General features: G+C 58.4%; 226 protein-coding genes, 6 tRNA genes and 2 pseudogenes (1 of these 234 cut by a window edge). 150 read left to right on the top strand and 84 right to left on the bottom strand.

Annotation, left to right across the window (positions count from 1 at the left end; all coding sequences use genetic code 11):
* Positions 1–1048: the 5' portion of an aspartate:alanine antiporter gene (locus ASF13_RS13315; protein ID WP_056236959.1), read on the bottom strand. Its footprint begins 641 nt before the window's first position; only the first 1048 of its 1689 coding nucleotides appear in the window; it begins with the start codon at positions 1046–1048; its stop codon lies beyond the left edge, outside the window.
* Between the two features lie 272 nt (positions 1049–1320).
* On the opposite strand from ASF13_RS13315, the gene ybjM reads away from it, so the two are divergent.
* Positions 1321–1695, top strand: coding sequence for an inner membrane protein YbjM (gene ybjM / locus ASF13_RS13310; RefSeq protein ID WP_056236957.1), 375 nt, complete (start codon positions 1321–1323; stop codon positions 1693–1695).
* Positions 1696–1926: 231 nt separating this feature from the next.
* Here ybjM and ASF13_RS13305 read toward each other — a convergent pair whose 3' ends face one another.
* Positions 1927–2190 carry a GrxA family glutaredoxin gene (locus ASF13_RS13305; RefSeq protein WP_056236956.1) on the bottom strand — a complete coding sequence of 88 codons (264 nt, stop codon included), beginning with the start codon at positions 2188–2190 and terminating at the stop codon, positions 1927–1929.
* 246 nt (positions 2191–2436) lie between these two features.
* Here ASF13_RS13305 and ASF13_RS13300 point away from each other — a divergent pair, with 246 nt between their 5' ends.
* From ASF13_RS13300 to rlmC, 10 genes are all read left to right on the top strand, one after another.
* Positions 2437–2724 carry a YbjC family protein gene (locus tag ASF13_RS13300; RefSeq protein ID WP_056236954.1) on the top strand — a complete coding sequence of 96 codons (288 nt, stop codon included), beginning with the start codon at positions 2437–2439 and terminating at the stop codon, positions 2722–2724.
* Entirely contained in the window at positions 2708–3430 is a 723-nt protein-coding gene (nfsA, locus tag ASF13_RS13295; protein WP_056236952.1) for an oxygen-insensitive NADPH nitroreductase, read from the top strand. Before ASF13_RS13300 ends, nfsA begins: the two co-directional genes overlap by 17 nt.
* A gap of 24 nt (positions 3431–3454) precedes the next feature.
* Positions 3455–4357, top strand: coding sequence for a 30S ribosomal protein S6--L-glutamate ligase (gene rimK, locus ASF13_RS13290; RefSeq protein WP_056236950.1), 903 nt, complete (start codon positions 3455–3457; stop codon positions 4355–4357).
* Between the two features lie 86 nt (positions 4358–4443).
* Positions 4444–4929, top strand: a complete 486-nt coding sequence (locus tag ASF13_RS13285; RefSeq protein ID WP_056236948.1) for a YbjN domain-containing protein — start codon at positions 4444–4446, stop codon at positions 4927–4929.
* Between the two features lie 439 nt (positions 4930–5368).
* On the top strand, positions 5369–6478 hold the full coding sequence (potF, locus tag ASF13_RS13280) for a spermidine/putrescine ABC transporter substrate-binding protein PotF (RefSeq protein WP_056236946.1): 1110 nt from the start codon (positions 5369–5371) through the stop codon (positions 6476–6478).
* Positions 6479–6607: 129 nt separating this feature from the next.
* Positions 6608–7741, top strand: a complete 1134-nt coding sequence (gene potG / locus ASF13_RS13275; protein WP_199177659.1) for a putrescine ABC transporter ATP-binding subunit PotG — start codon at positions 6608–6610, stop codon at positions 7739–7741.
* Positions 7742–7751: 10 nt separating this feature from the next.
* Positions 7752–8717, top strand: coding sequence for a putrescine ABC transporter permease PotH (gene potH, locus ASF13_RS13270; protein ID WP_056236942.1), 966 nt, complete (start codon positions 7752–7754; stop codon positions 8715–8717).
* The gene (gene potI, locus ASF13_RS13265; RefSeq protein WP_056236940.1) at positions 8714–9556 is read left to right on the top strand and encodes a putrescine ABC transporter permease PotI; all 843 of its coding nucleotides are present in this window, start codon (positions 8714–8716) and stop codon (positions 9554–9556) included. The genes potH and potI overlap by 4 nt, the downstream gene beginning before the upstream one ends.
* A gap of 383 nt (positions 9557–9939) precedes the next feature.
* The gene (locus ASF13_RS13260) at positions 9940–10425 is read left to right on the top strand and encodes a YbjO family protein (protein WP_056237180.1); all 486 of its coding nucleotides are present in this window, start codon (positions 9940–9942) and stop codon (positions 10423–10425) included.
* A gap of 69 nt (positions 10426–10494) precedes the next feature.
* Entirely contained in the window at positions 10495–11622 is a 1128-nt protein-coding gene (gene rlmC, locus ASF13_RS13255; RefSeq protein WP_056236938.1) for a 23S rRNA (uracil(747)-C(5))-methyltransferase RlmC, read from the top strand.
* Between the two features lie 57 nt (positions 11623–11679).
* Here rlmC and ASF13_RS13250 read toward each other — a convergent pair whose 3' ends face one another.
* The 5 genes from ASF13_RS13250 to artP all read right to left on the bottom strand — a co-directional run bounded on the left by ASF13_RS13250 (position 11680) and on the right by artP (position 15398).
* The gene (locus ASF13_RS13250; RefSeq protein ID WP_056236936.1) at positions 11680–12411 is read right to left on the bottom strand and encodes an arginine ABC transporter substrate-binding protein; all 732 of its coding nucleotides are present in this window, start codon (positions 12409–12411) and stop codon (positions 11680–11682) included.
* Positions 12412–12535: 124 nt separating this feature from the next.
* Positions 12536–13204, bottom strand: a complete 669-nt coding sequence (gene artM, locus ASF13_RS13245; protein ID WP_056236933.1) for an arginine ABC transporter permease ArtM — start codon at positions 13202–13204, stop codon at positions 12536–12538.
* Positions 13204–13920: an arginine ABC transporter permease ArtQ gene (gene artQ, locus ASF13_RS13240; RefSeq protein WP_056236931.1), complete on the bottom strand. Its 717-nt coding sequence runs from the start codon at positions 13918–13920 to the stop codon at positions 13204–13206. The genes artM and artQ overlap by 1 nt, the downstream gene beginning before the upstream one ends.
* Positions 13921–13923: 3 nt before the next feature.
* Positions 13924–14655: an arginine ABC transporter substrate-binding protein gene (gene artJ, locus ASF13_RS13235; RefSeq protein ID WP_056236929.1), complete on the bottom strand. Its 732-nt coding sequence runs from the start codon at positions 14653–14655 to the stop codon at positions 13924–13926.
* Between the two features lie 14 nt (positions 14656–14669).
* Positions 14670–15398, bottom strand: a complete 729-nt coding sequence (gene artP / locus ASF13_RS13230) for an arginine ABC transporter ATP-binding protein ArtP (RefSeq protein ID WP_056236927.1) — start codon at positions 15396–15398, stop codon at positions 14670–14672.
* Between the two features lie 177 nt (positions 15399–15575).
* On the opposite strand from artP, the gene ASF13_RS24355 reads away from it, so the two are divergent.
* The 3 genes from ASF13_RS24355 to ASF13_RS13220 are packed head-to-tail and all read left to right on the top strand — an operon-like array spanning position 15576 to position 16955.
* A complete protein-coding gene (locus ASF13_RS24355; RefSeq protein WP_156365592.1) occupies positions 15576–15752 on the top strand; it encodes a hypothetical protein in 177 nt (58 codons plus the stop codon).
* 16 nt (positions 15753–15768) lie between these two features.
* The gene (locus ASF13_RS13225; protein WP_056237178.1) at positions 15769–16092 is read left to right on the top strand and encodes a heavy metal-binding domain-containing protein; all 324 of its coding nucleotides are present in this window, start codon (positions 15769–15771) and stop codon (positions 16090–16092) included.
* Positions 16093–16109: 17 nt separating this feature from the next.
* Positions 16110–16955, top strand: a complete 846-nt coding sequence (locus tag ASF13_RS13220; RefSeq protein ID WP_056237177.1) for an N-acetylmuramoyl-L-alanine amidase — start codon at positions 16110–16112, stop codon at positions 16953–16955.
* A 245-nt stretch (positions 16956–17200) separates the two neighbouring features.
* On the opposite strand, the gene poxB is transcribed toward ASF13_RS13220, so the two are convergent.
* On the bottom strand, positions 17201–18922 hold the full coding sequence (gene poxB / locus ASF13_RS13215; RefSeq protein WP_056236925.1) for a ubiquinone-dependent pyruvate dehydrogenase: 1722 nt from the start codon (positions 18920–18922) through the stop codon (positions 17201–17203).
* Between the two features lie 182 nt (positions 18923–19104).
* Here poxB and ASF13_RS13210 point away from each other — a divergent pair, with 182 nt between their 5' ends.
* Positions 19105–20772, top strand: a complete 1668-nt coding sequence (locus tag ASF13_RS13210; RefSeq protein ID WP_056236924.1) for an ATP-dependent endonuclease — start codon at positions 19105–19107, stop codon at positions 20770–20772.
* A 113-nt stretch (positions 20773–20885) separates the two neighbouring features.
* Here ASF13_RS13210 and cspD read toward each other — a convergent pair whose 3' ends face one another.
* Positions 20886–21110 carry a cold shock-like protein CspD gene (gene cspD / locus ASF13_RS13205; RefSeq protein WP_056236922.1) on the bottom strand — a complete coding sequence of 75 codons (225 nt, stop codon included), beginning with the start codon at positions 21108–21110 and terminating at the stop codon, positions 20886–20888.
* A gap of 320 nt (positions 21111–21430) precedes the next feature.
* Between cspD and clpS the strand changes: the two genes are divergently transcribed.
* On the top strand, positions 21431–21751 hold the full coding sequence (gene clpS, locus ASF13_RS13200; RefSeq protein WP_056236920.1) for an ATP-dependent Clp protease adapter ClpS: 321 nt from the start codon (positions 21431–21433) through the stop codon (positions 21749–21751).
* Positions 21752–21777: 26 nt separating this feature from the next.
* Positions 21778–24054, top strand: coding sequence for an ATP-dependent Clp protease ATP-binding subunit ClpA (clpA, locus tag ASF13_RS13195; RefSeq protein ID WP_056236918.1), 2277 nt, complete (start codon positions 21778–21780; stop codon positions 24052–24054).
* A 138-nt stretch (positions 24055–24192) separates the two neighbouring features.
* On the opposite strand, the gene infA is transcribed toward clpA, so the two are convergent.
* The 5 genes from infA to trxB form a co-directional block, all read right to left on the bottom strand.
* Positions 24193–24411 carry a translation initiation factor IF-1 gene (gene infA, locus ASF13_RS13190; RefSeq protein WP_002211347.1) on the bottom strand — a complete coding sequence of 73 codons (219 nt, stop codon included), beginning with the start codon at positions 24409–24411 and terminating at the stop codon, positions 24193–24195.
* Positions 24412–24771: 360 nt separating this feature from the next.
* A complete protein-coding gene (aat, locus tag ASF13_RS13185; RefSeq protein ID WP_056236916.1) occupies positions 24772–25464 on the bottom strand; it encodes a leucyl/phenylalanyl-tRNA--protein transferase in 693 nt (230 codons plus the stop codon).
* A gap of 33 nt (positions 25465–25497) precedes the next feature.
* The gene (gene cydC, locus ASF13_RS13180; protein ID WP_056236914.1) at positions 25498–27228 is read right to left on the bottom strand and encodes a cysteine/glutathione ABC transporter ATP-binding protein/permease CydC; all 1731 of its coding nucleotides are present in this window, start codon (positions 27226–27228) and stop codon (positions 25498–25500) included.
* A complete protein-coding gene (gene cydD, locus ASF13_RS13175; protein ID WP_056236913.1) occupies positions 27225–28991 on the bottom strand; it encodes a cysteine/glutathione ABC transporter permease/ATP-binding protein CydD in 1767 nt (588 codons plus the stop codon). The genes cydC and cydD overlap by 4 nt, the downstream gene beginning before the upstream one ends.
* A 147-nt stretch (positions 28992–29138) precedes the next feature.
* On the bottom strand, positions 29139–30107 hold the full coding sequence (gene trxB / locus ASF13_RS13170) for a thioredoxin-disulfide reductase (protein ID WP_056236911.1): 969 nt from the start codon (positions 30105–30107) through the stop codon (positions 29139–29141).
* Between the two features lie 522 nt (positions 30108–30629).
* Between trxB and lrp the strand changes: the two genes are divergently transcribed.
* The 6 genes from lrp (at position 30630) to ASF13_RS13140 (ending at position 40511) form a co-directional block, all read left to right on the top strand.
* Positions 30630–31124 carry a leucine-responsive transcriptional regulator Lrp gene (gene lrp, locus ASF13_RS13165; protein WP_006118610.1) on the top strand — a complete coding sequence of 165 codons (495 nt, stop codon included), beginning with the start codon at positions 30630–30632 and terminating at the stop codon, positions 31122–31124.
* Positions 31125–31243: 119 nt separating this feature from the next.
* Positions 31244–35551 carry a DNA translocase FtsK 4TM domain-containing protein gene (locus ASF13_RS13160; protein ID WP_056236909.1) on the top strand — a complete coding sequence of 1436 codons (4308 nt, stop codon included), beginning with the start codon at positions 31244–31246 and terminating at the stop codon, positions 35549–35551.
* Positions 35552–35730: 179 nt separating this feature from the next.
* Positions 35731–36342, top strand: a complete 612-nt coding sequence (lolA, locus tag ASF13_RS13155) for an outer membrane lipoprotein chaperone LolA (RefSeq protein WP_056236907.1) — start codon at positions 35731–35733, stop codon at positions 36340–36342.
* Between the two features lie 7 nt (positions 36343–36349).
* Positions 36350–37693 (top strand): replication-associated recombination protein A, encoded by a 1344-nt coding sequence (locus tag ASF13_RS13150; protein ID WP_056236905.1) that lies wholly within the window; start codon positions 36350–36352, stop codon positions 37691–37693.
* A gap of 94 nt (positions 37694–37787) precedes the next feature.
* Positions 37788–39080 carry a serine--tRNA ligase gene (gene serS, locus ASF13_RS13145; protein WP_056236904.1) on the top strand — a complete coding sequence of 431 codons (1293 nt, stop codon included), beginning with the start codon at positions 37788–37790 and terminating at the stop codon, positions 39078–39080.
* Between the two features lie 279 nt (positions 39081–39359).
* A complete protein-coding gene (locus tag ASF13_RS13140; protein WP_056236902.1) occupies positions 39360–40511 on the top strand; it encodes an MFS transporter in 1152 nt (383 codons plus the stop codon).
* Positions 40512–40676: 165 nt separating this feature from the next.
* On the opposite strand, the gene pflA is transcribed toward ASF13_RS13140, so the two are convergent.
* The 4 genes from pflA to ycaO form a co-directional block, all read right to left on the bottom strand.
* Complete coding sequence (gene pflA, locus ASF13_RS13135) at positions 40677–41417, bottom strand: pyruvate formate lyase 1-activating protein (RefSeq protein WP_056236901.1); 741 nt, start codon at positions 41415–41417, stop codon at positions 40677–40679.
* A 135-nt stretch (positions 41418–41552) separates the two neighbouring features.
* Positions 41553–43835: a formate C-acetyltransferase gene (gene pflB / locus ASF13_RS13130; protein ID WP_056236899.1), complete on the bottom strand. Its 2283-nt coding sequence runs from the start codon at positions 43833–43835 to the stop codon at positions 41553–41555.
* 68 nt (positions 43836–43903) lie between these two features.
* Positions 43904–44773, bottom strand: coding sequence for a formate transporter FocA (gene focA, locus ASF13_RS13125; RefSeq protein WP_056236897.1), 870 nt, complete (start codon positions 44771–44773; stop codon positions 43904–43906).
* A 345-nt stretch (positions 44774–45118) separates the two neighbouring features.
* The gene (ycaO, locus tag ASF13_RS13120) at positions 45119–46876 is read right to left on the bottom strand and encodes a 30S ribosomal protein S12 methylthiotransferase accessory factor YcaO (RefSeq protein WP_056237175.1); all 1758 of its coding nucleotides are present in this window, start codon (positions 46874–46876) and stop codon (positions 45119–45121) included.
* A gap of 308 nt (positions 46877–47184) precedes the next feature.
* Between ycaO and serC the strand changes: the two genes are divergently transcribed.
* From serC to ASF13_RS13065, 11 genes are all read left to right on the top strand, one after another.
* Positions 47185–48270: a 3-phosphoserine/phosphohydroxythreonine transaminase gene (gene serC / locus ASF13_RS13115; RefSeq protein ID WP_056236896.1), complete on the top strand. Its 1086-nt coding sequence runs from the start codon at positions 47185–47187 to the stop codon at positions 48268–48270.
* Between the two features lie 92 nt (positions 48271–48362).
* Complete coding sequence (aroA, locus tag ASF13_RS13110) at positions 48363–49646, top strand: 3-phosphoshikimate 1-carboxyvinyltransferase (RefSeq protein ID WP_101505615.1); 1284 nt, start codon at positions 48363–48365, stop codon at positions 49644–49646.
* Between the two features lie 207 nt (positions 49647–49853).
* Positions 49854–50537 (top strand): (d)CMP kinase, encoded by a 684-nt coding sequence (gene cmk, locus ASF13_RS13105; protein ID WP_056236893.1) that lies wholly within the window; start codon positions 49854–49856, stop codon positions 50535–50537.
* Between the two features lie 150 nt (positions 50538–50687).
* A complete protein-coding gene (rpsA, locus tag ASF13_RS13100; RefSeq protein WP_056236891.1) occupies positions 50688–52361 on the top strand; it encodes a 30S ribosomal protein S1 in 1674 nt (557 codons plus the stop codon).
* Positions 52362–52441: 80 nt separating this feature from the next.
* Positions 52442–52729, top strand: coding sequence for an integration host factor subunit beta (ihfB, locus tag ASF13_RS13095; RefSeq protein ID WP_056236889.1), 288 nt, complete (start codon positions 52442–52444; stop codon positions 52727–52729).
* 267 nt (positions 52730–52996) lie between these two features.
* Positions 52997–55249, top strand: coding sequence for a ComEC family protein (locus ASF13_RS13090; protein ID WP_056236887.1), 2253 nt, complete (start codon positions 52997–52999; stop codon positions 55247–55249).
* 43 nt (positions 55250–55292) lie between these two features.
* Positions 55293–57041, top strand: a complete 1749-nt coding sequence (gene msbA / locus ASF13_RS13085; RefSeq protein ID WP_056236885.1) for a lipid A ABC transporter ATP-binding protein/permease MsbA — start codon at positions 55293–55295, stop codon at positions 57039–57041.
* Positions 57038–58021 carry a tetraacyldisaccharide 4'-kinase gene (gene lpxK / locus ASF13_RS13080; RefSeq protein ID WP_056236883.1) on the top strand — a complete coding sequence of 328 codons (984 nt, stop codon included), beginning with the start codon at positions 57038–57040 and terminating at the stop codon, positions 58019–58021. Before msbA ends, lpxK begins: the two co-directional genes overlap by 4 nt.
* 93 nt (positions 58022–58114) lie before the next feature.
* Entirely contained in the window at positions 58115–58297 is a 183-nt protein-coding gene (locus tag ASF13_RS13075; RefSeq protein ID WP_056236882.1) for a Trm112 family protein, read from the top strand.
* On the top strand, positions 58294–59040 hold the full coding sequence (gene kdsB, locus ASF13_RS13070) for a 3-deoxy-manno-octulosonate cytidylyltransferase (RefSeq protein ID WP_056236880.1): 747 nt from the start codon (positions 58294–58296) through the stop codon (positions 59038–59040). The genes ASF13_RS13075 and kdsB overlap by 4 nt, the downstream gene beginning before the upstream one ends.
* Before the next feature lie 57 nt (positions 59041–59097).
* Positions 59098–59991 carry a phosphotransferase gene (locus ASF13_RS13065; protein ID WP_056236878.1) on the top strand — a complete coding sequence of 298 codons (894 nt, stop codon included), beginning with the start codon at positions 59098–59100 and terminating at the stop codon, positions 59989–59991.
* A gap of 56 nt (positions 59992–60047) precedes the next feature.
* On the opposite strand, the gene elyC is transcribed toward ASF13_RS13065, so the two are convergent.
* Positions 60048–60833 (bottom strand): envelope biogenesis factor ElyC, encoded by a 786-nt coding sequence (elyC, locus tag ASF13_RS13060; protein ID WP_056236876.1) that lies wholly within the window; start codon positions 60831–60833, stop codon positions 60048–60050.
* Positions 60834–60960: 127 nt separating this feature from the next.
* On the opposite strand from elyC, the gene cmoM reads away from it, so the two are divergent.
* The 7 genes from cmoM to ASF13_RS13025 all read left to right on the top strand — a co-directional run bounded on the left by cmoM (position 60961) and on the right by ASF13_RS13025 (position 71640).
* Positions 60961–61746 carry a tRNA uridine 5-oxyacetic acid(34) methyltransferase CmoM gene (cmoM, locus tag ASF13_RS13055; RefSeq protein ID WP_056236874.1) on the top strand — a complete coding sequence of 262 codons (786 nt, stop codon included), beginning with the start codon at positions 60961–60963 and terminating at the stop codon, positions 61744–61746.
* Positions 61743–63065, top strand: a complete 1323-nt coding sequence (mukF, locus tag ASF13_RS13050) for a chromosome partition protein MukF (RefSeq protein ID WP_056236872.1) — start codon at positions 61743–61745, stop codon at positions 63063–63065. The genes cmoM and mukF overlap by 4 nt, the downstream gene beginning before the upstream one ends.
* Complete coding sequence (gene mukE, locus ASF13_RS13045; RefSeq protein WP_072166378.1) at positions 63046–63762, top strand: chromosome partition protein MukE; 717 nt, start codon at positions 63046–63048, stop codon at positions 63760–63762. The genes mukF and mukE overlap by 20 nt, the downstream gene beginning before the upstream one ends.
* A complete protein-coding gene (mukB, locus tag ASF13_RS13040) occupies positions 63762–68207 on the top strand; it encodes a chromosome partition protein MukB (protein WP_056236868.1) in 4446 nt (1481 codons plus the stop codon). The genes mukE and mukB overlap by 1 nt, the downstream gene beginning before the upstream one ends.
* 167 nt (positions 68208–68374) lie before the next feature.
* Positions 68375–70231: a L,D-transpeptidase gene (ldtD, locus tag ASF13_RS13035; protein ID WP_056236867.1), complete on the top strand. Its 1857-nt coding sequence runs from the start codon at positions 68375–68377 to the stop codon at positions 70229–70231.
* A gap of 186 nt (positions 70232–70417) precedes the next feature.
* Positions 70418–70966: a YcbK family protein gene (locus ASF13_RS13030; RefSeq protein WP_056236865.1), complete on the top strand. Its 549-nt coding sequence runs from the start codon at positions 70418–70420 to the stop codon at positions 70964–70966.
* Between the two features lie 44 nt (positions 70967–71010).
* Entirely contained in the window at positions 71011–71640 is a 630-nt protein-coding gene (locus ASF13_RS13025; RefSeq protein ID WP_056236864.1) for an MBL fold metallo-hydrolase, read from the top strand.
* 109 nt (positions 71641–71749) lie between these two features.
* Here the strand turns inward: ASF13_RS13025 and ASF13_RS13020 are convergent, their stop codons facing one another.
* The 5 genes from ASF13_RS13020 to pncB all read right to left on the bottom strand — a co-directional run bounded on the left by ASF13_RS13020 (position 71750) and on the right by pncB (position 77882).
* Positions 71750–72940: an amino acid aminotransferase gene (locus ASF13_RS13020; RefSeq protein WP_056236862.1), complete on the bottom strand. Its 1191-nt coding sequence runs from the start codon at positions 72938–72940 to the stop codon at positions 71750–71752.
* Positions 72941–73049: 109 nt separating this feature from the next.
* Complete coding sequence (locus tag ASF13_RS13015; protein ID WP_056236861.1) at positions 73050–73469, bottom strand: hypothetical protein; 420 nt, start codon at positions 73467–73469, stop codon at positions 73050–73052.
* A gap of 242 nt (positions 73470–73711) precedes the next feature.
* Complete coding sequence (gene ompC, locus ASF13_RS13010) at positions 73712–74815, bottom strand: porin OmpC (RefSeq protein ID WP_056236859.1); 1104 nt, start codon at positions 74813–74815, stop codon at positions 73712–73714.
* Between the two features lie 298 nt (positions 74816–75113).
* Positions 75114–76514, bottom strand: a complete 1401-nt coding sequence (gene asnS / locus ASF13_RS13005; RefSeq protein ID WP_056236857.1) for an asparagine--tRNA ligase — start codon at positions 76512–76514, stop codon at positions 75114–75116.
* A 162-nt stretch (positions 76515–76676) separates the two neighbouring features.
* Positions 76677–77882, bottom strand: a complete 1206-nt coding sequence (gene pncB, locus ASF13_RS13000) for a nicotinate phosphoribosyltransferase (protein WP_056237173.1) — start codon at positions 77880–77882, stop codon at positions 76677–76679.
* A 262-nt stretch (positions 77883–78144) separates the two neighbouring features.
* On the opposite strand from pncB, the gene pepN reads away from it, so the two are divergent.
* Positions 78145–80763 (top strand): aminopeptidase N, encoded by a 2619-nt coding sequence (gene pepN / locus ASF13_RS12995; RefSeq protein ID WP_056236856.1) that lies wholly within the window; start codon positions 78145–78147, stop codon positions 80761–80763.
* A gap of 61 nt (positions 80764–80824) precedes the next feature.
* On the opposite strand, the gene ASF13_RS12990 is transcribed toward pepN, so the two are convergent.
* The 3 genes from ASF13_RS12990 to ssuE form a co-directional block, all read right to left on the bottom strand.
* Entirely contained in the window at positions 80825–81055 is a 231-nt protein-coding gene (locus tag ASF13_RS12990; RefSeq protein WP_056236854.1) for a hypothetical protein, read from the bottom strand.
* A gap of 178 nt (positions 81056–81233) precedes the next feature.
* A complete protein-coding gene (gene ssuD, locus ASF13_RS12985; protein WP_056236852.1) occupies positions 81234–82385 on the bottom strand; it encodes an FMNH2-dependent alkanesulfonate monooxygenase in 1152 nt (383 codons plus the stop codon).
* A 96-nt stretch (positions 82386–82481) separates the two neighbouring features.
* The gene (ssuE, locus tag ASF13_RS12980) at positions 82482–83030 is read right to left on the bottom strand and encodes an NADPH-dependent FMN reductase (RefSeq protein WP_056236850.1); all 549 of its coding nucleotides are present in this window, start codon (positions 83028–83030) and stop codon (positions 82482–82484) included.
* A gap of 259 nt (positions 83031–83289) precedes the next feature.
* Between ssuE and pyrD the strand changes: the two genes are divergently transcribed.
* Together pyrD and ASF13_RS12970 are read left to right on the top strand one after the other, a co-directional pair.
* The gene (gene pyrD / locus ASF13_RS12975) at positions 83290–84300 is read left to right on the top strand and encodes a quinone-dependent dihydroorotate dehydrogenase (RefSeq protein ID WP_056236849.1); all 1011 of its coding nucleotides are present in this window, start codon (positions 83290–83292) and stop codon (positions 84298–84300) included.
* Between the two features lie 181 nt (positions 84301–84481).
* Entirely contained in the window at positions 84482–85027 is a 546-nt protein-coding gene (locus tag ASF13_RS12970) for a cell division protein ZapC (RefSeq protein WP_056236847.1), read from the top strand.
* Positions 85028–85041: 14 nt separating this feature from the next.
* Here ASF13_RS12970 and ASF13_RS12965 read toward each other — a convergent pair whose 3' ends face one another.
* Positions 85042–86151: a YcbX family protein gene (locus ASF13_RS12965; protein WP_056236845.1), complete on the bottom strand. Its 1110-nt coding sequence runs from the start codon at positions 86149–86151 to the stop codon at positions 85042–85044.
* Positions 86152–86288: 137 nt separating this feature from the next.
* On the opposite strand from ASF13_RS12965, the gene rlmKL reads away from it, so the two are divergent.
* From rlmKL to rmf, 6 genes are all read left to right on the top strand, one after another.
* Positions 86289–88406, top strand: coding sequence for a bifunctional 23S rRNA (guanine(2069)-N(7))-methyltransferase RlmK/23S rRNA (guanine(2445)-N(2))-methyltransferase RlmL (gene rlmKL / locus ASF13_RS12960; protein ID WP_056236843.1), 2118 nt, complete (start codon positions 86289–86291; stop codon positions 88404–88406).
* A 6-nt stretch (positions 88407–88412) separates the two neighbouring features.
* Positions 88413–90326: an ABC transporter ATP-binding protein gene (locus ASF13_RS12955; protein WP_056236842.1), complete on the top strand. Its 1914-nt coding sequence runs from the start codon at positions 88413–88415 to the stop codon at positions 90324–90326.
* 31 nt (positions 90327–90357) lie between these two features.
* A complete protein-coding gene (gene pqiA / locus ASF13_RS12950; RefSeq protein WP_056236840.1) occupies positions 90358–91632 on the top strand; it encodes a membrane integrity-associated transporter subunit PqiA in 1275 nt (424 codons plus the stop codon).
* Complete coding sequence (pqiB, locus tag ASF13_RS12945; RefSeq protein ID WP_056236838.1) at positions 91619–93259, top strand: intermembrane transport protein PqiB; 1641 nt, start codon at positions 91619–91621, stop codon at positions 93257–93259. Before pqiA ends, pqiB begins: the two co-directional genes overlap by 14 nt.
* Complete coding sequence (gene pqiC, locus ASF13_RS12940; protein WP_056236836.1) at positions 93259–93822, top strand: membrane integrity-associated transporter subunit PqiC; 564 nt, start codon at positions 93259–93261, stop codon at positions 93820–93822. Before pqiB ends, pqiC begins: the two co-directional genes overlap by 1 nt.
* Positions 93823–94098: 276 nt before the next feature.
* Entirely contained in the window at positions 94099–94266 is a 168-nt protein-coding gene (rmf, locus tag ASF13_RS23590; protein WP_072166377.1) for a ribosome modulation factor, read from the top strand.
* A gap of 115 nt (positions 94267–94381) precedes the next feature.
* Here rmf and fabA read toward each other — a convergent pair whose 3' ends face one another.
* Both fabA and ASF13_RS12930 read right to left on the bottom strand, forming a co-directional pair.
* Positions 94382–94900, bottom strand: a complete 519-nt coding sequence (fabA, locus tag ASF13_RS12935; protein WP_056236835.1) for a bifunctional 3-hydroxydecanoyl-ACP dehydratase/trans-2-decenoyl-ACP isomerase — start codon at positions 94898–94900, stop codon at positions 94382–94384.
* Between the two features lie 68 nt (positions 94901–94968).
* Positions 94969–96723, bottom strand: coding sequence for a Lon protease family protein (locus ASF13_RS12930; protein WP_056236833.1), 1755 nt, complete (start codon positions 96721–96723; stop codon positions 94969–94971).
* Positions 96724–96908: 185 nt separating this feature from the next.
* Here ASF13_RS12930 and matP point away from each other — a divergent pair, with 185 nt between their 5' ends.
* Entirely contained in the window at positions 96909–97364 is a 456-nt protein-coding gene (gene matP, locus ASF13_RS12925) for a macrodomain Ter protein MatP (protein WP_056236831.1), read from the top strand.
* A gap of 105 nt (positions 97365–97469) precedes the next feature.
* On the opposite strand, the gene ompA is transcribed toward matP, so the two are convergent.
* Positions 97470–98540 carry a porin OmpA gene (gene ompA, locus ASF13_RS12920; RefSeq protein ID WP_056236830.1) on the bottom strand — a complete coding sequence of 357 codons (1071 nt, stop codon included), beginning with the start codon at positions 98538–98540 and terminating at the stop codon, positions 97470–97472.
* Positions 98541–98884: 344 nt separating this feature from the next.
* Positions 98885–99391, bottom strand: a complete 507-nt coding sequence (sulA, locus tag ASF13_RS12915; RefSeq protein WP_056237171.1) for an SOS-induced cell division inhibitor SulA — start codon at positions 99389–99391, stop codon at positions 98885–98887.
* Positions 99392–99604: 213 nt separating this feature from the next.
* On the opposite strand from sulA, the gene ASF13_RS12910 reads away from it, so the two are divergent.
* Positions 99605–100216 (top strand): TfoX/Sxy family protein, encoded by a 612-nt coding sequence (locus tag ASF13_RS12910; RefSeq protein WP_056237169.1) that lies wholly within the window; start codon positions 99605–99607, stop codon positions 100214–100216.
* Positions 100217–100228: 12 nt separating this feature from the next.
* Here ASF13_RS12910 and yccS read toward each other — a convergent pair whose 3' ends face one another.
* Positions 100229–102364 (bottom strand): YccS family putative transporter, encoded by a 2136-nt coding sequence (gene yccS, locus ASF13_RS12905; protein WP_056236828.1) that lies wholly within the window; start codon positions 102362–102364, stop codon positions 100229–100231.
* Between the two features lie 9 nt (positions 102365–102373).
* Positions 102374–102820, bottom strand: coding sequence for a YccF domain-containing protein (locus tag ASF13_RS12900; protein WP_056236826.1), 447 nt, complete (start codon positions 102818–102820; stop codon positions 102374–102376).
* 130 nt (positions 102821–102950) lie between these two features.
* Here ASF13_RS12900 and helD point away from each other — a divergent pair, with 130 nt between their 5' ends.
* Positions 102951–105005, top strand: a complete 2055-nt coding sequence (gene helD, locus ASF13_RS12895; protein ID WP_056236825.1) for a DNA helicase IV — start codon at positions 102951–102953, stop codon at positions 105003–105005.
* Between the two features lie 12 nt (positions 105006–105017).
* On the opposite strand, the gene ASF13_RS12890 is transcribed toward helD, so the two are convergent.
* Positions 105018–105476, bottom strand: a complete 459-nt coding sequence (locus ASF13_RS12890) for a methylglyoxal synthase (protein WP_056236823.1) — start codon at positions 105474–105476, stop codon at positions 105018–105020.
* A gap of 82 nt (positions 105477–105558) precedes the next feature.
* Positions 105559–106200 (bottom strand): DUF2057 family protein, encoded by a 642-nt coding sequence (locus ASF13_RS12885; RefSeq protein WP_056236822.1) that lies wholly within the window; start codon positions 106198–106200, stop codon positions 105559–105561.
* 197 nt (positions 106201–106397) lie between these two features.
* Here ASF13_RS12885 and ASF13_RS12880 point away from each other — a divergent pair, with 197 nt between their 5' ends.
* Positions 106398–106817, top strand: a complete 420-nt coding sequence (locus ASF13_RS12880) for a CoA-binding protein (protein ID WP_056236820.1) — start codon at positions 106398–106400, stop codon at positions 106815–106817.
* A gap of 30 nt (positions 106818–106847) precedes the next feature.
* On the opposite strand, the gene hspQ is transcribed toward ASF13_RS12880, so the two are convergent.
* Together hspQ and rlmI are read right to left on the bottom strand one after the other, a co-directional pair.
* The gene (gene hspQ, locus ASF13_RS12875; protein WP_056236819.1) at positions 106848–107165 is read right to left on the bottom strand and encodes a heat shock protein HspQ; all 318 of its coding nucleotides are present in this window, start codon (positions 107163–107165) and stop codon (positions 106848–106850) included.
* 61 nt (positions 107166–107226) lie between these two features.
* On the bottom strand, positions 107227–108417 hold the full coding sequence (rlmI, locus tag ASF13_RS12870) for a 23S rRNA (cytosine(1962)-C(5))-methyltransferase RlmI (RefSeq protein WP_056236817.1): 1191 nt from the start codon (positions 108415–108417) through the stop codon (positions 107227–107229).
* Positions 108418–108505: 88 nt separating this feature from the next.
* Between rlmI and yccX the strand changes: the two genes are divergently transcribed.
* The gene (gene yccX, locus ASF13_RS12865; protein WP_056236816.1) at positions 108506–108784 is read left to right on the top strand and encodes an acylphosphatase; all 279 of its coding nucleotides are present in this window, start codon (positions 108506–108508) and stop codon (positions 108782–108784) included.
* A 126-nt stretch (positions 108785–108910) separates the two neighbouring features.
* Here the strand turns inward: yccX and tusE are convergent, their stop codons facing one another.
* Both tusE and yccA read right to left on the bottom strand, forming a co-directional pair.
* Positions 108911–109237 carry a sulfurtransferase TusE gene (gene tusE, locus ASF13_RS12860; RefSeq protein ID WP_056236814.1) on the bottom strand — a complete coding sequence of 109 codons (327 nt, stop codon included), beginning with the start codon at positions 109235–109237 and terminating at the stop codon, positions 108911–108913.
* A gap of 104 nt (positions 109238–109341) precedes the next feature.
* Positions 109342–109998, bottom strand: a complete 657-nt coding sequence (gene yccA / locus ASF13_RS12855; RefSeq protein ID WP_056236813.1) for an FtsH protease modulator YccA — start codon at positions 109996–109998, stop codon at positions 109342–109344.
* Positions 109999–110187: 189 nt separating this feature from the next.
* Between yccA and ASF13_RS12850 the strand changes: the two genes are divergently transcribed.
* The 4 genes from ASF13_RS12850 (at position 110188) to lhgO (ending at position 113126) form a co-directional block, all read left to right on the top strand.
* Positions 110188–110275, top strand: a tRNA-Ser gene (locus tag ASF13_RS12850).
* A gap of 337 nt (positions 110276–110612) precedes the next feature.
* A tRNA-Ser gene (locus ASF13_RS12845) sits at positions 110613–110700 on the top strand.
* A 218-nt stretch (positions 110701–110918) separates the two neighbouring features.
* The gene (glaH, locus tag ASF13_RS12840) at positions 110919–111815 is read left to right on the top strand and encodes a glutarate dioxygenase GlaH (protein WP_056236811.1); all 897 of its coding nucleotides are present in this window, start codon (positions 110919–110921) and stop codon (positions 111813–111815) included.
* A gap of 30 nt (positions 111816–111845) precedes the next feature.
* A complete protein-coding gene (lhgO, locus tag ASF13_RS12835) occupies positions 111846–113126 on the top strand; it encodes an L-2-hydroxyglutarate oxidase (protein WP_056236810.1) in 1281 nt (426 codons plus the stop codon).
* Between the two features lie 63 nt (positions 113127–113189).
* On the opposite strand, the gene ASF13_RS12830 is transcribed toward lhgO, so the two are convergent.
* On the bottom strand, positions 113190–114092 hold the full coding sequence (locus tag ASF13_RS12830; RefSeq protein WP_072166376.1) for a LysR family transcriptional regulator: 903 nt from the start codon (positions 114090–114092) through the stop codon (positions 113190–113192).
* A gap of 129 nt (positions 114093–114221) precedes the next feature.
* Here ASF13_RS12830 and ASF13_RS12825 point away from each other — a divergent pair, with 129 nt between their 5' ends.
* From ASF13_RS12825 to agp, 4 genes are all read left to right on the top strand, one after another.
* Complete coding sequence (locus tag ASF13_RS12825; protein ID WP_101505593.1) at positions 114222–115934, top strand: acyl-CoA dehydrogenase family protein; 1713 nt, start codon at positions 114222–114224, stop codon at positions 115932–115934.
* Positions 115934–117073, top strand: coding sequence for a CaiB/BaiF CoA-transferase family protein (locus ASF13_RS12820; protein WP_056236808.1), 1140 nt, complete (start codon positions 115934–115936; stop codon positions 117071–117073). The genes ASF13_RS12825 and ASF13_RS12820 overlap by 1 nt, the downstream gene beginning before the upstream one ends.
* The gene (locus ASF13_RS12815; RefSeq protein ID WP_056236806.1) at positions 117066–119177 is read left to right on the top strand and encodes a 3-hydroxyacyl-CoA dehydrogenase NAD-binding domain-containing protein; all 2112 of its coding nucleotides are present in this window, start codon (positions 117066–117068) and stop codon (positions 119175–119177) included. Before ASF13_RS12820 ends, ASF13_RS12815 begins: the two co-directional genes overlap by 8 nt.
* 209 nt (positions 119178–119386) lie before the next feature.
* Entirely contained in the window at positions 119387–121117 is a 1731-nt protein-coding gene (gene agp, locus ASF13_RS12810) for a bifunctional glucose-1-phosphatase/inositol phosphatase (protein WP_056236804.1), read from the top strand.
* A gap of 67 nt (positions 121118–121184) precedes the next feature.
* On the opposite strand, the gene ASF13_RS12805 is transcribed toward agp, so the two are convergent.
* Both ASF13_RS12805 and ASF13_RS12800 read right to left on the bottom strand, forming a co-directional pair.
* A complete protein-coding gene (locus ASF13_RS12805) occupies positions 121185–122555 on the bottom strand; it encodes an NAD-dependent succinate-semialdehyde dehydrogenase (protein WP_056236802.1) in 1371 nt (456 codons plus the stop codon).
* A gap of 151 nt (positions 122556–122706) precedes the next feature.
* Positions 122707–122937, bottom strand: a complete 231-nt coding sequence (locus tag ASF13_RS12800; protein WP_056236801.1) for a YccJ family protein — start codon at positions 122935–122937, stop codon at positions 122707–122709.
* A 220-nt stretch (positions 122938–123157) separates the two neighbouring features.
* On the opposite strand from ASF13_RS12800, the gene ASF13_RS12795 reads away from it, so the two are divergent.
* Complete coding sequence (locus ASF13_RS12795; RefSeq protein WP_056236799.1) at positions 123158–124081, top strand: DMT family transporter; 924 nt, start codon at positions 123158–123160, stop codon at positions 124079–124081.
* Here the strand turns inward: ASF13_RS12795 and rutG are convergent.
* The 6 genes from rutG to rutA form a co-directional block, all read right to left on the bottom strand.
* On the bottom strand, positions 124078–125403 hold the full coding sequence (rutG, locus tag ASF13_RS12790) for a pyrimidine utilization transport protein G (protein WP_056236797.1): 1326 nt from the start codon (positions 125401–125403) through the stop codon (positions 124078–124080). The two genes, ASF13_RS12795 and rutG, sit on opposite strands and share 4 nt — an antisense overlap.
* A gap of 83 nt (positions 125404–125486) precedes the next feature.
* Positions 125487–126017: an NADH-dependent FMN reductase RutF gene (rutF, locus tag ASF13_RS12785; RefSeq protein ID WP_056236796.1), complete on the bottom strand. Its 531-nt coding sequence runs from the start codon at positions 126015–126017 to the stop codon at positions 125487–125489.
* A 9-nt stretch (positions 126018–126026) separates the two neighbouring features.
* A complete protein-coding gene (rutD, locus tag ASF13_RS12780; protein WP_056236794.1) occupies positions 126027–126845 on the bottom strand; it encodes a pyrimidine utilization protein D in 819 nt (272 codons plus the stop codon).
* Positions 126846–126856: 11 nt separating this feature from the next.
* Complete coding sequence (rutC, locus tag ASF13_RS12775) at positions 126857–127243, bottom strand: pyrimidine utilization protein C (protein WP_056236792.1); 387 nt, start codon at positions 127241–127243, stop codon at positions 126857–126859.
* 13 nt (positions 127244–127256) lie between these two features.
* Positions 127257–128009 carry a pyrimidine utilization protein B gene (rutB, locus tag ASF13_RS12770; RefSeq protein WP_056236790.1) on the bottom strand — a complete coding sequence of 251 codons (753 nt, stop codon included), beginning with the start codon at positions 128007–128009 and terminating at the stop codon, positions 127257–127259.
* Positions 128009–129100 carry a pyrimidine utilization protein A gene (gene rutA, locus ASF13_RS12765; RefSeq protein ID WP_056236789.1) on the bottom strand — a complete coding sequence of 364 codons (1092 nt, stop codon included), beginning with the start codon at positions 129098–129100 and terminating at the stop codon, positions 128009–128011. Before rutA ends, rutB begins: the two co-directional genes overlap by 1 nt.
* Before the next feature lie 433 nt (positions 129101–129533).
* Between rutA and rutR the strand changes: the two genes are divergently transcribed.
* On the top strand, positions 129534–130181 hold the full coding sequence (gene rutR / locus ASF13_RS12760) for an HTH-type transcriptional regulator RutR (RefSeq protein WP_056236787.1): 648 nt from the start codon (positions 129534–129536) through the stop codon (positions 130179–130181).
* Positions 130182–130215: 34 nt separating this feature from the next.
* Here rutR and cycA read toward each other — a convergent pair whose 3' ends face one another.
* Positions 130216–131610: a D-serine/D-alanine/glycine transporter gene (gene cycA, locus ASF13_RS12755; protein ID WP_056236785.1), complete on the bottom strand. Its 1395-nt coding sequence runs from the start codon at positions 131608–131610 to the stop codon at positions 130216–130218.
* A gap of 281 nt (positions 131611–131891) precedes the next feature.
* Here cycA and ASF13_RS12750 point away from each other — a divergent pair, with 281 nt between their 5' ends.
* The 4 genes from ASF13_RS12750 (at position 131892) to ASF13_RS12735 (ending at position 134607) form a co-directional block, all read left to right on the top strand.
* Positions 131892–132584, top strand: a complete 693-nt coding sequence (locus tag ASF13_RS12750; RefSeq protein ID WP_056236783.1) for an extensin family protein — start codon at positions 131892–131894, stop codon at positions 132582–132584.
* Positions 132585–132898: 314 nt separating this feature from the next.
* Positions 132899–133129, top strand: coding sequence for a hypothetical protein (locus tag ASF13_RS12745; protein ID WP_162237196.1), 231 nt, complete (start codon positions 132899–132901; stop codon positions 133127–133129).
* Entirely contained in the window at positions 133129–133851 is a 723-nt protein-coding gene (gene sdiA, locus ASF13_RS12740) for a transcriptional regulator SdiA (RefSeq protein ID WP_056236780.1), read from the top strand. Before ASF13_RS12745 ends, sdiA begins: the two co-directional genes overlap by 1 nt.
* Positions 133852–133980: 129 nt before the next feature.
* Positions 133981–134607 (top strand): acyl-homoserine-lactone synthase, encoded by a 627-nt coding sequence (locus ASF13_RS12735; RefSeq protein WP_056236778.1) that lies wholly within the window; start codon positions 133981–133983, stop codon positions 134605–134607.
* Between the two features lie 2 nt (positions 134608–134609).
* Here the strand turns inward: ASF13_RS12735 and ASF13_RS12730 are convergent, their stop codons facing one another.
* Positions 134610–134948 (bottom strand): GlpM family protein, encoded by a 339-nt coding sequence (locus ASF13_RS12730; RefSeq protein ID WP_056236776.1) that lies wholly within the window; start codon positions 134946–134948, stop codon positions 134610–134612.
* A gap of 64 nt (positions 134949–135012) precedes the next feature.
* Complete coding sequence (locus ASF13_RS12725; RefSeq protein WP_056236774.1) at positions 135013–135237, bottom strand: DUF2594 family protein; 225 nt, start codon at positions 135235–135237, stop codon at positions 135013–135015.
* Between the two features lie 505 nt (positions 135238–135742).
* Here ASF13_RS12725 and uvrY point away from each other — a divergent pair.
* The 6 genes from uvrY to ASF13_RS12695 all read left to right on the top strand — a co-directional run bounded on the left by uvrY (position 135743) and on the right by ASF13_RS12695 (position 139293).
* Positions 135743–136387: a UvrY/SirA/GacA family response regulator transcription factor gene (gene uvrY, locus ASF13_RS12720; RefSeq protein ID WP_056236772.1), complete on the top strand. Its 645-nt coding sequence runs from the start codon at positions 135743–135745 to the stop codon at positions 136385–136387.
* 7 nt (positions 136388–136394) lie between these two features.
* Complete coding sequence (uvrC, locus tag ASF13_RS12715; protein WP_056236770.1) at positions 136395–138227, top strand: excinuclease ABC subunit UvrC; 1833 nt, start codon at positions 136395–136397, stop codon at positions 138225–138227.
* A gap of 71 nt (positions 138228–138298) precedes the next feature.
* Complete coding sequence (gene pgsA, locus ASF13_RS12710; protein ID WP_056236768.1) at positions 138299–138847, top strand: CDP-diacylglycerol--glycerol-3-phosphate 3-phosphatidyltransferase; 549 nt, start codon at positions 138299–138301, stop codon at positions 138845–138847.
* A 155-nt stretch (positions 138848–139002) separates the two neighbouring features.
* A tRNA-Gly gene (locus ASF13_RS12705) sits at positions 139003–139078 on the top strand.
* 43 nt (positions 139079–139121) lie between these two features.
* Positions 139122–139195, top strand: a tRNA-Cys gene (locus ASF13_RS12700).
* Positions 139196–139207: 12 nt separating this feature from the next.
* A tRNA-Leu gene (locus ASF13_RS12695) sits at positions 139208–139293 on the top strand.
* Between the two features lie 119 nt (positions 139294–139412).
* Here ASF13_RS12695 and ASF13_RS12690 read toward each other — a convergent pair.
* The 10 genes from ASF13_RS12690 to ASF13_RS12650 form a co-directional block, all read right to left on the bottom strand.
* Positions 139413–140429 (bottom strand): tyrosine-type recombinase/integrase, encoded by a 1017-nt coding sequence (locus ASF13_RS12690; RefSeq protein WP_056236766.1) that lies wholly within the window; start codon positions 140427–140429, stop codon positions 139413–139415.
* Positions 140429–140677 (bottom strand): DUF4224 domain-containing protein, encoded by a 249-nt coding sequence (locus ASF13_RS23585; protein ID WP_072166375.1) that lies wholly within the window; start codon positions 140675–140677, stop codon positions 140429–140431. Before ASF13_RS23585 ends, ASF13_RS12690 begins: the two co-directional genes overlap by 1 nt.
* Positions 140678–140728: 51 nt before the next feature.
* The gene (locus tag ASF13_RS12685; protein ID WP_056236764.1) at positions 140729–141067 is read right to left on the bottom strand and encodes a hypothetical protein; all 339 of its coding nucleotides are present in this window, start codon (positions 141065–141067) and stop codon (positions 140729–140731) included.
* 2 nt (positions 141068–141069) lie between these two features.
* Positions 141070–141825 (bottom strand): hypothetical protein, encoded by a 756-nt coding sequence (locus tag ASF13_RS12680; RefSeq protein WP_056236762.1) that lies wholly within the window; start codon positions 141823–141825, stop codon positions 141070–141072.
* Entirely contained in the window at positions 141822–142100 is a 279-nt protein-coding gene (locus ASF13_RS12675; RefSeq protein WP_056236760.1) for a hypothetical protein, read from the bottom strand. The genes ASF13_RS12680 and ASF13_RS12675 overlap by 4 nt, the downstream gene beginning before the upstream one ends.
* Positions 142084–142911 carry a hypothetical protein gene (locus ASF13_RS12670; protein WP_056236759.1) on the bottom strand — a complete coding sequence of 276 codons (828 nt, stop codon included), beginning with the start codon at positions 142909–142911 and terminating at the stop codon, positions 142084–142086. The genes ASF13_RS12675 and ASF13_RS12670 overlap by 17 nt, the downstream gene beginning before the upstream one ends.
* A complete protein-coding gene (locus tag ASF13_RS23580) occupies positions 142908–143591 on the bottom strand; it encodes a hypothetical protein (protein WP_072166374.1) in 684 nt (227 codons plus the stop codon). Before ASF13_RS23580 ends, ASF13_RS12670 begins: the two co-directional genes overlap by 4 nt.
* Positions 143584–143787, bottom strand: a complete 204-nt coding sequence (locus ASF13_RS12660) for a hypothetical protein (RefSeq protein ID WP_056236755.1) — start codon at positions 143785–143787, stop codon at positions 143584–143586. The genes ASF13_RS23580 and ASF13_RS12660 overlap by 8 nt, the downstream gene beginning before the upstream one ends.
* On the bottom strand, positions 143784–144353 hold the full coding sequence (locus ASF13_RS12655; RefSeq protein WP_056236753.1) for a 3'-5' exonuclease: 570 nt from the start codon (positions 144351–144353) through the stop codon (positions 143784–143786). The genes ASF13_RS12660 and ASF13_RS12655 overlap by 4 nt, the downstream gene beginning before the upstream one ends.
* Before the next feature lie 500 nt (positions 144354–144853).
* Positions 144854–144929 (bottom strand) — tRNA-Ile (locus ASF13_RS12650).
* Positions 144930–145317: 388 nt separating this feature from the next.
* Here ASF13_RS12650 and ASF13_RS24350 point away from each other — a divergent pair.
* A complete protein-coding gene (locus ASF13_RS24350) occupies positions 145318–145761 on the top strand; it encodes a hypothetical protein (RefSeq protein ID WP_072166373.1) in 444 nt (147 codons plus the stop codon).
* Positions 145762–146071: 310 nt separating this feature from the next.
* Here ASF13_RS24350 and ASF13_RS12640 read toward each other — a convergent pair whose 3' ends face one another.
* Positions 146072–146716, bottom strand: a complete 645-nt coding sequence (locus ASF13_RS12640; RefSeq protein WP_056236749.1) for a LexA family transcriptional regulator — start codon at positions 146714–146716, stop codon at positions 146072–146074.
* Between the two features lie 95 nt (positions 146717–146811).
* Between ASF13_RS12640 and ASF13_RS23570 the strand changes: the two genes are divergently transcribed.
* From ASF13_RS23570 to ASF13_RS12610, 8 genes are all read left to right on the top strand, one after another.
* Positions 146812–147018, top strand: a complete 207-nt coding sequence (locus ASF13_RS23570) for a Cro/CI family transcriptional regulator (RefSeq protein WP_072166372.1) — start codon at positions 146812–146814, stop codon at positions 147016–147018.
* Between the two features lie 27 nt (positions 147019–147045).
* Positions 147046–147570, top strand: coding sequence for a YmfL family putative regulatory protein (locus tag ASF13_RS12635; protein ID WP_056236747.1), 525 nt, complete (start codon positions 147046–147048; stop codon positions 147568–147570).
* Positions 147571–147589: 19 nt separating this feature from the next.
* Positions 147590–147784 carry a hypothetical protein gene (locus ASF13_RS12630; protein WP_156365591.1) on the top strand — a complete coding sequence of 65 codons (195 nt, stop codon included), beginning with the start codon at positions 147590–147592 and terminating at the stop codon, positions 147782–147784.
* On the top strand, positions 147781–148830 hold the full coding sequence (locus ASF13_RS12625) for a conserved phage C-terminal domain-containing protein (RefSeq protein WP_056236744.1): 1050 nt from the start codon (positions 147781–147783) through the stop codon (positions 148828–148830). The genes ASF13_RS12630 and ASF13_RS12625 overlap by 4 nt, the downstream gene beginning before the upstream one ends.
* A gap of 235 nt (positions 148831–149065) precedes the next feature.
* Entirely contained in the window at positions 149066–149281 is a 216-nt protein-coding gene (locus ASF13_RS24940; RefSeq protein WP_056236742.1) for a PerC family transcriptional regulator, read from the top strand.
* The gene (locus ASF13_RS25185; protein ID WP_255354444.1) at positions 149278–149400 is read left to right on the top strand and encodes a hypothetical protein; all 123 of its coding nucleotides are present in this window, start codon (positions 149278–149280) and stop codon (positions 149398–149400) included. Before ASF13_RS24940 ends, ASF13_RS25185 begins: the two co-directional genes overlap by 4 nt.
* The gene (locus ASF13_RS12615; protein WP_056236741.1) at positions 149397–150704 is read left to right on the top strand and encodes a hypothetical protein; all 1308 of its coding nucleotides are present in this window, start codon (positions 149397–149399) and stop codon (positions 150702–150704) included. The genes ASF13_RS25185 and ASF13_RS12615 overlap by 4 nt, the downstream gene beginning before the upstream one ends.
* Positions 150701–151339 carry an MT-A70 family methyltransferase gene (locus ASF13_RS12610; RefSeq protein ID WP_056236739.1) on the top strand — a complete coding sequence of 213 codons (639 nt, stop codon included), beginning with the start codon at positions 150701–150703 and terminating at the stop codon, positions 151337–151339. Before ASF13_RS12615 ends, ASF13_RS12610 begins: the two co-directional genes overlap by 4 nt.
* 11 nt (positions 151340–151350) lie before the next feature.
* Here the strand turns inward: ASF13_RS12610 and ASF13_RS12605 are convergent, their stop codons facing one another.
* Positions 151351–151764 carry a hypothetical protein gene (locus ASF13_RS12605; RefSeq protein ID WP_056236737.1) on the bottom strand — a complete coding sequence of 138 codons (414 nt, stop codon included), beginning with the start codon at positions 151762–151764 and terminating at the stop codon, positions 151351–151353.
* A gap of 100 nt (positions 151765–151864) precedes the next feature.
* Here ASF13_RS12605 and ASF13_RS12600 point away from each other — a divergent pair, with 100 nt between their 5' ends.
* From ASF13_RS12600 to ASF13_RS12570, 8 genes are all read left to right on the top strand, one after another.
* On the top strand, positions 151865–152209 hold the full coding sequence (locus ASF13_RS12600; RefSeq protein WP_056236735.1) for a RusA family crossover junction endodeoxyribonuclease: 345 nt from the start codon (positions 151865–151867) through the stop codon (positions 152207–152209).
* Between the two features lie 105 nt (positions 152210–152314).
* Positions 152315–153115, top strand: a complete 801-nt coding sequence (locus ASF13_RS12595; RefSeq protein WP_056236733.1) for a KilA-N domain-containing protein — start codon at positions 152315–152317, stop codon at positions 153113–153115.
* Entirely contained in the window at positions 153112–154131 is a 1020-nt protein-coding gene (locus ASF13_RS12590) for a DUF968 domain-containing protein (RefSeq protein WP_056236731.1), read from the top strand. Before ASF13_RS12595 ends, ASF13_RS12590 begins: the two co-directional genes overlap by 4 nt.
* Positions 154131–154952: an antitermination protein gene (locus tag ASF13_RS12585; protein WP_056236729.1), complete on the top strand. Its 822-nt coding sequence runs from the start codon at positions 154131–154133 to the stop codon at positions 154950–154952. Before ASF13_RS12590 ends, ASF13_RS12585 begins: the two co-directional genes overlap by 1 nt.
* Positions 154953–155104: 152 nt before the next feature.
* Entirely contained in the window at positions 155105–155374 is a 270-nt protein-coding gene (locus ASF13_RS24345; RefSeq protein ID WP_156365590.1) for a hypothetical protein, read from the top strand.
* A gap of 109 nt (positions 155375–155483) precedes the next feature.
* Positions 155484–155699: a class II holin family protein gene (locus ASF13_RS12580; RefSeq protein ID WP_056236727.1), complete on the top strand. Its 216-nt coding sequence runs from the start codon at positions 155484–155486 to the stop codon at positions 155697–155699.
* Positions 155699–156238, top strand: coding sequence for a lysozyme (locus ASF13_RS12575; protein WP_056236725.1), 540 nt, complete (start codon positions 155699–155701; stop codon positions 156236–156238). The genes ASF13_RS12580 and ASF13_RS12575 overlap by 1 nt, the downstream gene beginning before the upstream one ends.
* Positions 156235–156786 (top strand): DUF2570 domain-containing protein, encoded by a 552-nt coding sequence (locus ASF13_RS12570; RefSeq protein ID WP_056236723.1) that lies wholly within the window; start codon positions 156235–156237, stop codon positions 156784–156786. Before ASF13_RS12575 ends, ASF13_RS12570 begins: the two co-directional genes overlap by 4 nt.
* A 52-nt stretch (positions 156787–156838) precedes the next feature.
* On the opposite strand, the gene ASF13_RS12565 is transcribed toward ASF13_RS12570, so the two are convergent.
* Positions 156839–157390 (bottom strand): YfbU family protein, encoded by a 552-nt coding sequence (locus ASF13_RS12565; protein WP_056236722.1) that lies wholly within the window; start codon positions 157388–157390, stop codon positions 156839–156841.
* A gap of 144 nt (positions 157391–157534) precedes the next feature.
* On the opposite strand from ASF13_RS12565, the gene ASF13_RS12560 reads away from it, so the two are divergent.
* The 28 genes from ASF13_RS12560 to ASF13_RS12435 all read left to right on the top strand — a co-directional run bounded on the left by ASF13_RS12560 (position 157535) and on the right by ASF13_RS12435 (position 179442).
* Positions 157535–157789, top strand: coding sequence for a DUF2560 family protein (locus ASF13_RS12560; RefSeq protein ID WP_056236720.1), 255 nt, complete (start codon positions 157535–157537; stop codon positions 157787–157789).
* 37 nt (positions 157790–157826) lie between these two features.
* On the top strand, positions 157827–158177 hold the full coding sequence (locus ASF13_RS23565; RefSeq protein ID WP_072166371.1) for an HNH endonuclease: 351 nt from the start codon (positions 157827–157829) through the stop codon (positions 158175–158177).
* Positions 158174–158392, top strand: coding sequence for a hypothetical protein (locus tag ASF13_RS12555; protein WP_056236718.1), 219 nt, complete (start codon positions 158174–158176; stop codon positions 158390–158392). Before ASF13_RS23565 ends, ASF13_RS12555 begins: the two co-directional genes overlap by 4 nt.
* 203 nt (positions 158393–158595) lie before the next feature.
* The gene (locus ASF13_RS12550; RefSeq protein WP_056236716.1) at positions 158596–159072 is read left to right on the top strand and encodes a phage terminase small subunit P27 family; all 477 of its coding nucleotides are present in this window, start codon (positions 158596–158598) and stop codon (positions 159070–159072) included.
* 3 nt (positions 159073–159075) lie between these two features.
* On the top strand, positions 159076–160806 hold the full coding sequence (locus tag ASF13_RS12545) for a terminase large subunit (RefSeq protein WP_056236715.1): 1731 nt from the start codon (positions 159076–159078) through the stop codon (positions 160804–160806).
* Positions 160806–162110 carry a phage portal protein gene (locus tag ASF13_RS12540; RefSeq protein WP_056236713.1) on the top strand — a complete coding sequence of 435 codons (1305 nt, stop codon included), beginning with the start codon at positions 160806–160808 and terminating at the stop codon, positions 162108–162110. Before ASF13_RS12545 ends, ASF13_RS12540 begins: the two co-directional genes overlap by 1 nt.
* Positions 162111–162121: 11 nt before the next feature.
* Positions 162122–162970 carry a head maturation protease, ClpP-related gene (locus tag ASF13_RS12535; RefSeq protein ID WP_056236712.1) on the top strand — a complete coding sequence of 283 codons (849 nt, stop codon included), beginning with the start codon at positions 162122–162124 and terminating at the stop codon, positions 162968–162970.
* A gap of 9 nt (positions 162971–162979) precedes the next feature.
* Positions 162980–164200 carry a phage major capsid protein gene (locus tag ASF13_RS12530; RefSeq protein ID WP_056236710.1) on the top strand — a complete coding sequence of 407 codons (1221 nt, stop codon included), beginning with the start codon at positions 162980–162982 and terminating at the stop codon, positions 164198–164200.
* Positions 164201–164249: 49 nt separating this feature from the next.
* Positions 164250–164504 carry a hypothetical protein gene (locus ASF13_RS24670; RefSeq protein ID WP_162237195.1) on the top strand — a complete coding sequence of 85 codons (255 nt, stop codon included), beginning with the start codon at positions 164250–164252 and terminating at the stop codon, positions 164502–164504.
* Between the two features lie 9 nt (positions 164505–164513).
* Entirely contained in the window at positions 164514–164840 is a 327-nt protein-coding gene (locus tag ASF13_RS12520; protein ID WP_056236707.1) for a head-tail connector protein, read from the top strand.
* A 64-nt stretch (positions 164841–164904) separates the two neighbouring features.
* Positions 164905–165108 (top strand): hypothetical protein, encoded by a 204-nt coding sequence (locus ASF13_RS12515; protein WP_056236706.1) that lies wholly within the window; start codon positions 164905–164907, stop codon positions 165106–165108.
* A gap of 3 nt (positions 165109–165111) precedes the next feature.
* Positions 165112–165444: a phage head closure protein gene (locus ASF13_RS12510; RefSeq protein ID WP_056236704.1), complete on the top strand. Its 333-nt coding sequence runs from the start codon at positions 165112–165114 to the stop codon at positions 165442–165444.
* Positions 165437–165922, top strand: a complete 486-nt coding sequence (locus tag ASF13_RS12505; RefSeq protein WP_056236702.1) for an HK97-gp10 family putative phage morphogenesis protein — start codon at positions 165437–165439, stop codon at positions 165920–165922. The genes ASF13_RS12510 and ASF13_RS12505 overlap by 8 nt, the downstream gene beginning before the upstream one ends.
* Positions 165919–166284, top strand: coding sequence for a DUF3168 domain-containing protein (locus ASF13_RS12500; protein ID WP_056236700.1), 366 nt, complete (start codon positions 165919–165921; stop codon positions 166282–166284). Before ASF13_RS12505 ends, ASF13_RS12500 begins: the two co-directional genes overlap by 4 nt.
* Before the next feature lie 57 nt (positions 166285–166341).
* On the top strand, positions 166342–166833 hold the full coding sequence (locus ASF13_RS12495) for a phage tail tube protein (protein WP_056236698.1): 492 nt from the start codon (positions 166342–166344) through the stop codon (positions 166831–166833).
* A gap of 60 nt (positions 166834–166893) precedes the next feature.
* Complete coding sequence (locus ASF13_RS12490; RefSeq protein WP_056236697.1) at positions 166894–167247, top strand: phage tail assembly chaperone family protein, TAC; 354 nt, start codon at positions 166894–166896, stop codon at positions 167245–167247.
* Between the two features lie 32 nt (positions 167248–167279).
* The gene (locus ASF13_RS12485) at positions 167280–167543 is read left to right on the top strand and encodes a hypothetical protein (protein WP_056236695.1); all 264 of its coding nucleotides are present in this window, start codon (positions 167280–167282) and stop codon (positions 167541–167543) included.
* A 61-nt stretch (positions 167544–167604) separates the two neighbouring features.
* Entirely contained in the window at positions 167605–167997 is a 393-nt protein-coding gene (locus ASF13_RS23560) for a hypothetical protein (protein WP_072166370.1), read from the top strand.
* 59 nt (positions 167998–168056) lie between these two features.
* Positions 168057–170480 carry a phage tail tape measure protein gene (locus tag ASF13_RS12480; RefSeq protein WP_056236693.1) on the top strand — a complete coding sequence of 808 codons (2424 nt, stop codon included), beginning with the start codon at positions 168057–168059 and terminating at the stop codon, positions 170478–170480.
* Entirely contained in the window at positions 170480–170950 is a 471-nt protein-coding gene (locus tag ASF13_RS12475) for a hypothetical protein (protein WP_056236691.1), read from the top strand. The genes ASF13_RS12480 and ASF13_RS12475 overlap by 1 nt, the downstream gene beginning before the upstream one ends.
* Positions 170951–170952: 2 nt before the next feature.
* Complete coding sequence (locus ASF13_RS12470; RefSeq protein ID WP_056237164.1) at positions 170953–171435, top strand: DUF1833 family protein; 483 nt, start codon at positions 170953–170955, stop codon at positions 171433–171435.
* 13 nt (positions 171436–171448) lie between these two features.
* Entirely contained in the window at positions 171449–171829 is a 381-nt protein-coding gene (locus tag ASF13_RS12465) for a hypothetical protein (RefSeq protein WP_056236689.1), read from the top strand.
* Positions 171826–174858 (top strand): host specificity factor TipJ family phage tail protein, encoded by a 3033-nt coding sequence (locus ASF13_RS12460; RefSeq protein ID WP_056236687.1) that lies wholly within the window; start codon positions 171826–171828, stop codon positions 174856–174858. Before ASF13_RS12465 ends, ASF13_RS12460 begins: the two co-directional genes overlap by 4 nt.
* Positions 174859–174928: 70 nt before the next feature.
* Entirely contained in the window at positions 174929–176815 is a 1887-nt protein-coding gene (locus ASF13_RS12455) for a hypothetical protein (protein WP_056236685.1), read from the top strand.
* Positions 176816–176817: 2 nt separating this feature from the next.
* Positions 176818–177591 (top strand): hypothetical protein, encoded by a 774-nt coding sequence (locus ASF13_RS12450; RefSeq protein WP_056236683.1) that lies wholly within the window; start codon positions 176818–176820, stop codon positions 177589–177591.
* A 127-nt stretch (positions 177592–177718) separates the two neighbouring features.
* A complete protein-coding gene (locus ASF13_RS12445; RefSeq protein ID WP_056236682.1) occupies positions 177719–177955 on the top strand; it encodes a hypothetical protein in 237 nt (78 codons plus the stop codon).
* Position 177956: 1 nt separating this feature from the next.
* A complete protein-coding gene (locus ASF13_RS12440; RefSeq protein ID WP_056236680.1) occupies positions 177957–178280 on the top strand; it encodes a hypothetical protein in 324 nt (107 codons plus the stop codon).
* A gap of 211 nt (positions 178281–178491) precedes the next feature.
* Entirely contained in the window at positions 178492–179442 is a 951-nt protein-coding gene (locus tag ASF13_RS12435) for a DUF2971 domain-containing protein (RefSeq protein WP_056236678.1), read from the top strand.
* Between the two features lie 285 nt (positions 179443–179727).
* Here ASF13_RS12435 and ASF13_RS24935 read toward each other — a convergent pair.
* Positions 179728–179878, bottom strand: a pseudogene (locus ASF13_RS24935) (integrase); the annotation flags it as partial.
* Between the two features lie 118 nt (positions 179879–179996).
* On the opposite strand from ASF13_RS24935, the gene ASF13_RS12430 reads away from it, so the two are divergent.
* A complete protein-coding gene (locus tag ASF13_RS12430; protein WP_056236677.1) occupies positions 179997–181598 on the top strand; it encodes a D-alanyl-D-alanine carboxypeptidase family protein in 1602 nt (533 codons plus the stop codon).
* A 216-nt stretch (positions 181599–181814) separates the two neighbouring features.
* Positions 181815–182069: a hypothetical protein gene (locus tag ASF13_RS12425; protein ID WP_056236675.1), complete on the top strand. Its 255-nt coding sequence runs from the start codon at positions 181815–181817 to the stop codon at positions 182067–182069.
* Positions 182070–182323: 254 nt separating this feature from the next.
* On the opposite strand, the gene ASF13_RS12420 is transcribed toward ASF13_RS12425, so the two are convergent.
* Positions 182324–182794, bottom strand: a complete 471-nt coding sequence (locus ASF13_RS12420) for a GNAT family N-acetyltransferase (RefSeq protein ID WP_056236673.1) — start codon at positions 182792–182794, stop codon at positions 182324–182326.
* 142 nt (positions 182795–182936) lie between these two features.
* On the opposite strand from ASF13_RS12420, the gene ASF13_RS12415 reads away from it, so the two are divergent.
* The 7 genes from ASF13_RS12415 (at position 182937) to ASF13_RS12385 (ending at position 192940) form a co-directional block, all read left to right on the top strand.
* Entirely contained in the window at positions 182937–183368 is a 432-nt protein-coding gene (locus ASF13_RS12415) for a MarR family winged helix-turn-helix transcriptional regulator (RefSeq protein WP_056236671.1), read from the top strand.
* A 61-nt stretch (positions 183369–183429) separates the two neighbouring features.
* Positions 183430–185070 (top strand): MFS transporter, encoded by a 1641-nt coding sequence (locus ASF13_RS12410; RefSeq protein ID WP_369814378.1) that lies wholly within the window; start codon positions 183430–183432, stop codon positions 185068–185070.
* Entirely contained in the window at positions 185067–186299 is a 1233-nt protein-coding gene (locus ASF13_RS12405; RefSeq protein WP_082502349.1) for an HlyD family secretion protein, read from the top strand. The genes ASF13_RS12410 and ASF13_RS12405 overlap by 4 nt, the downstream gene beginning before the upstream one ends.
* Positions 186296–187672: an efflux transporter outer membrane subunit gene (locus ASF13_RS12400; protein ID WP_056236668.1), complete on the top strand. Its 1377-nt coding sequence runs from the start codon at positions 186296–186298 to the stop codon at positions 187670–187672. Before ASF13_RS12405 ends, ASF13_RS12400 begins: the two co-directional genes overlap by 4 nt.
* A 75-nt stretch (positions 187673–187747) precedes the next feature.
* Entirely contained in the window at positions 187748–188641 is an 894-nt protein-coding gene (fhuD, locus tag ASF13_RS12395) for a Fe(3+)-hydroxamate ABC transporter substrate-binding protein FhuD (protein ID WP_056236666.1), read from the top strand.
* On the top strand, positions 188638–190581 hold the full coding sequence (gene fhuB, locus ASF13_RS12390; RefSeq protein ID WP_056236665.1) for a Fe(3+)-hydroxamate ABC transporter permease FhuB: 1944 nt from the start codon (positions 188638–188640) through the stop codon (positions 190579–190581). The genes fhuD and fhuB overlap by 4 nt, the downstream gene beginning before the upstream one ends.
* Before the next feature lie 145 nt (positions 190582–190726).
* The gene (locus ASF13_RS12385; protein WP_056236663.1) at positions 190727–192940 is read left to right on the top strand and encodes a TonB-dependent siderophore receptor; all 2214 of its coding nucleotides are present in this window, start codon (positions 190727–190729) and stop codon (positions 192938–192940) included.
* A gap of 221 nt (positions 192941–193161) precedes the next feature.
* On the opposite strand, the gene ASF13_RS12380 is transcribed toward ASF13_RS12385, so the two are convergent.
* Complete coding sequence (locus ASF13_RS12380; protein WP_056236661.1) at positions 193162–195165, bottom strand: bifunctional diguanylate cyclase/phosphodiesterase; 2004 nt, start codon at positions 195163–195165, stop codon at positions 193162–193164.
* Between the two features lie 731 nt (positions 195166–195896).
* Here ASF13_RS12380 and ASF13_RS24785 point away from each other — a divergent pair.
* Both ASF13_RS24785 and ASF13_RS25360 read left to right on the top strand, forming a co-directional pair.
* Positions 195897–196064, top strand: a complete 168-nt coding sequence (locus tag ASF13_RS24785; RefSeq protein ID WP_199177631.1) for a hypothetical protein — start codon at positions 195897–195899, stop codon at positions 196062–196064.
* A 170-nt stretch (positions 196065–196234) separates the two neighbouring features.
* Positions 196235–196723 (top strand): annotated as a pseudogene (locus tag ASF13_RS25360) (phospholipase D-like domain-containing protein); the annotation flags it as partial.
* A gap of 177 nt (positions 196724–196900) precedes the next feature.
* On the opposite strand, the gene ASF13_RS25355 reads toward ASF13_RS25360, so the two are convergent.
* Complete coding sequence (locus tag ASF13_RS25355; protein WP_369814377.1) at positions 196901–197083, bottom strand: hypothetical protein; 183 nt, start codon at positions 197081–197083, stop codon at positions 196901–196903.
* 12 nt (positions 197084–197095) lie between these two features.
* Between ASF13_RS25355 and ASF13_RS25350 the strand changes: the two genes are divergently transcribed.
* Positions 197096–197701, top strand: a complete 606-nt coding sequence (locus ASF13_RS25350) for a phospholipase D-like domain-containing protein (protein WP_369814376.1) — start codon at positions 197096–197098, stop codon at positions 197699–197701.
* A 152-nt stretch (positions 197702–197853) separates the two neighbouring features.
* On the opposite strand, the gene mdoC is transcribed toward ASF13_RS25350, so the two are convergent.
* Positions 197854–198993 (bottom strand): glucans biosynthesis protein MdoC, encoded by a 1140-nt coding sequence (gene mdoC, locus ASF13_RS12365; protein ID WP_056236657.1) that lies wholly within the window; start codon positions 198991–198993, stop codon positions 197854–197856.
* Between the two features lie 252 nt (positions 198994–199245).
* On the opposite strand from mdoC, the gene ASF13_RS12360 reads away from it, so the two are divergent.
* The 3 genes from ASF13_RS12360 (at position 199246) to ASF13_RS12350 (ending at position 203762) form a co-directional block, all read left to right on the top strand.
* Positions 199246–200796: a glucan biosynthesis protein G gene (locus tag ASF13_RS12360; RefSeq protein ID WP_056237162.1), complete on the top strand. Its 1551-nt coding sequence runs from the start codon at positions 199246–199248 to the stop codon at positions 200794–200796.
* Positions 200789–203344 carry a glucans biosynthesis glucosyltransferase MdoH gene (gene mdoH, locus ASF13_RS12355; RefSeq protein ID WP_056236655.1) on the top strand — a complete coding sequence of 852 codons (2556 nt, stop codon included), beginning with the start codon at positions 200789–200791 and terminating at the stop codon, positions 203342–203344. The genes ASF13_RS12360 and mdoH overlap by 8 nt, the downstream gene beginning before the upstream one ends.
* Before the next feature lie 178 nt (positions 203345–203522).
* Positions 203523–203762: a YceK/YidQ family lipoprotein gene (locus ASF13_RS12350; RefSeq protein ID WP_255354443.1), complete on the top strand. Its 240-nt coding sequence runs from the start codon at positions 203523–203525 to the stop codon at positions 203760–203762.
* 205 nt (positions 203763–203967) lie between these two features.
* On the opposite strand, the gene ASF13_RS12345 is transcribed toward ASF13_RS12350, so the two are convergent.
* Complete coding sequence (locus tag ASF13_RS12345) at positions 203968–204366, bottom strand: MysB family protein (protein WP_056236653.1); 399 nt, start codon at positions 204364–204366, stop codon at positions 203968–203970.
* Positions 204367–204386: 20 nt separating this feature from the next.
* On the opposite strand from ASF13_RS12345, the gene ASF13_RS24335 reads away from it, so the two are divergent.
* The 3 genes from ASF13_RS24335 to ASF13_RS24330 all read left to right on the top strand — a co-directional run bounded on the left by ASF13_RS24335 (position 204387) and on the right by ASF13_RS24330 (position 205170).
* Positions 204387–204587, top strand: a complete 201-nt coding sequence (locus tag ASF13_RS24335; RefSeq protein WP_156365587.1) for a hypothetical protein — start codon at positions 204387–204389, stop codon at positions 204585–204587.
* A gap of 142 nt (positions 204588–204729) precedes the next feature.
* Positions 204730–205020 (top strand): hypothetical protein, encoded by a 291-nt coding sequence (locus ASF13_RS12340; RefSeq protein WP_056236652.1) that lies wholly within the window; start codon positions 204730–204732, stop codon positions 205018–205020.
* Positions 205021–205170: a hypothetical protein gene (locus ASF13_RS24330; protein ID WP_156365586.1), complete on the top strand. Its 150-nt coding sequence runs from the start codon at positions 205021–205023 to the stop codon at positions 205168–205170.
* 28 nt (positions 205171–205198) lie between these two features.
* Here ASF13_RS24330 and ASF13_RS12335 read toward each other — a convergent pair whose 3' ends face one another.
* Positions 205199–206116, bottom strand: a complete 918-nt coding sequence (locus ASF13_RS12335; RefSeq protein ID WP_056236650.1) for a Kdo(2)-lipid IV(A) acyltransferase — start codon at positions 206114–206116, stop codon at positions 205199–205201.
* 318 nt (positions 206117–206434) lie between these two features.
* Here ASF13_RS12335 and ASF13_RS12330 point away from each other — a divergent pair, with 318 nt between their 5' ends.
* Entirely contained in the window at positions 206435–207487 is a 1053-nt protein-coding gene (locus tag ASF13_RS12330; RefSeq protein WP_056236649.1) for a rhodanese-related sulfurtransferase, read from the top strand.
* Positions 207488–207531: 44 nt separating this feature from the next.
* Here the strand turns inward: ASF13_RS12330 and ASF13_RS12325 are convergent, their stop codons facing one another.
* The 9 genes from ASF13_RS12325 to grxB form a co-directional block, all read right to left on the bottom strand.
* Complete coding sequence (locus ASF13_RS12325) at positions 207532–208107, bottom strand: YceI family protein (RefSeq protein WP_056236648.1); 576 nt, start codon at positions 208105–208107, stop codon at positions 207532–207534.
* 22 nt (positions 208108–208129) lie between these two features.
* Entirely contained in the window at positions 208130–208684 is a 555-nt protein-coding gene (locus tag ASF13_RS12320) for a cytochrome b (RefSeq protein WP_056236647.1), read from the bottom strand.
* Positions 208685–209101: 417 nt separating this feature from the next.
* Complete coding sequence (gene solA, locus ASF13_RS12315) at positions 209102–210229, bottom strand: N-methyl-L-tryptophan oxidase (RefSeq protein ID WP_056236646.1); 1128 nt, start codon at positions 210227–210229, stop codon at positions 209102–209104.
* 131 nt (positions 210230–210360) lie between these two features.
* Positions 210361–210615, bottom strand: a complete 255-nt coding sequence (gene bssS, locus ASF13_RS12310) for a biofilm formation regulator BssS (protein ID WP_056236645.1) — start codon at positions 210613–210615, stop codon at positions 210361–210363.
* Positions 210616–210823: 208 nt separating this feature from the next.
* Positions 210824–211099, bottom strand: a complete 276-nt coding sequence (locus ASF13_RS12305; RefSeq protein WP_056236644.1) for a hypothetical protein — start codon at positions 211097–211099, stop codon at positions 210824–210826.
* Between the two features lie 185 nt (positions 211100–211284).
* Complete coding sequence (dinI, locus tag ASF13_RS12300; protein ID WP_056236643.1) at positions 211285–211527, bottom strand: DNA damage-inducible protein I; 243 nt, start codon at positions 211525–211527, stop codon at positions 211285–211287.
* Positions 211528–211641: 114 nt separating this feature from the next.
* Positions 211642–212694, bottom strand: a complete 1053-nt coding sequence (gene pyrC / locus ASF13_RS12295; RefSeq protein WP_056236642.1) for a dihydroorotase — start codon at positions 212692–212694, stop codon at positions 211642–211644.
* Between the two features lie 318 nt (positions 212695–213012).
* Positions 213013–213576 carry a lipoprotein gene (locus ASF13_RS12290; protein ID WP_056236641.1) on the bottom strand — a complete coding sequence of 188 codons (564 nt, stop codon included), beginning with the start codon at positions 213574–213576 and terminating at the stop codon, positions 213013–213015.
* A gap of 331 nt (positions 213577–213907) precedes the next feature.
* The gene (gene grxB / locus ASF13_RS12285) at positions 213908–214555 is read right to left on the bottom strand and encodes a glutaredoxin 2 (protein ID WP_056236638.1); all 648 of its coding nucleotides are present in this window, start codon (positions 214553–214555) and stop codon (positions 213908–213910) included.
* 272 nt (positions 214556–214827) lie between these two features.
* On the opposite strand from grxB, the gene rimJ reads away from it, so the two are divergent.
* The 4 genes from rimJ to murJ all read left to right on the top strand — a co-directional run bounded on the left by rimJ (position 214828) and on the right by murJ (position 218751).
* A complete protein-coding gene (gene rimJ, locus ASF13_RS12280; RefSeq protein WP_056236636.1) occupies positions 214828–215421 on the top strand; it encodes a ribosomal protein S5-alanine N-acetyltransferase in 594 nt (197 codons plus the stop codon).
* Between the two features lie 8 nt (positions 215422–215429).
* Positions 215430–216101 carry a DUF480 domain-containing protein gene (locus ASF13_RS12275; RefSeq protein ID WP_056237158.1) on the top strand — a complete coding sequence of 224 codons (672 nt, stop codon included), beginning with the start codon at positions 215430–215432 and terminating at the stop codon, positions 216099–216101.
* Positions 216094–217017, top strand: a complete 924-nt coding sequence (locus ASF13_RS12270; RefSeq protein WP_056236635.1) for a Gfo/Idh/MocA family protein — start codon at positions 216094–216096, stop codon at positions 217015–217017. The genes ASF13_RS12275 and ASF13_RS12270 overlap by 8 nt, the downstream gene beginning before the upstream one ends.
* A gap of 195 nt (positions 217018–217212) precedes the next feature.
* On the top strand, positions 217213–218751 hold the full coding sequence (gene murJ, locus ASF13_RS12265) for a murein biosynthesis integral membrane protein MurJ (RefSeq protein ID WP_056236634.1): 1539 nt from the start codon (positions 217213–217215) through the stop codon (positions 218749–218751).
* 126 nt (positions 218752–218877) lie between these two features.
* Here the strand turns inward: murJ and flgN are convergent, their stop codons facing one another.
* The 3 genes from flgN to flgA form a co-directional block, all read right to left on the bottom strand.
* Positions 218878–219309, bottom strand: a complete 432-nt coding sequence (gene flgN, locus ASF13_RS12260; protein WP_056236632.1) for a flagellar export chaperone FlgN — start codon at positions 219307–219309, stop codon at positions 218878–218880.
* A 3-nt stretch (positions 219310–219312) separates the two neighbouring features.
* Positions 219313–219612 carry a flagellar biosynthesis anti-sigma factor FlgM gene (gene flgM / locus ASF13_RS12255; protein WP_056236629.1) on the bottom strand — a complete coding sequence of 100 codons (300 nt, stop codon included), beginning with the start codon at positions 219610–219612 and terminating at the stop codon, positions 219313–219315.
* Positions 219613–219761: 149 nt separating this feature from the next.
* Positions 219762–220430 (bottom strand): flagellar basal body P-ring formation chaperone FlgA, encoded by a 669-nt coding sequence (flgA, locus tag ASF13_RS12250; protein ID WP_056236627.1) that lies wholly within the window; start codon positions 220428–220430, stop codon positions 219762–219764.
* Between the two features lie 153 nt (positions 220431–220583).
* On the opposite strand from flgA, the gene flgB reads away from it, so the two are divergent.
* The 7 genes from flgB to ASF13_RS12215 all read left to right on the top strand — a co-directional run bounded on the left by flgB (position 220584) and on the right by ASF13_RS12215 (position 225665).
* Positions 220584–220997, top strand: coding sequence for a flagellar basal body rod protein FlgB (flgB, locus tag ASF13_RS12245; RefSeq protein ID WP_056236625.1), 414 nt, complete (start codon positions 220584–220586; stop codon positions 220995–220997).
* A 3-nt stretch (positions 220998–221000) separates the two neighbouring features.
* Entirely contained in the window at positions 221001–221405 is a 405-nt protein-coding gene (gene flgC, locus ASF13_RS12240) for a flagellar basal body rod protein FlgC (RefSeq protein ID WP_056236623.1), read from the top strand.
* Positions 221406–221416: 11 nt separating this feature from the next.
* Complete coding sequence (gene flgD / locus ASF13_RS12235; protein WP_056236622.1) at positions 221417–222085, top strand: flagellar hook assembly protein FlgD; 669 nt, start codon at positions 221417–221419, stop codon at positions 222083–222085.
* 24 nt (positions 222086–222109) lie between these two features.
* Positions 222110–223306, top strand: a complete 1197-nt coding sequence (gene flgE, locus ASF13_RS12230; protein WP_056236620.1) for a flagellar hook protein FlgE — start codon at positions 222110–222112, stop codon at positions 223304–223306.
* Between the two features lie 21 nt (positions 223307–223327).
* On the top strand, positions 223328–224083 hold the full coding sequence (locus ASF13_RS12225) for a flagellar basal body rod protein FlgF (RefSeq protein WP_056236618.1): 756 nt from the start codon (positions 223328–223330) through the stop codon (positions 224081–224083).
* A 15-nt stretch (positions 224084–224098) separates the two neighbouring features.
* On the top strand, positions 224099–224881 hold the full coding sequence (gene flgG, locus ASF13_RS12220) for a flagellar basal-body rod protein FlgG (RefSeq protein WP_056236616.1): 783 nt from the start codon (positions 224099–224101) through the stop codon (positions 224879–224881).
* A gap of 82 nt (positions 224882–224963) precedes the next feature.
* Positions 224964–225665, top strand: a complete 702-nt coding sequence (locus ASF13_RS12215) for a flagellar basal body L-ring protein FlgH (protein WP_056236614.1) — start codon at positions 224964–224966, stop codon at positions 225663–225665.
* Positions 225666–225669 lie beyond the last annotated feature (4 nt).

Here is a 225669-nt window from a genome sequence, read left to right as displayed (position 1 = left end):
TCAGCATGATGCTGTCGTCGATCGGCATCTCAATCTGGCTGCGGATCACCCGGTTGAGGAAGCAGCCGTGATCGGTGAGGTTCAGCTGGCTCAGGCGTTTGTTCACCGCGTTGTTATTTTTGACCACGATCTCTTCATTGACGATGCGCATGTCCAGCAGGTCGCGATCGAACACTTCTTTGCCGTTGCGGAAGCTGGGGTCCAGCCGCGAGTGGGCATCAGGATAACCGACCAGTGAGATCTCATCGCCCGGTTGCAGCACCGCGTCGCCGTCCGGGCTGGCCAGAATACCGTTACGGCGGATGCGCTCAATGTAGCAACCGGTCTGGCGGTAGATACCCAGTTCGCGCAGATTTTTGCCGTCGCTCCAGGCCACCAGCTCCGGGCCGACGCGGTAGGCGCGGATCACCGGCAGGTAGACTTTACGTTTGCTGTCCGGGTCGAGGCCGCGTTCGCGGGCAATCTGCTGCGCGCTGGTGGGCAGGTCCTGATGCTGCAGCCTGGGCATATAGCGCGCGGCCACGATCAGGCTCACCAGGCCAATCAGGTAGGTCAGCGCGTAGCCGAGGCTCAGGTGATCCTGGGCCAGGCTCAGGCTGCTGCCCGGCGGCAGCGTTTGTCGCAGCGTATCCCCGGCCCCGACCAGCACCGGGGTGGAGGTCATCGCCCCGGCCAGCATGCCGGCGGTCAGGCCGATATCCCAGCCAAACAGCTTGCCCAGCCCCAGCGCCAGCGTCATGGCGCTGGTCACCATCACGATCGCCAGCATCAGGTAGTTTTTTCCGTCGCGGAAGAAGATCGAGAAAAAGTTCGGCCCGGCTTCGACGCCGACGCAAAAAATAAATAACATAAAGCCGAGGTTTAACGCCTCGGTATTAATCGCAAAATGCTGCTGGCCGAGCAGCAGAGAAACAACCAAAACACCAATAGAATTACCCAGTTGAACAGGTCCCAACCGAATTTTTCCTAAACAGAGCCCCAAAGCCAGTACGACAAATAACAACAGAATGTAATTATTACTTAACAAATCTGCGACGTTTATATTCACGGTTTAACTTCTTGTTTACCAGTAAGCTATTGATGAGAAGCGGTTTATGGGATAAATTTAGCCGCCAGCACAGACGGTGGGATACGGGTTAATACCGATTGGTCACCAGCGCTAAACAGGGACTATTTTAATCGCTCTGCTCCCTTTCAGCCAGTCTGCACCGTGCCTGAATTATGCCTTATTGTATAAAACAAAATCATTATTGTAACAATCTGTCAGGCCGTTGCGGGCGTTGAATTGAATTGGGTTAAAAATAACCTGGAGAAAATTCTATGAGGTTAGAAGACATTAAGTGGTCAGGCGTGATTGCCTGCAGTTCCCTGTACGGCGTGCTGTTTCTGGCGATCCGCTATCTGATTGCCGTCAGCGGTGATGGCCACGCTCAGCTCGGTCTGCTGCTGTTAATCCTGCCTGGCGCACTGGCCGCGCTGATGTCAAGAGACGCGCCGCTCACCGTGCTGCTGCTGGCGATGCTGCTGGCATCTCCTCCCTGCCTGGCGCTGATGCAGCTCAGCGTGTTTCACAGCATGGGCCTGGGCCAGGAGATCGCCCTGATCAGCAGCGCGGTCTTCTGGTGCGGCTCCGGCACGCTCGGCGTGATGCTGTGGCGCACGCTCACCAGCCTGCACCACCAGCAACATCAGTAGGGGAAGGGGGCAAGGCGGCAAGCAAGAGAATCCCCGGGAGCTKACAYMAGTCAGTGACCGGGGTGAACGAGCGCAGCCAACGCAGCTACGTCGCTAAAGACGGATCAATACCCGAGTATTTCGTGCTGTAGCAAGGCGGCAAGCRAGAGAATCCCCGGGAGCTGACATCAGTCAGTGACCGGGGTGAACGAGCGCAGCCAACGCAGCTACAGCGCGAAAGACGAAGGGTATTTACTGGAAGAGACCGAGGTGGGCTTTGGCATGGGCTTCGAAATCTGTAAACCCACCAATATGCGTTGAGTCCAAAAAGATCTGCGGCACGGTTTCAACCGGTTTACCGACGGTTTTTTCCAGGTCAGCTTTGCTAATCCCTTCCGCGTGAATATCAACGTAACGGAAGTTAAAGTCATCACGCTCTTCGGTCAGTTTCTCAGCCAGCTCTTTTGCGCGTACACAGTAAGGGCAGCCAGGGCGTCCAAAAATCACTGCAAACATTGATGTCTCCTCAGAATTCAGATTCGATTGTGTGATGCTTATCACAACTTATCGCTTAGTGGCGCTATGATGCCCGCAACAGACCCTGAAAGAAAGAAGGAATTACCTGTTGGTCTGATACGCGCCGTCTATCCCCGGCCGCCTGCAAAATCGCCTGTCGCCGGCCTGGCGTTTGGCATCCGCGCCGGATCCAGGCTTTAATAACGCACTGTTTCCCCTGAGCGGTGTTGCCTGCAGGAGTCCTCTATGCGTGCGTTTAGCCAGTTACCCCGGCCGGTTTTGATCCTCGAAGTGCTGGGTATTTTACTGCTGGTGCTCTCTTACCTGACATTACACGAAATGCTACCCTTGCCGGCACCGTTAAGCGGGCGGCTGGCGGCAACGGTGATGATTTTCGCGGGTATTGCCCTGATGCTGCCTGCGGCGCTGGTGATGATGTGGCGTACCGCCAGACTGATGGCCCCCGATTTATTTAACACGCGCCCTTCGCGTGACAAGAAACCACCAGGAGACAACCATGACGCCGACCATTGAGCTGCTCTGCAGCCACCGTTCCATTCGCGCCTTCACTGAGCAAACGCTGTCTCAGCCGCAGCGCGAGGCGATTCTGGCGGCCGCCCAGTCGGCCTCCAGCTCCAGCTTTCTGCAGTGCTCATCGATTATCCGCATCAGCGACCCATTGGTGCGTGAGGCGCTGGTGCCGCTGAGCGGCGGCCAGCACTATGTTGCCCAGGCGGCCGAGTTTTGGGTGTTTTGCGCCGACTTTAACCGTCACCAGCAGATCTGCCCGCAGGCGCAGCTGGGGCTGGCGGAGCAGCTGCTGCTTGGCTGCGTGGATACCGCGCTGATGGCACAGAATGCCATGGTTGCGGCCGAATCCCTGGGCTTTGGCGGCGTCTTTATCGGCGGCATCCGCAATCATATCGCCGGGGTGACCGAGCTGCTGGGGCTGCCGAAATACTTGCTGCCGCTGTTCGGCCTGTGCCTTGGTGAACCGGCGCAGGATCCGCTGCGCAAGCCGCGTATGCCGGTCAGCATGCTGGTGCATGAAAACCGCTATCAGCCGATCGACGCGGCCACGCTGGCAGAGTATGACCAGACGCTGGAAAACTATTATCAGCATCGCGACAGCAACCGCCGGGTGGAGAGCTGGAGCGAACATATCCAGAAAACCATTATTAAAGAGAGCCGCCCGTTTATTCTCGATTACCTGCATCAGCAGGGTTGGGCAACGCGCTAAGCGTATTTATGCCGGAGGTTACCGTTGAAGATTGCTTTGCTGTCCCGTGATGGTTCGCTTTACTCCTGCCAGCGTCTGCTGGAGGCCGCGCGTCAGCGGGGCCACAGTATGGAGGTGATCGATCCACTCTCCTGCTATATGAACATCAACCCCGGTGCCTCGGCGATCCACTATCGCGGGCGGCAGCTGGAGCCGTTTGACGCGGTGATCCCGCGCATCGGCTCGGCGACCACCTTTTACGGTACGGCGGTGCTGCGGCAGTTTGAGATGTGCGGCAGTTACCCGCTCAACGAGTCGCTGGCCATCGCCCGCGCGCGTGACAAGCTGCGCTCGCTGCAGCTGCTGGCGCGCGCCGGCATTGCTATGCCGGTGACCGGCTTTGCCCACTCGCCGGACGACACCAGCGACCTGATCAAGATGGTCGGCGGCGCGCCGCTGGTGGTCAAGCTGCTGGAGGGAACCCAGGGAATCGGCGTGGTGCTGGCCGAAACGCGGCAGGCGGCGGAGAGCGTGATCGACGCCTTTCGCGGGCTGAACGCGCATATCCTGGTGCAGGAGTTTATTAAAGAGGCGCAGGGGCGGGATATTCGTTGCCTGGTGATTGGCGGGGAAGTGGTGGCGGCCATCGAGCGCGAGGCGAAAGAGGGGGATTTTCGCTCAAACCTGCATCGCGGGGGGACGGCAAAGCGGGTCAATATTACCGCGGCCGAGCGGAACATTGCGGTGACCGCCGCCACCACGCTGGGGCTGGACGTGGCGGGTGTGGATATTCTGCGGGCCACGCGCGGCCCGCTGGTGATGGAGGTTAACGCCTCGCCGGGGCTGGAGGGGATTGAAAAGACCACCGGGCTGGATATCGCCGGTATGATGATTGAATGGATAGAGCGCCAGGCCAGACCCGGTTTTTGTCTAAAAACGGGTGGATGAGTTCATATTTCTGTCGTAAACGTGGTGTTCAGCGATGTTTTTACGTAAGCTAGTGCGCAATTTTATTGCGGCAAGAGAGTAAGCAAATGGATTCACTCGTCGTTCCGGACCTCGACGTGTTACGACGCTGGTTGGATCAGCAAAGCATTACCTGGTTTGAGTGTGACTCCTGTCAGGCGTTGCATCTGCCGCATATGCAGAATTTCGACGGTGTGTTTGATGCCAAGCTGGATCTGGTCGATAACGTGATCCTGTTTTCGGCGCTGGCAGAGGTGAAGCCCACCGCGCTGATCCCGCTGGTCGGTGACCTGTCGCAGATCAACGCCAGTTCGCTGACGGTAAAAGCGTTCCTGGATATTCAGGATGATAACCTGCCGAAGCTGATCGTCTGCCAGTCGCTGAGCATTGCCGCCGGGGTCACCTACGGACAGTTCCTCAACTTTATGAAGCAGAGCGAAGAGCAGATCTCAATGATCGTGCTGGAAGCCTTTGCAAATAATCTGCTGATGGTCAGCGATGACGATGAGGATGCGCCTGGCGCGGTTGCGTCCGGCAATTCGATGCTGCACTGACCCGTTCAGTTCCATCACGCGATCCTGCGGGCAGCTCGGTAAGCTGCCCGTATTTTATTCTGCCCCACTGAATCCCTTCGTTTCCCGCGCCTGCTGACCCTTTGCCTGGCGTTTCTCCCGTTATTGTTGCCACATTTTCTTCTGAATTTTTCCGGTTTATACCAGATTTTCTTTGGCGTTTAGGCCACTGAAGGCCTGTCACCGTGCGCAAACTTGCATAGAAAATCGATAAAAGCCGTTTTTTACGCTTGAGGACTGGTCTGAAAGGGTGACTGCGGCTATGCTGGCGGGGCTGCATAAAAGCGTGCAACGTCCCCGGAAATATAGGTTTTTAGTATTAACAACACCTTGAATAATGATTCAAAGTGAACCTGTATTGGCAGGCGCAAACCGGTTCGCCTGCCCGGCTTAAGACTATCTCAGTTCAGGAGGATGGAAGATGTTCAACCAACGTAAAAAATGGTTGTCAGGCGTGGTTGCAGGGTCGCTGATGGCGATCTCTGCGGGTTCACTGGCCGCAGACAAGACGCTGCACGTTTATAACTGGTCTGACTATATTGCCCCGACCACCGTGGCAGATTTTGAGAAGCAAACCGGCATTAAAACCGTTTACGACGTCTACGATTCCAACGAAGTGCTGGAAGGCAAACTGATGGCCGGCAGCACCGGCTATGACGTGGTGGTGCCATCCTCCAGCTTCCTGGCGCGTCAGCTGCAGTCTGACGTGTTTCTGCCGCTGGATCGCAGCAAGCTGCCGAACTACAAAAATCTCGATCCCGATCTGATGAAAAAGCTCGAGCAGCACGATCCGGGCAATAAATTTGCGATTCCTTACCTGTGGGCCACCACCGGCATCGGCTATAACGTCGAGAAGGTGAAAGCCGCGCTGGGCAAAGATGCGCCGGTCGACAGCTGGGACCTGGTGCTGAAGCCGGAAAACCTGGAAAAACTGAAGGGCTGTGGCGTCTCCTTCCTCGATGCCCCGGAAGAGATCTTCGCCACCGTACTTAACTACCTCGGCAAAGATCCTAACAGCAGCGATCCGAAGGATTACTCCGGTGCCGCTACCGATCTGATGCTTAAGCTGCGTCCGAGCATCCGCTATTTCCACTCTTCCCAGTACATTAATGACCTGGCAAACGGCAACATCTGCGTGGCCGTCGGTTGGGCAGGTGACATCCTGCAGGGCAAAAAACGCGCTGAGGAAGCGAAGAACGGCGTGGTGATTAACTATGTGATCCCGAAAGAGGGCGCGCTGGCGTTCTTCGATATGCTGGCGATCCCGAAAGATGCCAAAAACCCGGATGAAGCCTATCAGTTCATCAACTACCTGATGGAGCCGAAGGTGATGGCGAATATCTCCAACACCATCTTCTACGCCAGCGGCGTGAAAGCGTCCCTGCCGTTTGTTAATGACGCTATTCGCAACAACCATGGCATCTATCCGACGCCGGAAACCATGGCCAAGCTGTTTATTCTGAAGGTTCAGGACCCGAAACTTGACCGTGTGCGTACCCGTGCATGGACTAAAGTTAAAAGTGGTAAATAACTGAATCACTGAGCCTGGCTCATTTGCTTACGCAACAGAGGTGCAGTTACCGGCCTCTGTTTTGTTATTTTCAGGGCTGACCACCCCGGTGGCACGGGTCAGTCTGCACAGCGCCGGAGAGTAATGGTAGTGAACGACGCAATCGTCCGTCCTCAACAAAAAGCTGGCAAGGCGTTAACGCCGCTGCTGGAGATCCGCAATCTGACCAAGTCGTTTGACGGCCAGCACGCGGTGGATGATGTTAACCTCACCATCTATCAGGGCGAGATTTTCGCGCTGCTGGGTGCCTCAGGCTGCGGGAAATCGACGCTGCTGCGTATGCTGGCCGGCTTTGAGCCGCCGACGCACGGGCAGATCGTGCTGGATGGCAAAGATCTCTCCCACGTGCCGCCCTATCAGCGGCCGATCAACATGATGTTTCAGTCCTACGCGCTGTTCCCGCATATGACGGTGGAGCAGAATATCGCTTTTGGTCTGAAGCAGGACAAGCTGCCGAAGGCAGAGATTGCCGAGCGCGTGGCCGAAATGCTGACGCTGGTGCACATGCAGGAGTACGCCAAACGTAAACCGCACCAGCTCTCCGGCGGCCAGCGGCAGCGCGTGGCGCTGGCACGCAGCCTGGCGAAACGCCCGCGGCTGCTGCTGCTGGATGAACCGATGGGCGCGCTGGATAAAAAGCTGCGCGACCGCATGCAGCATGAAGTGGTGGATATTCTTGAGCGCGTCGGTGCGACCTGCGTCATGGTGACCCACGACCAGGAAGAAGCGATGACCATGGCCGGGCGTATTGCGATCATGAACCGCGGAAAATTCGTGCAGATCGGCGAGCCGGAAGAGATTTACGAGCACCCGACCACCCGCTTCAGCGCCGAGTTTATTGGTTCGGTAAACCTGTTTGAGGGGCTGCTGCGCGAACGTCAGGACGATGGCCTGATTATCGACAGCCCGGGCCTGATCCATCCGCTGAAGGTGGCGTCGGATACCTCGGTGGTGGATGGCGTACCGGTGTCGGTAGCGCTGCGCCCGGAAAAAGTGATGCTGTGCGACGAAGTACCGGCCGACGGTTGTAACTTCGCGGTGGGCGAGGTGGTGCATATTGCCTATCTCGGCGACCTGTCGATCTACCACGTGCGTCTGCAGAGTGGCCAGATGATCAGCGCGCAGCTGCAGAACGCCGACCGCTTCCGTCAGGGTACGCCAACCTGGGGTGACGAGGTGCGCCTGTGCTGGGAGTCTGACAGCTGTGTGGTTCTGACGGTCTGATGGAGGAGTAATGAGCCAACTATTTACCGAACGCCGCGCCAGAGCGCCAAGCGGCCAGCAGACCGGTATTAAAGGGCTGCTGACCCGTCTGCAGATGGCGCACGGCCGCAAGCTGGTGATCGCGCTGCCTTACGTCTGGCTGCTGTTGCTGTTTTTACTGCCGTTCCTGATCGTGCTGAAGATCAGCTTTGCTGAGGTGGCGCGCGCCATTCCGCCGTATACCGAGCTGCTGAGCTGGGCGGACGACCAGCTGACCGTGGCGCTTAACTTCGCCAACTATTTCACCCTGACCGATGATGCGCTCTATATCGATGCCTATCTGCACTCGCTGCAGGTGGCGGCGATCTCAACGGCGATCTGCCTGCTGATCGGCTACCCGCTGGCGTGGGCGGTGGCGCACGCCAGGCCGTCGACGCGCAATATTTTGCTGCTGCTGGTGATCCTGCCGTCGTGGACCTCGTTTCTGGTGCGCGTCTACGCCTGGATGGGCATCCTCAACGATAACGGCATATTGAACCGTTTTCTGATGTGGACGGGTCTGACCGATCAGCCAGTTGCCATCTTATATACCAACCTGGCGGTGTATATCGGCATCGTTTACTGCTACCTGCCGTTTATGGTGTTGCCGATTTACACCGCGCTGACGCGCATCGATTACTCGCTGGTGGAGGCCTCGCTCGATCTGGGCGCGCGTCCGATGAAAACCTTCTTCAGCGTGATCGTGCCGTTAACCAAAGGCGGCATCATTGCCGGTTCAATGCTGGTGTTTATTCCGGCGGTAGGGGAGTACGTGATCCCGGAACTGCTCGGTGGCCCGGACAGCATTATGATCGGCCGCGTGCTGTGGCAGGAGTTCTTTAACAATCGTGACTGGCCGGTCGCCTCGGCGCTGGCGGTGATTATTCTGCTGATCCTGATCCTGCCGATTATCTGGTTCCACAAGCATCAGAATAAAGAGATGGGGGATAAAGCATGAATCAGTTGCCAACCATTCGTTCGAAGTGGCGCACGCTGATCCTCGCGGTGTGCTTCTTCTTTCTCTACGCGCCGATGCTGCTGCTGGTGGTCTACTCGTTTAACTCCTCGCAGCTGGCGGCCTGGGAGAGCTTCTCGCTGCACTGGTATAAGGTGCTGTTTAACGACGATGCGATGATAAGCGCGGTGACCCTCAGCCTGACTATCGCCGCGCTGTCGGCCACCGCCGCGGTGATCCTCGGCACCATCGCCGCGGTGATTATCGTGCGCTTTGGCCGTTTCCGTGGTCATACCGGCTTTGCCTTTATGCTCACCGCGCCGCTGGTGATGCCCGACGTGATCACCGGCCTGTCGCTGCTGCTGCTGTTTGTAGCGATGGCCAACGCCTTCGGCTGGCCGGCCGATCGCGGCATGCTGACCATCTGGCTGGCCCACGTCACCTTCTGTACCGCCTACGTGGCGGTGGTGGTTAACTCGCGGCTGCGCGAGCTGGACCGCTCGATAGAGGAGGCGGCGATGGACCTGGGTGCGGCACCGCTGAAGGTGTTCTTTGTGATCACCGTTCCGATGATCGCTCCGGCGCTGGTCACCGGCTGGCTGCTGGCGTTCACCCTGTCGCTCGATGACCTGGTGATCTCCAGCTTCGTCACCGGGCCGGGTGCCACCACGCTGCCGATGCAGATCTTTGCCACGGTGCGCCGCGGGGTTAACCCGGAGATCAACGCGCTGGCCTCGCTGATCCTGTTCGTGGTCGGACTCGTCGGCTTTGTTGCCTGGCGACTGATGGCCCACGAAGAGAAGCAGCGCCTGAAAGATATTCAGCGGGCGCGCGGGCAGTAACCTGTAGCGGGAACGGTTCAGGCCGTTCCCGCTGTTTTTATCCCCCCGCACGGCCAGGTTATTCCGCCTGCCGGCGTACTGAACGCTGAGCGACGTTTCTGCACCTTCCTCTTATTCCTCTTTTCCTGCTGTCATTATTAAATCGCACAAAAAAACAGCGTCATGGCTGGCAACTTCTGCCGTTTTGAACTAAATAAAATGAGGCAGGGTTATCTATCAGATAATACTTAAAAATAAGCATTATTTTTAAGGCTATTATTTAATTCCTGCTTTTATTCAGGCGGTTAGCGGAATATTCTGTCACTTCAGTCAGGAGTATTGTCACACGCTCAGTCAGGGTGACGGTAATGGGCAGCGCCATCGGCAAACAGCAGGAGAGCATAATGTCAGAGGTGTTCAGGGCCGGTTCGGTATTATCCGGGCGGGAAGCCGCTATTCCGGTGCCGGTGTGGGTGGCGGCCAGCGCCATCATCGCCACGCGGCTGATCGGCGTGCTGCTGCTGGCCAACGAGCTGGGATGGCAGGAGGCGCTGAACTTTGTCCACCGCAGCGCACAGTCGTGGGATTCGACGCTGCTGTTTGTCGCCAGCCAGCTGCTGTTTTTTGCCGAACTGCGCTGTGCCTTTGCCGTGCTGCGCGGGCAGAACTGGGGGCGCTGGGGTTTTCTTGCCGCCCAGCTGTTAACGGTTATCTATATGCTGGTCGCCTCGGTCAGCGGCTTCTATCCGGAAATTTTCAGTCTTAACGGCGAGAGCACCCTGCAGATGGTGCGTTCGCTGGCCGCCAGCCGCTTCCCGGACCTGCTGGTGCTGCTGCTGCTGTTTGTGCCGCAGAGCAGCCGGGGGTTTTACCGCCGCCCGGGAAGATAGCGGAAGCTGCCATCCCCGGCGGTTTCAGGGTATACTGGCGCACTGCACTTTTGTTCCCCGGATATCAACATGCATTGCGCGCTCTATGACGCCGGCCGCTGCCGCTCATGCCAGTGGCTTGAAACCCCATACCCTCAGCAACTTACACAGAAACAGTCGCATCTGCAGCAGCTGCTGGACGCTTTTCCCGTGGCGCAGTGGCGAGAGCCGGTGGTATCACCGCAGCAAAAATTCCGCAATAAAGCCAAGATGGTGGTCAGCGGCAGCGTTGAACGCCCGCTGCTGGGGATGCTGCACCGTGACGGCACGCCGGTTGACCTGGCCGACTGCCCGCTCTATCCCGACAGCTTTGCCGCCGTGTTTGCCGAACTGCGCCCGTTTATCGCCCGCGCCGGTCTGACCCCGTATAACGTGGCGCGCCGCCGCGGCGAGCTGAAGTACATCCTGCTGACCGAAAGCCAGTTCAGCGGCCAGCTGATGCTGCGCTTTGTGCTGCGATCCACCGCCAAACTGGCACAGCTGCGCGCGGCGCTGCCGGCGTTACGGCAGGCGTTGCCGCAGCTGGCGGCAATTTCGGCCAATATTCAGCCGGTGCCGATGGCGATTATGGAAGGGGAGGAGGAGATCCCGTTAACCGAAAATCAGGTGCTCAGCGAACGCTTTAACGACGTGCCGCTCTCGGTGCTGCCGAAAAGCTTCTTCCAGACCAACCCTCAGGTGGCGGCCGGGCTGTACGCCACCGCCCGTGACTGGGTGCGCGAGCTGAACATCAGCGCGATGTGGGACCTGTTCTGCGGCGTTGGCGGTTTTGGCCTGCACTGTGCCACGCCGCAGATGCATCTGACCGGCATCGAGATCAGCAAAGAGGCGATCGCCTGCGCGCAGCGGTCCGCCGCTGAGATGGGGCTGGAACGGGTGAGTTTTGCCGCGCTGGATTCCACCGCCTTTGCCACCGCCGAAGGCAGCGTGCCGGAGCTGGTGCTGGTGAATCCGCCGCGTCGCGGCATTGGCGAAGCGCTCTGCGATTATCTGGAGAAGATGGCCCCGCCGTGGATCCTCTATTCGAGCTGTAACGCCGTCAGCATGGCCAGCGACATCGGCCGCCTCAGCGCTTACCGCATCGTGCGGGTGCAGCTGTTTGATATGTTCCCGCACACCGCGCACTATGAAGTGCTGACGCTGTTACAGCGCGTCTGAGGCGGCTGGTGCAGCGCAGGCCTGCCGCTGCGCCAGCCGCTCAGATCCGGGCGTGGCTTATTCCGGGAACCAGCGCTGGTTAATCTTATCGATAGTGCCGTTGGCGCGTAAGGTGTCGATCGCCGCGTTCAGCTTCGCCAGCAGCGCGTCGTTATCCTTGCGCACGGCGATGCCCAGCCCGGTACCGAAGTAGGCGCTGTCGGTAACGTGCTCACCGACGGTGCTCAGGTTCGGGTTGGCCTTCAGCCACTGATTCACTACCGCCGTATCGCCGAAGATGCCGTCCAGGCGGTTGTTCTTCAGGTCGAGGATCGCATTCTGGTAGCTGTCATAGGCCACCGCGGTGATCTCCGGGTGCTGCTCCTGCAGGAATTTCTGGTGGGTGGTGCCGTTCTCAATCCCCACGCGTTTACCCTTTAACTCTGCCAGGCTGTTGTATTTGCCTTTGGTGGCAATGACGATGGCCGAGTTGGCATAGTAAGGCTGGGTAAAGCTGACCTGCTTGCTGCGCTCCGGGGTGATGTCCATACCGGAGATGACCGCGTCGTAGCGGCGGAACTTCAGCGCCGGTACCAGGCTGTCAAACGGGTTGTTGGTAAAGCTGCACTCCGCTTTCATCTCGGCGCACAGGGCCTTCGCCAGGTCGATATCAAAACCGACGATCTGGTTATCGCTGCCCAGTGATTCAAACGGTGGGTAGGTGGCCGACGAGGCAAAACGGATTTTATCGGCGGCAAATGTCCCAAAGGTCACGCTGGCAAGCAGGGTGGCCAGAAGCAGTTTTTTCATTTTTTCTTTCCTTGCGCTAAAAATGTGCTGAACAGTATCGGTTATCGCCCGGCGAATGATTCGCCGATTAAGCGGACGTGAAGGGGGATGATCCGCCGATGCAGGCGCACCTGCATCGGGCAGATCAGTGGCGTCGCTCGAAGGCCAGCGCGCGGCGCTCGATCAGCCGCATCAGCAGCGTCAGCAGGCCGTTGACGCACAGGTACACCACGCCGGCGGCGGCGAAAACCGTCACGTCATAGGTGCGGCCATACAGCATCTGACCGTGCCCCATCACTTCCATCAGCGTGATGGTATAGGCCAGCGAGGTGCTTTTAAACACCAGCACCACCTCGTTAGAGTACGAAGAGAGCGCGCGCTTAAAGGCGTACGGCAGCAGGATGCGCAGCTGGTCTTTGCGGCTCATCCCCAGCGCCGCACAGGCCTGCCACTGCCCGGCCGGTATCGCCCGCACCGCACCGTGGAACAGCAGCGCGGTATAGGCAGCACTGTTCAGCGACAGCGCCAGCAGGGCGCACAGCCACGGCTGCGACAGCAGCGCCCACAGCCACGGAATGGTCTGGATAGTCGGAAACTGCCCCGGGCCGTAGTAAATCAGGAAAATCTGCACCAGCAGCGGCGTACCGGTAAACAGGGTGATATAAGCCCGGGTCAGCAGGCTCAGCACCGGCACCTTCAGCGCCAGGATCACCGTGAACACCAGCGCCAGCACCAGCGCCAGCAGCAGCGAGGCCAGCGTCAGCGTCAGGCTGGTCTGCAGCCCCTTCAGCAGCTCGGGAAAATAGCTCAGCATCAGCCGTTCCCTCTTTCGAACCGGGTGGTGCGCAGCTCAATACGTTTTAAAATCGCCTGGCTGAACAGGGTGATCAGCAGGTAAATTGCCGCGGCGATCGCGTACCAGGTGAAGGGCTCCTGGGTGCGCACGGCAATACTTTTGGTTTGCAGCATAATATCGTTCACGCTAATCAGCGACACCAGCGCCGTGTCTTTCAATAACACCAGCCACTGGTTACCCAGCCCCGGCAGCGCATGGCGCCACATCTGCGGCATAATCAGCCGGAAGAAGATCGCCGAACGACGCATGCCCAGCGCCTGGCCCGACTCCCACTGGCCGGCGGGTACCGCCTGCAGCGCGCCGCGCAGCGTCTGCGAGGCGTACGACGCATAAAGCACGGCCAGCGCAATCACCCCGCAGAGGAACGGGCTGACGTCGAAGTTGTCGATCTGCATCTGCACCGGGATCTGCACCACCCCCAGATTGAGGGTAAAGCCGTCCGACAGGGTCAGCAGCAGCTGCGACGCGCCGAAGTAGACAAACAGAACCACCAGGATTTCCGGCAGCCCGCGAAACAGCGTGACCAGCAGGGTGCCGAGCCACGCCAGCGGCCGCCAGCGGGCAGATTCCCACATGGCGAAGATCATCGCCAGGCTTAACCCGGCGATCAGCGAACAGACGGCGAGGCCGACGGTCATCCCGGCGGCGCTGGCAAGAGAATAAAGTTCGTTCATTACTTACTGCTGGAACCACTTGCTGTAGATGGTTTTATAGGTGCCGTCGGCTTTTACCTTGTCCAGCGCTGCGTTGAATTTACCCTGCAGCTCGCTGTTGCCCTGACGCACGGCGATGCCAAGACCGGTGCCGAAGTAGGCTTTGTCGGTCACTTTTTCACCCAGCGGGGCCAGGCTGGCGTTCTGCTTCAGCCACTCGTTGACCACCGCCGTGTCGCCGAACACCGCATCAATACGGCCATTTTTCAGGTCGAGGATGGCGTTCTGATAGCTGTCGTAAGGCACCACTTTCAGCCCGGTCTGCTTATCGCTGAGGTATTTCTGGTGGGTGGTGCCGTTCTGCACGCCGATGCGCTTGCCGTTGAGCGCCGCCACGTCGTTGAATTTACCCTTCTGGGTAATAAACAGCGCGGAGTTGTCGTAGTAGGCTTTGGTAAACAGCACCTGCTGTTCACGCTCCGGGGTGATATCCATGCCGGCCATTACCGCGTCGAAACGGCGGAACTTCAGGCTGGGGATCAGGCTGTCAAAGGCCTGGTTGGTAAAGGTGCACTCCACCGCCATTTCACGGCACAGGGCGTTGGCCAGATCGACGTCGAAGCCCTGGATTTTGTTGTCTGAGTCAACAAACTCAAACGGCGGATAGGAGGCTTCAGTGGCGAAGCGCAGGGTTTGCGCCGCGCCGGCACTCAGGCTGACGCTGGCAAGCAGGGCGGCAATAACCATCTTTTTCATCGTTGTATCCTGAATTAGTGCGAAAGATAACTGGCAAAGGCCGCGGTTTGCGGCTGAGAGAAGCAGCTGGCGTCTCCCTGTTCGACGATATAACCGTTTTCCATATAGACCACCCGACTGGCGGTTTTGCGCGCCACTTCCACCTCATGGGTGACGATCACCTGGGTGATGTGCGTTTCGGCCAGCTCGCGGATAATGCTGACGATCTGGGCGGTGATTTCCGGGTCCAGCGCGGCCGTGGGTTCATCAAACAGCAGCACCGCCGGCTCCATCATCAGCGCACGGGCAATCGCCACGCGCTGCTGCTGGCCGCCGGAAAGGTGCAGTGGATAGCGATCGGTAAACGGCGTCAGGCGCAGGCGATCCAGCAGCTTCGCGGCGCGATCGTGCGCCAGCGCTTTGCTGAGACCCAGCACCCGGCAGGGGGCTTCGATCAGGTTCTGCGCCACGGTCAGATGCGGCCACAGATTATACTGCTGGAACACCATGCCGACGTTCTGGCGCAGTTCACGGATCGCCGCATCAGCGGGAGGTTTGCTGAAGTCAAAGTGGCTACCGGCGATGGAGAGCGTACCGGTACGCGGCATCTCCAGCAGGTTTAACACGCGCAGCAGCGAGCTCTTACCGGCGCCGCTTGGCCCCAGTAAAACCAACGTCTCGCCCTGCGGGCAATCCAGTTGAATGTCAAACAGCGCCTGATGAGCACCGTAGAAGCAGTTAATAGCGTTTAGTTGAATACTCATGCGCAAAAAGTGAATAGCAATTGATGCCGCGAATCTTAACGTCGACAGAATAGTTATGCAATCATCGTGGGTTAAAATTTATAAATGCGGGCAGGGTGGATAAAGATTAGCACATCATAGCGTGATGTAAGCGATTTTGGGTAAATTTAGCGCTGCGGTTATGCAGTTGTGTGACTAATGTCGAAACCGGATGGGCCGCAGCGCCATATATCCGCCGGGCGTTGTTTGTTATCTGTTCATCTCTGGCCGGGGATCGCCATTGTGCTGCTGAAAAATGGCGCAATGGCCGCAGGTGATTTGCTTCTGCTGGCGCAAAACGTACTATTACTCCCCGGACAGCTTCCCCACTTCTGATGATAAGGTGCGTACGATGAAATTTTCCACAACACCCACGCTGGAAGGCCAGCCGATTCGCGAATACTGCGGCGTGGTCACCGGCGAGGCGATCCTCGGGGCCAACGTCTTCCGCGACTTTTTTGCCGGTATCCGCGATATCGTCGGCGGGCGTGCCGGAGCCTATGAGAAGGAACTGAATAAAGCGCGGAAAATTGCCTTTGCCGAGCTGGAACAGCAGGCGCAGTCGCTGGGGGCGGATGCGGTGGTCGGCATTGATATTGATTACGAAACCGTGGGTAAAAACAGCAGCATGCTGATGGTCAGCGTGACCGGTACGGCGGTGAAGCTGGCCCGTTGATGCGTTCTCTGCCCACAATAAGACCGCTGGACGTGATCCGCCCGCTGCTGCTGCTGCTGGCGGTGTGGCTGCTCACCTCAATCACCCCGCGCGGGCTGCAGCCGCAGCAGGGTTACACGGTCGACACCCGCCAGGAAGCGTACGGTGCCCGCCCGCGCATCAAGGTGCTGGTGCTCCACTATACCGCCGGTGATTTTTCACCCTCGCTGAACACGCTGACCAACCATGCGGTAAGCGCCCACTATCTGCTGCCTGCCAGCCCGCCGCAGTATGACGGACAGCCGCTGGTGTGGCGGCTGGTGCCGGAGTCAATGCTGGCCTGGCACGCGGGGATCAGCTACTGGCGCGGGGCCACCCGGCTGAACGACACCTCGATCGGCATTGAGCTGGAGAACCCCGGCTGGCAAAAGACGGCCGGCGGCATCCGCTGGACGCCGTTTGCACCCGCGCAGATGGCGGCACTGCTGCCGCTGGCCCGCGATATCGTTAAGCGCTACGGCATTCAGCCGCAGGACGTGGTGGCGCACAGCGATATTGCCCCGCTGCGCAAACAGGATCCGGGCCCGCTGTTCCCCTGGCAGTGGCTGGCTGAACAGGGCGTCGGGGCCTGGCCGGATGCCGATCGCGTGGCGTTTTACCTTGCAGGAAGGCCGGCCACGCAGCGGGTGGATAAGGCTAAGCTGCTGGCGCTGCTGGCGCGCTACGGCTATGAGATAACGCCGCAGCTGGCGGCCTATCAGCAGCAGGCCACCATCACGGCGTTTCAGATGCACTTCCGCCCGACGGATTATCGCGGCATCGCCGATGCTGAAACCGAGGCGATTGCCGCCGCGCTGCTGGAGAAGTACGGCGGCCAGGAGTAACCCCTTATTGAGACGCTCTCCCCGCCGGCGGCACTGTTCGGGGAATTACGTTCAGAAGCGACTCCTTGCCAGGGCATTCTTTCCGCTGGCGGCATGAGTCGGGAAGCCATGTTCAAAAGCGACTCTGCCTTGAAACGCTCCCCCGGCGGCCATTGCCGGGGGCTGATTAGCGTTGCGCAGTGACGTCGACGCAGAGGCCTGTGTCATCGGTTTGTCGCAGCACACCTCTGTGCGGGTGGGCGGGCTTACCGCAGCCAGTTGGTTTTAGCCAGCTCTACCACTTCATTGCCGCGTCCGTTGATGATCGCCCGCAGCATATAGAGGCTAAAGCCCTTCGCCTGCTCCAGTTTGATCTCCGGCGGCATCGCCAGCTCCTCTTTTGCCGTCACCACGTCAATCAGCGCCGGGCCGTCGTGGGCGAACGCCTGCTGCAGCGCACCGTCAAGCTCTGAGGCCTTCTCCACGCGCACGCCGTGCACGCCGCAGGCGCGGGCAATGGCGGCGAAGTCCGGGTTGTGCAGGTCGGTGCCGTCGGTCAGGTAGCCACCGGACTTCATCTCCATCGCCACAAAGCCCAGCGAACTGTTATTAAATACCACGATCTTCACCGGCAGCTTCAGCTGCGCCAGCGAAAGGAAATCCCCCATCAGCATGCTGAAGCCGCCGTCGCCGCACAGCGCCACCACCTGGCGCTGCGGGTCGATCGCCTGCGCGCCCAGCGCCTGCGGCATCGCATTGGCCATCGAGCCGTGGCTGAACGAGCCGATCAGGCGACGCCGGCCGTTCATCTGCAGGTAACGGGCGGCCCAGACGGTCGGCGTGCCAACGTCGCAGCTGAAGATCGCATCATCGGCGGCCAGCCGGCTAATCTGCTGCGCCAGATACTGCGGGTGGATCGGCTGCTTATCGTTAGCGGTGGCGAGATCGTCAAGATCCCTGCGCGCGGTGGCGTAGTGGGCCAGCGCCTTGTCGAGGAAACCGCGATCCTGCTTTTCCGTCAGCTGCGGCAGCAGCGCGTTAAGGGTGGTTTTGATATCGCCGACCAGCGCCATATTTACGTGGCTGTGGCTGCCGAGGCTGGCGGGATTGATATCGATCTGGATGATCTGCGCTTTCTCCGGGTAGAAGGCGCGATAGGGGAACTGGCTGCCGAGCACCAGCAGCGTGTCGGCGTTCATCATCGCATGGTAGCCCGATGAGAAGCCGATCAGTCCGGTCATGCCGACGTCATACGGGTTGTCGTATTCGATGTGCTCTTTGCCGCGCAGCGCGTGCACCACCGGCGCTTTCAGCGTCTCAGCCAGCGCCACCACCTCGGCATGCGCCCCGGCGCAGCCGCTGCCGCACAGCAGGGTAATGTTTTGTGCTGCGTTGAGCGCCGTCGCCAGCGTCTCCAGCTCGGCAGGCTGCGGTTGCACCTGCGGCAGCAGCGGTGGATACCACTCCGCGCTGGCACCTTCCGGCGCGGGCTGCAGCGCCACGTCGCCGGGGATCACCACTACCGAGACGCCGCGGTTGAGGATCGCCTGGCGCATGGCGATCCCCAGCACCTGCGGCAGCTGCTCCGGGTTCGACACCAGCTCACAGTAATGGCTGCATTCACGGAACAGCTCCTGCGGATGGGTCTCCTGAAAATAGTTGCTGCCGATCTCGCTCGACGGAATGTGCGCGGCGATCGCCAGCACCGGGACGCGGTTACGGTGACAGTCAAACAGACCGTTAATCAGGTGCAGATTACCCGGTCCGCAGGAGCCGGCGCAGACCGCCAGCTCTCCGCTGATGTGCGCTTCGGCACCGGCGGCAAAGGCGGCGACCTCTTCATGGCGGGTGGGCATCCAGTCGATGGTCCCCATGCGGTTGAGGCTATCGCTGAGGCCGTTCAGCGAATCGCCGGTAACGCCCCAGATCCGTTTAACCCCGGCGTTCTCCAGCGTTTTTGCCAGCAGTGCAGCAACGGTGTGTTTCATGCTTGTCTCCTTTTCTGTCGAGCCACAAGCATAGTTGACCTGGCGCTGCGTGCCTGGCATTACGTGAGATCGGGGTCCGGCGGCGTGGTGAACCGCAGCCCTGGCGGGAAATCTGTGCTGGCAGCTTGACCGGCGTACGGCAGGCGACCATTCTCAATAAAACAGGGAGCCGCGGGGGCGCTATGATTCTGGAATTCATCGATATTGCCGGGTTTCGCGGCATCAGCCAGCTGCGGCTGCCGCTGGAAGAGGACAACCTGCTGATCGGCGAGAACGCCTGGGGGAAATCCAGCCTGCTTGACGTGCTGACGCTGATCCTCTCGCCACGCGCTGAACCTTATACGTTTAGCGCGCAGGATTTTTATCAGCCAGCCACAGGCCCTGCCTGCCGGCCGCAGCGCCTGTGGCTGGCGCTGACCTGGCGGGAAAGTGAGGCCGGTGAAGCCGCCACGCCGCGCTGGCAGGGGCTGAGCTCGCTGTGGCAGCGCGGCGAGGGCGGCCTGCAGCGCGTTCATCTGCGCATCGACGGCCAGCTGCAGGCCGACGGTGAGGTCACCACCCGCCGCCGGTTTGTTGACGCGCACGGCGAGCCGCTGTTAACCGAAGGGGAGGCCACGGCCGCCCTGGAAAGCCTGGTTCGTCTCTCGCCGGTGCTGCGCCTGCGTGACGCCCGCTTTAACGCGCGGTTGCCGCGGGAGGCGCTCGCCGGTAGCGATGAGGCACGCTTTAATGAGCTGGTCCGGCAGATGGAGAGCCTGACCCGCGATCACCCTACGCTATCGGAACAGCTGAGCGAGCAGACGTTACGCCAGGGGCTGCGCACCCTGCAACAGCTGCTGGCGCACTATTTTTCCCTCGACCAGCATAGCGTAGCCGAGCCGGCCCGCCGGCTGACGCCGGGAGAACGTGACAACGATAACGGCTGGCGCCATCTGGACCGCATCCACCACCTGATCGCCGACGCCGACAGCCGCAGCCGCCGGCAGATCCTGCTGCGGCTGTTCGGCCTGCTGACCCAGGCGCGTGGCGCGTGGCAGCTGGACGCAAACGCGCGGCCGCTGCTGCTGATTGAAGATCCGGAAACGCGGCTGCACCCGATTATGCTCTCCGTCGCCTGGGGGTTATTCTCCCAGCTGCCGCTGCAAAAAATCACCACCACCAACTCCTCCGAGCTGCTGTCACAGGTGCCGATGGGCCAGGTGTGCCGGCTGGTGCGTGAAGCAGAACGGGTGGTCGCCTGGCGGCTGGGGCCGGGAGGAATGAGTGCCGAAGAGAGCCGGCGCATCGCCTTCCATATTCGCTTCAACCGGCCTTCGGCGCTGTTCGCCCGCTGCTGGCTGCTGGTCGAAGGGGAAACCGAAGTCTGGCTGATGAACGAGCTGGCCAGGCAGTGTGGTTATCACTTCGCCACGGAAGGGATCCGCATCATCGAGTTTGCCCAGTCCGGGCTGCGGCCGCTGCTGAAGTTCGCCCAGCGCATGGGCATTGGCTGGCACGTGCTGACCGACGGCGACGATGCCGGGAAGAAGTATGCTGCCACCGCCCGCAGCCTGCTGCACCCTGGCGACGAGGAGAAAAATCATCTGACCCAGTTACCCACACTGGATATGGAGCATTTCCTGTATAAGCAGGGTTTTTCCGCGGTATATCATCGCCATGCGCATCTGCCCGATAATGTGCCGATCGCCATGCGGCGGGTGATCGCGAAAGCGATCCACCACAGTTCCAAACCGGAGCTGGCGATGGCGGTGGTGCAGGACGCCGCCGAACGCGGGCCGGACGCGGTACCGCTGCTGCTGCAAACCCTCTTTGCCCGGCTGCAGCGGCTGGCGCGGCGCGGTGTGGAGTAAGCGGTGACTTGATATCTGCCGCGCGGTACCCATATTGAAAGAGGAAGAAAATAAAAATGCCAGCATCAGCGGCTGGCATTTTATGGCAGGGTTGTACAGAATGAGTGGTAGGGTCAGGCGCTGAGCGCGACCTCTTCCACGGGAACGATCAGGCTGGCGTGATTGCCCTTCGGACCCTGATGCACATCAAACTGGACTTGTTGCCCGGCTTTAAGCGTTCGGTAGCCCTCCATCTTAATGGTTGAGTAGTGGGCGAAGATGTCTTCTCCACCGCCAACCGGGCAGATGAAACCGAAACCTTTGGCATTATTAAACCATTTAACAGTACCCGTCTCCATGCTTCTACATCCCTCGCAAAACATTTCATTATTGAGTGGGGAAATCAGGTGATTAACCTGTTGGCGGGAAGATCTTCTCCGACCAGTTTCTGTACTGTAGAGAATTGCTCTCGCGGGTCAAGCAAACGGGGCTCGGGAATGGATACAAAATCGTCAAAATTTGAAGCAGTTAACGCTATTTCAAATTTTGTGATGAAGGTCGCGATTAAGGATTTTTGTACGAATTATCTGCTGCGCCACGCTGCATTCTGGCCGCGTTACTCATAGCCTGAATGGTGTTAGTCTGGCGTTAAGAAGCAACATGTTGATACTGGATTGGTATGGGAAAGACTAACGACTGGCTTAACTTTGAGCAGCTTGCCGATGACAAACTGAAAGAGGAGCTTAAGCCGCCGTCGATGTATCGGGTCATACTGCATAATGATGACTATACACCGATGGAATTTGTTATTGACGTTCTGCAGAAGTTCTTTTCTTATGATATTGAACGTGCAACGCAACTGATGCTGACGGTGCATTATCAGGGTAAGGCGATCTGCGGTGTTTATACTGCGGAGGTGGCGGAAACCAAAGTCGCCATGATTAACACTTACGCCCGTGAAAATGAGCATCCGTTGCTGTGTACGCTGGAAAAAGCCTGATAAGGCGATAATTGGGGGAGGTGCCAATGCTCAATCAAGAACTGGAACTCAGTTTAAACATGGCTTTCGCCAGAGCGCGTGAGCACCGACATGAGTTTATGACCGTCGAGCATCTGCTACTGGCACTGCTCAGTAACCCGTCGGCCAGAGAGGCACTGGAAGCCTGCACGGTAGATATCGTGGCGCTTCGTCAGGAACTTGAAGCGTTTATTGAACAAACCACCCCGGTGCTGCCGGCCAGTGAGGAAGAACGCGACACCCAGCCAACGCTCAGCTTCCAGCGCGTGCTGCAGCGGGCGGTATTCCACGTACAGTCATCAGGCCGCAGTGAAGTGGCCGGTGCGAATGTGCTGGTGGCGATTTTCAGCGAACAGGAATCTCAGGCGGCGTATCTGCTGCGCAAACATGAAGTCAGCCGACTGGATGTGGTGAACTTTATCTCTCACGGTACGCGCAAGGACGAGCCAGGCCCGTCCGCCAGCGCGGAAAATCCGGTTAACGAAGAGCAGGCAGGCGGGGAGGATCGTATGGAAAACTTCACCACCAACCTTAACCAGCTTGCCCGGGTAGGCGGAATCGATCCGCTGATCGGTCGCGATAAAGAGCTGGAGCGTACCGTTCAGGTGCTGTGCCGCCGTCGTAAAAATAACCCGCTGCTGGTGGGTGAGTCCGGGGTGGGTAAAACCGCCATCGCGGAAGGGCTGGCCTGGCGCATTGTGCAGGGCGACGTGCCGGAAGTGATGCAGGACTGCACCATCTACTCGCTGGACATCGGTTCGCTGCTGGCCGGTACCAAATATCGCGGTGACTTTGAAAAGCGCTTTAAAGCGCTGCTGAAACAGCTGGAGCAGGATACCAACAGCATCCTGTTTATCGATGAGATCCACACCATCATCGGCGCCGGTGCCGCTTCGGGTGGCCAGGTTGATGCCGCTAATCTGATTAAACCGCTGCTCTCCGGCGGTAAGATCCGCGTGATGGGTTCAACTACCTACCAGGAGTTCAGCAACATCTTCGAGAAGGATCGTGCGCTGGCGCGCCGTTTCCAGAAGATCGATATCACCGAACCGTCCGTCGATGAGACGGTGCAGATCATCAACGGGCTGAAACCGAAGTATGAAGCGCACCACGACGTGCGTTACACCGCCAAGGCGATCCGCGCGGCGGTGGAGCTGGCGGTGAAATATATCAACGATCGCCACCTGCCGGATAAGGCGATTGACGTAATCGATGAGGCCGGTGCGCGTGCGCGTTTAATGCCGGTGAGCAAGCGTAAGAAAACCGTCAACGTGGCGGATATCGAAAGCGTGGTCGCCCGGATTGCCCGTATTCCGGAGAAGAGCGTGTCGGCCACCGATCGCGATACGCTGCGCACGCTGGGCGATCGTCTAAAAATGCTGGTGTTCGGCCAGGACAACGCCATTGAGGCGCTGACCGAAGCGATCAAGATGAGCCGTGCCGGACTGGGGCAGGATCGTAAACCGGTCGGCTCCTTCCTGTTTGCCGGCCCGACCGGCGTCGGTAAAACCGAGGTCACGGTACAGCTGGCGAAGGCGCTGGGTATTGAGCTGCTGCGTTTTGATATGTCCGAGTATATGGAACGTCATACCGTCAGCCGCCTGATCGGTGCGCCTCCGGGCTATGTTGGTTTTGACCAGGGCGGCCTGTTAACCGATGCGGTGATCAAACATCCGCACGCGGTGGTGCTGCTGGATGAAATCGAAAAAGCGCACCCGGACGTCTTTAACCTGCTGCTGCAGGTGATGGATAACGGCATGCTGACCGACAACAACGGCCGTAAGGCGGACTTCCGCAACGTGGTGGTGGTGATGACCACCAACGCCGGGGTGCGGGAAACCGAGCGTAAGTCGATCGGCCTGATCCAGCAGGACAACAGCACCGATGCGATGGAGGAGATCAAAAAGATCTTCACGCCGGAGTTCCGCAACCGTCTGGATAACATCATCTGGTTCAGACACCTCGATCAGGTGGTGATCCATCAGGTGGTCGACAAGTTTATTGTCGAACTGCAGGCGCAGCTGGACGCCAAAGGCGTGTCGCTGGAAGTCAGTGATGATGCCCGCAACTGGCTGGCTGAGAAAGGCTATGACAAGGCGATGGGGGCCCGTCCAATGGCCCGTACCGTGCAGGAGAGCCTGAAAAAACCGCTGGCTAATGAACTGCTGTTTGGTTCGCTGGTAGAAGGTGGCTCGGTATCGGTCACGCTGGATAAAGAGAATAATCAGCTGGCCTATCACTTCCTCAGCGCTGCAAAGCGTAAGGCGGAAGGCACGGTGCACTGACGGCACATCCCGGGAGGCTCGCTAAGCGCGGCGGGCTGAACGGGAATCGCAGATAAAGAAAAGGCCGGGTGAGAACCCGGCCTTTTTTATCGCTGCTGCAGGCGTGCGTAACGTAGCAGCAGAACTGAATGGGGCAATTTAGCGACTACGGAAGACAATGCGGCCTTTGCTCAGGTCGTACGGGGTCAGCTCTACAGTGACTTTGTCGCCCGTCAGGATGCGGATATAGTTTTTGCGCATTTTACCGGAGATATGAGCGGTAACCACGTGACCGTTTTCAAGTTCAACGCGGAACATGGTGTTAGGTAACGTATCAAGTACGGTACCCTGCATTTCAATATTGTCTTCTTTGGCCATCGAATCCTCTAGGTGGACTACCTTAGTTTTGAACCGGCAAGATAATGCCGAATTTCACGTATTAAGTAAAGAATTGCAGGCGAATAGATCGCCCACATCAACCCCTCTGAAAGACACGAGTGCAGACGGGTCACGAAGTAATCTGGAGTTAATGGCGTCAGCGCGGGGGTAAAACGGGCTAAGAATCTGTTTAAATCTGCTTCATTTCGCACGATTAAAACAGTTCTGACAAGTGCGTTGCGATTCCCAGCCTGGTATTCTGCGTTACCCTGTTGTTCAGGGGGCAGGCGGACGACATACCAAACGCGCGTATTATATCACTGTTCTGGCCCGGTTGGGCGAAAACATCTCGAAATAGCATTAAAAAAGCCGTTGTGGCCGCCAGCAACCCGTTGTAAGCAGGCTGTCTGCCAGCGTATTGACCTGTTGCAGATAGCTCGCGCGGGAAATTTCCACCGCGCCCAGCGACTGGGTATGTGCGTTCAGCACCTGGCAGTCGATCAGCCTGCCGTTCTGCTGTGCAAACCAGCGGCTGAACACCAGCAGCGCGGTCTTGGAGGCATTCTCCCGCAGGCTGAACATCGATTCACCGCAAAAGATCTGCCCGAGCGCCAGCCCGTACAGGCCACCGACCAGCTCGCCCTCCTGCCACACCTCTACCGAATGGGCGTGCCCCAGCTCATGCAGCCGGTACCACGCCTGCTGCACTTCCCAGGTGATCCACGTGCCCTCCTGACGGTCGTGAGCACAGCCGGCGATCACCTCGCTGAAGCGCTGATTCAGCGTCACCTGGTAAGGGGATCGCTGGTGAAAGCGCTTCATGCTGCGGCTGAGGTGGAACTGCTCCGGCAGCAGCACCGCCCGCGGGTCGGGGCACCACCACAGGATCGGGTCTCCGATTGAGAACCAGGGGAAGATACCCAGGCGATAGGCCGCCAGCAGACGGGCAGGGCTGAGATCGCCGCCCATCGCCAGCAGGCCATTCGGGTCCCGCAGCGCCGACTCCGGCGGCGGGAAGTTGAGTGATTCACGGGACAGTTGCATCAGGCGCATCGACATCATCTCAGGTGTGCCACAGGCTAATGACTATAGCGCAAAGCGCTGCAGAAAAGTCCAGTACCGCCCCTGTTTCGCCACTAACTGCGCGTGATTACCCTGTTCGACCAGCGAACCGTTGTCCATCACGCAGATGCGGTCGAACGCCTCCAGGCCGCGCAGGCGGTGGGTAACCATGATTAGCGTCTTATCACGTGCCACTTCGCGCAGCAGGCTGAGGATCTGCCGTTCCGTTTCAGCATCCAGCCCTTCGGTCGGCTCATCCAGCAGCAGCAGATCGCCGCCGTGCAGCAGGGCACGCGCCAGCCCAAGACGGCGCAGCTCGCCGCCGGACAGCGCGCGGCCGCCTTCGCCCAGCCAGGCGTTCAGCCCCTGATCGTTGTCCAGCAGCTTCTCCAGCCCGACCGCCTGCAGCGCCGCGCTCAGCCGCGCGTCGTCGCTTTCCGGCGCGGCCAACAGCAGGTTATCGCGCAGGGTGCTGCTGAACAGATGTACGCGCTGGGTCACCACGCTGATGCGGGCGCGCAGCGCGGCTTCCGGCCAGGCGGTCAGCGGCTGGCCGTTCAGCGTGACTTCACCCTGCTGTGGATCCCAGGCGCGGGTTAACAGCTGCAGCAGCGTTGACTTACCGCAGCCGGTACGGCCGAGCAGCGCGATATGCTCGCCGTGAGCGATCTGCAGCGTCACCGCGTTCAGCGCCGGTGCGTCGCCATCGGCATAGCGGAAGCTGACCGCATCGAGCGTTACGGCGGCGCCCGGGGTCAGCGGCAGCGTGGCGTCGCTAAAGGTGACCGCCGGGCGCTGATTGACGATCTGTGCGACGCGCCCGGCGGAGGCGATGACGTGGCCCATATGCAGGAAGGCGGTGCCGACCGGTGCCAGCGCCTCAAAGGCGGCCAGCGAGCAGAAGACAAACAGCGCCACCAGCGCGCCGGGCTGCAGGTCACCGCCGATGCCGGCGGCGCTGAGCCACAACAGCAGAGTGACGGCAACGCCGCCCATCAGCATCACCAGCGCCTGCGACAGCCCGGTCAGGCTGGCCTGGCGCTGCTGTGTGTTCAGCCACTGGCGCTCCGTGTCGTCGAGTTCAGCACGGTACGTTGCCGCCGCGCCGTACAGGGTCAGTTCGGCCTGGCCCTGCAACCAGCGGGTCAGCCCGCTGCGGTAGTTGCCGCGCAGGCGGGTCAGATCCTGGCCGACCGGCAGCCCGGCGCGATAAAACAGCGGCGGCAGCACCAGCAGGGTAAACAGCATCAGCCCGGCCAGGGTCAGCGCCAGGTTGACATCCAGCCAGCTTAAACCAACGGTGACCACCAGGATCACCAGCAGCGCCCCGACCAGCGGGGCAATCACCCGCAGGTAGAGGTGATCGAGGGTGTCGACGTCCCCCACCAGGCGATTAAGCAGCTCACCCTGACGGAAACGGGCAATGCCGGCGGGGGAGAGCGGCAGCAGCTTACTGAAGGTGTAAACGCGCAGGTGCGCCAGCACGCGGAAGGTGCCATCGTGGCTGACCAGGCGCTCCAGATAGCGGGCCACGGTACGGCTGATGGCCGCACCCCGCACCCCGGCCGCCGGCAGCATGTAGTTAAAGCTGTAGATACCGGCCACGCCGACCAGCGAGGTGGCGGCGAGGAACCAGCCGGACAGCGTCAGCAGGCCGATGCTGGCCAGCAGGGTGATCGCCGCCAGCAAAATGCCGCACAGCAGCCGCCAGAGATGGCGACGATAAAGCGTTAAAAACGGCAGCAGGGTTTTCATTCCAGCGATCCTCCACGTTGCGCCAGCAGCTCAGCAAACGGCCCCGGGCGATCGGCCAGCGTCTGCCGGTCGCCCTGCTGTACGATTTGCCCATCACGCATCAGCCAGATCTGATCCCACTCCGCCAGGCGGTTAAGCTGGTGGGTGATCAGCAGCGTGCTCTGCGCACGTGAGGCCTGCAGCAGCGCGCGGTTAACGTGCCGTTCGCTCTGCGCATCGAGGCTGGCGTCAGGTTCATCCAGCAGTAACAGCTGGCAGGGCTTCATCAGCGCGCGGGCGACGGCGACGCGTTGTGCCTGGCCCACCGACAGCCGCGTTGCCCCGTCGCCGGTTTCACTCTCCAGCCCGTTGGGCAGCCGCGGCAGGAACTCATCCACGCCCGACAGTGCCAGTACGCTGGCGAGGCGGGCGTCATCCCCGCCGTTGGGCAGAATATTTTCCCGCACGGTAGTGGCCGGCAGGTGCGGGTTCTGCCCGACCCACGCCAGCTGCCGCTGCCAGTGCTCAGGGGCGATATCGCGCAGCTCAGCGCCGTTAACCTGCAGCGAACCCTGATACGGCAGATAGCCCAGCAGCACGTTCATCAGTGAGGTTTTCCCCGCGCCGCTCTGCCCGACCAGCGCCACGCGCTGGCCGCGGTTAAGGGTAAAGTTCAGCGGACCGGCCAGCACGCTGCCGGCGGCGGTGATGATGGTCAGGTCCTTCGCGACCAGCGTGAAGCCGTCGCTGAGGTCCGGCGTCTGCTCACCGCGGGCGATGGCGGCATCTTCACTCTCTGCGAGGAAGGTTTCCAGCGCATCCGCCGCGCCGATGGCCTGGGCCTTCGCGTGGTAGAAGGTGCCGAGATCGCGTAGCGGCTGATAAAATTCCGGCGCGAGGATCAGCACCAGAAAACCGGCAAACATCGTCACCGGGCCGCTGTAGTGGCCAAAATCAAACACGCCAAGGTAGGAGAAGCCGAAGTAGACGGCGATCAGCGCAATCGAAATTGAGGCAAAAAACTCCAGCACGGCAGAGGAGAGGAAGGCCATACGCAGCACTTCCATGGTGCGCTGACGGAACTGCTCCGAGGCGTCCTGAATGGTTGCCGTCTCCGCTCTTGCACGGTTAAACAGGCGCAGCGTTTCCAGGCCGCGCAGGCGGTCAAGGAACTGGCCGCTGAGGCGCGACAGCGCGAGGAAGTTGCGGCGGTTAGCATCGGCCGCCCCCATGCCGACCATCGCCATAAACAGCGGGATCAGCGGCGCGGTGGCCAGCAGGATCAGCGACGCCGCCCAGTTGACCGGGAACAGCACCAGCAGCACCAGCAGCGGAATAATCCCCGCCAGCATCATCTGCGGCAGATAGCGGGCGTAATAATCCTGCATCTCTTCGATCTGTTCCAGCAGAAGGGTTGCCCAGCTGCCGGCCGGTTTACCCTGGATCCAGGCCGGGCCGAGCGCGGCCAGGCGATCGAGCACCCGGGCGCGCTGCGCCTGGCGGATCGCCTGGCCGGCACGGAAGCCGGCGCGTTCACGCAGCCAGGCCAGCAGCGCGCGGCCGGCAAAGCAGGCCAGCAGCAGCAGGAACGTGTGCAGCAGGCTTTCGCGCGGCAGGTGGTCACTCAGCAGTGACTGCAGCAGAGAGGCGAGGAACCAGGCCTGTGCGAGCAGCAGCAGGGCGTTCAGCGTGCCGAGCATCAGCGAGATGCGCAGCCAGCGCTGACCGTACGCGCGTTGGCTTTTGAGCCAGCGGGTGAGCAGTTGTTGTCGTGATTTATTCATGATTTGCCGTGATGCCCTGACGTAAACGGTAGTGAGGCAAAAGCCACAGGAAGATCGGTGTCAAGCGCGGCAATGGTACAATGGGGAGGGTAAAAAGGCGACAATTGCTCGTCGCCTCAGGCAAGATTAGCTCAGAATTTTAACAACTTAACGATCTTTTTTAACCAGTCCGTCAAGATAGCGTTCAGCATCGAGGGCGGCCATACAGCCGGTACCCGCCGAGGTGATCGCCTGGCGGTAGATGTGGTCCATCACGTCGCCGGCGGCAAACACGCCGGGGATGCTGGTCTGGGTGGCGTTGCCGTGAATACCAGACTGCACTTTGATGTAGCCGTTTTCCAGCTCCAGCTGACCGTTGAAGATGGCGGTATTCGGGCTGTGGCCGATCGCCACAAACAGGCCGGCGACCTCCAGCTCTTCGATCTGCTGCTCGTCATTAACCGCGCGCAGGCGCAGACGGTTGACGCCCATCTGATCGCCCAGCACCTCATCCAGCGTGCGGTCGGTGTGCAGCACGATATTGCCGTTTTTTACTTTTTCCATCAGCCGGTCGATCAGGATCTTCTCAGCGCGGAAGCTGTCACGGCGGTGGATCAGATGCACTTCAGCCGCGATATTGGCCAGGTACAGTGCCTCTTCCACCGCGGTGTTGCCGCCGCCGATTACCGCGACTTTCTGGTTGCGATAGAAGAAACCGTCACAGGTGGCGCAGGCAGAAACGCCGCGACCTTTGAAGGCGTCTTCAGACGGCAGGCCGAGGTAGCGGGCCGACGCGCCGGTGGCGATGATCAGCGCATCCGCGGTGTACTCACCGCTGTCGCCGGTCAGGCGGAACGGACGGTTCTGCAGGTCGACGCTGTGGATATGGTCGAAGATGATTTCGGTATTAAATTTTACCGCGTGCTCGTGCATGCGCTCCATCAGCAACGGGCCGGTCAGCTCGTTGGCGTCGCCTGGCCAGTTTTCCACGTCGGTGGTGGTGGTCAGCTGACCGCCTTTTTCCAGGCCGGTAATCAGCACCGGGTTCAGGTTCGCGCGGGCGGCGTACACGGCGGCGGTGTAGCCAGCCGGGCCAGAGCCCAGAATCAGTAATTTACTGTGTTTAGCCGTACTCATGAGACCCTCATTATTTAACTGGCAAACAGACAAACGGATTGTAGGGAATTTAACACGGCAAAAAAAGTGTTGTGCCACGTTGTTAATGATTAATGAAAAAGGTTTTACCAATCAACGTCCCGGCGTTAAGGCATGAGCGCTGAAAAAACCGCCGACGCCGGCCCGGGCCGGGTGCTTAAATGGCTAAATTATCATTGCAAAACAGGATCGCACGAGGTGGTTTGGCATGTTGTACTGGTTTTGGTTGTTTTACTTTGACAATCGGCTGCGCTTTTGCGAAAACATTATGCGAAGCAGAGAGTATTCACAATGACGTAACGGGGAATCGTTCCCTTTTTTACGCTCGGCGACGAATTTACTCAGCCTGGCATTTGGAATGACGCATGGTGTGGACAGACAGCATGCGTCATGCGGATGGACGCGGTTCACGCAACAGGCTCGATGTCTTCACTTAGAACGACCCGGGACGTACGCGTTCCAGGGTAGGCGGGTAAAGGGAAGGAATTAAGAGAGACAATAATAATGGTAGATAACAAAAAACGACCGGGTAAAGACCTCGACAGAATCGACCGTAACATCCTTAACGAACTGCAAAAAGACGGGCGCATTTCCAACGTCGAACTTTCCAAACGCGTGGGGCTGTCGCCGACTCCCTGCCTGGAACGCGTGCGCCGCCTTGAGCGTCAGGGCTTCATTCTGGGCTACACCGCGCAGCTGAACCCGCATTATCTTGATGCCTCGCTGTTGGTATTCGTTGAGATTACTCTGAATCGTGGCGCGCCTGACGTGTTTGAGCAATTTAACGCCGCTGTGCAAAAACTTGAGGAAACTCAAGAGTGTCACCTGGTTTCCGGTGATTTTGACTACCTGCTGAAAACCCGCGTGCCGGACATGTCCGCCTACCGTAAATTGCTCGGTGAAACCTTGCTGCGTCTGCCGGGAGTGAACGACACCCGCACCTACGTGGTCATGGAAGAAGTGAAACAAAGTAATCGCTTAGTGATTAAAACTCGCTAACACAGGGCAGGTGCAAAACCTGGTAGTTTTCGGTACACTCCTGTGAATTCATACAGGTTCAGCGTCGGGCTCGCCCGACGCTGTTGCCTTCATAGTTTACGGGCACCTGGAGAGAACTCTTGAGCCAGGAATACACAGAAGATAAAGAAGTTTCCCTGCAACCGCTGAGCAGTGGGCGTCGCCTGCTGGAAGCCTTGCTGATGATTGTTGCGCTGTTCGCCGTCTATCTGATGGTGGCGCTGGTGAGCTTTAACCCGTCCGACCCGAGCTGGTCGCAAACGGCCTGGCACGAACCGATCCACAATTTAGGTGGCGGCGTCGGCGCCTGGCTTGCTGACACCCTGTTTTTCATTTTCGGCATTATGGCTTACGGCATCCCGCCGGTGATCCTCGGCCTGTGCTGGCAAACCTTCCGTCAACGTCATTCGCAGGAGTACATCGACTACTTTGCCGTTGCGCTGCGCCTGATTGGCGTACTGGCGCTGGTGGTGACCGCCTGCGGCCTGGCGGCGCTCAATGCCGATGATATCTGGTACTTCGCCTCCGGCGGCGTGATCGGCAGCCTGCTGAGTAACGCTATGGCACCGTGGTTCAGCGGCCCCGGCGGCACCCTGACGCTGCTGTGCGTCTGGGCGGCCGGGCTGACGCTGTATACCGGCTGGTCGTGGTTAACCATCGCTGAGAAAATTGGCGGCGTGGTTATGGGCGTGCTGACCTTTGCCAGCAACCGTTCACGCAGTGATGAACAGTGGCGTGAAGAGGACGATGAAGAAGAGTATGACGACGCGGAACGCGCGCCTGAAACGCTGCGTGCGCGCGATGATGCCGACGATGACGCTGACGTTCTGTTAAACAAAGCACAGAAAATCGATCTGCCGGTCAGCGGCGGTGATGACGACCAGGACCCGCTGTTTGCGCGTCCTGCTGCGCCTGCTGCCGACGGGGCGATCCCTGCCGCTACTGCCGCCGCCGAAGTGCTGCCTGCCGCTGGCGATGTTAACGCAGCGGTGACCGGTAGCGCGCCTGTCGCTAATGCGGCTTCAACGACGCTGGTTGCTGCGACCGGCGCGGGTAGCGAGGCTACTGCTGCCGCGACATTTGCTGCCGCTGCACACCCGGCCAGCGCGGGCGTTCCGCCTCAGGCGGCTGCTGCCGCATCTCAGTACAGCCCGATGCCGCCTGACTACGGCAACCAGCCTGCGCCTGCTTATGCCAATCAGCCTGCGCCTGCCTATGGCAATCAGCCTGCGCCTGCTTATGGCAATCAGTCTGCGCCTGCCTATGGCAATCAGCCTGCGCCTGCTTATGGCAACCAGCCTGCACCTGCCCACGGCAGCCAGCACGCTGCACCGAACGTCTCTGGCTTCGGCAACAATGCGTCTGCTGCGTCATCTGCCTTTGGCAGCGAGGCGGCAACGGCTCAGCCTGGCGTAAACACTGATGCTGCCGCGCCGCCGCTGCACCGTTTTGATGTCCCGAGTGAAGCGCAAACGCCTGCACCGGCGCAGCCTGCCGTCGATCGGGACGACGGTCCGCAGATGGGCGACTGGCGAAACGCCTCGGCATCGCCGTTTGATTTTGCCACGCCGGATACGCCGCACCATCCGGGGGCCGTTGCGGCCGCGACCAGCGGTGCTGCCGTGGCGGCGGCGGCGCAGTCCGCCAGCAGCGATATGCTGTTTATGCCGGGCTTCAGCGCCGTCAGCGGTGACGATCTGAATCCGCAGGTGAAGCAGGGCATTGGTCCTGAACTGCCGCGCCCTAAGCCGGTGAAACTCCCTACCCGCCGTGAACTGGCCTCGTACGGCATTAAACTGCCTTCACAGCGCATGGCGGAAGAGAAAGCCAGAGAGCAGGAAGAACAGCGTCTGCAGCAGGCAGCAGCGGCGGCAACCGGTGCCGTCGCTGCCTCGCCGGCAGCGGCCAGCGGCCCCGACAGTTATGGCGTAGAGGCCAGTGATGACGACCTGGCAGAAGCGCATCTGCGCGAAGCCTTCCTTGCCCGCGAACAGCAACGCTACGGCGACGAGTTTGCGGAACAGGACGAAGACGCGCTGCAGCAGGCCGCGCTGGCCAGCCAGTTTGCTCAACAGCAGCAGCAGCGTTACGGCGCTGAAGCCGACGAGTCGCCAACCTTTACGCCGGACACCCACGGTGCCTTCGACTTCTCGCCGCTGGACGACCTGGCCGATGACGGCCCGACAGAGCCGCTGTTTACCCTGCCGGCAGCCACGGAGCAGGCCGCCGTTGCGGCGTCAGCCCTGGCCACCGCGCAGTGGCAGCAGCCACAGCACGCGACCAGTCCGTCGCCACAGCCCGCAGCGGCTCAGTGGCAGTCAGCGCAGCCTTCAGCCAGCCAGCCGGCGCAGCCGCAGGGCTCTCAGCCAACAGCCGCTCAGTGGCAGTCGTCGCAGTCAGCGCAGCACGCGAACAGCCAGCCGCAGCAGCCACAGGCCTCAACGCCTGCCGCCGCCCAGTGGCAGCCAGCGGAGCCCGCGACCAGCCAGCCGCAGCAGCCGCAGGCCTCAACGCCTGCCGCCGCTCAGTGGCAGCCAGCGCAGCCCGCGGCCAGCCAGCCGCAGCAGCCACAGGCCTCAACGCCTGCCGCCGCCCAGTGGCAGCCCGCGACCAGCCAGGCGCAGCAGCCGCAGGCCTCGCAGCCTGCCGCTTCTCAGTGGCAACGTCCGCAGCCCACTGTTTCCCAGTGGCAACAGCCAGAGCCTGAGCCTGCCGCGACGCAGTGGCAGCAGCCCGCGTCGTCACAGCCTGTGCAGACTCAGAGCCAGTCTCCTGCTGCTGCTTCCTCGCAGTGGCAGCCTCAGGCTACGCAGCAGCCCGCTGCCCCGGTAGCGCAGCCTGTCGCGCCTCAGGAGCCGGATATGGACAGCCTGATCCATCCGTTCCTGGTGCGCCACGAGCGGCCGACGCATACGCCGACCACGCCGTTGCCAACGCTCGATCTGCTGGCTTCACCGCCGGCGGAAACCACCCCGGTCGATCAGTTCGCGCTGGAGCAGACCTCACGGCTGATCGAAGCGCGTCTGGCGGATTACCGGGTGAAAGCCGACGTGGTCGGCAGTTCGCCAGGCCCGGTGATCACCCGCTTCGAGCTGGATCTGGCGCCGGGCGTCAAGGCGGCCCGTATTTCTAACCTGTCGAAAGACCTGGCCCGTTCGCTCTCTGCCGTGGCGGTGCGCGTGGTGGAAGTGATCCCGGGGCGGCCTTACGTCGGCCTTGAGCTGCCAAACCAGCACCGGCAGACGGTTTATCTGCGCGAAGTGCTCGACTGCCCGGCGTTCCGCGATAATCCGTCGCCGCTGTCGATCGTGCTGGGCAAAGATATCTCGGGTGAGCCGGTAGTGGCGGACCTCGGCAAGATGCCGCACCTGCTGGTGGCGGGTACCACCGGTTCCGGTAAGTCGGTCGGCGTTAACGCCATGATCCTCAGCATCCTGTATAAAGCCACGCCGAAAGAGGTGCGCTTTATCATGATCGACCCGAAAATGCTGGAGCTGTCGGTGTACGAGGGGATCCCGCACCTGTTAACCGACGTAGTAACCGATATGAAAGACGCCGCCAACGCGCTGCGCTGGTGCGTGGTGGAGATGGAACGCCGCTACAAGCTGATGTCGGCGCTGGGCGTGCGTAATATTGCCGGTTACAACGAGAAGGTCGACCTCGCGGAAGCGATGGGCCGGCCGATCCCGGATCCGTTCTGGAAACCGACCGACAGCATGGATATGTCGCCGCCGGTGCTGGAAAAAGAGCCGTATATCGTGGTGATGGTCGACGAATTTGCCGATCTGATCATGACGGTAGGCAAGAAGGTGGAAGAGCTGATCGCCCGCCTGGCACAGAAGGCCCGTGCCGCCGGTATTCACCTGGTGCTGGCGACCCAGCGCCCGTCGGTGGATGTGATCACCGGCCTGATCAAAGCCAATATTCCGACCCGTATTGCCTTTACCGTGTCGAGCAAAATCGACTCGCGTACCATTCTCGACCAGTCGGGAGCCGAGTCGCTGCTGGGCATGGGGGATATGCTCTATCTGGCCCCTAACTCGTCAATTCCGGTGCGCGTGCACGGTGCCTTTGTGCGTGACCAGGAAGTGCATGCGGTAGTGAAAGACTGGAAGGCGCGTGAACGTCCTCAGTATAAAGAGGGCATCCTGAGCGCCGGCGAGGACGGTGAATCCGGCAGCGGCGGTGGGCTTGACGGTGATGAAGAGCTGGATCAGCTGTTCGACCAGGCGGTGGAGTTTGTGGTGGATAAACGCCGCGCCTCGATCTCCGGCGTGCAGCGCCAGTTCCGCATCGGCTATAACCGCGCGGCGCGCATTATCGAACAGATGGAAGCGCAGGGCATTGTCTCCTCACCGGGCCATAACGGTAACCGTGAGGTGTTAGCGCCGCCGCCGCACGAAATGTAATATTGTTAACGGGCCGGGTAACCGGCCCGTTGAATAGTCGGCCTCCGATCCCCATATCTGCCCCATGCTGCCGGGAGAATTCAGCCTATTCTCCTGTTATTCCGGCCAGCGCCTGGCTACAGTTATCCCCGTCACGCTTACCCGCTACGGGATGCACGAGTTTCAATAAGGATGCCGTAATGAAAAAATTGATCGTTTCCTGCTGCCTGCTGGCGGCATTTACCTCGGCTGGCGTGCTGGCCGATGCTTCCAGCGATCTGCAGCAGCGTCTGGACAAGGTGAAGAGCTTCCACGCCACCTTCAGCCAGAAGGTGACCGACGGCGGTGGTGCCTCGGTACAGGATGGCGAAGGCGAAATGTGGGTGCAGCGTCCGAACCTGTTCAACTGGCATATGACCGCACCGGATGAAAGCGTGCTGATCTCAGACGGGAAAACCCTGTGGTTCTACAACCCGTTTGTTGAGCAGGTCAGCGCCAGCTGGCTGAAAGACGCCACCGGCAACACGCCGTTTATGCTGATTGCCCGTAACCAGGCCAGCGACTGGAAGCAGTATAACGTTTCGCAGCAGGGCGACAGCTTCTCCCTGACGCCGAAGTCACCGGACGGCAATCTGAAACAGTTCAACATCAATGTGTCACCGAACGGCACCATCAACCAGTTCAGCGCGGTAGAGCAGGACGGCCAGCGCAGCAGCTATGCGTTGAAAAGCCAGCAGAACGGCACGGTGAGTGCGGATAAATTTAAATTTACCCCGCCAAAAGGCGTGACGCTGGACGATCAGCGTCAGTGAGGTCTGCGTGAGTAACCTGTCCCTCGATTTTTCCCGCAACGAATTCCAGCCGCTGGCCGCGCGCATGCGGCCACGCACGCTGGCGGAGTACATCGGTCAGCAGCACCTGCTGGCGGCGGGTAAACCGCTGCCGCGGGCGATTGAAGCGGGCCATCTGCATTCGATGATCCTGTGGGGGCCGCCGGGGACAGGGAAAACCACGCTGGCCGAAATTATCGGCCACTACGGCCAGGCGGACGTTGAGCGTATTTCCGCCGTCACCTCGGGTGTAAAAGAGATCCGCGAAGCGATCGAGCGGGCGCGGCAGAGCCGTAACGCCGGCCGCCGCACCATCCTGTTCGTGGATGAGGTGCACCGCTTCAATAAAAGCCAGCAGGATGCGTTTCTGCCGCATATTGAAGATGGCACCATCACCTTTATCGGTGCCACCACTGAAAATCCCTCCTTTGAGCTCAATTCGGCGCTGCTCTCCCGCGCCCGCGTCTATCTGCTGAAATCCCTTACCGCCGAAGATATTGCCGTGGTGCTGGACCAGGCGATGCAGGATGCAGAGCGCGGCTACGGCAATGACAACGTGGTGCTGCCGGCGAAGACCCGCGATATGATTGCCGAGCTGGTCAACGGCGACGCGCGGCGGGCGCTGAATACGCTGGAAATGATGGCCGATATGGCCGAAGTCAATACGGCCGCGCAGCGCGAGCTGACCCCGCAGCTGTTGAACGAAGTCTCCGGTGAACGTAGCGCGCGCTTTGATAATAAAGGCGACCGCTTTTACGATCTGATCTCCGCGCTGCATAAGTCGGTGCGCGGCTCGTCACCGGACGCGGCGCTTTACTGGTATGCGCGTATTATCACCGCCGGTGGCGATCCGCTGTACGTTGCCCGCCGGCTGCTGGCCATCGCCTCGGAAGACGTCGGTAACGCCGACCCGCGCGGCATGCAGGTGGCGATTGCCGCCTGGGACTGTTTCACCCGCGTCGGCCCGGCCGAAGGCGAGCGCGCCATCGCTCAGGCGATCGTCTATCTCGCCTGTGCGCCGAAAAGTAACGCCGTCTATACCGCCTTCAAAGCGGCGATGCGTGACGCGCGCGATAACCCGGACTATGACGTGCCGGAGCATCTGCGCAACGCACCGACCAGACTGATGAAGGAGATGGGGCTGGGCGCGGAGTACCGTTACGCTCACGATGAGCCGAACGCCTACGCCGCCGGCGAGGACTACTTCCCGCCGCAGATGGCGCAGACCCGCTACTATCGTCCGGTTTCCCGTGGCCTGGAAGGCAAGATCGGCGAAAAGCTCGCCTGGCTGGCTGAGCAGGATCAAATTAGCCCGACAAAACGCTACCGCTGACAGGGGCGTTGCGGTAAGGTTAGCAGTGAATTCAACGCAGCCGAACTCGGGTGCGTCCCCTCTTTTTATCAATCATAACAAGCACAGGACAAGCATGCTCGATCCCAATCTGCTACGTAATGAGCCAGAGGCCGTTGCTGAACAACTGGCACGCCGGGGCTACAAACTGGACGTTGACACACTGCGCGCACACGAAGAGCGCCGCAAGGTGTTGCAGGTAGAAACCGAAAATCTGCAGGCAGAGCGTAACTCCCGATCCAAATCCATCGGTCAGGCGAAAGCGCGCGGGGAAGATATTGAGCCGCTGCGTCAGGAAGTTAATCTGCTGGGCGAACGCCTGGATGCGGCCAAAGTGGAGCTGGATGAGCTGCTGACGAAGATTAACGAGATGGCCCTGGCGATCCCAAACATTCCTGCTGACGTGGTGCCGTTCGGTAAAGACGACAGCGAGAACCAGGAGATCGGCCGCTGGGGTGAGCCGCGCACATTCGATTTTGCCGTGCGTGACCACGTTGAGCTCGGCGAAATGGCTGCCGGCCTCGATTTTGCCGCTGCGGTAAAGCTGACCGGTTCACGCTTTATCGTGATGCGCGGACAGATTGCGCTGATGCACCGTGCGCTGAGCCAGTTTATGCTCGATCTGCACACCGAACAGCACGGCTATCAGGAAACCTACGTCCCTTACCTGGTGAACCACGCCAGCCTGTACGGTACCGGCCAGCTGCCGAAGTTTGGTGAAGACCTGTTCCATACCCGTCCGCTCGATGAAGAAGCTGGCAGCAGCAACTATGCGCTGATCCCGACGTCGGAAGTGCCGCTGACTAACCTGGTGCGTGACGAGATCCTCGAAGAAGAGTCGCTGCCGCTTAAGATGACCGCACACACGCCGTGCTTCCGTTCTGAAGCCGGTGCCTACGGTCGTGATACCCGTGGCCTGATCCGTATGCACCAGTTCGATAAAGTTGAAATGGTGCATATTACCCGTCCGGAAGACTCGATGGACGCGCTGGAAGAGCTGGTCGGCCACGCTGAGAAAGTGCTGCAGCTGCTCAACCTGCCGTACCGCAAGGTGCTGCTGTGTACCGGTGATATGGGCTTTGGCTCACACAAAACCTACGATCTGGAAGTGTGGCTGCCGGCGCAGGATACTTACCGTGAAATCTCCTCGTGCTCGAACATGGGTGATTTCCAGGCGCGCCGCATGAAAGCGCGCTGCCGTCCAAAAGGCGAGAGCAAAACCCGCCTGGTGCACACCCTGAACGGCTCCGGCCTGGCGGTGGGCCGCACCCTGGTGGCGGTACTGGAGAACTACCAGCAGGCTGACGGCCGTATCGAAGTGCCGGAAGTGCTGCGGCCGTATATGAAAGGGCTCGAGTTTATCGGTTAAGCCAGCCAGACAAACCCGCCGCCCGGCGGGTTTTTTTTATCTGTAGTTTGAGAAAAAATGGTCATCGACTTTAATCGTCTTCAGGAACAATTTAACAGCAAATTCAATGAGATAATTTCTCGTAAAATCGCCAATTGCGTTATCTAACTAACTGTTAATAAGTAAATTAAATCATTGATATACAAATCGTGCTAATCCACGTTTTTTGTGCTTCTCCAAACCCCGGCGCGGTGGCATGATGCGCGCAAAATCCTACCCCCTTTTTGGTTTTTCACTACTATGTCCATCTGGTCGCGTCCCGTTGTGGTGCTGCTCAGCGGCCTGCTGCTGCTGACGGTTGCTATTGCCGTGCTCAATACCCTCGTTCCCCTGTGGCTGAGCCACGACGCGCTGCCGACCTGGCAAATTGGCATGGTGGGTTCGTCTTATTACACGGGAAATCTGCTCGGCACGCTGGTGGCCGGCTGGGTGATTAAGCGTTACGGCTTCAACCGCAGCTATTACCTCGCGTCGCTGATCTTTGCGGTTGCCACGGTGATGCTCGGGCTGGGCACCGGCTTCTGGAGCTGGACCCTGTGGCGCTTTATCGCCGGTATCGGCTGTGCGCTGATCTGGGTGGTGGTGGAGAGCGCGCTGATGTCGAACGGCACCGTGCGCAACCGCGGGCGTCTGCTGGCGGCCTATATGATCGTGTATTACATCGCCACCGTGCTCGGACAACTGCTGGTCAGCGGCGGATCCACCGCGCTGCTGCAGGTGCTGCCGTGGATCACCACGCTGATCCTCACCGCTATCCTGCCGCTGGTGTTCTGCCGGGTGACGGCGCAGATGGCGGGGGAGGAGGCCCCGGCGGGGCGGATGTTGTCGATGCTGCGCCTGCGCAGCGCCCGGCTGGGCATCAACGGCTGCATTATCTCCGGCATCGTGCTGGGGTCGCTGTATGGCCTGATGCCGCTGTACCTGTCTCATCAGGGCATCGGTGACGCCAGCGTCGGTTACTGGATGGCGCTGCTGGTCAGCGCCGGCATTATTGGGCAGTGGCCGGTAGGTCGCCTGGCAGACCGCTATGGCCGCCTGCTGGTGCTGCGGGTACAGGTGTTTGGCATTATCCTTGGCGCGATGGCGATGCTCGGCGGCACCGCGATGGCACCGGCGCTGTTCGTGCTGGGGCTGGCGGGCTTTACGCTCTACCCGGTGGCGATGGCCTGGGCCTGTGAAAAAGTCCCCCAGCACGAGCTGGTGGCGATGAACCAGGCGCTGCTGCTCAGCTATACCGTCGGCAGCCTGGCGGGCCCGACCATGACCTCAATGCTGATGCAGCACTACTCTGACCGCCTGCTGTTTGTGATGATTGCCGGCGTCGCGCTGGTCTATCTGCTGATGCTGCTGCGCAAGGCCGATCACCACGCCACGCCGGTGGCCCACGCCTGATCGAACAGAGGCCGCCCTTATGGCAGCCTCTCCCGCGTCGGTCAGGGGCGGCCAGCGCCGCGCCCTGTTCAGACTCTGTGCCGGTAACTCTGCTGATGGTTTACCGGCGATCGCCCATATCCGGCTCGCTTCTGCCATCCGCATGGCATATCGCCGGCTCAGGGTTCAGTACATCACCTGGTGACCGTAGCCTTCCAGAATGCTTTTAACGCGTTCCATGGTCTCTTTTTTCGGTGGATGTACGCCGTCCAGCTGGTACTCCTCGCCCATCGCCTCCCATTTATGTTTGCCCAGTTCGTGATAGGGCAGCAGCTCGATCTTCTCTACGTTGCCCATATCGCGGGTAAAGGCACCCAGCCGGTGGGCGGAGTCGTCGTCATCCGTGTAGCCCGGCACCACCACGTAGCGGATCCAGGTGCGGATATTGCGCTTGGCCAGATAACGGGCAAAGTCGAGCGTGCGGTGGTTGGGCACGCCAACCAGCACCTGGTGTACATCATCGTTGATCTGTTTCAGATCGAGCATCACCAGGTCGGTAACGTCGAGCAGTTCATCGATTACCGGGTCATAGCGGCGCACAAAGCCGTTGGTGTCGAGACAGGTGTGGATCCCTTCGGCCTTGCAGGCGCGGAACCAGTCACGCACAAACTCCGCCTGCAGGATCGCTTCGCCACCCGAAGCGGTGACACCGCCGCCAGAGGCGTTCATGTAGTGACGATAGGAGACCACATCCTGCATCAGCGCCTCAACGGTGATTTCGCTGCCGCCGTGGGTGTCCCAGGTGTCGCGGTTGTGGCAGTAGAGGCAGCGCATCAGGCAGCCCTGGAAGAAGGTGATAAAGCGGATGCCGGGCCCGTCTACGGTGCCACAGGATTCAAAAGAGTGAATACGACCGGTGAGTGACATGCGATGGGTTCTCCTGGTTGGCGCGGTCTGTCGCCGCGCTACGTTAAGTCTGTTTTGCGCGCCGCCTGCGCTATGGCAGAGGGCGGGCAAAAAAGGCTGGTAAAAAACCGGCCCCGGTGGGGCCGGCGGCAAAGCTTACAGGCTCTGGGTAAAGGTACGGGTAATCACATCCTGCTGCTGCTCTTTGGTCAGCGAGTTAAAGCGCACCGCGTAGCCGGAGACGCGGATGGTCAGCTGCGGATATTTTTCCGGATCGTTCATCGCTTCCAGCAGCATCTCGCGGTTCATCACGTTGACGTTGAGGTGCTGGCCGCCTTCCAGACCGGCTTCATGGTGGAAGTAACCATCCATCAGCCCGGCGAGGTTAGCTTTGCGCACGTCGTCGTTTTTACCCAACGCATTCGGTACGATTGAGAAGGTGTAAGAGATACCATCCTTCGCATAGGCAAACGGCAGTTTCGCCACTGAGGTCAGCGAGGCCACCGCACCTTTCTGATCGCGGCCGTGCATCGGGTTAGCACCCGGTCCGAACGGCGCGCCTGCCCGGCGTCCGTCCGGGGTATTACCGGTTTTTTTGCCGTACACCACGTTGGAGGTGATGGTCAGCACCGACTGGGTCGGCACCGCGTTGCGGTAGGTCTGCAGCTGCTGAATTTTCTTCATAAAGCGCTCGACCAGGTCGCAGGCGATATCGTCCACCCGTGCGTCGTTGTTACCAAACTGCGGGTACTCACCCTCAATGTTGAAGTCGATGGCCAGACCATCTTCATCACGTACCGGCGACACTCTGGCATACTTAATCGCGGAGAGGGAGTCGGCGGCCACCGACAGTCCGGCGATACCGCAGGCCATGGTGCGATAGACGTCACGGTCATGCAGCGCCATCAGCGAAGCTTCATAGCTGTACTTGTCGTGCATGTAGTGGATGACGTTCAGCGCGGTGACGTACTGTTTTGCCAGCCAGTCCATAAAGTGATCCAGGCGGCCCATGACTTTATCGTAGTCCAGCACCGCATCGGTCATCGGCGCTTCTTTCGGGCCGACCTGCATTTTCAGCTTCTCATCCATGCCGCCGTTGATGGCGTACAGCATGGTTTTTGCCAGGTTGGCGCGGGCGCCGAAGAACTGCATCTGTTTGCCGACGATCATCGGGCTGACGCAGCAGGCGATGGCGTAGTCGTCGTTATCGAAGTCCGGGCGCATCAGGTCGTCATTTTCGTACTGCAGCGATGAAGTATCAATTGAGACCTTCGCCGCATATTTTTTGAAGTCTGACGGCAGCTGTTCTGACCACAGAATGGTCATGTTTGGCTCCGGTGACGGCCCCATGGTGTACAGCGTGTTGAGGAAGCGGAAGGTGTTTTTGGTTACCAGCGTACGGCCATCCACGCCCATACCACCCAGCGATTCGGTGGCCCAGATCGGGTCGCCTGAGAACAGTTCATCGTACTCCGGCGTACGCAGGAAGCGCACCATACGCAGCTTCATTACCAGATGGTCGATCAGCTCCTGCGCATCGGACTCGGTGATTTTACCGGCCTTCAGGTCGCGCTCGAAATAGATATCGAGGAAGGTGGAGACACGGCCGAAGGACATCGCCGCGCCGTTTTGTGATTTCACCGCGGCCAGATAGCCGAAGTAGGTCCACTGGACGGCTTCTGCCGCGCTGGTGGCCGGGCCGGAGATATCGCAGCCATATTTGGCGGCCATCTCTTTGATCTGCTGCAGCGCGTGGTGCTGGTCAGCAATCTCTTCCCGCAGGCGGATGGTTGCTTCCAGGTTAACGCCGTTTTCCATATCCGCCTGCAGTGAGGTGAACTGGGCAAACTTGTCTTTCATCAGCAGGTCGATACCGTACAGCGCCACGCGGCGATAGTCGCCGATGATGCGGCCACGGCCATAGGCATCCGGCAGGCCGGTTAACACGCCGGACTTACGGCAGCGCAGGATGTCCGGGGTATAGACGTCGAACACGCCCTGGTTGTGGGTTTTGCGGTAGTCGGTGAAGATTTTTTTCAGCGCCGGGTCCAGCTCGCGACCGTAAACCTTACAGGAACCCTCGACCATTTTGATGCCGCCGAACGGAATAATTGCGCGTTTCAGCGGTGCTTCGGTCTGCAGGCCGACGATTTTTTCCAGCCCTTTATTGATGTAGCCGGCGTCGTGTGAGGTGATGCTGGACGCGAGGTCGGTATCAAAGTCCACCGGCGCATGGGTGCGGTTTTCCTGCTTTATCCCTTCCATCACTTTGTCCCACAGCGCGGTGGTCGCGGCAGTGGCACCGGTAAGGAAAGCCTCGTCGCCTTCATACGGGGTGTAGTTTTTCTGAATGAAGTCGCGGACGTTGATGCTGTTCTGCCATTCACCTGCAGCGAAACTTTCCCAGGCGTTTGCCAGTGTTTGATTACGATCGGTCATCTGATACCTGCCTTATTTTCGTGAAATTCGGTGGTGGGGGCCGGGAACAACGCCCGGCGTCCGCCCGTTCAGTCGTGGCCGCTGTGGCTGCGGTCGTCGCGTAAGTAAATGACCCAGTAGGTCAGCCCGACCAGCAAACCGCCGCCGATGATGTTGCCCAGCGTCACGGGGATCAGGTTGTCGCTAATAAAGTCGCTAACGGAAAGATGAGAAAACTGTGCGGCCGTGGCGCCGGTGGCCTGCCAGAACTCCGGCGACGCGAAGTCGCGGATGACGATGGCCAGCGGGATCAGGAACATATTTGCGATGCTGTGCTCAAAACCGCTGGCGACAAACATCGCTACCGGCAGCACCATGGCGAACATTTTATCCAGCAGGGTACGCCCGGAGTAGCTCATCCACACCGCCATACAGACCATCAGGTTGGCAAGAATGCCGAGGCTGGTGGCTTCAATAAACGTGTGGTGCATTTTGTGGTCGGCGGTCTGCAGCACGTTCAGCCCCCAGGCACCGCTGGCCGCCATATGCTGGCCGGCCAGCCAGATCAGCGCCACAAAGAAAATCGCGCCGACGAAGTTACCGATGTAAACGGTCAGCCAGTTGCGGGCCAGCTGCCCCCAGCTGATGCGACCGCTGGCTTTCGCCACCACGATCAGCACGGTAGAGGTGAACAGGTCAGCACCGCAGACCACCACCAGCATCAGCCCCAGCGAGAAGCAGACGCCGCCGACCAGTTTGGCCATGCCCCAGGGCAGCGCGCCGCTGCCGGTGGTGGCGGTGATGTAAAACGCAAAGGCGATGGAGATAAAAACGCCCGCGGTGATGGCGAGGAAGAACGTGGTGAAAGGCGCTTTGGTGGCTTTATATACCCCTGCATCTTCGGCAACTTTCGCCATCTCAGCAGGTAATAATAGTTCAAAAGGAGTGACCGTTTTCACACTCACATACTCCTAAAAAGTGTCAGCGAGAAAATTGTAACAAGCCCCTCCTTTTACAGACTTGATTTGGATCATATCTCGGGATTGTGAATGGATTAATTACGATTCAGGTAACGCTGAAAAGCGAATATATGTATGATTTATATGAAATAAATATTTTTTAATATATCAAAATAAATTGTGTTTGCCGGTGTGGTACAACGTCGTAAATGTTAATGACAAGTGGGCAATAAAGCCTGAAGGTAAAAAAAAACAGGTAACAACACAAAGCTGTTACCTGTTATTTACCGCTTTAACACGGTGACCCGTTAAGGCGAACCGCGCAGTCGGGTGCGCTTAGCGTGCTTATTTCCAGAAACGGCGTTTAGCGGCCTGTAACTTTTCATAGGCTGCCAGCAGCGACTGGTGCGCCGGGAAAGCCTGCAGGTCGCTGTCCACGCTCTGCAGGCCGTAGAACGGTGCTTCACCGCTGATTGCGGCAGAGGCCGCGTCCACGGCGTCCTGGCCGTACATACGCACGAATGCCGTATGGTACTGCAGCGGGTCACGTCCTTCTTCCTGGCTGAGCAGCAGCAGGGTCTGCAGGCAGCGGTAGTAGTTGGCACGCTCGGCAGAGAAGATCGACTGGTTGAACTCCATCGTCCACTCGGTCCAGATCAGCGCCTGTTCCAGGTCGCCGGCGGCCAGCGCCAGCATCGCCTTCAGCTCGCCGATGCGCAGGGTGTACCAGCCGTTATCCTTACCGGTCGCCAGGCCCAGCAGCTCGCGCACGCGGGTGAAGTCGTCGTGGCCGTCTTCGTCCAGCTGCTCCAGCAGCGCCAGGTACTCTTCTTTTTCCCACTCGCTGGCCGGCAGGCTCAGCAGGGTGTCACGCAGGTACGCGCCCATGCTGTTATTGGCCAGCAGCAGGTCTTCGGCAGGGTAGATGTCTGACATACCCGGCACGATGATGCGGCAGGCGTACACGTCAAGATGTTCGTAGTCGGCAATGTAGACTTCCTGGTCTTCCGCCGTAAAGATCGCCATCAGGGTAGCGAACTCTTCTTCGGTGGTACCTTTGAAGCTCCAGTCAGCGAACTCATAGTCCGCATCGTCCTTGAACATATCCCAGGAGATCAGGCCGCTTGAGTCGATAAAGTGGGTTTCCAGGTTAGCGTGCTCGGCCACTTCTTCGTCGTCGAAGGTTGGCGGGGTAAACACGTCCAGATCCTTCAGGCCACGGCCCTGCAGCAGTTCGGTGACGGTACGCTCCAGCGCCACGCCAAAGTCCGGGTGCGCGCCGAAGGAGGCGAAGCAGGTGCCGTTAGCCGGGTTGAACAGCACCACGCAGATCACCGGGTAGTTGCCGCCCAGCGAGGCGTCGTAAGAGAAGATCGGGAATCCTTCCGCTTCGAGGGTGTTGATGGCTTCCACCACGCCCGGATAGCGGTTCAGCACCTCCTGCGGGATCAGCGGCAGGCTGATCGACTCGGCAATGATCTTGTTCTTGATATGGCGTTCGAACACCTCGGACAGACCCTGTACGCGCGCTTCGTTGCGGGTGTTCCCGGCAGACATGCCGTTAGAAACGTACAGGTTGCCGACGATGTTCATCGGAATATAGACGGTCTGCTGGTCGGACTGACGGCTGAACGGCAGGCCGCAGATGCCACGGGTGGCGTTACCGGACTGCAGGTCGATCAGATCGCTGGCGCTCAGTTCGTTTTCCGGATCGTAGAATTTACGCAGGCGTGCATCAAGGATACCTTCCGGCAGCCGGTCATCTTCCGGCAGCGGGAACCACTTCTCGTTAGGGTAATGGACGAAGTCGCCGCCGGCGATTTGATTACCTAACCAGAAGTCGGCAAAGAAGTAGTTGGTCGACAGGCGTTCAAAATATTCGCCCAGCGCGGACGCCAGCGCGGCCTTTTTGCTGGCGCCTTTACCATTGGTAAAACAGAGTGGGCAGTCGCGGTCGCGAATATGCACTGACCAGACGTTAGGGACCGGATTCAGCCAGGAGGCTTCTTCGATATTGAAGCCCAGATCCTGCAGTTTTTGCTGAAAGCGTGCGATGGAGTCTTCCAGCGCGGCGTCTTTGCCCGGAATGTAAGTTTGAGTCATGTAGCCCACTTGTTTTGTGTTGTGCGTAAAGCGCGCAATGATACGGGTTTTCCATGACAATCGCTATCCGGGCACCCAAATTTCATCTGCTGCAGAATGCCCTTTTTGCCACCCCGCGTAACAGGTCTGATTCCTGATTCGGAAAACGCCTCACAAAATATCGTGTTGTGTTTCATTTGCCCTACAACCTGTTGCGGCACAGCATTGTAAACCGCATCGCCGGGCGGATAAATCGTTGCAGCAACCGGGTGGCAATGATAAAACCGATAGAGAAATCAAAACCGATTGTCAGAGAGTGGTGAGGGGAAATGAGTCAGGTTTTCAATTTTAGCTCCGGCCCGGCAATGCTGCCGGTAGAAGTGCTGCGTCGCGCGGAACAGGAACTCTGCAACTGGCAGGGGTTAGGGACCTCCGTTATGGAGATCAGCCACCGCAGCAAGGAGTTCATCCGGGTTGCCGAAGAGGCTGAACAGGATTTTCGCGATCTGCTGAAGATCCCCTCCAACTACAAGGTTCTGTTCTGCCACGGCGGTGCGCGCGCACAGTTTGCGGCAATTCCGTTGAATCTGCTGGGTAACCACGCCACCGCAGATTATATCGATGGTGGCTACTGGGCTTCCAGCGCGGTGAAAGAGGCGCAGAAGTACTGCACGCCGAACGTGATTGATGCCAAAACCACCGTTGACGGTAAGCGCGCTATTACCCCGATGAGCCAGTGGGCGCTGTCTGACGACGCCGCCTACGTTCACTTCTGCCCGAATGAGACCATTGACGGCATCGCCATCCACGAGACGCCAGATTTCGGCGACAAGCTGGTGGTTGCCGATCTCTCATCAACCATTCTGTCTACCCCGCTGGATGTCAGCCGCTATGGCGTACTGTACGCCGGTGCGCAGAAGAATATTGGCCCGGCCGGCCTGACGCTGGTGGTGGTGCGTGAGGATCTGCTGGGCCGCGCGCGTAAAGAGCTGCCTTCAATCCTTGATTACAAAGTGCTGGCTGACAACGACTCAATGTTCAACACGCCACCAACCTATGCCTGGTATCTCTCTGGCCTGGTGTTCAAGTGGCTGAAAGAGCAGGGCGGCGTTGCGGAGATTGATAAACGCAATCAGGCTAAATCTGACCTGCTGTACAGCACCATTGATAACAGCGACTTCTACCGTAACGACGTGGCCGATGCCAACCGTTCGCGGATGAACGTGCCGTTCCAGCTGGCGGATGCCGGGCTGGACAACCTGTTCCTCGATGAGTCGCTGGCGGCGGGCCTGCACGCGCTGAAGGGCCACCGCGTGGTCGGCGGCATGCGTGCTTCGATCTACAACGCGATGCCGCTGGCCGGCGTGAAGACGCTGACCGATTTTATGATCGACTTTGAGCGTCGCCACGGCTAAGGTGCCCGCCGCACGGTCTTACGCTGTAAACCTGAAACCCCGCAGCCTTGCGGGGTTTCACCGTAATTATTTTGGAGAACACGTTTCACATGCTGGAATCCCTGACGTTACAACCTATCGCGCTGGTCAACGGCACCGTTAATCTTCCCGGCTCCAAGAGCGTTTCTAACCGCGCTCTGCTGCTGGCTGCGCTGGCCAGGGGGACCACCCGTCTGACCAACCTGCTGGACAGCGACGACGTGCGCCACATGCTCAACGCGCTGCAGCTGCTGGGCGTTAAGTACCGGTTGTCTGACGATCGTACCGTCTGTGACGTCACCGGTCAGGGCGGAGCGCTGCAGGCCGACGGCGCGCTTGAGCTGTTCCTCGGTAACGCCGGTACCGCGATGCGCCCGCTGGCGGCGGCGCTGTGCCTCGGCGGCAATGATATTGTGCTGACCGGCGAACCGCGTATGAAAGAGCGGCCGATTGGCCACCTGGTTGACGCCCTGCGTCAGGGCGGCGCGCAGATTGACTATCTGGAGCAGACGGATTACCCGCCGCTGCGCCTGAAGGGCGGCTTTAGCGGCGGCGACGTCACCGTTGACGGCAGCGTTTCCAGCCAGTTCCTGACCGCGCTGCTGATGACGGCACCGCTGGCCACCAACGATACGCGCATCGCGATCAAGGGCGAGCTGGTCTCTAAGCCCTATATCGATATTACGCTGAACCTGATGGCCGCCTTTGGCGTGCAGGTTGAGAACGATAACTACAGCGCCTTCATCATTCGCGGGCAGCAGCACTATCAGGCACCCGGCGACTATCTGGTGGAAGGCGATGCATCGTCGGCCTCCTACTTCCTGGCGGCTGCGGCCATCAAAGGCGGTACGGTGAAAGTGACCGGGATTGGCCGTAACAGTATTCAGGGCGATATTCGCTTTGCCGACGTGCTGGAAAAAATGGGCGCCAGCATCGAGTGGGGCGATGACTTTATTGCCTGTACGCGCGGTGAACTCAACGCCGTCGATCTGGATATGAACCATATCCCGGATGCGGCGATGACCATTGCCACCGCAGCGCTGTTTGCCACCGGCACCACGGTGATGCGCAACATCTACAACTGGCGCGTGAAGGAGACCGATCGCCTTGCGGCGATGGCCACCGAACTGCGCAAAGTAGGTGCCGAGGTGGAAGAGGGGCACGACTACATTCGTATCACGCCGCCGGCGTCGATCGCGTTCGCTGAGATTGCCACCTATGACGACCACCGTATGGCGATGTGCTTCTCGCTGGTGGCGCTTTCCGCCACGCCGGTCACCATCCTTGACCCGAAATGCACCGCTAAAACGTTCCCGGACTACTTTGAACAGTTAGCCCGGATTAGCACACTGGCCTAAGAGAACCTTCCGCCGTATTCAGGTACGGCGGAAAATGCTCCTTTTTTTTCTGTCACCTCGCCATACCGCTCTCTTTCTTGCTATATACAGACTAATTTCCTGTAGCCATCAGTTAAAAGTATAACCATCGCCGATGTAGCGGAGTATAATACGCCACGATATTTGTCCGGCACCGGCCCGCAGGCAATCAACCAACAGGAGAACGAGATGACGGCATTAGCCCCAGTGATCACCATCGATGGCCCAAGTGGCGCAGGGAAAGGGACATTGTGTAAATCGATGGCCGAAGCGTTACAGTGGCACCTGTTGGACTCCGGCGCAATCTACCGGGTACTGGCGCTGGCTGCATTACACCATCAGGTAGATATCACTTCTGAAGAAGCGCTGGCCCCGATTGCGGCACATCTGGACGTGCGCTTTGTGGCCACCGACGGCGAGATGGCTGTGATCCTCGAAGGGGAAGACGTGTCGAATGAGATCCGCACCCAGGACGTCAGCAACACCGCCTCTAAAGTGGCCGCGTTTCCCCGCGTCCGTGAGGCGCTGCTACGCCGCCAGCGCGGTTTCCGCGAACTGCCGGGGCTGATTGCCGACGGGCGTGATATGGGCACGGTGGTATTTCCCGATGCGCCGGTGAAAATTTTCCTTGATGCCAGCGCCGAAGAGCGTGCGCATCGCCGTATGCTACAGTTGCAGGATAAGGGCTTTAGTGTTAACTTTGAGCGCCTTTTATCCGAGATAAAAGAGCGTGACGATCGTGACCGCAATCGTGCGATTGCCCCGTTAGTCCCGGCAAACGATGCCTTAGTGCTTGATTCGACTACAATGTCTATTGAGCAGGTCATCGAAATTGCGCTAAAATATGCGCGCGAAAAACTCGCGCTGGCGTGATTTTCGGGTCTTTGACCCGGCGTTAAAATGAGCGTTGGCTCTCAGAATTTATCTAACCCTGTGATATGGACATCATCGGGCATGTGAAACAACCCCACCCGTCAGGACGTCAGGTGGACGTTAAATTGAAGAATCCTGAAGATTATCAATATGACTGAATCTTTTGCTCAACTATTTGAAGAATCCTTAAAAACAATCGAAACCCGTCCGGGTTCCATCGTTCGTGGCGTTGTTGTCTCTATCGACAAAGACGTAGTTCTGGTTGATGCGGGTCTGAAATCTGAATCTGCAATTCCTGCAGAGCAGTTCAAGAACGCAGCCGGCGAGCTGGAAATCCAGGTAGGTGACGAAGTTGACGTTGCGCTGGATGCGGTAGAAGACGGCTTCGGTGAAACCCTGCTGTCCCGTGAGAAAGCTAAACGTCACGAAGCTTGGATCACGCTGGAAAAAGCTTACGAAGACGCTGAAACTGTTACCGGTATCATCAACGGCAAAGTCAAAGGTGGCTTCACAGTTGAGCTGAACGGTATTCGTGCGTTCCTGCCAGGTTCACTGGTTGATGTTCGTCCGGTGCGCGACACGCTGCACCTGGAAGGCAAAGAGCTTGAATTCAAAGTGATCAAGCTGGACCAGAAACGCAACAACGTGGTGGTTTCACGTCGTGCGGTTATCGAATCCGAGAACAGCGCAGAGCGCGATCAGCTGCTGGAAAACCTGCAGGAAGGCATGGAAGTTAAAGGTATCGTTAAGAACCTCACTGACTACGGTGCATTCGTTGATCTGGGCGGCGTTGACGGCCTGCTGCACATCACTGACATGGCCTGGAAGCGCGTTAAGCACCCAAGCGAAATCGTCAATGTTGGCGACGAAATCAACGTGAAAGTGCTGAAATTCGACCGCGAGCGTACCCGTGTATCTCTGGGTCTGAAGCAGCTGGGCGAAGATCCTTGGGTCGCTATCGCTAAGCGTTATCCGGAAGGCACCCGCCTGACCGGCCGCGTGACCAACCTGACCGACTACGGCTGCTTCGTTGAAATCGAAGAAGGCGTTGAAGGCCTGGTACACGTGTCTGAAATGGACTGGACCAACAAAAACATCCACCCATCTAAAGTTGTTAACGTGGGCGATGTGGTTGAAGTTATGGTTCTGGACATCGACGAAGAACGTCGTCGTATCTCCCTGGGTCTGAAGCAGTGCAAATCTAACCCATGGCAGCTGTTCGCAGAAACCCACAACAAGGGCGACCGCGTTGAAGGTAAAATCAAGTCTATCACTGACTTCGGTATCTTCATCGGCCTGGACGGCGGCATCGACGGCCTGGTACACCTGTCTGACATCTCCTGGAACGCGACCGGCGAAGAAGCCGTGCGTGAATACAAGAAAGGCGACGAAATCGCTGCTGTGGTTCTGCAGGTTGACGCAGAGCGCGAGCGTATCTCCCTGGGCGTTAAGCAGCTGGCAGAAGATCCGTTCAACAACTACATCTCTCTGAACAAGAAAGGTGCCATTGTTAACGGTAAAGTGACTGCAGTTGACGCTAAAGGTGCTACAGTTGAACTGGCAGACGGCGTTGAAGGTTACCTGCGCGCTTCTGAAGCTTCAATCGACCGCGTTGAAGACGCAACTCTGGTTCTGAATGTTGGCGACGATGTTGAAGCTAAGTTCACCGGCGTTGACCGTAAAAACCGCGTTGTAAGCCTGTCTGTTCGTGCTAAAGACCAGGCTGACGAGAAAGAAGCAATTGCAACGGTTAACACCAAACCGGAAGAAGGCAACTTCTCTAACGCAATGGCTGAAGCTTTCAAAGCAGCTAAAGGCGAGTAATCGTTCTTCAGGGCAGCTCAGGCTGCCCTGTACCGTCGTTATCTGTCAGAACTATTCCTAGCGGATTAACCGGAGGTTTTATGACCAAGTCAGAACTGATTGAAAGACTTGCTGGCCAGCACTCTCATATTCCGGCGAAAGTCGTTGAGGATGCGGTAAAAGAGATGCTGGAGCATATGGCAACCACGTTGTCACAGGGCGAACGCATCGAAATCCGGGGATTTGGCAGCTTCTCATTGCACTATCGTGCACCTCGTACCGGCCGTAACCCGAAAACGGGCGACAAAGTGGAGTTGGAAGGTAAATACGTTCCACACTTCAAGCCGGGTAAAGAGCTGCGCGATCGCGCCAATATCTACGGCGGCTGATGTCCTGTTCCTTTGCACGCGAGTGTAAAGGTGGCCAGACAGAGCGAATTACCAATAAAACGACACTTCGGTGTCGTTTTTTTTTGCCTGTCGTTTGTGTCAGCCCGCTGCGGGCAGCGCCACGCCGCTGGAGAGTGCTTCACACCGCTGGCCGGGTTTGCTGTAAAGCCAGCAATTATTTGCGTGTCTGTTCTGAAAGTCACCCTCTGCCTGCAGCACCCTGATGACGGCTGGTGCACACTGCCCTGACGCCATCAGGGAGGAGCTATGCGTTTAACCGTCACCCGTCTGGCCGGCTGCATTATTGCCGGTACCCTGCCGCTGAACTTTCTCCCTTCGCTGCCTGGCTACCGCTATGACCTGCTGGCGCTGGGTCTGGCACTACTGTTGGCCGGCTTACCCCGGAGGGGCGCGCTGCCGCTGGCGCTGGCGTTGCTGGCTTCGGTTTGGGCGGTTAATGCCGGCCGTACCACGCTGCAACAGATTGAACAGCTGACCCGCCGGCCGCTGCAGGTGGAGGTGAAGATCGAAAACCTGCAACCTGACGGGCAGCGAGCCCGCGTGCGCTTGCTGAGGCAGCAGGGGCGGCTGCTGTTTCCGCCGATCTCGGCGATGCTCAGCCTGCCGGAAACCGGCACCGCGCTCTGCGCCGGTCAGCGCTGGCTGCTGACGGTAAAGCTGCGCCCGGTACACGCCCGGCTGAACGAAGGAGGGTTTGACGCGCAGCGTTATGCGCTGGCCAACGGCGTGCCGCTGAGCGGCCGGGTCACTGACGCGCAGGTGCTGCAGTCGCGCTGCGGCTGGCGGGATGCGATAATCCATGCGGCAAAAGAGCGCTACGGGCATCTCCCCTGGCAGGGCACCCTCGGCGCGCTGGCGTTTGGTGAACGGTCCGAGGTCAGCGCCGATCTGACCCGACTGCTGCGGGAAACCGGTACCGCCCATCTGATGGCGATATCCGGGCTGCATATTGCGCTGGCGGCGGGGCTGGGCTGGTGGCTGTCGCGTCTTGTTCAGTTTGCTTTGCCGGCGTGGCGGATTGGCTACCGCCTGCCGCTGGTCACCAGCCTGGCGCTGGCGCTCGGTTACTGCTGGCTCTCCGGCGGTAATCCCCCGGCGTTACGGGCGATGCTGGCGCTGCTGATCTGGAGCGGGCTGCGTCTGAGCGGCGTCAGCTGCCACGCGCTGCAGGTGTGGCTGATGTGCCTGGCGGTGATTCTGCTGTCTGACCCGTTGAGCCTGCTGTCCGACAGCCTGTGGCTTTCGGCGCTGGCGGTGGGTGGGCTGCTGCTGTGGTATCACAGTTTTCCGTTACCGCGGCGTTTTCAGCGCGGAAAACGCTGGCTGCCGCTGCGCTTACTGCATCTGCAACTGGGTATGCTGCTGCTGCTGATGCCGTTGCAGGTATTGCTGTTTCACGGCATCAGCCTCAGTGCACCGCTGGCGAACCTGTGGGCGGTGCCGCTGGTCTCGCTGCTGACCGTGCCGCTGATCCTGCTGGCGCTGATCCTGCTGCCGCTGCCCTGGCTGAGCACGTCGCTGTGGTGGCTGGCTGACCGCTCACTCAGCGCGGTGTTTCTGCCTTTACGGCAACTGCCCGACGGCTGGCTGCCGCTGGATGCAGCTCAGGCCATCTACAGTCCTGGCTGCTGGCTGCTGCTGATGGCGCTGCGCTTTGGCTGGTGGCGCAGTTCACCGGCCAGCCTGCTGAGCCTGACGCTGGGATTGGCCGCGGCCAGCGCCAGCGTAAAACCGCAGTGGCGGGTGGATATGCTCGATGTGGGGCACGGCCTGGCGGTAGCGATCTCCCGTCACGGCCAGGCGACGCTGTATGATGTCGGCAACCGCTGGCCTGGCGGGGATGCGGCACGCAGCCAGATCCTGCCCTGGCTGCGCTGGCAGGGGCTGACGGTGAGCCAGATTATTATCAGCCATGAGCACCTGGATCATACCGGCGGTCTGGCAAGCGTGCAGGCTGCGTTTCCCCGTGCCAGCGTGCGCAGCCCGCTGGGGCTGCCGGGGCACCGGCCCTGCCACCGCGGGCTGGCGTGGCGCTGGCAGGGCCTCGATTTTAGGGTGCTGTGGCCGCCGCCCGGCTATGCGCTGACGGGCAATAACCGCTCCTGCGTGGTGACGGTCAGCGACGGGCGCTGGCGGGTTCTGCTGACCGGCGACATTGAAGCGCCGGCGGAACGGGCGCTGGTGGCCGGGCAGCGCGGCAGCCTGGCCGCCACGTTGCTGCAGGTGCCGCACCACGGCAGCCGCACGTCTTCGACGCCGCCGCTGCTGCGCGCGGTCCATCCCGACGCCGCCATTGCCTCGGCGGCACGTTACAGCGCCTGGCGGCTGCCTGCGCGACAGATTATTCGGCGCTATGCGGATAATCAGATCATCTGGCGAGATACTGCGCTTTCCGGCCAGCTTAGCGCACGATTTTTTACAGATTACTGGCAGCTTCTGGGGTTAAGAGAACAATTAATGAACCGTTGGTACCATCAGTGGTTTGGCGTCACCCGCTAATCCAGGTAGAATGAGCGGCTATTTCAACTAATGCTGGATAACTATGCATCTGGATAAAGATCTTTCCACCTGGCAGACCTTCCGCCGCCTCAGTCCGATGATTGTGCCTTATAAGGCGGGGCTGATTGCCGCCGCAATCGCACTGATTATCAATGCGGCAGGCGATACGCTGATGCTCTCTCTGCTGAAACCTTTACTCGATGATGGTTTTGGTAAAGCTAACAGTTCCGTACTGGTCTGGATGCCGCTGGCTGTAATCGGCCTGATGCTGGTTCGCGGTATCACCAGTTATATCTCCAGCTACTGCATCTCCTGGGTTTCCGGAAACGTGGTAATGACCATGCGCCGTCGCCTGTTTGGCCATATGATGGGTATGCCGGTGGCGTTCTTCGATCAACAGTCCACCGGCACGCTGCTGTCGCGCATCACCTATGACACTGAGCAGGTTGCCTCCTCCTCTTCCAGTGCGTTAGTGACCGTGGTACGTGAAGGTGCCTCGATTATCGCGCTTTTCGTACTGATGTTCTGGAACAGCTGGCAGCTGTCGCTGATCCTGATCGTGCTGGCTCCCATCGTCTCCTTTGCCATCCGCTCGGTTTCCAAACGCTTCCGTAACATCAGCAAAAATATGCAGAACACCATGGGGCAGGTGACTACCAGCGCCGAGCAGATGCTGAAAGGCCATAAAGAGGTGCTGATTTTCGGCGGTCAGGAGATCGAAAACGAACGTTTCCACCGCGTCAGTAACCGCATGCGCCAGCAGGGCATGAAGCTGGTTTCCGCTTCTTCCATCTCCGATCCCATCATTCAGCTGATCGCCTCGCTGGCGCTGGCGTTTATTCTCTACGCCGCCAGCGTCCCGAGCGTGATGGAGACGCTGTCTGCCGGTACCATTACCGTGGTGTTCTCAGCGATGGTTGCGCTGATGCGCCCACTGAAGTCGCTGACCAACGTCAATGCGCAGTTCCAGCGCGGCATGGCTGCCTGCCAGACCCTGTTCTCAATTCTGGACAGCGAGCAGGAAGTGGATAACGGCAAGCGCACCGTGGAACGTGCGAAAGGCGATATTGAATTCCGCAATGTCACCTTCACCTATCCCGGCCGTGATATCCCTGCGCTGAAGAGTATCAACCTGGCGATCCCGGAAGGCAAAACGGTGGCGCTGGTTGGCCGTTCCGGCTCCGGAAAATCGACCCTGGCCAGCCTGCTGACCCGTTTTTACGATATCCAGCAGGGCGAGATCCTGATGGACGGTCACGATCTGCGCGAGTACACCCTTGCATCGCTGCGTAATCAGGTGGCGCTGGTGTCACAGAACGTGCACCTGTTTAACGATACCATCGCCAATAATATTGCCTATGCGCGCCATGAGCAGTACAGCCGCGAAGATATCGAGAAAGCGGCCACCATGGCGCACGCTATGGACTTCATTAAGAAGATGGATAACGGTCTCGATACGGTAATTGGTGAAAACGGCGTGCTGCTCTCAGGCGGCCAGCGCCAGCGTATCGCCATCGCCCGTGCGTTACTGCGCGACTGTCCGATCCTGATCCTCGATGAGGCGACCTCCGCGCTGGATACTGAATCCGAGCGTGCAATCCAGTCGGCGCTGGACGAGCTGCAGAAAAACCGCACCTCGCTGGTCATTGCTCACCGCCTGTCGACCATCGAGAAAGCCGATGAGATCGTGGTGGTGGAAGATGGCCAGATAGTCGAGCGCGGCAGCCATGAGCATCTGCTGGCCGAGAAGGGTGCCTATGCTCAGCTGCACAAAATGCAGTTTGGTCAATGATTGAACGCATCTGGAGCGGTAAATCGCCGCTCTTTCTGCTGCTGCTGCCGCTGAGTTTTCTCTACGGCCTGGTCAGCAACCTGATCCGCCTCAGCTACCGCTGGGGATGGCGCAAAGCCTGGCGTGCTCCGGTGCCGGTGGTGGTGGTCGGCAATCTGACCGCCGGTGGTAACGGTAAAACGCCGGTGGTTGTCTGGCTGGTGCAGGTGCTTCAGCAGCGTGGCCTGCGCGTCGGCGTGGTGTCGCGCGGCTATGGCGGCAAGGCCGCAAGCTATCCGCTGGTGCTCGGCCCGCACACTACAACGGCAGAGGCCGGCGATGAGCCGGTGCTGATCTATCAACGCACCGGGGCGGCGGTGGCCGTGGCTCCCCGCCGCCGGCAGGCGGTGGAGGCCTTGCTGGCTGGCCAGGGGGTGGATATCATCATCACCGACGACGGCCTGCAGCACTATGCGCTGGCCCGCGACTGTGAAATCGTGGTGGTTGACGGTGAACGCCGGTTCGGCAACGGCTGGTGGCTGCCCGCCGGGCCGATGCGTGAACGCCAGGCGCGCCTGAAGGGCGTTACCGCAGTGATCTGCAACGGTGGCACGCCGCACGCCGGTGAATTAGCCATGCGGCTGCGGCCGGCGGCGGCGGTGAACCTGCTTTCCGGCGAGTCGCGGCCGCTGGCGTCACTGCCGTCGGTGGTGGCAATGGCCGGGATAGGCCATCCGCCTCGCTTCTTTACTACCCTGCGTCAGCAGGGTGTGACGCCGCTGCGCGAGGTGGCGTTTGCCGACCATCAGGCCTACAGCGCGGAGGCGCTGCAGGCGCTGACTCCGGCGGGCGAGACGCTGCTGATGACCGAAAAAGATGCGGTTAAAGCGCGGGCGTTTGCCCGGCAAAACTGGTGGTATCTGCCGGTGGACGCAGAGATTGCCGATGCCGGACCGCTGCTGGCCACGATCTCGGCCCTGGCCGAACCCGCCGGCGCCTGATTTTTATCATCATCTGCCAGACTGCTGGCAACCACGGGCAGGCCCGTCAGCGACAGAGGTTGCCTGATGAGACCGACCCGTTCAGGAGGATTTATGGATCATCGTTTACTTGAAATCGTTGCTTGCCCGGTGTGCCACGGCAAGCTCAGTTTTAACAAAGAGCAGCAGGAGCTGATCTGCAAGGCTGACGGCCTGGCCTTCCCGGTGCGCGACGGTATTCCGGTGCTGCTGGAAGTGGAAGCCCGTACGCTGACGTCAGAAGAGCATCCGGTATGAGTTTCGTCGCGATTATTCCAGCGCGCTATGCCTCCACGCGCCTGCCGGGTAAACCGCTGGTTGATATTCACGGTAAGCCGATGGTGGTGCACGTGATGGAGCGGGCGCTGGAGTCCGGCGCCGATCGGGTGATCGTGGCCACCGACAATCAGGACGTGGCGCGGGCGGTGGAAGCGGCGGGTGGCGAAGTGTGTATGACCCGTGCCGACCACCATTCGGGTACGGAGCGGCTGGCAGAAGTTATCGATCGCTATCAGTTCGCCGATGACACGGTGATCGTTAACGTGCAGGGCGATGAGCCGATGATCCCGCCGGTGATCGTCCGTCAGGTGGCTGAAAATCTGGCGCAGAGCAGCGCCGGCATGGCCACGCTGGCGGTGCCGATTACCTCTGCGGAAGAGGCATTCAATCCTAATGCGGTGAAGGTGGTGCGTGATGCCAACGGCTACGCGCTCTACTTCTCCCGCGCCACTATCCCGTGGGACCGCGAACGGTTCAGCGTCTCGAGAGAGACCGTTGGCGATAGCTTCCTGCGCCATATTGGCATTTATGCCTATCGCGCCGGCTTTATCCGCCGCTACGTCAGCTGGGAAGCCAGCCCGCTGGAGCAGATCGAGCTACTGGAGCAACTGCGCGTGCTGTGGTACGGCGAGAAAATTCACGTTGACGTCGCCAAAGCGATCCCCAGCGTTGGCGTAGACACGCCGGAAGATCTGCTGCGGGTGCGCGAAGCGATGCGTTAACCCCCTTTCGGGGCGGCGATAGTCGCCCCGTATTTCCCTGCCGGTCAGGAGGGGCGTTTGGAACACCTCAGAACGGAATTAGCGCTGGTTCTTGGCGAACCGGTGAGTCGGGTTGAGTGCATCAGCCGCCAGCCCGACGCCAGTCTGTATACGCTCTACGATGATGAGGGCGATTCGCTGCCGATGGTGGCTAAATACTTTACCCTGAAAGACGCCGCCGCGCAGGAAGCACAAAAGCTGTCGCTGTTGGCGAAACAGGGCAAGGTGCGCGTGCCGCTGGTGTTCGGGGTCGTCAGCAGCGAGCAGCCGCCGTTGCACGAGGTGCTGCTGCTGGAGCGGCTGGGCGGCGTTTCGATCGCGGTGCCCGCGCGGACGGCAAAGCGTGAGCAGCAGCTGCGCAGGCAGATCGTTAGCGGCCTGCTGGCCTGGCATCAGATTGACAGCGGCGGGCTGGTGGGCACGGTAGACAGCCAGCAGAAGAACGGCTGGCCGGCATGGTATCGTCAGCGTATTGAGGTGCTGTGGGCGATGATCACCATGCGATGTCCGGCATTCCTCTGCATGGACGACCGGCGGATCCTGTATCGCAGCCGCGACCGTTTTGCCACACTGTTCGGTGATTTCAACGATCCCTGCGTGCTGATCCATGGCAATCTGTCGCCCGACAACATTCTGAAAAATCCGGGCCACGACCGGCTGCTGGCGATGGTCAATCCGGGGCCGCTGCAGTGGGCGCCGCGCGAGTTTGATCTCTACCCGTTCTGCGGCTTCGCCAGCGGAGACGCGCTGCTGAACGACTACTACCAGTACGCGCCGCTGGCCGAGGGCTTTGTTGCCCGACGCTGGCTCTATCTGCTGTGGGAAGAGATTGCACGCTGGCAGAACCACGGACAGTTTAACCGCCAGCGTTTCCGGCTGGCCGCAGAGTCACTGCTGCCGTGGCTGAGCTGATAAACTGGTAGCAGAGTCACTGCTGCCCTGGCTGAGCTGATGAACTGGCGACATAGTCACTGTTGCCCTGGCTCATCTGCCGAACTGTGCGGTTTTACCGCCTGCCAGATCCTGCCCAGCCCTTCATAGACGGCACGCTCACTGTGCCCGAGCCAGAACGCCGCCGGCAGTATCTTTTCCCACAGGTTAAGCGGTGAGGTTACCGCCATCTGGTTGGCCGGAGCCGGCAAGGGATGCAGGCCTTCACGTTCAAAAAAGATCATCGCCCGCGACAGGTGGCTGGCAGAGGTGACCAGCGCGAACGGCCGTTGGCCGATAAGTCGGGCCACTTCACGCGCTTCCTGCTCGGTATCCCGCGGCCGGGTCAGGGCAATGATCGCCTCCTGTGGCACACCGAGCGACTGTGCCACCTTTGAGGTCACTTCCGCCGAGCTGACCGCGTTGCCGGTTGCCGCGCCACCGGTAACGATCAGCCGCGATCCCGGGTTCATCCGCCAGATGCGGATGCCCTCGGCCAGTCGCGGCAGGCTGTTATTCAGCATATTCGAGCTGGGGGCCCAGTCAGGGTTCCATGTGTAGCCGCCGCCCAGTACCACCACGTACTCAACCTTGTGCTGCCCCTGCCACGTTGGCCAGCCCGCCTCGGTGCTCAGCAGTAGCCGATCGGCCACCGGCTGCAGGCTGAAAAGCAGCAGGACTCCCCAGCCGAGTGAAATAACCACTTTGCCGGTTTTCTGCCAGCGGCTGAACCAGAGCAGCAAAATCCCTACCGCGATCAGCAGCAGCAGCGCGGGCAGAGGCATCAGCAGGCCGCCGATCGCCTTTTTCAGCGTGAAAAGCATGGAAACAGACTCCTTTTGTCCGAAAAAACGCCATCCGGCGGCGAAGTGATACGGGAAAGCTTCATTATCTGCCAGTGTATGACAAAATACCCGGTGACTTTACTTTTAACGCGACGCCGGAGCGGGTATGCAGGATCGCAACTTTGATGACATCGCGGAAAAATTCTCGCAAAACATTTACGGCACCACCAAAGGCCGCATTCGTCAGGCGATCCTCTGGCAGGAGCTGGACGCGCTGCTGACCACGCTGCCTGCGGGGCCGCTGGCGGTGCTGGATGCCGGCGGCGGCGAAGGCCAGACCGGCTGCGGCATCGCCGGGCGCGGGCACCAGGTGCTGCTGTGCGATCTCTCCGCTGAAATGCTCAGCCGCGCCCGCCTGCTGGCGGAGCAGAAAGGTGTGAGCGGCAACATGCAATTCAAACAAATTAGCGCCCAGCAGGTTGGTCAACATTTGGATCGGCCGGTCGATCTGGTATTGTTTCACGCGGTGCTTGAGTGGGTGGCCGAGCCCCGGCAGGCGCTGCAGGCGCTGTATGATGTGCTGAAGCCGGGTGGCATACTGTCACTGATGTTCTATAACATTCATGGCCTCACTTTGCAGACCATGGTGCTGGGTAACTTCGGTTATCTGCAAGCCGGCCTGACCAAGCGTAAAAAGAAAACCCTGTCGCCGGACTACCCGCGCGATCCGCAGCAGGTATACGGCTGGCTGGCCGACTGCGGCTTTACCATTGAAAACAAAACCGGTATCCGCGTCTTCCACGACTACATGCGTGAGAAGCACAAACAGACGGAGCGGTTTGACGAGGTTCTGGCTTTCGAGAAGCAGTACTGCCATCAGGAGCCCTTTTTGAGTTTAGGACGTTATATCCACGTCACCGCACGGAAACCCTTTAAGGCGGACGCATTATGAGTGACTTTTCTCAGACCATCCCCGAGCTGGTGGCCTGGGCGCGAAAAAATGATTTTTCCGTTTCGCTGCCGACCGAACGTCTGACTTTTTTGCTGGCGATTGCCACCCTTAACGGCGAGCGCATGGATGGCGAAATGAGCGAAGGCGAGCTGACTGACGCATTCCGCCACGTCAGCGAAGGCTTTGAACAGACCAGCGAAACGGTGCTGGTGCGCGCCAACAACGCTATCAATGATATGGTGCGCCAGCGCCTGCTGAACCGCTTTACCAGCGAACAGGCCGAAGGCAATGCCATTTACCGTCTGACGCCGCTGGCGATCGGCATCACCGACTACTATATTCGCCAGCGCGAGTTCTCCACGCTGCGCCTGTCGATGCAGCTGTCGATCGTCGCCGGCGAGCTGAAGCGCGCCGCGGATGCGGCTGAAGAGGACGGCGATGAGTTCCACTGGCACCGCAACGTCTTTGCGCCGCTGAAATACTCGGTGGCGGAGATCTTCGACAGTATTGATATCACCCAGCGCATCATGGACGAGCAGCAGCAGTCGGTGAAGGATGATATCGCCCAGCTGCTCAACAAGGACTGGCGCGCGGCGATCTCCAGCTGTGAACTGCTGCTGAGTGAAACCTCCGGCACGCTGCGCGAGCTGCAGGATACGCTGGAAGCGGCGGGCGATAAGCTGCAGGCCAATCTGCTGCGCATCCAGGATGCCACCATGAGCAGCCCCGATCTCGGTTTTGTCGATAAGCTGGTCTATGACCTGCAGAACAAGCTCGACCGTATCATCAGCTGGGGCCAGCAGGCGATTGACCTGTGGATCGGCTATGACCGCCACGTGCATAAGTTTATCCGTACCGCCATCGATATGGATAAAAACCGCGTGTTTGCCCAGCGCCTGCGCCAGTCGTTGCAAACGTACTTCGACGCCCCGTGGGCGCTCACCTACGCCAACGCCGACCGCCTGTACGACATGCGCGATGAAGAGCTGACCCTGCGCAGTGACGAGGTGACCGGCGAGTTACCTTCCGAGCTGGAGTACGAAGAGTTTAACGAAATTCGCGAGCAGCTGGCGGCGATGATTGAAGAGGCGCTGGCTATCTACAAGGCGCAGAAAAAACCGCTCGATCTCGGCCTAGTGGTGCGTGACTACCTGGTGCAGTATCCGCGAGTGCGGCATTTTGACGTGGCGCGGATTGTGATCGATCAGGCGGTACGCTTAGGCGTGGCCGAAGCCGATTTTACCGGCCTGTCGCCCGAGTGGCAGGCTATTAATGATTACGGAGCCAAGGTGCAGGCACATGTCATCGACAAATATTGAACAAGTGATGCCGGTTAAGCTGGCACAAGCCCTGGCGAACCCGATTTTTCCGGCGCTGGACAGCCAGTTACGGGCAGGACGCCACGTTGCGATTGAAGAGTTAGATCAACACGCTTTCCTGATGGACTATCAGGAGTTTCTGGAAGAGTTTTACGCCCGCTATCACGTTGAGCTGATCCGCGCGCCGGAAGGCTTTTTCTACCTGCGACCGCGTTCCACGACGCTGATCCCACGCTCGGTGTTGTCCGAAATGGACATGATGGTCGGCAAAGTCCTCTGTTACCTCTATCTCAGCCCGGAGCGGCTGGCCAATGAGGGCATCTTTACCCAGCAGGAGCTGCACGACGAACTGATGTCGCTGGCCGACGAGAACAAGCTGCTGAAGCTGGTGAACCAGCGCTCAACCGGATCGGATCTCGACCGGCAGAAGCTGCAGGAAAAGATGCGCGCCTCGTTAAACCGCCTGCGCCGCCTCGGCATGGTGTGGTTTATGGGCAACGACAGCAGCAAGTTCCGCATCACCGAATCGGTGTTCCGCTTTGGTGCCGACGTGCGCAGCGGCGATGACGCCCGCGACGCGCAGCTGCGCATGATCCGCGATGGTGAAGCGATGCAGCTGGAAGGTGGGCTGGTGCTGGATGAAGAGGGCGATAATGACGCCGAACAGGGCGCGCCGGACAGTGGAGAAGAAGAGTAATGATTGAACGTGGAAAGTTTCGTTCGCTGACGCTGATTAACTGGAACGGTTTTTTTGCCCGCACCTTTGACCTTGATGAGCTGGTGACTACGCTGTCGGGCGGTAACGGTGCCGGTAAATCGACCACCATGGCGGCGTTTATCACCGCGCTGATCCCCGATCTGACGCTGCTGCACTTCCGTAACACCACCGAAGCCGGGGCCACCTCCGGCTCGCGCGATAAAGGCCTGCACGGCAAATTACGTCCCGGCGTCTGCTATGCGGCGCTCGACGTGGTCAACTCGCGCCATCAGCGGGTGATCGTCGGCGTGCGCCTGCAGCAGGTCGCCGGCCGCGATCGCAAGGTGGATATCAAGCCGTTCAGCATCCACGGCCTGCCGGTGGCGATTAACCCGACCGAAATCCTCACTGAAACGGTGAACGCCCGCCAGGCGCGCGTGCTGCCGCTCAGCGAGCTGAAAGACAAATTTGAGGCGATGGAGAGCGTACAGTTTAAACAGTACAACTCAATCACCGACTACCACTCCGTGATGTTCGATCTCGGCATCGTGGCGCGTCGCCTGCGCTCCGCCGCCGACCGCAGCAAATACTACCGTCTGATTGAGGCCTCTCTGTACGGCGGTATCTCCAGCGCAATTACCCGCTCCCTGCGCGACTACCTGTTGCCGGAGAACAGCGGCGTGCGCAAGGCGTTCCAGGATATGGAAGGCGCGCTGCGCGAAAACCGCATGACGCTGGAGGCGATCCGCGTTACCCAGTCCGACCGTGACCTGTTTAAGCACCTGATTTCAGAAGCGACCAGCTACGTGGCGGCCGACTATATGCGCCACGCTAACGAGCGCCGCATCCATCTGGACGGCGCGGTGCAGGTGCGCGGCGAGCTGTTTACCAGCCGCCGTCAGCTGGCGACCGAACAGTATCGCCAGGTTGAGATGGCACGTGAGCTGGCCGAACACAACGCCGCCGAAAGCGATCTGGAGACCGATTACCAGGGCGCCAGCGATCACCTGAACCTGGTGCAGACCGCGCTGCGCCAGCAGGAAAAAATCGACCGCTACGATGCCGATCTCGAAGAGCTGACCTTCCGTCTGGAAGAGCAGAACGAGGTGGTGGCGGAAGCGCGTGAACAGCACGAAGAGCTGGAAGCGCGCAGCGAAGGCGCCGAGCTGGAAGTCGACGAGCTGAAAAACCAGCTGGCCGACTATCAGCAGGCGCTGGACGTGCAGCAGACCCGGGCGATCCAGTATCAGCAGGCGCTGCAGGCGCTGCAGCGCGCGCGCGAAATTTGCCAGATTAACGACCTCAGCGTGGATAACGCCGACGAGTGGCAGGAGACCTTCCAGGCAAAAGAGCAGGAGGCCACCGAACAGCTGCTACGGCTGGAGCAGAAGATGAGCGTGGCCGAGGCGGCGCACAGCCAGTTTGAACAGGCGTTCGAGCTGGTGCAGCGCATTGCCGGCCCGGTCAGCCGCAGCGAGGCGTGGCAGGTCGGGCGCGATCTGCTGCGCGATGCGGCCAACCAGCAGCACCACGCCGGGCAGCTGCAGTCGCTGCGATCCAGGGTGTCAGAGCTGGAGCAGCGCCTGCGCGAGCAGCAGGATGCCGAGCGGCTGCTGGCGGAGTTCTGCAAGCGCCACGGTCAGAGCGTCGATGCCGCCGATCTGGAGGCGCTGCAGTATGAGCTGGAAGCGCGTATTGAACAGCTGGGTGAGAGCGTCTCCACCGCCGGCGAGCAGCGTATGGCCCTGCGTCAGGAGCAGGAGCAGCTGCGCGAACGCATTGCCCGCCAGACGCGCCAGGCACCGCAGTGGCTGGCCGCGCAGGAGATTTTAGCGCAGCTGAGCGAGCAGAGCGGCCAGCCGCTGGAGAGCAGCCAGCAGGTGACCGAATGCATGCAGCAGCTGCTGGAGCGCGAGCGTGAGACCACGGTTGAGCGTGACGACGTGGCCGCGCAGAAGCGCGATCGTGAACGGCAGATTGAACGCCTCAGCCAGCCGGGTGGCGCGGAAGACGCGCGGCTCAACGCGCTGGCCGAGCGTTTCGGCGGCGTGCTGCTGTCCGAAATTTATGATGACGTCACTATCGACGACGCGCCTTACTTCTCGGCGCTGTACGGGCCGTCGCGCCACGCTATCGTGGTGCCGGACCTGTCGCTGGTGCGCGAACAGCTGGACGGGCTGGATGACTGCCCGGAAGACCTCTACCTGATTGAAGGGGACCCGCAGTCGTTCGACGACAGCGTATTCAACGTCGAAGAGCTGGAAAAAGCGGTGGTGGTGAAGGCCGGCGATCGCCAGTGGCGCTACTCGCGCTTTCCGAAGGTGCCGCTGTTTGGCCGCGCCGCGCGTGAAACCCAGCTGGAGCGGCTGGACGCCGAGCGCGACGCGCTGGCCGAACGCTATGCCACTCTGTCCTTTGACGTGCAGAAAATTCAGCGCCTGCATCAGTCGTTCAGCCGCTTTATCGGCAGCCATCTTGGCGTCGCCTTTGAAGCGGACCCGGAAGCGGAGCTGCGTCAGCTGAACCAGCGCCGCGTGGAGAATGAGCGCGCGCTGGCCAACCATGAAAGCCAGAACCAGCAGCAGCGCCAGCAGTTTGAGCAGGCGCGTGAAGGCGTGGCTCACCTCAACCGCCTGCTGCCGCGCGTCAGCCTGCTGCTGGACGATACGCTGCAGGATCGCTACGAAGAGATCCTCGAACGGCTGGATGAAGCGCAGGAAGCGGCGCGCTTCGTGCAGCAGCACGGCGCACAGCTGGCGAAGCTGGAACCTGTTCTGTCGGTGCTGCAGAGCGACCCGGAGCAGCACGAGCAGCTGCGGCTGGACTACCAGCAGGCGCAGCAGCAGCAGCGTGCCGCCCGTCAGCAGGCGTTTGCCCTGACCGAAGTGGTGCAGCGCCGCGCCCACTTTGGTTACACCGATTCCGCCGGCATGCTCAACGGCACCAGCGACCTGAATGAAAAACTGCGCCAGCGTCTGGAGCAGGCCGAGGGTGAACGTGCCCGCGCCCGTGAACAGCTGCGCCAGCATCAGGGCCAGCTGACCCAGTACAGCCAGGTGCTGGCATCGCTGAAAAGCTCTTACGACGCCAAGCGTGAAATGCTGAAAGAGCTGCAGCAGGAGATGCAGGACATCGGCGTGCAGGCGGACGCCAGCGCGGAAGAGCGGGCGCGCCTGCGCCGCGACGAACTGTACAGCGCGCTGAGCAACAACCGCGCGCGCCGCAGCCAGCTGGAAAAACAGATCACCTTCTGTGAGGCCGAGATGGACGCGCTGCAGAAGAAACTGCGCCGCGTGGAGCGCGAATACCACATCGGCCGCGAGCAGGTGGTCAGCGCCAAAGCCGGCTGGGTGGCGGTGCTGCGGCTGGTGAAAGATAACGGCGTCGAGCGCCGTCTGCACCGGCGTGAGCTGGCCTATCTGGGCGGCGATGAACTGCGCTCCATGTCGGATAAGGCGCTGGGCGCGCTGCGTCTGGCGGTGGCGGATAACGAACATCTGCGTGACGTGCTGCGCCTGTCGGAAGATCCGAAGCGCCCGGAACGCAAGATCCAGTTCTTTATCGCCGTCTACCAGCATCTGCGCGAGCGTATCCGCCAGGATATTATCCGCACCGATGATCCGGTAGAAGCCATTGAGCAGATGGAGATTGAGCTGAACCGCCTGACCGAGGAGCTGACCGCTCGCGAGCAGATGCTGGCGATCAGCTCGCGCAGCGCGGCGAACATTATCCGTAAAACCATCCAGCGCGAGCAGAACCGCATCCGCCAGCTTAACCAGGGGCTGCAGGCGGTAAGCTTCGGCCAGGTGAAGAGCGTGCGGCTGAACGTCAACGTGCGCGAAGCGCACTCGACGCTGCTGGACGTGTTATCGGAACAGCACGAGCAGCATCAGGACCTGTTCAACAGCAACCGCCTGACCTTCTCCGAAGCGCTGGCGAAACTCTATCAGCGCCTCAACCCGCAGATGGATATGGGCCAGCGTACGCCGCAAACCATCGGCGAGGAGCTGCTGGACTACCGCAACTACCTGGAGATGGACGTTGAGGTTAACCGCGGAGCGGAAGGCTGGCTGCGAGCGGAGAGCGGGGCGCTCTCTACCGGCGAGGCCATCGGTACCGGGATGTCGATCCTGGTGATGGTGGTGCAGAGCTGGGAGGAGGAGTCACGCCGGCTGCGCGGTAAGGATATTTCACCGTGCCGGCTGCTGTTCCTCGATGAGGCAGCGCGTCTGGATGCCAGGTCGATCGCCACGCTGTTCGAGCTGTGTGACCGTCTGGAAATGCAGCTGATTATCGCGGCACCGGAAAACATCAGCCCGGAGAAAGGCACTACCTATAAGCTGGTGCGTAAGGTGGTTAACAATACCGAACACGTCCACGTGGTCGGGCTGCGCGGCTTTGCCGCCGAGCAGACGGTAACCGAGGCGGCGGCCCCGCTCGCCTGATTGGGTAAAAAATAGCTGGCGGAAAAGTGGTAAATTATTTGCCGCCAGATTACTCTCAGTAACGGCATTTGCGACACACTAAGCGAATGCCGTTTTCTTTTTATATACTTAAAGCATCAGTTAATTGCCGCTGAATTCCTCGTCGGCTGACTTTACAGGGGGCAGGGATGTTGCTGCAGAAATCGTTATCCGCGCAGGCTAAGCTGCTTAGCTACTGTGTCTTGCTTGGGCTGACCCAGGCGTTTCCTGCCGTGGCCGGTATTCCGCCGGTTTCCGCTCCCGTGACGCATCATCTCTCTGCCGCACAGAGCCAGTCTCAGCTGGCTGCGGCGCTTTCCAGCCACGTCGGGCAGGTGGTGTTCCTGAAACAGCTGGCTCCTCTTTACGCCAGCCACGGCATGCAGCCGATGTGGCAGGATCCCCAGGCAGTGCGTGCTTTTCAGCAGCAGCTGGCCGAAGTGGCGCTTTCCGGCGTGCAGCCGCAGTTTACCCAGTGGGTTAAGCTGCTGACCGACCCGTCGGTTAGCGGGCAGGCGCGGGATATTGTGCTGTCTGACGCCATGCTCGGCTATCTGCAGTTCACCTCCAGCATTCCCGCTCAGGGTGAGACCTGGCTCTACAGCACGGCACCTTACAAGCTGGCCGCGCCGGGCGTTGCCGCAATTAATCAGTGGCAAACGTCGCTGACGCGCGGCAATCTGAGCGGCTTTATCCGGTCGCTGTCGCCGCAGCATCCGCAGTACGCGCGTATGCATCAGGCGCTGAAAACGCTGCTTGATGATAAACGCCCCTGGCCGCAGCTGACCGACCGTCAGACGCTGCGCCCCGGTCAGGTGAGCAACGACGTGCCGGCGCTGCGCGATATTCTGCAGCGCAGCGGCATGATGTCTGCCGCCAGCGAGCAGCCAAAGCCGGTGGATGAGGTGGTGGGCCAGGTGGATGCCCCGCTGGTGCATGACGATGACAATGCGCAGCCGGATGCGACGACCGCGCGCAACGCGGGTGGTGCGGCGGTGGTCAGCCCTTCAGCCGCTGCCGTTGATGGGACCCCTCTGGCGGTGACGCCGGAAAATCCGGGCAACGTGCTGACCGGCAGCGTGCCCGCCAACGGCGACAATATCTACACGCCGGAGCTGGTCGAGGGCTTGAAACGCTTCCAGCGCTGGCAGGGGCTGGAAGCCGACGGTGCGATAGGTCCGCGCACCCGCGAATGGCTGAACGTCTCGCCGCAGCTGCGCGTGTCGCTGCTGGCGCTGAATATTCAGCGTCTGCGTCTGTTACCGGACGATATGCATAACGGTATCATGGTCAACATCCCCAACTACTCACTGGCCTATTACGTCAACGGTAACGAAATCCTCTCATCAAGGGTGATCGTCGGCCGGCCGGATCGTAAAACGCCGCTGATGCGCAGTGCGCTGAACAACGTGGTGCTCAACCCGCCGTGGAACGTGCCGACCACCCTGATACGCAAAGATATCGTACCGAAGGTGAAACAGGATCCGTCCTACCTCTACAAGCATAACTACCAGCTGTTGTCTGGCTGGAGCAATGAAGCAGAGGTCATTGATCCGTCGATGATTGACTGGAGTATGGTGTCGGCGTCGTCGTTCCCGTACCGCATTCGCCAGGCGCCGGGGCCAACTAACTCGCTGGGGCGCTATAAGTTCAATATGCCGAGTTCGGACGCCATTTATCTGCACGACACGCCTAATCACGGCCTGTTCCAGAAAGATATCCGCGCCCTGAGTTCCGGCTGCGTACGCGTCAACCGCGCCTCCGATCTGGCCAGCCTGCTGCTGCGCGACGTCGGCTGGAACGACAACCGTATTTCCAGCACGCTGAAAGAGGGGGACACACGCTTTGTCTCTATCCGCCAGCGCGTACCGGTCAATCTCTATTATCTGACCGCCTGGGTGGCCGATGACGGCCAGCCGCAGTTCCGCACAGATATTTACAATTATGATCAAACCGCGCGCTCCGGCGTTCAGGTGCTGGCGCGTGCTGGTCAGTTATTACTCTAATGGTTGATTAATCAGCAGTTCCCACCGCCGCTGCACGTTGCCTGCGGGCGAGTTCAGCGGCCACTCTCCTGCCCGTGATCTCTGATGTCGCAGCCGGCGGTTGACGGCAAACGCCTCCGCGGTTATGGTTCGGAACGGTGTACAAAATGCGCCATTCCGACTTCTTTAGCCAGGTAATACAGATTAATGGATAAATTCGACTCTCATCGCCGTAAATTGCTGACGCTGGGTGGCGCAGCACTGGGTATGGCACTGCTTCCCGGACAGGCTTTCGCGTCACTCTCTACTTCGCGCCCGCGGGTGCTGACGCTGAGCAACCTCAACACCGGTGAATCGTTAAAGACTGAATTTTTCAACGGAAAAAGTTACGATAAGTCGGAGTTAACGCGCCTTAATCACTTTTTCCGCGACTACCGGGCCAATAAAACAAAAAGTATCGACCCCCAGCTGTTCGACCATCTCTTCCGCCTGCAGGCGCTGCTCGGCACGCGCAAGCCGGTGCAGCTAATCTCCGGTTACCGTTCGCTCAATACCAATAACGAACTCCGTTCGCACAGCAGGGGCGTAGCGAAACACAGCTATCACACCCTTGGCCAAGCGATGGACTTTCATATTGAGGGAATTGCATTAAACAATATTCGCAAAGCCGCCGTAGCCATGAAGGCGGGGGGTGTAGGATACTACCCGAGCAGTAACTTTGTGCATATTGATACCGGTCCGGTACGGAACTGGTAAGAATGAAATTCCCGGCGCCACGAGGGCGCCGGTAACGGAGCGTTATGGATTATCATATTATCCCGGTCACCGCCTTTTCGCAGAACTGTTCGGTGATTTGGTGCCCGCAGACGCGGGAAGCCGCGCTGGTCGATCCCGGCGGCGATGCGGAAAAAATTAAGCAGGAGGTAGCGTCGCTCGGCGTTAAGCTGACCCGGATCCTGCTGACTCACGGACACCTTGACCACGTGGGGGCCGCCGCCGAACTGGCCGGCCACTATGGTCTGCCGATCGTTGGTCCGCATAAGGCCGACCTGTTCTGGCTGGAAAATCTGCCGACCCAGAGCCAGATGTTTGGCTTTGCGCCCTGTGCACCGCTGACGCCGGACCGCTGGCTGGAAGAGGGGGAGACGGTGCAGGTGGGCAACACCGAGCTGGAAATCCTGCTCTGCCCCGGCCATACGCCGGGCCATATCGTGTTCTTCGACCGTGCCGGCCGTCTGCTGGTTTCCGGCGACGTTATCTTTAACGGTGGCGTCGGGCGTTCTGATTTCCCGCAGGGCAGCCACGACGATCTAATCGCTTCGATTATTCACAAGCTGCTGCCGCTGGGCGATGACGTAACCTTCCTGCCGGGGCACGGGCCGATCTCAACCCTGGGCCGTGAGCGCATCAGTAATCCATTTTTGCAGTAGTCTGACGGTCTGCAGGTCAGCCAAAAAAGAACCCCGCGTACTACGCGGGGTTTTTCGTTGCGGGAAGCCTGCTGCTACGCAGGCTTTTTTATGGGCTGCGGTCCGCGGGTTACAGCACGGCGACGATGGCTTCGCACAGGGGTGCCATATTATCCGGCGTCATCCCGGCCACGTTAACGCGGCCGGAGTTGACGGCATACACGGCAAACTCATCGCGCAGGCGGATAACCTGTTCTTTGGTCAGGCCGCTGAACGAGAACATGCCGTTCTGGTTGATGATAAAGCTGAAGTCACCCTGTGCGCCTTTCTCCTGCAGCGTGTTCACAAACAGCTGGCGCATACGCTGAATACGCTGGCGCATATCGGCCAGCTCCTGCTCCCACAGGGCGCGCAGGTCGCTGTTGCCAAGGATGGTCGCCACCACCGCAGCGCCGTGTGACGGCGGGTTAGAGTAGTTGGCGCGAATGGTCGCTTTAACCTGGCTGAAGGCGGTGTCGGCAACGTCGGCCGTGGCGGCGACCAGCGTAAAGGCGCCCACGCGCTCATTATACAGGCCGAAATTTTTCGAATATGAGCTGCAGACGATCAGCTCCTGATGCCCGGCGGCGAAAAGTCGCAGGCCGCCGGCATCCTCTTCCAGCCCACGGGCGAAGCCCTGATAGGCGAAGTCAAACAGCGGCAGCCAGCCTTTGCTCTGTGAAAGCGCGGCCAGCTGGGCCCACTGCTCTGCCGTCGGGTCGATCCCGGTCGGGTTATGGCAGCAGCCGTGGAACAGCACCACGTCGCCTGCCTCGGCGGCGTTCAGGCTGTTCAGCAGGCCATCGAAATCCAGCGCGTGTTTTTCAGCGTCGTAATAGTCGTATTCACACACTTCCAGACCGGCAGCGGCAAACACATTTTTGTGATTTGGCCAGCTTGGGTTACTTACCCATACGCGCTTAGCCGGGGTCTGGGTGGCGATAAAGTCTGCCGCCACGCGCAGCGCGCCGGTGCCGCCCGGGGTCTGAGCGGTACGCGCGCGCTTCGCGCCGGTCAGCGCGCTGTCAGCGCCGAACAGCAACGCCTGCGTGCAGCTGCCGAAGTCGGCAATGCCGTCGATGCCGAGGTAGTTTTTGGTGGTTTCGTTTTCCAGCAGGATCTGCTCAGCTTTTTTAACGCTGGTCAGCACCGGCGTTTTGCCGGTCTCATCTTTGTACACGCCGATGCCGAGATTGATTTTATGCGTGCGGTCATCTGCGCGGAACAGGTCGGCTAAGCCGAGAATCGGGTCGGCGGGTGCGGCGGCAATACGTTCAAACATAGTCGGAGTCCGTTAAGCTTGGTTAAAGCGAAGAGAGGACTCAGGTTAACGCCAGCCGGGGGAAATTACCAACCGTTTGCGCTGAAAAAAACGCAAAAGCGGCGCAGGATCAAAACAGCAGCTTAGCGGCGGTCATGCACAGTGCGGCGATGCCGATGATGGTACCGATAACCCATTGGGTCTGGCTGGTCATCTGCTTATACAGTCCACCTACCTGTTGGTGGATGCCACCCACTTCTTTGCGCAGATCACCCACTTCTTTGCGGACATCACCCAATTCTTTGCGGACATCACCCACCTCCTTACGGATTTCTCCCATCCCTTGTTGCATCTCACCGCGCAACTGGCTGTGCTCCTGATGCATCTCCCCGCGCAGTTGGTTGAAGCCCTGATGCATCTCGGTACGGAGTTCGGCGAGGTCGCTTTTGGTGGCAAAGGTTGCCGATCGTGCGTTGAGCACGGCAAGCTCCAGTGTACGCTGGGCGTTATCCTGTTCCAGTCGCTCTGTGCGCTGCATGAACATATCCATTGTTACTCCCTGGCGAAAGATTGAAATTCGAGTGTACCGCCTGAACAAAATAAGTACAGCCTCTGTGGCTGGGGAATTGGAAGTTAATCGAGGAGTTGAGAAACGGCTCGCAACCGTAGTGACGCTGTTTCAGTTACCTACATTGCTGGCGAGTGAGGAGGGGAAGTGCGGAAACGCAAACGGGGCCCGAAGGCCCCGTGGGATGCATGATGCGGCTGGCCTGAGCCATCCGCATTCAGCAATCAGAACTGGTACTGCAGGCCAACGCCAACTACGTCGTCGGTAGAGATACCGGCTGCGCGGGTGTTGTCATTAGCGTCCAGCAGGTTGATTTTGTAATCAACATAGGTGGACATGTTTTTGTTGAAGTAGTAGGTAGAGCCCACGGAAACGTACTTGTACAGATCCTGGTCGCCCACGCCTTCGATGTCCTTGCCTTTAGACTGAACGTAGGCCAGGGATGGACGCAGACCGAAATCGAACTGGTACTGAGCTACCGCTTCGAATTTCTGCTCTTTGTTCACTGCGCCGTTCAGCTCAACGCCGCCCACATCTGCAGAGATGTTGGTAGAGTTACGGGTTTCACCGTACATGGCTGCCAGGTATACGTTGTTCGCGTCGTATTTAACCGCGGTAGACCAGGCTTCAGCGTTGCTGCTGCCGTTAGCAAAGAACTCATTCTTCTGGTTGTTTGTACGGTCAGACTTAGAGTAAGCACCGGTAACCGCAACACCTACTGGAGAGGTGTAAGTTACAGAAGTGCCCCAGCCGTCGCCGTTAGCCTGAGCGGCGCCACGGCCTGTGCCTTCTTCGCTGTTCTTGCCCTGGTACTGCAGAGCGAAGTCCAGGCCGTCAACCAGACCGAAGAAGTTCTTGTTACGGTAAGTAGCCAGACCGTTAGAGCGGCCAACCATGAAGTTATCGTTGTAACCAGAGTCACCGCCGAATACTGGCAGCACGTCGGTCCATGCCAGTGGGTCGTAGCCTACACCGTAGTTACGGCCGTAGTCGAATGAACCGGCATCGCCGAATTTCAGACCTGCGAAGCCAACACGAGTTTTAGAACCCTTGGTGCCTTCTGCTTCAGCAACGTTCGCCTGAACGTTGTATTCCCACTGGCCGTAACCGGTCAGCTGATCGTTAATCTGGGTTTCGCCTTTAAAGCCGAAACGAACGTAAGAAGCATCGCCGTCGTCGCCAGCGTTGTCAGAGAAGGTGTGACGCGCATCAACTTTACCGTACAGGTCCAGTTTGTTGCCATCTTTGTTATAGATTTCTGCAGCGTTAACGGCACCTGCTGCTAACAGAGCAGGGATAACTACTGCAAGAATGTTGCGCTTCATCATTTTATTACCCTCATTGGAGTTATTTTGGACACCTGCCACTGCCGTCAATAATTCTTTACAGAACTACGAAGAGAGTTTGGTGTCTTCCTGTGTCTGCACGCATCTTTCCACTCACAGATTACTTAAGCCAGCCCGAAAATGCTACTAATCTCCTATTCTTGTTGCAGAAAGAAAGTATGTGTTTCAAGATGTAAAAAACACGGAACTTTGTGAGTCAAATCAAAATTTACAGAAATAAAAAAAGGCCAGCTAAGCTGGCCTTAATATATATATGAATTTCTTATAATTAATGCTGAAATCAGAAGGTCGCACTGCGTGGCGTGCGTGGGAACGCGATAACATCTCTTACATTTTGTACGCCGGTGACATAGGCGATTAAACGTTCGAAACCTAAACCGAAACCAGAATGTGGCACGGTGCCGTAGCGACGCAGGTCACGATACCACCAGTAATCTTCTTTATTCAGACCCATCTCGGCCAGGCGCGCATCCAGCACGTCCAGGCGCTCTTCACGCTGCGAACCACCGATGATTTCACCGATGCCCGGGGCCAGAACGTCCATCGCCGCTACGGTCTTGCCGTCATCGTTGAGGCGCATATAGAAGGCTTTAATGTCTTTCGGGTAGTTTTTCACCACCACCGGCGCTTTAAAGTGCTTCTCGGCCAGGTAGCGCTCGTGCTCGGAGGAGAGGTCAATCCCCCACGAGACCGGGTTTTCAAAGTTCTGACCAGAGGCCAGCAGGATCTCTACCGCTTCGGTGTAGTCCACCTGGGCGAAATCGGTGGTAACAAAGCGCTCCAGGCGAGCAATCGCGTCTTTATCAATACGCTCGGCGAAGAAGGCCATATCATCGGCACGCTCGGCAAGCACCGCTTTAAACACGTACTTCAGCATCGCTTCCGCCAGTGCGGCGTTGTCTTCCAGATCGGCGAAGGCCACTTCCGGCTCCAGCATCCAGAACTCGGCCAGATGGCGGCTGGTGTGCGAGTTTTCCGCACGGAAGGTCGGGCCAAAGGTGTAGATCTTAGAGATGGCGCTGGCGTAGGTTTCGCCGTTCAGCTGACCGGAAACGGTGAGGAAGGCTTCTTTACCAAAGAAATCTTCATCATAGTTGACCTTACCTTCCGGCGTGCGCGGCAGGTTTTCCAGGTCCAGCGTCGAGACGCGGAACATTTCACCGGCACCTTCGGTATCCGATGCGGTAATCAGCGGGGTGGAGACCCAGAAGAATCCCTGCTCATCAAAGAAGCGGTGCAGTGCCTGGGCCAGCGTGTGGCGCACGCGGGCGACCGCACCGATCAGGTTGGTGCGCGGGCGCAGGTGCGCCACTTCACGCAGGTACTCTATACTGTGGCGTTTGGCCGCCATCGGGTAGGTATCCGGATCGTCAACCCAGCCGACCACCTTCACCGCAGTAGCCTGAATTTCAAAGCTCTGGCCTTCGCCTGGAGATTCGACAATCTTACCGGTGATTTCAACCGAACAGCCGGTGGTCAGGCGCAGCACGTCTTCCTGATAATTATTCAGAGAATTATTGACGACGGCCTGAACGGGATTAAAGCAGGAACCGTCGTAAACGGCGATAAAGGAAATACCGGCTTTTGAATCTCTTCGGGTACGCACCCAGCCACGTACGGTGACTTCGCTGTCAACCGCGACCCGGCCGTGCAGTACATCCGCTACAGGCACAACGCTCATATCAGTCTCTCACTGTTAATCTGAAAGGAAAATTTACCCCGAATTTAGGGTGTTGCTATGTTACTTGCCAGGCGAGGAGAAACAAGCGGAATTAGAGGAACGGGGCAGATTTCTTGCAGGCCACGCTTGCAGGGACGGCTGCTGCCGGCCCTGCTGTGGCGATCAGCTGGCTTTTTTCACCCGTGGCAGGTCAAAGGCTTTACGCAGGGCGTGAACGAAGGCCTGATCCTCGCAGATGGTTTTGCCGGGGCTGTCGGAAAGCTTGGCCACCGGTTTGCCGTTGCACTCCACCAGCTTAATCACGATATTCAGCGGTTTCACCCGTGGAATATCGCAGGTCAGGCGGGTGCCAATGCCGAACACCAGGTTGACGCGCTGATCGAAATGGCGGTAGAGGGCGACCGCACTGTCGAGATCCAGGTTATCGGAGAAAACCAGCGTTTTGGTCAGCGGGTCAATTCCCAGCTGCTGATAGTGGGCGATGGCTTTCTCGCCCCATTGAAACGGGTCGCCGGAGTCATGGCGCAGCCCCTGGTAGGCGCTGGCAAAGTTACGGCCGAAATCGCGCAGGAAGGCGTCCATGGTAATACAGTCGGTCAGCGCAATCCCCAGCTGATCCGGGTACTCCTCCAGCCACGCCTGCAGCGCCGCCCGCTGGCTGTTGGCCAGTACCGGGCTGATCTGCTGATGCGCCTGGAACCACTCGTGGGCCTGGGTGCCGACCGGCGCAATGCCCAGCTGGCGGGCAACTTCATAGTTGCTGGAGCCCACCAGCCACGGGAAGCTCTGGTGCAGGGTGGTCACGATGGCCAGCTGCACGTCGTGGGAGAAACGGCGGCGGGTGCCGAAATCCATCAGCCGGAAACGCGACATATCCAGATCGGCGGTCAGTCCGGCAAACTGCGCCAGCTTGCTCTGCAGCTTCTCTACCGCCATTGCCGGCGTCACCTCAGGTGAACGGTGGCGGTGTACCACCTCACTGATTAACGCCAGCAACGGCACTTCCCACATAATCACTTCACGCCACGGACCGCTGATGCGGATATCCAGCCGCCCCTGCAGGTTGCGCACCCGCACCTGCTGCGGGTCATAACGAAACGCGCGCAGCCAGTCAAGGTAGTCCGCCTTAAAGAACGGCAGGCTGCTGAGATAGGCGTGTTCGTCCTCCGTTAACGCCAGCGACGCCATGCTGGCAATCTGCTGATTGATCTCATCAGCATAGATGCCTAACAGGTCGTCGCCGCGGCAGCGAAATTCAGCGGCCACGGTGACATCGTGATAGCGGTGGTACACCGCCTGCTGCATATGGAGCTTATAGGCGTCAGTATCGAGAAGCGTCTTTAAAATGGGGGAAGCGTGTCGTGTCATGGTGCGTTTCAGCATCCTCTGGCGAAGAGCGTTATCCCTGGAAAAAAGTAGCAAAAGTCGCAGGAGTATAACCTGATTACTTATTTAGTGAAGCCGATCACAGCACAATTAGGCCAGCCAGGTCGAGCATATTTTGCAGGCATGTTAACGCAATGTGTCAATTTGCCACATTGACGCCATTCGGTGTGATTCAACATGGCAACCGGACGCTAACAGGCATAGACTTGAAAAGGTTAACTAATTATCGACGTGAGAAGAACTTATGACGCAACTGCCGCAGGCCAAAAACCGCCATGATTATCGCGCACCCGATTTTACCATTACCGACATTGATCTGACCTTCATCCTGGACGCAGCCACCACCCGGGTTACCGCGGTCAGCCAGGTAAAACGGCTGGGCGCCCCTGATGCCGCGCTGCAGCTGGATGGAGCAGAAGAGCTGGCGCTGATCTCACTGCACGTCAATGACCAGCCTTGGCCGCACTACCGACTGCAGGAGGGCGCACTGACCGTTGAGCAGTTGCCCGATGCCTTCATCCTGACCATCGTTAACGATATTCAGCCGGACAAAAATACCGCGCTGGAAGGGCTGTATCAGTCCGGCGAGGCGCTCTGCACCCAGTGTGAGGCAGAAGGTTTCCGCCATATTACCTGGTATCTCGATCGTCCGGACGTGCTGGCACGTTTTACCACCACCCTGATTGCCGACCGCGCCCGTTACCCGTACCTGCTCTCCAACGGCAACCGCCTTGACGGCGGGCAGCTGGAGGATGGCCGCCACTGGATGAAGTGGCAGGATCCGTTCCCTAAACCCTGCTACCTGTTCGCGCTGGTAGCCGGTGATTTTGACGTGCTGCGCGACAGCTTTACCACCCGTTCCGGCCGCGAGGTGGCGCTGGAGATTTTCGTCGACCACGGCAACCTCGATCGCGCCGACTGGGCGATGACTTCGCTGAAAAACAGCATGAAATGGGATGAAGAGCGCTTTGGCCTCGAGTACGACCTCGACATCTTTATGATCGTTGCCGTCGACTTCTTTAATATGGGCGCGATGGAGAATAAAGGCCTCAACGTCTTTAACTCGAAATACGTTCTGGCGAAGGCCGCCACCGCTACCGATAAGGATTATCTCGGTATTGAGGCGGTGATCGGCCACGAATATTTCCACAACTGGACCGGCAACCGCGTGACCTGCCGCGACTGGTTCCAGCTCAGCCTGAAAGAGGGGCTGACCGTGTTCCGCGATCAGGAGTTCAGCTCCGATCTTGGCTCACGGCCGGTGAACCGCATCGATAACGTGCGCGTGATGCGCGGCGCGCAGTTTGCCGAAGACGCCAGCCCGATGGCGCATCCGATCCGCCCTGAGCAGGTGATCGAGATGAACAACTTCTATACGCTGACGGTATATGAGAAGGGATCGGAAGTGATCCGCATGCTGCACACGCTGCTCGGCGAAGCCAGCTTCCAGAAGGGCATGCAGCTCTACTTTGAGCGGCATGACGGCAGCGCGGCCACCTGTGACGACTTTGTGCAGGCGATGGAGGATGCGTCTAACGTCGATCTGTCGCAGTTCCGCCGCTGGTACAGCCAGTCTGGCACGCCGGTGCTGACGGTGCGGGATGACTACAGCCCTGAGCTGCAGCAGTATACATTGCACGTGGCCCAGGCCACGCCGCCGACCGCCGACCGTCAGGAGAAGCTGCCGCTGCATATTCCGCTGGATATCGAGCTGTACGACGCGCAGGGCAACGTTATCCCGCTGCAGCACAACGGTCATCCGGTGCACCACGTGCTTAACGTGACGGAGAGCGTGCAGACCTTTATCTTCGATCGGGTGCCGCAGCCGCCGGTGCCGTCGCTGCTGCGCGAATTTTCCGCGCCGGTGAAGCTGGACTATAACTGGAGCGATGCGCAGCTGACCTTCCTGATGCGCCACGCCCGCAATGACTTCTCGCGCTGGGATGCGGCACAGAGCCTGCTGGCAACCCATATCAAGCTGAACGTCGCGCGCCAGCAGCAGGCGCAGCCGCTGTTGCTACCGCTGCACGTGGCCGATGCCTTCCGCGCGGTGCTACTGGAAGAGAACAGCGATCCGGCGCTGATGGCGTTGATCCTGTCGCTGCCGGGTGAAAACGAGATCGCCGAGCTGTTTGACACCATCGACCCGCAGGCCATCGCGGCGGTCCGCGAGGCGCTGATGCGCACGCTGGCGGGCGAGCTGGCGGACGAGCTACTGGCGGTGTATCGCGCTAACCACAGCACGGAGTACCGGGTGGAACATGATGAGATCGCGAAGCGTTCGCTGAAAAACGTCTGCCTGAGCTATCTGGCGTTTGGCGATGCGGAGCAGGCCGACAGGCTGGTCAGCGCCCAGTACCACGCGGCCAACAATATGACCGATACCATCGCGGCGCTCTCAGCTGCGGTTGCCGCGCAGCTGCCGTGCCGGGCTGCGCTGCTGGCCGATTTTGACGACCGCTGGCATCAGGATGGTCTGGTGATGGATAAGTGGTTTGTGCTGCAGGCTACCGGCCCGGGGGAGGATGTGCTGACGCAGGTGCGCGCGCTGTTAAACCATCGCTCCTTCACCCTTGGCAACCCGAACCGCGTACGTTCGCTGATCGGCGCGTTTGCCGCCAGCAACCCGGCGGCATTCCACGCTGCCGACGGCAGCGGCTATCAGTTCCTGGTAGAAATCCTCACCGATCTCAATACCCGCAACCCGCAGGTGGCGGCGCGAATGATCGAGCCGCTGATTCGCCTGAAGCGTTACGACAGCGGCCGCCAGGCGCTGATGCGTCAGGCGCTGGAGCAGTTGCAGGGGCTTGATAAGCTGTCCGGGGATCTGTTCGAGAAGATCAGCAAAGCGCTGAATGCCTGATCGTGGGTGAAATTGCCGGGCTGACCCGGCAATTTCACCTTCTGCAACATCCGCTGAGTTCCTAACCTCCAACCGGCGCCAGTTCAATGAACAGCGCCGGTTGTTTCAACAGCGCTTCATCCAGCGCCGCCCAGCTCAGGTTATGGGCCGTGTTGCCGCCCTTCACCTGCACAATAATGTGCTGCAGTGCCTGCACGTTCGTTTTTCGTTTTGAGAAGTGATTGCGGTACAACCAGTCCTCCAGTTCATAGTTCTGACTGACGTTGACAAATTTGTTGTCGGCCTTGGACATAACAGATCCCTCATTATTCTTCCGGCAGTGATGTCGGTTAAGTGAACCTGCCACCAATCTGGCAGGTTGAGCAGGGTGCCCGCTCAACACAATGGGGGTAACTGTGGCGCAATGCATTCGGTGGATCGTCCAAAATTGCAGCAGCTGCGTGCTGCCGCGGAGGGCGCTGTCTGCCGATCTACCGCTGATGCCGGGCTATCTTGTCCGGCGCAAAATCGTGGGCGACCTGTTCGCCGTGTGCCCGCACCTGTTGCGGCTGGGGAATTTCGGGTATCTGCAGGTCAAGGTGCGGAAACAGCAGCTCGCCCACCCGGTACGCCTCTTCCAGATGCGGATAGCCGGAGAGGATAAAGGTTTCGATACCGAGATCGGCATACTCCTGCATGCGGGCGGCAATGGTTGGACCATCGCCCACCAGCGCCGTGCCGGCACCACTGCGTACCAGGCCGACGCCGGCCCACAGGTTCGGGCTGATCTCCAGCCGGTCGCGTTTGCCGCCGTGCAACGCCGCCATCCGCTGCTGGCCGACGGAGTCGGTTTTCGCCAGTTTCGCCTGGGCCTGCGCAATAGTGTCGTCATCCACGTGGGCGATCAGCCGTTCTGCCGCCTGCCAGGCCTCTTCATTGGTTTCCCGCACGATAATATGCAGGCGAATGCCAAAACGCAGCCTGCGTCCCTGCGCGGCGGCCTTCGCCTGCACCCCGGCGAGCTTCTCTTTCACCTGCGCCGGTGGCTCGCCCCAGGTCAGATAGACGTCGACCTGCTCGGCGGCCAGATCCTGCGCCACCTCAGACGAACCACCAAACCACAGCTGCGGCCGCGGCTGCTGGACCGGCTTAAACATCAGCCGCGCACCGCGCACGTTAACATGCCTACCTTCGTAATCAACGGTCTCACCTTCAATCACCCGTCGCCAGACGCGGGTAAACTCGGCGGACTCCGCGTAGCGTTCGCGGTGGTCGAGGAACACGCCGTCGCCGGCCAGCTCTTCCGCATCGCCGCCGGTGACCAGATTAAAGATCGCGCGTCCGCTGGAGAGACGATCGAGCGTGGCCGCCTGACGCGCCGCCTGGGTAGGCGAGGTGACGCCGGGGCGCAGCGCCACCAGAAAACGCAGGCGCTGGGTCACCGGGATCAGCGACGCGGCCACCAGCCAGGCATCCTCGCAGGAGCGGCCGGTCGGAATCAATACGCCACCAAAACCGAGCCTGTCGGTCGCCTGGGCAATCTGCTGCAGATAGGCATAATCCACCGGGCGGGCACCCTGGTTGGTGCCAAGATAATGACCGTCGCCGTGCGTCGGCAGAAACCAGAATACGGACAGGCTCATGATCGTGCTCCTTAATCAGTGTGGCGTTGGGCCGTAGCGGATGCGTTTGCCATTCCGGCCGGGCGGTAAACGGGTGAGGGCGATATACAGGCCCGGTTATACCGCTGTGGCCAGCGGGCGACGGCGTGCCAGCGCATGCCAGAAAGTATCGACCGCCTCTTCCAGCCGTGCGGCAAGGCCAGGGGTCAGTTCTGGCTGGCGGTCGTAATGGGCGATCTGGCTGTCATCGGCAAACACGCCGTGCAGCACTTCCTGCGCCTTCAGGGCGTTGAGCACCGGTTTCAACGCATAGTCGACGGCCAGCAGATGGGCGACGGTGCCACCGGTCGCCAGCGGCAGGACCACCTTGTGCTCCAGCGCGCGCTCCGGCAGCAGATCCAGCAGAGTTTTTAGCGCGCCCGCAAATGAGGCTTTATATACCGGCGTAGCGACGATAAAGCCGTCGGCGCTGGCGAGGTCCTCCTTCAGCGCCAGCAGCGCCGGCGAGTCGAAACGGGCGTACAGCAGGTCTTCGGCGTGAAAGTTATGCACGTTCCAGGGGATTACCTCAACGCCGCGGGCTTCCAGCGCACGCTGGCAGACGGTGAGCAGGGCGGTGGACCGGGATGGAAAACGGGGGCTTCCCGCCAGAGTAATAACGCGCATAACCACTCCTTATAACTGAAAGTTATTGATTAAACAGTTTCAAAAAAAAGTTGGTCTTATCCTGACAGAGCGGGAAGGGGGGCTTAAATGATTTATCCGGCATTGAGAAGCTCTAAATCAGATAACGTAGTGCGTTCATCGCGGGTATCAGGCCAGATTGTGGCTTTTTTGGCATTTTTATGCGGCAGGTCATTTCCCTTTACCGGGGGATTCCCGGATAATACGACCCCGATTTTATCCCGGGACCTCAGGAGTGACCATGTACTACCCCTTCGTACGTAAAGCGCTATTTCAGCTCGATCCTGAGCGTGTGCATGAGCTGACCTTACAGCAGCTGAAGCGCCTTTCCGGCACGCCGCTGCGCGGCCTGATCCGTCAGTCGCTGCCTTTCCGGCCGGTGAGCTGCATGGGGCTGACCTTTAAGAACCCGCTGGGCCTGGCGGCTGGCCTCGACAAAAACGGCGAATGCATTGATGCCTTCGGCGCGATGGGCTTTGGTTTTATTGAAATCGGTACCGTTACCCCGCGTCCGCAGCCGGGGAATGATAAGCCGCGCATGTTCCGTATTGTCGAGGCGGGCGGCATTATTAACCGCATGGGCTTTAATAATCTGGGTGTCGATCACCTGGTAGAGAATGTCAAAAAGGCCCATTTCGACGGTATTCTCGGGATCAATATCGGCAAAAATAAAGATACCCCGGTAGAGCAGGGGAAGGACGATTACCTGATCAGCATGGATAAGATTTATCCTTACGCCGGGTATATCGCCATCAATATTTCTTCCCCTAACACGCCGGGACTGCGCTCTTTACAATATGGTGAGGCGCTGGATGATTTGCTGTCGGCGGTCAAAACCCGTCAGGCGGAACTACAGCTAATCCACCATAAATATGTGCCGGTGGCGGTGAAGATAGCCCCGGACCTGACGGAAGAAGAGCTGATTCAGGTCGCCGACAGCCTGGTGCGGCATAATATTGACGGCGTGATTGCCACCAATACCACCCTCGATCGCTCGCTGGTTGCCGGCTTAAAATATGCCGACGAAGCGGGTGGCTTAAGCGGCCGTCCGGTGCAGTTACGCAGTACGGAAATTATCCGTCGTCTCTCTGCCGAACTGCAGGGCAGGCTGCCGATTATCGGCGTGGGCGGTATTGACTCCCTGGTCTCGGCGCGGGAAAAAATCGCCGCTGGGGCGACGCTGGTGCAAATATATTCCGGATTTATTTACCAGGGCCCGCCGCTGATAAAAGAAATTGTGACCCATCTCTAAGCCCATTCCGCGTTAACCAGGCCAGAGGCTTTATTTTTGCCTCTGGCTCGTTTATATTTTGTTCTGTTCGATAACTATTCATTTTTTGCTGCCGCGATCGCTGAGATTCAGAGGGGCGCAGATTTTTTCCGGCAGAACACGGCTGACCGGATGTATGTAACAATTTAATACGGGATCCATCATGAGGATAAAACCTGACGATAACTGGCGGTGGTTTTTTGACGCTGAGCATGACCGTATGATGCTGGATATGGCTGACGGTATGCTGTTCCGTTCCCGCTTCCCGCGCAAGATGTTAACGCCGGATGCCTTTACGGTTTCCGGTTTTTGTGTTGATGACGCGGCGCTGTTTTTTACCTTTGACGAGCGCTGCCGTCAGGCCGGAATAAGAGGCGACCGCCGCGCCGAGCTGGTATTAAATGCGCTGGTGGCGATGCGTTTTCTGAAACCGCTGATGCCGAAAAGCTGGCATTTTGAAAGCTATATTCAGCATGACTGGCGGCCGGCAGAAGGCGAGCTGGTTAGCGTACGCGTTACCGACAGCGGCCAGCTGGCCAGCCTGCTGGTGGTGGAGCCGGGCGAGAGCGCCGCGCTGTGCCTGGTGGCGCAGCCGCAGATGACGGTCGCCGGGCGCGGTTTGCAGTTGGGTGACGCGATTAAAATCATGCACGATCGTCTGCTGCCGCAGCAGAAATCAGACGATCTGCGGCTGGCGCGCGCGGTGTAACCCGCGCGGCCGGTTCAGCGCAGCGTCAGGTCGCTGGCCGGAATGCAGCTGCAGCTGAGGATGGTGCCGTCCGCGCGCACCGCCCCTTTTTTCAACGCCTTCACTTCTCCGCTAACCAGCGTGACCTTACAGCTGCCGCAGATGCCGGCGCGGCAGGAGTAGGGGACGGCGATCCCCTGCAACTCCAGCTGCTCCAGCAGCACCTGCTGATTGTCGCCGCAAAAAGCCTTGCCCTGCCAGTTTAGCGTCAGCTCGCTGACCGCGCTGCTGGCGACCTCCAGCGTCTCCACCACCTCGCCCGCGCCGTACAGGCGTGGCGCATGGTGGCTGAGCACTTCCAGCGCATCTCCCACCCGAACCACGCCGCTGTTGCGCGCCACCAGGTTCAGGCCAAAGTCGACGTCGCCGCTGCCGTCCTGCGCGCTGCGAAAGCCCTGTAGCGTGGCTAAGGGTTCGCCGGCGGGGTGTTTGCGCCCGTGCTGCGGGCTGACGGTGGTGAAAATGCAGCGGCTGCAGGGCTTAGGGACATCAAATTCTACTTCGCCGATTTTCAATGACGCCCAGCTGTCCTCCTGCCAGGCCGCGGCGCCGCTCACCACCAGGTTGGGGCGAAACTGTTCCATACGCACGCCTGCCGGGCAGCGCTGCTGCAGGGAGTGTAGCGAGGCTTCATTGACCAGCAGGAACGGGTAGCCATCGGCAAAGCCCAGCGGCGTCTGCTGATAGTGCTTAACCCGGCGGGTCATCTCCGGCCCCGCCCAGCGCAGCTGCACCGGGCGCGGGAAGAAGCCGCTAAGCCACTGGTTGATGCTGTCAGGCGCGATCAGCGCGGTAAAGTGGGTACCCCAAACTTCGGTGGGCGCAGGGGCTGGGGCAAAGTCGCTGAACAGCACCGTGGCGCTGCTGCCGTCCGGCGCGCTGAGCTGCAGACCGTTCATAATCAGCGACGGGGTGAACAGCACCATCTCCGGATACTGGCGGGCGGTAATAAAGGTGCCGTCCGGATCGGTCAGCATAAACAGGCGATCGAACGCCAGCCCGCTGGCCAGGGCCTGGGCGTGCGAAACCTGCAGACCGCGCATCGATTTAACCGGATGAATAAACAAGCGTGAGAGAACGATCATGTCGAGACCGATCCTGAATTTAGCGATGAATGCCCGCATGGTAACAAGGGTTTTGCCGTAAAACACGCGATCTTTATGACATGGCGCTCCGATTAGCTATAATGCGCAGCAATTTTCTGAAGACGATAAGTGACGCTATGAATTCTCTGTTTGCCAGTACGGCGCGTGGGCTCGAAGAGCTGTTAAAAAGTGAACTGGAAGCGCTGGGAGCGGAAAGCTGCCAGATCGTCCAGGGCGGCGTACATTATCAGGGCGACGATCGTCTGATGTACCAGAGCCTGATGTGGAGCCGTCTGGCTTCACGCATCCTGCTGCCGCTGACCGAATGTGGGGTTTACAGCGATCTGGATCTTTACCTCGGCGTGCAGGCGATCGACTGGCCGGCGCTGTTCGGCAGCGATAAAACCTTTGCCGTGCACTTCAGCGGCCTGAACGAGGTGATCCGCAACAGCCAGTACGGTGCCCTGAAGGTGAAGGATGCCATCGTTGACAGCTTTACCCGTAAAAATCTGCCGCGTCCGGACGTCGATCGCGAGCAGCCGGATATCCGCGTTAACGTCTGGCTGAATAAAGATACCGCCAGCATCGCGCTGGATTTGAGCGGCGATGGCCTGCACCAGCGCGGCTACCGCCAGCAGACCGGTGCGGCCCCGCTGAAAGAGACGCTGGCCGCCGCCATCGTGCTGCGTTCCGGCTGGCAGGCCGGTAGCCCGCTGGTCGATCCGATGTGTGGTTCCGGCACGCTGCTGCTGGAAGCGGCGATGATCGCCTGCGATCGCGCGCCGGGCCTGCACCGCAACCACTGGGGCTTTACCGGCTGGAACAAGTTTGACGCCGGGCTGTGGCAGGAAGTCAAAACCGAAGCGCAGGTGCGTGCCCGTAAAGGAGCAAAAGAGACCACTTCGCGCTTCTTTGGTTACGATAACGATTCCCGGGTGATTGAAAGCGCGCGCGCTAACGCCCGTCGTGCCGGCGTAGCCGACCTGATCGCCTTCACCGCGCAGGACGTACTGAAGCTGACCAACCCGCTGCCGGAAGGCCCGGCGGGCACGGTGGTCAGCAACCCGCCCTACGGCGAGCGTCTGGAGAGTGAACCGGCGCTGATTGCGCTGCACAGCCAGCTGGGCCGTATTATGAAAAGCCAGTTTGGCGGCTGGAACCTGTCGCTGTTCAGCGCCTCACCGGAGCTGCTGAGCTGCCTGCAGCTGCGCGCCGATCGCCAGTTTAAGGCGAAAAATGGCCCGCTGGACTGCGTACAGAAAAACTATCAGCTGGCGGCCAACCCGTCAGGCGGCGCCGTGGCACAGCTGGCAGATGATTATGCCAATCGCCTGCGTAAGAACCTGAAGAAGCTGGACAAGTGGGCGCGCCAGGAGGGCATTGAGTGCTACCGTATTTACGACGCCGACCTGCCTGACTACAACGTGGCGGTCGACCGTTACGCCGACTGGGTGATTATTCAGGAGTACGCGCCGCCGAAAACCGTCGATGCAACCAAGGCCCGCCAGCGTCTGTTTGACGTGATCGCCGCCACGCTCAGCGTGCTGGAGCTGCCGGCCAACCGTCTGGTGCTGAAGACGCGTGAAAAGCAGAAGGGCACCAGCCAGTACCAGAAGATGAACGAGAAGGGCGACTTTTTCGAAGTGCGCGAGTTTGATGCGAAACTGTGGGTGAACCTGACCGACTATCTCGATACCGGGCTGTTCCTCGATCACCGCATCGCGCGTAAAATGCTGGGCAAGATGAGCGCCGGCAAAGATTTCCTTAACCTGTTTGCCTACACCGGCAGCGCCAGCGTGCACGCCGGCCTGGGCGGCGCGCGCAGCACCACCACCGTTGATATGTCGCGCACCTACCTGGAGTGGGCCGAGCGCAACCTGCGGCTGAACGGCCTGACCGGCCGCCAGCACCGCCTGATGCAGGCGGACTGCCTGAGCTGGCTGCGCGACGCCGACGAACAGTTCGACCTGATCTTTATCGATCCGCCGACCTTCTCCAACTCCAAACGCATGGAAGAGAGCTTCGACGTACAGCGCGATCACCTGGCTCTGATGGGCGATCTGAAGCGTCTGCTGCGCAATAACGGCACCATTATGTTCTCGAACAACAAGCGTGGTTTCAAAATGGATCTGGCCGGCCTTGCCGCGCTGGGCCTGGAAGCCCGCGAAATTACGGACAAAACCCAGTCACAGGATTTTGCCCGCAACCGTCAAATTCACAACTGCTGGCTGCTGACGCACGCCGGTAAGGAATAAAGAGTTATGTCATTAATCAGTATTCATGGCGCTTACCTCTCATTCAGCGATGCGCCGCTGTTGGATAACACTGAGCTGCACATCGAAGAGAACGAGCGCGTCTGTCTGGTCGGGCGTAACGGTGCCGGCAAATCCACGCTGATGAAAATCATCAACCGGGAACAGCCGCTGGACGACGGGCGCATTATTTATGAGCAGGATCTGATCGTGGCGCGTCTGCAGCAGGATCCGCCGCGCAACGTGCAGGGCTCGGTGTATGATTTCGTCGCCGAAGGCGTGCAGGAGCAGGCTGAACACCTGAAAGCCTATCATGCGATTTCCCATCTGGTGATGGAAGATCCGAGCGATAAGAACCTCAACGAGATGGCGCGTCTGCAGACCATCCTCGATCACCAGAACCTGTGGCAGCTGGAGAGCCGTATTCACGACGTGCTCAAGCAGATCGGTCTGGAGCCGGACGTTGAGCTGTCATCGCTCTCCGGCGGCTGGCTGCGTAAGGCGGCGCTGGGGCGTGCGCTGGTCAGCAACCCGAAGGTGCTGATGCTCGATGAGCCGACCAACCACCTGGATATTGAGACCATCGACTGGCTGGAAACCTTCCTGAAGACCTTCCAGGGCAGCATTATCTTTATCTCTCACGACCGTTCGTTTATTCGCAATATGGCGACGCGAATCGTCGATCTTGACCGCGGTAAGCTGGTCTCCTGGCCGGGCGACTACGACCTTTACCTGCTGAGCAAAGAGGAAGCGCTGCGCGTTGAAGAGATGCAGAACGCCGAATTCGACCGCAAGCTGGCGCAGGAAGAGGTGTGGATCCGCCAGGGTATCAAGGCACGCCGTACCCGTAACGAAGGGCGAGTACGTGCGCTGAAAGCGCTGCGTCGCGAACGTTCTGAACGCCGTGAAGTGATGGGCAAAGCCAACATGCAGGTGGAAGAGGCGAGCCGCTCCGGCAAGATCGTCTTTGAGCTGGAAGATGTCGCTTACGGCATCAACGGTAAACAGCTGGTGAACGGTTTCTCCCGTCAGGTACAGCGCGGCGATAAAATTGCCCTGATTGGCCCGAACGGCTGTGGTAAAACTACGCTGCTCAAGCTGATGCTCGACCAGCTGAAGGCCGACAGCGGCCGTGTACATATCGGTACCAAGCTGGAAGTGGCCTACTTTGACCAGCACCGTGCCGAGCTGGATCCGGACCGGACGGTGATGGACAACCTGGCGGAAGGCAAGCAGGAGGTGATGGTCAACGGTAAGCCACGCCACGTGCTGGGCTACCTGCAGGAGTTCCTGTTCCATCCGAAGCGCGCAATGACCCCGGTGCGCGCTCTGTCGGGCGGTGAGCGTAACCGCCTGCTGCTGGCACGCCTGTTCCTCAAGCCAAGCAACCTGCTGATTCTTGATGAACCGACCAACGACCTGGACGTTGAAACGCTGGAGCTGCTGGAAGAGCTGATCGACGGCTATCAGGGCACCGTGTTGCTGGTCAGCCACGACCGTCAGTTCGTCGATAACACCGTGACCGAGTGCTGGATTTTTGAAGGCAACGGCGAGATCGGTGCCTTCGTTGGTGGCTATCATGATGCCCAGCTGCAGCGCAGCGCCTTTAAACAAACCCGTGCGGTTACTAAAGGCAGCAGCGCCCAGCCGCGTCAGGAAAATGTAAAAGCGGAAACGGCCAAAAAACCGGTGGCAAAGTTGAGCTACAATCTACAGCGTGAGCTGGAGCAGCTGCCGCAGAAAATGGAAGCGCTGGAAGCCACCCTGGAGTCTTACCAGGCGCAGGTGGCGGACGCCAGTTTCTTCAATCAGCCCCGTGAGGTAACGCAGCCGGTACTGGATGCGCTGGCCGTTGCGGAAAAAGAGCTGGAAGTGGCCTTTGAGCGCTGGGAATACCTTGAGTCGTTAAGTAACGGCGAATAAGGCAGTGAGTTAAATTCACCGAGGGTCAGGTATGTGTTCGTCGCACCACGCGCATCACTGGATGCTCTGTCCGCAGTGTGACCTGATGACACAAATGCCAGAACTCCGGCCGGGCAGCAAAGCAAGCTGCCCGCGTTGTCATACCACACTCCAAATGAACTGGGTTGAGCCGCGCAGGCGGCCAACCGCCTATGCACTGGCGGCGCTGTTTATGCTGCTGCTGGCCAACCTTTTTCCCTTCGTCAATATGCACGTTGCCGGTCTGAGCAGCGAAATTACCCTGATGCGTATCCCTTCGGTTATGGTTGCGGAGGACTACAGCAGTCTGGCGACGCTGTTCCTGCTGTTTGTTCAGGGCGTACCTGCACTGTGCATGGTGGCGATCCTGCTGCTGGTTAACCCGCTGCGGGTGCCGCCAGCGTTGAAAAAAACGCTGGCGCGCACGCTGTTTCAGCTGAAAAGCTGGGGCATGGCGGAGATTTTCCTCGCCGGCGTGCTGGTCAGCTTCGTCAAGCTGATGGCCTACGGCGATATCGGCATTGGCCTCAGCTTCGTGCCCTGGTGCCTGTTCTGCCTGCTTCAGCTGCGCGCTTTCCAGTGCATCGACAGGCGCACGCTGTGGCAGCAGGTGGCGCCGTTGCCGCCGTTGCCTACAAAACCGGTGCCGGCCATCAGCGGTCTGCGTCAGGGTCTGCGTTCCTGCACCTGCTGTACCGCGGTGCTGGCCAGCGACACCGCTATCTGCCCGCGCTGTGGCACGCACGGGCATGCGCGGCGCAGGCACAGCCTGCAGTGGACCATGGCGCTGCTGATTACCTCGCTGGTGCTCTATATTCCGGCTAACCTGCTGCCGATTATGGTCACTGAAGCGCTGGGCACTCAGATGAACTCGACCATTATGGCCGGGGTGATCCTGTTGTGGAGCGATGGCTCTTATCCGGTGGCGCTGGTGATCTTTATCGCCAGTATTATGGTGCCGTCGCTGAAAATGCTGGCGATAGCCTGGCTGTGCTGGGATGCCAACGGGCACAGCATGAAACCGCGAGACAGCGACCGTATGCACCGCATCTATGAGCTGGTTGAGCTGGTGGGCCGCTGGTCGATGATCGATGTGTTCGTGATTGCCGTGCTCTCTGCGCTGGTGCGTATGGGGCGGCTGATGAGTATTTACCCGGCCATCGGGGCGCTGCTGTTTGCGCTGGTGGTGATCCTGACCATGTTTGCTGCCATTACCTTTGATCCCCGCTTAATCTGGGATCGGACCAGAGAAAAAAGTCTTGAGGAGTCTTCACGTGACGGACAATAACCACGCTACCGCAAAGGTAGATCAGATTAAACGCTGGTCACCGGTGTGGATCATTCCGATCGTCACCGTGCTGATCGGTGCCTGGATCCTGTTTTACCACTTCAGCCATCAGGGGCCGCTGGTGACGCTGATCACCACCAACGCCGAGGGCATTGAAGGGGGGAAAACCACCATCAAAAGCCGCAGCGTCGACGTTGGCGTGGTCGAAAGCGCCGTGCTGACCGACGATCTGCACCATGTCGAGATCACCGCGCGGCTGAATTCCGGTATGGAAAAGCTGCTGCGCGAAGACAGCGCCTTCTGGGTAGTGAAGCCAGCCATCGGCCGTGAAGGCATCACCGGGCTGGGCACGCTGCTCTCCGGGGCCTATATCGAGCTGCAGCCGGGTTCAAAAGGCGAACGTGCCGAGCAGTATAAGCTGCTGGATGCGCCGCCGCTGGCACCGCCGGATGCGAAGGGTATTCGTATTACGCTGGACAGCAGCAAGGCCGGACAGCTTAACGCCGGCGATCCGGTGCTGTTCCGCGGCTACCGCGTCGGCTCCGTGGAGACCAGCGCCTTTGACGCCGACAAACGCCTGATGACCTATCAGCTGTTTGTCGCCGCGCCTTATGACCGCCTGATCACCACCAACGTGCGCTTCTGGAAGGACAGCGGTATCGCGGTGGATATGTCAGCGAACGGCATGCGAGTCGAGATGGGCTCGCTGACTACGCTGTTCAGCGGCGGGGTCAGCTTTGACGTCCCGGACGGCTGGGACCGTGGAGAGCTGGCGCAGAACAAGGCGGAATACAAGCTTTTCGACGACCAGCGCAGCACCCAGGATTCGCTGTATACCGACCATAAAGACTTCCTGCTGTTCTTCAACGACTCGGTACGCGGCCTGCAGGCCGGGGCGCCGGTGGAGTTCCGCGGCATTCGTTTGGGTACCGTGGCAGAAGTGCCGTTTACCGCGCCGGGCATCGCGCAGCGCCTGAACAACGACTACCGCATCCCGGTGCTGATCCGCATCGAACCCGACCGTTTCCGCAAGCAGCTGGGTGACGACTTTAACTTCGAAGAGCACCTGAAGGACGGGATCCGATCCGGCCTGCGCGCCTCGATGAAGTCTGCTAACCTGCTGACCGGTTCGCTGTACGTCGATCTGGATTTCTACGCTAACGCCAAAGCGGTTACCGGCCCGACCACTTTCGCTAACTATGAGCTGATCCCGACCACCAGCGGTGGCCTGGCGCAGATCCAGCAGAAGCTGATGGAATCACTGGATAAGATCAACGCGCTGCCGCTGAACCCGATGGTGAATGAGGCGACCGGTACGCTGAAAGAGAGCCAGCGCACGCTGCGCGAGCTGCAGAAAACGCTGGATAATCTGAACAAGATCACCTCCAGCCAGTCGATGCAGCAGCTGCCCGCCGATATGCAGGGCACGCTGCGTGAGCTGAACCGCAGCATGAAAGGCTTCCAGCCGGGCTCACCGGTTTACAATAAGATGGTCGGCGATATGCAGCGTCTCGACCAGGTGCTGCGCGAGCTGCAGCCGGTATTACGCACGCTGAACAGCAAGAGCAACGCGCTGGTATTTGAGGCCAAACCTGGCGAAGACCCACAGCCGAAGAGGGCGAAATAATGATGAAATGGATGCCGGTTGCGCTGGCACTGGTGCTGACCGCCTGTAGCAGCACCAGCGAGACCCGTTACTACCAGCTGCCAAACCTGACGGCAGCTGGTACCGCGGTCAGCAGTCAGGCGCAGATGCGCCCGCTGTGGGTTGAACACGTTGCGGTGCCCGATTCTCTGGCGGGCAACGGCGTGGTTTACCAGACCAGCGACGTGCAGTACGTGATTGCCAGCAGCAACCTGTGGGCCAGCCCGCTGGATCAGCAGCTGCAGCAGACGCTGGTCAGCAACCTGAGCGCCGCGTTACCCGGCGCGCTGGTGACCACCACTCAGCCCGCGGCGGACCACGATACGCTTAACGTGACGGTGACCGGCTTCCAGGGCCGTTATGATGGCCACGTAGTGGTCAGCGGTGCCTGGGTGCTGGAGCATGATGGACAGCTGCGACGGCAGAGCTTCGCCATTACCCTGCCGCAGCCGGAGGATGGCTATGACGCGATGGTGCGTACGCTCGCGCAGGGCTGGCTGCAGGCCAGCCGGCAGATGGCTAATGCGATTGCTGCAAAACCTTAATTAAAATCTTTACTTAGTGCCTAAGCCTTTGATTTTTGAAAATTCAGAATTTTCAGAATCAAAGGTTTTTTTTCGTCCCGTCAGCAGGTTAGGGTGCTTTTCGCTAAAAAAAGTCACGCTGATTACGATTTTTTTACGTCACTATTATGACGCTGGCGTGAAAATTGCGCGTTGATCTTTCATTTTAGCCGGGGTAAAACTGTCCTGTGGTTGCGCACAATCTAACCACTGTTTTCTTTCCACCAGATTCCAAGACTCAGATGAGGGAAACGCGGCATGAAGAGACAGAAACGAGATCGCCTGGATCGGGCACATTCAAGAGGTTATCAGGCCGGCATTACCGGGCGCTCTAAAGAGATGTGTCCATACCAATTACTGGATGCACGATCTCACTGGTTGGGAGGCTGGCGACAGGCCATGGAGGACAGGACGGTTAACGCGTAACCCCTGTTCACAGAAAAGGAATGAACCTCCGCTTAAGCGGAGGTTTTCGTTTTGTACCCCGCGGTTCACCCTGCACGGCAATATTCTGCCGGGGGTGAACGCGGGGGCAAAACTATCAGAACGCGGTAGTGTCTTTAAACAGGCCCACTTTCAGGTCGGTGGCTGTATAAATTACGTTACCGTCAACCAGCACTTCACCGTCCGCCACGCCCATCACCAGCTTGCGGTTGATCACACGCTTGAAGTGGATGCGGTAAGAGACTTTCTTCGCGGTCGGCAGTACCTGGCCGGTAAATTTCACTTCGCCCACGCCCAGCGCGCGGCCTTTTCCTTCAGCGCCTAACCAGCCGAGGTAGAAGCCAACCAGCTGCCACATGGCATCGAGGCCGAGGCAGCCAGGCATCACCGGATCGCCGATAAAGTGGCAGCCGAAGAACCACAGGTCCGGATTGATATCCAGCTCTGCTTCCACGAAGCCTTTACCGTAGTTACCGCCGTCTTCGGTCATTTTAACTACACGGTCCATCATCAGCATGTTGCCGGACGGCAGTGGCGGGCCTTCAGCACCGAACAGTTCACCGCGACCAGAAGCGATCAGGTCTTCTTTTGTATAGGATTCGCGTTTATCTACCATATTCTCTATAAGCCTTATTTTAATGAAGCACGAAGTTTAGCGAACACGTGTAAGCTGAGCAAGCCCTGTCAGCGCTGGTTGAACCAGTTTAACCAGCGCAGCGGCCAGGGGCGCTGACGCGCGTCTGGCAGGTTGAATTGTGCGATACGCTCCTGAATGGACTGTAACAGGCAAGGCTGCTTCTCTTTGTACCATTCCACGCCGGTTAACAGCGGCAGCGCCTCTTCCACGCCTGAGACGGCCCACAGGTGGAATTTACCCTCACGCACCGCGTCCACCACCTCCTGCTGTAACGAGAGATGACGCACGTTGGCCGTCGGGATGATAATCCCCTGGCTGCCTGACAGGGTGCGCTGGTTGCAGATGGCGAAGAAGCCTTCAATTTTTTCATTCAGGCCGCCGACCGGCTGCACGCGGCCAAACTGGTCGACGGAGCCGGTGACCGCAATCTGCTGATTGATCGGCTGGTCAGCCAGAGCACTGACCAGCGCGCAGAGTTCAGCCAGCGAGGCGCTGTCACCGTCCACTTCGGCGTAGGACTGTTCAAACACAATCGACGCCGAGAAGGGCAGTTGTTGATCCAGGTCCAGTTCGGCCATCAGCCACGCCTGCATGATCATCATGCCCTTGGCGTGAATATTGCCGCCCAGCTCGGCCTTGCGCTCAACGTCGGTGAACTCACCGTCGCCGATGTGTACCACGCAGCTGATGCGTGACGGTTCGCCAAACGCCCGCGGATGGCCGGGAAATTCGATCACCGAGAGGGCGTTAATCTGGCCAACGGCCTCACCCTCGGTTTCAATCAGGATCTGATCGAGCAGGATGTCATCACGGATCCGCTCACTGAGGAAGCCTTCACGCCATTCGCGGGTGGTCAACGCATCGCTGAGGTTTTCACCGCTGAGCAGGCCGGCCTCACTGTACAGGGCGGCCTCCTGCAACTGGCTGGTCAGCCACAGGGGATCGAGCGGCAGCGTATCCTGATCGCCGGTGTAACGCGCGCCTTCACGCACCAGTAACGGCCAGAAGTCGGCAGCCGGGGCCTCATAGCCCAGGTCCTGAGCGATACCGGTCACCCACTGTTGCCACTGGCTGAACTCTTCATCTTCCGCCAGCTGAATATTTTCTTCAAATTCAGCGTACAGCGCCTGCGCGGCCAGTTCCGGCTCGATCTCCTGGAAATCGGCCAGCACGTCGCGTTCGCCGATCAGCAGCAGGCGGAAACTCAACGGCATCGCGGGTATCGCCAGCGGCAGCGGGCGGGTTTCATCCTGCGAGTACCAGATGAACTGGCCGGTGGTCAGCATCTGCTTCAGCCGCATCCACAGCAGCGGCTGTGCCACCAGCGTGCGCAGCGACAGGATCAGCACACCGCCGTTGGCCTGGTGAACCAGCCCCGGCGTCAGCTGGACGTTGCCCTGGTACTGGCGCACGCAGCCAAACAGCTGCTCGGCTTCAATCCAGTCGGCGCAATGGACGCCGCCTTCACTGGCGAACGGCTCGCCGGTGCTCTGTGCCGGATGCCAGTGAACGGTCGTACCGTCGATCTGATAAGAACCACCATACAGCGCATCCGGTTCATCCTCGTGCAGGGAGGAGAGGATACGGTGCAGTAAAGCCAGATATTCAGCACTTTCGGCACATTTAACCAGCATAAGCGGTACTTTTGCCGGGGTTTGCAGGAACAGGTTCAGGCCATTAAACAGGCGCGACTGTACCGAGGCAAAGCACTCTGCATCGGCAACAACGTCCTGGGAAAGAAGATGTTGAAAGCGTTCAGTATCGGGCTGTAGGGCACGCCACTCGAGTTGGTTGCTGGTCAAAGTTATCGTATTTTTCACATTGGAATAAAAGCAGCATTATACAATAATTCAGCCTGTTAAGCACCGCAGACATGCGCTTACGCGGCGGCAGACACATTATTCATCTCACCTCGTCGGTTTTCTTTACTGCCAGATGAAAAAAAGCTGTTATTCTTAAGTCGTTATGTGATCAGCATGAGATTCCGATGAAATATCAGCAACTGGAAAATCTTGAAAGCGGGTGGAAATGGAAGTACCTGGTGAAAAAACACCGCGAGGGAGAATTGATCACGCGTTATATTGAGCAGAGCGCCGCCCAGGCGGTGGTGGAGGAGCTGCTGGCGATGGAGAACCGGCCGGTTGACGTCGCCAACTGGATTGCTGCACACATCAATCCGCTGCTTGAAAACCGGATGAAACAGACCATCCGCGCCCGCCGCAAGCGTCATTTCAATGCGGAACATCAGCACACGCGTAAGAAATCCATCGATCTGGAGTATCTTGTCTGGCAGCGCCTTGCCGGTCTGGCCCAGCGTCGTGACAGCACGCTGTCGGAAACCATCGTGCAGCTGATTGAAGATGCCGAACGCAAAGAAGAGTACGCCAGCCAGATGTCTTCACTGAAGCAGGGACTAAAGGATATGCTTGGCAAACCGGAGTAACGTCAGGAACGGTACGTTAACCCGATGCAGGTATCGCCCGTACTGCACAAAATCAGGACAATAAAAAACCCCGCAGAGCGGGGTTTTTTTGCATCACGGGATGACTTAAGCCTGTGGCTGAGTCACAACGTCTTTGATGCCTTTAACTTCGATCTCTACACGACGGTCTGGCGCCAGGCAGTCGATCAGGGCCGCACGGCCTTTCACGCTGTCACAGGTGCTGCCGGTAACCGGGTTAGATTTACCCTGGCCACGTGCAGAAACTTTGTTAGCCGGGATACCTTTAGAGACCAGGTAGTCAACCACAGACTGAGCGCGCTGCTCAGACAGTTTCTGGTTGTACTGCTCTGAACCGATACGGTCGGTGTAGCCCAGAACAACTACTGAACCGTCTTTCGGATCCAGGTTGCTCAGCTGGGTGTACAGCTGATCCAGAGCCTGCTTGCCTTCTGGCTTCAGGGTAGATTTGTTGAAGTTGAACAGCACGTCAGACTTCAGAGTGAAACGCTTGGTTTCAACAACTGGAGCCGGGGCTGGTGCCGGAGCAACAACCGGTGCAGCAGCTTCTTCCTGACCGAAGCGGTAAGAAACACCTACGCTCAGCAAGGCGTTGTCAGGACGGGTGCCCACAGTACCGGCGTCGCCGATATTGTTGGTCCACTGGTAGTCCAGACGGGTAGCCCACTCAGGGGTCAGTGCGTATTCAACACCAACCGCGGCCAGTGGAGAAACACCGGTGTCGTGGTCAGAGATGCGGCTGCCATCAGAACGTTTCTGAGTGGAGTCTGCACGCCATACCATACCACCCAGACGGGTGTACACGTCCAGGTTGTCCAGCACTGGGTAGCTCAGTTTAGCTGCCAGCTGCACGCCCTGCGCTTTGAATGCGCCATTGGTCACGGTGCCTTTGTAAGGCATACGGCCCAGCCAGTCATAACCCAGCTCGAAGCCCAGGTACTGGTTAGCCTGATAACCACCGAATGCACCCGCGCCCAGCTGATTTTCGTGGGTAGGACCATTGTTGTTTTCGTAACCGTTACCGTAGTAACCTGTGTCATGGTACTGAGACCAGCCCAGTTTAGCACCGGTGTACCAGGTGTCATCTTTAGGGGCGGCCTGCGCTACGGTAGCGAAGCCAGCCAGTGCCACTGCAATTGCGATAGCTGTCTTTTTCATTTTTGCGCCTCGTTATCATCCAAATAGGCAATGAGCTTAAAATAAGCTCTTTGGTTATCCTTGCCGGGCTATGAGCTCATTTATGACTCTTCCAAAAAAGGAGGTTTTTGAGCACCCTGGCGAGATAAAGTCTACAACGTACCGGCAAACTTACAAGTAAGATGTGAGGCCACTCAGCAAAAAAAGGGCGTTTCTTACAAAACTTTTAACATTTCCGAGTGAATTCTGAGGGTGAATGACGGTCTAAATCCCCAGCCAAATCATCCCTGAGCCCCGGTATGACATAATCGGAGGCCCGCACGGCATTGCACAACGAAAAATCCTGAGAAAAATCCTATTTTTACTTAATGATACAAACTCGAGTGAATTTTTAATCCTTTTAACGGTCTCTCCTGCGCAGAAACTGAGCGTTCTGGCCGCATTATTAAACCAAGCGCCTGGCCTGAACCGGCGGCCTGCTCCAGCCGCTGCCGGTCGATTTCTGATATTTCCTCATCAAACCAGCCCAGCACCACACTGTAATTTCCGGTTTGCAACGCTTTGATCATCGCTTCCACGGTCGCAATCGAACCTGAGTGGGGGGCCTGCATCATTTTTTCCAACGGCAGCCCTGACTGCAGCAACCAGTGACGGCTTAGCTTTTGTTGCGGGTTTAGCCACAGCTGCCAGCGAGACTGGGTACTCAGTTGCTGCAGCAGCGGCAGAAGTAACAGCTGAGTCATGCCGGGTTGATTCTGACTGTAAACCAGTTCGCTGACCATGCCGCTGGCGCAGGCAGGGGAGGGGGTGCCGCGCGCTGCTCCATGCCAGGTGCTGTTAACAGACTGAGATTTCAGGGAATGAGTACGCATGATGTCTTCGCTCACGTTGTTACTGTATGAATATACAGTATATGGCTGCTGAGCAAAGATCAACCTTATTTTTTGATGACGTCTCTCAAAATCGCAATCTAAAACGGCGTTATCTAAATTATTGATTGAACGAGTAACAGGGGAAGCGGCATCCTCAGTGCGTTGATTTAAAGGAAGTTGTGAGAGTTTTCTTAAGCGACGCGGAGGATGATGATGAAAAGTTCAAAGGATAGAATTGAAGCCACCAAACAGCGTCTGGCCGCGCTGGGCTGCGTGGAATCACGCACGCAATTTGGCGGCTATTGTCTCTCGGTAGAAAAGACCGTATTCGCGGTGGTGGCGGAGGGGGAACTCTACCTGCGGGCTTGTGAACAGGTGCAGCCCTACATCGCGGAACGTAAAATGGTGCCGCTAAGTATGCATAAGCGCGGCGTGCCGGTTGAGATGAACTACTATCGGGTAGACAACGCGCTCTGGTCGGACAGCGATCAACTGGTGGCGCTCTCCAGCCTGTGCCTGAAAGGTGCCCAGCGGCAGCGCGAGGCGCGCATCAGCAACCGGCGGATTAAAGATCTGCCCAATATGGGGTTTCGTATGGAGATGCTGCTGCGCCAGGTGGGTATTTATACCATCAACCATCTCCGTCAGCAGGGAGCGAAACAGTGCTGGCTGAAACTACGGGCCTGCAATAAAAACCTTGGCCTTGCCGCACTCCTCGCGCTGGAGGGGGCAATTGTCGGCCGCCATTACGAAGCCCTGCCGCGTGCGGTGAAGGAGGAGCTGCGCATCTGGTTTTACATGAATGCGCAGCGCGACCGGCGATAACCGTTTCAGGTCTTACCGGCTGGCTAACTGTCTGTTCAGCCGGGCAATTCCAGGGAGCAGATCGACCAGTAAACCGACCTGCTGCAGCACCAGTGGCTCTTTGGTATTGACCTGACTCTCCTGGTGTTGAATACGCTCGGCGAGGTTGTCGATCATCCTCTGTGCGCGGTCTTCACTGGCGACGTCCGCGTGCAGAATGTCATCGACATAGCAGACGGCGTCATCCAGCAGTTGCAGCATTTCACTGCTTTCCAGCCGTTCACGGTGCGCGCCCAGTGCGGAAATATAGCTGAGGAACAGATGGTTCAGGCCCAGTAGTCGAAATGCCGCTTCCCGTAACGCCCGATCGCTTTTGTTATCGGCCGACAGGCTGGATACCACCGATGCCAGCTCGGCGTCGGCGTTGTGCGCATCGCGGCGTGCCACACGATAGTCGAGCCGGTTGTCCTTACCCTGGTGATACTGCACCAGAATCGCATCCAGATAGCGGCAGTTGGCGTTCAGGGTACGCTGTGCCACGGCGGGCAGCCGGCGGAACCGCCAGTCAGGCCAGATAAACATCACCGCCAGCCAGGCGAGCCCGCAGCCCAGTAGGGTATCAATGATGCGCGGTAGCGCCACCTCAAAACCCTCTCCCAGCAGGTTGAAGCAGAACAGCACCAGCAGGGTGATAAACAGGGTGGCATGCGCGTACTGCACGGTGCGGAAGGCAAAAAACAGCACGCCGAACAGTACGATCAGCAGCAGTTGCCCCTCGGTAGAGGGAACCAGCCACAGCAGAGGCAGGCCGATGGCGATGCCTGCCAGCGTACCGAGAATACGCAGCGTCAGCCTGCGGCGGGTGGCGCTGTAGTTGGGCTGGCAGACGAACAGGCTGGTCAGCAGGATCCAGTAACCATGCTGCAGCCCGGTCAGCTGAATAAAGGCATAGCCGGTGCATAGCAGCAGCGACAGGCGAACCGCATGACGAAACAGCGGCGATTCCGGGCTGAGATGGCGGCTGAGCCGCAGGCGGATATCACCCCAGCCGGTCAGCCCGTCGCTGGACAGCCGCTGATCGGACGGCGGTGTGCCGGGCGGACCCTGTTCGGACTCAATGGTAGCCAGCTGGGCGTCGATCGCCTTCAGGTTATTGAGCAGATAGTGCATCGCCTGCAGCTCGGTGCTGTCCGGTTGCTGTGCGTCCAGACGCGCCAGCGTGGCGTTGAGGTTGTGGAACATCCTTTCGAAACGCAGATCGTGCTGGTAGGGCACGCGCAGCAGAATCGCCTGCGACAGCTGCTCACAGGCGCGCGCCTGCAGCGTCAGCAGACGCTGGAAGCGGAACAGGATATCGCTGGCTCCCCATGACTGACGCAGGTGGTGGTACTGCACGTGCGACGAGCTGGCACGCTCATGAATATCCTGCGCGACAAAATAGAAGTGCAGCGTGCGTCGGGTGCCGCGCTGGCCCCGATCGCCGCGCAGACGCGATTGGATCGAACTTTTCGCCTGGTTAAGCACAGCCACCAGCTTGCTGTTTTCCATTGCAACGGCGATCAATGCCTGGCGGTCATTCTGTTCCAGGTCCGGATCAAACAGGCTGGCTTTCGCCTCGAGGTACTGCGCCAGCTGGCTGAAGCAGCGGGAGAGATTATCCTGCAGCGGGCGGATCGGAAACAACAGGTGTCCGCTCAGGGTCAGCAGGTTGTACCACACGGCCCCCAGCAGCAGTAACAGCGGCTGCAGATACCACTGCTCAAACAGGTTGATGCCAAGCATGGTGTAAATAGCGATCAGCACGGCGCCAAAAGCGATGGTGGCGTAACGTGGCCCCAACGCACCCAGTAAAATAAAGCCCCAGCTGGAGATTGCCAGGCCTGTCACAAACAGCCAGGGGTGGGGGAACAGCAGCTCCACCGAGACCGAAGCGATGCAAAAACAGGTCAGGGTGATCAGCAGATTACGCAACCTGCCGCTCAGGCGGTCGTCCAGGTCGGCCAGCGCCGCGGCCACCACCCCGAGAGTCAGCGGAATAGTCCAGACAATCTGATCCAGCCACCACGGCAGCGCCGCGGTACCGGCCAGCGCCAGGGTGATACGCAGGTTATACAGCCAGCTGGTATTGAAGGCGTAGCGGCGCAGCCCGCGGGAGAGAAGTACGGTCATCCCCGTGGCTTAACGAAACTGTCCGCGCGCATTGGCTTCGCGCGCGGCGCGTGCCACCTCAACCGACACCACGCGGCGGCCGACCGGCCACAGCGCAATAGCGGCGATTTTCAGATTGGCGATGCCGACCGGAATGCCAATAATGGTAATGCACTGGGCGATACCCGCCATAATATGCATCAGGCACAGCCACCAGCCGAAAAAGATAAACCACAGGATATTGAGCAGCGTGCCGCCGGAGTTGAGCAACGCGCTTTTGCCGCCCGGATTAAGTTCATCGACGTGAACGGCTTCGTTGCCAAACGGCAGCAGCGACAGTTTAGTTATCTCCCAGCAGGAGCGGGTGAGCGGCAGCGTGAAGATAAAGATAATGCTGACCACGGTTGCCAGCAGCCAGGAGAGCGTGGTCAGAAAGCCACCAAGAACAAAATTCAGAATATTGAGGACTGCTCGCATCGCGGGGCTCCTTCTCAGACAAGGTGTCAGGACAATCGCTTGATTGTAACGTGTTTTAGCACTGGAGCGGTATCGCCGCGCCCGTTAAACTGTCGTCAGAAGAAAATAACCGCAGCCCAGGGGCACCGGAATGGAACTGAAAGCAACGTCGCTGGGCAAGCATCTGGCACAGCATCCCTATAATCGCGTGCGGCTGCTGAACGCGGGCGTCGAGGTGAGCGGCGAAAAGCATGAGTATCTCATCCCGTTTAACCAGCTGCTGGCGGTCAGGTGCAAGCGCGGGCTGGTGTGGGGAGAGCTGGAATTCTCTCTCGCGGATGACAAAGTAGTGCGTTTACACGGAACGGAATGGGGTGAAACTCAGCGTTTCTACCACTATTTCAGTCAGGCGTGGCAGCAGTGGAGCGAAGAGATGAGCGGCATTGCCGCCGGCGTGCTGGAGGCGCAGGCCGGGCGGCTGCGCGAGCTGGAACAGCAGGACCGCTGGCTTAAACGGGCGGACATCAGCAGTTTTCAACAGCAAATCGATGACACTTTCGCCGCCCTGCCGCTACCCGTTGACCGGCTGGCGGATTTTGACGTCTGCCGTCCACCCTATGAGTACTGCCTGCAGTGGCTGCAGGACAGTGAAAGCCAGCGCCAGGCGCGTAACGGCGCATGGACCCGGCGTATGCTGCAGCAGTACGCTGACTTTTTCGACGGCGTCGAGAGCTCGCCGCTGAATGACGCCCAGGCGCGTGCGGTAGTCAACGGCGAAGAGTCGGTATTGGTGCTGGCCGGGGCGGGCAGTGGTAAAACTTCGGTGCTGGTGGCGCGGGCCGGCTGGCTGCTGCTGCGTAAGCAGGCGGTCGCCAGCCAGATCCTGCTGCTGGCCTTTGGCCGCCAGGCGGCGCAGGAGATGAACGCGCGCATCAGCGAACGGTTGCACAGCGACGAGATCGAAGCGCGCACCTTCCATTCGCTGGCGCTGCATATTATTCAGCAGGGCAGTAAAAAGTCCCCGGTGGTCAGCCGGCTGGAGAGCGATACCGACGCCCGCCATCGGCTGCTTATCGACGCCTGGCGTCAGCAGTGCAGCGAGAAGAAGGCGCAGGCCAGCGGCTGGCGGCAGTGGCTGACCGATGAGCTGGAGTGGCAGCTGGACGACGGCAGTTTCTGGCAGGATGACCGGCTGGCTAAAAAACTGGCCAGCCGGCTCGACCGCTGGCTGGGGCTGATGCGCACGCACGGCGGCGCGCAGGCGGCGATGATCGACAGCGCGCCGGAAGCGGTGCGCGATCTGTTCAGCAAACGTATCCGGCTGATGGCGCCGCTGTTGAAAGCGTGGAAAAACGCGCTGAAGGAGGAGGGAGCGGTGGATTTCGCCGGCCTGATCCATCAGGCGGTCAATATTCTGGAAAAAGGCCGTTTTGTCAGCCCGTGGAAGCATATCCTCGTCGATGAGTTTCAGGATATCTCCCCGCAGCGGGCCGCGCTGCTGTCTGCGCTGCGGCGGCAGAACAGCCAGACCACGCTGTTTGCCGTTGGTGATGACTGGCAGGCGATCTACCGCTTCAGCGGCGCCGAGATGACCCTGACCACCGCGTTCCATCACTACTTTGGTGAAGGTGACCGCTGCGTGCTCGACACCACCTACCGCTTTAACCAGCGCATCGGCGAGGTGGCCAACCGCTTTGTGCAGAGCAACCCGCATCAGTTAAAAAAGCCGCTCAACAGCCTGACGAAGGGCGGTGCTAAAGCGGTACAGCTGCTGCCGGATGACCAGCTGGAAGCGCTGATTAATAAAATGAGCGGTTACGTAAAAAGTGGCGAACGGGTGCTGCTGCTGGCGCGCTATCACTATCTCCGGCCGCCGTTGCTCGATAAGGCTGCGACCCGCTGGCCTAATCTGACGCTGGATTTTATGACCATTCATGCCAGTAAGGGGCAGCAGGCGGATTACGTGATCCTGCTGGGGCTGAGCGCGGGTAAAGAGGGCTTCCCGGCCGCGGCACGCGAATCGGTAATGGAGGCGGCGTTGCTACCCCAGGCAGAAGATTTCCCGGATGCGGAAGAGCGGCGGCTGGCCTACGTGGCGCTGACCCGCGCCCGTCACCAGGTGTGGCTGATGGTCGATCGCCAGCAGCCTTCGGCCTTTGTTGCAGAGTTAATTCGTCAGGGCGTTCCGCAGTTGAGAAAACCCTGACGCCAGCGGGCGTTACTTCAGACGTTGCTGCAGGTAACGCTCGTAGTCAGGGATCTGAATGGCCAGCTCGCCGGAGAACAGCGGTGAACTGATAATGAAGTCGGCCGTCGCCAGGTTGGTGGCCACCGGAATGTTCCACACGGTGGCCAGCCGCAGCAGGGCCTTAACGTCAGGATCGTGCGGTACCGCGTTAAGTGGGTCCCAGAAGAAGATCAGCACGTCGATCCTGCCTTCTGAAATCAGCGCACCCACCTGCTGATCGCCGCCCATCGGGCCGCTGAGCATGGCGGTGACCGGCAGTCCTGTAGCGCGCTGCACCAGATTGCCGGTGGTGCCGGTAGCGTAGAGCGTATGGTGCTGCAGCAGCGTTTTGTGGGCGGCTACCCACTGCATCAGAGTGTCTTTACAGTGGTCATGCGCCACCAGCGCAATATGCTTACTCGGCGCGAGGGTACGGCTTGTCTGGTCCATTCAACTTTCCTGTGAGCAAAGAGGGTGATGTTATTATCAGGTCAAACAGGGAGTTGAGTGTAGCGCCAGCGGCAAAGCGGGATCAACTGGTATGCAGCGCCTTCAGCAGCATCACAAAACGCTGGCGGGTGGCGGAGTCCACCTGCTGATACCACAGGTGCAACATACGCTCGGCGGCGCTGTGGCTGTCGGCCATCTCTGCGGCCGGTGGGCCGGCCAGCGCTGAACGCTGCCCTGACTGTGCGAAACGCGGCACCGAGGCAATTTTACCGGTGAGGTTGTACTGGATCATCACCTGTTCCGCATCGCCGTTGATCGGCTGCAGCAGCCGGTCGCGCTTGCTGGCTATTTCATTACCCTGCTCATCGACCAGCCTGAACTGCGGCTTTTTATCAAAGGCCCTGCCGTCGTGTGGCGTACCGATCGCCGGGAACTGGATCACTACCGAACGGCTGTTGGTGATAAAGGTGACGATCTGTGGTGCTGAGCGCCAGGTGTCGCGCTGGTGGGCCAGTGGATTAAGGTTTTTTTCCAGGCGGAACAGCAGCTGATGTTCACCACGTTCCAGTTCCAGCCCGTCGGCGCCTTTCAGGAGAGATCCTGAAATCCGGCGCCCGTCAAGCACCAGCAGGTCCAGTTCAGGGGAGAGTTTTAACGTGGTGGCGGGTACCGCGGCGGCAACCAGCATCATGACCAACCCGGTGATAACCTTATACAACTTCATTGTTTCTCCAGCCCGGTCAGCGACGGCATAAATTCGAATGTATCAAAGTCTTTCAGTATGGCAGCATATTAACATTTTAAAATATTTAATCGTGCTATATATCATAAAACGCACAACCGGGATCGGCGATCCCCGGATGGCGTCGCCCGTGTCAGCCACACTCTCTGACACGCTTTATCAGCAAATGGAGGCCTTAGATGAGCGATCAAACGATTACTGACGTGCTGAATACCACCCGCAGCATTGCGCTGGTGGGGGCCAGTGACAATCCGGCGCGCGCCAGTTACCACGTGATGGCGTTTCTGCTGGCGCAGGGCTATCAGGTGATCCCGGTCAGCCCGAAGCTGGCGGGAAAGGAGCTGCTGGGGCAGAAGGCGTACGCCAGGCTGGCCGATATTCCGCAGCCGGTAGACATGGTTGACGTATTCCGCAATTCTGAAGCCGCGTGGGGGGTAGCGCAGGAAGCGATCGCCATTGGCGCTAAAACGCTGTGGCTGCAGATTGGGGTGATCAATGAACAGGCGGGTGTACTGGCGGCTGACGCCGGACTGAAGGTAATAATGGATCGCTGCCCGAAGGTAGAGATACCGCGGCTGGGGCTGCTGAAAAGCGCCTGAAATCCGGCCCCGCCGATCGCGGGGCCGGACTCAGTTACGCAGGTGAGGCGCGCTTAGCTGCTGACGCACCGAGGCGGCCAGTTCATCAAGGGAGGAGTGCCCGGGATGGTCATCCGGGGCTTCCCACGAAAGCTGCGCCTCAGCCAGATAGGTGTGCACCGTCTGGCCCTCGTCATCTTCCATCACCACGTGATACCAGGGTGCGGTGCGAAACGCATCGTAACCGTCGATCTCGGTGACCGCCGGATCTTTCAGCGAGTACTCCGCGTCAACGTCCACCACCACGCCAGGGAAACCCAGCAGCTGGTGACGCACCTGCTGGCCAATACCGAATTTGCTGGCAATCATCATGACCTCCTGAAAAAGTTGCCCTGAACATAATATCGGGGCAGGACAACCTTTTTTCAAGTCACAGAACGTGGCAGGCAAATCCTTTCAGGTACAGCCCTTCCGGGTAGCTGGCCAGCACCGGGTGATCGGCCGCCTGGCGGAACTGCTCGATAAACTGCACTTCACGGCGTGCATCAATCGCGGCGTCAGCGACAATCTTCTGGAACAGGTCGGTGGTCATCAGGCCGGAACAGGAGAAGGTCAGCAGCGTGCCGCCCGGATTCAGCAGCTGCATCGCCAGCATGTTGATATCCTTATAACCGCGGCAGGCGCCCATCAGCTGATTTTTATTTTCAACGAACTTCGGCGGGTCCATCACGATCAGGTCAAACTTTTCACCTTCGTCGCGGTAGCGGCGCAGCAGTTTAAACACGTCATCACGCACAAACTGCGCCTTAGACAGGTCCAGCCCGTTCAGCTCAACGTTCTGTTTCGCCACGTCCAGCGCGTCCTGTGAGGTATCGACGCTGATCACTTCGCTGCAGCCGCCCATCAGCGCGGAAACGGCGAAGCCGCCGGTGTAGGAGAAGCAGTTCAGCACACGACCGTCTTTTGCGTAACGGCGGGTCGCCAGACGGCTGTCGCGCTGATCGAGGTAATAGCCGGTTTTGTGGCCGGTCTGAATGTCGACCAGCAGTTTCATACCGTGTTCGGTAATCGGCAGTAGCGCTGGCGGGGTGTCGCCCAGCACCACGCCCTGCGTCATATCCAGCCCCTCTTTCTTACGCACGCTGACGTCAGAGCGGTCGTAAATGGCACAGCCAGGGTAGCAGGTTTGCAGTGCGGTGATCAGCGCGGCGCGCTGGTATTCCGCACCGGCGGATAGCAGCTGTAATACCAGGAAGTTGCCGAAGCGATCAATGGTGACGCCCGGAAGACCGTCGGATTCCCCGGCGATAATCCGGTAGCTGTCGAGATCGTCACGTACCGCCAGCCAGTCGCGCAGCCGCTGGGCCGCCTGCAGGCGACGGACGAAGAAGTCGATATCAATGGATTCATCTGCGTCCCAGCTCCAGACGCGGGCGCGGATCTGTGATTCGGGAGACCAGGCGGCACGCGCCAGCCATTTTCCCTGGCTGTCGCAGACGTCAATGGTTTCACCCGAACTGGCTTTACCTTCCAGGCGGGCAACCGCGCCGGAAAAGACCCACGGATGGCGACGAAGTAAGGACTTTTCACGCCCTTTGGCAAGAATTAAACGAACGGTCATATTTGCTATGCTTATATTCAGAAAGATCGACGGGTATTGTCCGGTGCCGGTTGCCAAAAAGCAATCGCTGCCGGGGTAAGGAGGAAAAATGGCGATTGAGGCTCGAAAAATGTGGGTGCACGGCCGGGTACAGGGCGTCGGGTTTCGTTACAGCACGCGGAGTGAAGCGCTACGGCTGGGGCTGCGCGGCTACGCGAATAATCTTGATGACGGCAGCGTGGAGGTGCTCGCCTGCGGCGAAACTGAACAGCTGGACGCCCTGCTGGCGTGGTTACAGGCGGGTGGTCCGCGCAGCGCGCGTGTCGATAAGGTGCTGGTGGAGCCGCACGTCGGCAATGCGTTACCCAGCGGTTTCACCACCGGGTAACGCTGCGCGTCCGCACCCGGCAGAGGGCGTGCGGCTGCACTAAGGGAATTGTTACTACAGCGTGTAAGTCAGGCTGTTACTTCTTCCGCTTACGCGCCTGTAGGGGAGTTACCTCGCGGGTGCGTATTACAGGCATTTGGCGGGCTTGGGCAGGCCGGCAATTTTGGTGGCCTGTTTGGCCGGGCCTTTAGGGAACAGGCGGAACAGATAGCGGCTGTTGCCTTTCTCTTCACCATATTTCTGCGCCATCGCCTTGACCAGCATGCGAACGGCGGGGGAGGTATTGAACTGCAGATAGAACTCCCGCACAAAGCGGACCACTTCCCAGTGTGCCTCGCTTAACGCGATCTCCTCTTCGGCGGCCAGCAGCGGTGCCAGCGCTTCATTCCAGTCGGTGACCACCTTCAGGTAGCCTTCCGCATCGCGTTCGATCTCTTTACCGTTAAATTGCACTCTGTTGCCCCACGTCTTGTTTTGCGGCGCGCAGTGTAGCAAAACTCAGCCGCACTAAACAGAAAGCCCCGCACGAGGCGGGGCCGGATCTTGCGCCGTAAGGCTTAGTTGCTGCGTGACATACCCAGCAGGCTCAGCAGGCTGACAAAGATGTTGTAGATTGAAACGTACAGGCTAACGGTAGCGCGAATGTAGTTGGTTTCGCCGCCGTGAATGATGTTGCTGGTCTCCCACAGGATTGCGCCGGCGGAGAACAGGATAAACAGCACGCTGATCGCCATATGCAGAGCAGGGATGTTGAGGAAGATGTTGGCGACGACCGCCACCAGCAGCACCACAAAGCCCGCCATCAGCATACCTGACAGGAACGACATATCCTTACGCGTGGTCAGCACATAGGCTGAACAGCAGAAGAACACCAGCGCCGTACCGCCAAGCGCCAGGCCAATCACGTCACCCATACCCGCGGACAGGAAGCTGTTCAGCATCGGCCCCAGGCAGTAGCCAAGGAAGCCGGTGAAGGCAAAGGCGGCCAGAATCCCCGCCGGGCTGTTAGCCAGACGATAGGTCAGGAACATCAGCCCGTAGAAACCAACCAGCATCAGAATAAAGCCCGGCGCAGGCAGCGCAAACACCGTACTCATGGTGGCGGTGAACGCTGAAAACGCCAGCGTCAGCCCAAGCAGAAAGTAGGTATTACGTAATACCCGGTGGGTACTGAGCAGCGAGCTATCACTGGCGGAAGTAACAAGGCGATCCATAAAGCACCTCTCAAGGTCCAATAAATAAAAACGAGCATAAAGAGAGGCTTCCGTCAGGAAAAGGCGTTTTACCCTTCTTTACTCGCTTGCCCGCTTTATTTATCATCAATCCGGCGTTTTTTGCAGCAGTCGATAGCCGGAACGCTTTTTTTTGCCCACTGGCAGAAAAATCAACTTTACAAGCCGCAGGGAGGGATGGCCGAGTGGCTGAAGGCAACGGTCTTGAAAACCGTCGACGGGAAACCGTTCCAGAGTTCGAATCTCTGTTCCTCCACCATCAAATTCAACGGGTCAGCGCAAGCTGGCCCGTTTTGTTTTGTGCAGGAAAAATAACGGGCTTGCTGAAGCCTGCTCCGTCAGCATTGCCCCTGCGACCCTGCGACCCTGCGACCCTGCGACCCTGCGACCCTGCGACCCTGCGACCCTGCGACCCTGCATCCTCCCGGCGCGGATTTGCCCGGCTGACGTCAGAATAACCCGATCGTGATGTGAATTTGCGCATAACGGCGCTTTAATCAGCACCTGAATCTAAATGTTCATTAAATCAACAAACTAGAGAAAATTTTACTTGGCAACGTGTCCAATACTCCCTATACTTCGCTCCATCAGTTAGCGGAGGGATGGCCGAGTGGCTGAAGGCAACGGTCTTGAAAACCGTCGACGGGAAACCGTTCCAGAGTTCGAATCTCTGTTCCTCCACCATCAAATTCAAACCCCAGTCTCGAAAGAGACTGGGGTTTTTGCTTTGGTGCTGCGCATCAAATGTCGCTCATGCTGAAAAACGTCGATATAACCTGCGATTGTCTGCACAGGCCGCCGCCTGTCGCCCACGACCATTCAGGAGAACTCCATCATGGGAACCTTAACCCCCGTCAGACGCCAGCAAAAACCGCCGATCCCCGGCGTGTCGTTATCCGTCTCTGCCGTTTCCTGCCGTTTCCTGCCGTTTGCTCCAACTGCGTTTCAGCGCTGAGCTGACGCAACGCTTTCTGCAACAGTGCAGCGGCTGGCCGGTGCAGGCGCTGGAGTACAAGTCGATGCTGCGTTTTCGCGTTGCTAAAATTCTGGACGAACTGTGTGGCGGTCAGCTGCGCCCGCTGCTGTTAACCACCTTACTGGGCCGCGAGCAGGGAGCCTTGCTGATCGCCGCCGATGGGCTTAATCAGGTGGAACAGGCCGACGATATGGTGCGGCTGGCCACGGCAATTGCCCATCTTATTGGTCGCTCCAACTTCGATTCGATGAGCGGGCAGTATTACGCGCGCTTCGTGGTGAAAAATGTCGACAGCTCTGACAGCTACCTGCGTAAGCCGGATAAACCGCTGGAGCTGCACAACGACGGCACCTATGTCGAGCAAGCCACCGACTACGTGATGATGATGAAAATTGACGAGCAGAACATGCAGGGTGGCGACTCGCTGCTGTTGCATCTGGACGACTGGCCGCAGCTGGAAACCTTTTTTCACCACCCGCTGGCCCGCCGTAGTATGCGCTGGGCCTCGCCGCCGAGTAAGAACGCTCCGCAAAACGTTTATCACCCGATTTTCAGCACCGACGAGTGCGGCCGCCCGGTGATGAGCTATATCGATCAGTTTGTGCAGCCGCGGGACTTCAGCGAGGGGAACTGGCTGGCCGATCTGTCAGACGCGCTGGAGAACAGCCCGGCCAAATTCGCCCTCCCGGTGCCGGTGGGCAGTCTCCTGCTGATCAACAATCATTTCTGGCTGCATGGCCGCGATCGGTTTACCCCGCATCCCGATCTGCGGCGCGAGCTGATGCGCCAGCGTGGCTACTTCACTCCGCTGTGCGGGCAATAGTGGCCGCCAGGCACTGAGGGGCATCATCGTATGTATGATTTCGCGATTGCCGGCGGAGGAATTGTCGGCATCTCCACCGCCATGCAGCTTATCTCCTGTTACCCGGATGCCCGTATTGTGGTGCTGGAAAAAGAGCACCGCCTTGCACAGCACCAGACCGGCCATAACAGCGGGGTGATCCATGCCGGGGTCTATTACAAGCCCGGCAGCCTTAAGGCACATTTCTGCCTGGCGGGAAACCAGGCGACCAAAGCCTTTTGCACCGCGCAGAAGATTCCCTGGCTGCAGTGCGGCAAGATGCTGGTGGCCACCACGCCGCTGGAGATGGAACGGATGGAGGCGCTGTGGAAGCGCAGCAAAGCTAACGGACTGGAGCGCGAGTGGCTTTCGGCCGGTGAGCTTGCCAGGCGCGAGCCGAATATCACCGGTCTCGGCGGGATATTCGTACCCTCCAGCAGCATCGTTGACTACCATAAGGTTACCGTTGCTATGGCGCGGGTGTTCACCGAAGCCGGTGGGGAGATACGTTTGCAGACGGAGATCCTCGGGCTGCGTGAAGAGGCTGACCGCGTCACCCTGGTAACCGCACAGGAGGAGCTGGCCAGCCGCTATCTGATTGCCTGCTCGGGTCTGATGGCAGATCGCCTGGTGAGCATGCTGGGCATCGAACCGGGTTTTATCATCTGCCCGTTCCGTGGCGAATATTTCCGCCTCGACGCCCAGCACAACCACATCGTTAATCATCTGATTTACCCGATCCCGGACCCGGCCGTGCCTTTCCTCGGCATTCACCTGACGCGCACCATTGATGGCGGCGTCACCGTCGGGCCGAATGCGGTACTGGCCTGGCGTCGCGAAGGCTACCGGAAAAGCGCCATCAGCTGCCGGGACCTGTTCGAAATGGCGCGTAATGCGGGAGTGCGCAAACTGTTGAAACAAAATTTCTCACTGGGCATCAACGAGATGAAAAACTCGTTTTTCAAACAGGGCTATCTGCGGCAGGTACAGAAGTACTGCCCCAGCCTGCAACTGGCCGACCTGCAGCCGTACCCGGCGGGGGTCAGGGCGCAGGCGGTCTCTGCCGACGGCAAACTGATCGACGACTTTCTGTTTGTCGCCAGCGAACGCACCCTGCACGTGTGTAATGCACCGTCCCCGGCGGCCACGTCGGCGATCCCTATCGGCCAGCATATCGTTGAGCGGGTGAAAGAGATGGTGAAACGGCATCCGCTGTCCGTGGCCAGGCGTGGCCGTTTTAGCCGGAGCAGAAGAGGAGGGGAGTGTGGCTCTGCAGCAAAACACGGCTTTTAGAGATTACGCGGTGCGGCACCCGGGCAGGCTACGCGGCAGCCCTGGATAATGATGTGAGAGGATCTACTGGCCCCGTTCGCCATCTTCAGCCAGGTGCGGCGGCAGCATGGCCGTTAGCGCCGCCAGCAGCGGACGCGGATCGTCCTTTTTCCATACGCACCAGCCCTCAGACTGCGTGACAGCACAGTCGAGCTGCACAAATGTCACCCCGGCCATCGCCGCATGTTCCAGGCTGGCGGGCACCAGCGCCACGCCAAATCCTTTTGCCACCAGCGCAATGACGCTCAGCCAGTGGCGCGCTTCACAGCGGGCATCCGCGTCGATACTGGCAGCAAGCAGCAGCGACTGAATGCGATCGTAGTAAAACGGCGACAGCGCGCGGGAGAACACCACAAAGTGTTCCCCGCGCAGCTGGGTTAAACCGACCTTCGGCTGGCCTGCCAGCGGGTGCTGCTGCGGCAGACACAGGGCGATGCGGTCGCGGGAAAAGCGCTGCGCCGCAATGCCGGCCGGCAGCTGACAGTGATGGACAAAGCCCACGTCGAGGCCACCGTGCAGCAGGTCGCTCAGCTGTTCGCGGGTGTTCAGCTCCAGCAGGCTCAGCCGTAATCCTGGCCTCTGCTGCTGAAAGCGTTGCAGCAGCGCGGGCAATCCCTGATAGAGCAGCGCGCCGACAAATCCGACTCGCAGGTGGCCGGTCACCCCATTGCTGATATCGCGTACCTGCTCCATCGCGGTGTTCATGCCGGCAATCAGCGCCCGGGCCGCCGGGATCAGCGCCTGCCCGGCGTCGGTCAGCCGCACCTGCTGGTGGCTGCGCTCAAACAGCCGTGCGCCGATGCTCTCTTCCAGCTGGCGAATGCTCACGCTTAGAGGCGGCTGCGAGATCAGCAGACGTCTGGCCGCATGGCCAAAATGCAGCTCTTCCGCCAGCACCAGGAAGTAACGTAAATGCCGAATATCCATCTATTGCCTGCCTCAGTGTCCGTTGATGCACCACGATTTTTCCAGCCTATCAGCCGATAGTCAGACGGTATTAGACAATCCTGCGTAAACGGCAAAAGGTAGGGGCTGACGCAATGACAGGAGAAGGCCATGATGCCCTTGAACGATCAACACAACGCTATTCCGGACGCTTTCGGCACCAGCCTGTGGCAAACCGATCCCACGCTGGACGCGCTGATTAACGCCTATCTGCCCGCCGGGCTGGCCGATCATCTGCGACCCCTGCTGCAGAAGCTTGGGGCGCTGGCGGGGGGGCGGCTGAGTGAGCTGGCCGATCGCGCCGATAAAAATCCACCGCAGTTGCAGCAGCGCACCCGTACCGGCGACGACGTTCAGCAGGTGATTAAACACCCGGCGTATTGCGAGATGGAGCACTGCGCGTTCAGCGAGTTTGCGCTGGCGGCGATCTCTCACTGCCCGGACCAGCTCGGCTGGCAGGGACAGCTGCCGCCGCTGGTAAAATACCTGTTTACCTATCTGTTTGTGCAGGCGGAGTTCGGCCTGATGTGCCCGGTCTCAATGACCGACTCGCTGGCCCGCACCCTGAAAAAATTCGGCTCACCCCAGTTGGTTGACCGCTATCTGCCGTGCCTGACCTCGCGGGACCCTGCCAGCCTGTTGCAGGGGGCGATGTTTATGACCGAGCAGGGCGGCGGGTCCGATATCGCCGTCACCACCACTCGGGCGGTGGCGCAGGGGGAAAACTATCTGCTGTACGGCGACAAATGGTTCTGCTCTAACCCTGATGCCGGGCTGGCGATGGTACTGGCGCGCATTGACGGTGCCGTGGACGGGATGAAAGGCGTCTCGCTGTTTCTGCTGCCGCGCACGCTGCCGGACGGCTCGCTTAACGCCTACCGCATTCTGCGGCTGAAAGACAAGCTGGGCACCCGCTCGATGGCCAGCGGTGAGATTCGTCTTGAGGGGGCCAGCGCCTGGCTGGTGGGGGAAGCCGGACGGGGTTTTGTACAGATGGCCGATATGGTCAACAACTCGCGGCTCTCTAACGGCGTGCGTTCCGCCGGGCTGATGCGCCGGGCGGTCAGCGAAGCGTTCTTTATTGCCCGTCACCGGCGGGCGTTTGGCAAAACGCTGATTGAGATGCCGCTAATGCGCCGCCAGCTGCTGAAGCTGCTGCTGCCCGCGGAGCAGGCGCGCAGCATGGTGTTTCAGACGGCCTGCGTGCTGCAGCAGGCGGACGGCGGCGATAAGCAGGCCTATGCGCTGCTGCGGCTACTCACCCCGCTGATCAAGTTCCGCGCCTGCCGTGACGCGCGCAGGGTGACCGGCGACGCGATGGAGATCCGCGGTGGTTGCGGTTATATCGAAGAGTGGGGGGATCCGCGGCTGGTCAGAGACGCGCATCTTGGTTCGATCTGGGAAGGTACCAGCAATATTGTGGCGCTGGACGTGCGCCGTGCCGTGCTGCGCGAGCACTCGCTGGATGCGCTGCAGCCCTGGCTGGGCCGGTTGCTGGATGAGTCTCAGTTGCCCCGTTCGCTGCAGCAGCAGTTCCTCCACGCGCAGCAGCGGGTGTTTGCTCTGGTGCAGGCTGCCGTGGCCGATAACGCTGGCGGGCAGGTGCGACGAGCCACCAGCGCCCTGTACCACCTGATCAGCGCGACGATTATGGCCTGGGAGAGCCAGCAGGCGCAGCTGCCAGACCGTCTGCTGCTGGCCGGGCTGGTGCTGCAGCACAAGCTGTTGCCCGCCGACCCGCTGGCGGCAGACGATGGCCTGAGCGCGGAAGACGAAGCGCGGCTGCTGGCGTCGGCGTGGGCACTGCCCGGGGAGGCCCGCTGATGACGCTCTACGTCACCGGAGCCTTAGCCGGCGTCCGGGTTATCGATCTGTCACGGGTACTGGGCGGCCCGTACTGCGGCCAGGTACTGGGCGACCACGGTGCCGATGTGCTCAAGGTTGAGCCGCCGAAGGGCGACGAAACCCGCTTCTGGGGGCCACCGTTCCAGGACGGCGTGGCCGCCTACTATCTTGGCCTCAACCGCAACAAACGCGGCACAACGCTGGATTTATCCACGCCTGCGGGCGTTGAAGCGCTGTATGAACTGCTGGCCGATGCCGATGTACTGATTGAAAATTTTAAAACCGGCACCCTTGAGAAGTGGGGCCTCGGTTTTGACCTGCTGTCGCAGCGATTTCCACGGCTGATCCACTGCCGCATCAGCGGCTTCGGTGCCGATGGCCCGCTGGGAGGAAGGGTGGGCTACGACGCGGCGATTCAGGCGCTGTGCGGCATTATGAGCGTCAACGGGGAGGCACAGGGTGAACCGTTAAGGGTCGGCATCCCGCTGGTCGATCAGTGCACCGGGATGAACGCGGTCAGCGGTATTCTGCTGGCGCTGTACGAGCGGACGCAGAGCGGGTTGGGTCAGTTCGTCGAGTGCAGCCTGTTCGACACCGGCATCTCGCTGCTGCACCCTTATTCATCCAACTGGTTTGCCAGCCGGCAGCCGCCGCAGCGCACCGGCAACGCCCACGTCAGCCTCTATCCCTATGACGTGTTCCCGACGGCCAGCGTGCCGGTGTTTATCGGCGTTGGCAATAACCGGCAGTTTGCCCTGCTGTGCGACTGCCTTGATGCACCGGCGCTGCGTGACGACCCGCGTTTTGCCGAGCCGGCGCTGCGCTCCATCAACCGCATCCCGCTGCGCCAGCTGCTGGTGGAGCTGCTGGCCGATCGGCAGGGGGCTGCCGTGGCCGATCGGCTGTTGCAGAGTGGGGTGCCTGCCGCGCCGCAGCTGGACGTACCGGCGGCGTTGAACCACCCGCATACCGCCCATCGTCAGATGCTGGTCACCATTGGTGACGGCTATCGCGGCGTGGCCTCGCCGATCAAACTCAGCCGCACCCCGGCCAGCTACCGGCTGGCCCCGCCGGTTGCTGCCCTGGAACGGAAAAAAAAGGAAAGTCATCATGGATAACGTCGAACGGCCCGTTGTGCAGCTTGAATGCGATGGCGAGATCCTGATCGCCCTCCTCGATAACCCGCCGGTCAATGCCCTCAGCCATGCGGTGCGTGCCGCGCTGTGGGCCGCCGTGGAGCGGCTGGAAGCCGACGCCAGCCTGCGGGCGCTGCTGTTGCTGGGGGCGGAGGGGCATTTCTCCGCCGGGGCGGACATCCGCGAGTTTGCCCAGCCGCGCCAGCCGCCGGCGCTGCGCGACCTGTGCAATCTGCTGGAGTCCTGCGGTAAGCCGGTGATCGCCGCCATGGCCGGCAACACCCTGGGCGGCGGACTGGAAATTGCGCTGGCCGCCCACTACCGGCTGGCGGTGGACGGCTGCCGCCTCGGCCTGCCTGAGGTGCGGCTGGGGCTGTTGCCGGGAGCGGGCGGTACCCAGCGCGCCCCGCGGCTGATGGGGGCGCAGGCGGCTCTGGCGCTGATCCTCAGCGGCCGTCCGCTGAGTGCCACCCAGGCGGTAGCGCAGGGGCTGGCGGACCGGTTGGGAACCGAGGCACGCCGCGATGGCCTGGCGCTGGCACGGGAACTGTTGGCCAGCGGTTCAGGCCCGCGCCCGACCCGCCACCAGACGGCGGCGCTGAAGAACGTAGCGGCCTGGCATGCGGCGCTGGTCGCGGCGCGGGGCAGCCTGAGCAGCGCGTATCGCGGACAGTTCTCACCGGGGCTGATTGTTGAGTGCGTGGCCGCCGCCTGTGAATCGTCGTTTGACGAGGGGCTGCGACTGGAGGCCGCACAGTTTATGCGCTGTCAGCACAGCCCCGAGCATGCGGCGCTGCTCTACGCCTTTAACGCCGAACGCAGCACCGCGAAGCTGGCCAGGACCGCACCGATGCCACCGGTCGCCTGCCGTCAGGTGGCGGTAGTTGGCGGTGGCACCATGGGCAGCGGCATTGCCATTGTGCTGCTGGACGCCGGGCTGGAAGTGGTGCTGTGCGAACAGGATGAGCCGCGGCTGGCGGCCGCACGGCAACGAATTGAGGAACACTATCATCGCCAGGTGTCGAAGCAGCGGGTCACCGCTGCGGCGGTGAACGCCCGGCTGGCACGCTACGGCGGAACTACCCGCTATGCGGATCTCGCCAGCGCCGACTGGGTGGTGGAAGCGGTATGGGAGGATCTGGCGGCTAAGCAGGCGGTGTTCCGCGAACTTGACCACCACTGTAAACCCACCGCCATGCTGGCCAGCAACACCTCTTATCTCGACATTCGGGAGATCGCCCGCGTTACCGGCAGGCCGCGGCAGGTGATCGGCCTGCACTTTTTTTCGCCCGCTCCGGTGATGCGCCTGCTGGAGGTGGTAATCCCGCCGGAGACGCCCTGCGACGTGGTGTCCGCCGCCTTCGGGCTGGCGCGTCGCCTGGGGAAAATTCCGGTGCGCACCGGCATCTGCGACGGCTTTATCGGCAACCGGATACTCTCGGTGTGCCGGCGTGCCGCAGAGGCGATGCTGGAGGAGGGCGCCTCGCCCTATCAGATCGATGCTGCGTTAAGGCACTTTGGTTTTGCGATGGGTCCGTTCCAGACCAGCGACCTGGCCGGTGGCGATATCGGCTGGGCGACCCGCCAGCGCCGTGCGGCCAGCCGCAGCCCGCAGGAGCGCTATGTGCAGGTGGCCGACCGGCTGTGCGAACGGGGCTGGTTTGGTCAGAAAAGCGGGCGCGGCTGGTATCGCTACGATACCGGCGAACCCCGAGGTACCGTCGACCCGGAGGTGCTGGAGATCGTTGCGGCCGAGCGTCGGCGTGCCGGCGTTCGGCCACGCGCCTTCGGCGATGACGAAATCGTCCAGCGTTATCTGGCCGCGATGATCAATGAGGGTGCCCGTATTCTTGAGGAGGGCATCGCGGGCAGGCCGCTGGATATTGATGTGGTACTGCTGAACGGCTACGGTTTTCCGCGCTATCGCGGTGGGCCGATGTACCGGGCGGACGGGATTGGCTTAAGACAGGTCCTCGCTGATATCGCTGACTATGCCCGCGATGAGCCGGCATTCTGGCAGCCCTCTGCGCTGTTGCTGCGTCTGGTTGCCGCCGGCGAGACCTTTGCCAGCCTCAATCACCGCTAACTGTTGACCAGGGTGGGTAACACCGCCCTGACGCCCGTTTAATGCCTTCTGTTTTCCCCTGCTTCCTGTTATTTTCTTCTGTGCAGAGAGGGGCAGAGCATTGTGTAAACATCTTGTTTCGTTTCAACGCAGTGAAGCCTCTAAACCGCCGGCGTCAGAATCTGCTATATTACCCTCATTACACTTCAAGCGAGTATTGGAACCCACTTATGATCAATAAGTTAACTCTGTGTGCAGTCGCCGTTTGCTCTGCACTTTCCGGCTCCGCCGCGTGGGCGGCCGATAGCGACTATCAGCTGGAACAGGTACTGATGCTCAGCCGTCACAACCTGCGTGCTCCGCTGGCGGATAACGGCAGCGTGCTGGCGCAGGCGACCAAAAAGTCCTGGCCAAAGTGGGATGTGCAGGGAGGTCAGCTGACCACCAAAGGTGGCGTGCTGGAGGTCTACATGGGGCGCTACACCCGTGAATGGCTGGCGCAGCAGGGGCTGGTGAAGGACGGCGAATGCCCGAATCCAGGCGCTATTTACGCCTATGCCAACAGCCTGCAGCGTACCGTGGCCACCGCACAGTTCTTTATTACCGGTGCTTTCCCCGGCTGTGATATCAGCGTTTCCCATCAGGATGAGATGGGCGTGATGGATCCGATCTTCAGTCCGGAGATCACAGACGGCAGTGATGCCTTCCACCAGCAGGCGCTGTCGGCGATGAACGCCGCCGGTGAGAAGCTGGCGCTGAAACCGGCGTTCCAGCGGCTGGAAAAAATCATTGATTACAAAAATTCTGCGGCCTGCGACGGCAAAAAGCAGTGCGATCTGAGCCGTGACGGGCAGAACAGCTTCAGTGCTGACAAGGGCAAGGAGCCGAACGTTGCCGGTCCGCTGAAGGTAGGCAATTCGCTGGTGGATGCCTTTACCCTGCAGTATTACGAAGGCCTGCCGCTGGAGCAGGTGGCCTGGGGGCAGATCAAAACCCCGGAGCAGTGGCAGGAGCTGTCGGCGATCAAAAATGGCTATCAGGATGCCCTGTTTACCTCGCCACAGGTGGCCCGCAACGTTGCCGCACCGCTGGTTGACTACATTCGCAGCCTGCTGGTAGAGCAGGATAAAAACGATACCCCGGCGGTGACGCTGATGGTTGGCCACGACTCCAACATTGCTTCGCTGCTGTCGGCGATGGACTTTAAGCCCTATGAACTGAACGGGCAGAATGAACGCACGCCGATCGGTGGTATGGTGCAGTTCCAGCGCTGGCACGACAAGAAAAACGACCGGGACCTGGTCAAGGTGGAGTACGTTTACCAGAGCAGCGAACAGTTGCGTGATGCACAACCGCTGTCGCTAGAGACCCCGCCGAAGCGCGTGACGCTGCAGATGGCCGGTTGCCCGACCGATGCCAACGGCTTCTGCTCGTGGGACACCTTCACCAAAGTGCTGACCGATACGCTGCAGGGCACTCCACTGCAGGTAGCGGCTCCGGCAGCTGCAGCGGCTGATGCGGCGAAAGCCCCGGCCGCGAATGCGGATGCGGCAGAGAAAGCGGCTGGTGACAAAGCCGCAGCCGATAAAGCCGCAGCCGATAAGGCAGCGGCGGACAAAGCGGCAGCGGATAAAGCAGCGTCTGAGAAAGCAGCTCAGGCTAAAGCCGCAGCCGATAAGGCAGCGGCGGACAAAGCGGCAGCGGATAAAGCAGCGTCTGAGAAAGCAGCTCAGGCTAAAGCCGCAGCGGATAAAGCAACGGCAGAGAAGGCTGCGCAGGCCAAAGCGTCTTCGGACAAGGCTGCGCAGGTCGCGAAAGAGAAAGAGAAGGCCGCGGCGGATAAAGCCGCAACAGAAAAGGCGGCTAACGACAAAGCCGTGGATAAAGCGGCTGACCAGCCTGCGGCCAAAGAGGCTCAGCCTCAGGCAGAGGCGAAACCGGCCCAGCCTGCGGCCGGCTAAGTTCCATTCGCTACAATCGCCGTACAGAAAGGCCGACGTGATGTCGGCCTTTTTTTATACGAACGGTTTACGATGCCACGACCACCAGCTTCTGATTCACAAACTCTTTGATGCCGAGATCGGACAGTTCGCGGCCAAAGCCAGAGCGTTTTACGCCGCCAAACGGTAGCTCGGCGGCGGTGTCGCTGGCGGAGTTGATATAGACCATTCCGGTCTCAATCCGTGAGGCCAGCGCGCGTGCGCGGGCAATGTTCTGGCTGAACACCGCGCCGCCCAGGCCGTAGTGGGAGTCGTTAGCCAGCTTCACCACCTCGTCATCGTCTTTGACGATATACACCTGCGCCACCGGGCCAAAGAACTCCTCGAAATACGCCGGGTTATCGCGGGTGATGCCGGTCAGAATGGTCGGCTGGTAGAAGCAGCCGGGGCCGGCTACCGGACCGCCGCCGATCAGCAACTGCGCGCCGTTCTCCAGCGCCCGGCTGACCTGTTCCTGCAGGCGATCGCGCGCGTCCGCCGACGACAGCGGGCCAAGGGTGGTGGCTTCGTCCAGCGGGTCGCCAATTTTGACCGCTTTAAACGCCTCGGTCAGCTTCTGCAGAAAGGCATCGGCGACCTTTTCATGCACCAGGAAACGTTTTGCGGCGGTACAAACCTGGCCGCAGTTGCTCAGGCGGGCGCCCGCGCCGTTTTTTACCGCTTTATCAAGGTCACAGTCATCCAGCACCACAAACACGTCGTTACCGCCCAGCTCCAGGGTGGTTTTCTTCAGGTGTTTACCGGCCTGCTGGGCAACAGCGCTGCCGGCGCGTTCGGAGCCGGTCAGCGCCGCTCCCTGCACGCGGTCGTCGGCGATCAGGTCGGCTATCTGTTCATTGCTGGCGAACAGGTTGGTCCAGGCCCCCTCCGGCGCGCCCGCTTCCCTGACCAGCTGCTCAAACAGCACCGCGCAGTGCGGCACGTTGGCGGCGTGCTTGGCCAGCACAGGATTACCGGCCGCCAGGTTCGGTGCCAGCACGCGCATCAGCTGGTAGAACGGGAAGTTCCACGGCTCTACCGCCACCAGAACGCCGATCGGATGGTGTTCGACCCAGGCTTCACCGAGGTCGGTGGGATAGGGGACAGGTGCCAGAAAACGCTCCGCGTTGTCGGCGTAATAACGGGCGATCTGCGCACAAAGTTGCACTTCGCCGCGGCTCTGCCGCAGCAGCTTGCCCATCTCAATGCTGGCGGTTTTGGCCAGCTCATCGACGCGTGCGTCAATCAGGTCGGCCAGCTTATGCAGAACCTGCAGGCGTGGCTGAATAGGCCCTTTGGACCAGTCTGAATGGTAGAGGGCATCGGCCGTGGCCAGCGCCTGCTCGATCTGCCGATCGCTGTGGTCGGGCCAGGACTTAATCAGCGAATTGGTTGCGGGATTAATGCTCTGATAGGACATTGCGCTCTCCTTGAGTCAGTTTTCACCCTGAGTGGGCCATTGTGTTGCTGCACGGAATAAGCGTAGTAGGCAAAAAAGGGGACAGGCCGTGTTTCGGAGGACTCTCACGGCCGGTAAGGCAGTCCGGGGCAGAGACGCCTGCCCCGGCAGGCTACACGTTGCGGCGTTCGACCTGTTTGTTATCCCAGGTGAGAATATCCTGGTCGGTCTTTTCAAAGGCGCGGATCAGCACGTCGTCGCTGCCCTGCTGCGCCCAGATGGTTTCGGCCAGCCGCTCGTCGTAGTTGGCCACTTCAAAAATCGCTTCGGCGATCTCATGGGAGGTCAGCCGCAGATCGGCCCACTGTGCCACATGGTGGGCTTTTGCTTGATGCGTTGTCATTCCGTTCTCCTGATTGAATGATGAAGGATCGGACTCTCGCCACAGGCGGCGCACCGTCCGGTGCGCCTGACTCCTCAGTATAGAAGATCGCCGCCGGTGTGCCTGTCGGCGCGAAAATAGGGTGTGCTCCCGCAACCCGCCATGCCGGCGCCTGTGGCGATGTGCTTGACCCGCCCGCACGAAGTGCGCACACTGGCGCAAATTTTTTTCCGGGTGGGCTATGGCTGGTTTTTTCTCGCGTTACAAACTCTCTCTCAGCCGTCAGGAGCTGATCCTGGTGCTGATCACTATCATCTGGGGCGGCACCTTTCTCACCGTCCACCATGCGATGAAGTTCAGCGGCCCGTTTTTCTTTATCGGCGTGCGTTTTGCCGCGGCGTCGCTGCTGCTGGGGGCGATCTTCTGGCGCAGCATGCGCGGCATGACCTGGCAGGAGGTTAAAGCCGGTACCCTGATCGGCCTGAGCATCAGCCTCGGCTACGGCCTGCAAACCTACGGCATGCAGACCATCACCAGCAGCCAGTCGGCGTTTATTACCGCCATGTACGTGCCGCTGGTGCCGCTGCTGCAGTGGATCTTCCTCGGGCGGATGCCGGGCCTGATGTCGTGGATCGGCGTGCTGCTGGCTTTCATCGGCCTGCTGCTGCTGGCCGGCCCGAGCGTCGGATCGGTCGCCTTTAATGTGGGAGAGATCGTCACGTTGCTCAGCGCGCTGGCGATTGCCGCCGAGATCATCCTGATCAGCGCCAGCGCAGGGCGGGTTGACGTGCGTCGGGTAACGGTGGTCCAGCTGGCGACCGCCTCGCTGTTTGGTTTTCTGCTGATGCTGCCCAACCAGGAGTCGGTACCGCCCTTTAGCCCGTACCTGCTGTGGAGCGCCGTCGGGCTGGGAGTGGCCAGCGCCATTATTCAGGTCACGATGAACTGGGCGCAGCGCAGCGTCTCACCGACCCGCGCTACGGTGATTTACACCGGGGAACCGGTGTGGGCCGGCATCGTCGGGCGGATCGCCGGCGAACGCCTGCCCGCCATCGCTCTGCTGGGGGGGGCGCTGATCGTGCTGGGGGTGCTGGTCAGCGAGCTGAAGCTGAAACGAAAAAAAGCGGCGCAGGAGCCCGCGCCGCTGAAGTGTGATAACGCTTAACCCTGCTGGCGGATGACGCTGTCAGCACGCGCTGCCGCGCCTTTACGGCTGAGCAGAGCGTTCAGCAGAATGGCACCGAAGGTGGCGGTGCCGATGCCGCCGAAGGTGAAGCCGCCGATATTCAGGGCAAAATCCCCCGCGCCCAGCACCAGCGTCACCGCCACCATAATCAGGTTGCCGTTCTGGCTGAGATCGACCTGATTCTGGATCCAGATGCGCGCGCCGGCCACGGCGATCAGGCCAAACACCACGATTGACGCACCGCCGATCACCGGGCCGGGAATGGTGTGGATCAGCGCGCCAAACTTCGGCGAAAAGCCCAGCAGCAGCGCAATCAGCGCGGCGGCAACAAACACCAGCGTTGAGTACACCCGGGTCACCGCCATTACGCCGATATTCTCTGCATAGGTGGTGACCCCGCTGCCGCCGACGCCGCCTGACAGCATGGTTGCCAGCCCGTCACCGACAAAGGCCCGGCCGATATACGGATCGAGGCTGCGGCCGGTCATACCGGCTACCGCCTTCAGATGGCCGAGGTTTTCAGCCACCAGAATGATCGCCACCGGCGCGATGCTGAACATCGCATGGCTGCTGAAGGAGGGCGCGGTAAACTGCGGCAGGCCAAGCCAGGGCGCGGCGCTCAGCAGGCTGAAGTCCACCGGCTTACCGAGGCCAAAGCCGTTGGTCAGCAGCGCATAAAGCCCCCAGGCGACGATTAACCCGACCAGGATCAGCAGGCGTTGCACCATCCCGCGGGTGAAGACGGCCACGGCACCGATGCACAGCACCGTCATCACCGCCATCCAGCTGTCAAAGGCGCTGGCCGACACGCTGCGCACGGCGATCGGCGCCAGGTTCAGACCGATCGCCATCACCACCGCGCCGGTGACCACCGGCGGCATCAGCGACTCAATCCAGCGGGTGCCGGACTTCATCACTATCACGCCGATCAGCGTATAGAGGGCACCGCAGGCGATAATGCCGCCCAGCGCCACGCCAAGGTTGGCATTCATCCCCTGGCCACTGTAACCGGTGACGGCAATCACCACCCCGACAAATGCGGCGCTGGAGCCAAGGTAACTCGGTACCCGGCCGCCGGTAATCACAAAGAACAGCAGCGTGCCCACGCCGGACATCAGGATGGCAAGGTTGGCATCCAGCCCCATCAGCAACGGCATCAGCACCGTGGCACCAAACATCGCCACCGCATGCTGCAGGCCCATTACCAACGTCTGTCCGGCAGGTAACGCTTCATCGGGGGCAACAATCTCCGCAGAGCCTGCCCGCGTTTTGGACCATTGAGGAAACCAGGAACTCGCCATCGTCTTCTCCAGAGTGAGGGAACTGCGTTAAGTGACGGCACCGCCGCCGGGTAGCCCGCTGCAGGGAAACCCTGCCCGCGGCGTTACGGTAAACTGGCGCTGCGCTGCAACGGGTGATAATTACGGTCGTAGTAGATCAGGCCGTGGGCCTGGTCGTTGCAGATCAGCGCCTGCGCTTCGCAGATAAGAATGTCGTGGGTGCCGACGCTGATGGTGCGGATCAGCGTGCAGTCAAACGATGCCACCGCGCCGCTGAGCACCGGCGATCCGGTGGCCAGCGTCGTCCAGCTGGCGGCGTTAAAGCGTTCCGCCATCGGCGTTTTGCCGCCGAAAAGGTTCGACAGCGGCTGATGCCCGTCGGCCAGGGTATTGACGCAGAGGCGGCCGTTGCGGGTAAAGGTCTCCCACACCGACGACGAACGGTTCAGACACACCAGCAGCGTGGGTGGCGTATCGGTGACGCTGCACACCGCCGAGGCGGTAAAGCCGGCGCGGCCGGCCGGGCCATCGGTGGTAATGATGTTGACCGCTGCCGCCAGCTGCGCCATCGCGTTACGAAACTGCTGCCGTTCCACGGCGGCGGAAGGGGAGGGATTCAGTGTGGCCAGGGACATTGCGGTTCCTTACCCGGTAACGGGAGTGGGGTGACGGTGGGGCGTGGAGAACGGCGTGGTCTCCAGCCAGTTCAGCAATAAGCGGTTAAACGTCGGGCTGTCGGTCACGCTCATCGCGTGACCGCCCCAGTCCATCAGCTGCAGGGTAGCGTCTGGCAGGGCTGCCTGCAGCTGTTCAGAGCAGGTCCAGGGCACCAGCAGATCGTCGCGTGAGCAGAGCAGCAGCACCGGCAGGGCGATCTGCGCGGCGCTGGCGCTGAAATCGCAGGCCATCAGCGCCTGCAGGCGTTTCAGCAGGTTATCCGTGCCCTGAAAATGGGCGATATGCAGGCTGTCCTCGGCTTCAATGCGCGCCTGATGCCGGGAAAGCCAGTCCGCCGGGTAAAGGAACAGCGGCTGGGCGCGCACGAAGGCCTCGACGCCGCTGTTCAGCAGCAGATCCTGGCGCACGCGGAAGCAGCGGCGGGTGTGGGCGTCCAGCTGCAGCCAGCCGTTGACCACCACCAGCCCGAGCAGGCGCTGCGGATGATCCAGCGCCAGCTGCAGACCGATCAGGCCGCCGAGCGCGTGGCCGACCAGCACAAATTTATCGATACCCTGCGCATCCAGCGCCGCGATCAGCTCATCGGCCATCTGCTGCATGCTGTAGCCGGCCGGCAGGCTATCGGCGCTGCGCCCGGTGCCGCGCTGGTCGTAGCTCACCACGCGATAGCGCGCGCGCAGCGCGTCCAGCTGCGGCAGCCAGAAACTGCCCAGCCCGCCCAGCCCTGCGGACAACACCAGCGTAGTGGCGGCCGCGTCGTCACGGCCGGAAAGGGTTATGTGCATGCGCAGCCTCCTTAACGACCGATGTGCGCCACGCTGGCGATTTCCACCAGCGCGTCGGGCTTCACCAGGCCACACTGAATGCAGTAGCGGGCCGGCTTCTCCCCCGGAAAGTAGTCGGCATACACCGCGTTGATCGCCGCATAGTGCTGCCAGTCGGTGAGGAAAATCGAGTTAAAGGTGACGTCCTCCAGCGTGCCGCCGGCGGTTTCGATCACGCTTTTAATCGTCTCCAGCACGTGGCGGGTCTGCGCCGCCGCATCGCCGACATGCACCACGTTGTTGTCCTTATCGAACGGCAGCGTTCCTGATACATAGACCACGCCGTCTGCCAGCGTACCGGGGACGAACGGTGCAATCGGCACGCCGGTGCCCGGCGGGGTGATAATCGTTTTAGGCATGAGCGTGCTCCGGTTAAAGGGCGGTGGCCTGCGCCGCCGGGATGGGTTCTGCCTGCAGCGCGCTGCAGAAGCTGCTGACGTCAGACACCCAGCCGAAAAAGGTTTCGATATTAAACAGCGCGGCCTGCTGGGCAAACGCCGGCCCCGCCTGGTGGGTGGCATCCTCCAGCACGATGCCGAAGTACTCGAGGAAGAAGCCGTCGCGCAGCGTCGACTCGACGCAGACGTTGGTGGCAATCCCGGTCAGCACCAGGTGACGGATGCCGCGGCTGCGCAGCATGCTGTCGAGCGCGGTGTTAAAGAAGCCGCTGTAGCGCGGTTTAGGCAGCACAATGTCGCCGGGGCCCGGCGTCAGCTGATCGACCAGCTGATAGTCCCAGCCGCCTTTGGCCAGCAGCGTGCCCTGCAGTTCCGGCTGGCGGCGCATGGTTTTCAGCGCGTTGGACTTATGCCAGTTGGGGGAGCCGGGGCCGCCCGCTTCGACATACTGTTCATCCCAGCCGTTCTGCAGCCAGATGATCTGCAGGCCGGCGGCGCGGGCGGCGGCGACCGCCACCTTAATCTGCTCGATCACCGGCCGGGTGGCCGAAACGTCAAAACCGGCCAGGTCGAGATAACCGCCCGCGCTGGCGTAGGCGTTCTGCATATCCACCACGATCAGCGCGGTCTGCTCCGGCGGGAACCGGATCGGCTCCGGGCGTGCCGGCAGGGTCACGGCATTGTGCTGGCTGGCGGTGGTGCACACTACAGGCTGTTTCGGGTTCATCAGGCCACCTCCTGTGCGGCATCAATCGCGTCTGTTCTGCAGCGCATCAGCGGCTGGATGCGCTGACCAAAGTTCTCAATGCCCTGCAGGAAATCGTCAAAGGTCAGCAAAATGCCTTCGGTGCCCTCCACGGTGGCCACCTCGTCCAGCATCCGCGCCACGCTGGCGTAAGATCCGACCAGCGTGCCCATATTGATATTGACCGCCGAGGTCGGGTCGGCCATCTGCCGCACGTTGGTGTCGCTGCCGGAGCGCTGGTCCTGCTGGCTCTGGGTGGTCAGCCAGGAGAGCGCCTGCTCATCGGCACCGGCTTTGTAATGCTCCCACTTCGCGCGGGCGGCTTCGTCGGTTTCATCGCTGATAATCATAAACAGCACGTAGGAGCCGACGTTACGGCCGGCGGCATCGGCGGCCTGCTTCATCCGCAGAGTGGTCGGCGCAAAGGCGGTCGGCGTGTTCACCCCTTTGCCGAAGCAGAAGTTGTAGTCCGCGTGGCGGGCGGAGAAGGCCATGCCGGCGTCGCTCTGCGCCGCACATACCACCTTCATCGGCTTTTGCGGCTGCGGGCTCAGGCGGCAGTCGTTCATGGTGAAGAACTCACCTTTTAAATCCGATTTGCCGGTGCCCCACAGATCGCGCAGCACGCTGACATATTCGGTCAGGTAGTCATAGCGGCGCGAGAAGTACTCATCGCCGGGCCACAGCCCCATCTGGTCATATTCCGGTTTTTGCCAGCCGGTCACCAGATTGACGCCGAAGCGGCCGCCGGAGATGGAGTCAATGGTCGATGCCATGCGGGCGACGATCGCCGGCGGCAGGGTCAGGGTAGCGGCGGTGGCGTAGATCTCAATGCGCGAGGTCACCGCCGCCAGGCCGGCCATCAGCGTGAACGACTCCAGGTTATGGTCCCAGAACTCGGTTTCGCCGCCGAAGCCGCGCAGCTTGATCATCGACAGCGCAAAATCGAAGTTGTAGTGCTCCGCCCGCTGCACGATCGCCTTGTTCAGCTCGAAGGTCGGCATGTACTGCGGTGCATTACGGGAGATCAGCCAGCCGTTATTGCCGATCGGGATAAAGACGCCCATTTTCATACGAAACCCCTTGGTTTAAGTGTGTGATGTTATCCCGGCGCTGCGTTGCTTCCTGCACTCCCCGATCGCGGCGCTCGTGAGAAAGATTGCAAAGGCCGTGCCACTATTTAAAAGTACAATCAGATCATGCAGTTAATCTGTTACTGATTTCGGTGAATGGAGTGAATGGTCTGTAACAGACCATTTGGTCAAAAATGGCTGCACAACCAGCAGGCAGGCTGCCCGCTAAAAGTGCAGTGCGGACGGGAACCGGGAAGCAGGCGCGGCTCGCTTATAAGCAGCACATGGGTGAACAGGAAAAGCGGATCGGCCGGCAGAGGAACCGGTGGGGCAGCGCGCCGCGTCGAGTGGCTGCAGCGAACCGTCGAGCGGGGTAGGAGTGCGCCGGGCGATTTGCTATGATTCCGCGAGTCCCGTGGAAAAAGGAGTTACGGTGAATTCTGTTGATAATGTTCCGACAAAAACGGCCACGCGCCGTTCCCGTGCGGTAGCCGCCAAACGCACGGCGATCCTCGCCGCCGCGCTGGAGTTTTTTTCCCGTTTTGGCATCCACGGCACCAGCCTCGATAAGGTTGCAGAGCGTGCCGACGTCTCTAAGACCAATCTTCTTTACTACTTTCCCTCGAAAGAAGCGCTCTACATTGCGGTTCTGAAAGACCTGCTCGACGTCTGGCTGGCACCGCTGCGCGCGCTGCGAGCCGACCAGCAGCCGCTGGAAGCGATTCGTGACTATATCCGCCTCAAGCTGGAAGTCTCGCGCGATCATCCGCAGGCGTCCCGGCTGTTCTGCCTGGAGATGCTGCAGGGCGCACCGCTGCTGAAGGCTGAGCTGGCCGGCGATTTACGTCATCTGGTGGAAGATAAAGCGCAGGTGATTGAAACCTGGGTGGGGCAGGGCAAACTGGCGGCGGTCGAACCGCACCATCTGATCTTTATGCTGTGGGCAACCACCCAGCACTACGCCGACTTTGCCAGCCAGGTGGAAGCGGTGACCGGCAAAACGCTGGCGGATGAGGACTTTTTTGCGCAGACGGTGGAAAACGTGCAGCGGATGGTGATCGAAGGGATTCGGGTACGGTAATCAGAGGCCGGCAGATGCCGGCCTCCCTGAGCTATCAGGCTTTTTTACGGTTGCGCATAAACCAGCCAACGGCCAGCAGCAGGAACCACAGCGGCGTGACCATCAGCGCCTGGCGGGTATCATCCTCCAGCGTCAGCAGCACGATGACAAAGGCGAAGAACGCCATGCACACCCAGCACATCAGCTTACCCAGCGGCATCTTATAGGCAGACTCAGCGTGACGCTGCGGATGCTTTTTACGGTACGCCAGATACGAGCAGAGGATGATGGTCCAGACGAACATAAACAGAATCGCCGACACGGTGGTCACCAGGGTAAAGACCGTCATCACGTTCGGGATCAGGTAGATCAGCGCTACCCCACCCAGCAGGCAGAAGCAGGAGAAGAACAGCCCGGCGGTGGGAACCGCACGGCGGGACAGCATGCCAAAACGGCGATGCGCCACGCCCTGCTGCGACAGGCCATACAGCATACGGCTGGTAGAGAAGATACCGCTGTTAGCCGATGACGCCGCCGAGGTCAGCACCACAAAATTAACGATGCTGGCCGCGGCCGGCAGGCCAATCAGCACAAACATCTCCACAAACGGGCTGCGATCCGCCACCACCTGGTTCCACGGCGTTACCGCCATGATCACCAGCAGCGCCAGCACGTAAAACATAATGATGCGCAGCGGAATGGCGTTTATCGCGCGCGGCAGCACCACGCGCGGGTTGTGAGTTTCAGCCGCCGCCGTTCCCACCAGTTCGATACCCACAAAGGCAAACACCGCGATCTGGAAGCCGGCAAAGAAGCCGCTCAGCCCTTTCGGGAACATACCGCCGTGATCCCAGATATTGCTCAGCGCCGCATGGCCGCCGCCCGGTGAAGGGTAGTGCATGGCCACCAGCACAATGCCGGTCGCGATCAGCGCGACGATGGCGACGATTTTGATAATCGCGAACCAGAACTCCATCTCACCAAACAGCTTCACCGTGGCGATATTCAGCGACACGAACACCACAATACACAGCAGGGCGCTCATCCACACCTGGAACCCGGGGAACCACAGCTGGAAGTAGGAGCTGATCGCTACCACGTCGGCGATGCCGGTCACCACCCAGCAGAACCAGTAGGTCCAGCCGGTAAAGTAGCCGGCCCACGGGCCAAGCAGATCGGCGGCGAAGTCGCTGAATGACTTATATTCGAGGTTAGAGAGCAGCAGCTCGCCCATCGCACGCATGACGAAAAACAGCATAAAGCCGATGATCATATAGACGAAGACGATCGACGGACCGGCAAGGCTGATGGTTTTGCCCGATCCCATAAACAGGCCGGTGCCGATAGCACCGCCGATGGCGATCAGCTGAATATGACGGTTATGCAGACTACGCCGGAGTTCCACCGGCGCGTCTTCAGAGGGCGCGGCCTCTTTGAGTTGGTTTACCATAACGGGTTCCTGTCCTGTAATAACGAGTAAGCTCTGTTGGCTTTTCCTTGATCTGACGATGCCAGACATAAGTGACATAACATAATGTACTTAAGTCGTTACTGACTAATTCTTTTTAGCAATAGTGACGGCGACTGCGAAAGCCTGGTCCGTTACCACGGCTTTGGAGCTTAACGTAAAAAAGCGCCGGAAAGCGCAAAAAATGGAGCTAAACTGGAATCGATGCCTGTATATGAACATAAATCCGGCGCTGGCCGGTCTTCTGATGCGGCGGAGGAGCGATGCGCTGGCTCGTTACGCTGACCTTACTGGCCGCCCTGGCAGGGGGGGCCGCTATACTCTGGCCGCAGCTGCCGCCGTGGTGGAACCCGTTCGCTCCGCTGTCGGTCAGCGATCCTCCGACGCTGGTTACGCGTTATAAACTGCAAAGGCTAAGCAGCGATGCGGCCTGTATGGACGTGATGGCGAGGGCCCGCGAAGCCGGACTGGTCAGTTACAGCCGGCCTGGCCGTTCCGCGGGCAACTGTCCACTGGACGATCCGCTGCGCATCACCGGTTTCGGTGACGTGCGGCTCAGCGGCAGTTTTCTCAGCAGCTGCCCGCTGGCGGTCAGCAGCACCATGCTGGTCAGCCAGACGCTGCGGCCGCGTGCTCTCAGCGAACTGGGGTCACCGCTGGTGCGGATCGAGCATCTTGGCAGCTACGCCTGCCGCAACATTTACCATCGGGCACAGGGGCGGCTCAGCGAACACGCCAGCGCTGACGCGTGGGACCTGAGCGGGTTCCGGCTGGCAAACGGCCAGCGCATCGACGTGTTGCGCGAATGGCCGCGGGAGACCCCCGAGGGGCGCTGGCTGAGGCAGGTGTTCAGTGAAGGGTGCGTCTGGTTTGGTAATGCGCTCGGGCCGGAGTACAACGCTGCGCATGCTAATCACTTTCATTTAGGCATGCGGGGTTTTAATCTGTGCCGCTAGTCAATGGCCGGACCAGCGTGCGGCGTGGGCGCTGCCGCTAAAGTCCGTTATTCAGGCTGGCTTATCAATCTTCAAAAAACCAAACTTTTCGCATTTTAAAGTAAAGTTCTTACTTATCATTGTATTAAATCATCGAGTGAAGGGGGTTGGGCGCATAAAATGCCATTTATGATAAATTTGCAGTAACAAACCTGGACTTAAAACTGCACGTAAGCGGGTCAAAATTATTGAATAGTAGTAGGAAAAATCCTATTCTTGTTATAGGTGATTTATCAGTATCTCTGTTCTGTTATTGCTGACGTGAGTGAATGCGGATGATACAAGGAGTAATGATAACCTCAGGTATTATTCATTCCTTAATTGAGGGTTCATTGATTACCGATCTGAATCAGGCAGAGGAAAAAGATCATCTTCTGCCTGTAATTGATTGCCCGGCGTTAAAATTCATCTTTAAAATTAATTTTCTTGCCATTAGCGGTGTGGGCGGTTCCCCGGCGGTGGTGGCAAACCGGGCGAGGATGTTCCTGGCTCCATTGAGGCATTGATGACTGCTGAGAACTATTTCAGTTGGCGAAACGAAGCGTATTCAGCCTTCGGTCAGGGCGCTGACGTTGCTCAGATTACCCGCGTAACAGAGCAGCAAATGCGCGAGATGGAATTCGATTTTTACGCGCTGTATATTCGGCAACCGGTGCCATTTACCCGGCCCAAAACGTTTCTTTACACCAATTATCCGCAGGCGTGGCTGGACTATTATTTGTTGCACGCGTTTTATGATCAGGATCCGGTGTTAAAAATTTGTCATCAGCCCGGCGAGCTGTGGGTATGGGATGAGACTCTCCCAGACAGCAATTCACGCGTGTTTGAGGCGGCCAGGCAACACGGCATTTATGCGGGCGTTTCGGCGTCCGCGATGGCAAAAAACAGGGCCATCGGTATATTGTCATTCTCGTCGGCGAGCAGCAAAAGAGAGGTCGTGCTGACCACCGAGCTGGAGCTTAAACTCAGGTATTTGCTGGATCTGTTTTTAACGGCATTAATCCGACTGAACGATATTTCCATGTCATCGACAAAACTGGAGCTGAGTAAAAGAGAGCTGGAGATTCTTAAATGGACGGCTGAGGGGAAAACGTCGATGGAAATATCTCTGATCCTCAGTATTTCGTTGAATACGGTTAATTTTCATCAGAAAAACATGCAAAAACGATTGAATGCACCGAACAAAACGCAAATTGCATCTTACGCCGCAGCTATCGGATTAATATGAAATGAAGTTGCAACTACTAACTTTAGTAGTTTCGTATTACCAATCGGTTGTCTACCCTGCGACAGGGGTAGCAACCCTGCGCGAACCGTTTAAACGGAATACATGAGCGAAAGCGACAGGGGAGCAGAGATGAAAATTATTCAGACCAGACTGAGGGATATGCCCTCATCGTTACTGGCCGAACTGGGAAGTTACCGCTACAGCGTTTTTGCCAGCGGCCAGGGCTGGTCAATTCCCTCCCGCCTCAGTACGCCGGGCCAGGAATTCGATCGCTACGATCGCTCCGAAGTGGTGTGGCTGATTGCCTGGTCAGCCCAGCACGGCATCTGCGGCTGTGCGCGGCTGATGCCGTGGCAGGATCCTGACCGTCACCGCATCCTCGCACCGGGAGAACACCCTCTTGCCGAAGGGCAGCGGGTCTGGGAGATGTCCCGCTTCTCCGCGCGTATGGAGATCGATGCGGAGCTGCCGTTAACTATCCTCTGGCATGCTGTACAGTTAGCCAGCCAGTCCGGCATCGATCTGCTGTTCAGCGCGGCCACCCCCCTGCTCGAAAATCTGTTCGACGCGCAGCGCGTGCAGTTCGATCCTCTGCCGCCGGGCATTATTCAGTCTGAAGACAACCTTTTTGCGGTAAAAATTCCGGTGGAGCAGCCGCATCTGGCGGAAAAATTCCACGGCGCCCGACGCTTCAGGCCGGAAGAGGTGCTGCCGACCCTTGGCGTTTCCGCCAACTGGGGGCAGCAGGTGCAGTGAGGTTATCCCTGCCACCTCGACCATAAGGTAATCAGCAGCCAGGCTGCCACGCACCAGCAGCAAACGGCGGCGAGCAGCGCCCAGGGAAGCCGCATCAGCGCCACGAAATACCACAGCGAAATCAGGTACGCCAGATAGGGAAGAACGGCCCACATGCCGAAAATCAGCGTGGCACGCAGTGCCTCAATGCCGCGCTCGCTGGCAACGATATAGTGGGCGATCAGGGCAAAAGTCGGAAACAGCGGGATCAGCCCTGCAATGTAGTAGTGGCGGGTACGGGCCAGAATGCCAATCAGCACCACCACCAGCGCGCCGACGGCGGCTTTAATCAGTAAACCCATGATGATCTTCGTCAGGTAAGGGAAGGCAGATACCGTGCCATTCAGCACGGTATCTGAGGCAGCGTTACTGGCGGAAGGCGACTTTAATCTGTTTCACCGTATTGCCCAGCACTTCAGCCTGCTCGGCGTCTTCCAGCTGGGCGATGTAGCGTTCCATATTAATGATCACCTTACCCGCATCAGCCTGGCCAATCGATTTCAGCATCAGGGTCACTAACTGCTTCAGACAGGTGACTTCGTGGGCCAGGGTTTTAGCATCATCGCTGGTTGAAAAATCAATCTGACTCATAATCGCTCCTGAAAATCATAAAGAAAAACAGGTTTCTGGCCGCGCGGCCGTCTGCCTGAAAGTGTTAAAAGCATACCATACTCTGCAGGAAAAAAATCGCGTGACGCGTTGGCCTGCTTCAGGATGCCTGGCGTGGAGAATCTGGCGTTTACCTGCCTGCCTGTCGCCACTGAATGATGTGACTAAAAATGCAAAAATTGCGCAAAAGCTGAGCATGTTATTGCCGTTACGCATAATAAAAACTCATGGATTAATAATCATCTAATTGATTAGTATAGTTTTTATTGATTCTGTTTGTCGGCGCTTTACTGAGTTTTTTATGGTAGCTAAAAAAGATTTCTGGAAAGGGATAATTATTATTATTACTTTTTTTCATGTCTGTTAAATAAACGTTTGCCTTAATGTGGCTATTATTTCTGTTCTTTCGTCGCCGGAAAAGGAGTAACATAATCAGCCTGCCTGTGTGACTAATCGTTACCTGCCTCAGCCATTTAGGGAGTTCCGTTTGATAAGCGTTTTTCTCGTTGATGACCATGAACTGGTACGCGCTGGGATTCGTCGTATCCTTGAGGATATTAAAGGTATCCAGGTAGTCGGTGAAGCCAACTGCGGTGAAGATGCCGTCAAGTGGTGCCGCGCTAACAACGTTGACGTGGTGCTGATGGATATGAACATGCCCGGGATTGGCGGGCTGGAAGCGACGCGCAAGATAATCCGCTACACGCCGGACAGCAAAATCATCATGCTGACCATCCATACTGAGAACCCGTTGCCGGCAAAAGTGATGCAGGCCGGGGCCGCCGGGTACCTGAGTAAAGGTGCCGCGCCGCAGGAAGTGGTCAGCGCGATTCGTTCAGTGAATGCCGGGCAGCGTTACATCGCCTCAGATATTGCGCAGCAGATGGCGCTCAGCCAGATTGAGCCGCAAAAGGCGGCCTCGCCGTTCAGCTGTTTGTCGGAACGCGAATTGCAGATTATGCTAATGATCACCAAAGGGCAGAAAGTGACGGAAATTTCCGAACAGCTCAGTCTTAGCCCGAAAACGGTTAACAGCTATCGCTATCGCATGTTCAGCAAGCTGAACATCAGCGGTGACGTCGAGTTGACCCACCTGGCCATTCGTCATGGTCTGTACAGTACGGAGCCGTAAATCAGTAGTGAGTGATGTGTTTGATGCTAAAACGTTCCTGAAAACCGTCACCAGCCAGCCGGGCGTGTACCGGATGTATGATGCCGAGGAAACGGTAATCTACGTCGGAAAAGCGAAAGACCTGAAAAAGCGTCTTTCCAGCTATTTCCGTGACAATCTCGCCAGCCGTAAAACCGAAGCGCTGGTGGCCCTGATCCGTCAGATTGACGTTACGGTCACCCATACCGAGACGGAAGCGCTGCTGCTCGAGCATAACTACATCAAGCTCTACCAGCCACGCTACAACGTGCTGCTGCGTGACGATAAGTCCTATCCCTATATCTTTCTCAGCGGTGACGCGCATCCGCGGCTGGCCAGCCATCGCGGCGCTAAACATGCCAAAGGCGAGTACTTCGGCCCGTTCCCTAACGGCTACGCCGTACGGGAGACGCTGTCACTGCTGCAGAAGGTGTTCCCGGTGCGCCAGTGTGAAAACAGCGTTTACCGTAACCGAACACGCCCCTGCCTGCAGTATCAGATTGGCCGCTGCCTGGGCCCCTGCGTGGCCGGCCTGGTCAGTGAAGAAGAGTACGCACAGCAGATCAACTACGTGCGGCTGTTCCTCTCGGGTAAAGACGATCAGGTGCTTAACCAGCTGGTTGCCCGCATGGAACAGGCGGCGCAGGGGCTGCGCTTTGAAGAGGCCGCGCGGCTGCGGGATCAGATCCAGGCGGTGCGTCGGGTCACCGAGAAGCAGTTTGTCTCCAACCAGGGCGACGATCTTGACGTAATTGGCGTGGCATTCGAGTCCGGTATGGCCTGCCTGCACGTGCTGTTTATTCGTCAGGGCAAGGTGCTGGGGAGCCGCAGCTACTTCCCCAGGGTGCCTGGCGGCACCGAACTGGCGGAAGTGGTACAGACCTTCGTTGGGCAGTTCTACCTGCAGGGCAGCCAGGCGCGTACGCTACCCAGCGATATCCTGCTGGATTTCACCCTGCCAGAAAAAGAGCTGCTGGCCGATTCGCTGACCGAACTGGCCGGGCGCCGGGTGACGATTCAGAACAAACCGCGCGGCGACCGCGCGCGTTACCTGAAGCTGGCGCGCACCAACGCCGCCACCGCGCTGGTGACCCGGCTGGCGCAGCACTCTACTATTCATCAGCGGCTGGAAGCGCTGGCGCAAACGCTGAAACTGCCGCCGATTAAACGGATGGAGTGTTTCGATATCAGCCACACCATGGGCGAGCAGACTATCGCCTCCTGCGTGGTGTTTGACGCCAACGGCCCGCTGCGCAGCGAATACCGTCGCTACAACATTAACGGTATCACCCCTGGCGATGACTACGCGGCAATGAATCAGGTGCTGCGCCGCCGCTACGGTAAAGCGCTGGAGCCGGGCAAAATCCCCGACGTGGTGCTGATCGACGGCGGTAAAGGGCAGCTGGCGCAGGCGAAAGAGGTGTTCGCCGGGCTGGAGGTGGAGTGGGACAAACACCATCCGCTGCTGCTGGGCATCGCCAAAGGCACCGATCGTAAAGCCGGGCTGGAAACGCTGTTCCTCGAACCGGAAGGGGAGGGGTTCTCGCTGCCGCCGGACTCGCCGGCCCTGCACGTGCTGCAGCATATTCGTGACGACTCTCACAATCATGCAATTACCGGCCACCGCAACAAACGCGCAAAAGTGAAGAACACCAGCTCGCTGGAGACCATTGAAGGGATTGGTCCTAAACGTCGGCAGATGCTGCTTAAGTATATGGGGGGCCTGCAACCGCTGACGAATGCCTCGGTGGAAGAGATAGCGAAAGTCCCGGGAATTTCTCAGGCACTGGCCGAAAAAATCTTCTATGCGCTGAAACACTAAGCATTGCAACACCCGGTGCAATGTAGGAACATAGAAACAAATTCGACTCTGTCCAAACAGTTAGCGTAATTATGCCACTAAATATTCCGACCCTGCTTACCCTGTTTCGCGTAGTGTTAATCCCATTCTTTGTGCTGGCATTTTACCTGCCATTTCAATGGGCTCCGCTGGTCTGCGCGCTGATCTTTATCGTGGCCGCGATCACCGACTGGTTTGACGGCTTCCTGGCGCGCCGCTGGAAACAGACCACCCGCTTCGGCGCATTCCTCGATCCGGTTGCCGATAAGGTGATGGTGGCCATCGCGCTGGTGCTGGTGGCAGAGTACTTCCACTCCTGGTGGATCACCCTGCCGGCGGCGACGATGATCGCCCGTGAGATCTTTATTTCTGCGCTGCGCGAGTGGATGGCAGAAATCGGTAAACGCAGCAGCGTGGCGGTGTCGTGGATCGGCAAGGTCAAAACTACCGCGCAGATGCTGGCGCTGTTTGCGCTGCTGTGGCGGCCGAATGCGCTGATTGAGGGCGTTGGTGTGGTGGCGTTGTACATTGCTGCGGTGCTGACCTTCTGGTCGATGTATCAATATTTAAGCGCCGCGCGCGGCGATCTGTTCGAAGGATGATCTAAGCGGTTCAAAAAGCAGCAAACAGATGCAAAGTAAGGATTATTTTATTGACTCAGTTCGCTATCTCAGTAGAATGCAACGCATCGAAAGGCAGCACGGTTTGCCAGGCGAAAGCAGCAGTCAACGTCAGCAAGTAAGACGTTGAAAGCTAAGCGGGAATAGCTCAGTTGGTAGAGCACGACCTTGCCAAGGTCGGGGTCGCGAGTTCGAGTCTCGTTTCCCGCTCCAGATTAGTTCAGCAGAGAAATTTCTCTGATGACAGCAGAATTAAGGCGCGTTGGCAGAGTGGCCATGCTACGGATTGCAAATCCGTCTACCTCGGTTCGACTCCGGGACGCGCCTCCAATTTATTCCCATGCCCAGATGGTGAAATCGGTAGACACAAGGGATTTAAAATCCCTCGGCTTATGGCTGTGTGGGTTCAAGTCCCACTCTGGGCACCATCTTCGCACTACCGATTAAAACGAATAAAAACAAGCAGTTGAATGATGTCGTAACCGCCCCTTAAAGGCGGTTTTTTTGTTTCTGCGAGTCCTTTCATAATATCCCTTCATAATATTATTTAAATTTTCTGCCCTCCAACCACTGGAACCACCGCGATCTTCCTGTCGTAGCGTGCCGTTTGCTCAACATTTTTGTGTCCCGAAATGGCTTGTTTTTCATACAGCGTGCCTGATAAGTCTGATATGCCTTTAGCCTTCAGGTCATGAAAGGTGAAATCAAAATCAACGTCCGGGAACGCTGCTTTGGCATCCTGTTTCGCTTTCAACCAACGGCTGTTAAATCCATCGCGCGTATATTTACTGCCAGAAGGTTGATGGATCACATACAGGCTGCTCATTCCCTTTTTCAGGGGAAGCCCCGCACCGGCCTTAATCGCGGCTTCAAGCCGTGGGCTCCAGGCTTTAATCTGGGCCACGCTAGTCTTGCTTTGCTTAATCAGAATCCCTTCCTCGATCAGCTGGCCTTTTTTCATCTCCAGCACATCCGCTTGCCTGGCACAGCACAGGTAAGCCAATTCCATAGCTACCTGAACGATCGCCGGTGAAACGCTGTAGAGAGCTGCATACTCGGCATTGGTGATGTACCTGTCTCTCGCCACTTCCTTAAACTGTTTAACCCCCTTCGTTGGGTTGCCTTTGACCATTCCGCGCTCATAACCCCACCGAAAGACCCTCGATATGAAAGCCTTCTCCCTGTTAGCCTGAGTGCGACTTTTCAGCCCGCGCTTATCCATGTACTTACGGATATGCTCAGGTCGTATTTTATCTGGTGGAAGTTGTCCAAACACGGACAGGACCTTGATTGAATACTTCCTGTAGTCTTTTTGCGTTTCTACAGACAACTCGAAAAAATCAGCAGAAGAGAAAAAACGCTCTGTTAATCCGGCGAAAGCATCCTCGTCGCGCCTGTCGTTGATAAGCGCCTCATAAGCCGCCCACACTTGTGACTGTGTGCTTGTAATGTCACAAAGGCGTATAGTTCCCCCGTTCCTAGGCTTAAACTCAAAAGCTGACCTGCCACGATATGTACGGGGTGGCATCCACAAGTCTTCTTTGTTCGCTCTTACTCTTGGCATTAGTTATCCAGTGCACCAAAGTTCGGTTCGATGTCGTCGTCTGTCCGGGCTTTTCTCATCGACAGTGGATCGTTGAAGTGATGCCAGGTGGTGCGTGGCCGACCATCGCGCCGTGTAATGAAAAAAATACCCGCTTCACGGAGGCACTCACATTGCTTTGATGGGATTTTATATCCGGTCAGCACAACGATATCGGCATCAGAAATGATGTCGGACTCCCCTGGGTGGGCATGTGAACTTTGGTTCATGGTTATCTCCCGAGCCTGCTGCAACAGGTTGAAAATGATTAGCGTGACATGTCACACGGTTAACTTTAATTCGTACCCGCTGCGCATAACCCAGCATGCCGCTTCACCCTTAAGAGGGCAGTTGTTCACTGGCAGCTGATCGCCACACCGCGAGCAGCGTTTCTTTCGAATGATCTGGAACCGGCTTCTGACTCTGGCATCGTCCTGGCGGATAAGCAGGGCGATATACTCGGTCATGTCGTAAGGGGGCCGGCCTGGCCGCCGTGTGGCGCAGTTACTTTTGAGCATTGCAAGTTCCTGCTGGTCGAGTTTCAGCTCCAGCTTCTTAGTGCCGGTGGCGTTCTGCCGCGCCCGCTGCGCAGCTTTACGTTCTGCTGGTGGTTTAGGCATGCTCAGACCTCCAGTGAATATTGAACATGCAGCTTGTCGCGCTGTTCACAGTAGATAAGAGCGCCTGCGCTGTTGTGCGCTTCGATACGCTCAACCAGCAGCGCTGCCCTTGTATCTTTCGACTGAGGCGAATAGGTGCCACGCCATTTGCTGTCTATACCAATGTTACGCGCCACGTTAGTACTGTCGGCGCTTGCTAAAGGCAACTTGGTGAAGATGAGCGGGTTAAGCATCCGCAGGCCGTGGAGCTTACAGACTGGTTGCCCATATTCGTCGGTTACATGCCGGATAAGGTCCTTCATGCGGGACACCGCCAGCGATGGCCGGCGGACGTCATACTCTCCGCAACTCCCGATCGCCACTCTCGGATATTCATTGCAGAGCCTGACGAATCGCTCATCGCTTTCGTTCATATGCCAGACTGGTGCACCAAAGAATTCCCCATGCGGCCACTCGTCGAGCAAGGCCTCGTTCTCCGCTTCGCCACCGTCGATCACGTCCGGGATTATGGCGAAGTCAAAGCCGGGATGATTCATCCAGCGTCTCACGAAGGCGTAATAATCAGACCAGTCAATTTTGTTCTTTCCAGCTGCTTTCCAGACGGTGAATGCGCCATTATCCAGCGCGAACGACTGGCAAAACTCGGAGGCCAGCGGCAACTGGCCGGGGTGCGCAAAAGATATAAATGCATGACGACCGCGCCAGGCTTTCAGCGCGGCGGTATCGGGCGTGATCGGGCCTCCGTGATAATGGATCACTCGCTACCTCCCGGCGAAGAATGAAGAATTCGCCGCCCCCAGCCCTCATTGCTGACGTTGGCGTAATACTCAGTCTCACTCACTTCAAGCCACTGCTGCCACTCTTCGCTGCCGTCGAGCTTACGTATCTGGTAGACCTTGCCGGGTGCGTCCTGCAGCTCCAGCGCGATGCGGGCCAGCGCCTGAACCTCGCCAATAGTGGCTACAGGGTAAATGTCATCGCCAGTCATCAACTTCAGACGCTCCCGGCTGAACTGCTCAGTCAGATGTTTCATGTTCCACCTCCCACTTAATCCCGGAGGCGTCAAGTGCTTCAATCACTCCCTTCAGATTAACCCACCCGCCATCGCTGTTGGATGCCATAACCGCAGCATGATTGCCAAGCAGGCTGCTGACTTTAGGCTTAAACCTGGCTGGCAGCTTAACCACCGGAATCGGCTGGCAGCCCAGCGCTTTCGCAGCGTCGCGGCAGGCGTTCCATCCCACACACTCAGCCAGATTTCGAATGTCTTCCGAGTCTTTGCTTTGGTGGTCTAAGCCATCTAGGGAGCACTCCGGCGGCAGCGCTGCGGGCTGAGCGGCCAGATAGATTGGCAGCGTCTGGTTGTACTCACCGGTTTTCGGCGTTGCTGACCAGCTCCCGCCAGATTTAACGCCGCGATATTCCTTGAGGCAATCGGGATCGATATAACCTATCGGTTCACCAGTTGCAGCATCCCGGCGCGCCAGCTGCACCGCCTGCTCACTATTGCGCAGCAGTGCCTTCCCCAGCTTATCCTGAGTGTGGCGTAACAGCGCCTGCGCTTCCTCCAGCTGGTGGGATAGCTGCATCATGCCGTTGTGCTGCGTCTCTGGAATACGGTCAGCGAGGTAATCGACGTTCTGCTGTTTGGCAGCTACTTCGGCCTGTAGGTCGTTGACGATCGCCAGGAATGCCGCGGGGGTTACAGCTTCTGCGAAGCTCAGGTAATTAATTTCCGCTTCACAATAGTTGCGGTCTTCTTCAAACGCATGTGGCACAGGGAAGCTGCCAGCGGCTGCTTTAATCGCCAGGTCTTTCAGTTTGTTCAGGTCAATATCTTTCATGGCTGCCCATCCTCCACGCGCTTAAACTCAACGACCCACACCCACGGGTTAGCCTGCCAGCTGTCTACGCCGTAGATTGAACTCCACAGCTCCTTGAATCGAATGGTTGCAACCATGCCGCCTGTGTCTCGCACCACCCCTTCTGTAGGATGTGAATACCACCGAATTGGCGATAACCCTTCAGATACTGCGTCTGGTTCACTGATGCTATATAACCGCTCCACCCGAACGCCGGTAATCTCCAGCGTTATACGGCTGGCCCAGCGCGGCATGTGGATGGATGGGCGCCAGCGGAAAGGCACATGCACATCGCTTTCAGGGCTGTAGATTCCGCGCACTCCATCTACGATTTCAATATCCCGACGGCGGTCGTCATTTGCTGCATACCAAACGCGATCGTTGGGATAATAATTCGCAAAGTCTTCACTCCACGTCTCACGCACCCACAGGCGATCGCCTGGCTGGCCGAACGGGCATGCTGGCAGCGCGGAATAAGGTAACGAGCCAGTCGGCAACCACCAGTCATGAGTATGGCGATTGTGCTTTTTGACTCCGGCAGGTTTAACGCTCCACACTTCGCCAGTGCGCTGACCTTTAACGATCCGCCGCGTCTGAGTTTTACGCCCATCCAGAATGGCGCGTACCATTTCGGCGTTGAAGATGATCCCGCGCTCACGCATGGCTGATATCCTCGTTTTCACGCCCTAAATAGGAGAGAGAAGTAATAGCCTCAACCTTAAAATTGAGGCCGCTATTTACCAGTTTTTTCAGCCTATTCAGATCATCTTGTGAGGTAATCCGATACTCCAGCTGAGCAATGCCCGACAAAGTTGAATTACCCCGAGCGGCACAATAGTGGTAGATGTAGCGGTTCATGGGTGCGCCTCGCTGGTGGCCGGAATAAGACGCTGCCAGATAACTGATACGTATTGCGCCTGATGGATAGCATCGGCCAATGCATCGTGGCGTTCGCCGGTGAATGGAGTATCACGCTTGGGGTCGATACCAATCTGCCGCCCGAGTTCAACCATAGTGCGCACATCCCGGTCAAACCAGAACGGCCAGAAAGCAGGGTGCCCGATACGCTGATAAGCGGAGCGCAGGATCACGTTATCGAATGAAGCGCCGTTGCCCCAGACCTGCACATTCCGCGCGGTGCTGTGCTCGTTAACAAAGATGCTCAGCTCATGGAGAACGACCAGGATACTTTTCGTTGCACAGGCGATAACTGCGCGCGCTTCGCTGGACTGCTGCAGCCACCAGATAACGGTATCGGCATCCATCGCTGCGCCGTGGGTAGTTTCACTCGCCAGCAGGACAGGGGAGGAATACTGCGCACCGATCTCACCGGTGGCCGGATCAAAGAAGACGGCACCCACGGCCACGATAGCGGCGTTTGGTTTATTGCCCATCGTTTCGAGGTCAATCATTATGTGGTTCATGGCTGTTCCTGTTTTCAGGCTGCGCGAATCCCTTGCCGAGGTGGCAATAATTCAGCAAACCGAAGTGTTTTAAATTGGCTGGTGGGCGCTGCAACGCGCCACAGCCGTGTTTCTCCCGCGAAGTATGTGCCGTCAGGAGTTGAGCCTGCATCGGGTAAGGAGCCCGATCACCACCGGGTGCGACACAACAGAGAGGGCTTTGAGCGGGGCGCTCAGGTGGTTGATTAGGCCATTCCTGAGCGTTGCCCTAACGGTTTTGGTCATCCTGGCTTGGTTATCGCCACCGCTTATTGGATTGTTACTATGGGTCAGGTTAATCAGCCCTGGCCCTGTGACCCCTCTCAAAGCTCTCTCTGTTGTGTGCCACACTCACGCAGTGGCCTCGGCTCTTTAACGTCACTTGAGCTTGGACATCACTCGCCGTTTTTGTGGGTCCATTTAGCTTTCGGTCCAATATGGATCATGGCCTCTTCGCCGAACCGCCACACGACTCTGGATTCTGGTGGCCCTTGCGGGAATCTAACCCGCCTTACTTCGCTTATGAGGCGACTACATTCACAGACTGTGCAAAGGGCCGAATATTGTTGCGGTAGCCGGTGCTCCTCGCCGTTCACGTGCGCTGGTTTAGCCACCGTTCGAGACGGGTTTGTTATCCAGCGACTTCACCCGACGTCAGGGTTGATTGCCAGCCCTAACCATGCCTGCGCATTCACCACAACAGGAATGCCACTCTTTGAGAGGGAGAAGATTGGGTTATGAGCCCGTTTCACCCGAATGGCATTGCTGTTGTGAGCTGAGTAAAAAGGACGGTTAGCAAGGCCTGATGGAAATCACTCTGGATCGGTGAAACCCTGCCAACCGTCAAGACTACACACAGCATTCGCAAAACAGTGCCTGGTTACTTCTCCACCTCAGGCTGCGGTGGTATCTTGGAGTTCTCACACAACCAAGAAGAGAAAAATCAATGGCTAGGCCTTTATCAAAACTGTTCATTGGAATAAAAGAGAGAATTGCTAAAGTCAAGGGTGTAAATATTTCTGATTCAACAGAAAATGACGATGTAGCTCTTCTTTACAACAGGGCAATCCTCTTGTTTTCGTTGGACATCATACTTGAGGAGCACCGTATAAATCATTCATCTATATTTAATCCTCAAAAAAACAAAGACACTATTCACCATCTTATACTTAAAAAATATGGCTGGACCCTCAACGAAATTGAATCCTTATCACTTGAACAGTCTTTGTTTGTCCTGCAAGAAAACTTGCGCTTAGATAATCTTCCTGAAGATGCAAAGAAGTATCTTCATGGTATTAATGCTCATTCTTACAGGCGTTCATTTGATGACATTTTGGATCTGGAGTGGGATCCTGCTTTTGGTCAACAAACTCTATCGCCGCAGCAATAGTTAGGCTTTCAATCTGTTCATTCAGAAGAGCGAGGCTTTTTTCCAGTTCAGTTTTTTCGTACATAGCTGACTTTAAAAGCCTCATATTCGCCACTTTGCTTCCCATCCAGCCGAACAGCTCATCGTTAGTAAGATCGCTGGCGATGATCTGCGGTTCATGCATCTGCTGCTGAACATCTGACATACTCAACCCTCTCTTTGCATCCAGTGTGGTGCGATGAGTAAAATCTAAGTTAATTTAGTTTTTTGGTCAAGCGTAAAAGCTAAATTAATTTAGATTTGATTTTTTGGCGATGTGTTAGGTAGGTGGTTAGGCGCGCATGTTCCTTCGGTGCTCAACAACAACGCCCACTATGCGTACTTCTACCGTAAGTGAGTTGATGGTTGCATAGTCATCATTCAAAGGGACTAGCTCAAAAATGTCCTCTCCATTCTCACTGGTGCCGCGAGACCGGTAGCGCTTGAAGGTTGCCTCATCGCTGCCGTTCTTGGCGATAACAAACTCACCAGGCTTAGGGTAAAGGTCAGGGTCCACGACGATCACATCGCCTTCCTTGAACTCTGGCTCCATCGATTTACCTTTTATCTTTAAGGCGAACGTGCCCATAGAGTGTGGTTCGGTGGTAAGGACGAAGTCAGTGAACCCTTCACGGTTCATGGCGTCAGTCTCAGATGTCCAGTATCCGGCCTGCACCCAGCTTATGATCGGAACCTGCATTGCCCCCATACTGACGGGTGAAACATTCGATTTATCCTCCTTCCCAGACATCAGGAAGCCCTCAGTTACACCAAGATATCGGGCCAGTTTGGTGAGTGAAACCCCGCGCGGTTCATTCTGATCCTTCTCCCAATACCCCACGGTGACATCAGATACGCCAATCGCATTACCCAACTGAGCCTGAGTGAATCGACGCTCTTTACGAAGCGCTTTTAATCGACTGCCAAACGTACCCATTCGTCTTATCCCTAATTTAGAAAACTAAATTATCTTAGTTTTATTTGACCTAAATTAGGTTAGGTAATATTATCTAAGAAAATTTAGGAGGAGCTATGACAACAGAAGAGTTAGAGCGGTTTTTTGGTTCACCGAGCAAGGTTGCCGAGTTCTTCGGTATCTCTCCAGAAGCCTTCTATCAGTGGCGCAAACGCCCTGGTGGATTGATTCCAAAAGGCAGGGCAGCCGAAGCAGCATTCAGGACATCGGGGCAGCTCAACTTCAAAGCATCACTTTACCAAAAGCAAAGCGCCGCCTTATAGGCAGTTCACTACCAAAAGGAGAAGGAAATGGTGGATTTACAGAAGCTCGTTATCCAGACCTGCAGAGAAAGCAGCCTTACCAACACTCAGATCGCCGATCAGCTGGGCCTGTCGTTCGGTGAGTTTAACAACCGCCTGCACATGAAAAACGGCACTCGCTTCTTCGATATTCAGCACATGGACGCTCTGCAGCGCGTTGTGGGCTATCCGTTCCTGGCTGATTACTTCGCTGCGCAGTTCGGCATGTTGGTTATCAGCAACCCGGTTCAGGAAGACATGGACAACGTTGAGCTGTTCAGCATTCAGATGCGTGCGGAAGCGGCGCGGGGCCAGATTGCCCAGGCAAAAATCGACGCGGAGGAAGACGGTATTGTTGATCGCCATGAGCTGCGGCACATCGCGCGTCAGGTGGTCAGTTCGATGAAGTACACGGCAAAAGGCTTTCTGGCGTGGGCTGCGTTACACGGTGTTCAGGGTGATGCGGTGGAATTGATGACCAGCAGAAAAGTTGAGAGCCACCAGGTTGCAGCCCGTGGCTCTCGGTGCGTTTAACTCTTGGGAGAGACAACACATGAACAGTTTACTCGTAAACGCCGGCATTCCGCAATTGCGTGTTAAGGCTCTTGCTGGTGGCCGTTTCGTCTATGGAACAAAGATACCGGGACAGACCGGCGTCAACAACTACCAGAAGGTTTTGCCGCGGGTAGGTGTGATCTACCTGTGGGCACGGTTCAACCTTCTGGCAAAGAGCCGGGGTAAGTCGTGAGCGTCAAATTATCTTCCTACGTCTGGGACGGCTGCGCCGCCTCGGGCATCAAAGACACGAAGCTTCTGGTGATGGTGCGCCTGGCTGACTGGTGCAACGATGACGGCGTGTGCTGGCCGAGCGTTGAGACTATTTCCCGTCAGACTGGCGCGGGCATCAGCACCGTTCGTACCGCGATTGGTGAACTGGAAAAGCTTGGATGGCTGAGCCGCAAGCAGCGCCGGATCGGCAACCGTAATGCCTCAAACGTCTACCACCTGAACGTTGCGAAGCTGCGTGATTCTGCTGCCCGCGCTCAGGCTCCAGTTTCTGACCCGTCAAAATCTGAACGTTCAGAATCTGACGCATCAGAATTCGACGGTTCAAAATCTGACGCGTCGAAATCTGGCAAAAATAACCAGTTTGACCCGCCAGAATCTGGGGGCGATCCGTTAGTAAATTCAAAACATGACCCGTCAGATAAAAAAACTCTTTGTCAGCCTCCTGCGGATGCCGACCCCGAAGTCGTTTTGACTGACTCTGCGAAAGAGGTTCTGGCTCATCTGAACATGGTTACCGGTTCACGGTACCAGGTCAGCAAATCATCGCTGGAGAATATCCGGGCCCGTCTGGGCGAAGGCTTTGAGACTGGCGAACTAATCCTGACCGTCGACTACCTGAACGCCAAGTGGTCAGGCGATCTGGACATGGCCGAATATCTGCGACCTGCAACCCTGTTCCAGCCTACCAAGTTCCCCGGCTACCTCTCTGGTGCTCAAAGCTGGCTGAAGGCTGGCCGTCCGAAGTGCGTGAACGGGAAGTGGGTCAAGGAGGGTGGTGAGGTAATCGGTGGTGACAGCGTCGATGTGACCGAGCGTGACGCCGCCTACCGCCGTTTTATCGGAAGCGGCAGACCACTGAAAAACCCCAGCCAGCTTGAGCTAACCGTCAAGGCCGAGGCCAGCAAAGCGGGCGTTCGTGGGATGCGTGCAGATTTCGCGGTCAGCCGCTGGAACAGCATCTGGAAAGAGTGCGCCCGGCGCACGGCGGGAGGGAAAGCAGCATGAATATTCGTGAAATGGCTATCGAGTACGTCCGTAAACACCCTGGCTGCACGTCGCGTCAGATCGCCGATGGTGCAGGCATCTCCCGCCGGCTGATTCAGCCGCTGATGGCCGAGCTGTTCGCCGCTGAGTCAGTGGTCCGCGATGCGCCGAAGGGCCAGCCGTTTGTGTACCGTATTCCGGACGGCAGCGAGCTGGCGAACCTGAACAAAGAGTACCTGGCCTACCCCTGCAGGCGATGGAGCTGGAGAAAAAACAGCTGTGGCGTCGCGCTGCCCGCGTCTGGCTGCTGGCTATGGACTCAACCCGCAACGAGGCTGCCCGCGATAAAGCCGCCGCCCGCCGGGAGCAGTGCATTGCTTACGGCTGCACCACCGGACGGCGCTGGGATGACCTCAGCAGTTCGATCGCTTCGGTATCCGTCCCTGCGCTGGACGTCTGGAGCGGCTGGTGAAAAGCAAACTGCTGGCGCGGCTTAAGCGCGACGAAATTATCTGCCACGGCATCCGTCTCGGGTGCGTTCTGCTGGTACTGACCTTTTTAGCTTTGGCGATGGAGATGGTAAGCAAATGACTTCACTTTCAGTAGTACACAAAAACCGCGAAGAATCCGGCACTGACATTGTTCCCCGTAAAATCTGGTATGCGGCCGTTAAAGAGTTCTACGTGGAGCCTGGCTACAACATCCGTGAAATTGACCCGGAGCACGTCAAAGAGTTTCGGGATGCTTTCATCGCTGGCGACGAAGTACCGGCTTTGCTGGTCCAGGTGACTGAGAAGGGCCTCAAAATTGTAGACGGCCACCACCGCTACTACGGTGCACTGGCCGCTATCGAGGCTGGTACCGATGTTCCCCGCCTTGAGTGCAAAGACGCGCCAAAAGGTTCTGAGGCTGATCGTATCGCGATCATGGTGACCAGTTCTCAGGGTCGTGCGCTGCTGCCGCTGGAGCGTGCCGGTGCTTACCAGCGCCTGATGAACCAGGGCTTTACCGAGGCTGAAATCGCCAAAAAGGTTAAGCGTTCAGTGGCAGACGTTGAGCAACACCTGCAGCTGCTGGAGTGCGGCGACAAGTTGATCGGGATGGTGAAGGCGAACGAGGTATCGGCCACGACTGCAGTATCCATGTCCCGTGAGTTCGGCACCAAAGCTGGTGCGGTGGCAGAGCAGAAGCTGGCCGAGGCCAAAGCGTCAGGCAAAAAGAAACTGACCAAATCCGCAGCCATGCCGCAGTTCAGCGCAGTCAAATCCCGCCGCCTGGCAGAACTGCTGGTGGATGCTGAATTCGACCTGTCAGCCGACGGCAAGAAGGCGCTGGTGGTACGTGAAGAGCTGGCCGACGAAATCAACGCTATCCTGGAGGAATACCGTAAGGGTGTTAAGAGCGATCCGGTTGCGCCGGTAACTGACGACACCCTTACCGAAAAAGCCTTACCGCTGACCAAAGCCGACATCATCAGCGAAAGCGGCCTGACCGTATGGGCCTGTGCAGCAGCTGCGTTCGGGGAGAAAGACGAATTTTCGTTTAGCGAATCCCGTTACGCGCACACCTGGGCAGCTGACTCGGTAGAAGCGCCGGAGTGCCTGATGGTTCCTGCCGAGACGATACAGAAGGCGATCAACCTGATTAGCCAGGCTGGTGATCAGCTGCAGATTGAAGAGTGGGTATCAGCGAAGCTGGGTGACCTGCCATATCGCCAGACGGCCATCGAGCGCATTACTCAGGTTTACGAAGAAAGCCGCGCTGAGTGGACCGCTGTAGCCGAGTTCCTGTCCTTGATTGAGCGCACCGGTAACCACACCTGGACAAACATTCGTGAGCTGCGTGCTGACGTTAAGCGGGTTATGGGCGAAATGGTTGGGGAGGCGTCGGCATGAAATACGGCCTGATTTATGCCGATCCGCCGTGGCAGTACGGGAACACTATCAGCCGCGGTGCGGCTGGTAACCACTACAGCACGATGTCACTGACTGAACTGAAGAGGCTCCCCGTGTGGGAGCTGTCAGCCGATAACGCTGTCCTGGCGATGTGGTACACCGGCACTCATGACGAGGAGACCAAAGAACTGGCGGCGGCGTGGGGATTCGATGTTCGTCAGATGTTCCTGTTCACCTGGGTGAAGTTCAACGCGCTGGCCGAGCAGCGCTTCAACCGCGCGCTGGAAGAGCAGACCATCCACGACTTCGACGACCTTCTGATGATGCTGAACGCTGAAACGCGGATGAACCCCGGCAACTACACGCGGGGCAATCAGGAATCGGTGCTGGTGGCCGTCAAGGGGAGAGGGCTGGAACGCGTCAGTGCATCGGTGAAGCAGGTGATTTATTCCTGCATGAGTCAGCACAGCACCAAGCCAGCGGAGGCCCGTTACCGGCTTGAGCAGCTTTACGGAGATGTGCCGCGTATTGAGCTGTTCGCCCGCCGTCCGGCAGAGGGCTGGCATATCTGGGGTAACGAGTGTGACAGCAGCGTGCAACTGATTGGAGGGAAAGCTCTGAGCTCCCATCAATGACAGGGGAGGGATTAACCACGAATGATTAGATTGCAGCGCCTGGCGTCCCAAAGGTGCCGGGCTTCACGAATGTGATTGTCGCCATAATCAACGATCCCTTTTTTTTTCAGGGATTCGGATATTAGAACTACCGCATTTGTCACCCCAAACTGCTGATAGAAAAGCGCGAAGTCGGTAGCGAGTTTATCGGGATGTGACTGGTAGGAAAGCAACATTTCATCAGGGATATTTTTTTTATAAATGATAAGAGCCAGTGCCAATGAGTCCCTGACATTTTCACCATTTGAGTCAAGTCCGTGACCTTCGCCAGCGAGCCCTGCGCATTCGAATACGGCCTGCATTTTTTCAAGTTTAACTGGCGTTTTAGTGGCAGCAAACGCAGATGCGTTCAGCAATAAGAGGATGGCGGTAAAGATTTTTCTCATGAATTACTCAAAGGTTAACTTTCTAATTGATATGTGAATTTACTGATTCAGGTGAGATAAGTCACCACTTTAATGGAGATGAGAATTGCTTAATTTAATAATGCCATTCCCGCCCAGCGTTAACGGCTACTGGCGCTCCGTCAAAGGGCGGGCGCTGATCAGTGAGCGTGGCCGCAAGTTTCGGGTAAACGCCATAGCCGCAGTGTACGAGCAGCTGCGCCGCCGCCCACAGGCGATCACCCACGACATCGAAGTGCACGTAATTCTCTATCCACCCAATAAAGCGAAACGTGACTTGGACAACTTTCAGAAGGCGCTGTTTGACGGCCTGACCCATGCGGGCGTGTGGGCAGACGACAGCCAGATAAAGCGGATGCTGGTGGAGTGGGGGAGCGTGACCAGTCACGGTAAGGCGGAGGTAACGATCAGTGAATTTCATCGATAAAACAAGGAAGTCAGGTTGTGATGGCAGGGCCGAGCATGTGCATTTGATCAGTGGTTCCAGTCGTTTGCAGACACTGGTTCCTGAACACTAAATTGGGAGAGAACAATGAATCAGTTACTCGTAATTGACGGCGTTTCTGTACGCCAGGATAAAGCAGGCCGCTACTGCCTGAACGACTTACATCGCGCTGCTGGTGGAGAGACAAGGCACAAGCCCGCCTTCTGGCTCAGGAATGAGCAGATTGAACAATTGGTGACCGAGTTGCAAAAAAGCAACTCGCTCCCTGTCGAGGTTATCCGGGGCGGCAACCAGCAGGGCACCTACGTCTGTAAAGAGCTGGTTTATGCTTACGGCATGTGGATCAGCCCCGCCTTCCACCTGAAAGTTATCCGCACCTTTGACGCCATCGTGACAGGTCACGCTAACCACTCAGCGCACGATATGATGCAGGCGGGCGTAACACTGCTGGGCTTTATGCGGAAAGAGCTGAACCTGTCTAATTCATCCGTCCTGGGTGCATGCCAGAAGCTTCAAACCGCAGTTGGCCTGCCCAACCTCGCCCCGCAGTACGCGATAGACGCCCCGGATGGTGCTGTTGACGGTTCAAGCCGCCCGACATCCTCCCTGACTACGCTGTTACGTGAGAGCGAATTCGCAGTAAATACCAATGAAGCTTATCGACGCCTGCAGCAGCTGGGTATCGTTGAGCGCCTGTCCCGCCCCAGCAACTCCAGCAGGGCGCTAAATGGCCGTAAAGAGTTCTGGTCGATCACCGCAAAAGGGCTGCGCTACGGCAAGAACATGACCAGCCCAGGCAACCCGCGTGAAACACAGCCACATTTCTACACCTCCACGAAAGCAGAGCTTATCCGCCTGATGATGGTTTCCACTAAGGGGGCCAGATGAGAGCCATCCTGACCCCGTACCGGGTGGACCAGCTGGGAACGGTCCTGCTTAAACCCGGCAGCGATGCCATGCCCCTGTTTTATTCTGGCCGTGTGCTGATCAGTACGCTGCCGGAGTTTATGCAGACCCTGCCAGCTGGTCGCGTTCGTGATGCTGCACAGCCGCTGCTGGACGATCCCGACGTCGTGGCGTTTCTCTCTGATGCGAAGGTTATCGAGGCTGCCGGTGGTATGGAAGCGCTCAGCTGGTGGCTGATGGGGTCTGATGGCTGCCAGCACAACACGGACGATCACAGCCATGGTAAGACGACCCTGCGCGCGGGTAATGGAATGGTTCGCCTGTGCTTCCAGTGTGACAACCTGCTGCGCGAACAGGAGCCCAGCGCCGAACTGGAGGCTACGGGTAACAGTAACGCCGCTGAGTGGGTGCTGTACCGCATGTGCAACGCATTCCAGATGCCGGAAGGGCACCATGTCACCCTGCCGGAGGTGGCGCTGTGGGCTGCAATGAATAACGTAGCCAGCCTGATGCCTGACACGCTGTCCCGCCGCGTTCTGCGACTGCCGTCGTTACCGGCACCGCGCGGAACTCTGAAAGAGTCCGCTATCAACCACGAACCGCCGGCCACCGAGATGCTGACTGAGAAAGTCGCTCAGGTAGTTGAGCTGGCCGTCGACCCGGAGACCCCTGAATCTTTCCTGCTGCGACCGAAGCGCCGCCGCTGGGTAAACGATAAATACACCCGCTGGGTGAAGAAAGAACCCTGCCTGTGCTGTGGCAGACAGGCAGACGACCCACACCACCTTATCGGCTACGGCCTGGGTGGTATGGCAACAAAGGCGCATGACCTGTTCGTGATACCGCTTTGCAGGGCGCATCACGATGAACTTCATGCAGACGTAAGGGCGTTTGAAGAGCAGTACGGCACACAGCCTGAGCTGCTGCTGCGCGTTCTGGACAGAGCCCTGGCTATCGGTGTGATTGCCACGGGTAAGGAAAACTTGGGAGAGAAGTGATGAATTTAGACGGCATTGAACGGTTTTTCGCACCGAAGGGAATGCACATTTCCGACAGCTCAAGAGCAACGGCCAGTGACAGCCTGAGCAGTACTGATGTGATGGCCGCGTTGGGGATGACACAGGCTAGTGCTGGTATTGGCCTCGCGCTTTATCTGGCGAAGGCGGGTGTGAGCGCTCATGACAAACAGGCGGCTATCTCCTGGTTGACCGAATCCGCCAAAGAACGGGCACCAAAAACCATTCGAAAAGCGGCAGGTAAGACGTTTCCGCTCTGTATGCGAGTCCTCGCAGAGTTCGCCTACAAGGACTATGCGCTGTCAGCAGAAGATAAAAGCGAATGTGGTGATTGCTGCGGTAAGGGTTTCCACTCGAAGGAGTCGATGGTCACCAAAAGCCACTATGCAATGCGGCTGCCTCAGTGGGCTAAAGACATGAAACAAAGCCCGTCTGATTTCGAAAGATTCCGTGAGGTTAAGGTAGTTGATCAGGTGCTGTGCAAGAAGTGCAACGGGACAGGGCAGGTCAGTAATCGCTGCCGCTGTAATGGTACGGGTAAGACGATCGACAAAAAGAAAACAGAACTGCAGGGGCTTCCGGTTTACAAGAAGTGTCCGCGCTGTGATGGCCGTGGCTTCAGCCGTCAGAAGTCGTCAGTGGTTTACCGGGTAATTTTTGAAACCCTGCCATCGTTACCTGACCGCACCTGGCGGTATAACTGGAAACCCTTCTATGAGTCTCTGGTGACGCTCTGCTATCAAGAAGAGAGTTACACTGACCGTCAAATCAAGAAGGTTACAGGTCAGCAGGGTGTAATATAAATTATAACTTATCCCATCATGATGCTTGCAAAGTTTGCCATTTTTGGATATATTTGACATCAATGATGGGATTTTAGAATCTTTAACCATGTCAAGTGAAGTTTCACATCATCAATCTTGGGCGCAGGAGTGCTCTAATTTGAGGGTCTTTTATGATCGAGCAAATTACTGCAACTCATTACCTCAGTTTTTATGACAGCCATTCCAACGTAAAAGTATATCCGGTATATGCGCTTGGCAATCCCAATCCTGATGGGGATGGGCACCTTATGTTTTCTACCGTAAAGGGGCATGTGAGATTTTATTTGCCTAAGCGTTTATTTGAAAATCTCCCGACTACTGAAGAAGATGCCTCGAAGAGAAAAGCTCTTCCCCTGCCTTATAAGCTGACTCAGATAATTGGTCGAGGCACACACTTCTAGTCATACTATGACTTGCGAGTTTTAGAAGCAGAGGTCGCCATTCGGCGGCCTTTTTTTATTCCTCCCTTTCAACCGCACACAGCGCCACGGCAATGCCGGGGGTGAGAGTATGTATCGCATGGACAAACTAACAACAGGCTTGGCCTATGGCTCGTCAGCTGGCAGTACAGGGTTCTGGGTGCTTCAACTTATGGATCAGGTCACTCCTTCACAGTGGGCTGCTATCGGGGTGCTGGGTAGCCTTGGCTTCGGCCTGTTGACCTACCTTACGAATCTCTATTTCAAAATTAAAGAAGACCGACGCAAAGCGGCCAAGGGGCTGTAATGGCAAACCTGAAGGCTAAGGTCAGCGCCGCAGTGCTGGGGCTGATTCTCGCTGGTGCGCCGGCGTCCGTCATTCTGGATCGGTTTCTGGACGAGAAAGAGGGCAACCGGCTGTTGGCCTATCTCGACAGTTCCGGCATCTGGACAATCTGTCGCGGGGTGATCCGCGTTGATGGTAAAGCGGTAGTGAAGGGCATGCGGCTGACTGCCGAGAAGTGCGCCGAGGTTAACGACGTCGAGGAGCGCAAAGCGCTGGCCTGGGTGGAGCGCAACATCAAGGTGCCACTGACCGAGCCGCAGAAGGCGGGTATCGCTTCTTTTTGCCCGTATAACATCGGCCCCGGAAATTGCCTGCCCTCAACGTTCTATAAGCGGCTGAACGCTGGCGATCGCAAAGGTGCGTGTGAGGCGATGCGCTGGTGGGTCCACGACAAGGGCCGTGACTGCAGGCTGACCAAAGGCCAGGCGAACGGCTGTTACGGGCAGGTTGAGCGCCGGGATCAGGAAGCTGAGCTGACGTGCTGGGGGCTGGACAAATGAAGACAACGAACGTAACGCTGATCCTTGTGGCCGTGTTTTTGCTGCTGCTGATTGCGCTTGGCGGCGCGGCGGTCTACTACCACGGCGAGTACAGCGAACAGGTTAACGCTAATGCGCAGCTGCAGCGCGATAACGAACAGCAGGGAACCGTAATCGCCACGCAGTCATTCCAGTTCAACCGATTTAATCAGATAGCCGCCAGTCAGCTGCAGTTCGCTGTAGCGCTCACCGGCAGGCAGCAGGAGAAAGAGATTGCATATCGCACCATCCTCAAAACTGAGCCGACCTGTGCTCTCGCTGTGCCTGCTGGCGTTGCTGGCCGGTTGCTCGAGTACGCGAACAGTTTACGTGCCAGCGCAATGCACGCCGATCCCGGCATCGCTGACAGCGCCGGTTCTGGCACCGCTACCGCCGGCACCCTGACTTACTGCCAAGCAGTGCTGTGGATTGATCCGCTGCTGACTGTTATTGAACAAGCTAACAGTCAGCTTGCTGGCGTGAGAAATATTGAAGATCTGAGACTTAAAAATTCATTAAGATACCTATAAAATTAGATTGTTTTGATGGCAACTGGAGGGCCGATGAAACGGCCCTCAATTATTATCTGTTATCAGGGTGGATTCTTGCCTGTAAAGTTTCTTTCAAAGCGTCATATGTTAGGCCTCTGGCATGGTGAAAATCTCTCCTTAATGGGAGAAAAACTTCCAACATCCTTTCAGAAGTATCATAAGTTGGATGGTGAGAATTTTTTCCCAGTTCTTGGGTGTTAAATCTGCCCATTTTTTTAAACATTCGAGCAATACCCATCAGGTTACCTTCATTGTTGCCGTCGAACCCCGGCCATGTGAGAGAGTATTCAGGCGAAAAAGCTGTAACCTCGTCTGCTAGCCTTGCTTGATCCTCAGGAGATAGATGATCGTAAGTAAATTTCAACAGGTCATACATGTCGAGGACATCGCAGACGTGCCTAACGTCATCTGGGTTTTCTTTATCAGTAGATAAAGAGTGATATTCCCACTCTAAAGCCCAAAGGTTCTCAGATTCTACAGCTTCACGGATAAAGCTTGCGTCATAGCTGTTTTGTATCCCAAGAGCTTCATGAATATCGCAAAGAAGTAGGATTTGTAGTTTTTCCGCTTGTGTGTAGCCCATTCAAAGTCCTCATTAATTGTTAAGTGGCATTGAACAATCTACATTGTGATTTCGAAAAGTAAACAGAAGATATATTGCATTTTTGCTGCATCTATCTGTTGCCACGGATAAGTAATTTATCAATCTTAAAACTTAGAGGTAAAAATGGCAGAAAACACGATCACCACCGAGCAGAGCAACCAGCTGGAGCTGTTGCAGACGCTGAACTACGACACCGCCGCGGCTAAAGTGGCTGTGGCCTTTATCCAGAACGACGCGTTTAAGCACCGCCTGTTCATCAACCAGTTCAACCGCACCTTCTCTGAAACCGACTACGTGGCCCGTGCTGCCAAAGCAGTGCAGGAATCAGTGGAAGCGATCACCGTGTTAAGCGAGATCACTACCCAAGCCACTAAGTAACCCGCCCTGACCGGGCATCACCTGCCTAGAGTTATCAATGCCTAAAGCAATTCCCCGCGCATGCCGTAAGCGTGGCTGCGCGGCCACGACCACCGATCGTTCGGGCTACTGTGAAGCCCATCGCAATACCGGATGGGAACAGCATCAGCAGGGCAGGAACCGACACCAGCGAGGCTATGGCAGCACGTGGGATGTCATCCGGCCTCGCATCCTTGCCCGAGACAAACACCTGTGCCAGCTGTGCCTGCAGATCGGCAGGGCGACAGCAGCAACCACAGTTGACCACATCATCCCGAAAGCTCAGGGCGGAACGGATGCTGATGAGAACCTGCAGGCGCTGTGCTGGCCTTGCCACAGAACGAAGACCGCAGGAGAGAGAAACTCATGATGCAAAGCAAGACACAGCTGGCTCACCTTTACCACGGCAGTAGATTCATCGGCTACGGCATCGCAGTGGACGGCAAACTTTTGAGCAATCAGGTTGCCACTGTAATAGACACAGATGCAACTGAGCCGCCCACGATGCGGGTCACATTGAGACTAGACGATGAAATGAACGGGAATCCAGTGAAAATAGATGTAAATGAAATTGATTCTCAATAACAAGCATCATTCCTCACCAACATGGTGCATTTTCATTTTATTGATATCAATTCTCATTTGCAGGGCGGGGCAGGGGAGGGGCGGGTCAAATCTCTGGGTCCCTCTAAGCAAAGTACCGCCGCCTAACCCTTTTTCACACCGCCGCAGGTTACAGAACTTTTTTATGGGTCATCGTGACCTGAAATTAATAGGAGGTTTCTATCATGCCAGGGCCACCAAGAACCCCGACAGCTCTGCGTTTGGTTAAAGGTAACCCTTCGAAAAGAGCTCTTAACAAGAACGAACCAAAACCCCCTTCAGGGGTTCCCCTTATTCCGAAGCATTTTAATAAGCAGGAGAAATACTGGTTCAAGCGAGTTGCACAAGAACTGGATGGAATGGGGGTGATCACGACCATTGATGGCATGGCTCTTGAGCTGTTGATCGGCGCATACGTTGAATGGCGTAAGCATCGTGATGTGATCGAACAGGAGGGGGAGACTTATACCGTTACAACGATGACGGGCGATGTGCTCATCAAATCTCACCCACGCGTAGCTATGCTGGCAGATGCATGGAAGCGGCTACGAGGCATGATGGCAGAATTTGGCATGAGCCCATCCTCACGCAGCAAAATCAATGCAGGCGGTGAGGCCGAAGAAGACCTTTTGGATGCATTTCTTAATAAAAAGCGCAAATGATGAATGGCAACCGTTCAGGCTGGTATTCAGTACGCGGAAAGCGTGCTGGCTGGCGAGATCGTTGCTGGCGAACTGGTGCGCCTGGCGTGTCAGCGATTCCTCAATGATTTAGAGCATGGGCCGGAGCGCGGCATCTACTTCAGCGAGGATCGCGCCCAGCATATTCTCGACTTTTATAATTTTGTTCCGCATGTAAAAGGTGCCCTGGCAGGTAAGCCGATTGAGCTGATGCCGTGGCATATTTTTATTCTGATTAATCTCTTTGGTTTCGTTATTCCGCTGATCGATGAGATGACTGGGCAAGAAATTGTCGACGACGACTTCGAAACAGTCTTCGTTCGCCGGTTCCGTACTTCCTACAAAGAAGTAGCTCGTAAAAATGCTAAATCAACTGTTAGTTCTGGTGTCGGTTTGTATATGACCGGCGCTGATGGGGAGGGTGGTGCTGAGGTTTATTCCGCTGCCACTACTCGCGATCAGGCCCGCATCGTGTTCGACGATGCCAAAAACATGATCAAGAAAGCGCCGAAAACTCTCGGGCGGCTTTTTGGTCACGTTAAGCTGAATATCCATCAGGAGCGCACGGCGTCAAAATTCGAGCCGCTTTCCAGTGACGCGAACAATCTGGACGGCCTGAATATTCATTGCGGGATCGTTGATGAACTTCATGCACACCGTACCCGCGATGTGTGGGATGTTCTCGAGACGGCCACTGGCGCACGTCTTCAGTCGTTATTGTTCGCAATAACCACTGCGGGAACGAATAAAGAGGGTATCTGCTACGAACAGCGTGATTATGCCATCAAGGTACTGCGCGGCGTGGTGGATGATGACACCTATTTTGCTGTTATCTACACGCTGGATGAAGGCGATGACCCGTTTGATGAAGCGAACTGGCCGAAGGCTAACCCCGGTTTAGGGGTCTGTAAGCGCTGGGACGACATGCGCCGCCTGGCTAAAAAGGCCAAAGAGCAGGTTGCGGCCCGCCCGAACTTCTTCACCAAGCACCTGAACATCTGGGTAACAGCCGAAAGCGCCTGGATGGACATGGACCGCTGGGGAAAAATGCGTGGTATCGCGCCGGCGGATCAGCGTAAGCACTGGCCGATGTGGCTGGGTGTCGATCTGGCAAACAAGATAGATATCTGCGCTGCGGTCAAAGCTTGGCAGGACCCGCAGGGAGTTACGCATATTGAGCCTAAGTTCTGGCTGCCTGAAGGGCGGCTGGAGACTGCGCCGAACCATATTGCTGAACTTTACCGTAAGTGGTCAGCTGCCGGACATCTGCAGCTGACCGATGGTGATGTCATCGACCACGGGCTGATCAAGGCCGAGATTGTCGAGTGGGTAGCGGGTGAGAACCTCAAAGAGATTGCCTTCGATCCCTGGAGCGCCACGCAGTTTAGCCTGGCGCTTGCCGACGATGGTTTGCCGCTGGTAGAGGTGGCTCAGACGGTAAAAAACCTGTCAGAGGCGATGAAATCAGTGCAGGCAGAGGTGTACGGCAACAAAATCTGCCATGACGGCAACCCTGTTATGACCTGGATGATGTCGAACGTGACGGTAAAACCGGACAAAAACGACAACATCTTTCCCAATAAATCGACTCCTGAAAACAAAATCGACGGGCCTGTCGCGCTGTTCACTGCAAAAAGCCGACTGCTGGTGAACGGTGGCGGTGATAAGCAAGACCTGAGCGGTTTCCTGGAAAACCCAATCATGATAGGTATCTGATGAAACACAACAAGCAGCCCGGAAGGGTTAAAAGCGCTCTTCTTAACTGGCTTGGCGTTCCTATCAGCCTGACCACAGGGGAGTTCTGGCAGGAATGGATGGGCACCAGTAGCAGCGGGAAGGTAGTCTCAGCTGACAAGGCAATTCGGCTGTCGGCGGTGTGGGCTTGTGTGCGTTTGTTAAGCGAGTCCGTGTCCACACTGCCTCTGAAGGTTTATGTTCGGCAGGCTGATGGCTCAAGAAAGCTCGCCGCCGATCATCCGGCCTATGTGACATTGTGCCGCCGGCCAAATCAAGAAATGACGCCCTCCCGCTTCATGCTGATGGTCGTGGCCAGCATCTGCCTGCGCGGTAATGCATTTGTCGAAAAGAAGATGATCGGCAGCAAGCTTGTTGCGCTGATCCCTTTGTTACCTCAGAACATGGTAGTTAAGCGACTCGACAGCGGCGTGCTTGAATACCGCTATACCGACAACTCAGTGCAGCGCGTAATCCCGGTTAAAAACATCATGCACATTCGCGGCTTCGGCCTGGATGGTCTGTGCGGGATGATGCCAATGATGGCCGGGCGAGACGTTATCGGTTCGGCGATGGCGGTTGAAGAGTCAGCTGCAAAAATCTTTGAAAACGGCCTTCAAAGTTCGGGCTTCCTCTCGGCGGAAATGGCGCTTGATGACGCTCAGCGCGAGCGTCTGCGGAAATATATGCAGGCCTTTATCGGATCGCGTAACTCAGGAAAGATCATGGTGCTCGAAGGTGGGCTTAAATACCAGAACGTCACTATGAATCCTGAAGCGGCGCAGATGCTTGAGTCCCGTGCATTTAGCATTGAAGAGATATGTCGCTGGTTCCGTGTCCCGCCTTTTATGGTCGGCCACGCGGATAAACAGAGCAGCTGGGCGTCGAGCGTTGAAGGTATGAACCTGCAGTTCCTGACCAATACGCTGCGCCCTCTGTTGGTAAATATCGAACAGGAGATTTCCCGCTGCCTGCTTGATGGTGACGAGGATTACTTCGCGGAGTTCTCGGTAGAAGGGCTACTAAGGGCCGACAGCGCGGGTCGTTCAGCCTATTACACGACGGCTCTTCAAAATGGCTGGATGTCCCGTAATGACGTTCGCCGGCTTGAGAATATGCCGCCGATTGAAGGTGGTGACCTCTACACAGTGCAGCTGAACCTGACGCCACTTGAGGACCTCAAGCAAAACAGCCAGGCCCTGCAGGCAGCGAGTCTGCTGAAAATTCATAACTACGTCTTCCCTGACATTCCGTTCGAACAATCTCCGCTGAAAACGGCGGCTTAGGAGCTATCCCCATGACACTGAAAAGCCTTCCGGCAGCGCCGGCGGGGCGGCCTTCTGCGCTCTCAAAACGGGACCTGCCGGCTGCCGCTATGGAACGCTGGAACGGCGGCATCAAAGCCGCAAAGCCTGATGAGAACAGTATTTCTATTTTTGACGTGATTGGCGCTGATTACTGGGGGGATGGCGTGACAGCCAGCCGTATCGCTGGCGTCCTGCGTTCAATCGGGGGTGCTAACGTGACGGTGAACGTTAATTCACCGGGCGGCGACATGTTCGAAGGCCTGGCGATTTACAACCTGCTGCGTGAGTACGAAGGCAAGGTGACGGTAAAAGTACTGGGCCTTGCGGCTTCAGCCGCTTCCATTATCGCGATGGCCGGTGACGAAATTCAGATCGGGCGCGGAGCGTTCCTGATGATTCACAACTGTTGGGTCTATGCGATGGGTAACCGGCATGACCTGGCACAGATTGCGGCAGACATGGCCCCTTTTGATCAGGCGATGGCCGACATCTACGCGCACCGTACCGGCCTCTCCGTAGAGGATGTTGGCGCGATGATGGACGGCGAAACCTACATCGGCGGAAGCGATGCCGTTAACAAAGGCTTTGCCGATCGCCTGCTTTCTGCGGACGAAATCTCTGATGGTGACGACAGCCCTGCTGCTGCGCTGCGCAAACTTGATGCGCTGTTGGCTAAAACGGGCACGACCCGATCGGAGCGGAGAAAGCTTCTGAACGCTTTAAACGGCAGCAAGCCAGGCGCTGCTGCTGATCACGATGGTACGCCGGGCGCTACCGAAACAATCAGTCCTGAACATCTCGAAGAACTCAATAACGCGCTGGCCGCGTTCGGCAAATAAGGAATCACTATGTCTGAAGTAAACGAAATTCTGAAAAAAGTAACGGCCAGTATCGAAGAGGCCAACGGCAAGTTCAGCGCCAAAGCGGAAGAAGCTCTGAAGGAAGCTAAAAAATCCGGCTCACTTTCAGAAGAAACTAAGGCTGCGGTCGACAAAATGGCGTCAGAGTTTAACGCCATGCGTGAAGCTGAAAAAACGCTGAAAGCTGCGCTGGGTGAGCTGGAACAGCACGTCGCTCAGATGCCGCTCAGCAACGCGGCAAAACTGGTTGAGACCGTCGGTCAGCAGGTTATTTCTGCCGAAGCGCTGAAAGCATTTGCTGCCGGTGTTGAAGGTAATAAACGTCTCAGCATTCCGGTAAGTGCCGCTCTGCTGACGGTGAATGTACCGGGTCAGATTGTGGCCCCCGATCGCCTTCCGGGTATCGATGCTCAGCCAAAACAGCGCCTGTTCATTCGCGACCTGATCGCGCCTGGCCGCACTGCATCCAACACCATTTACTGGGTGCAGCAGACTGGATTCACCAACAATGCTAAGGCGGTCGCTGAGAACACCACCAAACCTTACAGCGATATTCAGTTCGCTGAGAAGATCACCCCGGTACGTACCATTGCGCACCTTTTCAAGGCGGCCAAGCAGATTCTGGACGATATGCCGCAGCTTCAGTCAACCATCGACGCTGAGCTGCGTTATGGCCTGAAATATGTAGAAGAGCAGGAGATTCTGTTTGGTGACGGGACCGGTGCTCACCTCGAAGGCATCATCCCGCAGGCGTCTGTGTATGCAGCGGCGTTTGAAGTGGATCAGCAGAACGGCATTGATGATTTGCGCCTTGCGATGCTGCAGGCCCAGCTGGCGCGATTCCCTGCGTCGGGTCATGTTCTGCACTTCATCGACTGGGCGAAGATCGAACTGATTAAAGACACGCTGGGCCGCTATATCCTGGCGAATCCGGCAGCGCTGACTGGCCCGACTCTGTGGGGGCTGCCGGTGGTGGCGACTGAGGCGGCGGCCTTCCAGGGTAAATTCCTGACCGGGGCATTCAATGCCGGCGCACAAATCTTCGATCGTGAAGATGCCAACGTGGTGATTTCTACCGAGAACGCCGACGACTTTGAGAAAAACATGATCTCAATTCGTTGTGAAGAGCGTCTTGCGCTGGCGGTTAAGCGCCCTGAGGCCTTCATCTATGGCACCTTCACTCCGCCAGCTGCTGGCGGCGGCGCATAAATCCCTTTTACTTAGCGGCCTGCGGGCCGCTTTTTAGCTGGAGCTAACCATGAAACTGAAATTGCTGAAACCCATCTATCACGATGGAGAAGTGAAGGACGCCGGCACCACGCTTGAAACTGCCGAGCAGCATGGCCGCGAGCTTATCAAAAAGTTTTATGCGCAGCTGGCGGATGAAGATAATCCTGCAGAGCAGCCAGAGCAGCCAGAGCAGCCAGAGCAGCCAGAGCAGCCAGAGCAGCCAGAGCAGCCAGAGCAGCCAGAGCAGCCAGCCCTCGCTAAAGCGAAAGCCAAGACAAAATAAGGCCTCCCCATGATCGAGATGAGCATCATTAAAGCTCATTGTCGGATTGATCCAGAAGCTGTTGAAAATGATGAGCTGCTCAATATTTTCAACCGCGCCGCCTGGCGTTATGTAGAAACCTGGACCCGACGAAAGCTTTATACACTGAACACCGATCCGGGGTTTGATACCGATGAAAACAGACTGCTGTTTGACGACGATATTCGAACCGCGATGCTTTTACTGATCGGGCATTGGTTTGAAAACAGAGAGGCTGTCAGCACAGCTGGCGCAGCTGCAACTCTGCCGCTGGCCGTTGAGGCTCTCTTACAGCCTTATAAAATTTATGGTGTCTGAGTTATGTCTTGTGCCGCCTGCCAACGCCGCCGCGAGTGGCTTGAAAAGTGGATGAAAATAGCCCATGAACGAGCAACTGGTAAACGCGCTGATAGCAGCGCTGACCGCCGAGACGGCGGCGAAGAAACAACAGACGGCGGCGATAACCCGCTTGGCCGAGTCGAATGAGTCGCTGAGCGCGATCATCATTCAGTCGTTTGCTACCGACGAGCTGGAAGAGGATAGCCTGGGCATCAAAACTTACCTGAGTGGCAAACCGATGGGGTGATTTATGCAGGCAGGTAAGCTACGACATCGCGTGCTACTGCAGGACAAGGTGCAGCATCAGGACCCGCTAACCGGCGCGGTAGAATCATCCTGGGTCGATGTGGCCACGCTGTGGGCAGAAGTTTCACCGCTGTCGGTTCGTGAGTTCGTCGCGGCGCAGGCCGGGCAGGGGGAAGTTACTACCCGCATCAAAATTCGCTACCGGGCCGGTGTGACGCGTCAGCAACGTATTCTGCACCGCGGCCAGATATTCAATATCGAAGGCGTTCTCGCCGATCCGGGCAGTGGGCGCGAGTATCTGACGCTGCCGTGCTCTGAGGGGGTTAACGATGGCTGATGGTGTGAGTTTTAGCCTTACGGGGATAGATACCCTGCTTGGGAAGCTGGACGTCATCAGTGCGGACATGAAGCGCAAAGGCGGGCGCTCTGCGCTGCGCCGCGCGGCTACCATCATCGTCAATAAGGCTAAAGCTAACGCTGGTCGAATTGACGACCCCGCAACTGGCCGTAGCATCGCGGATAACATCGCGCTGCGCTGGAATGGCCGTTTATTCAAGCGAACCGGCGATCTGGGGTTCCGTATCGGTGTGATGTATGGCGCGGTCCTGAAGGATCACCCGGATAAGGAGAAAAACGCCCCTACGCCGCACTGGCGTCTGATTGAGTTTGGCACCGAACATATGGCAGCCCAACCATTCATGCGGCCAGCCGCGGAGTCGAGCGTCAATGAGGTTCTTGTGACCTTCGTTGTTGAATACGAGAAGGCGATAGACCGCGCGCTTGCGCGGGCACAGCGGAGGGCTGGGAATTCATGATCGCACCTATTTTTGAATTGTGTGCCGTCAGCCCAGCGGTTCGGGCTCTGATTGGTGATTCACCGGTCAGGCTGTATCCCTTCGGCCAGTACGATGGCGATATTAAGTACCCCTATGCGGTCTGGCAGAACATCGGCGGCGGCCCTCCACAGTATCTGGATGGCGTACCGGATCACGACAGCTACTCGCTGCAGGTGGACGTGTACGCAAAAACAGCCGGTGAAGTGATTGCTGTTACCAAAGCGCTCCGTGATGCCATTGAGCCCCATGCCTATATCACCCGATGGGGCGGCCAGATGCGGGACAGTGAAACCAGGACCTACCGCTATTCCTTCGATGTTGACTGGATAGTGAACCGCTAACCCCCCCTTACCAACAATGCCGGCCATGTGCCGGTTTTTTTATGACCGGAGATAATTATGTCCGTATTGACGCAAGGCACACAGCTCTTCGTTCTCTCTGCCGGAGTGGTGAGCGAAGTAGAGTGCATTACTGGATTTACCCCTGGCGGCAACCCCGCCGACCAGATTGAAGACACCTGTCTGAGTGAGCGAAACAGCCGCACCTATAAGCGCGGCCTGCGCACGCCAGCTGCCGCTTCCGTCACACTGAATGCCGATCCGAGAAATGCCAGTCACATCATGCTGCACAGCCTGGCCGAATCTGATGACGAGTCACTGCTCACGTTTGCCGTGGCGTGGGCAGATGGTGAATCCGAACCAACTGCCGCTGCTGCTAACGCGCCAGGCTCGGTAGATGGCCTCATCCTGCCTGATGATCGGACTTTCTTTGTGTTCCAGGGGTACGTCAGTGATTTTCCCTTCGACTTTCAGGCCAACACGGTTGTAAGCACGACTGCCGCTATCCAGCGCTCAGGCCCGTCCGTATGGGTGCCGAAGGTTCAGGCTTAACGGCGTAATACATTTCGGGGTGGAAACGCCCCCAATCCACTTCTGATACAGGATCAACCCATGAAGCTGACTATGGCCTCAATGAAGGAGTTAGGGGCGTTTACTGGCCGCCCGGTAGAGAAAGAAATCACCTGGAAAAATACAGAAGGTGACGAGATTAAAGCGACTGTGTTTGTTCGGCCTGAAGGCTATCACACGACCAAATCCGATCTTCTTGCAACCAGGGGGGCGGTGGACAACGTTGCAGGCCGCATTGCAGCTGCAATCTGTGACGAAGAAGGTAAGGCAATTTTCACGCCCCAGGACATCACCGGCGAGGCAGACGCAGAACGCGGGGCGCTGGACGGCGCATTAACCATCGCGCTGCTGGTGGCTATTCAGGAAGTAAATAACCTGGGAAAGACGAAGAGCTAACCGCCGATGATGAGGTGTGGTGTGAGCTCGTCATGAATGGGATAGGGGGGAGGACAATAGCCGAAGCTCAGGAGATGATGAGCCTGGGTGAGTTCCGCTTGTGGCTAAAGTACCGGCAGAAGTACGGTGGCTTGAATCCCATCATGCGGATTGAATGGGGGGCTGCGCTGATCTCCAGCTTGATCGCCAACACAAACCGCGACAAAAAAACACCACCGTTTGATGTTACGGATTTCGCCCCTCACATTGATAAGAAGCCCGTTAGCCTCGAAGAGGCGATGAAAGAGTGGTCCTGAGTACTTTCCCAGCGCACAATTAGTGTTTAGGATTAATACTTAAACTTAATTGAGGGATCATATGAAGAAAATAACACCATTACTTCTGGCCTTAATGTTGTCTGCGTGCGCAGCCACACCTCCAAGTCAGACGCAAATCCAGATGGCAAACTATGGATCGCTACCAAATGACTACCAGCAGCAGGTGAAAGACTGGTGGGGTAGAATGCTCAAGGACCCTTACTCTGCTCAATACACCTTTGGTGAGCCCTCTAAAGCTTGGTTTAAAGATGGTATTTTAGCTGATTCTGGTGGGCAAATGCGCTTTGGGTGGCTGATTCCCCTGACTGTTAATGCAAAAAACAGTTACGGAGGATATACAGGTTCTGAATCACATACCGTATTTTACTCGAATGGTAAAATAGAGTCTGCTGATGCTCAGGTAGGTGCAGGCTACACGGGCAAAGTTTTTTAACTTAATCATTTTCAGCAAAACCCGCCAATTGGCGGGTTTTTTATTATCTGGAGATTTAAATGGCTAACAAATCTCTTGGCACACTCACTATTGATTTGATAGCTAAAGTGGGTGGGTTTGTTTCAGGCATGGACAGAGCTGAGCGAGCTTCGGAAGAATGGCGAAAAAAAGTAGAAAACAATATAAAGCTTGCAGGAAGTGCTGTTGCAGGTATGGCGACTATCGGGTATGCAGCTGCAACAGCAGTGGGCGTGGCCGGATTTGCACTACTTAAAAGCACAGCGGAGCAAGTTAGCTCCGCAGACAAACTTGCGACAGCGCTAAAAATATCAACACAAGACTTATTATCATGGCAGTTTGCAGCGCAAGAGGCAGGTGTTGCTGGTGATAATATGGGGGATATTTTTAAAGACTTGAGTGAAAAGATAGGTGAGGCAGTTCTAAATAAGTCAGGCGAGGCAGTTGAAGCTTTAGATACATTGGGCCTTTCAGCTGAGAAGCTGTCAAAAGTATCACCAGATAAACAAATGATGGCTATAGGTGAGGCATTAGGCAAGATAGGTACTAATGCCGGAAAAGTCGCCATTCTTGAAAGTCTAGGGAATGACCTGTCCAAACTTATCCCTCTTTTTGATAATAATAATGAAAAGTTAAAAGAGCTTTTACAGCAGGCAAAAGATTACGGAATAGCACCTAATCAGCAGTCTATAGATGACTTGTTGAAAGTTAATGATCTTTTCGAAGAGATGGAAAACAGAGTATCGGGACTCAAGATTGAGATTGCTACGGGGCTGGCTAAAGTCGACCTGGGGCCGCTAAATCAGTCGATTGATAATATAGCTAATGTTCTCACTGATCCTGACGTGCTTAAAGGACTGACCTCTCTGGTTGAAGGCGTTGTAGACCTTGCAAACTGGCTTGTTAAAGCCGGTGCTGCTGCTGGAGGTCTTATCGAAAACTGGAAAGGGTCAGACCCAATAGGTGACTCTCAAAATTCATCCATAATCGATCGCCGACTCAAATGGTTGAAAATGGCCAGGGAGACCTCTGACGACTGGTCAACTATTGTCGAGCGTAGTATAGGGACAATGCCATCCAGTGAAGAAATTGATAAAGAGATCGACCTACTAACTAAAAGGCGTGAAAAACTGAATGCTGCAGCCAGTACTCTCCCTGTAGGCCCTGCAGCAGTTGTTGGTGCAAGTCAGTTCTCACTTGGCTCTGGAAACACTAACGGGAAACCCAAACCAGACGCTGGTTTGAAAAAGCTTGATAGTGCATACAAAGCGTTAGAATTGAGTTACCAGCGTCAGATATCATTACTTGATACAACAGGTAAAAAAACCGTTGAAGTGACGGAGTTGCAGAAGCTGCGCTTTGATGTGGAGGACGGTAAGCTTTCAGGTATAAATGATTCACAGAAAAAGAAATTAGAATTGCTTGCTAAAGAGCTTGATAGCCTCCGTGCGCTGAAAAAGCAAAATGAAGAAAATCTAAAGCTGGCAGAGTTTGTTGCAACTTTGAATTCCTCCAACTTGAATTCAAAGAAATCACTTGGCATCGATATTGCAGGTGCTTCGCTCAGTGACAATGATAGGGAGAGGTTGAAAGAGAAACTTTCCTTAGAAGAAGACTTTTTAAATCAGCAGCGTGATTTACAAAATCGCTATCAATCAGGAAAGATTGAGAAGAGTTTTTATGACAGAGGGACGCAAGCATTAAAAGATGCTCTTGCTGAACGGCTGGATATTCAGGATGAACACTATAAGAAATTAGACGAGCTCCAGAATAGTGGTACTGCCGGGTTTGTTTCTGGATTATCAACCCAGATGCAGGCATCAATGGACTTGTATAGCAACATGCAACAAGTTGGAGCCCAGGCGTTTAGTGGCTTGACTGATATGGTTATCCAGTGGGCTGAAACTGGAAAGCTAAATGTTAAGGACTTTGCAGCAACCTTTATCCAGTCTATGGGCGCAGCACTTTTGCAATACGCTGCTGCGCAAGTGGCAATGGCCGCCCTGCAGGCATTTACCAGCATGATTGGAATTCCATACGTTGGCCCTGCTGTTGCACCAGGTGCAGCGGTTGCTGCTGCCGCTGCCGCTGGTGTTCTGATGGTTGGCGTAAGCTCAGCTTTATCCGGCCAGGCCCATGACGGTATTGATTCAGTGCCAGAAACAGGCACCTGGCTTCTGCAAAAAGGAGAGCGAGTTACTACTGCAAAGACATCTGCAAAACTTGATGCAACTCTTGAGCGAGTTAACCAGCAGAGTGCTGGTGGCGGGGCCACCTATGCTCCAGTGCTAAATTTCAACGTCAACGGCGATCCCTCTGATGTACAGATCGCCATGATGAAGAAAGCCGCTGCAGACGGAGCCCAGCAGGGTTACATGAAAGCAGTTGAGTCGGTAGCTACGGGTGCAGGCTTGTTGCATAAAGCCATACAGGCCAAAACCAAAGCGGGGGTGAAGAAAACCTGATGGGCATAACCTCTAACATTGACTATCCCCACGACTACCTGCCGCTCCCGCTGCAGGATGGCTACGGGCTTAAGCCCGTTTCACCTTTGCTGAGAACGCAGATGGCATCCGGGCGCGCGCGTCAGCGCCGGCTTTACACCTCAACGCCGAGTGAGGTCTCTGCCAGCTGGATTATGGACGATACCCAAGGGCAAATTTTCGAAGCCTGGTTCAGGGACGTGATCGCTGACGGTGCCAGCTGGTTCAACATGAAACTTAAAACGCCGATCGGCGTTCGTGGTTACGTGTGCCGTTTCACTGACATCTACGAGGGGCCAACGCTGGAGGGTGGGCGCTACTGGCGTTACAGCGCCACGCTTGAACTGTGGGAGCGTCCGCTGCTGCCTCCGGGCTGGGGTCTTTATCCTGGACTGGTGTCCGGTTCCTCACTCATTGATATTGCGATTAACAGGGAGTGGCCTGAAGCATGACCATCAGCATTCTCAACCGCCTTTACGCCTCGTCAGGAACGGAAGTGATCATCGAAACGCTGCAGATCACCGCCGGCAGTGAAGTGTATTACGTGACAAAGGGCTTCGAGGACATCACCGCCACGCTGGAGAATGGCCAGACCGTAACCTTTGAGGCGGGTGGTATTGACCTCGCGCTGCCGGCCAAAAACACCGACGGCACCCAGGACCTGAAGTTTGCTATCGGCAATATCAACGGCAGGGTATCGAAGGCGATCCGCGCGGCGCTGGCCGCGCAGATTAAAGGCCTGCTGACCTACCGGGCTTACGTTTCGACCGACCTTACGGCACCTTCCGAAAGGCCGTTTACCCTGGCGATCAAGTCAGGCTCCTGGTCAGCCACCGAAGTGCAGATCAGCGCCGGTTACATGAACATCCTTGATAAGGCCTGGCCGCGCCGGCGCTACACGCTGGCCGACTTCCCTGGGCTGCGCCACATCCCGTAAACCAGAGGTCCCCATGCTCGACATTGATAAATACCGGTCTGTCACCTGGCAGATGGGCGGCCGCGCCTTTCCCGTTCTCGACTGTTACGGCCTGGTGCATGAGGTGCGCCGCGACCTCGGTCTGCCGCCGTGGCCCGCGTTTGAAGGGGTGATCAAAGAGGGCGACCGGATGCACAGTACCTTCCGGGAATTTCTCAGCAGCATTACCCGCTGCGAACCGGCGCAGGGCGTGGTGGCCGCCTGCTACAAGGGCGGCATGGTAACGCACGTGGCGATTGTTCTCGCGATCGACGGCCTGCTGTACGTGATGGAGAACAACACCGGAACCAACGTCAGCATACTGCCACTGGCGCGGTTTGAGCGTAAATTTTTGAAAGTGGAGTATTACCAGTGACCATACGCTTTTACCCCTCCCGCCTGCCGGGAGAGCCGCTGGAAACCCAGGAACACGATCGGATGACCGTTCATGCGTGGATGGCGGCCAACGTGGATAACTACCGGCAGGACATGGCGCACCCGGTGGCCGTGGATGTTGACGGTGTCTCCGTGCCGCCGGCGCTGTGGGCAGAGGTGGTGATAGACCCCGGCAGCGACGTCCGCATGTTCCCGGTTCCGGGGATCATTGTGGTTGGCATCATCGCCGCCGTGTACGCCGTTTACGTGATGAGCACGCTGTCGTTTGGCCTGGGCACCGCGCCTGGCCAGGGCGAGACGCTGAGCATGGACCCGGCAAAGGCCAACGCCGCAAAGCTGGGTGACCCGATCCGCGAGGTTCTTGGTCGTTGTCGTATCTTTCCCGATTACGTGGTTCAGCCCGCATCACGATTTATAAACAAGACGACGTTCGAGACGAGCCTGTTCGTCTGCCTCGGCGTCGGGGAGTTCTCGTTTAGCAGGGGCGACATTCGGGTCGGCACCACGCCGGTGACGGCCCTGGGCGATGACTTCCGCTATACGGTTTATCCTCCGGGGGCTGACGTGTCTGGCGATGTCAGGACTGAGAACTGGTTTAACAGCAGTGAAGTCGGATCAACGTCGGCAGGGGGCAGCGGGATAGACATGGGATCATCCTCATCCCGTAACGACAATATCCTGGCCGACGCGGCAACCTTTTCAGGTAATGCGGTCACCTTCGCCGGCACATCTGTCGGGGATGATGAAACCAACGAGCTGCCAGAGGGCTGGAGCGTGGGCACCGCGCTGAGCATTATTGCGCCGGATAATTACACCGTGGGTGCGTCAGGCCTCTACAGCGTGATAACCGGCAACACCCTCACCGAGCTGGCCGCCTATCCGGGAATGCCCGTCACTCTGAGTTTTAACGGTGCGGATTACGATCTGTATGTCGCCGCCTACTCCGGCCCGGTTGCCGCCGTGCCGGGTGAAGGCGGAAGCGCGGCCAGCCTGACGGGGAGTGCGGCGCCCTCAGCCTATGATTTCTCCGCCGCGGCGGAAACATTCCTTCTGACGTGGCGCGGGTTGTCATGGCCCGTTTCCCTGCAGGCGGACTATATCAACATGAGCGGGCTGGTTGATGCCGTTGCCACCCAGCTTGCCGGTTCCGGGCTGGTTGCTGAGGATGCATCTGGCAGGCTGTCGATCCGGGAAGCATCCAGCCCTTACGTCGGTTCGTCGATTGCCCACAGCGATCTGCCCGTTTCGGTATTCGGCGGCGCGCCGGTAAGCGTGGCGGGTGCGGCGTCCAGCGGAGGCGTACCCGCTTCACCAGCCAGCCTGATGCTGGCCTACGGCTCTGCCACGGGTACACCCTTTGGCGGCCTGCCGTCCGGTGCTGTACGAATGGCGGTGGGGCTGCGCGATAACCAGTATCGAATCACCTCCATCGACGGGCTTACCGTTGAGGTGTCCCGGTTAAAAGAGGGAGTGGCTGACGACACCTGGCCGGGTTTTGCCGCCAGAACCGTTCTGGATTTTAGCGTCAGCGGCATTAACGAAGATGAGAAGTGGCTCGGGCCGTTTCTTGCCTGCCCGGAAAATGAAGTAACCCGGATTTTTGAGGTCGACTTTGCCTTTCCGAATGGCGTCTGCGGGTTTGACAACAGCGGGAACAAGCGCATTCGTCACGTTGAATGGGAGATTCAGTGGCGAAATTATGCGGAGGGTTCCGGGTGGCACAGCCGGCGGGGCGTTTATGCTGAAAAGATGGTTGACGGCATCGGGTTCACGGAGAGATTCGACCTGTCCGTTGCTGGCCTGGTTGAAGTGCGTTGCCGCCGCAGGAATGAGCAGGGCTCCAACAACGCCCGCGACACCATGTACTGGAAGGGGCTGCGTTCGCGCCTGGACACCCGCCCTGCGGCCTATGATGGCGTCACCACGATGGCGATCACCTTCGTCACCGGCAATAAAATTGCTGCTCAGTCTGACCGCCGCATCAGCGTTGTTGCGACGAGAAACTACGCCGGAGGCGGCGACAGAAGCCTGAGCGGGGCGTTTCACCACGTGCTGACCAGCGCCGGCATGTCGCCGGATGAAATCGACACGGCCACCATCAACGCGCTGGAGTCGACGTACTGGACGCCGCGCGGTGAGCGCTTCGACTTCTCCGCCGACGGCGATAACACCTCGGTGCTGGACATGATGCAGATGATCGCCAATGCGGGCATGGGCTACTTCCTGCTGTCGGACGGCCTTGCCTCCGCCGGGCGGGAGGGCGTCAAGCCGTGGACGGGCATCATCAGCCCGCAGGAAACCACGGAGCACATGACGACCAGCTTCACCGCGCCGTCGCAGGACGACTACGACGCGGTGGACGTGACCTACATCAACGGCACCAGCTGGGCGGAGGAGACCGTGCAGTGCCGGATCGGCAGCGACACGCCGTTTAAGGTGGAGGCCTACCAGCTGGACGGCGTAACGGATACGGACAAGGCGTACCGCATCGGCATGCGGCGGCTGATGAAGTACCGCCTGCAGCGAGAATCCTATGAGGTTGTCACCGAAATGGACGCCCGCTGCTACAACGTCGGCGACAGGCTGGTACTGACCGACGACATACCGGGCAGCAACACTATCAGTTGCCTGATTGAGGCGCTGGCGGTGGAAGGCGGGATGGTGACGCTGCACGTGAGTGAGCCGCTCGACTGGACGTTTGCCAGCCCGCGCTGCCTAATCCGCTTTCAGGACGGCAGCGCCTCGGTGCTGCTGACCCCGAGCCGCGTCGATGATTACACCCTGACGCTGCCGGAAACGGAGAGCCTGCGGCTTGACGAGTGGATAACCGATAATCCGGCGATGGAGATGCCCAGGCTGATTTTCTGCTCTTCCGACCAAGTGGGATACGACGCGATCGTGTCGTCGGTGGAGCCTTCTTCGGAAGGAACCACCACGGCAAACGCCGTGCAGTACACCCCGCTGCTTTACCAGTATGACGATGCCGTTTATCCCGGCGACAGCGCATAACCCCCAACCTTTAATCACAGACCCGTCAGCAGGCGGGTTTTTCTTTGTGAGGTTCTGAATGGCGACACCAATGAATAACACCGGGAACGGGGTAGGCTCAACCGATCCGCGCGACCTGATGGATAATGCGCAGGTGCTGGATCGGTTGATTAACGGGCTTCTCGCCAAATACACGGACAGGCTGGGCAGGGAGCGCAGGACGTGGGCGGGCTTTGAGGCTGAGCTCGATGCGATTGTTTCCTCGCTCGATACGTCAAATTTCACCTACCCGGATGTGGCCGCAGGGCTGGCTGCAACGACCAACGGCCAGTATTTTCGTGTTCCGCAGGGCGCGGGGATGGGGTTTGTTTATTACCGCAACGCTTCCGGGCTGCCGGTGGCCGTGGCGGAAACAACGGGCAAGAAGGAGGCAAAAGCGCTTGCCGATAATAATCTGGCGGGGCTGGATATCGTTCAGTACGTTGGCGACGGCCCGGCATTTCCAACGGTGTTTGGCCTGAACAACGAAGTGCTGCAGCACTTCGACTCGATACGCCGCCGGATCAGTTATCTTGGACAGCTGAAAAACACGGACGTAACTGCCCTGAGCGAAACGGTCATGGCATCGGCCGACATGGTTTTGTATACCGGCTCCGGTCCGGTTTATCCGGTGGTGATGGGCGCGAACAACGTAGCCGCGCTCTATTACAACGCTGATACCGGGATGTTTGGCGGGGCTATCGCCGGCAGCGATAAAATCGTGCGTTCACCACTGGTGCCGCTGGCGACAGAGCTCACGCCGGTTGCACGCGCGGTTAACTTCCAGCTGGGGTACGGGCAGTCGCTGATAGTTGGTGCAAACGGCCTTGGCGTTATCTCCGTCACGCAACCCTATTACAACCGCACGTTTGGCAGCGGACCGCGTGCGGCCGGCGGTGACTACTCGACGCAAAAACCGCTGGTGGAGGATGCGCTGACGGCACCAGACGGCGGGACTAACCGGGGCGAGACAGTCTGTTCAGGCGCGGCCAACTACGCCAGCACGCTGATGGCCACGGAGAACGGCATCGATCCGGCCTCACACGTCATTTTTTCATCAACCGCTGGTAAGGGTGGTACCCGGATTGCCGATCTCGGCAAGGGCAGTGCCTGGTATGCGTCCAACCTGCTGGGGCACATTAACGGGGCCGTGGCGCTGAACCCGGTTATTGCCTGCCACACGCTGATGTTTTCACAGGGAGAGTCGGAGAACGACCTGGCTACGCCAACCAGCTATGCGACCTACCTCGCGGCGCTGGAGCAGTTGCAGGTCGACGCGGAGACGGATATTAAAGCCCGAACGGGGCAGGCCTCACCGGTTCACTTCATCATTACGCAGACCAACTACAAGGCGCGAACCAGCGCGGGCGTGTGCCTGGCACAGCTGGCGGCGTGCCTGAGAAACCCGAAGTTTCACCTGGTGTCGCCCAACTACTTCCTGCCTCACGCCGGTGACGGCACGCACCTGACCAACGTCGGGTATAAGTGGCAGGGGGCCTATTTTGCGCGGGCCTATAAGACGCTGGTGATCGACAAGTGCGTGCCGCAGTACATCAGGCCGCTGTCCGCCACGCTGCGCGGCACCACGCTGACGCTGAAACTCGACGTGCCGGTGCTGCCGCTGCGACTGGATAAGAGCCAGTTCAGTACGCAGGACTCCGGCTTCTGCGTGAAGGACGCATCCGGCAACACCGTGGCTGTGTCTGCGATTGCCACTTCCGGGAACACCGTCATGATGACGCTGGCCAGCGTGCCCGCATCTGCACTCACGCTGCGCTACGCGCTGGATTACCTCGCCAGCGAGCTGAACATCATTAACGGTGCTTCAGGCAACCTGCGCGACAGCTGCCCCGACACCATCAACGTTTTGAGTGAAAACCGCCACCTGTACAACTGGTGCCCGGCGTTTTCACTGCCAGTCATTAAAATTGGAGAGTAAAAATGAGCGCTGTAACCCGCCTGCCTGTCAACGTAACCGACGCCTCTCTGCCCGTTATTAACGCGGCGGACATCAAAGAGTTTGCGTCCCTGTATGAGCTGAACGCCGTCGATCACTGGCAGCTTGGCTCCGGCAACCCCTCGTTCGTGGGCGCAAAGGCCGGCACGCTGTTGACCCGCCTGGGTACCGTGACGAACAATCCCAACTACACCCGCATCCGCGTGCTGGACACAGCGCGCAACGCCCTCATTTCCGGCATTGCCGATATGAAAAACCAGACGCAGGTGATGATTTTCCGGGTGGGCACCTATCCCGTCGCGGGGTCAACAAACGTGGCGATCGTGGGGGGCTCCGTGGACAACGTCGCCACGCCTCCGCGCCACGGATCGGGCATCTATCTTGACGGCCCGACCGGGAAAATTTCGTGTGTGATCCGAGAACAGACGGGGCGTAACGTCTTCGATTACTCGGGGCTGGCCGGGAAATGGATTTTCGTGGCGCTGACGGAATCAGAGGTCAGCGCGGTGAGCTACTCCAGCCTGTACCTGGGCAGCGGCGACGGCCTGGCGCAGTCGAGCATTTCGGGCACTACGCTTAAAACTATCGGCAACTACCTGTCTATCGGCCAGGCGTACTACAGCGCCGGCGGCACCGCGGTTGATATCGACTTCGCCGAGTTCATCGCCTTCGATAAGATGCTGTCCGTGGGCGAGTTGCTGGGCGTATATCGTCGCGCGAAATCCCGACTGGCCGCGAAAGGCATCGTGCTGCAGTAACCATGCAGGGCAACTGACTAAAATTCCCCGCAGTACACCCACTTAACCTTTCCCCCGCATTTCCCGCTTGATCGATCCCCTTCTGTAATAATACTGTATACGCATACAGTATATTCAGGAGGGTATCATGCCCCGTCGTTACGAAATATCAATCGCATTCAGAGCAGCTATCAAACACGAGCACGGTCGCCGCACGGTAAGCACCGTGGACTTTCAGGCTGAACTTGCCAAACTTAACCACCATTTCACCCTGCGCGAGGCCAACCGCTGGATCGAGTTCTACCAGACCAGCTTCACGGACATCTCCACCGAAGAGGGCGAGCGGCGTATCTTCTCCCTGTTCAGCCCGAGCGCGGGGTACTGACATGGCCTTTCCATCACCGGCAACAGACTATGCAGAAAAAGAGCTGTGCCTGAACGAGTTGATGATCGCCCACACGTCGGATACAACGATGATTCACGTGCCTGGTCGCATCCTGGTTGTTGATCGGTCGCTGCAACCAGAGCAGGGCGACAAGGTAGCTTTTGAGTTATTCGGGAGTGGGTACGTCGGTAAGCTGATGGGTGGTGCGCTGATCACGGAAGACGGCGAAGCTATAGAGGGGCAGGCGCTTGAGGATGTCCAGTTGCTGGGAGTGGTGACGTGGGTACTGCATGAGACGAGGGAGTGGCTCAGGCCCACAATCTGAAGGATTTTGAGCCCTCATTATTCCATAGTAATTCCATAGTTTTTCCATTCCGAAAAGAATCAATAACAAAAGCAGCCGTAACAGGCTGCTTTTGTTGAGCTTTTTGGTCGGCACGGAGAGATTCGAACTCTCGACCCCCGCCACCCCATGACAGCGAACTCAGATTATTATAATGTAAGGAACTACATCAATAAGTAGGGATGGTTTAATTATGGTTAAATTGCCAAAGAATTTATATAAGTATCTTTCTTATAATGAAAACACTGTTCAGTCAATATTAGAACGGAAGTCTTATTATTCAGATCCGGCTGTTTTCAATGACCCCTTAGACTGTAAACCTGTAGTTGTAGTTGATGTCGATTTAGAGACGCTTAAAAGCGTGGCGTGTACATTGATTAAAAAGAGGAGTGAGAAGGAGATAGCCCTGATTGCTAGGAAGCTTAAGGTTAGAGGCGATTTTGCTGATAACCGGACAAGGATTCTATCAAATTCTGAAATTGATGGTTTTTTAAAGGATGTTGAATATAACTCTAAAGATCCCCAAGTTAATGATAGAAACTGGTATAGGGAGGAAAGATTTAGATCATCTATTGAGAATGAGATAGTTTCAGTTTTCAAAACTGGCGTGCTGTGTCTGAGCAGAAGGTATGATAGTCCATTAATGTGGTCACATTATTCTAATAATCACAATGGGTTATGTATAGAGTATGATATGTCACGCGCTCCGGAGGATAAAGCCAGGAAAATAATTTATGGTGGCTCAAGAGAGCTCAAAGTTAGTGTTATCGAAAGGTGGTTAAAGGAAGGGGATGTTATTGAAGAGATAAAAAATGTTTGTCTCCTTACTAAGTCACGAGAATGGGCTTATGAGAATGAATGGCGAATGTTCGATAGTATAGGATTGCGGTCGTCTTACCCACCAATAAGGTCCATCATTTTCGGTATGAGATGCAAAGGCTCTACAATTTCAGCAGTCATAAAATTATTGAATGGCAGTCTTAGTAAAATAAAATACTGGAAAATCGAAGTGGAAGGTGGTGGGTTCAGATTGAAAAGGAAAAAAATCAATCCTGAAGAGTATCAAAATAGTTACTTCGATGCGCTATCTTTAAGCGAAATCGAAGAAGCCTTTGATGACCTTAATCAGGATGAAAATCATTAGAGGCATACAAGGTCATAATATTATCACTTTATAAAATTTAACTATATGATTTTCATGGATTTTAAAATATCATTAAATTATGAATATTATAGTTAACGTGTTGATTTTTATGAAATAAAAGCCGGATTTAAAATCCCTCGGCTTATGGCTGTGTGGGTTCAAGTCCCACTCTGGGCACCATATTGAAATATCGAATAAAAACAAGCAGTTGAATGATGTCGTAACCGCCCCTTAAAGGCGGTTTTTTTGTTTTTGCGGGTCCTTTCATAATACTCCTACCTAATATTATTCAGCTTTCTTATGTCCGCCGACCACCGGAGCCACCACAATCCTCCTGTCATAGCGTGCGGTCTGCTCAATATTTTTGTGAACGAAAATAGTCTGCCAGTCTGCCGGACAGGTCTGATATGCCCTTTGCTTTCAGATCGTGATGAGTACCCGATGAGGCGCTCGACTTATCGTTAATGAGATAACCCTTTAACCTGTTAACTGCTGCCTGTGCTACAGTCATCTCTCGTTGAAAACCTATCGCTACGAGGTGGCAGGTACCTGCCATGACAGATGAAATCGCCAGCCTGTTCCCGTCAGGGGAGTTTACGGCATTTGATTTTACCCGGCCGGAATATGCCGAGCCTCCGTTAGCCGGGTCTCCCCTTATCGGACTCCACAGCCTGTGTGGCAAGGTTACCCTCAGCAATGCCTTATGCTGCGATGTGCAGTTGCTGGAAAGCGACGGCGCTGTCGCGCTGGCGGGAAAAAGCGCCGGGGGGCAAGGGCTGACCGGATCGGCTCCGCTGGTGTCGCAACCCGACTCTTTGCTCAGCTTCAGCTATCGCTACCTTGATCCGGCCACGATGCAGCGTGTTATCTGGCAGCAGGCCACCGGGGCCGTCGCTCGCCTGCAAATCGTGCAGAACGGTGCCTTCAACGGTGTCGCACTGGCCCACCTCCCGACGCTGCTTGGCGTGTTTATTGCCGGTGCTTCAGGGGGAAAAGGGGCAGGGGGGATGCCGCAACCGGTGGCGGTATCGCCCGGCGTCTGGCACCGGGTGCAGCTGGTTCTCAGCGCGCAGCCTGATGCCTCACGGTTGATCGTCGATGGCAGAGAGATCGATACGTTTACGCTTAGCGCAATCCCTGCCACGCCTTTTACCCTGTTCGGCACCGTTGGCCGCCAGGTGCCGTCCAGCCCGCTGCTGTTAGGGCGGATAGTGGCGACCAGCCCGCTACCGGCAGAGCCGGTTATAGCGAAGATTCAGGCCTGGCTTGCGGCGGGGTATAAACCGGGTGGCGCTTCTTCGCCGGCTGGCCGGCCCGAAAAATACAATCCGCGTGCGCTTCATCCGGTCAGTCAGGTATCGGTGACCACCTCACAGGCGCGTGTTGCCGCGATAATTAACCATGACGGCAGCATAAATCCGGAAAAGGTATTAATCGCTGATGGCGAAAACGCGATTCACCCGCTGGCTTCGCTGACTAAAATCATGACGGCCATCGTGTTACTTGACGGCCAGCCGGAATATAGCGAGAAACTTACCCGGCTTTCCTGCGATCCCGCCACCGGATCGGGCGCTAACCTGGCCGAAGGGGATACGCTCTGCCTGCGGGATGCGGTTTACAACCTGATGTTGCCCTCGTCCAACGTGACGGCGAATATGGTTGCGCGGATTTATGGCGGCAAACTGCTGACGGCAGAAGGGCAGAGCGGTTACAGCGTCCCGCAGGCGGTCAGCCGCTGGGTGGCACAGATGAACAGCAGGGCGCAGGCGCTGGGGATGCACTCGGCGCGTTTTACCACGCCCTCCGGGCTGGGGAGAAACAGCGCCAGCGCGCTTGATGTTCTGAAAATGGTCGCGGCGGCAACGCAATATCCTCTGATTATGCAGAGCTGGCGAACCCAGACTCACGCTATTAAGGTCTCGGGGAACGCGCCGCGGCTGGAATATATTATTAACACCAACGATCTGCTGTTTTCAGACCCGACGGTGATCGGCGGCAAAACCGGCACGCTGACCCCCCTGTTTAACCTGTTCTGTCTGGCGCAGATGCCGGACCATCAGCGATTAGTGGTCATCGCGCTGGCGGCCAGCGCGAAACAGGACCGGGCTACCGATTGTGCAGCGATGCTGGCGGCGATAAAGGCGCAGTACGACTAATTCTGCGCGTGCCGGTGCGGGATCACCTGTTTATTATAAATTTCATCACTTATCATAATATGGTTTTTCATTGCACCAAATCATTTGAAATGGTCTGGTGGCAAGCCCCCGGTATCTCCGGTCACCAGCCGGAAGCGCGTTTGCGAATATTCTTAATGAAGTTCAGATTTCCCCAACTAAGCTTATTCCTTCCAACGCCAACAGAAGGAAACAGGCATGTCAGAAGTTGAAAACAAAACTAAAGAGCAGTACCTCCATGACGTTCTTTCTCAGCTGAAGGAGATCCGTCACTACGCGCAGAATAATGCGGAGACCCTGTCTTCTCAATGGCTGGCTTTCGATACCGGCGAGTACAAAGATAAGGACCTGGCGGACAAGATCGATAAGCTGCTGAATGCCCAGGGCAAGCTGCATGATGAGATTGAATCGATCATCAGTGATATCGAAATTGAAGTGAACAAAGCCGCGTAACGATGCGGCCTCAGACGGATACGCCTGCCGCAGGCGTATCCGGCTATTACGGCTTCTGCACTCATCCTGAGTTAGCGCTGCCGCAGAACAATGATGTTATCGCATTACCCCCGGCAATCAGCGCCAATGCAGCCTCCTGAATAATGACGGCTATCGCGTCAGCCCGGCAATCATCGTTAGCGCAGCATCCATTTCAAAATTAACTGCTTGCGGATTACGCCTGAAGATCGCGGCTGATACAGCCTGCCCGGGAACTACAGTGCCCGCACCATCACCGACACCCACTCTCCGTTGACCTCGCGCTGCTCGACTTCGCGCCAGCCCAGACGTCGATACAGTGCCTGCCGATCCGGCGTATACAGCCATAACTCTGCCACCCCCTGTTGCCGCGCGTGGGCGATGCAGGCGTTGACCAGCCGTGAGCCGATCCCCTGGCCGCGCCACTCGGCCAGGGTAAATACTTCGCCAAGCCAGTAGCGGCGGGCGGGGTTATCGCTCAGTTCATATTCAATGACGCTGGCCGTACCGCTCAGCTCACCGCTGTCGCTAAGGGCAAGCAGGGTAAAGCCGACGCTGCCCGGCAGATTACGCTGATGCAGACGTTCAGCCACCTCGAGAGGATCGGCCCAGTTATCCAGCTGGTGCCACTCCTGGAAGAGAAAATGCGCGATCTCCTCCGCACGCTGAGGCTGTTGTCTGAGGGGTATAATTGCGCTTGATGACATTTTTTTTCCTTTGTTTATCCACCACGTGGCGCTGTGGTTCAGAATTATCTAAACTTTTTCTTAGCTCTTCCCTTGTTTAACCGCGCACGGTTATAATTGCAGGGCCATTTAGTTAGATCTCTAATCATTAGGTGCCTAAACATTGAATACGCAGGAACTTAACTTTTCCCGCCTGCTGCATCTTACCGCTCATGCCTGGCGCCAGGCGGTGGATCGCCGGGTCAAAGATAACGGCCTGAGCATGAGCAGCTGGATGGCCGTGGCCACCATTGCGATCCAGGAGACGCCAATCACCCAGAAGGCGCTGGCGCAGGCGCTTGGCCTGGAAGATGCAAGCGTGGTGCCACTGATCGACCGGCTGGTAAAACAGCAGCTGGTGGAGCGTGTGCAGCCGGCGGAAGATCGCCGCAAGCGCCTGCTCCACGTTACCCCACTGGGGGATGAACTGTACAGGGATCTGAAAATCCAGGCTGATGCGCTGCGCAGCGAGCTGCTGGCAGATATCGATCCTGGCGAGCTGCGGATCACTGAGCGGGTGCTGCAACAGCTGCTGGTGGCGACGGAAGGTAAGTAATGTGTCGCGTGTGAAAACCAACCCTTATGCGCCACGGGAGTGGGCGCCCGGCGAAAAGCCGATGCTGCCTGGTTCCCCCTCAACCCCGCAACACCCCACGCACAAACGGCTCGCTTTTGGCATCGTCGGCCTGCTGATTTCAATCACCGGCGCGCTGAGCAACGCGCTGGTCACCGCCAATCTCACCAACCTGCAGGGGGTGTTTGGCGCGTACAGCAATGAGATCGCCTGGCTGCCGGCCGTGTACGTAATGGGCAATATTTCGATCAACCTGTTACTGGTTAAGTTCCGCCAGCAGTTCGGGCTGCGGGTGTTCACCGAAGCCTTCCTGGTGCTCTACGTGCTGGTGGCGTTCTTTCATCTGCTGGTCAACGATCTCAGCTCGGCAATTATCGTACGCGCCGCGCACGGCATGGTTGGGGCCGCGCTCAGTTCGCTGGGCATCTATTACCAGGTGCAGGCGTGGCCGGCGAAGCACCGGCTGAAGGCGCTGGCGATCGGTATCGGCGCGTCGCAGCTGGCGATCCCGCTGGCGCGGCTGTTCTCCAGCGAGCTATTGCAGCTGGACGAGTGGCGCGGGCTGTATCTGCTCGAACTGGGCCTGGCGCTGCTGTCGCTGGGGGCGGTACTGATCCTCAAGCTGCCGCCGGGTGAACGAACCAAGGTTTTTGAAAAGAAGGATTTTCTCACCTTCTTCCTGCTGGCACCCGGCATGGCGCTGTTCTGTGCCGTACTGTCGCTGGGGCGCATCGAATGGTGGACCAGCACGCCGTGGCTGGGCGTCTGCCTGGCGCTGGGGCTGGTGCTGGTGATTGCCGCGGTGGTGGTGGAGCACAACCGCAGCAATCCGCTGATCAACACCCGCTGGCTGGGGACCGGGGCGATCGTGCGTCTCGGTATCGTGATGATCCTGCTGCGGATGATGCTGGCCGAGCAGAACACCGGGGCGATCGGTTATCTGCAGCAGGTCGGGCTGCTCAACGATCAGATGCAGGGGCTGGCGCTGGCGATTCTGGCCGGTGTGGCGAGCGGCATCGTGGTCAGCGCGCTGACCATCAACCCCAGACACCTTAACTGGCCGATCGTCCTGTCGCTGGGGATTGTGATGGTCGCGTCGCTGATGGACGCGCAGTCCAACCCGCTGACCCGCGCAGACAATATGCTGTTCAGCCAGTTCCTGCTTGGGTTCAGCACCGCCTTCTTTATCGCTCCGGCCATGCTCTTAGGCATTGGTGGCGTGGTCACCCAGCCGAAAAATCTGGTCAGCTTTGTGGTGCTGTTCGGCATGAGCCAGAACATCGGCGGGCTGATGGGCTCGGCGCTGCTCGGCACCTTCCAGACCTGGCGTGAGAAGTACCACTCCAGCCTGCTGGCCGACCAGCTGTCGCTGCTGGACCCTAACGTCACCGAACGGCTGGCGCAGTACAACAGCCTGTTTGCCAGCCAGCTGGGCGACGGCGTGCTGCTCGGTGCGCAGAGTACCAGCCAGCTGCAGACGGTGGCCACGTTACAGGCCAACGTGCTGGCCTATAACGACGTCTATTTGCTGACGGCGGCGATGGCCGGCGTCACCTTACTGTGGGTGACCTGGCGCATTGGTCGTCTGCGTTACCTCAGCTGGCAGCAGGCTAAACGTGAGGCGGAAGCCGAGCGCTTAGCGATGCAACAAACAACAACAATACCGGGGACGGGGAAAGCATGAGCCAACAGGAACAGCAGTTTGCTGAACGCCAGAGAAATAACAAGCTGCGGATCTTATCAATTACCCTCGGTGCCGGCATTGCGCTGGTCGGGGTGCTGGTGATCCTCTACGCCTGGAAGCTGCCGCCGTTTACCAGCCAGATGCAGTCGACCGAAAACGCCTACGTGCGCGGGCAGGTGACCTTTATCAGCCCGCAGGTCAGCGGCTATATCACCGCGGTCAGGGTGGTGGATCTGCAGCCGGTGCAGCAGGGGCAGCTGTTGATGACCATTGATGACCGCATCTACCGGCAGAAGGTCCACCAGGCGCAGGCGGCGCTGGAGATGAAGGTGGCGGCGCTGGCGAATAACCAGCAGCAGCAGCGCAGCGCGCAGGCGGTGATCGCCCGCAACGAGGCCGCGCTGCAGAACGCCCGCGCCCAGGCGTTGAAGGGGGGGCTGGATCTGAAGCGGGTGGAGAGCCTTGCCGCCGACGGTTCGCTGTCGGTGCGTGAACGCGACGCGGCCCGCGCCAGCAACGCGCAGACCCGTGCGGACGTGCAGCAGGCCCAGGCGACGCTGGACGTGTCAAAGCAGGATCTGCAAACCGCTATCGTGAACCGCGCCTCGCTGGCGGCCGACGTCACCAGCGCCCAGGCGGCGCTGGAGCTGGCAAAAATCGATCTGGCCAACACGCAGATCGTCGCACCGGCGTCCGGGCAGCTGGGGCAGATGTCGGTACGGCTTGGGGCCTACGTCAGCGCCGGTACCCGCCTGACCTCGGTGGTGCCTGAACAAAAATGGGTGATCGCCAATCTGAAAGAGACGCAGATGGCGCGCATCCGCCCAGGCCTGCCGGCAACCTTCCGCGTGGACGGGCTGAACGGCGAGCGTTTCAGCGGCGAGGTGGAGTTTATCTCGCCGGCGGCCGGGTCGGAGTTCAGCGCGATTTCGCCGGACAACGCCACCGGTAACTTCGTCAAAATCGCCCAGCGTATCCCGGTCCGTATCCGCATTACCGGCGGTAATACGGAACGGCTGCGCCCCGGCATGTCGGTGGAGGTGAGTATTGATACCGGAGCAGAGCCGGATGAAACGCAGCAGGGGAGTGTGTCGGACCGCAGCGCGGCTCCGGGCGCGTCAGCCGGCGCGGGCATGACCACCACCACTGAAGACGATGGTAAGGGGAACGCGACGGGGCGGATTGTGCCACCGGCAGATGACCGTGGCGCGGCTGGGGGCCAGCCATGATCCGCCGTCATACCGGCGCGGCGCTGCTGCTGGCCGCGTTGCTGAGCGGCTGTGCCACCCACGTTGAGCAGGCTCCGTCTTCGCTGCCGATCCCCGAACAGTGGCGCAACCAGGCCGGCCCGGCCGCTGCGCCGGAAGCTAACTGGTGGCGGGCGTTTAACGATCCCGACCTTAACCGGCTGGTGGAGCAGGCGCTGCGCAATAACCCGGATATTCTCACCGCCCGTTCGCGGGTGGATGAGTACCGCGCCCGGCTGCGCGGGGCGGAGGGGGATAACTTTCCGACCCTGGACGCCGGGGTAGCGGCCACCCGGGCGCGCACGATCTCGGCGGCGACCGGGCAGCCGGTGCAGTCCACGGTATTTCAGGGGCTGCTGCAGGCTAACTATAACGTCGACCTGTGGGGCGCGCGCAGCAGCAGCATTGATGCCGCCGGCGCCACGCTGGCCGCTATGCAGGCCGCGGCTGCGGCGGCCGAGCTGACCATCGCCAGTTCGGTGGCCTCCGGCTATATGACGCTGGTGTCGCTGGACGAGCAGCTGCGGGTGACGCAGGCGACGCTGGTTACACGCGAGAACTCGCTGCAGCTGGCACAGCGTCAGTTTGCCAGCGGGTACACCTCAAAGCTGGAGTGGGTGCAGTCGCAGTCCGAGTATCAGACCGCGAAAGCGCAGATCCCGCTGCTGCGTCATCAGATTGCCCAGCAGGAGAATGCGTTAAGCATCCTGGTGGGCATGAACCCGCGTGAGATCGCCCGCAGCCCGCGCTTCGACCGGCTGAAGCCGCAGACGCTGCCGGCGGTAATGCCGTCGCAGCTGCTGCAGCGGCGGCCGGATATTGTGCAGGCGGAGCGCCAGCTGCTGGCGGCCGACGCCACGCTGCAGTCATCGCGCGCCAGCCTGCTGCCGTCGCTGAACCTGACCGCCAGCGGCACGCTGCAGAATTCCGTACTGCACCAGCTGGTGGATAATCCGTTCCGCCTGTGGAGCATCGGCGGCAGCGTGCTGGCCCCGTTACTGAACCGCGAGGCGCTGACCGCGCAGGTCGATGTCTCGATGGCCGGTCGCAACCAGGCGCTGTACAACTATGAGAAGGTGGTGCGCAGCGCGTTCAGCGAGGTCAATGACGACCTGGACGCCATCCAGCGCTACGGCGAACAGCTGCAGGAGCTGCAGAATCAGCAGCAGGTGGTCAGCGAGGCGTTACGTATCGCCACTAACCGTTACCAGAACGGTTACGCATCTTACCTCGATCAGCTGGATGCACAGCGCACTCTGTTCTCTACTCAGCTCAGCGTGGTGCAGGCGAAGAACAACCTGCTGCTGGCGCAGGTCGACCTCTATCGTGCGCTGGGTGGCGGCTGGCAGCCGTAAATTGGCAAATTAGGTCACAGCCCAGGGATAGGGCATAATCGGCATCCTGAGCTAAATAATAATCATTTCTATTACATGTATAACCTTGTTGCTTCCCCCTCCCGCCGTCGTCTGCTGCAGCTGCTGGCCTGTACCCCGCTGCTGAACTGCGGTTCACTGCTCGCCGCCCCGAGCGTTGCTGAGCGCATCGTGGCGCTGGAGTGGCGTCCGGTTGAGCTGTTGCTGGCGCTGGGCGTCATGCCGCTGGCGGTGGCCGACCTGCCCAACTACCGCCGCTGGGTGGTAGAGCCGCAGCTTGCCCCGACGGTGCAGGATGTCGGCCTGCGCAGTGAGCCCAGTCTTGAACTGTTGCAGCGGCTCAAGCCGTCACTGATCCTGCTCTCCAGCGGCTTCGGCCCCAACGCCGCGCGCATTGCGCCGCTGGCCCCGCAGTGGGTTAGCCAGTTCAGCCGCGCGCCGCACGGGCCGTTAGCCACGACCGAACAGGATCTGCGTGCACTGGGCGGGCTGCTGGGACGTGAAGCGGCCGCCGAAACCTGGCTCGACGGCATGTCGCACCGGTTCGCTGAAGCCGCGCAGCGTCTGCACCGCTTTCGTGAGGAACCCCTGCTGCTGTTCAGCTTTCTCGACAGCCGCCGGGTGATGGTGTTTGGGCGCGGCAGCCTGTTTGCCGATGTGCTGGCGCGGCTGGGGCTGGTCAACGCCTGGCAGGGGGAAACCAATGCCTGGGGCAGCGCCATTATCGGTATTGAGCAGCTGGCGCAGGTCGAAGGGGTGAGAGCGCTCTGTTTCCTGCACGGCGACGACGACCCGATGCGCGAGATCGCCCGGGCGCAGCTGTGGCGTAGTATCCCATTTGTGCGTGATAACAAACTGCACCTGTTGCCGGCGGTGTGGTTTTTTGGCGCTAACTACTCTGCGCTGCGTTTCAGTCAACTGCTGACACTGACGCTGGAGGAGGCCGCATGAGCCGTTCACTGCTGCTGTTGCTGCCCGCACTGGCGCTCATCCTGCTGTTGATCAACGGCCAGCAGCAGCTGGATCACCGACTGTGGTGGCAGGCGCTGACCGCGCCGGACGAACATGACGTGCGGCAGATGCTGTTTCACTTCAGCCTGCTGCCGCGTACCGTGCTGGCGCTGCTGGTCGGTGCCGGGCTGGGCGTAGCCGGCACGCTGTTCCAGCAAATTCTGCGTAACCCGCTGGCGGAGCCCTCGACCCTCGGCGTGGCCGCCGGTGCGCAGCTGGGCCTGACGCTGATGACGCTGTACGCTGCCGGCTGGGGAGAGGGCGGCCAGCAGCTGGGCGCACTCGCCGGTGGCCTGCTGGCCGGCGGGCTGGTGCTGAGCATCGCCTGGGGGCGGCAGCTGTCGCCGGTGACGCTAATCCTTGCCGGGCTGGTTTTTGGCCTGTACGGCGGCGCGGTCAAAAGCCTGCTGGCGCTGTTTAACCACGATCGGCTGCAGAATTTGTTTATCTGGAGCAGCGGCATGCTCAATCAGTATGACTGGAGCGCGGTACAGTTTCTCTGGCCGCGCATGCTGGTGGCAGGGGGGCTGATTGCGCTGATGATCCGTCCGCTGGCGCTGCTGGGCCTGGACGATGGCGTGGTGCGTAACCTGGGGATGCGGCTGGCGCTGGTGCGCGTTGCCGGGCTGCTGCTGGCGGTGGCGCTCAGCGCGATGACCGTGGCCAGCGTCGGAGTGATCGGGTTTATCGGGCTGTTTGCGCCGATCCTCACCCGGCTGCTGGGCGTGCGCCGGCTGGCTTCGCGGTTGATCGGCGCCGCTCTGCTCGGGGCGCTGCTGCTGCTGCTCAGCGATCAGGCGGTGATACTGCTGACCCGACTGTGGCGCGAGCTGCCTACCGGTGCGGTGACCGCCCTGCTCGGCGCGCCGCTGATGCTGTGGTTGCTGCCGCGGCTGCGTCATGCGCGGGTGGCGCAGACGGACGCCACGCTCGCCGTGCGCCGCGAGCGGCATCTGAACGCGCGCGGCCTGCTGCTGCTGGCCGCAGGTTTGCTGCTGCTGGTGCTGCTGGCTCTGTTCAGCGGCGACGGCGGCCGCTGGCTGATTCCCGACCCGTCACTGCTGCAGTGGCGCTGGCCGCGGGTGCTGGCGGCAGCGGTAGCCGGGGCGATGCTGGCCGCCGCCGGCATGCTGGTGCAGCGGATGACCGGTAATCCGATGGCCAGCCCGGAGGTGCTCGGCGTCAGCTCCGGCGCCGCCTGCGCCATCGTGCTGCTGATGTTTCTGGTGCCGGGGGATATCAGCGTCTGGCTGCTGCCCGCCGGCGCGAGCGGGGCGGGGCTGACCCTCGGGCTGATGGTGCTGCTCGCCAGCCGCGGCGGGCTCTCTGCCACCCGTCTGCTGCTGGTGGGTATCGCCCTGAGCACGATTTACGGCACGTTGCTGACGCTGTTTCTGGCCAGCGGTGACCCGCGCAGCGGCGAGGTACTAAGCTGGCTGGCCGGATCGACATACCGGGTCACTGGCAGCCAGGCGCTGGCGGTGGCCGGGCTGGCGCTGGTGCTGCTGGCGGCGATCCCGCTGCTGCGGCGCTGGCTGACCATTCTGCCGCTCGGCGCTGACACCGCGCTAAGTACCGGCGTGCCGCTGCTGAAGTCACGGCTGCTGATCCTGTTGCTGGCCGCCGCGCTGATCGCCGCCGCCACGCTGATGATCGGTCCGCTGAGCTTTGTCGGTCTGATGGCCCCGCATCTGGCACGCCTGCTGGGCTATCACCGGGCGCTGTCGCAGCTGTGCGTGGCGATCCTGCTCGGCAGCGCCATCATGCTGCTGGCCGACTGGCTGGGCAGGGTGGTGATTTTCCCCTATCAGATTCCGGCCGGATTACTGGCAACCTTTATTGGCGCCCCCTGCTTTATCTGGTTGTTACGGCAGCGATAATTGCTCAGTGGCTGCCGCAGGCCGCGTGACGGGCGGCCCGTCACTTAATTCGTGGCGCGTTTTTCAGCTTGCATTTTCAGGAATGATTCGGATAATCGCAATCCCAATAATAAGCATTATCATTCCAGAACAAGCAGGATGGCCCATGCACGCATCTCTCCCCACCTCCGCCCGGTTCAAACTGAGCCTGCTGGCGCTGACCATCAGCGCAGCGACGCTTCCGGCTGCTGCCGCTGGCGGACCGACAACCTCCGCCAGCGACGATAAAGGCCCTGAGCAGACGCTGACCGTAGTGGCCACTCCCGCGGCGCAGTTTACGCCGGGCGGCGATCGGCTGGTACCGGCCTATCTGGACGGGCAGGTCGCTAACGGTGGCCGTATGGGCATGCTGGGTGAGCAGGATGCGCGCAACGTGCCGTTTAACGTGGTCAGCTACACCGCGAAGCTGATTCAGGATCAGCAGGCGAAATCGATTAAGGATGTGGTAGCGAACGATGCCTCGATCCAGAACGTGCAGGGTTACGGCAACTTCGCCGAGACCTACCGCATCCGCGGTTTCGACCTGGCGGGCGACGATATGACCTTTGGTGGCCTCTCGGGCGTGATGCCGCGTCAGGTGGTGTCCACCCAGATGGTTGAACGGGTGGAGGTGTTTAAAGGCGCTAACGCGCTGATGAACGGCGGCGCCGCTTCCGGCGTAGGCGGCATGATCAACCTGGAGCCAAAGCACGCTGAAGAGGTGCCGCTGACCCGCGTTGGCGTTGATTACACCAGCAAAAATCAGATCGGCGGCAGCCTGGACGCCGGCCGCCGCTTTGGCGACGACAACCAGTGGGGCGTACGCGTTAACCTGCTGGACCGTGAGGGCGATTCAGCGATTGATAATGAGAAGCGCCGCACCACGCTGGCTTCGCTGGGGCTGGACTACCGTGGAGATAAGCTGCGTACCTCGCTGGATATGGGCTACCAGAAGCAGGCCTATCACGGCGGCCGTCTTGGGGTGAACGTCAGCGGCGTTGATTTTATCCCGGAAGTGCCGAAAGCCACCAGCAACTACAGCCAGAACTGGGTCTACAGCAACCTGGAGAGCGAATTTGGTATGGCGCGCGCCGAGTATGACGTGGCGCAGGAGTGGACCCTGTACGGTGCGGTAGGTGGTCAGCATTCGCACGAGTATGGTGCTTACGGCACGCCGAAGCTGAGCAACGCCAGCGGTGATGCAAAAATCAGCCGCATGGATACCAATAAGGAAATTGATGCCTTCAGCGGTCAGTTCGGTATGCGTGGGACGTTCGCGACCGGTGCGGTGAGTCACTCGGTAAATGTTGGCTATTCGGCAATGACGAAGCGTGAAAAGACGGCTTACGGGATGAACCTGGCCGGCGGAAATGCCACCAATATCTATAATCCCGGTCGCGTGGACGAACCGGATCTGACCTACTTTGGTGGCGATCTTGACGATCCACGCCCGACCAGCCGGGTACGTAGCCAGGGGATCCTGCTGTCCGACACGCTGGGTATGCTGGAAGACAAGGTGTTGCTGACGGTAGGCGCCCGCCATCAGAAGGTGGTGGTGCGTAACTATGCTTACGGTACGGTTGCAGAGAAGGTCAAAGAACGCTTTACCGAAACCCGCTGGACGCCGGCTGTCGGTATCCTGGTGAAACCATGGGAGGCAGTGTCGCTGTATGCTAATCATATTGAGTCACTCTCTCCGGGAGAAACGGCACCTTCAACGGCAACGGCCAACCCCGGCACGGTTTCCGGTATCTCGCTGGCTAAGCAGAATGAAGTCGGCGTAAAGGTGGATACCGGCCGGGTTGGCGGATCGCTGGCGCTGTTTGAGATCAAAAAGCCGAAGGGTATTACCAACCCGGAGACGCTTCACTTCGCCCTTGATGGCGAGCAGCGCAACCGCGGCGTTGAGCTAAACGTTTTCGGCGAGCCGGTGCTCGGCCTGCGCCTGAACGGCAGCGCCACCTGGCTGGATGCGACCATGACCAAAACGCAGAACGGCACCAACGACGGCAAAAAAGCCGTCGGCGTGGCCGGCTTCACCAGCGTGCTGGGCGCGGAGTATGATATCAAGCCGGTCGAAGGGCTGACCGCCACCGCGCGTCTGACCCACTCCGGTTCGCAGTACGCCAACCCGGCCAACACCAAAAAACTGGATGCGTACACCACGCTGGATCTCGGTGCGCGTTACCGTATGAAGGTACAGGAGAACGATCTGGTCTGGCGTCTTGGCGTAGATAACGTTACCAACAAGCGCTACTGGTCGGGCGTGGAAACTTACGGCACCTATATCTATCAGGGTGCGCCCCGCCAGCTGAAACTGTCGATGTCTTACGATTTCTGACGGGCAGGGTTGCTGCTGCCGCTTTTTCCCTGGTGCCCCGTGGTGCCAGGGAGAACCCCGGGGTGTCAGCTTCCTTTTCCTCTCCACCAGGTGGTGTAAACCGTTACCCGGCATAGCCTGTTACCCTTACCTGGCTCAGTGACTCTCCTCAGCATCTGCCCGGTGCCCTGGCTGGCGCGATCGTTCGCGGTTTCTGCCGCAGGTTGTGCCACGGGTAACGCTCACATAAACAAACTCTGCACCTGATCCACCGGCAGCGATCGTGAAAACAGCCAGCCCTGAAAACGGTGGCAGCCAAGCTGGCACAGGGTGTCAAACTGCGCCCGGTTCTCTACGCCTTCGGCAACAATATTAATATCCAGCGCCTGACACATGGCGATAATCGCCCGGATGGTTTGCAGCTGCTGGGCATTGCTGTTCATCTCCATCACCAGCGAGCGGTCAATCTTCACCTCATCGATCCCCAGGCGGCGCAGCCCGGTCAGCGAGGCCATGCCGCTGCCGAAGTTATCCAGCGCAATCCCGAGCTGCATATCGCGCAGCGCCAGCAGCTTGCGCTGCACGTCGTCGATATCGGTTAGCGCGGTTTCCAGAATTTCAAAACTCAGCCGCTGCGGCACGATGCCGCTGCGGCTGACGATGCGTTCCGCCTGGGCGATAAAGTCGCTGCGCCGCAGGTGGCGAGGGCTGATATTGACTGAGACGTGTACCTGGTCCATGCCACGCAGCGACTGCCAGGCCTTCAGCTGACGACAGGTCTGCTCCAGCACCCACTCGCTGATATTGAGGATCAGGCCGCTGTTTTCGGCTACCGGAATAAAGGTCGCGGGCGGCACCAGCTCACCGTCCGGCGTACGCCAGCGCAGCAGCGCTTCCAGACCGAGGGGGATCCCCGCCGGCGAAAACTGCGGCTGATACTCAAGGAATAACTCGTCGTTGTTCAGCGCACGGCGCAGGCCGCTCTCGATGCTGTCCCGCTGGCGCTGTTCAGCATGCAGGCGCGACGACCAGAACATCCACTTGCGCTGGTTACGCTTGGAGTAGTACTGCGCCATATCGGCCTTATGCATCATCTCCGCGATCGGCGTGGTGTCGTCGCGGTACAGGTAGATGCCAATGCTGCTGCTGATGTTGACGTGGCGTTCGGCGATCGTCGCATCCTGCTCCAGGCTGTGCAAAAGACGGTCGGCCAGCAGGATCAACTTTTCACGCGCGGGTGCGTGACTTTCGCCAAGGTTGGTCACCAGCACGGCAAACTCGTCGCCGCCAAGCCGGGCGATGGTGTCATGGCTGCGCAGGGTGGCACGCAGGCGCTGGGCGGTCAGCTTGAGCAGTTCATCACCGGCGCTGTGGCCGAGGCTGTCATTAACCTCTTTAAAGCGGTTGAGGTCGAGGTAGAGCAGGGCGGAAAACTGGCCGTTGTTGGCGTGCGTCCGCGCGGCTTCGACCTTATCGTAAAAGCGCGCGCGGTTGTCTAACTGGGTCAGCGGATCCTGCCAGGCCAGCTGTAACATCGCGCTTTCCCGGCGTTTTTTTTCGGTAATATCTTTGGCTTTACCCAGCATCTCCACCACCTGCCCCTGGCCGTCGTGACGCACCGCCTTACCGTGGCTCTGCACCCAGCGCTGGCCTGCGGCGGTCAGCACGCGGTACTCGCAGTGAAACTGCGAGGTCTGCCCGCTCAGGTGCGCGGAAAAATGCTGTTTTACCGCCGCAATATCGTCAGGGTGCAGCGTGGCGAACATTGCATCCTGATGGTGGGTCAGCTTGCCGTCGCTAAAACCAAACAGCGGGTTCCAGTCACTGTTGTGTGAAATCATGCCGCTGGTGATATCCCACATCCAGAAGCCCTCTTCTGCCAGCTCCAGCGTCTTCTCCAGACGCCAGCGGGAGAGCCGGGCGTCCTGCTGTGCGACCACTTCGGTGGTGATGTCGCTGGCGATCAGCAGGGTGTCACCGGCGTGAGGGGGAGCGTTCAGATTCACCACTCGGGTGCGCAGATAGCAGGGCTGTCGTGGGGAAGAGAGATCGCATTGCGGATCGTCCGCCAGCAGGGCATCGCGCAGCTTTCCGCTACTCAGCAGTTGCTGATAAAGAACTTCACCTGCCGGATTAGCAAAGGTCAGCGCCAGAATGTTATCGACAATAAAAATCGCCTGGCTGCTCTGCTCAATAATCTGTTCAAAAATGAATAAACTCTCTTCAGGAAGGCGATGTCGATACATAATAAACCTGGTAGCGCTGCAAGAATCAGGGCGAAGCTGTCACGTTAGCGCCAGTATTATCAAGCCATTTCAGGCCTGAGTCCATGTCATCTGGCGCAAAACGCGGCGAAAACAGGCGTAATGACGCTGGACGGCGCGTGACGTTAAGCGTGCGTAATCAGGCATTTTATCCGATACGACTCAGAGACTTGCATTAATTTATATAAACTGTTTCACGGCGCAAAGATAAGGAGGGTAGCTAAACCTGCTGTGGGTGCATTACCAAAAGGAATATCTTATTCCTGAATCAGCGGATATAAGTCAATTTAATGCATTAATCTTTTTCACCGCTGTGTTATGATTATTCGCATCAGACAGGGTGGTGTTGCAGGCTGACGCTGCTATTTTGTCTGGGTTCTGCGCTGATTTTACGTAAGTAATTCTTTATTTTGTTGCCCTGTCCGGACGGCGAATTTTGAATTTTATCTGACTGTATGAAATGGACGTCATTTAAATTTTACTGGCACCCGGGTGGGGTTTTTGTCAGTACGCTGTGGCTGAACATGAAAAAGAGTTCTGAATTAAAACCGGAAAGAGAGCCCCGGATCCCGCTGGATGATGCGCAGTTTGCCATTGTGGTACTTGCAGTCACCTCCCTAACCCTTATAATCTTCGTCCTGACTATTACATTGTGGCTGTCATAATCCCCGGCAACGGGCCGCTGCAATGCCGATACCACGGAGGGAGGCGTAATGGATTCCAGAGAAGACAAACTGCTGGCGCTGGTTGGCCTGTTGGCCGCCGGGCTGATCACCGTGACGGTGCTGTTCACGCTCACCTGGCTTTCTGACGTTCGTACTCCCCCTGAACAGAAAATCGACGTTAAAACCTGCCAACTGTCTGATAACTCTTCGCTCTGATCCCGCGCTATTCTGCATAACCCGATCTCTGCGGCTTTAACGCCGTACCCCCTGTTTTCAGTTAACTTCCGCCAGCGGCCGACGCCCGTGCTACGCTGATTGAGTCCTCCGTGCGCCGATCCTGCGGCGGGGGAGAGCAACGTGACCCGAAGACGTGTAAAGGAACAGTGATGAGCGACGTTGGCCCTGAGTCAATTGTGCGGCCCGACGAGGCGCCGCGATTACAGCGGGCGATCATGCCGCTGGTGGCGGCGCATCCGCTGCACAGCGGGATCTATCCGCTGGCGGAAGGTCTGGATGCCTTTGCTGCCCGTTACCTGCTGATCGCCATGGCGCAGCAGACGCTCGATATTCAGTATTACATCTGGCAGAACGATATGTCCGGGCGGCTGCTGTTCAGCGCGCTGCTGGAGGCGGCGCAGCGTGGGGTAAAAGTGCGCCTGCTGCTGGATGACAACAATACCCAGGGGCTGGATGAGACGCTGAGCGAACTCAACCGCCATGAAAATATTGAGATCCGACTGTTTAACCCGTTTTCTTTCCGCCTGCTACGTGCGCTGGGCTATCTGACCGATTTCGCCCGGCTTAACCGACGGATGCACAACAAGAGTTTTACCGTAGACGGTGAAGCAACCATCGTCGGCGGACGCAACATCGGTGACGAATATTTTGGCGCGGGTGACGCGCCGCTGTTCTCCGATCTCGACGTGCTGGCGGTGGGGCCGGTGGTCAGCGAGGTCTCGCGGGACTTCGGCCGCTACTGGCAGTGCGAGGCCGTGGCACCGCTGGCATCGGTGGTTGAAGACGCGGCGGCAGATGCCCCTTCGGCGGTGTCGCTACCGGAGGCCTGGCGCGACAGCGAGCAGGTGCAGCGTTACCTGAGCCGCCTGCACAGTTCGACCTTCGTCAGCGAGCTCGAGCAGCGCAGCCTGCCGTTTATCTGGGCGCATACCCGTCTGCTCAGCGACGATCCGCGTAAAGGGCTGGGGCGGGCAAAAACCAGTAGCCTGCTGCCGCAGCGGCTGCTGGAGGTGATCGGCCAGCCGCAGCAGCAGTTTGATATTATCTCTGCCTACTTTGTGCCGACCCGCTCAGGCGTGGCGCAGCTGCTGGCGCTGGTGCGCAAAGGGGTCAGGATCGCCATTCTCACCAACTCTCTGGCGGCCAACGATGTCTCGGTAGTACACGCCGGCTACGCCAAGTGGCGTAAGAAACTGCTGCGTCATGGCATCACCCTCTATGAGCTGAAACCGCAGGGCAACGCCCAGGATGCGCCGCACGACCGCGGGCTGACCGGTAACTCCGGCTCCAGCCTGCACGCCAAAACCTTCTCGGTGGACAATAAAACGGTGTTTATCGGCTCGTTTAACTTTGATCCGCGTTCTGCGGTGCTCAACACCGAGATGGGGCTGGTGATTGAGAGCGAGAGCCTCGCTTCCACCCTGCACCAGCGCTTTATCGATAACCTGCGCGAGCGGGCATGGACGCTGCGGCTGGATAAGTGGGGGCGGGTCAACTGGGTTGAGTATCCGGGCGAGGCGCGTGAACAGGTACACAAGCATGAACCGCGCACCCGCCTGATGCAGAGGCTGCTGGTCAGGCTGGTGTGGCGTTTACCGATCGAGTGGTTGCTGTAACCGCAACGGCAGGGGGCATACTCACCCGTTGCCAGGCTGTCAGGCCAGCAGGGGCAGTCAGTCGCGGGCCGCTCAACCTGGATGCCAGTGCAGTCCGCACTGGCACGATCGTCTGCGCCGGCAGCGTGAGTCAGGCAGCGGCTGACGGCCCGCTAGCTGCGCGCTTTGGCACCCTGCGGTTTACCGGAAAACAGGAAGCGCAGCAGCGGAATACGCAGGTGGATCTCATACAGCAGGAAGGCGGCGCCAAACACCATCACCAGCCCCAGCAGGAAGCCCAGCGTACTGCTGCCAATGGCCGGCACGACAAACACGCCGTACAGGATGGTCAGCGGGTGGTGGACCAGGTAGATAAACAGTGAGGCGTTAACCAGATAGGTGACCCGCGGTGAGTGTGAATTAAGCAGGCGGTAGCCCAGTGAGAACACCACGTTGACCATCCACAGCCCCATCAGCATCGCGCACAGCGCATCCAGTTCGTACAGCCAGCCGTCACCTTTATTCCAGGAGATGTTGGCCACATAGGCGGCGAACGCCAGCGCCGAGCCGATAAAGGTCCAGGGGTTGGGCTTCACAAACAGCGCCTTAATCGCCGGGTATTTCCACGCCATCGCCCCGAGAATAAAGAACGGCAGAAATTGCAGCGACTGCATTACCGCCATGGTAAACAGACCGTCGCCCAGCACCTGCGGAGCCAGCAGCAGCATGACGCGGCGAAACGCCCCCCACGCCAGAGCAGAAAGCAGGATAAACAGGGTCAGTTTGCCCCAGCCGAGATCGGAATAGTCTGTTTTTGCCGGTCTTGCGTCGCGCAGCAGGCGGAACAGCCAGAAACCGGCCAGGGTCAGCACTACCAGCACCAGCAGGAACCACAGGTGGGAAATCAGATCCCACATCAGCGCGTTATAACGCTGATAGGTGGTCATCTGCGTCCAGTCGCCAACCTTACTGGTCCAGGCCTTCAGCATAAAGAACTGTGGCAGCGTTACCAGCGGAATGGCGGCCAGCATCGGGATGCCAACCCGCTCCAGCCGCACCTTCAGCCAGTCGCCCGGCGCATAGCGCAGATAGAGCATATAAGAGAAATAGCCGGAGATAACAAAAAAAACCTGCATGCGGAAAGCGTGAATAAACTCGTTCAGCAGCGTCAGCCATTCTGAGGGGGCCGGGCTGTTTACTGACCAGTTTTGCGATGAATAAATCAGAGAAAGATGAAAAGGCACGCCTAATAACATCAGGTAGGCGCGAATGGAATCCAGAAAATATTCTCGTTGCGGCGTCGTTTTAGTCATATTTATCCACTATTCAACACGTTATCATTCCGGTTCACCCTGAACCGGCCTAAAGCTTACTGCTTACTTTAGAAGAGTAAAGGCGGGTATACTATCAGTCGATTCTGTTTCCGCTAAGCACTTGAGAAGTGGGACCTTAAGGATTCAGAATAGTGGAACAAAAACGTTGTCAGGCTGTCGGAAAGCCAGATTATCCATTAAGATGGATTGAATTGATTTACGCGCCCGGAAGGGGGAGATGTGCTGAGTAAAATGAACAATAAACCTAAGATGCTGTTGCGCTGGTCTGGCCTGGCCGTTTTGCTTTCAATGTACACCAGCGCCAGCTGGGCGTTTAACATTGATGACGTGGCAAAGCAGGCGAAGGAGTTAGCCGGTAAAGGCTTTGAGGCGCCGAAGAGTAATCTGCCCTCGCAGCTGCGCGACATGAAGTATGCTGACTATCAGCAGATCCAGTTTAACCATGATAAGGCCTACTGGAATAAACTGAAAACCCCGTTCAAGCTCGAGTTTTACCATCAGGGCATGTACTTCGACACCCCGGTACAGCTTAATGAAGTGACGGCAAACAGCGTTCGTCCGATCAAATACTCCGCGGATTATTTCAACTTCGGCAACGTTCCGCACGATCCTGACACGCTGAAAAACCTTGGGTTTGCCGGTTTCAAAGTGCTGTACCCGCTGAACAGCAAAGATAAGAAAGACGAAATTACCAGCTTCCTGGGTGCCAGCTACTTTCGCGTAATCGGCAACGGCCAGGTTTACGGTCTGTCTGCCCGGGGACTTGCGATCGACACCGCGCTGCCGTCCGGTGAAGAGTTCCCGCGCTTTAAATCATTTTGGATCGAGCGGCCAAAACCGCAGGATAAGCACCTGGTGATCTACGCGCTGCTGGACTCGCCGCGCGCGACCGGCGCGTACCGCTTCCTGATTACCCCAGGTAAAGACAGCACCGTTGACGTACAGTCAAAAGTGTTCCTGCGCGACAAAGTCGGCAAGCTGGGCGTGGCTCCACTGACCAGCATGTTCCTGTTTGGTGCCAACCAGCCGTCGCCGGTCACCAACTACCGCAAAGAGCTGCACGACTCCAACGGCCTGTCGATCCACGCCGGCAACGGAGAGTGGATCTGGCGTCCGCTGAACAACCCACGCCACCTGGCGGTCAGCACCTTTACCGTGGAAAACCCGCGCGGCTTTGGTCTGCTGCAGCGCGGCCGTAACTTCGAACAGTTCGAGGATCTGGACGACCGCTACGATCTGCGCCCGAGCGGCTGGATCGAGCCAAAAGGCGACTGGGGTAAAGGACGCGTAGAGCTGGTTGAAATTCCGACCTCTGACGAAACCAACGACAACATCGTTGCGTTCTGGACGCCAGAAACCCTGCCGGAGCCGGGCAAAGAGATGGACTTCAACTATCGCCTGCACTTCACCCGTGATGAGAACCAGCTGCACTCGCCCGAAACGGCCTATGTAAAAAGCACGCTGCGCTCGACCGGTGACGTGAAGCAGTCCAACCTGGTGCGCCAGCCGGACGGCACCGTCGCCTTTATCGTTGACTTCACCGGCCCGGAAATGAGCAAGCTGGCGGAAAATACGCCGGTGGCCCCGCAGGTGAGCATTGGTAATAACGGCGAGCTGGTTGAAAACAGCGTGCGTTATAACCCGGTCACCAAAGGCTGGCGTCTGGTGCTGCGCCTGAAGGTGAAGGACAATAAACAGCCAACAGAAATGCGTGCGGCGCTGGTTAACGGCGACAAAACGCTGACCGAAACCTGGAGCTATCAGTTGCCTGCCAATGAATAAATCGACCGTAATACCCGATCAATACATTGACGCGTTGCCCCTGACCGCCGAGCGGAAAGGGGCGCTGCGTGACGCGCTTCCCGCCGGGCCGCAGGAGAGCTTCAGCCAGCTGCACCATCAGCTGGCCGAGGATGGCCCGGTAGAAACCCGTGCGGACGACGCACCGCAGGAGTCAGTGAAAGCCCGCGTGCAGATGAGCTGGCCGGACTCGGTTGCCGACGGCGCGCAGTTTGATAAAGATGCGCTGGACCGCACCACGCTTAAGGCGATGCCGCAGCACACCCGCTCCTCGATGTATCCGGAAGAGTGGCGCACCAACCCGGTGGCCCGGGCGTGGAACTCGCTGCGCGGGCGCAAATCAACGCCCCGTTATGCCAACAAAGAAGAGCAGAAGATCGAAGATAAATGGCGCCACGTTGGCTCCATTCGTCGCTATATTTTGCTGGGGCTGACGCTGATCCAGACGGTGATCGCCACCTGGTACATGAAAACCATTCTGCCGTACCAGGGCTGGGCGCTGATCGATCCGCTGGAGATGATCAACCAGAACTGGCAGCAGTCGCTGATGCAGATCCTGCCTTACGTGCTGCAGACCGGTATTCTGTTCCTGTTTGCCATTCTGTTCTGTTGGGTCTCTGCCGGCTTCTGGACCGCGCTGATGGGCTTCCTGCAGCTGTTGATCGGTAAAGATAAATACAGCATCTCTTACCTGACTAACGGCGATGAGCCGATCAACCCGGAGCACCGCACCGCGCTGATTATGCCGATCTGTAATGAAGACGTCGGCCGCGTGTTTGCCGGCCTGCGCGCCACCTGGGAATCGGTGGTGCGTTCCGGCGAGCAGCAGAACTACGACGTTTATATCCTCAGCGACAGCTACAACCCGGACATCTGCATGGCAGAACAGAAGGCGTGGATGGAGCTGGTGCGTGACGTCGGTGGGGAAGGGCGCATTTTCTATCGCCGCCGCCGCCGCCGCGTGAAACGTAAGTCCGGTAACATCGATGACTTCTGCCGCCGCTGGGGTAGCCAGTACAGCTACATGGTGGTGCTGGATGCGGACAGCGTGATGAGCGGCGAGTGCCTTAACGGCCTGGTGCGGATGATGGAAGCCAACCCGAACGCGGGTATTATCCAGTCTTCGCCGAAAGCTTCGGGCATGGATACGCTGTACGCACGTTGTCAGCAGTTTGCCACCCGCGTCTACGGGCCATTGTTTACCGCCGGCCTGCACTTCTGGCAGCTGGGTGAGTCGCATTACTGGGGGCACAACGCGATTATCCGCGTGAAGCCGTTTATCGAACACTGTGCGCTCGCGCCGCTGCCGGGTGAGGGCTCGTTCGCCGGTTCGATCCTCTCCCACGACTTCGTGGAAGCGGCGCTGATGCGCCGTGCGGGCTGGGGAGTGTGGATCGCCTACGATCTGCCGGGCTCTTATGAAGAGCTGCCGCCTAACCTGCTGGACGAGCTGAAGCGCGACCGCCGCTGGTGTCACGGTAACCTGATGAACTTCCGCCTGTTCCTGGTGAAAGGCATGCACCCGGTACACCGTGCGGTGTTCCTGACCGGGGTGATGTCTTACCTGTCTGCGCCGCTGTGGTTTATGTTCCTGGCGCTCTCCACCGCGCTGCAGGTGGTGCACACGCTGATGGAGCCGCAGTACTTCCTGCAGCCGCGCCAGCTGTTCCCGGTATGGCCACAGTGGCGGCCAGAACTGGCAATCGCGCTGTTCTCCACCACGCTGGTGCTGCTGTTCCTGCCAAAACTGCTCAGCGTGGTGCTGGTGTGGTGCAAAGGGGCCAAACCTTACGGCGGTGCGCTGCGCGTGCTGGTTTCGCTGTTCCTTGAGATGCTGTTCTCGGTGCTGCTGGCCCCGGTGCGCATGCTGTTCCACACGGTGTTCGTGGTCAGCGCCTTCCTGGGCTGGGAAGTGGTCTGGAACTCGCCGCAGCGTGACGATGACGCCACGCCGTGGAGCGAAGCCTTCCGTCGCCACGGTTCGCAGATGCTGCTGGGCCTGGTGTGGGCCGGCGGTATGGGCTGGCTGGATCTCAACTTCCTGTGGTGGCTGTCGCCGATCGTCTTCTCGCTGATCCTGTCGCCGTTTGTCTCGGTGTGGTCAAGCCGGGGTACGCTGGGCCAGGCCTCCAAACGCGGCCGCCTGTTCCTGATCCCGGAAGAGTACGATCCGCCGAAAGAGCTGCTGGATACCGACCGCTACGTGGTGCTGAACCGTGAACGTCAGCTGGATAATGGCTTTATGCACGCCATGTTCCACCCGTCGTTTAACGCGCTGGCCAGTGCGCTGGCGACCTCGCGTCACCTGAAAAGCGATATTCTGGAATACGCCCGCGACCGCCGTGTCGATCAGGCGCTGAGCCAGTCGCCGGTGAAGCTGGGGCGTGACGATCGCCTGGCGCTGCTCAGCGATCCGGTGACGCTGTCGCGCATGCACTATCGCCTGTGGCAGAACGCCGATAAGTATCACGACTGGTTCGATCACTATCAGACCCTGAAGCTGAATCCGCAGGCGCTGAATAATCAGTAAGCCTGGTGGTAACAAAACCGGAACCCTGTGTTCCGGTTTTTTTTGCCTGCAAAACGGCGTCCGGCGTGGGGTGGGAAGATAAACAGCAGCGTTTTTACGTTTTCTTTGCACTTGATGCGCTGTTGCGGTAAAAAGCACGCTGTAGAATAGTGCGTTTTTTACTCCGGGGCAGAATGCAGTGACAAGGTTTATTCGCAGTGTGGCGGTGGGGCTTGCGGCGGTGATGCTGTGCGGCTGCGGCAGCATTATCAGCAGAGCCGTGCCCGGACAGGGGCACGGTAACCAGTACTATCCCGGCGTACAGTGGGACATTCAGGATAAGCCGTGGCGCTTTATTGCCATCATCGACCTGCCGCTGTCGCTGGTGGTCGACACCCTGCTGCTGCCGGTGGATGCGCAACACGGGCCCTACGAGTAAGCCGTGACAGCCAGGTTCGCATCACGGCCTGACCAGTAAGCTGCGACAGCCCGCTGCGCAACACGTCCTGATCAGTAAGCCGTGACAGCCAGGTTCGCATCACGGCCTGACCAGTAAGCTGCGACAGACCGCTATGCATCACGGCCTGACCAGTAAGCCGTGACAGCCCGCAGGACATCACGGCTTCACAAGTAAGCCAGCCGGGTCAGAAGCGGTTTTCTGACTCGCTGTTGTCGTCTTCCCACTCTTCTGCCGCGGCGTCCGCCTCTTCAGTGCCGGCCGGCGGTTCCAGCTGAAACTCGCCTTCGTCCCATTCGTGCAGGGTATTTTCTGGCAGCCACTCCTGGCGCAGTTCGATCTCATCGAAATCGCCGTCAAAAATCGCCTGAGCGGCCTCACCGCTGGCGACCGGCAGGCCTTCGCCCTGATCGGCTTCCGTGGTCAGGAACTCCGCCTGCCACATAATGTCGCCGTCCTGCATCACGTACTTCTGCAGGTTAAACTGCTCAATCGACGCCTCTTCTTCATCGACTTCCGGATTGGCCGCCAGGTACTCCTCGCGTGCGGCGTCAATGGCTTCTTCCAGGGTTGCATACAGGTTCATGGGCATATCCTTGATATCTGGTGACTAAAACAAGGTTAATTGTTGTCGCTGATGGCAAAGATGCAAGGGAAGGGGCGGAAAAATTTCTCGGTGTGTTAGTGGAAAGTACTGACCGGGTGCTGTCATCACATCCGGATGTGCGGCAGCGCGATCAACATCACCTGTCAATCCGGGTGAGCACGATAGGTTTTTATGCCAGACGTTATGTGGCGGTAAAGTAACCAACACCATCCGGATTATGTCTCGGCCTTACTGAGTTCGAATTCAGAGATGAATCATTGCGGGTATCGCAGCCAGGACATTTTTCAAATAAAAGATGCATAGGAACAGTGATTTGAACTTGCGTAATGGAGGGCCGCAACGATGGATTTGAATAATTATACCGTACCAGCCATATTCAGTTTATTAATGGATTGGTCTTTTAGAGAATACGTCAGGACAGCTGGCGTGCTGATAACCCTCTCAGTTTCTTACGTTTTCTCCTGTCTGAGTCTGGTTATTTATATTGCTGCGCATCTGTATTTTGGTTCGGGGCTGCAACGTGAGTTCCCGGATTTATTCGGCCGTAATGACTTCATTGCCTGTGCTGTGATTGGTTTTATTAATCTGTTGTTTTTTAAGACTATTCATTTACTTAAGAAAAGGATGATTTAAATGAAAGAGTTGACACTGATTGAAAAAAACAAGGTTTCAGGTGCGAAAGGACCTGGTATAGATCCTGCTAATGCGCAGATCATTAAAGATATTGCCATTGATGCGGGAACAGGTGCAGCCTTAACCCCAGGGTCCCCATGGATCGTCTGAAAAAGCAGGCCGGCGAACCGGCCTGCTGTCAGTACAGTGAAGGCTGCCCTTCCGGACGGGTTTTGAAGCGGCGGTGCAGCCACATATACTGCTCTGGTGCCATCAGTACGCCCTGTTCGACCACCTGATTCATGGCGTGCGCGGTGCTGCTCTCATCGTCCAGCGGCACCTGTTGTTCAGGCAGGATCACCATCTCGTATCCACGGCCTTCCGGCAGGCGGCGCGGAACAAACGGGATCACCGCCGGATTACCCATGCGTATCAGCATATAGCTACCTTTGGTGGAGGCGGCATCCTCAACGGCGAAGAACGGCACAAACACGCTGCTTCTTGGGCCGTAGTCGTGATCCGGCGCGTACCAGATAATGTCGCCATTTTTCAGCGCGCGGATCATGCCTTTCACATCTTTGCGATCCAGCATGCTCTTGTTAGAGCGCATACGTCCCCAGGTCTGCAGCCAGTCGATAAGCGCATTATCATTCGGTCGGTAAACGCCGATGCCGGGATTGTGAATGCCAAAGATGCGCGCGCCCAGTTCCAGGGTCAGGAAGTGCATGCCAATCAGCAGCACGCCTTTGTTATTCTCAGCCGCTTTGCTGATATGTTCCAGGCCGCTGACGGTAAACCATTTTCTGATGCGCCAGTCCGGCCAGAACCAGGCCATGCCGGTTTCGATTAAGCCCATGCCCAACGATTCGAAGTTGTGTTTTACCAGCGCCTCGCGTTCGGCGGCAGGCATCTGCGGAAAGCACAGTTCCAGATTGCGACGGGCGATGTTCACACGTGAGCGGAGGAAACGCATCGACAGGCGGCCGAGCCCGCAGCCCAGACGATACAGCAGGGGATAGGGAAGCAGCACCAGGGCATACAGCAGGACAATCCCAAACCAGGTGTGCCAGTAACGGGGATGCAGCAACGCGCGGCGAAATTGAGGCAGCTGAGTCATGAGTTTCCAGATCTCAAAAAGGGGGGACTATTATGCTGTCCGTTAAATTTTAATTATGACCTATTGTGCCATTTTTCGGATAGTTACTGAAAAAAAATGCCGATAAGCGGTGAATATTTCACCATTTTAAGGAAGTAGCCTGCCTGAGCGAAAGCGCATGCAGTGAATTTAACGATTGTCGTTAAGGTCATGCTTCGTAAGGGTTGTTATGACAAAACACCGGGGCATGAGACAATTCTCTCATCACTGCAAAAAATTGTTTATTGGTGTATGATTGCGCCGCAAAAATTTCTCTCATCGTAATCAGGAAAGTACACCATGCCAGTGTTACATAACCTCGTTTCCAATGAAGAGCTGAAGGCGCGCATGCTGGCCGAAACCGAACCGCGCACCACAGTCTCTTTCTATAAATACTTCACCATTGACGATCCGCGCGCCTTCCGCGACGCGCTGTACGTGGCGATGACCGCGCTGAAGGTGTTTGGCCGCGTTTATGTGGCCGCCGAGGGCATCAATGCCCAGCTTAGCGTGCCAGCCAGCCAGTATGACGCCATGAAGGCGATGCTGTACGGCTTCCATCCGCAGCTCAACAACCTGCGCATGAACATCGCGCTGGATGACGACGGCAAATCCTTCTGGGTGCTGCGTCTTAAGGTTCGTGAGCGCATCGTGGCCGACGGCATCACCGATGAAAGCTTTGATGCCAGCGACGTCGGTGCTTATCTGAAGGCGGCGGACGTTAACGCCATGCTCGACGATCCGGACGCGGTGTTTGTTGATATGCGCAACCACTACGAGTACGAAGTGGGCCATTTCGATAACGCGATGGAGATCCCGGCGGATACCTTCCGCGATCAGCTGCCGATGGCGGTGGATATGCTGCAGGAAGACAAAGAGAAGAAGATCGTGATGTACTGCACCGGCGGCATCCGCTGTGAAAAAGCCAGTGCCTGGATGCGTCACAACGGCTTTGAAAACGTCTACCACATCGAAGGGGGCATTATTGAGTACGCCCGTCGCGCCCGCGAGCAGGGGCTGCCGGTACGTTTCAAGGGTAAAAACTTTGTCTTTGACGAGCGGATGGGGGAGCGCATCTCTGACGATGTAATCGCCAACTGCCACCAGTGCGGTGCGCCCTGTGATACGCACGTTAACTGCCTGAACGACGGCTGCCACCTGCTGTTTATTCAGTGCCCGAGCTGTGCGGAAAAGTACAGCCACTGCTGCAGCCCGCTGTGTCAGGAAGAGCTGGCGTTAACGCCGGAAGAGCAGCGCGCTCGCCGTGCGGGACGCGAGAACGGCAATAAAATCTTCAACAAGTCGCGCGGCATGTTGAATACCACCCTGAAAATCCCTTCCCCGGAAGAGTAACAGGGTTGCGCTTCCCGCGTTACGAGCGGGAAGCGCGCTTCAGCTTACTGGCGTACGCCTTCCACCGAGATAATCAGCTCAACCTCCTGTGACGCCGGGCCGAGATCGGACTTCACGTTGAAGTCTTTCAGCGCGAATTTACCTTCTGCTTCAAAGCCGGCACGATAGCCACCCCACGGATCCTTGCCTTCACCGGTCAGCTTCGCTTCCAGCTCGACAGGTTTGGTCACGCCGTTCAGGGTCAGATTACCTTTCACCTTCAGCTCGTCACCCTCTTTGGTCACACCGGTCGACACGAAGGTGGCCTGCGGGAATTTGGCGGCATTCAGGAAGTCTGCGCTGCGCAGATGCTTGTCACGTTCGGCATGGTTAGTATCGACGCTGCCGGTGTTGATGGTCACGTTGACTTTGTCCTTGCTCGGGTCCGCTTCGTCATAGCTGAAGCTGCCGTCGAAATCTTTAAACGAGCCGTACAGCCAGCTGTAGCCGAGGTGTTTAATGCGGAACTGCACAAAGGCGTGCTGGCCCTCTTTATCAATTTTGTAGTCTGCGGCGGCGGCGGTACCCGCCGTCATCAGTAAGGCGGCGGTGGTTAATCCGAGAACGGTTTTTTTAAACATAACAACTCTCCATTTCCAAAGGTTAATCGGTGCGGCGACCCAGCATCCGGTTCAACGTAATATCGCGATCGATAAAGTGATGTTTCAGCGCGGCAAGCCCGTGTAATACGGACAACACCACCACGCTCCAGGCCAGCCACAGGTGAATGTCACCCGCCAGGTCGGCCTGTTCGCCCAGCCCGGCCACCACGGCCGGCACCGGTACAATGCCAAACACATTGATCGGCTTGCCTTCAGCGGTTGAGATCAGGTAACCACTGATTAAAATCGAAAACAGCAGCACATACAGCAACACATGGGCGGTAATCGCGCCGTGGCGCACCGCCGTGGAGTAACTGCTCAGGGGTTTGGGCGGCGGCGAAACAAAGCGCCAGACCACCCGGAGCAGCATCACGGCGAACAGCACCATGCCGATGCTTTTATGTAACTCAGGGGCTTTGTGATACCAGGTATCGTAGTAGCCCAGCGTGACCATCCATAGGCCCAGCGCGAACATGCCATAAACGGCCAGCGCCACTAACCAGTGAATGCTGATACTCAGTGAGCCATAACGGCTCTCGCTATTCTTCCACTGCATCTCAATGCCCGATAAACGTAGAGGGAATTAAAGATTGGCTAACGGAAAGGTTAAAAGCAACCACTAATTTCATAAGTTGCATAATTTATTAATTTGTTGAAATTTTTTGAATTATAAATTCATCAAATGCTCAGAAAATCAGAAGGGCGATCTCCTTTAAGGCGTTTTAGTCACGGTTATATGCAGCGGATGCAAATGCCGGGCACATAATAACATTCATAATTTTTGTCGCAAATTTAAATTAACGTCAGTGTTTTGTCACTTTTTGTCAATGTGCGTTTTTTTGAGATATTAGGTTTACTGTACAATGTATGCGGGTGAGCAGGAAAGGGGGGCGCGGGAAACGGCAGCGGGCAGCGGGTTGCCTGAGGGGCAATCCGGCCTGCCCGAAGGGCGGTCAGGCCGGTAGTCAGCCGGTCAGATCCCCGGCTGGTTGAAACGGGCAAGAGAGAACGGGGTCAGATCGAATTCACTGTCGATGCCCTGGGCAAACTGCGCGGCAATTTCCCCCAACACGCTGGCAAACTTAAAGCCGTGGCCGCTCAGCCCGGTCACGATCATCCGGTTGGGCTGGCCGGGGAAGGTATCAATAATAAAGTCTTCGTCCGGCGAGTTGTCGTAGGTGCAGGACTCTCCGTGCAGGCAGACGCCAACGCCCGGCAGGAACTGGCGGATAAAGCCGAACAGTTCGCTGCCGTCCTCGCGGACGCTGCCGAACGGGGTGCGCTGTTCGGGGGAGGAGATCGGCTGGCCGCCCTGATGCTTGCCGATCTTGATAGCATTGTTATCCGCCGGGAAACCGTAGTAGTGATCGCCGTCCGGCATCTGCACGGCAAAGGCGGGGAAGCGGTTATTCTCGCTGTAGCGGCCGTCGGCCTGGTGCCAGGCAAACACCTTACGCACTGGCGTTACCGGCAGGGCCGGGTAGAGGGTTTTTACCCAGGTTCCGGCGGTCACCAGCAGCCGTCGCGCCTGGAAATCCCCCTCCGGGGTGCTGACGGTCTGCAGGCCGTTTTGTTCGCTAATTGCGGTGACCTCGCAGTTAAACAGCTGTGCGCAACAGGCATCTCTGGCCTGGACGATCCAGCTTTTAACCGCCACTTCTGATTTCAGATAACCGGAACGGGGTTCCCATACGCCGACGTAACCGGCGGGAACGCTAATCTGCGGCCAGCGCTGGCTGACCTCTTCCCCGCTCAACACCTCGACCTCCAGGCCGAACTGCTGCGCGCTGTGGATGACGTTTTGAATAAACTCAGCCTGCTGCGGTGCCAGATTGAGCACCCCGCTGCGCTGCATAATGCGTTCACCACTCTGCTGTTCCAGCTGGTCCCACAGCTGCTGGGCACGTAACACCATCGGCACGTAACGGGCGCCTTCGCCGTAGGCGTGGCGGATTAAGCGGCTCTCTCCGTGATGACTGCCTTCGCTGTGCGGCGGATGACCGCGGTCAATCATCAGCACGTTCAGCCCGGCTTCGGTGGCGTACCAGCCTGCCGCTGCGCCGACCGAGCCACTACCCACTATAATTAAGTCATACACCATATCCGTATTACTCCCTGAATTGCCGCGGCGCGGCAACGCTTATGCAATTAATTTTAAGGTGAGGATAACAAAACTGACGGGCATGAAAAAGGCACCCGGAGGGTGCCTTTTTCTGAACGGTTTAGCGCGGTCTAATGTTTCTTGTAATCGCGATCCTGGTATTCCGTCGCTTCAATCTTGGCGATGCCGGCCTCAAGTATTGAAATAAATTGTCTGGCAACGTCGGTGGTGAGCCAGTAAGTCTGGCCGACTTCTGCATCTTCAGCCTGCTGTTCATTAGAGGACAACGAGTGCAGGCGGATCATCATTGCGTCATAGCTGTCTACGGTGCTGATATCCCATCCAATGAGGGGATGTGTCTGGATTACGTCTTTGTTTCTGTCCATTTATAACCCCCTTTATTACTCGTGTTGATGATGACAACAAAGTGATTTATCGAGGTTCTTATACAGAATTTCCTTAGAGCTCCGTAATTATAACAGAAGTTTCACATTACGCCGACGAGGTTCATCGGCAGGACGCATCAGGACAGACTTGAAAACTCAGCGTCTTTCATTTCATACAGCCCTGCGGCCCCCGCTGAGCCGGGATACGTCAGGCCTCGCTCACGCCGCCGAGAGGCTCACCGCTGCGACGCTTCTCCAGCTCCCCGGCCAGCTGCAGAAAGTGCTGCTGGGTCTGCTCATCGCGGTACTGATTCTGCCCTTCAAGGCGCAGGCTGTGGATCAACAGCTGATTAGCCCGCTCATCCAGGCAGAAGGAAAGCAGCGAAAAGGCATTTTCCAGCACGTTCAGCCGACGTTGCTGATCGCCAATCATCGTCAGCAGCTCGCCAAAGGTCATTGCCTGTTCAGGATTATCGGCAGTCATAAACAAAACCTCAGTCATTAACCACAGCGGCAGGGAGAAAATCAGAGTAAGAGATTATTCGGGCGGCGTCCAGAGGGCAAGGCGTCAGCAGAAGGTAAAAAAGCCGGATGGCGACACCCGGCAAAATGGCACAACGGTAAAACGGGGGGACGCGGCAGGCAAACGGCGTGCGCGGTCAGATCAAGTCAGGGAATAAACCAGTCGTCGGCGCTCTCCCAGGTCTCCTGCAAAATATCGCTAATCTGATCTTTGGCTTCTTTGCCGCCACCCATTACCGTCAGGTTACTGGCGCTGGCATAGCGAACCGATACGGTATTATGGCCGTCGGGAAAATGGCGATCGATACGTTTGCTGAGCTCCTGCGTCAGGGCATCAAGCGCGCCGGCGGGGAGTGAGGTGGTTTTTGCTACAGTGACTTCAACACGCATGAGAGCCTCCGGTTAATATACTGTGAATGTATACAGTATTTTTCACGAAAGCAATGAGCAGGCATAAATATTTTCCGCCGCCGGCAGGGAGCCGGCGGCGGATAGCACCGGGAATTATGCCTGCACGCGCCAGTTCAGGGTTTCACCGGCGAGGAATGGCACCAGCGTATGGCCGTCGCTGCCCACCGCCACGCTCTCTGCTACCGTCCACGGCTCACGCACCAGCGTCACCGTGCCTTCATTCAGCGGCAGGCCATAAAACGCCGGGCCGTTCTCTGAGGTAAAGGCTTCGAAGTGTGCCAGCGCGCCGATCTCTTCAAACACCGTAGCGTAGGCGGCCAGCATCGACGGCGCGTTAAACACCCCGGCGCAGCCGCAGCAGGCCTCTTTGCGGTCACGGGTGTGCGGGGCGGTATCGGTACCGAGGAAGAAACGGTTATGGCCGCTGGCCACGGCGGCCCGTAGCGCCTCCTGGTGCACGTTGCGCTTCAGGATCGGCAGGCAGTAAAGGTGCGGGCGAATACCGCCGACCAGCATATGGTTGCGGTTGAACAGTAAATGTTGCGGGGTGATGGTGGCCGCCAGCAGCTCATTGCCCTCCAGCACGTAGGCCGCCGCCTCTTTGGTGGTGATATGTTCACACACCACCTTAAGCCCCGGGAACTGCTTACGCAGCGGTTCCAGCACCGTTTCAATAAAACGGGCTTCGCGATCGAAAATATCGATGTGGGCATCGGTCACTTCGCCGTGGATCAGCAGCGGCATGCCGATGTTCTGCATGCGCTCCAGCACCGGGGCAATGGCGGCAATGCTGGTGACGCCGTGCGCCGAGTTGGTGGTGGCATGCGCCGGGTAGAGTTTGGCGGCGGTAAACACGCCTTCGCGGAAGCCGCTTTCGATCTCGTTCGGATCCAGCCCGTCGGTCAGGTAGCAGGTCATCAGCGGGGTAAAGCGGTGCCCGGCCGGTACGGCGGCCTGAATACGTTCACGGTAAGCACGGGCAGCGGCCACGCTGGTCACCGGCGGTACCAGGTTTGGCATCACGATCGCCCGGCCACAGACCTCACTGGTAAAGGGCACTACCGCCTCCAGCATCTCTCCGTCACGCAAATGGATATGCCAGTCGTCTGGGCGGCGAATAACTAACTGCTGGGGTTGTGAGGTCATGCGATGTGCTCCGGCAAAAGTTGAAGAGATGGCAGGTTTTGGCCGGGGTCTAAGCATAGGGATAAACCGTGCTAATTGCACCTGGTTTATCAGGGCGTTGGCGGATTAATCGCCGGCCGGAGCCGGCAAAGATAAATTCGGCGTCAGTCAGATGTAGAGGGTGCACTCTGTGCCAGTGACCGAAATGACGCAGGCCGTGGTCTGTCTCGGCCAGACGATAACTGCTATTAGCAGAGGTGTCCGCGCAACCCCTCGACGGCGGGCCGTTCGGGCAGGCATACGCCCAGGCTGAGCCACATCGGCTGGGGCTGCATCAGCTTAGTCGGTAAACGGAATAACCAGCTCACCCGGCTTGACTTCCAGCCCTTTGGCGAAGCGTTTTGCCAGCGACTCCGCCTTGCTGCGATCGCTGCTCAGCAGATAGGCGGGCTTCTGGTTGAAGTAGTCTTTCAGCGACTGGTTAAGATACGGCGTCAGGGTTTTCAGCACCCCCTGCATCTTCTCCGGCTGCACCTGCACCTCCACCAGCTCCATATCCTTCAGATAGATCGCGCCCTGCGGCTGGTCAAACACCGGCTGCGCTTTCATTTTCAGCTTCATCTCCGCCTGCTGAGGGCCGAACAGCGAGCTGATATTGACCTTTGCGGTGCCGTTCAGCGTCACCTTGTTGGGCTCTTCGCGGCCGATCTGGCTGCTGAGATCGTTCAGCACAATATGCGCGTCCACCAGCCCGGGCACCCCGAGCTGTTTTTCGTAATTGTTATGTTTCGCCAGCGCCTGGTTAATCTCCTGCTCGCTGATGCTGTAGCTGGCAATCTGGCTGCAGCCGGCGATCAGGCCGGCCAGCAGCAGGGCCGCGGCGGCTAAAAAGGGTTTCTTCATGCTCTTCTTCCTCGTGAGTCAAACGGCGCATCCTGCCGCGATGCCACAGCATGCAACAGTTCACGGCCCGCGTCACCAGGACAACGCCGAATGGTTCGGGGAAGGGGCAGCGCACGGGCGTGTCTGTGCCGGGGCTGAATCAGAAGCGGCTGGCAGGACAGAGACGCAGAGATCAGGCAAGAGGACCGGGAGCACAGGCAGATGCACAGGGGATCAGGCACAAGGGCAGGAGCACATAAGCGCGGGAGCGCTGGCTGAAGAGCAGGACGACGTTGCGGCAGTGAGAGCGCCGGAGAAGAGGCGAACCGGCCGTTGCCGGTTCGCCACAGGGTCAGACGGCGACCGAGCTGAGCAGGTTAATCTGCGTCTGTTTCGCCATGTTGTCGCGGTAGGCGGCGACGCGGCTCGGGTACTCAATGCCGGCCACCAGCGACAGCGAACGCAGCAGCGGGAACAGGTGGATATCATCCAGCGACAGCTCGCCGTTGACCGCATTTGGCTGAACGATCAGCTTATCCAGCTTGCGCAGGTCGTCGTTGACGTTCTTAATCAAACCGGCAGAGTGCTTTTTCAGCTCCTCGAAATCACCGGCCACCTGCTGCTTTTTGTTTTTGAAATAGCTGCGCGCCTGCGGGGTGGCAAACTCGGCGAACGGCGCTTCGGCCACGCGCGGGTAGAGCAGCTTGCTGACGTAGGTTTGAATATGGCGCAGCCAGTCACCGATGGCCGGATTAAGCGGGCCGGTCAGCAGCGGCTGGTGGTCCAGATTATCGACATACCCGACGATATCCAGGCTCTCCGGCATAAAGCTGCCGTCCTGCTTCACCAGGATCGGCGCCATCTTCTGGCCGATCATGCGGATCGGCGTCTCTTCGTCATCGTTGAGCATCACCACCAGCTCAAGCGGCAGATTTTTCAGGCCGAAAATCATGCGTGCCTTCACACAGAACGGACAGTGATCGTAGATATAGAGTTTCAATATCGTCTCCTTTTTAGCGTCAGTGTGACAATTAATTGGCTGAATATATTCGCAAAGTATGGAAGAGAACAGGGGAGAGGGCAAACTTTAGCGGAAAGACGGTGGCGCTGCCAGCCGACGGCGGTAACGGATTTTAGCTGTCGTCAGCCGTTTTCAGTGGTTTTATGATTGCATCATCATTATTTTGTTCGTCAGTGTTTTACCGCCAATCCGCCTGGCAGGTATAGTAAGCGTTATCACCGCTATTCCGGCCACCGATTTCAGGAGAAACGATGTTTGGCTATCGAACCGCTGCCCCGAAAGTGCGGCTGACCACCGATCGTCTGGTGGTCCGCCTGGTCCATGAGCGCGATGCCTGGCGGCTGGCCGATTACTATGCGGAAAACCGTCAGTACCTGAAACCCTGGGAACCGATCCGCGACGACAGCCACTGCTATCCCTCCGGCTGGCAGGCGCGTCTCGGGCTGATTAGCGATCTGCAGAAGCAGGGCAGCGCCTACTATTTTGCGGTGATGGATCCGGCCGAAAATGAAGTGCGCGGCGTGGCCAACTTCAGCAACGTGCTGCGCGGCTCCTTCCACGCCTGCTACCTCGGTTATTCGCTGGGCGAGAAGTGGCAGGGGCAGGGGATGATGTTTGAAGCGCTGCAGGCGGCGATCCGCTATATGCAGCGCCAGCAGCGCATGCACCGCATTATGGCCAACTATATGCCGCACAATCAGCGCAGCGGCGACCTGCTGGCCCGGCTCGGGTTTGAGAAAGAAGGCTATGCGAAGAACTACCTGATGATTGACGGACGCTGGCAGGATCACGTCCTGACGGCGCTGACCACCCCTGACTGGACGCCGGAGCGGCGTGGAGTATAACCCTGATGATCAAAAATCCGCTGTCCGCGCACGAAGCGCGGGTGATTGGCTGCCTGCTGGAAAAGCAGGTGACCACCCCGGATCAGTATCCGATGTCGCTGAACGCGGTAGTAACGGCCTGTAATCAGAAGTCGAATCGCGAACCGGTGATGGCGCTCAGCGAAGGCGAGGTGCAGAACACCCTCGATCTGCTGGTAAAAAAACACCAGGTTACCGGGCTCAGCGGATTTGGCAGCCGGGTAATGAAGTACGAGCAGCGCTTCTGTAACTCCGAGTTTGGTCAGCTGAAGCTGAGCCCGGGCGAGGTGGCGCTGGTCGCCACCCTGCTGCTGCGCGGCGCGCAGACGCCGGGGGAGCTGCGTACCCGCTGCCAGCGTATCCATGACTTTGCCGATATGGCCGAGGTGGAGCAGGCGCTGGCGCAGCTGGCGACGCGTGAGTCGGGCGCGCTGGTGGTGCGTCTGGCCCGCGAGCCGGGCAAACGCGAGAGCCGCTTTATGCATCTGTTCAGCGGCGAGGTGGACGCCGCCGCCGCCGAAAACGACACTGACACCCCGGCGGCGTTGTCAGCCGGTGGGGCGAGCCTCGCCGACCGGGTCAGCCAGCTGGAGCAGCAGGTGGCGGCGTTACAACAGCAGCTGGCGCGGCTGACCGGCAATCAGGAGCAGGACGATGAGTAAGCTGAGAGTTGGCATCGTCGGGCTGGGGGGGATTGCGCAAAAGGCCTGGCTGCCGGTGGTCACCTGCACCGACGGCTGGGAGGTGGCCGGTGCCTTCTCCCCCAACCAGCAGAAGGCGCGGCCGGTTTGTGACAGCTATCGCATTCCGCTGTTCTCCTCGCTGGACGCGCTGGCATCAGCCTGTGATGCGGTGTTCGTGCACAGCAGCACCGCCACGCACTTCGCCATCGTCGATCGGCTGCTGCGCGCGGGCAAAGACGTCTGCGTCGATAAGCCGCTGGCCGCCACGCTGCGCGAAGCGGAACAGCTGGTCGAGCTGGCCGCCGCACGCGGCCGCAGGCTGATGGTGGCGTTTAACCGCCGCTTTGCCCCGCGCTATCTGCAGCTGCAGGCGGCACTGGTGCAGCCCGCCTCGCTGCGCATGGATAAACACCGCAGCGACAGCGTCGGCCCGCGCGACGCCGGTTTTACCCTGCTGGATGATTATCTGCACGTGGTCGACAGCGCGCTGTGGCTGGCCGGCGCGCCAGGCGTGGCGCAGAGCGGCACGCTGCAGACCAACGACGATGGCCACCTGCTGTATGCCGAACATCACTTTCGCGCCGGCGGCGTGCAGGTGACCACCAGCATGCACCGCCGCGCCGGCAGTCAGGCCGAACGCGTTAGCGCTATTGATGACGGTGCGGTTTACCAGGTCAGCGATATGCGCGACTGGCAGCAGGAACGGGGCGGGAAAGTGACTATTGACCCGATCCCGGGCTGGCAGACGACCCTGGAGCAGCGTGGCTTTGTCGGCGCGGCGCACCACTTTATCCGCTGTGCCGAAAACCAGACCGCCCCCAGCGTCAGCGGTGAACAGGCGCTGATGGCGCAGCGCATTGTCGAACGGCTGTGGCACGAGGCGCAGCGCGAGTAACGGCCCGGACGGTGGCGGTACCGATAAAAACGGTAACAAACGCCGGTGGTTATTTCGTTGCACATCAGTACACTATGCTCACCTTAATGCAGGCCGGTTTGTGCCGGGGCCGCCGCGTCACTCGCCGCCCGTGCTGAACCGGTCGATCGGCCGGAGAGGGATGATTCCCTCTCCGGCACGTCAGTCAGGAAACCCATGAACCTGTTGAAATCTCTGGCAGCGGTCAGCTCAATGACCCTGTTCTCGCGCGTGCTCGGCTTTGCCCGTGACGCGATTGTCGCCCGCGTGTTTGGTGCCGGCATGGCAACCGACGCCTTTTTTGTCGCCTTTAAGCTGCCGAACCTGCTGCGGCGTATTTTTGCCGAAGGGGCTTTTTCGCAGGCCTTTGTCCCGATCCTTGCCGAATATAAAAGTAAGCAGGGCGATGACGCCACCCGGGTGTTCGTCGCCTACGTCTCCGGCCTGCTGACCCTGGCGCTGGCGATCGTCACCGTGCTTGGCATGCTGGCCGCCCCGTGGGTGATCATGGTCACCGCGCCCGGCTTTACCGATACCGCCGACAAGTTTGCGCTAACCTCCTCGCTGCTGCGCATCACCTTCCCCTATATCATGCTGATTTCGCTGGCTTCGCTGGCCGGGGCAATCCTTAACACCTGGAACCGCTTCTCGGTGCCGGCGTTTGCGCCGACGCTGCTGAACGTCAGCATGATCGGCTTCGCGCTGTTTGCCGCGCCGCACTTTAACCCGCCGGTGCTGGCGCTGGCCTGGGCGGTGGTAGCGGGCGGTGTACTGCAGCTGGGCTATCAGCTGCCGCACCTGCGCAAGATTGGCATGCTGGTGCTGCCGCGGCTGAACATGAAGGACGCCGGGGTCTGGCGAGTTATGCGTCAGATGGGCCCGGCAATTCTCGGCGTGTCGGTCAGCCAGATCTCGCTGATCATCAACACCATCTTTGCCTCGTTCCTCGTCTCCGGCTCGGTGTCGTGGATGTATTACGCCGATCGGCTGATGGAGTTTCCGTCCGGGGTGCTGGGCGTGGCGCTGGGCACCATTCTGCTGCCGTCGCTGGCGAAAAGCTTTGCCAGCGGCAATCAGGTTGAGTACTCACGGCTGATGGACTGGGGGCTGCGGCTCTGTTTCCTGCTGGCGCTGCCCTGCGCGGTGGCGCTGGGGATCCTGGCCGAACCGCTGACCGTGGCGCTGTTCCAGTACGGCAAGTTTACCGCCTTTGACGCCTCAATGACCCAGCGTGCGCTGGTGGCCTACTCGGTGGGACTGATGGGGTTGATCGTGGTGAAAGTGCTGGCTCCCGGTTTCTACTCCCGCCAGAACATTAAAACGCCGGTGCGCATCGCCATGTTTACGCTGCTGATGACCCAGCTGATGAACCTGGCGTTTATCGGCCCGCTGAAGCATGCCGGGCTGTCGCTGTCGATTGGCCTGGGTGCCTGCCTGAACGCGGCGCTGCTCTACTGGCAGCTGCGCAAACAGGATATTTTCCAGCCGCAGCCGGGCTGGGCCGGTTTCCTGCTGCGCCTGCTGGTGGCGGTGATCCTGATGGCGGCGGCGCTGTTTGGCGTGCTGGCGCTGATGCCGGAATGGGCGACGGGGAATATGGCTGAACGGCTGCTGCGGCTGGCGGCGGTTTGCGCGGTGGGCGGCGGGGTCTATTTTGCCGCGCTGGCTTTACTCGGCTTCCGCGTACGTGACTTTGCCCGGCGCACCGTAGCGTAAGGATTGTGCGGGCGCCCGCCGCCCGCACGATAAACCGGCGCTGACGCACTCCCGGTTACATGCGTGACGGAAAAGCGAAAACCCCGCGACGCAGTGTGTGGCAGGGTGGGGGCGGTGCGGAGGGCATCAGGCTTTGCGGCTGAGGAACCCGCCCTGACGCGCCTGGCCATCCGGGCCGTAGAACTTCTGCGACTGATGCGGCTTCAGCATCTCCAGCGCCTGCTCGGTGTGCGTCATCTGATGATTCAGCAGCATGCCGTTATGCAGGTTGACGTCGCGCAGTTTCACGGTCTGATCCTGAATCGCCGCCCAGCGGCGGGCCAGCTCAGGGTAGCGGCTGTAGGGCACATGCAGCGCGCTGGTTTTTTCCGCCTCGCGGCGCATCTCTTCAATAAAATTCAGCGTGCCGAGCAGCGAGTTTTTATCTTCGGTGATGCGCTGTAATAAACTACTGTCAACCTGACCTGCCGAAAGCTGTTGCTGTTCTGCTTCCATCACTTCAGCCAGTGATGCCAACACTTCCAGCATTTTATCCAGTGTGTTCAGTAGCTTATCCATTCATTAATTACCCTGAAGAGCGTCTTTAGCTTCCTGAATCAGCGCATCGGCAATTTTGCCGGTGTCCATTTTCAGTTCGCCGTTACGGATTGCTGTTTTTAACTGCTCCACGCGCGCGGTGTTGATATCCTGCGCGCTGGCTTTAGTCAGCTGTGACTGTGCGCCGCTCAGCATCACCTGAGAGGCTGCGGTGTCGGTACTTTTCCCGGCCGTCTGGCGGGCTTTTGGCGGCACGACATCATTGGTATCGCGCGTCTGTACCGTGCTGGCCGCGTTCAGTGCCTGGGTTCTGTCGATGCTCATAGTCTGGCTCCTGGAAACATCAGCCAGGGTGGCGGGGTACGCTGAAAAAGCGTGCCGGGCTACCGGGCCGAAGAGACTGAATTTATTTTGGCTATAGTACTACGTCTGCTATCCAGACTATCGGCAGAGCGGAAGATTTCTTTAATGGTTTATAACGAGATCAGAACATTCCCATCGGAACCCACCGGACCGCTGACGATCTGTCCTGAGCTCAGGCGCACCCGCACGTTCTGCGCCACGGTGGCGTTATTCATCGCCTTGCCCTCGTTGGTGATGTTAAACCCGTCGCCGCTGGCCACCACCCTGACCGTCTGCCCGGCTTTGACCCGCCACGGCTGACGCATCATCATCTGCGTTACCGGCTGGCCGGGGACCAGGTCGCGCAGGGCAATCGCCTCAACGCCCTGCTGCAGATCCAGCAACGTTCGGGCGGGCAGGGTGTCCAGCCGGCCGCGCATCAGCCGCAGGTCGCCGGCGGTCAGCGGGGTGCCACGCTGGACCGCGCGGGCGGCGACCACATAGCTTCCGGTGACCTGCACCTGCACCTGAATGTAGCGCCGGTCACGGTCACAGTTGGCCGCCACGCTCATATTTCCCCACATCCGGCCGTTGCCGGGCAGCGAAAACTGTGGCTTTTCGCAGGAAGGCCACAGCTTCTCAGGCGTTTTGATCGCCACGTTAAGGGTATCGGCAGGGCTGCCGCTTTGCCCATAGCGGGCCTTAAAAAACTGATTCAGCTGGCTGCTGAGGTCGCCGGCGCTGGCCGTCGCCGCCAGCAGCGTCAGCAGAACGGTTACGATGCGTATCACTTTTTGCACAGGCAGCCCCCTTTTTAAGAATGACCTGATTCTACCCGTGACCCATTCCTGTCAAGGCGCAAATTAGCGACCATTTTTAGCGCTATTCAAACGATAGGCTTTCCGGCGGGCGATTATGCTGTCAACTCTGAATACTCAGTAAGCGGAGGACGCATGCTCGACAAACTGGACGCAGCCCTTCGGTTTAATACCGAAGCGTTAAACCTGCGTGCACAGCGGCAGGAGATCCTGGCATCCAATATCGCCAACGCAGACACCCCTGGCTATCAGGCGCGCGATATTGATTTCGCCAGCCAGTTGAAACAGGTGATGGCGAACGGGCGCGCGCCGGGATCCGGCCTGGCGCTGGCGGTGACGTCGGCACGCCATATTCCTGCGGAAACCAGCAATCCCCCTTCACTCGATCTGATGTACCGCGTACCGGACCAGCCTTCGCTGGATGGCAACACGGTGGATATGGATCGTGAACGTACACAATTCGCCGATAACAGCCTGAAGTACCAGACGGATCTGACGCTGATCAGCAGCCAGATCAAAGGCATGATGTCGGTACTACAGGGGCAATAACGCATGGCACTGTTAAACATTTTTGATATCGCCGGTTCGGCGATGGCGGCGCAGTCACAGCGTCTTAACGTCAGCGCCAGTAACCTGGCCAACGCCGACAGCGTCACCGGCCCGGACGGGCAGCCGTACGTGGCGAAACAGGTGGTCTTTCAGGTTAACGCGGCACCGGGTTCACCGACCGGCGGCGTACGCGTGGCCAGCGTGATTGACGATCCGTCACCGGCCAAACTGGTTTACGAGCCGGGTAATCCGATGGCCGATGAAAAAGGCTACGTGAAGATGCCTAATGTGGACGTGGTGGGTGAAACGGTAAATACCATGTCGGCCTCGCGCAGCTATCAGGCCAACGTTGAGGTGTTAAACACCGTGAAGCAGATGATGTTGAAAACCTTAACGATGGGCCAATAAGGAGTTAACCGATGGGCATTGCAGTAGGCGTTAATGAGTCGCTGAGTACCACGACGATCGGTTCGTCCTCTTCCAGCGACACCAGTGCAGCGGATCTTCAGAGTAACTTTCTGACCCTGCTGGTCACCCAGTTGAAAAACCAGGATCCGACCAATCCGATGGATAACGCCCAGCTGACCAGTCAGCTGGCGCAGATCAACACCCTGAGCGGGATCGAGAAGCTGAACACCACGCTGGGCTCTATCTCCGGGCAGATTACCAGCGGCCAGACGCTGCAGGCTTCCACCCTGATTGGCCACGGCGTGATGGTGGCCGGCTCGCAGGTGCTGGTCGGCAACAGCACCACCTCGCCGTTTGGCGTGGAGCTGAGCGAAGCAGCGACCGCGGCGAAAGCCACCATCACCAACGCCAGCGGTGAAGTGGTGCAGACCATCGACTTAGGGGCGATGAGCGCCGGCGTGCATACCTTCCAGTGGGACGGTAAAACCACCGCGGGCACCGTCGCCGCCGACGGCAAATATACCGTTACCATCGCCGCCAGCAACGGCAACGGCCAGCTGGTTACGCAGCCGCTTAACTATGCCTACGTCAGCGGCGTGACCAAGACGTCGACCGGCGCGGTTCTGGATCTCGGCACCCTGGGTACCACTACCCTGGAAAACGTGCGTCAGATTATTTAACAACCCTATTTTCGGAGCGACATCATGGCTTTTTCCCAGGCAGTCAGCGGCTTAAACGCGGCATCCAGCAACCTTGACGTGATCGGTAACAACATTTCCAACTCCGCCACCTCCGGCTTTAAGGCCAGCAGCGTGGCTTTTGCCGATATGTTTGCCGGCTCAAAAATCGGCCTCGGTACCCGCGTTGCTGCCGTGGTGCAGGACTTCGGTGATGGCTCGACCAACACCACCAACCGTGGTCTGGACGTGGCGATCAGCAACGGCGGTTTCTTCCGCATGGCCGACAGCGCCGGTGGCGTTTACTACAGCCGCAACGGCCAGTTCACGCTGGATGAGAACCGCAATATCGTTAACATGCAGGGGCAGTTCCTGACCGGCTACCCGTCGGCCGGCAACCCGCTGACCGTGCAGACCGGTGCAAATCCGGTAGCGCTGAGCGTGCCGACCACCGCGATGCCCGCCAGTGCCACCACCCGAGCCGCTCTGGTGGCTAACCTGAACTCCACCGATAAGAGCCCGGCCAACGCCACGTTCGATCCGGACGATTCGACCAGCTTTACCGCCCACACCCAGATGACCGTGTATGACTCACTGGGTAACGAGCACGCCGTTGACCTCTATTTTGGCAAGAACAGCGACAACAACTGGACCGCTAACGCGGTAGACACCACCACCGGTCAGGCGGCGGGCACCTTTACTATGACCTTCAACAGTAACGGTCAGCTGACTTCCCAGGCCACGCAGACCCTGTCGCTGGGCAGCCTGAACGGCTCTGCTCCGCAGACCTTCACCTTCAACCTGACCGGCAGCCAGCAGCAAAACGTCGCCAGCAACTTCGGTAGCCCGACTCAGGATGGCTACAAGCCGGGCGCGCTGACCAGCTATACCATTAACGATGACGGTACCATCGTCGGTACCTACGCCAACGAAAAAACCCAGGTGCTGGGCCAGGTGCTGCTGGCGAACTTTGCCAACGTTGAAGGCCTGAAGGCAGTCGGCGATAACCTGTGGTCCGAAACCGCCTCCTCCGGGCAGGCGCTGGTGGGTCTGGCCGGTACCGGTAACCTCGGTACGCTGACCGCTGGCGCACTGGAAGCCTCTAACGTCGATCTGGCGAAAGAGCTGACCAATATGATCGTCGCGCAGCGTAACTATCAGTCGAACGCGCAGACCATCAAAACTCAGGATCAGCTGCTTAACACCATGGTTAACCTGCGTTAATTCGCTTAACAGGATTGTCCTATGGATCACGCTATCTATACCGCGATGGGGGCTGCCAGCCAGACTCTCAATCAGCAGGCGGTTACCGCCAGTAACCTGGCAAACGCCTCAACGCCGGGGTTCCGCGCCCAGCTTAACGCCGCGCGCGCGGTACCGGTCGAAGGCCTGTCGCTACCGACGCGAACGCTGGTGACGGCGTCAACGCCCGGTGCCGATATGTCGCAGGGCCCGCTCGACTATACCGAGCGCGCGCTGGACGTGGCGGTGCAGCAGGACGGCTGGCTGGCGGTGCAGACCGCCGACGGCAGCGAAGCCTATACCCGCAACGGCGGCATGCAGATTACCCCGACCGGCCAGCTGGCGGTGCAGGGCAATCTGGTGATGGGTGACGGTGGTCCAATCGCGGTTCCGGACGGGGCGGAAATCACTATCGCCGCCGACGGTTCGATTACCGCGCTGAACCCGGGCGATGCGCCTAACGCCACGGTCCAGCTGGGACGTCTGAAGCTGGTACAGGCCACCGGCAGTGAAGTGGTGCGCGGTGATGATGGCCTGTTCCGCCTTAACGCGACCGCTCAGGCACAGCGCGGCGCGGTGCTGCAGGCCGATCCGGCGGTCAAAGTGATGCCGGGCGTGCTGGAAGGCAGCAACGTTAAGCCGACCGAAACCATGGTGGACCTGATTGCCAACGCCCGCCGCTTTGAGATGCAGATGAAAGTCATCTCCAGCGTCGATGAAAACGAACAACGCGCTAACCAGCTGCTGTCAATGAGCTGAGCAGAGGAATAACAGATGATCCGTTCTTTGTGGATTGCTAAAACCGGTCTGGACGCCCAGCAGACTAATATGGACGTCATCGCCAACAACCTGGCGAACGTCAGCACCAACGGCTTTAAACGCCAGCGTGCGGTATTTGAAGATCTGATGTATCAGACCATGCGTCAGCCAGGCGCGCAGTCTTCTGAGCAGACCACGCTGCCTTCAGGCCTGCAGATCGGTACCGGCGTGCGTCCGGTCGCGACCGAGCGCCTGCACAATCAGGGCAACCTGTCGCAGACCGAATCGTCGAAAGACGTGGCGATCAACGGCCAGGGCTTCTTCTCGGTGCAGATGCCGGACGGCACCATCGCTTACACCCGCGACGGCTCGTTCCAGACCGATCAGAACGGCCAGCTGGTGACCAACGGTGGTTTCCCGGTGCAGCCGGCGATCACCATCCCGGCCAACGCCCTGAGCATGACCGTCTCCCGCGACGGCGTGGTCAGCGTGACCCAGCAGGGGCAAACCAACCCGGTGCAGGTCGGTCAGCTGACGCTGAGCACCTTCATTAACAATGCCGGCCTGGAAAGCATGGGTGAGAACCTGTATCAGGAAACCCAGGCCTCCGGTGCGCCAACGGAAAGTAACCCGGGCAACAACGGTGCCGGGCTGCTCTATCAGGGCTACGTTGAGACCTCCAACGTTAACGTGGCGGAAGAGCTGGTCAGCATGATCCAGACCCAGCGCGCCTACGAAATTAACAGTAAGGCGATCAGCACCTCCGATCAGATGTTGCAGAAGCTGAACCAGGTCTAACCGGACGGGTTACTTAACACGTCCCAGGTGCCGGGTTCGCCCGGCCCGTAATTCTATCATCCGTAACAAAAGGTTTATTTCCATGGCGATGCCGATTTCACTGCCTGGACGTCTGATGGTCGCCGCGCTGCTGCTGACGCTGAGCGGGTGTGCCTTAGTGCCACGTAAGCCGCTGGTCGAAGGATCAACCACGGCGCAGCCGCTGCCGGCTTCTCCCCCGGTGGTCAACGGCTCAATTTTTCAGGGCGTGATGCCGATGAACTACGGCTACCAGCCGCTGTTCGAGGATCGCCGCCCGCGTAATATCGGCGACACGTTAACCATCACGCTGCAGGAAAACGTCAGCGCGAGTAAGAGTTCTACCGCCAATGCCGGTCGTAACGGCAGCAGCAGCTTTGGCCTGACCGCTACGCCAAGTTCGCTCAGCGGCCTGCTGGGTGGAGATAAGACCACCTTCGCCGGCGCCGGTAAAAATGATTTCGAAGGTAAGGGCGGCGCAACGGCCAATAACACCTTTACCGGTACCATTACCGTTACCGTTAACCAGGTGCTGCCGAACGGCAACCTGAACGTGATCGGTGAGAAACAGATTGAGATTAATCAGGGAACCGAATTTATTCGCTTCTCCGGCGTGGTCAATCCGCGCACCATCAGCGGCAGCAACAGCGTGGTCTCCACTCAGGTGGCCGACGCGCGCATTGAGTACGTCGGTAACGGCTACATCAATGAAGCGCAGACTATGGGCTGGCTGCAGCGGTTCTTCCTGAATATTTCACCGATGTAAGAGG

Source organism: Erwinia sp. Leaf53 (genome assembly GCF_001422605.1).
Taxonomy (GTDB): Bacteria; Pseudomonadota; Gammaproteobacteria; order Enterobacterales; family Enterobacteriaceae; genus Erwinia.
Note: the sequence above shows the minus strand (reverse complement) of the source record. Positions and strands in the feature narration are given on the sequence as shown.

What these genes read in the sequence shown, in the direction of transcription:
- ybjM (WP_056236957.1), top strand. Translation starts at nt 1,321, where the DNA reads ATGAGGTTAGAAGACATTAAGTGGTCAGGCGTGATTGCCTGCAGTTCC.
- ASF13_RS13305 (WP_056236956.1), bottom strand. Translation starts at nt 2,190, where the DNA reads ATGTTTGCAGTGATTTTTGGACGCCCTGGCTGCCCTTACTGTGTACGC.
- ASF13_RS13300 (WP_056236954.1), top strand. Translation starts at nt 2,437, where the DNA reads ATGCGTGCGTTTAGCCAGTTACCCCGGCCGGTTTTGATCCTCGAAGTG.
- nfsA (WP_056236952.1), top strand. Translation starts at nt 2,708, where the DNA reads ATGACGCCGACCATTGAGCTGCTCTGCAGCCACCGTTCCATTCGCGCC.
- ASF13_RS13285 (WP_056236948.1), top strand. Translation starts at nt 4,444, where the DNA reads ATGGATTCACTCGTCGTTCCGGACCTCGACGTGTTACGACGCTGGTTG.
- potF (WP_056236946.1), top strand. Translation starts at nt 5,369, where the DNA reads ATGTTCAACCAACGTAAAAAATGGTTGTCAGGCGTGGTTGCAGGGTCG.
- potH (WP_056236942.1), top strand. Translation starts at nt 7,752, where the DNA reads ATGAGCCAACTATTTACCGAACGCCGCGCCAGAGCGCCAAGCGGCCAG.
- potI (WP_056236940.1), top strand. Translation starts at nt 8,714, where the DNA reads ATGAATCAGTTGCCAACCATTCGTTCGAAGTGGCGCACGCTGATCCTC.
- ASF13_RS13260 (WP_056237180.1), top strand. Translation starts at nt 9,940, where the DNA reads ATGTCAGAGGTGTTCAGGGCCGGTTCGGTATTATCCGGGCGGGAAGCC.
- rlmC (WP_056236938.1), top strand. Translation starts at nt 10,495, where the DNA reads ATGCATTGCGCGCTCTATGACGCCGGCCGCTGCCGCTCATGCCAGTGG.
- ASF13_RS13250 (WP_056236936.1), bottom strand. Translation starts at nt 12,411, where the DNA reads ATGAAAAAACTGCTTCTGGCCACCCTGCTTGCCAGCGTGACCTTTGGG.
- artM (WP_056236933.1), bottom strand. Translation starts at nt 13,204, where the DNA reads ATGCTGAGCTATTTTCCCGAGCTGCTGAAGGGGCTGCAGACCAGCCTG.
- artQ (WP_056236931.1), bottom strand. Translation starts at nt 13,920, where the DNA reads ATGAACGAACTTTATTCTCTTGCCAGCGCCGCCGGGATGACCGTCGGC.
- artJ (WP_056236929.1), bottom strand. Translation starts at nt 14,655, where the DNA reads ATGAAAAAGATGGTTATTGCCGCCCTGCTTGCCAGCGTCAGCCTGAGT.
- artP (WP_056236927.1), bottom strand. Translation starts at nt 15,398, where the DNA reads ATGAGTATTCAACTAAACGCTATTAACTGCTTCTACGGTGCTCATCAG.
- ASF13_RS24355 (WP_156365592.1), top strand. Translation starts at nt 15,576, where the DNA reads ATGTCGAAACCGGATGGGCCGCAGCGCCATATATCCGCCGGGCGTTGT.
- ASF13_RS13225 (WP_056237178.1), top strand. Translation starts at nt 15,769, where the DNA reads ATGAAATTTTCCACAACACCCACGCTGGAAGGCCAGCCGATTCGCGAA.
- poxB (WP_056236925.1), bottom strand. Translation starts at nt 18,922, where the DNA reads ATGAAACACACCGTTGCTGCACTGCTGGCAAAAACGCTGGAGAACGCC.
- ASF13_RS13210 (WP_056236924.1), top strand. Translation starts at nt 19,105, where the DNA reads ATGATTCTGGAATTCATCGATATTGCCGGGTTTCGCGGCATCAGCCAG.
- cspD (WP_056236922.1), bottom strand. Translation starts at nt 21,110, where the DNA reads ATGGAGACGGGTACTGTTAAATGGTTTAATAATGCCAAAGGTTTCGGT.
- clpS (WP_056236920.1), top strand. Translation starts at nt 21,431, where the DNA reads ATGGGAAAGACTAACGACTGGCTTAACTTTGAGCAGCTTGCCGATGAC.
- clpA (WP_056236918.1), top strand. Translation starts at nt 21,778, where the DNA reads ATGCTCAATCAAGAACTGGAACTCAGTTTAAACATGGCTTTCGCCAGA.
- infA (WP_002211347.1), bottom strand. Translation starts at nt 24,411, where the DNA reads ATGGCCAAAGAAGACAATATTGAAATGCAGGGTACCGTACTTGATACG.
- aat (WP_056236916.1), bottom strand. Translation starts at nt 25,464, where the DNA reads ATGCGCCTGATGCAACTGTCCCGTGAATCACTCAACTTCCCGCCGCCG.
- cydC (WP_056236914.1), bottom strand. Translation starts at nt 27,228, where the DNA reads ATGAAAACCCTGCTGCCGTTTTTAACGCTTTATCGTCGCCATCTCTGG.
- cydD (WP_056236913.1), bottom strand. Translation starts at nt 28,991, where the DNA reads ATGAATAAATCACGACAACAACTGCTCACCCGCTGGCTCAAAAGCCAA.
- trxB (WP_056236911.1), bottom strand. Translation starts at nt 30,107, where the DNA reads ATGAGTACGGCTAAACACAGTAAATTACTGATTCTGGGCTCTGGCCCG.
- lrp (WP_006118610.1), top strand. Translation starts at nt 30,630, where the DNA reads ATGGTAGATAACAAAAAACGACCGGGTAAAGACCTCGACAGAATCGAC.
- lolA (WP_056236907.1), top strand. Translation starts at nt 35,731, where the DNA reads ATGAAAAAATTGATCGTTTCCTGCTGCCTGCTGGCGGCATTTACCTCG.
- serS (WP_056236904.1), top strand. Translation starts at nt 37,788, where the DNA reads ATGCTCGATCCCAATCTGCTACGTAATGAGCCAGAGGCCGTTGCTGAA.
- ASF13_RS13140 (WP_056236902.1), top strand. Translation starts at nt 39,360, where the DNA reads ATGTCCATCTGGTCGCGTCCCGTTGTGGTGCTGCTCAGCGGCCTGCTG.
- pflA (WP_056236901.1), bottom strand. Translation starts at nt 41,417, where the DNA reads ATGTCACTCACCGGTCGTATTCACTCTTTTGAATCCTGTGGCACCGTA.
- pflB (WP_056236899.1), bottom strand. Translation starts at nt 43,835, where the DNA reads ATGACCGATCGTAATCAAACACTGGCAAACGCCTGGGAAAGTTTCGCT.
- ycaO (WP_056237175.1), bottom strand. Translation starts at nt 46,876, where the DNA reads ATGACTCAAACTTACATTCCGGGCAAAGACGCCGCGCTGGAAGACTCC.
- serC (WP_056236896.1), top strand. Translation starts at nt 47,185, where the DNA reads ATGAGTCAGGTTTTCAATTTTAGCTCCGGCCCGGCAATGCTGCCGGTA.
- cmk (WP_056236893.1), top strand. Translation starts at nt 49,854, where the DNA reads ATGACGGCATTAGCCCCAGTGATCACCATCGATGGCCCAAGTGGCGCA.
- rpsA (WP_056236891.1), top strand. Translation starts at nt 50,688, where the DNA reads ATGACTGAATCTTTTGCTCAACTATTTGAAGAATCCTTAAAAACAATC.
- ihfB (WP_056236889.1), top strand. Translation starts at nt 52,442, where the DNA reads ATGACCAAGTCAGAACTGATTGAAAGACTTGCTGGCCAGCACTCTCAT.
- ASF13_RS13090 (WP_056236887.1), top strand. Translation starts at nt 52,997, where the DNA reads ATGCGTTTAACCGTCACCCGTCTGGCCGGCTGCATTATTGCCGGTACC.
- msbA (WP_056236885.1), top strand. Translation starts at nt 55,293, where the DNA reads ATGCATCTGGATAAAGATCTTTCCACCTGGCAGACCTTCCGCCGCCTC.
- lpxK (WP_056236883.1), top strand. Translation starts at nt 57,038, where the DNA reads ATGATTGAACGCATCTGGAGCGGTAAATCGCCGCTCTTTCTGCTGCTG.
- ASF13_RS13075 (WP_056236882.1), top strand. Translation starts at nt 58,115, where the DNA reads ATGGATCATCGTTTACTTGAAATCGTTGCTTGCCCGGTGTGCCACGGC.
- kdsB (WP_056236880.1), top strand. Translation starts at nt 58,294, where the DNA reads ATGAGTTTCGTCGCGATTATTCCAGCGCGCTATGCCTCCACGCGCCTG.
- elyC (WP_056236876.1), bottom strand. Translation starts at nt 60,833, where the DNA reads ATGCTTTTCACGCTGAAAAAGGCGATCGGCGGCCTGCTGATGCCTCTG.
- cmoM (WP_056236874.1), top strand. Translation starts at nt 60,961, where the DNA reads ATGCAGGATCGCAACTTTGATGACATCGCGGAAAAATTCTCGCAAAAC.
- mukF (WP_056236872.1), top strand. Translation starts at nt 61,743, where the DNA reads ATGAGTGACTTTTCTCAGACCATCCCCGAGCTGGTGGCCTGGGCGCGA.
- mukE (WP_072166378.1), top strand. Translation starts at nt 63,046, where the DNA reads ATGTCATCGACAAATATTGAACAAGTGATGCCGGTTAAGCTGGCACAA.
- mukB (WP_056236868.1), top strand. Translation starts at nt 63,762, where the DNA reads ATGATTGAACGTGGAAAGTTTCGTTCGCTGACGCTGATTAACTGGAAC.
- ldtD (WP_056236867.1), top strand. Translation starts at nt 68,375, where the DNA reads ATGTTGCTGCAGAAATCGTTATCCGCGCAGGCTAAGCTGCTTAGCTAC.
- ASF13_RS13030 (WP_056236865.1), top strand. Translation starts at nt 70,418, where the DNA reads ATGGATAAATTCGACTCTCATCGCCGTAAATTGCTGACGCTGGGTGGC.
- ASF13_RS13025 (WP_056236864.1), top strand. Translation starts at nt 71,011, where the DNA reads ATGGATTATCATATTATCCCGGTCACCGCCTTTTCGCAGAACTGTTCG.
- ASF13_RS13020 (WP_056236862.1), bottom strand. Translation starts at nt 72,940, where the DNA reads ATGTTTGAACGTATTGCCGCCGCACCCGCCGACCCGATTCTCGGCTTA.
- ASF13_RS13015 (WP_056236861.1), bottom strand. Translation starts at nt 73,469, where the DNA reads ATGGATATGTTCATGCAGCGCACAGAGCGACTGGAACAGGATAACGCC.
- ompC (WP_056236859.1), bottom strand. Translation starts at nt 74,815, where the DNA reads ATGATGAAGCGCAACATTCTTGCAGTAGTTATCCCTGCTCTGTTAGCA.
- asnS (WP_056236857.1), bottom strand. Translation starts at nt 76,514, where the DNA reads ATGAGCGTTGTGCCTGTAGCGGATGTACTGCACGGCCGGGTCGCGGTT.
- pncB (WP_056237173.1), bottom strand. Translation starts at nt 77,882, where the DNA reads ATGACACGACACGCTTCCCCCATTTTAAAGACGCTTCTCGATACTGAC.
- pepN (WP_056236856.1), top strand. Translation starts at nt 78,145, where the DNA reads ATGACGCAACTGCCGCAGGCCAAAAACCGCCATGATTATCGCGCACCC.
- ASF13_RS12990 (WP_056236854.1), bottom strand. Translation starts at nt 81,055, where the DNA reads ATGTCCAAGGCCGACAACAAATTTGTCAACGTCAGTCAGAACTATGAA.
- ssuD (WP_056236852.1), bottom strand. Translation starts at nt 82,385, where the DNA reads ATGAGCCTGTCCGTATTCTGGTTTCTGCCGACGCACGGCGACGGTCAT.
- ssuE (WP_056236850.1), bottom strand. Translation starts at nt 83,030, where the DNA reads ATGCGCGTTATTACTCTGGCGGGAAGCCCCCGTTTTCCATCCCGGTCC.
- pyrD (WP_056236849.1), top strand. Translation starts at nt 83,290, where the DNA reads ATGTACTACCCCTTCGTACGTAAAGCGCTATTTCAGCTCGATCCTGAG.
- ASF13_RS12970 (WP_056236847.1), top strand. Translation starts at nt 84,482, where the DNA reads ATGAGGATAAAACCTGACGATAACTGGCGGTGGTTTTTTGACGCTGAG.
- ASF13_RS12965 (WP_056236845.1), bottom strand. Translation starts at nt 86,151, where the DNA reads ATGATCGTTCTCTCACGCTTGTTTATTCATCCGGTTAAATCGATGCGC.
- rlmKL (WP_056236843.1), top strand. Translation starts at nt 86,289, where the DNA reads ATGAATTCTCTGTTTGCCAGTACGGCGCGTGGGCTCGAAGAGCTGTTA.
- ASF13_RS12955 (WP_056236842.1), top strand. Translation starts at nt 88,413, where the DNA reads ATGTCATTAATCAGTATTCATGGCGCTTACCTCTCATTCAGCGATGCG.
- pqiA (WP_056236840.1), top strand. Translation starts at nt 90,358, where the DNA reads ATGTGTTCGTCGCACCACGCGCATCACTGGATGCTCTGTCCGCAGTGT.
- pqiC (WP_056236836.1), top strand. Translation starts at nt 93,259, where the DNA reads ATGATGAAATGGATGCCGGTTGCGCTGGCACTGGTGCTGACCGCCTGT.
- rmf (WP_072166377.1), top strand. Translation starts at nt 94,099, where the DNA reads ATGAAGAGACAGAAACGAGATCGCCTGGATCGGGCACATTCAAGAGGT.
- fabA (WP_056236835.1), bottom strand. Translation starts at nt 94,900, where the DNA reads ATGGTAGATAAACGCGAATCCTATACAAAAGAAGACCTGATCGCTTCT.
- matP (WP_056236831.1), top strand. Translation starts at nt 96,909, where the DNA reads ATGAAATATCAGCAACTGGAAAATCTTGAAAGCGGGTGGAAATGGAAG.
- ompA (WP_056236830.1), bottom strand. Translation starts at nt 98,540, where the DNA reads ATGAAAAAGACAGCTATCGCAATTGCAGTGGCACTGGCTGGCTTCGCT.
- sulA (WP_056237171.1), bottom strand. Translation starts at nt 99,391, where the DNA reads ATGCGTACTCATTCCCTGAAATCTCAGTCTGTTAACAGCACCTGGCAT.
- ASF13_RS12910 (WP_056237169.1), top strand. Translation starts at nt 99,605, where the DNA reads ATGAAAAGTTCAAAGGATAGAATTGAAGCCACCAAACAGCGTCTGGCC.
- yccS (WP_056236828.1), bottom strand. Translation starts at nt 102,364, where the DNA reads ATGACCGTACTTCTCTCCCGCGGGCTGCGCCGCTACGCCTTCAATACC.
- ASF13_RS12900 (WP_056236826.1), bottom strand. Translation starts at nt 102,820, where the DNA reads ATGCGAGCAGTCCTCAATATTCTGAATTTTGTTCTTGGTGGCTTTCTG.
- helD (WP_056236825.1), top strand. Translation starts at nt 102,951, where the DNA reads ATGGAACTGAAAGCAACGTCGCTGGGCAAGCATCTGGCACAGCATCCC.
- ASF13_RS12890 (WP_056236823.1), bottom strand. Translation starts at nt 105,476, where the DNA reads ATGGACCAGACAAGCCGTACCCTCGCGCCGAGTAAGCATATTGCGCTG.
- ASF13_RS12885 (WP_056236822.1), bottom strand. Translation starts at nt 106,200, where the DNA reads ATGAAGTTGTATAAGGTTATCACCGGGTTGGTCATGATGCTGGTTGCC.
- ASF13_RS12880 (WP_056236820.1), top strand. Translation starts at nt 106,398, where the DNA reads ATGAGCGATCAAACGATTACTGACGTGCTGAATACCACCCGCAGCATT.
- hspQ (WP_056236819.1), bottom strand. Translation starts at nt 107,165, where the DNA reads ATGATTGCCAGCAAATTCGGTATTGGCCAGCAGGTGCGTCACCAGCTG.
- rlmI (WP_056236817.1), bottom strand. Translation starts at nt 108,417, where the DNA reads ATGACCGTTCGTTTAATTCTTGCCAAAGGGCGTGAAAAGTCCTTACTT.
- yccX (WP_056236816.1), top strand. Translation starts at nt 108,506, where the DNA reads ATGGCGATTGAGGCTCGAAAAATGTGGGTGCACGGCCGGGTACAGGGC.
- yccA (WP_056236813.1), bottom strand. Translation starts at nt 109,998, where the DNA reads ATGGATCGCCTTGTTACTTCCGCCAGTGATAGCTCGCTGCTCAGTACC.
- lhgO (WP_056236810.1), top strand. Translation starts at nt 111,846, where the DNA reads ATGTATGATTTCGCGATTGCCGGCGGAGGAATTGTCGGCATCTCCACC.
- ASF13_RS12830 (WP_072166376.1), bottom strand. Translation starts at nt 114,092, where the DNA reads ATGGATATTCGGCATTTACGTTACTTCCTGGTGCTGGCGGAAGAGCTG.
- ASF13_RS12825 (WP_101505593.1), top strand. Translation starts at nt 114,222, where the DNA reads ATGATGCCCTTGAACGATCAACACAACGCTATTCCGGACGCTTTCGGC.
- ASF13_RS12820 (WP_056236808.1), top strand. Translation starts at nt 115,934, where the DNA reads ATGACGCTCTACGTCACCGGAGCCTTAGCCGGCGTCCGGGTTATCGAT.
- ASF13_RS12815 (WP_056236806.1), top strand. Translation starts at nt 117,066, where the DNA reads ATGGATAACGTCGAACGGCCCGTTGTGCAGCTTGAATGCGATGGCGAG.
- agp (WP_056236804.1), top strand. Translation starts at nt 119,387, where the DNA reads ATGATCAATAAGTTAACTCTGTGTGCAGTCGCCGTTTGCTCTGCACTT.
- ASF13_RS12805 (WP_056236802.1), bottom strand. Translation starts at nt 122,555, where the DNA reads ATGTCCTATCAGAGCATTAATCCCGCAACCAATTCGCTGATTAAGTCC.
- ASF13_RS12800 (WP_056236801.1), bottom strand. Translation starts at nt 122,937, where the DNA reads ATGACAACGCATCAAGCAAAAGCCCACCATGTGGCACAGTGGGCCGAT.
- ASF13_RS12795 (WP_056236799.1), top strand. Translation starts at nt 123,158, where the DNA reads ATGGCTGGTTTTTTCTCGCGTTACAAACTCTCTCTCAGCCGTCAGGAG.
- rutG (WP_056236797.1), bottom strand. Translation starts at nt 125,403, where the DNA reads ATGGCGAGTTCCTGGTTTCCTCAATGGTCCAAAACGCGGGCAGGCTCT.
- rutF (WP_056236796.1), bottom strand. Translation starts at nt 126,017, where the DNA reads ATGTCCCTGGCCACACTGAATCCCTCCCCTTCCGCCGCCGTGGAACGG.
- rutD (WP_056236794.1), bottom strand. Translation starts at nt 126,845, where the DNA reads ATGCACATAACCCTTTCCGGCCGTGACGACGCGGCCGCCACTACGCTG.
- rutC (WP_056236792.1), bottom strand. Translation starts at nt 127,243, where the DNA reads ATGCCTAAAACGATTATCACCCCGCCGGGCACCGGCGTGCCGATTGCA.
- rutB (WP_056236790.1), bottom strand. Translation starts at nt 128,009, where the DNA reads ATGAACCCGAAACAGCCTGTAGTGTGCACCACCGCCAGCCAGCACAAT.
- rutA (WP_056236789.1), bottom strand. Translation starts at nt 129,100, where the DNA reads ATGAAAATGGGCGTCTTTATCCCGATCGGCAATAACGGCTGGCTGATC.
- cycA (WP_056236785.1), bottom strand. Translation starts at nt 131,610, where the DNA reads ATGGTAAACCAACTCAAAGAGGCCGCGCCCTCTGAAGACGCGCCGGTG.
- ASF13_RS12750 (WP_056236783.1), top strand. Translation starts at nt 131,892, where the DNA reads ATGCGCTGGCTCGTTACGCTGACCTTACTGGCCGCCCTGGCAGGGGGG.
- ASF13_RS12745 (WP_162237196.1), top strand. Translation starts at nt 132,899, where the DNA reads ATGATACAAGGAGTAATGATAACCTCAGGTATTATTCATTCCTTAATT.
- sdiA (WP_056236780.1), top strand. Translation starts at nt 133,129, where the DNA reads ATGACTGCTGAGAACTATTTCAGTTGGCGAAACGAAGCGTATTCAGCC.
- ASF13_RS12735 (WP_056236778.1), top strand. Translation starts at nt 133,981, where the DNA reads ATGAAAATTATTCAGACCAGACTGAGGGATATGCCCTCATCGTTACTG.
- ASF13_RS12730 (WP_056236776.1), bottom strand. Translation starts at nt 134,948, where the DNA reads ATGGGTTTACTGATTAAAGCCGCCGTCGGCGCGCTGGTGGTGGTGCTG.
- ASF13_RS12725 (WP_056236774.1), bottom strand. Translation starts at nt 135,237, where the DNA reads ATGAGTCAGATTGATTTTTCAACCAGCGATGATGCTAAAACCCTGGCC.
- pgsA (WP_056236768.1), top strand. Translation starts at nt 138,299, where the DNA reads ATGCCACTAAATATTCCGACCCTGCTTACCCTGTTTCGCGTAGTGTTA.
- ASF13_RS12690 (WP_056236766.1), bottom strand. Translation starts at nt 140,429, where the DNA reads ATGCCAAGAGTAAGAGCGAACAAAGAAGACTTGTGGATGCCACCCCGT.
- ASF13_RS23585 (WP_072166375.1), bottom strand. Translation starts at nt 140,677, where the DNA reads ATGAACCAAAGTTCACATGCCCACCCAGGGGAGTCCGACATCATTTCT.
- ASF13_RS12685 (WP_056236764.1), bottom strand. Translation starts at nt 141,067, where the DNA reads ATGCCTAAACCACCAGCAGAACGTAAAGCTGCGCAGCGGGCGCGGCAG.
- ASF13_RS12675 (WP_056236760.1), bottom strand. Translation starts at nt 142,100, where the DNA reads ATGAAACATCTGACTGAGCAGTTCAGCCGGGAGCGTCTGAAGTTGATG.
- ASF13_RS12670 (WP_056236759.1), bottom strand. Translation starts at nt 142,911, where the DNA reads ATGAAAGATATTGACCTGAACAAACTGAAAGACCTGGCGATTAAAGCA.
- ASF13_RS23580 (WP_072166374.1), bottom strand. Translation starts at nt 143,591, where the DNA reads ATGCGTGAGCGCGGGATCATCTTCAACGCCGAAATGGTACGCGCCATT.
- ASF13_RS12660 (WP_056236755.1), bottom strand. Translation starts at nt 143,787, where the DNA reads ATGAACCGCTACATCTACCACTATTGTGCCGCTCGGGGTAATTCAACT.
- ASF13_RS12655 (WP_056236753.1), bottom strand. Translation starts at nt 144,353, where the DNA reads ATGAACCACATAATGATTGACCTCGAAACGATGGGCAATAAACCAAAC.
- ASF13_RS24350 (WP_072166373.1), top strand. Translation starts at nt 145,318, where the DNA reads ATGGCTAGGCCTTTATCAAAACTGTTCATTGGAATAAAAGAGAGAATT.
- ASF13_RS12640 (WP_056236749.1), bottom strand. Translation starts at nt 146,716, where the DNA reads ATGGGTACGTTTGGCAGTCGATTAAAAGCGCTTCGTAAAGAGCGTCGA.
- ASF13_RS23570 (WP_072166372.1), top strand. Translation starts at nt 146,812, where the DNA reads ATGACAACAGAAGAGTTAGAGCGGTTTTTTGGTTCACCGAGCAAGGTT.
- ASF13_RS12635 (WP_056236747.1), top strand. Translation starts at nt 147,046, where the DNA reads ATGGTGGATTTACAGAAGCTCGTTATCCAGACCTGCAGAGAAAGCAGC.
- ASF13_RS12630 (WP_156365591.1), top strand. Translation starts at nt 147,590, where the DNA reads ATGAACAGTTTACTCGTAAACGCCGGCATTCCGCAATTGCGTGTTAAG.
- ASF13_RS24940 (WP_056236742.1), top strand. Translation starts at nt 149,066, where the DNA reads ATGGAGCTGGAGAAAAAACAGCTGTGGCGTCGCGCTGCCCGCGTCTGG.
- ASF13_RS12615 (WP_056236741.1), top strand. Translation starts at nt 149,397, where the DNA reads ATGACTTCACTTTCAGTAGTACACAAAAACCGCGAAGAATCCGGCACT.
- ASF13_RS12610 (WP_056236739.1), top strand. Translation starts at nt 150,701, where the DNA reads ATGAAATACGGCCTGATTTATGCCGATCCGCCGTGGCAGTACGGGAAC.
- ASF13_RS12605 (WP_056236737.1), bottom strand. Translation starts at nt 151,764, where the DNA reads ATGAGAAAAATCTTTACCGCCATCCTCTTATTGCTGAACGCATCTGCG.
- ASF13_RS12600 (WP_056236735.1), top strand. Translation starts at nt 151,865, where the DNA reads ATGCCATTCCCGCCCAGCGTTAACGGCTACTGGCGCTCCGTCAAAGGG.
- ASF13_RS12595 (WP_056236733.1), top strand. Translation starts at nt 152,315, where the DNA reads ATGAATCAGTTACTCGTAATTGACGGCGTTTCTGTACGCCAGGATAAA.
- ASF13_RS12590 (WP_056236731.1), top strand. Translation starts at nt 153,112, where the DNA reads ATGAGAGCCATCCTGACCCCGTACCGGGTGGACCAGCTGGGAACGGTC.
- ASF13_RS12585 (WP_056236729.1), top strand. Translation starts at nt 154,131, where the DNA reads ATGAATTTAGACGGCATTGAACGGTTTTTCGCACCGAAGGGAATGCAC.
- ASF13_RS24345 (WP_156365590.1), top strand. Translation starts at nt 155,105, where the DNA reads ATGATCGAGCAAATTACTGCAACTCATTACCTCAGTTTTTATGACAGC.
- ASF13_RS12580 (WP_056236727.1), top strand. Translation starts at nt 155,484, where the DNA reads ATGTATCGCATGGACAAACTAACAACAGGCTTGGCCTATGGCTCGTCA.
- ASF13_RS12575 (WP_056236725.1), top strand. Translation starts at nt 155,699, where the DNA reads ATGGCAAACCTGAAGGCTAAGGTCAGCGCCGCAGTGCTGGGGCTGATT.
- ASF13_RS12570 (WP_056236723.1), top strand. Translation starts at nt 156,235, where the DNA reads ATGAAGACAACGAACGTAACGCTGATCCTTGTGGCCGTGTTTTTGCTG.
- ASF13_RS12565 (WP_056236722.1), bottom strand. Translation starts at nt 157,390, where the DNA reads ATGGGCTACACACAAGCGGAAAAACTACAAATCCTACTTCTTTGCGAT.
- ASF13_RS12560 (WP_056236720.1), top strand. Translation starts at nt 157,535, where the DNA reads ATGGCAGAAAACACGATCACCACCGAGCAGAGCAACCAGCTGGAGCTG.
- ASF13_RS23565 (WP_072166371.1), top strand. Translation starts at nt 157,827, where the DNA reads ATGCCTAAAGCAATTCCCCGCGCATGCCGTAAGCGTGGCTGCGCGGCC.
- ASF13_RS12555 (WP_056236718.1), top strand. Translation starts at nt 158,174, where the DNA reads ATGATGCAAAGCAAGACACAGCTGGCTCACCTTTACCACGGCAGTAGA.
- ASF13_RS12550 (WP_056236716.1), top strand. Translation starts at nt 158,596, where the DNA reads ATGCCAGGGCCACCAAGAACCCCGACAGCTCTGCGTTTGGTTAAAGGT.
- ASF13_RS12545 (WP_056236715.1), top strand. Translation starts at nt 159,076, where the DNA reads ATGGCAACCGTTCAGGCTGGTATTCAGTACGCGGAAAGCGTGCTGGCT.
- ASF13_RS12540 (WP_056236713.1), top strand. Translation starts at nt 160,806, where the DNA reads ATGAAACACAACAAGCAGCCCGGAAGGGTTAAAAGCGCTCTTCTTAAC.
- ASF13_RS12535 (WP_056236712.1), top strand. Translation starts at nt 162,122, where the DNA reads ATGACACTGAAAAGCCTTCCGGCAGCGCCGGCGGGGCGGCCTTCTGCG.
- ASF13_RS12530 (WP_056236710.1), top strand. Translation starts at nt 162,980, where the DNA reads ATGTCTGAAGTAAACGAAATTCTGAAAAAAGTAACGGCCAGTATCGAA.
- ASF13_RS24670 (WP_162237195.1), top strand. Translation starts at nt 164,250, where the DNA reads ATGAAACTGAAATTGCTGAAACCCATCTATCACGATGGAGAAGTGAAG.
- ASF13_RS12520 (WP_056236707.1), top strand. Translation starts at nt 164,514, where the DNA reads ATGATCGAGATGAGCATCATTAAAGCTCATTGTCGGATTGATCCAGAA.
- ASF13_RS12515 (WP_056236706.1), top strand. Translation starts at nt 164,905, where the DNA reads ATGAACGAGCAACTGGTAAACGCGCTGATAGCAGCGCTGACCGCCGAG.
- ASF13_RS12510 (WP_056236704.1), top strand. Translation starts at nt 165,112, where the DNA reads ATGCAGGCAGGTAAGCTACGACATCGCGTGCTACTGCAGGACAAGGTG.
- ASF13_RS12505 (WP_056236702.1), top strand. Translation starts at nt 165,437, where the DNA reads ATGGCTGATGGTGTGAGTTTTAGCCTTACGGGGATAGATACCCTGCTT.
- ASF13_RS12500 (WP_056236700.1), top strand. Translation starts at nt 165,919, where the DNA reads ATGATCGCACCTATTTTTGAATTGTGTGCCGTCAGCCCAGCGGTTCGG.
- ASF13_RS12495 (WP_056236698.1), top strand. Translation starts at nt 166,342, where the DNA reads ATGTCCGTATTGACGCAAGGCACACAGCTCTTCGTTCTCTCTGCCGGA.
- ASF13_RS12490 (WP_056236697.1), top strand. Translation starts at nt 166,894, where the DNA reads ATGAAGCTGACTATGGCCTCAATGAAGGAGTTAGGGGCGTTTACTGGC.
- ASF13_RS12485 (WP_056236695.1), top strand. Translation starts at nt 167,280, where the DNA reads ATGAATGGGATAGGGGGGAGGACAATAGCCGAAGCTCAGGAGATGATG.
- ASF13_RS23560 (WP_072166370.1), top strand. Translation starts at nt 167,605, where the DNA reads ATGAAGAAAATAACACCATTACTTCTGGCCTTAATGTTGTCTGCGTGC.
- ASF13_RS12480 (WP_056236693.1), top strand. Translation starts at nt 168,057, where the DNA reads ATGGCTAACAAATCTCTTGGCACACTCACTATTGATTTGATAGCTAAA.
- ASF13_RS12475 (WP_056236691.1), top strand. Translation starts at nt 170,480, where the DNA reads ATGGGCATAACCTCTAACATTGACTATCCCCACGACTACCTGCCGCTC.
- ASF13_RS12465 (WP_056236689.1), top strand. Translation starts at nt 171,449, where the DNA reads ATGCTCGACATTGATAAATACCGGTCTGTCACCTGGCAGATGGGCGGC.
- ASF13_RS12455 (WP_056236685.1), top strand. Translation starts at nt 174,929, where the DNA reads ATGAATAACACCGGGAACGGGGTAGGCTCAACCGATCCGCGCGACCTG.
- ASF13_RS12450 (WP_056236683.1), top strand. Translation starts at nt 176,818, where the DNA reads ATGAGCGCTGTAACCCGCCTGCCTGTCAACGTAACCGACGCCTCTCTG.
- ASF13_RS12445 (WP_056236682.1), top strand. Translation starts at nt 177,719, where the DNA reads ATGCCCCGTCGTTACGAAATATCAATCGCATTCAGAGCAGCTATCAAA.
- ASF13_RS12440 (WP_056236680.1), top strand. Translation starts at nt 177,957, where the DNA reads ATGGCCTTTCCATCACCGGCAACAGACTATGCAGAAAAAGAGCTGTGC.
- ASF13_RS12435 (WP_056236678.1), top strand. Translation starts at nt 178,492, where the DNA reads ATGGTTAAATTGCCAAAGAATTTATATAAGTATCTTTCTTATAATGAA.
- ASF13_RS12430 (WP_056236677.1), top strand. Translation starts at nt 179,997, where the DNA reads ATGACAGATGAAATCGCCAGCCTGTTCCCGTCAGGGGAGTTTACGGCA.
- ASF13_RS12425 (WP_056236675.1), top strand. Translation starts at nt 181,815, where the DNA reads ATGTCAGAAGTTGAAAACAAAACTAAAGAGCAGTACCTCCATGACGTT.
- ASF13_RS12420 (WP_056236673.1), bottom strand. Translation starts at nt 182,794, where the DNA reads ATGTCATCAAGCGCAATTATACCCCTCAGACAACAGCCTCAGCGTGCG.
- ASF13_RS12410 (WP_369814378.1), top strand. Translation starts at nt 183,430, where the DNA reads ATGCTGCCTGGTTCCCCCTCAACCCCGCAACACCCCACGCACAAACGG.
- ASF13_RS12405 (WP_082502349.1), top strand. Translation starts at nt 185,067, where the DNA reads ATGAGCCAACAGGAACAGCAGTTTGCTGAACGCCAGAGAAATAACAAG.
- ASF13_RS12400 (WP_056236668.1), top strand. Translation starts at nt 186,296, where the DNA reads ATGATCCGCCGTCATACCGGCGCGGCGCTGCTGCTGGCCGCGTTGCTG.
- fhuD (WP_056236666.1), top strand. Translation starts at nt 187,748, where the DNA reads ATGTATAACCTTGTTGCTTCCCCCTCCCGCCGTCGTCTGCTGCAGCTG.
- fhuB (WP_056236665.1), top strand. Translation starts at nt 188,638, where the DNA reads ATGAGCCGTTCACTGCTGCTGTTGCTGCCCGCACTGGCGCTCATCCTG.
- ASF13_RS12385 (WP_056236663.1), top strand. Translation starts at nt 190,727, where the DNA reads ATGCACGCATCTCTCCCCACCTCCGCCCGGTTCAAACTGAGCCTGCTG.
- ASF13_RS12380 (WP_056236661.1), bottom strand. Translation starts at nt 195,165, where the DNA reads ATGTATCGACATCGCCTTCCTGAAGAGAGTTTATTCATTTTTGAACAG.
- ASF13_RS24785 (WP_199177631.1), top strand. Translation starts at nt 195,897, where the DNA reads ATGGATTCCAGAGAAGACAAACTGCTGGCGCTGGTTGGCCTGTTGGCC.
- mdoC (WP_056236657.1), bottom strand. Translation starts at nt 198,993, where the DNA reads ATGACTAAAACGACGCCGCAACGAGAATATTTTCTGGATTCCATTCGC.
- ASF13_RS12360 (WP_056237162.1), top strand. Translation starts at nt 199,246, where the DNA reads ATGAACAATAAACCTAAGATGCTGTTGCGCTGGTCTGGCCTGGCCGTT.
- mdoH (WP_056236655.1), top strand. Translation starts at nt 200,789, where the DNA reads ATGAATAAATCGACCGTAATACCCGATCAATACATTGACGCGTTGCCC.
- ASF13_RS12345 (WP_056236653.1), bottom strand. Translation starts at nt 204,366, where the DNA reads ATGAACCTGTATGCAACCCTGGAAGAAGCCATTGACGCCGCACGCGAG.
- ASF13_RS12340 (WP_056236652.1), top strand. Translation starts at nt 204,730, where the DNA reads ATGGATTTGAATAATTATACCGTACCAGCCATATTCAGTTTATTAATG.
- ASF13_RS24330 (WP_156365586.1), top strand. Translation starts at nt 205,021, where the DNA reads ATGAAAGAGTTGACACTGATTGAAAAAAACAAGGTTTCAGGTGCGAAA.
- ASF13_RS12335 (WP_056236650.1), bottom strand. Translation starts at nt 206,116, where the DNA reads ATGACTCAGCTGCCTCAATTTCGCCGCGCGTTGCTGCATCCCCGTTAC.
- ASF13_RS12330 (WP_056236649.1), top strand. Translation starts at nt 206,435, where the DNA reads ATGCCAGTGTTACATAACCTCGTTTCCAATGAAGAGCTGAAGGCGCGC.
- ASF13_RS12325 (WP_056236648.1), bottom strand. Translation starts at nt 208,107, where the DNA reads ATGTTTAAAAAAACCGTTCTCGGATTAACCACCGCCGCCTTACTGATG.
- ASF13_RS12320 (WP_056236647.1), bottom strand. Translation starts at nt 208,684, where the DNA reads ATGCAGTGGAAGAATAGCGAGAGCCGTTATGGCTCACTGAGTATCAGC.
- solA (WP_056236646.1), bottom strand. Translation starts at nt 210,229, where the DNA reads ATGGTGTATGACTTAATTATAGTGGGTAGTGGCTCGGTCGGCGCAGCG.
- bssS (WP_056236645.1), bottom strand. Translation starts at nt 210,615, where the DNA reads ATGGACAGAAACAAAGACGTAATCCAGACACATCCCCTCATTGGATGG.
- ASF13_RS12305 (WP_056236644.1), bottom strand. Translation starts at nt 211,099, where the DNA reads ATGACTGCCGATAATCCTGAACAGGCAATGACCTTTGGCGAGCTGCTG.
- dinI (WP_056236643.1), bottom strand. Translation starts at nt 211,527, where the DNA reads ATGCGTGTTGAAGTCACTGTAGCAAAAACCACCTCACTCCCCGCCGGC.
- pyrC (WP_056236642.1), bottom strand. Translation starts at nt 212,694, where the DNA reads ATGACCTCACAACCCCAGCAGTTAGTTATTCGCCGCCCAGACGACTGG.
- ASF13_RS12290 (WP_056236641.1), bottom strand. Translation starts at nt 213,576, where the DNA reads ATGAAGAAACCCTTTTTAGCCGCCGCGGCCCTGCTGCTGGCCGGCCTG.
- rimJ (WP_056236636.1), top strand. Translation starts at nt 214,828, where the DNA reads ATGTTTGGCTATCGAACCGCTGCCCCGAAAGTGCGGCTGACCACCGAT.
- ASF13_RS12270 (WP_056236635.1), top strand. Translation starts at nt 216,094, where the DNA reads ATGAGTAAGCTGAGAGTTGGCATCGTCGGGCTGGGGGGGATTGCGCAA.
- murJ (WP_056236634.1), top strand. Translation starts at nt 217,213, where the DNA reads ATGAACCTGTTGAAATCTCTGGCAGCGGTCAGCTCAATGACCCTGTTC.
- flgN (WP_056236632.1), bottom strand. Translation starts at nt 219,309, where the DNA reads ATGGATAAGCTACTGAACACACTGGATAAAATGCTGGAAGTGTTGGCA.
- flgM (WP_056236629.1), bottom strand. Translation starts at nt 219,612, where the DNA reads ATGAGCATCGACAGAACCCAGGCACTGAACGCGGCCAGCACGGTACAG.
- flgB (WP_056236625.1), top strand. Translation starts at nt 220,584, where the DNA reads ATGCTCGACAAACTGGACGCAGCCCTTCGGTTTAATACCGAAGCGTTA.
- flgC (WP_056236623.1), top strand. Translation starts at nt 221,001, where the DNA reads ATGGCACTGTTAAACATTTTTGATATCGCCGGTTCGGCGATGGCGGCG.
- flgD (WP_056236622.1), top strand. Translation starts at nt 221,417, where the DNA reads ATGGGCATTGCAGTAGGCGTTAATGAGTCGCTGAGTACCACGACGATC.
- flgE (WP_056236620.1), top strand. Translation starts at nt 222,110, where the DNA reads ATGGCTTTTTCCCAGGCAGTCAGCGGCTTAAACGCGGCATCCAGCAAC.
- ASF13_RS12225 (WP_056236618.1), top strand. Translation starts at nt 223,328, where the DNA reads ATGGATCACGCTATCTATACCGCGATGGGGGCTGCCAGCCAGACTCTC.
- flgG (WP_056236616.1), top strand. Translation starts at nt 224,099, where the DNA reads ATGATCCGTTCTTTGTGGATTGCTAAAACCGGTCTGGACGCCCAGCAG.
- ASF13_RS12215 (WP_056236614.1), top strand. Translation starts at nt 224,964, where the DNA reads ATGGCGATGCCGATTTCACTGCCTGGACGTCTGATGGTCGCCGCGCTG.